At 69.7% G+C, this 227390-nt stretch carries 219 protein-coding genes, 1 tRNA gene and 4 pseudogenes (1 of these 224 running past the window's edge); 114 read left to right on the top strand and 110 right to left on the bottom strand.

From position 1 onward, the window contains the following. Nucleotides 1-1510, bottom strand: partial view of an elongation factor G gene (gene fusA, locus AB0J16_RS35485; RefSeq protein WP_358547746.1) — the 5' portion only. Its footprint begins 548 nt before the window's first position; 1510 of the gene's 2058 nt are visible here — the first part of the coding sequence; it begins with the start codon at nt 1508-1510; its stop codon lies off the left edge, out of view. A gap of 95 nt (nt 1511-1605) precedes the next feature. Then, a complete protein-coding gene (locus tag AB0J16_RS35480) occupies nt 1606-1731 on the bottom strand; it encodes a hypothetical protein (RefSeq protein WP_357949273.1) in 126 nt (41 codons plus the stop codon). 177 nt (nt 1732-1908) lie between these two features. Between AB0J16_RS35480 and AB0J16_RS35475 the strand changes: the two genes are divergently transcribed. From AB0J16_RS35475 to AB0J16_RS35450, 6 genes are all read left to right on the top strand, one after another. Beyond that, on the top strand, nt 1909-3693 hold the full coding sequence (locus AB0J16_RS35475; RefSeq protein ID WP_358547743.1) for a serine/threonine-protein kinase: 1785 nt from the start codon (nt 1909-1911) through the stop codon (nt 3691-3693). A 150-nt stretch (nt 3694-3843) separates the two neighbouring features. Then, a complete protein-coding gene (locus AB0J16_RS35470) occupies nt 3844-3984 on the top strand; it encodes a hypothetical protein (RefSeq protein WP_358547740.1) in 141 nt (46 codons plus the stop codon). A 60-nt stretch (nt 3985-4044) separates the two neighbouring features. Continuing rightward, a complete protein-coding gene (locus tag AB0J16_RS35465; protein WP_358547737.1) occupies nt 4045-5622 on the top strand; it encodes a serine/threonine-protein kinase in 1578 nt (525 codons plus the stop codon). A gap of 9 nt (nt 5623-5631) precedes the next feature. Continuing rightward, nucleotides 5632-8520 carry a BTAD domain-containing putative transcriptional regulator gene (locus AB0J16_RS35460; protein WP_358547734.1) on the top strand — a complete coding sequence of 963 codons (2889 nt, stop codon included), beginning with the start codon at nt 5632-5634 and terminating at the stop codon, nt 8518-8520. Between the two features lie 80 nt (nt 8521-8600). Further along, nucleotides 8601-9191 carry a hypothetical protein gene (locus AB0J16_RS35455; RefSeq protein WP_358547731.1) on the top strand — a complete coding sequence of 197 codons (591 nt, stop codon included), beginning with the start codon at nt 8601-8603 and terminating at the stop codon, nt 9189-9191. A gap of 16 nt (nt 9192-9207) precedes the next feature. Beyond that, the gene (locus tag AB0J16_RS35450; RefSeq protein ID WP_358547729.1) at nt 9208-9711 is read left to right on the top strand and encodes an OmpA family protein; all 504 of its coding nucleotides are present in this window, start codon (nt 9208-9210) and stop codon (nt 9709-9711) included. Nucleotides 9712-9756: 45 nt separating this feature from the next. Here AB0J16_RS35450 and AB0J16_RS35445 read toward each other — a convergent pair whose 3' ends face one another. The 3 genes from AB0J16_RS35445 to AB0J16_RS35435 form a co-directional block, all read right to left on the bottom strand. Continuing rightward, nucleotides 9757-10719: a winged helix-turn-helix domain-containing protein gene (locus AB0J16_RS35445; RefSeq protein ID WP_358547727.1), complete on the bottom strand. Its 963-nt coding sequence runs from the start codon at nt 10717-10719 to the stop codon at nt 9757-9759. 125 nt (nt 10720-10844) lie between these two features. Then, entirely contained in the window at nt 10845-11912 is a 1068-nt protein-coding gene (locus tag AB0J16_RS35440) for a trypsin-like peptidase domain-containing protein (protein WP_358547724.1), read from the bottom strand. An 18-nt stretch (nt 11913-11930) separates the two neighbouring features. After that, nucleotides 11931-13358, bottom strand: coding sequence for an AMP-binding protein (locus AB0J16_RS35435; RefSeq protein WP_358547722.1), 1428 nt, complete (start codon nt 13356-13358; stop codon nt 11931-11933). A 79-nt stretch (nt 13359-13437) separates the two neighbouring features. Here AB0J16_RS35435 and AB0J16_RS35430 point away from each other — a divergent pair, with 79 nt between their 5' ends. Together AB0J16_RS35430 and AB0J16_RS35425 are read left to right on the top strand one after the other, a co-directional pair. Further along, nucleotides 13438-14418: a hypothetical protein gene (locus AB0J16_RS35430; protein WP_358547720.1), complete on the top strand. Its 981-nt coding sequence runs from the start codon at nt 13438-13440 to the stop codon at nt 14416-14418. 62 nt (nt 14419-14480) lie between these two features. Continuing rightward, a complete protein-coding gene (locus AB0J16_RS35425; RefSeq protein WP_358547717.1) occupies nt 14481-16658 on the top strand; it encodes an acyl-CoA dehydrogenase in 2178 nt (725 codons plus the stop codon). Between the two features lie 54 nt (nt 16659-16712). Here AB0J16_RS35425 and AB0J16_RS35420 read toward each other — a convergent pair whose 3' ends face one another. Further along, nucleotides 16713-18557: a hypothetical protein gene (locus AB0J16_RS35420; protein WP_358547714.1), complete on the bottom strand. Its 1845-nt coding sequence runs from the start codon at nt 18555-18557 to the stop codon at nt 16713-16715. 98 nt (nt 18558-18655) lie between these two features. On the opposite strand from AB0J16_RS35420, the gene AB0J16_RS35415 reads away from it, so the two are divergent. From AB0J16_RS35415 to AB0J16_RS35395, 5 genes are all read left to right on the top strand, one after another. Then, complete coding sequence (locus AB0J16_RS35415) at nt 18656-20290, top strand: hypothetical protein (protein WP_358547712.1); 1635 nt, start codon at nt 18656-18658, stop codon at nt 20288-20290. A 110-nt stretch (nt 20291-20400) separates the two neighbouring features. Next, nucleotides 20401-20535: a hypothetical protein gene (locus AB0J16_RS35410; RefSeq protein ID WP_263655675.1), complete on the top strand. Its 135-nt coding sequence runs from the start codon at nt 20401-20403 to the stop codon at nt 20533-20535. A gap of 11 nt (nt 20536-20546) precedes the next feature. Beyond that, a complete protein-coding gene (locus AB0J16_RS35405; protein ID WP_357647703.1) occupies nt 20547-21350 on the top strand; it encodes a glycosyltransferase in 804 nt (267 codons plus the stop codon). Continuing rightward, nucleotides 21347-22450 (top strand): glycosyltransferase family 4 protein, encoded by a 1104-nt coding sequence (locus tag AB0J16_RS35400; protein WP_358547709.1) that lies wholly within the window; start codon nt 21347-21349, stop codon nt 22448-22450. The genes AB0J16_RS35405 and AB0J16_RS35400 overlap by 4 nt, the downstream gene beginning before the upstream one ends. Beyond that, nucleotides 22447-26502 (top strand): alpha-(1->3)-arabinofuranosyltransferase family protein, encoded by a 4056-nt coding sequence (locus tag AB0J16_RS35395; protein WP_358547707.1) that lies wholly within the window; start codon nt 22447-22449, stop codon nt 26500-26502. The genes AB0J16_RS35400 and AB0J16_RS35395 overlap by 4 nt, the downstream gene beginning before the upstream one ends. Here the strand turns inward: AB0J16_RS35395 and AB0J16_RS35390 are convergent. Together AB0J16_RS35390 and AB0J16_RS35385 are read right to left on the bottom strand one after the other, a co-directional pair. Continuing rightward, nucleotides 26420-27637 carry an acyltransferase gene (locus tag AB0J16_RS35390; RefSeq protein WP_358547704.1) on the bottom strand — a complete coding sequence of 406 codons (1218 nt, stop codon included), beginning with the start codon at nt 27635-27637 and terminating at the stop codon, nt 26420-26422. The two genes, AB0J16_RS35395 and AB0J16_RS35390, sit on opposite strands and share 83 nt — an antisense overlap. Then, nucleotides 27634-28353 (bottom strand): class I SAM-dependent methyltransferase, encoded by a 720-nt coding sequence (locus tag AB0J16_RS35385; RefSeq protein ID WP_358547701.1) that lies wholly within the window; start codon nt 28351-28353, stop codon nt 27634-27636. The genes AB0J16_RS35390 and AB0J16_RS35385 overlap by 4 nt, the downstream gene beginning before the upstream one ends. A gap of 279 nt (nt 28354-28632) precedes the next feature. Between AB0J16_RS35385 and AB0J16_RS35380 the strand changes: the two genes are divergently transcribed. Both AB0J16_RS35380 and AB0J16_RS35375 read left to right on the top strand, forming a co-directional pair. Further along, nucleotides 28633-29550 carry a DUF3068 domain-containing protein gene (locus AB0J16_RS35380; protein WP_358547699.1) on the top strand — a complete coding sequence of 306 codons (918 nt, stop codon included), beginning with the start codon at nt 28633-28635 and terminating at the stop codon, nt 29548-29550. Between the two features lie 137 nt (nt 29551-29687). Then, a complete protein-coding gene (locus tag AB0J16_RS35375) occupies nt 29688-30794 on the top strand; it encodes a nitronate monooxygenase family protein (RefSeq protein WP_358547696.1) in 1107 nt (368 codons plus the stop codon). A gap of 51 nt (nt 30795-30845) precedes the next feature. Here AB0J16_RS35375 and AB0J16_RS35370 read toward each other — a convergent pair whose 3' ends face one another. After that, the gene (locus AB0J16_RS35370; RefSeq protein WP_358547694.1) at nt 30846-31655 is read right to left on the bottom strand and encodes a crotonase/enoyl-CoA hydratase family protein; all 810 of its coding nucleotides are present in this window, start codon (nt 31653-31655) and stop codon (nt 30846-30848) included. A 193-nt stretch (nt 31656-31848) separates the two neighbouring features. Here AB0J16_RS35370 and AB0J16_RS35365 point away from each other — a divergent pair, with 193 nt between their 5' ends. Genes AB0J16_RS35365 through AB0J16_RS35345 form a run of 5 tightly spaced genes read left to right on the top strand, consistent with a single transcriptional unit; the run spans nt 31849 to nt 38044 of the window. Beyond that, nucleotides 31849-33399 carry an acyl-CoA synthetase gene (locus AB0J16_RS35365; protein WP_358547693.1) on the top strand — a complete coding sequence of 517 codons (1551 nt, stop codon included), beginning with the start codon at nt 31849-31851 and terminating at the stop codon, nt 33397-33399. Beyond that, nucleotides 33389-34285, top strand: coding sequence for an OB-fold domain-containing protein (locus AB0J16_RS35360; RefSeq protein ID WP_358547690.1), 897 nt, complete (start codon nt 33389-33391; stop codon nt 34283-34285). Before AB0J16_RS35365 ends, AB0J16_RS35360 begins: the two co-directional genes overlap by 11 nt. Then, nucleotides 34285-35304 (top strand): thiolase domain-containing protein, encoded by a 1020-nt coding sequence (locus AB0J16_RS35355; protein WP_358547687.1) that lies wholly within the window; start codon nt 34285-34287, stop codon nt 35302-35304. The genes AB0J16_RS35360 and AB0J16_RS35355 overlap by 1 nt, the downstream gene beginning before the upstream one ends. 2 nt (nt 35305-35306) lie before the next feature. After that, nucleotides 35307-36455 (top strand): thiolase domain-containing protein, encoded by a 1149-nt coding sequence (locus tag AB0J16_RS35350; RefSeq protein WP_358547794.1) that lies wholly within the window; start codon nt 35307-35309, stop codon nt 36453-36455. Beyond that, a complete protein-coding gene (locus tag AB0J16_RS35345; protein ID WP_358547685.1) occupies nt 36455-38044 on the top strand; it encodes an acyl-CoA synthetase in 1590 nt (529 codons plus the stop codon). The genes AB0J16_RS35350 and AB0J16_RS35345 overlap by 1 nt, the downstream gene beginning before the upstream one ends. Here AB0J16_RS35345 and AB0J16_RS35340 read toward each other — a convergent pair. The 3 genes from AB0J16_RS35340 to AB0J16_RS35330 all read right to left on the bottom strand — a co-directional run bounded on the left by AB0J16_RS35340 (nt 38002) and on the right by AB0J16_RS35330 (nt 41707). Then, on the bottom strand, nt 38002-39966 hold the full coding sequence (locus AB0J16_RS35340) for a hypothetical protein (protein ID WP_358547682.1): 1965 nt from the start codon (nt 39964-39966) through the stop codon (nt 38002-38004). The genes AB0J16_RS35345 and AB0J16_RS35340 overlap by 43 nt on opposite strands. Before the next feature lie 137 nt (nt 39967-40103). Continuing rightward, the gene (locus tag AB0J16_RS35335) at nt 40104-40736 is read right to left on the bottom strand and encodes a LysE family translocator (RefSeq protein ID WP_358547679.1); all 633 of its coding nucleotides are present in this window, start codon (nt 40734-40736) and stop codon (nt 40104-40106) included. A 110-nt stretch (nt 40737-40846) separates the two neighbouring features. Beyond that, nucleotides 40847-41707 (bottom strand): LysR family transcriptional regulator, encoded by an 861-nt coding sequence (locus AB0J16_RS35330; RefSeq protein WP_358547676.1) that lies wholly within the window; start codon nt 41705-41707, stop codon nt 40847-40849. A gap of 92 nt (nt 41708-41799) precedes the next feature. On the opposite strand from AB0J16_RS35330, the gene AB0J16_RS35325 reads away from it, so the two are divergent. The 5 genes from AB0J16_RS35325 to AB0J16_RS35305 all read left to right on the top strand — a co-directional run bounded on the left by AB0J16_RS35325 (nt 41800) and on the right by AB0J16_RS35305 (nt 45089). Further along, nucleotides 41800-42330, top strand: coding sequence for a cysteine dioxygenase family protein (locus AB0J16_RS35325; RefSeq protein ID WP_358547673.1), 531 nt, complete (start codon nt 41800-41802; stop codon nt 42328-42330). 75 nt (nt 42331-42405) lie between these two features. Continuing rightward, nucleotides 42406-42915 (top strand): pyridoxamine 5'-phosphate oxidase family protein, encoded by a 510-nt coding sequence (locus tag AB0J16_RS35320; RefSeq protein WP_358547670.1) that lies wholly within the window; start codon nt 42406-42408, stop codon nt 42913-42915. A gap of 103 nt (nt 42916-43018) precedes the next feature. Further along, on the top strand, nt 43019-43561 hold the full coding sequence (locus AB0J16_RS35315; RefSeq protein ID WP_358547667.1) for a helix-turn-helix domain-containing protein: 543 nt from the start codon (nt 43019-43021) through the stop codon (nt 43559-43561). A gap of 149 nt (nt 43562-43710) precedes the next feature. After that, the gene (locus AB0J16_RS35310; RefSeq protein WP_358547665.1) at nt 43711-44421 is read left to right on the top strand and encodes a sulfotransferase family protein; all 711 of its coding nucleotides are present in this window, start codon (nt 43711-43713) and stop codon (nt 44419-44421) included. Between the two features lie 74 nt (nt 44422-44495). Beyond that, entirely contained in the window at nt 44496-45089 is a 594-nt protein-coding gene (locus AB0J16_RS35305) for a TetR family transcriptional regulator (protein WP_358547662.1), read from the top strand. A gap of 2 nt (nt 45090-45091) precedes the next feature. Here AB0J16_RS35305 and AB0J16_RS35300 read toward each other — a convergent pair whose 3' ends face one another. Together AB0J16_RS35300 and AB0J16_RS35295 are read right to left on the bottom strand one after the other, a co-directional pair. Beyond that, a complete protein-coding gene (locus AB0J16_RS35300) occupies nt 45092-45685 on the bottom strand; it encodes a hypothetical protein (protein WP_358547659.1) in 594 nt (197 codons plus the stop codon). Between the two features lie 90 nt (nt 45686-45775). Beyond that, nucleotides 45776-46600 (bottom strand): NAD(P)H-binding protein, encoded by an 825-nt coding sequence (locus AB0J16_RS35295; protein ID WP_358547656.1) that lies wholly within the window; start codon nt 46598-46600, stop codon nt 45776-45778. Nucleotides 46601-46685: 85 nt separating this feature from the next. On the opposite strand from AB0J16_RS35295, the gene AB0J16_RS35290 reads away from it, so the two are divergent. Beyond that, nucleotides 46686-47636 carry an Lrp/AsnC family transcriptional regulator gene (locus AB0J16_RS35290; RefSeq protein ID WP_358547653.1) on the top strand — a complete coding sequence of 317 codons (951 nt, stop codon included), beginning with the start codon at nt 46686-46688 and terminating at the stop codon, nt 47634-47636. A 37-nt stretch (nt 47637-47673) separates the two neighbouring features. Here the strand turns inward: AB0J16_RS35290 and AB0J16_RS35285 are convergent, their stop codons facing one another. Next, nucleotides 47674-49029 (bottom strand): dipeptidase, encoded by a 1356-nt coding sequence (locus tag AB0J16_RS35285; RefSeq protein ID WP_358547650.1) that lies wholly within the window; start codon nt 49027-49029, stop codon nt 47674-47676. Nucleotides 49030-49260: 231 nt separating this feature from the next. Between AB0J16_RS35285 and AB0J16_RS35280 the strand changes: the two genes are divergently transcribed. Together AB0J16_RS35280 and ald are read left to right on the top strand one after the other, a co-directional pair. After that, nucleotides 49261-50643 carry an aspartate aminotransferase family protein gene (locus AB0J16_RS35280; protein ID WP_358547648.1) on the top strand — a complete coding sequence of 461 codons (1383 nt, stop codon included), beginning with the start codon at nt 49261-49263 and terminating at the stop codon, nt 50641-50643. A 29-nt stretch (nt 50644-50672) separates the two neighbouring features. Next, a complete protein-coding gene (gene ald / locus AB0J16_RS35275) occupies nt 50673-51788 on the top strand; it encodes an alanine dehydrogenase (protein WP_358547646.1) in 1116 nt (371 codons plus the stop codon). Between the two features lie 67 nt (nt 51789-51855). Here ald and AB0J16_RS35270 read toward each other — a convergent pair whose 3' ends face one another. The 7 genes from AB0J16_RS35270 to AB0J16_RS35240 all read right to left on the bottom strand — a co-directional run bounded on the left by AB0J16_RS35270 (nt 51856) and on the right by AB0J16_RS35240 (nt 56649). Continuing rightward, nucleotides 51856-53244, bottom strand: a complete 1389-nt coding sequence (locus AB0J16_RS35270; RefSeq protein WP_358547643.1) for a sel1 repeat family protein — start codon at nt 53242-53244, stop codon at nt 51856-51858. 52 nt (nt 53245-53296) lie between these two features. After that, the gene (locus AB0J16_RS35265; protein WP_358547640.1) at nt 53297-54298 is read right to left on the bottom strand and encodes a sulfite exporter TauE/SafE family protein; all 1002 of its coding nucleotides are present in this window, start codon (nt 54296-54298) and stop codon (nt 53297-53299) included. A 2-nt stretch (nt 54299-54300) separates the two neighbouring features. Beyond that, nucleotides 54301-54501: a hypothetical protein gene (locus tag AB0J16_RS35260; protein WP_358547638.1), complete on the bottom strand. Its 201-nt coding sequence runs from the start codon at nt 54499-54501 to the stop codon at nt 54301-54303. A gap of 125 nt (nt 54502-54626) precedes the next feature. Then, nucleotides 54627-54866 carry a hypothetical protein gene (locus tag AB0J16_RS35255; protein ID WP_358547636.1) on the bottom strand — a complete coding sequence of 80 codons (240 nt, stop codon included), beginning with the start codon at nt 54864-54866 and terminating at the stop codon, nt 54627-54629. Between the two features lie 141 nt (nt 54867-55007). Further along, the gene (locus AB0J16_RS35250; protein WP_358547634.1) at nt 55008-55757 is read right to left on the bottom strand and encodes a class I SAM-dependent methyltransferase; all 750 of its coding nucleotides are present in this window, start codon (nt 55755-55757) and stop codon (nt 55008-55010) included. Nucleotides 55758-55975: 218 nt separating this feature from the next. Next, entirely contained in the window at nt 55976-56443 is a 468-nt protein-coding gene (locus AB0J16_RS35245; protein ID WP_358547631.1) for a Clp protease N-terminal domain-containing protein, read from the bottom strand. A gap of 8 nt (nt 56444-56451) precedes the next feature. Beyond that, nucleotides 56452-56649, bottom strand: coding sequence for a helix-turn-helix domain-containing protein (locus tag AB0J16_RS35240; protein WP_214633670.1), 198 nt, complete (start codon nt 56647-56649; stop codon nt 56452-56454). A gap of 57 nt (nt 56650-56706) precedes the next feature. Between AB0J16_RS35240 and AB0J16_RS35235 the strand changes: the two genes are divergently transcribed. After that, nucleotides 56707-58194 carry an FAD-dependent monooxygenase gene (locus tag AB0J16_RS35235; RefSeq protein WP_358547628.1) on the top strand — a complete coding sequence of 496 codons (1488 nt, stop codon included), beginning with the start codon at nt 56707-56709 and terminating at the stop codon, nt 58192-58194. A 125-nt stretch (nt 58195-58319) separates the two neighbouring features. On the opposite strand, the gene AB0J16_RS35230 is transcribed toward AB0J16_RS35235, so the two are convergent. Further along, a complete protein-coding gene (locus AB0J16_RS35230) occupies nt 58320-58940 on the bottom strand; it encodes an NAD(P)-binding domain-containing protein (protein WP_358547625.1) in 621 nt (206 codons plus the stop codon). 116 nt (nt 58941-59056) lie between these two features. On the opposite strand from AB0J16_RS35230, the gene AB0J16_RS35225 reads away from it, so the two are divergent. The 4 genes from AB0J16_RS35225 (at nt 59057) to AB0J16_RS35210 (ending at nt 61815) form a co-directional block, all read left to right on the top strand. Continuing rightward, nucleotides 59057-59458, top strand: coding sequence for a helix-turn-helix domain-containing protein (locus tag AB0J16_RS35225; RefSeq protein ID WP_358547622.1), 402 nt, complete (start codon nt 59057-59059; stop codon nt 59456-59458). Nucleotides 59459-59926: 468 nt separating this feature from the next. Beyond that, complete coding sequence (locus AB0J16_RS35220) at nt 59927-60451, top strand: ATP-binding protein (RefSeq protein WP_357949400.1); 525 nt, start codon at nt 59927-59929, stop codon at nt 60449-60451. Nucleotides 60452-60626: 175 nt separating this feature from the next. Beyond that, entirely contained in the window at nt 60627-61394 is a 768-nt protein-coding gene (locus AB0J16_RS35215; protein WP_358547619.1) for a trypsin-like peptidase domain-containing protein, read from the top strand. Then, on the top strand, nt 61327-61815 hold the full coding sequence (locus tag AB0J16_RS35210; protein WP_358547615.1) for a Uma2 family endonuclease: 489 nt from the start codon (nt 61327-61329) through the stop codon (nt 61813-61815). The genes AB0J16_RS35215 and AB0J16_RS35210 overlap by 68 nt, the downstream gene beginning before the upstream one ends. A 99-nt stretch (nt 61816-61914) precedes the next feature. Here the strand turns inward: AB0J16_RS35210 and AB0J16_RS35205 are convergent, their stop codons facing one another. Next, nucleotides 61915-63270, bottom strand: a complete 1356-nt coding sequence (locus tag AB0J16_RS35205) for a helix-turn-helix transcriptional regulator (RefSeq protein ID WP_358547612.1) — start codon at nt 63268-63270, stop codon at nt 61915-61917. Nucleotides 63271-63471: 201 nt separating this feature from the next. Here AB0J16_RS35205 and AB0J16_RS35200 point away from each other — a divergent pair, with 201 nt between their 5' ends. The 3 genes from AB0J16_RS35200 to AB0J16_RS35190 all read left to right on the top strand — a co-directional run bounded on the left by AB0J16_RS35200 (nt 63472) and on the right by AB0J16_RS35190 (nt 66242). After that, nucleotides 63472-63990, top strand: a complete 519-nt coding sequence (locus tag AB0J16_RS35200) for an ATP-binding protein (protein WP_358547611.1) — start codon at nt 63472-63474, stop codon at nt 63988-63990. Between the two features lie 741 nt (nt 63991-64731). Continuing rightward, the gene (locus AB0J16_RS35195; protein ID WP_358547609.1) at nt 64732-65328 is read left to right on the top strand and encodes an RNA polymerase sigma factor; all 597 of its coding nucleotides are present in this window, start codon (nt 64732-64734) and stop codon (nt 65326-65328) included. Beyond that, nucleotides 65325-66242 carry a CU044_5270 family protein gene (locus AB0J16_RS35190; protein WP_358547607.1) on the top strand — a complete coding sequence of 306 codons (918 nt, stop codon included), beginning with the start codon at nt 65325-65327 and terminating at the stop codon, nt 66240-66242. The genes AB0J16_RS35195 and AB0J16_RS35190 overlap by 4 nt, the downstream gene beginning before the upstream one ends. Before the next feature lie 226 nt (nt 66243-66468). Here the strand turns inward: AB0J16_RS35190 and AB0J16_RS35185 are convergent, their stop codons facing one another. Beyond that, nucleotides 66469-69183, bottom strand: coding sequence for an AAA family ATPase (locus AB0J16_RS35185; protein ID WP_358547604.1), 2715 nt, complete (start codon nt 69181-69183; stop codon nt 66469-66471). A 236-nt stretch (nt 69184-69419) separates the two neighbouring features. Between AB0J16_RS35185 and AB0J16_RS35180 the strand changes: the two genes are divergently transcribed. Next, the gene (locus tag AB0J16_RS35180) at nt 69420-69983 is read left to right on the top strand and encodes a permease (protein WP_358547601.1); all 564 of its coding nucleotides are present in this window, start codon (nt 69420-69422) and stop codon (nt 69981-69983) included. Between the two features lie 35 nt (nt 69984-70018). Beyond that, nucleotides 70019-70801: an alpha/beta hydrolase gene (locus AB0J16_RS35175; RefSeq protein ID WP_358547598.1), complete on the top strand. Its 783-nt coding sequence runs from the start codon at nt 70019-70021 to the stop codon at nt 70799-70801. A 118-nt stretch (nt 70802-70919) separates the two neighbouring features. Here the strand turns inward: AB0J16_RS35175 and AB0J16_RS35170 are convergent, their stop codons facing one another. Both AB0J16_RS35170 and AB0J16_RS35165 read right to left on the bottom strand, forming a co-directional pair. Further along, complete coding sequence (locus AB0J16_RS35170; protein WP_358547595.1) at nt 70920-71576, bottom strand: response regulator transcription factor; 657 nt, start codon at nt 71574-71576, stop codon at nt 70920-70922. After that, a complete protein-coding gene (locus tag AB0J16_RS35165; protein ID WP_358547592.1) occupies nt 71573-72718 on the bottom strand; it encodes a sensor histidine kinase in 1146 nt (381 codons plus the stop codon). The genes AB0J16_RS35170 and AB0J16_RS35165 overlap by 4 nt, the downstream gene beginning before the upstream one ends. A 119-nt stretch (nt 72719-72837) precedes the next feature. Between AB0J16_RS35165 and AB0J16_RS35160 the strand changes: the two genes are divergently transcribed. Further along, a complete protein-coding gene (locus tag AB0J16_RS35160) occupies nt 72838-73935 on the top strand; it encodes a DUF418 domain-containing protein (protein ID WP_358547589.1) in 1098 nt (365 codons plus the stop codon). Between the two features lie 5 nt (nt 73936-73940). Here AB0J16_RS35160 and AB0J16_RS35155 read toward each other — a convergent pair whose 3' ends face one another. Next, nucleotides 73941-74444: a hypothetical protein gene (locus AB0J16_RS35155; protein ID WP_358547585.1), complete on the bottom strand. Its 504-nt coding sequence runs from the start codon at nt 74442-74444 to the stop codon at nt 73941-73943. Between the two features lie 85 nt (nt 74445-74529). Here AB0J16_RS35155 and AB0J16_RS35150 point away from each other — a divergent pair, with 85 nt between their 5' ends. Continuing rightward, nucleotides 74530-74931 carry a helix-turn-helix transcriptional regulator gene (locus AB0J16_RS35150; RefSeq protein WP_358547582.1) on the top strand — a complete coding sequence of 134 codons (402 nt, stop codon included), beginning with the start codon at nt 74530-74532 and terminating at the stop codon, nt 74929-74931. Beyond that, complete coding sequence (locus AB0J16_RS35145; protein ID WP_358547579.1) at nt 74928-75878, top strand: hypothetical protein; 951 nt, start codon at nt 74928-74930, stop codon at nt 75876-75878. Before AB0J16_RS35150 ends, AB0J16_RS35145 begins: the two co-directional genes overlap by 4 nt. 85 nt (nt 75879-75963) lie before the next feature. Here the strand turns inward: AB0J16_RS35145 and AB0J16_RS35140 are convergent, their stop codons facing one another. Beyond that, nucleotides 75964-76143 carry a hypothetical protein gene (locus AB0J16_RS35140; RefSeq protein WP_358547577.1) on the bottom strand — a complete coding sequence of 60 codons (180 nt, stop codon included), beginning with the start codon at nt 76141-76143 and terminating at the stop codon, nt 75964-75966. 69 nt (nt 76144-76212) lie between these two features. Between AB0J16_RS35140 and AB0J16_RS35135 the strand changes: the two genes are divergently transcribed. Continuing rightward, complete coding sequence (locus AB0J16_RS35135; RefSeq protein WP_358547574.1) at nt 76213-76770, top strand: hypothetical protein; 558 nt, start codon at nt 76213-76215, stop codon at nt 76768-76770. Here the strand turns inward: AB0J16_RS35135 and AB0J16_RS35130 are convergent. Then, complete coding sequence (locus AB0J16_RS35130; protein ID WP_358547571.1) at nt 76751-77233, bottom strand: hypothetical protein; 483 nt, start codon at nt 77231-77233, stop codon at nt 76751-76753. The two genes, AB0J16_RS35135 and AB0J16_RS35130, sit on opposite strands and share 20 nt — an antisense overlap. Nucleotides 77234-77400: 167 nt before the next feature. Between AB0J16_RS35130 and AB0J16_RS35125 the strand changes: the two genes are divergently transcribed. Together AB0J16_RS35125 and AB0J16_RS35120 are read left to right on the top strand one after the other, a co-directional pair. Next, the gene (locus AB0J16_RS35125; RefSeq protein WP_358547568.1) at nt 77401-80610 is read left to right on the top strand and encodes a BTAD domain-containing putative transcriptional regulator; all 3210 of its coding nucleotides are present in this window, start codon (nt 77401-77403) and stop codon (nt 80608-80610) included. Nucleotides 80611-80702: 92 nt separating this feature from the next. Next, nucleotides 80703-81023 carry a cupin domain-containing protein gene (locus AB0J16_RS35120; protein ID WP_358547565.1) on the top strand — a complete coding sequence of 107 codons (321 nt, stop codon included), beginning with the start codon at nt 80703-80705 and terminating at the stop codon, nt 81021-81023. A gap of 270 nt (nt 81024-81293) precedes the next feature. Here AB0J16_RS35120 and AB0J16_RS35115 read toward each other — a convergent pair whose 3' ends face one another. The 4 genes and pseudogenes from AB0J16_RS35115 to AB0J16_RS35100 all read right to left on the bottom strand — a co-directional run bounded on the left by AB0J16_RS35115 (nt 81294) and on the right by AB0J16_RS35100 (nt 84834). Continuing rightward, complete coding sequence (locus AB0J16_RS35115) at nt 81294-82355, bottom strand: hypothetical protein (protein ID WP_358547562.1); 1062 nt, start codon at nt 82353-82355, stop codon at nt 81294-81296. Nucleotides 82356-82369: 14 nt separating this feature from the next. After that, nucleotides 82370-82780, bottom strand: a pseudogene (locus tag AB0J16_RS35110) (ATP-binding protein); the annotation flags it as partial. A 294-nt stretch (nt 82781-83074) separates the two neighbouring features. Then, on the bottom strand, nt 83075-83725 hold the full coding sequence (locus AB0J16_RS35105) for a response regulator transcription factor (protein WP_357647582.1): 651 nt from the start codon (nt 83723-83725) through the stop codon (nt 83075-83077). After that, nucleotides 83722-84834 (bottom strand): sensor histidine kinase, encoded by a 1113-nt coding sequence (locus AB0J16_RS35100; RefSeq protein ID WP_358547560.1) that lies wholly within the window; start codon nt 84832-84834, stop codon nt 83722-83724. Before AB0J16_RS35100 ends, AB0J16_RS35105 begins: the two co-directional genes overlap by 4 nt. A gap of 93 nt (nt 84835-84927) precedes the next feature. Here AB0J16_RS35100 and ggt point away from each other — a divergent pair, with 93 nt between their 5' ends. Continuing rightward, entirely contained in the window at nt 84928-86658 is a 1731-nt protein-coding gene (ggt, locus tag AB0J16_RS35095) for a gamma-glutamyltransferase (RefSeq protein WP_358547556.1), read from the top strand. Here ggt and AB0J16_RS35090 read toward each other — a convergent pair. Both AB0J16_RS35090 and AB0J16_RS35085 read right to left on the bottom strand, forming a co-directional pair. Then, on the bottom strand, nt 86655-88109 hold the full coding sequence (locus AB0J16_RS35090) for an NAD(P)/FAD-dependent oxidoreductase (RefSeq protein WP_358547553.1): 1455 nt from the start codon (nt 88107-88109) through the stop codon (nt 86655-86657). The genes ggt and AB0J16_RS35090 overlap by 4 nt on opposite strands. Before the next feature lie 162 nt (nt 88110-88271). Further along, entirely contained in the window at nt 88272-88442 is a 171-nt protein-coding gene (locus AB0J16_RS35085; protein ID WP_357941520.1) for a hypothetical protein, read from the bottom strand. A 105-nt stretch (nt 88443-88547) separates the two neighbouring features. Here AB0J16_RS35085 and AB0J16_RS35080 point away from each other — a divergent pair, with 105 nt between their 5' ends. Both AB0J16_RS35080 and AB0J16_RS35075 read left to right on the top strand, forming a co-directional pair. Then, nucleotides 88548-89333 carry an SURF1 family protein gene (locus tag AB0J16_RS35080; protein WP_358547551.1) on the top strand — a complete coding sequence of 262 codons (786 nt, stop codon included), beginning with the start codon at nt 88548-88550 and terminating at the stop codon, nt 89331-89333. A gap of 2 nt (nt 89334-89335) precedes the next feature. Continuing rightward, on the top strand, nt 89336-89647 hold the full coding sequence (locus tag AB0J16_RS35075; protein WP_358547548.1) for a DUF3817 domain-containing protein: 312 nt from the start codon (nt 89336-89338) through the stop codon (nt 89645-89647). Between the two features lie 26 nt (nt 89648-89673). On the opposite strand, the gene AB0J16_RS35070 is transcribed toward AB0J16_RS35075, so the two are convergent. The 3 genes from AB0J16_RS35070 to AB0J16_RS35060 all read right to left on the bottom strand — a co-directional run bounded on the left by AB0J16_RS35070 (nt 89674) and on the right by AB0J16_RS35060 (nt 91988). Beyond that, nucleotides 89674-89868: a hypothetical protein gene (locus AB0J16_RS35070; RefSeq protein ID WP_358425485.1), complete on the bottom strand. Its 195-nt coding sequence runs from the start codon at nt 89866-89868 to the stop codon at nt 89674-89676. 117 nt (nt 89869-89985) lie between these two features. Further along, a complete protein-coding gene (locus AB0J16_RS35065; RefSeq protein WP_358547544.1) occupies nt 89986-91089 on the bottom strand; it encodes a protein kinase in 1104 nt (367 codons plus the stop codon). Between the two features lie 44 nt (nt 91090-91133). Further along, entirely contained in the window at nt 91134-91988 is an 855-nt protein-coding gene (locus AB0J16_RS35060; protein ID WP_358547541.1) for an arylamine N-acetyltransferase, read from the bottom strand. Between the two features lie 72 nt (nt 91989-92060). Here AB0J16_RS35060 and AB0J16_RS35055 point away from each other — a divergent pair, with 72 nt between their 5' ends. Next, complete coding sequence (locus AB0J16_RS35055; protein ID WP_358547539.1) at nt 92061-92744, top strand: response regulator transcription factor; 684 nt, start codon at nt 92061-92063, stop codon at nt 92742-92744. Next, a complete protein-coding gene (locus AB0J16_RS35050; protein ID WP_358547537.1) occupies nt 92741-96031 on the top strand; it encodes a DUF4153 domain-containing protein in 3291 nt (1096 codons plus the stop codon). Before AB0J16_RS35055 ends, AB0J16_RS35050 begins: the two co-directional genes overlap by 4 nt. A gap of 12 nt (nt 96032-96043) precedes the next feature. Here the strand turns inward: AB0J16_RS35050 and AB0J16_RS35045 are convergent, their stop codons facing one another. Further along, nucleotides 96044-96493, bottom strand: coding sequence for a hypothetical protein (locus AB0J16_RS35045; RefSeq protein WP_358547535.1), 450 nt, complete (start codon nt 96491-96493; stop codon nt 96044-96046). Between the two features lie 242 nt (nt 96494-96735). Here AB0J16_RS35045 and AB0J16_RS35040 point away from each other — a divergent pair, with 242 nt between their 5' ends. From AB0J16_RS35040 to AB0J16_RS35025, 4 genes are all read left to right on the top strand, one after another. After that, on the top strand, nt 96736-98307 hold the full coding sequence (locus AB0J16_RS35040) for an amidohydrolase family protein (protein WP_358547533.1): 1572 nt from the start codon (nt 96736-96738) through the stop codon (nt 98305-98307). A 298-nt stretch (nt 98308-98605) separates the two neighbouring features. Continuing rightward, a complete protein-coding gene (locus AB0J16_RS35035; RefSeq protein WP_358547530.1) occupies nt 98606-99631 on the top strand; it encodes an alanine racemase in 1026 nt (341 codons plus the stop codon). A gap of 9 nt (nt 99632-99640) precedes the next feature. Then, nucleotides 99641-100021: a Rid family detoxifying hydrolase gene (locus AB0J16_RS35030; RefSeq protein WP_357941542.1), complete on the top strand. Its 381-nt coding sequence runs from the start codon at nt 99641-99643 to the stop codon at nt 100019-100021. 9 nt (nt 100022-100030) lie between these two features. Further along, entirely contained in the window at nt 100031-101227 is a 1197-nt protein-coding gene (locus tag AB0J16_RS35025) for a hypothetical protein (protein WP_358206059.1), read from the top strand. A 126-nt stretch (nt 101228-101353) separates the two neighbouring features. Here AB0J16_RS35025 and AB0J16_RS35020 read toward each other — a convergent pair whose 3' ends face one another. After that, the gene (locus AB0J16_RS35020; protein WP_358547528.1) at nt 101354-101905 is read right to left on the bottom strand and encodes a TetR/AcrR family transcriptional regulator; all 552 of its coding nucleotides are present in this window, start codon (nt 101903-101905) and stop codon (nt 101354-101356) included. A gap of 4 nt (nt 101906-101909) precedes the next feature. Then, nucleotides 101910-102530, bottom strand: a complete 621-nt coding sequence (locus AB0J16_RS35015; RefSeq protein WP_358547525.1) for a LysE family translocator — start codon at nt 102528-102530, stop codon at nt 101910-101912. Nucleotides 102531-102633: 103 nt separating this feature from the next. Between AB0J16_RS35015 and AB0J16_RS35010 the strand changes: the two genes are divergently transcribed. Further along, a complete protein-coding gene (locus AB0J16_RS35010; RefSeq protein ID WP_358547523.1) occupies nt 102634-105378 on the top strand; it encodes an AAA family ATPase in 2745 nt (914 codons plus the stop codon). Nucleotides 105379-105478: 100 nt separating this feature from the next. On the opposite strand, the gene AB0J16_RS35005 is transcribed toward AB0J16_RS35010, so the two are convergent. Beyond that, nucleotides 105479-105865 (bottom strand): response regulator, encoded by a 387-nt coding sequence (locus tag AB0J16_RS35005; protein WP_357647542.1) that lies wholly within the window; start codon nt 105863-105865, stop codon nt 105479-105481. A gap of 116 nt (nt 105866-105981) precedes the next feature. Here AB0J16_RS35005 and AB0J16_RS35000 point away from each other — a divergent pair. Next, a tRNA-Arg gene (locus tag AB0J16_RS35000) sits at nt 105982-106053 on the top strand. Between the two features lie 139 nt (nt 106054-106192). Here AB0J16_RS35000 and AB0J16_RS34995 read toward each other — a convergent pair. Then, nucleotides 106193-106288 (bottom strand): annotated as a pseudogene (locus AB0J16_RS34995) (DUF3631 domain-containing protein); the annotation flags it as partial. A 541-nt stretch (nt 106289-106829) separates the two neighbouring features. On the opposite strand from AB0J16_RS34995, the gene AB0J16_RS34990 reads away from it, so the two are divergent. Continuing rightward, a complete protein-coding gene (locus AB0J16_RS34990) occupies nt 106830-107135 on the top strand; it encodes a hypothetical protein (protein WP_358547520.1) in 306 nt (101 codons plus the stop codon). A 310-nt stretch (nt 107136-107445) separates the two neighbouring features. Further along, nucleotides 107446-107877 carry a hypothetical protein gene (locus AB0J16_RS34985; protein WP_358547518.1) on the top strand — a complete coding sequence of 144 codons (432 nt, stop codon included), beginning with the start codon at nt 107446-107448 and terminating at the stop codon, nt 107875-107877. On the opposite strand, the gene ssb is transcribed toward AB0J16_RS34985, so the two are convergent. The 3 genes from ssb to AB0J16_RS34970 form a co-directional block, all read right to left on the bottom strand. Beyond that, on the bottom strand, nt 107871-108656 hold the full coding sequence (ssb, locus tag AB0J16_RS34980; protein WP_358547515.1) for a single-stranded DNA-binding protein: 786 nt from the start codon (nt 108654-108656) through the stop codon (nt 107871-107873). The two genes, AB0J16_RS34985 and ssb, sit on opposite strands and share 7 nt — an antisense overlap. Before the next feature lie 111 nt (nt 108657-108767). Then, nucleotides 108768-108974, bottom strand: coding sequence for a hypothetical protein (locus tag AB0J16_RS34975; RefSeq protein ID WP_358547512.1), 207 nt, complete (start codon nt 108972-108974; stop codon nt 108768-108770). Nucleotides 108975-109336: 362 nt separating this feature from the next. Then, nucleotides 109337-109897: a hypothetical protein gene (locus AB0J16_RS34970; protein ID WP_358547510.1), complete on the bottom strand. Its 561-nt coding sequence runs from the start codon at nt 109895-109897 to the stop codon at nt 109337-109339. 126 nt (nt 109898-110023) lie between these two features. Here AB0J16_RS34970 and AB0J16_RS34965 point away from each other — a divergent pair, with 126 nt between their 5' ends. The 4 genes from AB0J16_RS34965 to AB0J16_RS34950 all read left to right on the top strand — a co-directional run bounded on the left by AB0J16_RS34965 (nt 110024) and on the right by AB0J16_RS34950 (nt 114871). After that, complete coding sequence (locus AB0J16_RS34965; protein WP_358547507.1) at nt 110024-110620, top strand: hypothetical protein; 597 nt, start codon at nt 110024-110026, stop codon at nt 110618-110620. A 728-nt stretch (nt 110621-111348) separates the two neighbouring features. After that, the gene (locus AB0J16_RS34960; protein WP_358547505.1) at nt 111349-112773 is read left to right on the top strand and encodes an IS1380 family transposase; all 1425 of its coding nucleotides are present in this window, start codon (nt 111349-111351) and stop codon (nt 112771-112773) included. A gap of 1235 nt (nt 112774-114008) precedes the next feature. Beyond that, complete coding sequence (locus AB0J16_RS34955; protein WP_358547503.1) at nt 114009-114344, top strand: hypothetical protein; 336 nt, start codon at nt 114009-114011, stop codon at nt 114342-114344. 95 nt (nt 114345-114439) lie between these two features. Further along, nucleotides 114440-114871 (top strand): hypothetical protein, encoded by a 432-nt coding sequence (locus AB0J16_RS34950; protein ID WP_358547500.1) that lies wholly within the window; start codon nt 114440-114442, stop codon nt 114869-114871. 1 nt (nt 114872) lies between these two features. On the opposite strand, the gene AB0J16_RS34945 is transcribed toward AB0J16_RS34950, so the two are convergent. From AB0J16_RS34945 to AB0J16_RS34925, 5 genes are all read right to left on the bottom strand, one after another. Beyond that, on the bottom strand, nt 114873-115043 hold the full coding sequence (locus tag AB0J16_RS34945; protein WP_358547797.1) for a hypothetical protein: 171 nt from the start codon (nt 115041-115043) through the stop codon (nt 114873-114875). Nucleotides 115044-115172: 129 nt separating this feature from the next. Beyond that, on the bottom strand, nt 115173-115343 hold the full coding sequence (locus AB0J16_RS34940; RefSeq protein ID WP_358547498.1) for a hypothetical protein: 171 nt from the start codon (nt 115341-115343) through the stop codon (nt 115173-115175). After that, entirely contained in the window at nt 115340-115822 is a 483-nt protein-coding gene (locus AB0J16_RS34935) for a hypothetical protein (protein ID WP_358547495.1), read from the bottom strand. Before AB0J16_RS34935 ends, AB0J16_RS34940 begins: the two co-directional genes overlap by 4 nt. Beyond that, nucleotides 115750-117240, bottom strand: coding sequence for a phage minor capsid protein (locus AB0J16_RS34930; RefSeq protein WP_358547492.1), 1491 nt, complete (start codon nt 117238-117240; stop codon nt 115750-115752). Before AB0J16_RS34930 ends, AB0J16_RS34935 begins: the two co-directional genes overlap by 73 nt. A gap of 1 nt (nt 117241) precedes the next feature. Continuing rightward, nucleotides 117242-117436, bottom strand: a complete 195-nt coding sequence (locus tag AB0J16_RS34925) for a hypothetical protein (RefSeq protein ID WP_358547489.1) — start codon at nt 117434-117436, stop codon at nt 117242-117244. Between the two features lie 177 nt (nt 117437-117613). Between AB0J16_RS34925 and AB0J16_RS34920 the strand changes: the two genes are divergently transcribed. Next, nucleotides 117614-117904: a hypothetical protein gene (locus tag AB0J16_RS34920; protein ID WP_358547486.1), complete on the top strand. Its 291-nt coding sequence runs from the start codon at nt 117614-117616 to the stop codon at nt 117902-117904. Nucleotides 117905-118000: 96 nt separating this feature from the next. Here the strand turns inward: AB0J16_RS34920 and AB0J16_RS34915 are convergent, their stop codons facing one another. Next, a complete protein-coding gene (locus tag AB0J16_RS34915) occupies nt 118001-118321 on the bottom strand; it encodes a hypothetical protein (RefSeq protein ID WP_358547791.1) in 321 nt (106 codons plus the stop codon). Continuing rightward, nucleotides 118294-118653 (bottom strand): DNA adenine methylase, encoded by a 360-nt coding sequence (locus tag AB0J16_RS34910; RefSeq protein WP_358547483.1) that lies wholly within the window; start codon nt 118651-118653, stop codon nt 118294-118296. Before AB0J16_RS34910 ends, AB0J16_RS34915 begins: the two co-directional genes overlap by 28 nt. 353 nt (nt 118654-119006) lie before the next feature. Between AB0J16_RS34910 and AB0J16_RS34905 the strand changes: the two genes are divergently transcribed. Next, entirely contained in the window at nt 119007-119228 is a 222-nt protein-coding gene (locus AB0J16_RS34905; protein WP_358547480.1) for a hypothetical protein, read from the top strand. A 459-nt stretch (nt 119229-119687) separates the two neighbouring features. On the opposite strand, the gene AB0J16_RS34900 is transcribed toward AB0J16_RS34905, so the two are convergent. Further along, the gene (locus AB0J16_RS34900; RefSeq protein WP_358547477.1) at nt 119688-120380 is read right to left on the bottom strand and encodes a site-specific integrase; all 693 of its coding nucleotides are present in this window, start codon (nt 120378-120380) and stop codon (nt 119688-119690) included. Nucleotides 120381-120962: 582 nt separating this feature from the next. Between AB0J16_RS34900 and AB0J16_RS34895 the strand changes: the two genes are divergently transcribed. From AB0J16_RS34895 to AB0J16_RS34850, 10 genes are all read left to right on the top strand, one after another. Next, entirely contained in the window at nt 120963-121874 is a 912-nt protein-coding gene (locus AB0J16_RS34895) for an SDR family NAD(P)-dependent oxidoreductase (protein WP_358547474.1), read from the top strand. Continuing rightward, a complete protein-coding gene (locus AB0J16_RS34890; protein ID WP_358547472.1) occupies nt 121871-122749 on the top strand; it encodes an amidohydrolase family protein in 879 nt (292 codons plus the stop codon). The genes AB0J16_RS34895 and AB0J16_RS34890 overlap by 4 nt, the downstream gene beginning before the upstream one ends. Then, complete coding sequence (locus AB0J16_RS34885) at nt 122746-123204, top strand: MaoC family dehydratase (RefSeq protein WP_358547470.1); 459 nt, start codon at nt 122746-122748, stop codon at nt 123202-123204. The genes AB0J16_RS34890 and AB0J16_RS34885 overlap by 4 nt, the downstream gene beginning before the upstream one ends. 33 nt (nt 123205-123237) lie before the next feature. After that, nucleotides 123238-124557, top strand: a complete 1320-nt coding sequence (locus tag AB0J16_RS34880; RefSeq protein WP_358547468.1) for an MFS transporter — start codon at nt 123238-123240, stop codon at nt 124555-124557. Nucleotides 124558-124573: 16 nt separating this feature from the next. Beyond that, on the top strand, nt 124574-126121 hold the full coding sequence (locus AB0J16_RS34875; protein WP_358547465.1) for a long-chain fatty acid--CoA ligase: 1548 nt from the start codon (nt 124574-124576) through the stop codon (nt 126119-126121). A 38-nt stretch (nt 126122-126159) separates the two neighbouring features. Then, nucleotides 126160-127209, top strand: a complete 1050-nt coding sequence (locus AB0J16_RS34870) for an aromatic ring-hydroxylating dioxygenase subunit alpha (protein ID WP_358547463.1) — start codon at nt 126160-126162, stop codon at nt 127207-127209. 5 nt (nt 127210-127214) lie between these two features. Beyond that, nucleotides 127215-127469, top strand: coding sequence for a hypothetical protein (locus AB0J16_RS34865; RefSeq protein WP_358547460.1), 255 nt, complete (start codon nt 127215-127217; stop codon nt 127467-127469). Then, nucleotides 127466-128425 carry a PDR/VanB family oxidoreductase gene (locus AB0J16_RS34860; RefSeq protein WP_358547457.1) on the top strand — a complete coding sequence of 320 codons (960 nt, stop codon included), beginning with the start codon at nt 127466-127468 and terminating at the stop codon, nt 128423-128425. The genes AB0J16_RS34865 and AB0J16_RS34860 overlap by 4 nt, the downstream gene beginning before the upstream one ends. Nucleotides 128426-128454: 29 nt before the next feature. Continuing rightward, nucleotides 128455-129222 carry an IclR family transcriptional regulator gene (locus tag AB0J16_RS34855; protein ID WP_358547454.1) on the top strand — a complete coding sequence of 256 codons (768 nt, stop codon included), beginning with the start codon at nt 128455-128457 and terminating at the stop codon, nt 129220-129222. A 103-nt stretch (nt 129223-129325) separates the two neighbouring features. Further along, nucleotides 129326-129883, top strand: a complete 558-nt coding sequence (locus AB0J16_RS34850; protein WP_358547451.1) for a hypothetical protein — start codon at nt 129326-129328, stop codon at nt 129881-129883. Here AB0J16_RS34850 and AB0J16_RS34845 read toward each other — a convergent pair. Then, a complete protein-coding gene (locus tag AB0J16_RS34845; protein WP_358547448.1) occupies nt 129838-131793 on the bottom strand; it encodes a hypothetical protein in 1956 nt (651 codons plus the stop codon). The two genes, AB0J16_RS34850 and AB0J16_RS34845, sit on opposite strands and share 46 nt — an antisense overlap. A gap of 407 nt (nt 131794-132200) precedes the next feature. Further along, entirely contained in the window at nt 132201-132368 is a 168-nt protein-coding gene (locus tag AB0J16_RS34840) for a hypothetical protein (protein WP_358547446.1), read from the bottom strand. Nucleotides 132369-132692: 324 nt separating this feature from the next. Between AB0J16_RS34840 and fxsT the strand changes: the two genes are divergently transcribed. Further along, a complete protein-coding gene (gene fxsT / locus AB0J16_RS34835) occupies nt 132693-135197 on the top strand; it encodes an FxSxx-COOH system tetratricopeptide repeat protein (RefSeq protein WP_358547442.1) in 2505 nt (834 codons plus the stop codon). Between the two features lie 6 nt (nt 135198-135203). Here fxsT and AB0J16_RS34830 read toward each other — a convergent pair whose 3' ends face one another. The 5 genes from AB0J16_RS34830 to AB0J16_RS34810 form a co-directional block, all read right to left on the bottom strand. Further along, nucleotides 135204-136502: an HEXXH motif domain-containing protein gene (locus tag AB0J16_RS34830; protein WP_358547440.1), complete on the bottom strand. Its 1299-nt coding sequence runs from the start codon at nt 136500-136502 to the stop codon at nt 135204-135206. Then, on the bottom strand, nt 136499-137734 hold the full coding sequence (locus AB0J16_RS34825; protein ID WP_358547437.1) for an FxsB family cyclophane-forming radical SAM/SPASM peptide maturase: 1236 nt from the start codon (nt 137732-137734) through the stop codon (nt 136499-136501). The genes AB0J16_RS34830 and AB0J16_RS34825 overlap by 4 nt, the downstream gene beginning before the upstream one ends. Nucleotides 137735-137741: 7 nt before the next feature. Beyond that, nucleotides 137742-138143 carry a hypothetical protein gene (locus AB0J16_RS34820; RefSeq protein ID WP_358547788.1) on the bottom strand — a complete coding sequence of 134 codons (402 nt, stop codon included), beginning with the start codon at nt 138141-138143 and terminating at the stop codon, nt 137742-137744. Then, nucleotides 138143-138346 (bottom strand): hypothetical protein, encoded by a 204-nt coding sequence (locus tag AB0J16_RS34815; protein WP_358547435.1) that lies wholly within the window; start codon nt 138344-138346, stop codon nt 138143-138145. The genes AB0J16_RS34820 and AB0J16_RS34815 overlap by 1 nt, the downstream gene beginning before the upstream one ends. A 179-nt stretch (nt 138347-138525) precedes the next feature. After that, on the bottom strand, nt 138526-139767 hold the full coding sequence (locus AB0J16_RS34810) for an ROK family protein (RefSeq protein WP_358547432.1): 1242 nt from the start codon (nt 139765-139767) through the stop codon (nt 138526-138528). Nucleotides 139768-139883: 116 nt separating this feature from the next. On the opposite strand from AB0J16_RS34810, the gene AB0J16_RS34805 reads away from it, so the two are divergent. Together AB0J16_RS34805 and AB0J16_RS34800 are read left to right on the top strand one after the other, a co-directional pair. Then, nucleotides 139884-140186 carry a hypothetical protein gene (locus AB0J16_RS34805; protein ID WP_358547430.1) on the top strand — a complete coding sequence of 101 codons (303 nt, stop codon included), beginning with the start codon at nt 139884-139886 and terminating at the stop codon, nt 140184-140186. A gap of 455 nt (nt 140187-140641) precedes the next feature. Continuing rightward, the gene (locus AB0J16_RS34800) at nt 140642-141331 is read left to right on the top strand and encodes an alpha/beta hydrolase (protein ID WP_358547428.1); all 690 of its coding nucleotides are present in this window, start codon (nt 140642-140644) and stop codon (nt 141329-141331) included. A gap of 250 nt (nt 141332-141581) precedes the next feature. Here AB0J16_RS34800 and AB0J16_RS34795 read toward each other — a convergent pair whose 3' ends face one another. Next, nucleotides 141582-143075, bottom strand: coding sequence for a M20/M25/M40 family metallo-hydrolase (locus AB0J16_RS34795; RefSeq protein WP_358547425.1), 1494 nt, complete (start codon nt 143073-143075; stop codon nt 141582-141584). Between the two features lie 236 nt (nt 143076-143311). Here AB0J16_RS34795 and AB0J16_RS34790 point away from each other — a divergent pair, with 236 nt between their 5' ends. Further along, nucleotides 143312-143866 (top strand): RICIN domain-containing protein, encoded by a 555-nt coding sequence (locus tag AB0J16_RS34790; RefSeq protein WP_358547422.1) that lies wholly within the window; start codon nt 143312-143314, stop codon nt 143864-143866. Nucleotides 143867-143943: 77 nt separating this feature from the next. Here AB0J16_RS34790 and AB0J16_RS34785 read toward each other — a convergent pair whose 3' ends face one another. The 9 genes from AB0J16_RS34785 to AB0J16_RS34745 all read right to left on the bottom strand — a co-directional run bounded on the left by AB0J16_RS34785 (nt 143944) and on the right by AB0J16_RS34745 (nt 153938). Then, nucleotides 143944-144912 carry a sugar-binding domain-containing protein gene (locus AB0J16_RS34785; protein ID WP_225289899.1) on the bottom strand — a complete coding sequence of 323 codons (969 nt, stop codon included), beginning with the start codon at nt 144910-144912 and terminating at the stop codon, nt 143944-143946. Nucleotides 144913-145025: 113 nt separating this feature from the next. Further along, entirely contained in the window at nt 145026-146036 is a 1011-nt protein-coding gene (locus tag AB0J16_RS34780) for a D-ribose ABC transporter substrate-binding protein (RefSeq protein WP_358547420.1), read from the bottom strand. A 132-nt stretch (nt 146037-146168) separates the two neighbouring features. Further along, complete coding sequence (locus AB0J16_RS34775; protein WP_358547418.1) at nt 146169-147323, bottom strand: ABC transporter permease; 1155 nt, start codon at nt 147321-147323, stop codon at nt 146169-146171. Nucleotides 147324-147352: 29 nt separating this feature from the next. Beyond that, on the bottom strand, nt 147353-148888 hold the full coding sequence (locus AB0J16_RS34770; protein ID WP_358547415.1) for a sugar ABC transporter ATP-binding protein: 1536 nt from the start codon (nt 148886-148888) through the stop codon (nt 147353-147355). After that, nucleotides 148885-149535, bottom strand: a complete 651-nt coding sequence (locus tag AB0J16_RS34765) for a DUF2291 domain-containing protein (protein WP_358547412.1) — start codon at nt 149533-149535, stop codon at nt 148885-148887. Before AB0J16_RS34765 ends, AB0J16_RS34770 begins: the two co-directional genes overlap by 4 nt. Continuing rightward, nucleotides 149532-151052 (bottom strand): FGGY family carbohydrate kinase, encoded by a 1521-nt coding sequence (locus AB0J16_RS34760; protein WP_358547409.1) that lies wholly within the window; start codon nt 151050-151052, stop codon nt 149532-149534. Before AB0J16_RS34760 ends, AB0J16_RS34765 begins: the two co-directional genes overlap by 4 nt. Next, nucleotides 151052-152005 carry a transketolase C-terminal domain-containing protein gene (locus AB0J16_RS34755; protein WP_358547406.1) on the bottom strand — a complete coding sequence of 318 codons (954 nt, stop codon included), beginning with the start codon at nt 152003-152005 and terminating at the stop codon, nt 151052-151054. Before AB0J16_RS34755 ends, AB0J16_RS34760 begins: the two co-directional genes overlap by 1 nt. Beyond that, nucleotides 152002-152910 (bottom strand): transketolase, encoded by a 909-nt coding sequence (locus AB0J16_RS34750; protein WP_358547403.1) that lies wholly within the window; start codon nt 152908-152910, stop codon nt 152002-152004. The genes AB0J16_RS34755 and AB0J16_RS34750 overlap by 4 nt, the downstream gene beginning before the upstream one ends. After that, complete coding sequence (locus tag AB0J16_RS34745; protein ID WP_358547400.1) at nt 152907-153938, bottom strand: sugar phosphate isomerase/epimerase family protein; 1032 nt, start codon at nt 153936-153938, stop codon at nt 152907-152909. The genes AB0J16_RS34750 and AB0J16_RS34745 overlap by 4 nt, the downstream gene beginning before the upstream one ends. 325 nt (nt 153939-154263) lie before the next feature. Here AB0J16_RS34745 and AB0J16_RS34740 point away from each other — a divergent pair, with 325 nt between their 5' ends. After that, the gene (locus AB0J16_RS34740; RefSeq protein WP_358547397.1) at nt 154264-155082 is read left to right on the top strand and encodes a nucleoside hydrolase-like domain-containing protein; all 819 of its coding nucleotides are present in this window, start codon (nt 154264-154266) and stop codon (nt 155080-155082) included. A gap of 51 nt (nt 155083-155133) precedes the next feature. On the opposite strand, the gene AB0J16_RS34735 is transcribed toward AB0J16_RS34740, so the two are convergent. The 7 genes from AB0J16_RS34735 to AB0J16_RS34705 all read right to left on the bottom strand — a co-directional run bounded on the left by AB0J16_RS34735 (nt 155134) and on the right by AB0J16_RS34705 (nt 161733). Beyond that, complete coding sequence (locus AB0J16_RS34735) at nt 155134-156126, bottom strand: aldo/keto reductase (RefSeq protein WP_358547394.1); 993 nt, start codon at nt 156124-156126, stop codon at nt 155134-155136. 190 nt (nt 156127-156316) lie between these two features. Further along, complete coding sequence (locus tag AB0J16_RS34730) at nt 156317-157777, bottom strand: cation:proton antiporter (RefSeq protein WP_358547392.1); 1461 nt, start codon at nt 157775-157777, stop codon at nt 156317-156319. Between the two features lie 29 nt (nt 157778-157806). Beyond that, the gene (locus tag AB0J16_RS34725; protein ID WP_358547390.1) at nt 157807-159045 is read right to left on the bottom strand and encodes an MFS transporter; all 1239 of its coding nucleotides are present in this window, start codon (nt 159043-159045) and stop codon (nt 157807-157809) included. A gap of 14 nt (nt 159046-159059) precedes the next feature. Continuing rightward, nucleotides 159060-159524 (bottom strand): hypothetical protein, encoded by a 465-nt coding sequence (locus tag AB0J16_RS34720; protein ID WP_358547387.1) that lies wholly within the window; start codon nt 159522-159524, stop codon nt 159060-159062. Next, complete coding sequence (hisG, locus tag AB0J16_RS34715) at nt 159518-160408, bottom strand: ATP phosphoribosyltransferase (protein ID WP_358547384.1); 891 nt, start codon at nt 160406-160408, stop codon at nt 159518-159520. The genes AB0J16_RS34720 and hisG (AB0J16_RS34715) overlap by 7 nt, the downstream gene beginning before the upstream one ends. Nucleotides 160409-160424: 16 nt before the next feature. Beyond that, complete coding sequence (locus tag AB0J16_RS34710; protein ID WP_358547381.1) at nt 160425-161129, bottom strand: SDR family NAD(P)-dependent oxidoreductase; 705 nt, start codon at nt 161127-161129, stop codon at nt 160425-160427. Continuing rightward, entirely contained in the window at nt 161116-161733 is a 618-nt protein-coding gene (locus AB0J16_RS34705) for a phosphoribosylaminoimidazolesuccinocarboxamide synthase (RefSeq protein ID WP_358547379.1), read from the bottom strand. Before AB0J16_RS34705 ends, AB0J16_RS34710 begins: the two co-directional genes overlap by 14 nt. Before the next feature lie 383 nt (nt 161734-162116). Between AB0J16_RS34705 and AB0J16_RS34700 the strand changes: the two genes are divergently transcribed. The 17 genes from AB0J16_RS34700 (at nt 162117) to AB0J16_RS34620 (ending at nt 181079) form a co-directional block, all read left to right on the top strand. After that, on the top strand, nt 162117-163370 hold the full coding sequence (locus tag AB0J16_RS34700) for an aminotransferase class III-fold pyridoxal phosphate-dependent enzyme (RefSeq protein ID WP_358547376.1): 1254 nt from the start codon (nt 162117-162119) through the stop codon (nt 163368-163370). Next, the gene (locus AB0J16_RS34695) at nt 163363-164403 is read left to right on the top strand and encodes a Gfo/Idh/MocA family oxidoreductase (RefSeq protein WP_358547373.1); all 1041 of its coding nucleotides are present in this window, start codon (nt 163363-163365) and stop codon (nt 164401-164403) included. The genes AB0J16_RS34700 and AB0J16_RS34695 overlap by 8 nt, the downstream gene beginning before the upstream one ends. 28 nt (nt 164404-164431) lie before the next feature. Next, nucleotides 164432-166180: an ABC transporter ATP-binding protein gene (locus AB0J16_RS34690; RefSeq protein ID WP_358547370.1), complete on the top strand. Its 1749-nt coding sequence runs from the start codon at nt 164432-164434 to the stop codon at nt 166178-166180. After that, nucleotides 166177-167955 carry an ABC transporter ATP-binding protein gene (locus tag AB0J16_RS34685; RefSeq protein WP_358547368.1) on the top strand — a complete coding sequence of 593 codons (1779 nt, stop codon included), beginning with the start codon at nt 166177-166179 and terminating at the stop codon, nt 167953-167955. The genes AB0J16_RS34690 and AB0J16_RS34685 overlap by 4 nt, the downstream gene beginning before the upstream one ends. Further along, a complete protein-coding gene (locus tag AB0J16_RS34680; RefSeq protein ID WP_358547365.1) occupies nt 167952-168437 on the top strand; it encodes an NUDIX domain-containing protein in 486 nt (161 codons plus the stop codon). Before AB0J16_RS34685 ends, AB0J16_RS34680 begins: the two co-directional genes overlap by 4 nt. 9 nt (nt 168438-168446) lie before the next feature. Continuing rightward, nucleotides 168447-169349, top strand: a complete 903-nt coding sequence (gene hisG, locus AB0J16_RS34675) for an ATP phosphoribosyltransferase (protein ID WP_358547362.1) — start codon at nt 168447-168449, stop codon at nt 169347-169349. Next, a complete protein-coding gene (locus tag AB0J16_RS34670; RefSeq protein WP_358547359.1) occupies nt 169346-170128 on the top strand; it encodes an HAD hydrolase family protein in 783 nt (260 codons plus the stop codon). Before hisG (AB0J16_RS34675) ends, AB0J16_RS34670 begins: the two co-directional genes overlap by 4 nt. An 86-nt stretch (nt 170129-170214) precedes the next feature. Next, nucleotides 170215-171234: a BMP family ABC transporter substrate-binding protein gene (locus AB0J16_RS34665; protein WP_358547356.1), complete on the top strand. Its 1020-nt coding sequence runs from the start codon at nt 170215-170217 to the stop codon at nt 171232-171234. Between the two features lie 26 nt (nt 171235-171260). Next, nucleotides 171261-172397 (top strand): ABC transporter permease, encoded by a 1137-nt coding sequence (locus AB0J16_RS34660; protein ID WP_358177027.1) that lies wholly within the window; start codon nt 171261-171263, stop codon nt 172395-172397. Continuing rightward, nucleotides 172394-173617, top strand: coding sequence for an ABC transporter permease (locus AB0J16_RS34655; protein ID WP_358547353.1), 1224 nt, complete (start codon nt 172394-172396; stop codon nt 173615-173617). Before AB0J16_RS34660 ends, AB0J16_RS34655 begins: the two co-directional genes overlap by 4 nt. Nucleotides 173618-173621: 4 nt before the next feature. Further along, nucleotides 173622-175679 (top strand): N,N-dimethylformamidase beta subunit family domain-containing protein, encoded by a 2058-nt coding sequence (locus AB0J16_RS34650; RefSeq protein ID WP_358547350.1) that lies wholly within the window; start codon nt 173622-173624, stop codon nt 175677-175679. Nucleotides 175680-175690: 11 nt separating this feature from the next. Beyond that, nucleotides 175691-176602 carry a hypothetical protein gene (locus AB0J16_RS34645; protein ID WP_358177036.1) on the top strand — a complete coding sequence of 304 codons (912 nt, stop codon included), beginning with the start codon at nt 175691-175693 and terminating at the stop codon, nt 176600-176602. Continuing rightward, complete coding sequence (locus AB0J16_RS34640; RefSeq protein ID WP_358547348.1) at nt 176599-177633, top strand: ribokinase; 1035 nt, start codon at nt 176599-176601, stop codon at nt 177631-177633. Before AB0J16_RS34645 ends, AB0J16_RS34640 begins: the two co-directional genes overlap by 4 nt. Then, nucleotides 177630-178355 (top strand): GntR family transcriptional regulator, encoded by a 726-nt coding sequence (locus AB0J16_RS34635; protein ID WP_358547346.1) that lies wholly within the window; start codon nt 177630-177632, stop codon nt 178353-178355. Before AB0J16_RS34640 ends, AB0J16_RS34635 begins: the two co-directional genes overlap by 4 nt. Beyond that, entirely contained in the window at nt 178348-179310 is a 963-nt protein-coding gene (locus tag AB0J16_RS34630) for a nucleoside hydrolase (protein ID WP_358547344.1), read from the top strand. Before AB0J16_RS34635 ends, AB0J16_RS34630 begins: the two co-directional genes overlap by 8 nt. A 144-nt stretch (nt 179311-179454) precedes the next feature. After that, nucleotides 179455-180036: a LuxR C-terminal-related transcriptional regulator gene (locus AB0J16_RS34625; RefSeq protein ID WP_358547341.1), complete on the top strand. Its 582-nt coding sequence runs from the start codon at nt 179455-179457 to the stop codon at nt 180034-180036. A gap of 116 nt (nt 180037-180152) precedes the next feature. Next, nucleotides 180153-181079, top strand: coding sequence for a 2OG-Fe(II) oxygenase family protein (locus AB0J16_RS34620; protein WP_358547338.1), 927 nt, complete (start codon nt 180153-180155; stop codon nt 181077-181079). Nucleotides 181080-181119: 40 nt separating this feature from the next. Here the strand turns inward: AB0J16_RS34620 and AB0J16_RS34615 are convergent, their stop codons facing one another. Continuing rightward, on the bottom strand, nt 181120-181605 hold the full coding sequence (locus AB0J16_RS34615; protein WP_358547336.1) for a DUF1801 domain-containing protein: 486 nt from the start codon (nt 181603-181605) through the stop codon (nt 181120-181122). 120 nt (nt 181606-181725) lie between these two features. Then, nucleotides 181726-183996 (bottom strand): helix-turn-helix domain-containing protein, encoded by a 2271-nt coding sequence (locus AB0J16_RS34610; protein WP_358547333.1) that lies wholly within the window; start codon nt 183994-183996, stop codon nt 181726-181728. 231 nt (nt 183997-184227) lie between these two features. On the opposite strand from AB0J16_RS34610, the gene AB0J16_RS34605 reads away from it, so the two are divergent. Next, on the top strand, nt 184228-184686 hold the full coding sequence (locus AB0J16_RS34605; protein WP_357941693.1) for a carboxymuconolactone decarboxylase family protein: 459 nt from the start codon (nt 184228-184230) through the stop codon (nt 184684-184686). Between the two features lie 48 nt (nt 184687-184734). On the opposite strand, the gene AB0J16_RS34600 is transcribed toward AB0J16_RS34605, so the two are convergent. Both AB0J16_RS34600 and AB0J16_RS34595 read right to left on the bottom strand, forming a co-directional pair. Next, nucleotides 184735-185529 (bottom strand): hypothetical protein, encoded by a 795-nt coding sequence (locus tag AB0J16_RS34600; protein WP_358547330.1) that lies wholly within the window; start codon nt 185527-185529, stop codon nt 184735-184737. Between the two features lie 80 nt (nt 185530-185609). Continuing rightward, the gene (locus AB0J16_RS34595) at nt 185610-186905 is read right to left on the bottom strand and encodes a hypothetical protein (RefSeq protein ID WP_358547328.1); all 1296 of its coding nucleotides are present in this window, start codon (nt 186903-186905) and stop codon (nt 185610-185612) included. 453 nt (nt 186906-187358) lie between these two features. Between AB0J16_RS34595 and AB0J16_RS34590 the strand changes: the two genes are divergently transcribed. Both AB0J16_RS34590 and AB0J16_RS34585 read left to right on the top strand, forming a co-directional pair. Beyond that, complete coding sequence (locus tag AB0J16_RS34590) at nt 187359-187610, top strand: hypothetical protein (RefSeq protein ID WP_358547326.1); 252 nt, start codon at nt 187359-187361, stop codon at nt 187608-187610. A gap of 14 nt (nt 187611-187624) precedes the next feature. Next, nucleotides 187625-187804 carry a hypothetical protein gene (locus tag AB0J16_RS34585; protein WP_358547324.1) on the top strand — a complete coding sequence of 60 codons (180 nt, stop codon included), beginning with the start codon at nt 187625-187627 and terminating at the stop codon, nt 187802-187804. Between the two features lie 219 nt (nt 187805-188023). Here AB0J16_RS34585 and AB0J16_RS34580 read toward each other — a convergent pair whose 3' ends face one another. Next, nucleotides 188024-188650 (bottom strand): TetR/AcrR family transcriptional regulator C-terminal domain-containing protein, encoded by a 627-nt coding sequence (locus tag AB0J16_RS34580; protein ID WP_358547322.1) that lies wholly within the window; start codon nt 188648-188650, stop codon nt 188024-188026. A gap of 92 nt (nt 188651-188742) precedes the next feature. Between AB0J16_RS34580 and AB0J16_RS34575 the strand changes: the two genes are divergently transcribed. Next, nucleotides 188743-189414 carry a hypothetical protein gene (locus AB0J16_RS34575; protein ID WP_358547320.1) on the top strand — a complete coding sequence of 224 codons (672 nt, stop codon included), beginning with the start codon at nt 188743-188745 and terminating at the stop codon, nt 189412-189414. 97 nt (nt 189415-189511) lie between these two features. Here the strand turns inward: AB0J16_RS34575 and AB0J16_RS34570 are convergent, their stop codons facing one another. From AB0J16_RS34570 to AB0J16_RS34560, 3 genes are all read right to left on the bottom strand, one after another. After that, entirely contained in the window at nt 189512-190285 is a 774-nt protein-coding gene (locus tag AB0J16_RS34570; RefSeq protein ID WP_358547317.1) for an SDR family oxidoreductase, read from the bottom strand. Nucleotides 190286-190401: 116 nt separating this feature from the next. After that, nucleotides 190402-191049 carry a response regulator transcription factor gene (locus AB0J16_RS34565; protein WP_358547314.1) on the bottom strand — a complete coding sequence of 216 codons (648 nt, stop codon included), beginning with the start codon at nt 191047-191049 and terminating at the stop codon, nt 190402-190404. Next, nucleotides 191034-192284, bottom strand: coding sequence for a sensor histidine kinase (locus AB0J16_RS34560; protein ID WP_358547311.1), 1251 nt, complete (start codon nt 192282-192284; stop codon nt 191034-191036). The genes AB0J16_RS34565 and AB0J16_RS34560 overlap by 16 nt, the downstream gene beginning before the upstream one ends. 208 nt (nt 192285-192492) lie before the next feature. Here AB0J16_RS34560 and AB0J16_RS34555 point away from each other — a divergent pair, with 208 nt between their 5' ends. Together AB0J16_RS34555 and AB0J16_RS34550 are read left to right on the top strand one after the other, a co-directional pair. Further along, nucleotides 192493-192897 (top strand): hypothetical protein, encoded by a 405-nt coding sequence (locus AB0J16_RS34555; protein WP_358547308.1) that lies wholly within the window; start codon nt 192493-192495, stop codon nt 192895-192897. An 85-nt stretch (nt 192898-192982) separates the two neighbouring features. Continuing rightward, on the top strand, nt 192983-193321 hold the full coding sequence (locus AB0J16_RS34550; protein ID WP_358547305.1) for a hypothetical protein: 339 nt from the start codon (nt 192983-192985) through the stop codon (nt 193319-193321). Nucleotides 193322-193331: 10 nt separating this feature from the next. Here the strand turns inward: AB0J16_RS34550 and AB0J16_RS34545 are convergent, their stop codons facing one another. Beyond that, the gene (locus AB0J16_RS34545; protein ID WP_358547302.1) at nt 193332-194258 is read right to left on the bottom strand and encodes an NAD-dependent epimerase/dehydratase family protein; all 927 of its coding nucleotides are present in this window, start codon (nt 194256-194258) and stop codon (nt 193332-193334) included. Nucleotides 194259-194326: 68 nt separating this feature from the next. On the opposite strand from AB0J16_RS34545, the gene AB0J16_RS34540 reads away from it, so the two are divergent. Further along, on the top strand, nt 194327-194926 hold the full coding sequence (locus tag AB0J16_RS34540; RefSeq protein ID WP_358547299.1) for a TetR/AcrR family transcriptional regulator: 600 nt from the start codon (nt 194327-194329) through the stop codon (nt 194924-194926). A 48-nt stretch (nt 194927-194974) separates the two neighbouring features. Here AB0J16_RS34540 and AB0J16_RS34535 read toward each other — a convergent pair whose 3' ends face one another. Both AB0J16_RS34535 and AB0J16_RS34530 read right to left on the bottom strand, forming a co-directional pair. Continuing rightward, nucleotides 194975-196264 (bottom strand): dicarboxylate/amino acid:cation symporter, encoded by a 1290-nt coding sequence (locus AB0J16_RS34535; RefSeq protein WP_358547296.1) that lies wholly within the window; start codon nt 196262-196264, stop codon nt 194975-194977. A gap of 94 nt (nt 196265-196358) precedes the next feature. Beyond that, nucleotides 196359-196421 carry a putative leader peptide gene (locus AB0J16_RS34530; RefSeq protein WP_350655493.1) on the bottom strand — a complete coding sequence of 21 codons (63 nt, stop codon included), beginning with the start codon at nt 196419-196421 and terminating at the stop codon, nt 196359-196361. A 368-nt stretch (nt 196422-196789) separates the two neighbouring features. Here AB0J16_RS34530 and AB0J16_RS34525 point away from each other — a divergent pair, with 368 nt between their 5' ends. Continuing rightward, nucleotides 196790-197743: a zinc-binding dehydrogenase gene (locus tag AB0J16_RS34525; protein WP_358547293.1), complete on the top strand. Its 954-nt coding sequence runs from the start codon at nt 196790-196792 to the stop codon at nt 197741-197743. A gap of 74 nt (nt 197744-197817) precedes the next feature. On the opposite strand, the gene AB0J16_RS34520 is transcribed toward AB0J16_RS34525, so the two are convergent. From AB0J16_RS34520 to AB0J16_RS34505, 4 genes are all read right to left on the bottom strand, one after another. Further along, the gene (locus tag AB0J16_RS34520) at nt 197818-198915 is read right to left on the bottom strand and encodes an ABC transporter permease (RefSeq protein ID WP_358547290.1); all 1098 of its coding nucleotides are present in this window, start codon (nt 198913-198915) and stop codon (nt 197818-197820) included. Then, entirely contained in the window at nt 198908-200545 is a 1638-nt protein-coding gene (locus AB0J16_RS34515; RefSeq protein ID WP_358547287.1) for a sugar ABC transporter ATP-binding protein, read from the bottom strand. Before AB0J16_RS34515 ends, AB0J16_RS34520 begins: the two co-directional genes overlap by 8 nt. Further along, complete coding sequence (locus AB0J16_RS34510) at nt 200542-201579, bottom strand: ABC transporter substrate-binding protein (protein WP_358547284.1); 1038 nt, start codon at nt 201577-201579, stop codon at nt 200542-200544. The genes AB0J16_RS34515 and AB0J16_RS34510 overlap by 4 nt, the downstream gene beginning before the upstream one ends. Before the next feature lie 251 nt (nt 201580-201830). Further along, entirely contained in the window at nt 201831-203033 is a 1203-nt protein-coding gene (locus AB0J16_RS34505; protein WP_358547281.1) for a hypothetical protein, read from the bottom strand. A 251-nt stretch (nt 203034-203284) separates the two neighbouring features. Here AB0J16_RS34505 and AB0J16_RS34500 point away from each other — a divergent pair, with 251 nt between their 5' ends. Genes AB0J16_RS34500 through AB0J16_RS34475 form a run of 6 tightly spaced genes read left to right on the top strand, consistent with a single transcriptional unit; the run spans nt 203285 to nt 208599 of the window. After that, nucleotides 203285-203818 (top strand): tripartite tricarboxylate transporter TctB family protein, encoded by a 534-nt coding sequence (locus AB0J16_RS34500; RefSeq protein ID WP_358547278.1) that lies wholly within the window; start codon nt 203285-203287, stop codon nt 203816-203818. Next, nucleotides 203818-205317 (top strand): tripartite tricarboxylate transporter permease, encoded by a 1500-nt coding sequence (locus tag AB0J16_RS34495; protein WP_358547275.1) that lies wholly within the window; start codon nt 203818-203820, stop codon nt 205315-205317. Before AB0J16_RS34500 ends, AB0J16_RS34495 begins: the two co-directional genes overlap by 1 nt. Nucleotides 205318-205351: 34 nt before the next feature. Further along, nucleotides 205352-206344, top strand: a complete 993-nt coding sequence (locus tag AB0J16_RS34490) for a tripartite tricarboxylate transporter substrate binding protein (protein ID WP_358547272.1) — start codon at nt 205352-205354, stop codon at nt 206342-206344. A 27-nt stretch (nt 206345-206371) separates the two neighbouring features. Continuing rightward, a complete protein-coding gene (locus AB0J16_RS34485; protein ID WP_358547269.1) occupies nt 206372-206956 on the top strand; it encodes a methyltransferase in 585 nt (194 codons plus the stop codon). 33 nt (nt 206957-206989) lie between these two features. Continuing rightward, a complete protein-coding gene (locus AB0J16_RS34480; protein WP_358547266.1) occupies nt 206990-207751 on the top strand; it encodes an IclR family transcriptional regulator in 762 nt (253 codons plus the stop codon). 59 nt (nt 207752-207810) lie between these two features. Next, nucleotides 207811-208599: a DUF1932 domain-containing protein gene (locus AB0J16_RS34475; protein ID WP_358547263.1), complete on the top strand. Its 789-nt coding sequence runs from the start codon at nt 207811-207813 to the stop codon at nt 208597-208599. 3 nt (nt 208600-208602) lie between these two features. Here AB0J16_RS34475 and AB0J16_RS34470 read toward each other — a convergent pair whose 3' ends face one another. The 11 genes and pseudogenes from AB0J16_RS34470 to AB0J16_RS34420 form a co-directional block, all read right to left on the bottom strand. Then, a complete protein-coding gene (locus AB0J16_RS34470; RefSeq protein WP_358547260.1) occupies nt 208603-209739 on the bottom strand; it encodes an NAD(P)/FAD-dependent oxidoreductase in 1137 nt (378 codons plus the stop codon). A gap of 126 nt (nt 209740-209865) precedes the next feature. Next, nucleotides 209866-210786 (bottom strand): M23 family metallopeptidase, encoded by a 921-nt coding sequence (locus AB0J16_RS34465; protein WP_358547257.1) that lies wholly within the window; start codon nt 210784-210786, stop codon nt 209866-209868. 193 nt (nt 210787-210979) lie between these two features. Then, nucleotides 210980-211507: a hypothetical protein gene (locus AB0J16_RS34460; RefSeq protein ID WP_358547254.1), complete on the bottom strand. Its 528-nt coding sequence runs from the start codon at nt 211505-211507 to the stop codon at nt 210980-210982. A 197-nt stretch (nt 211508-211704) separates the two neighbouring features. Further along, nucleotides 211705-211923, bottom strand: a pseudogene (locus AB0J16_RS34455) (helix-turn-helix transcriptional regulator); the annotation flags it as partial. Then, nucleotides 211922-212305: a hypothetical protein gene (locus tag AB0J16_RS34450; protein WP_358547251.1), complete on the bottom strand. Its 384-nt coding sequence runs from the start codon at nt 212303-212305 to the stop codon at nt 211922-211924. The pseudogene AB0J16_RS34455 and the gene AB0J16_RS34450, both read right to left, overlap by 2 nt. A gap of 171 nt (nt 212306-212476) precedes the next feature. Further along, complete coding sequence (locus AB0J16_RS34445; RefSeq protein WP_358547248.1) at nt 212477-213481, bottom strand: NAD(P)-dependent alcohol dehydrogenase; 1005 nt, start codon at nt 213479-213481, stop codon at nt 212477-212479. Then, entirely contained in the window at nt 213478-213711 is a 234-nt protein-coding gene (locus AB0J16_RS34440; protein ID WP_358547245.1) for a helix-turn-helix transcriptional regulator, read from the bottom strand. The genes AB0J16_RS34445 and AB0J16_RS34440 overlap by 4 nt, the downstream gene beginning before the upstream one ends. After that, a complete protein-coding gene (locus AB0J16_RS34435; protein ID WP_358547242.1) occupies nt 213705-214130 on the bottom strand; it encodes a hypothetical protein in 426 nt (141 codons plus the stop codon). The genes AB0J16_RS34440 and AB0J16_RS34435 overlap by 7 nt, the downstream gene beginning before the upstream one ends. A 165-nt stretch (nt 214131-214295) precedes the next feature. Then, on the bottom strand, nt 214296-216548 hold the full coding sequence (locus tag AB0J16_RS34430) for a glycoside hydrolase family 95-like protein (protein WP_358547239.1): 2253 nt from the start codon (nt 216546-216548) through the stop codon (nt 214296-214298). 84 nt (nt 216549-216632) lie between these two features. Beyond that, nucleotides 216633-217994, bottom strand: a complete 1362-nt coding sequence (locus AB0J16_RS34425; protein ID WP_358547236.1) for an ATP-binding protein — start codon at nt 217992-217994, stop codon at nt 216633-216635. A gap of 74 nt (nt 217995-218068) precedes the next feature. Next, nucleotides 218069-218566 (bottom strand): hypothetical protein, encoded by a 498-nt coding sequence (locus AB0J16_RS34420; RefSeq protein ID WP_357941762.1) that lies wholly within the window; start codon nt 218564-218566, stop codon nt 218069-218071. Nucleotides 218567-218792: 226 nt separating this feature from the next. Between AB0J16_RS34420 and AB0J16_RS34415 the strand changes: the two genes are divergently transcribed. From AB0J16_RS34415 to AB0J16_RS34405, 3 genes are read left to right on the top strand one after another with little or no spacing between them, the layout of a single operon-like run. Further along, the gene (locus AB0J16_RS34415; RefSeq protein WP_358547233.1) at nt 218793-219956 is read left to right on the top strand and encodes an FAD-dependent monooxygenase; all 1164 of its coding nucleotides are present in this window, start codon (nt 218793-218795) and stop codon (nt 219954-219956) included. A gap of 50 nt (nt 219957-220006) precedes the next feature. Continuing rightward, complete coding sequence (locus AB0J16_RS34410) at nt 220007-220564, top strand: TetR/AcrR family transcriptional regulator (protein ID WP_358547231.1); 558 nt, start codon at nt 220007-220009, stop codon at nt 220562-220564. A gap of 25 nt (nt 220565-220589) precedes the next feature. Further along, entirely contained in the window at nt 220590-220985 is a 396-nt protein-coding gene (locus AB0J16_RS34405; RefSeq protein WP_358547228.1) for a tautomerase family protein, read from the top strand. Here the strand turns inward: AB0J16_RS34405 and AB0J16_RS34400 are convergent. Beyond that, the gene (locus AB0J16_RS34400; RefSeq protein WP_358547225.1) at nt 220915-222273 is read right to left on the bottom strand and encodes a glycosyltransferase family 4 protein; all 1359 of its coding nucleotides are present in this window, start codon (nt 222271-222273) and stop codon (nt 220915-220917) included. The two genes, AB0J16_RS34405 and AB0J16_RS34400, sit on opposite strands and share 71 nt — an antisense overlap. A 155-nt stretch (nt 222274-222428) precedes the next feature. Between AB0J16_RS34400 and AB0J16_RS34395 the strand changes: the two genes are divergently transcribed. Both AB0J16_RS34395 and AB0J16_RS34390 read left to right on the top strand, forming a co-directional pair. Further along, nucleotides 222429-222803: a BlaI/MecI/CopY family transcriptional regulator gene (locus AB0J16_RS34395; protein WP_358547223.1), complete on the top strand. Its 375-nt coding sequence runs from the start codon at nt 222429-222431 to the stop codon at nt 222801-222803. Nucleotide 222804: 1 nt separating this feature from the next. Beyond that, complete coding sequence (locus AB0J16_RS34390) at nt 222805-223755, top strand: M56 family metallopeptidase (RefSeq protein WP_358547221.1); 951 nt, start codon at nt 222805-222807, stop codon at nt 223753-223755. Between the two features lie 25 nt (nt 223756-223780). Here the strand turns inward: AB0J16_RS34390 and AB0J16_RS34385 are convergent, their stop codons facing one another. From AB0J16_RS34385 to AB0J16_RS34370, 4 genes and pseudogenes are all read right to left on the bottom strand, one after another. Continuing rightward, the gene (locus AB0J16_RS34385) at nt 223781-224359 is read right to left on the bottom strand and encodes a TetR/AcrR family transcriptional regulator (protein ID WP_358547219.1); all 579 of its coding nucleotides are present in this window, start codon (nt 224357-224359) and stop codon (nt 223781-223783) included. Nucleotides 224360-224464: 105 nt separating this feature from the next. Then, on the bottom strand, nt 224465-225763 hold the full coding sequence (locus AB0J16_RS34380; RefSeq protein ID WP_358547217.1) for a PHB depolymerase family esterase: 1299 nt from the start codon (nt 225761-225763) through the stop codon (nt 224465-224467). Nucleotides 225764-225915: 152 nt separating this feature from the next. Beyond that, entirely contained in the window at nt 225916-226338 is a 423-nt protein-coding gene (locus tag AB0J16_RS34375; protein ID WP_358547214.1) for a roadblock/LC7 domain-containing protein, read from the bottom strand. After that, nucleotides 226335-227390 (bottom strand): annotated as a pseudogene (locus AB0J16_RS34370) (hypothetical protein); the annotation flags it as partial. The gene AB0J16_RS34375 and the pseudogene AB0J16_RS34370, both read right to left, overlap by 4 nt.

Raw genomic sequence — 227390 nt, 5'->3', positions numbered from 1 at the left:
CGCCGTCCTGCTTGACGTGCCGGTACAGGAACCCGGAAACCCCGCGCTCGACCGTCTCCCGGTGAGCCACCTGAGGCCGGCCGATGGCGACCTCCAGCCCGTGGTCGCGCCGGATCTTCTCCGCCGCGACCTCCAGATGCAGCTCGCCCAGCCCCGACAGCACCGTCTGACCGGTCTCGGCGTCGGTGCGTACCACCAGCGAAGGATCCTCCTCCACCAGCCGGGCAAGCGCCGACGTCAGCCGGTCGGTCTCGGTGCTCCTGCGGGCCTCGACCGCCACCGAGACCACCGGATCGGCCACGGTCGGCGGTTCGAGGAGCAGCGGCGCCGCGGGCGCGCACAGCGTGGCGCCGGTGCGGGCCGTCTTCAGCCCGACCACCGCGACGATGTCCCCGGCCGCCGCCCGGTCCACCTCGGTGTGCCGGTCGGCCTGCACCCGCAGGATCCGGCCGATCCGCTCAGTGCGCCCCGCGCCGGTGTCCAGCACCGCGTCTCCTCTCCGCATCGTTCCCGAGTACACCCGCAGGTACGTCAGCCGCCCGGTGGCGGTCGACTGCACCTTGAACACCAGCGCGGCGAACGGCGCCGCCGGGTCGGCCGGGCGCTCCTGCTCGGTGCCTTTGTGCATGCCGCGTACCGCCGGTACGTCCAGCGGCGAGGGCAGGTAGGCCACGGCGGCGTCGAGGAGCGGTTCGATGCCGCGGTTGCGGTACGCCGATCCGCACAACACCACCACTCCCTCACCGGTACGGGTCAGGTCGCGCAGCGCGGCGGCGAGAGTCTGTTCGGAGATCGCCGACTCCGCGCAGAACTCCTCCAACGCGAACGGGTGCAGCTCGGCCACCGCCTCCTCCAGCAGCCGGCGGCGCCGGTGCGCCTCTTCCCGCAGGCCGTCCGGGATCGGGCCCTCCTCGACCGGGTCGCCACTGTCAGGCCAGGCCAGCATCCGCATGCGCGGCAGATCGACCACCCCGGTGAAGCCGTCCTCCCGCCCGATCGGCAGGTGGACCACCAGCGGGACCACGCGCAACCGCTCGCGGATCGACTCGACCGCCGTGTCGAGGTCGGCACCGGCGCGGTCCAGCTTGTTGACGAAGGCGATGCGCGGCACCCCGTACCGGTCGGCCTGCCGCCATACCGACTCGCTCTGCGGTTCGACGCCCGCGACGCCGTCGAACACCGCGATCGCGCCGTCGAGCACCCGCAGCGAGCGCTCGACCTCGTCGGAGAAGTCGACGTGTCCCGGTGTGTCGATCAGATTGATCCGATGGCCGTCCCAGGAGCAGCTCACGGCCGCGGCGAAGATGGTGATGCCACGGTCGCGCTCCTGGGAGTCGAAGTCGGTGATGGTCGTGCCGTCGTGTACCTCGCCGCGCTTGTAGGTGGCGCCGGTGAGGTACAGGATCCGCTCGGTGATGGTGGTCTTGCCGGCGTCGACGTGGGCGAGGATGCCCAGGTTGCGGACGGCGTTCAGCGAGTCGGTGTGATGACGGTGCAGTTCGATACGCACGGCCTCATGGCCCTTCGGGACGCTTCAGACAGGACAGCGCGATTCCCGGACGAACACCGCCCGATGTCTGTTCGATTCCGAAAGGAAAGGGCTGATCAGGTGTTCGTCAGAGACGTCCAGTGCCGGCCGCGCAGCCGACGCCGGGCGGACGAAGACACCAGGATCACCTCGTAGCGGGACGTGGGGATGACCGAGGCGGTGCTGTTGCTGGTGCTGTGCACGGTCGGCTCCCCTCACTCGTCAATGCGTGCCACGTTTCCGGGCGAGTGTACTGAAACCGTGGAAAACGGAAAACCGATTTAAAGCGGGAAATGTCGGTGTTCTCCGGCGCTGGTGTGAGGGCGGACGTTACCCTGGGCGCGGCTTTGGGGGATCATCCGATCTTAGCGGGGTGGACGGTGACGGTTCCTCGTGCGCTGGGTTTCAAGGAGCCGGAACGCATCGGTGACCATCGGATCTCGGCGGTGCTGGGGGAGGGTGGCCAGGGCACGGTCTATCTCGGGCAGTCACCGGGGCAGGCGCCGGTGGCCATCAAGGTGCTCCACTCCCGGCTGGCGGCCGATCCCGAGATCCGGCGCCGGTTCCTGCGCGAGGCGGAGGTGGCGGCGAGCGTCGCCGCCTTCTGTACGGCCCGGGTCATCGGCACGGGGATGGTGGACGAACGGCCGTACATCATCAGCGAGTACGTACCAGGGCCCTCGCTCGACGCGCTGGTCAAGAACGACGGCCCGCGTACCGGCAGCGGGCTGGAGCGGCTGGCGGTCAGTACGCTGACCGCGCTGGCCTCGATCCACCGGGCCGGGATCGTGCACCGTGACTTCAAACCGGGCAACGTGATCCTCGGGCCGGAGGGGCCGGTGGTGATCGACTTCGGCATCGCCCGCGCTCTCGACCACATGACGAGCAACACCCAGCTGACCGGCACTCCCGCCTACATGTCGCCGGAGCAGCTCAGCGACCAGCCGCTCACCCCGGCCTCCGACATGTTCTCCTGGGCCGGCACGATGGTCTTCGCCGCGACCGGGCGGCTGGCCTTTCCCGGGCAGGCCGTCCCGGCGGTGCTGCACGGCATCATGTCCGGCCGGCCCGACGTCGCGGGCGTACCCGCTCCGCTCCGGCCGCTGGTGATCGCGTGCCTGGCCAAGGATCCGTCGGCCCGCCCGGACGCCGCCCGGCTGCTGAGCGACCTCACCGGCGAGAACGCGGGCCCGCCCGCTCGCGGGCGGCATTCGGCGGCGCCGGCCAACGGGCACACGCTCGTCGAACCGGCCGCTGTCGGACCGGCCGCGCAGGCAGGTCCTATGGGCGCCGTCCAGGCGGGCCCGATGGGCGGAGCGGCGTTCCGGTCCGTCGGCGGGGGCCGGGAGCGCGGACCGGCCTCGCTGTCCAGCGGGGACCCGGAGCGCGGGGCGACCTCGCCGTCGGGCGCCGTACATCCAGGATCATCCCGGAAGCGCCCGCGAGGGGCGGTGATCGCGGTGGCCGCCGTGCTCACGGCGGCGGCCGTGACGGCCGCGGTGCTGGTCGTGCCGCACTGGCTCAGCGGCTCGGGCGGCGGACAGCCGACTGGGCCCTTCGACCTCGCGACGTTCTCGCACCTCGATGTCGCCGACCAGTTCGGCAAGGACACCTCCCAGCAGTACGCCACCTTCCAGCCGAACAACAACGAGGCCATGCCCGCGATCAGGGCCGGGGGCGGCCGGTTCACCGGGACCGGATCGGCGCCGTTCTTCGGCCTGGTCGCCGGGGAGAGAGGCCTGCCACCCGCCGGTGACGCCGTCAGCGTGCTGACGGCGGGCACGTTCGCGAACACCGGGCAGCCGGAGGACAGCCTTTTCGTGGGGTGGGTGAAAAACGGCAATAGCTATGTGACCGCCTGGTACAACAACACCCGCAAGGAATCGGGGCTCGAAGTCCAGATGGACGGCGCCTTCGTCAGTGTCCCGGGCTCGACGCCCCTGACGCTCAAGCAGGGCGACCGCTTCGCCCTGCTGCTGTCCGGCGACAGAATCACCTCCTATGCCGAGAGCGGCGGGAAATGGCGTCGGCTGGGCACCGGCTCCATCGGTGACATGCTCGCGACGCCGCAGGCGCGGCAGCAGTATCGGTACGGCTTCGGCCTGCGCGGCTCGACCGGCTCGATCGCCATCGCCCGTACGGAAGGCCGCAGCGCTCAGGACTAGGTCGGCTGTCATTCCGAATTGTTCATTCTTTTGCGCTGAATGCTTTAGAGAAAGCTGAATGCGGTAAAGAAACCCGCCATTCTTGGTTTGGGCTCCTGAGCTGCCTGACATTATTTGTCACATTCGCTGTCAGGTGTTAGTTTGTCGGCCGTGGAAAGGGATCCGGAACGCTCGGGGGAACGGCCCGACCCGCCGAAACGGCTGCTGGCCGTCGGCCTGGTGCTGGTCGGCGTGGTGTTCCTCATACTCACCGCGTTGACGACATTTCTCATGGTCGCTGGCCCGGACTGAGCCGGCCCTGGAGGTGGGCGACCTCGGGAATGTGCGCTGACCCTGGCTAGGGTGTCTGCGATGAGTGGCGAGCGGGTCATAGGCGGGTACACGCTGCGGCGGGTGCTCGGCCGGGGTGGCATGGGCGAGGTGCATCTCGCCACCACGCCCACCGGTGGCCTGGCCGCGGTCAAGGTGATCCATCCCGAGCTGGCCCGCGATCCCGCGTTCCGGCGGCGGTTCGAGCGCGAGGTGGCCGCGGCTCGCCGGGTGGCCAGATTCTGTACGGCTCCGGTGCTGGATGCCGGGATCGATGGGGATATCGCCTATCTCGTCACCGAATACGTAAAAGGGCCGGACCTGGCGAAGGCCGTACGTGAACAGGGGCCCTTGTCCGGGTCCGACCTGGAAGCGCTGGCCGTGGGCATCGCGACCGCGCTCGGTGCGATTCATGGGGCCGGGGTCGTCCACCGGGACCTCAAGCCGTCGAACGTGCTGCTCTCGCCGCTCGGGCCGCGCGTGATCGACTTCGGCATCGCGCAGCTCGCCGAGGCCGACAGCCAGACCAGCCAGGCGATCTTGGGGACACCCGCGTTCATGGCGCCCGAGCAGGTACGCGGGGAGCCGCTCGGGCCGGCGGCCGACGTGTACGCGTGGGGCGGAGTGATCGCCTTCGCGGGGACCGGGCGGCTGCCGTTCGGTGGCGGGCCGCCGGCCGAGGTGCTGTACCGGATCGTCAACGAGGGGCCGCGGCTGGACGGGCTCGACGCGGGCATGCGGGACGTGGTGGAGCGGGCGATGGCCAGGGATCCACGCCTTCGCCCCACGGCCCGGCAACTGCTGGAGTCCCTGACAGGCGGCAGGCAGCTGAGCCCGGCCACGGCCACTCAGGTCGTCGAACGTACCTGGACCGGCCCTCGCGGTTTCGCCGCAGCGGTCGAAGAGGCGTCCGTTCAGGCTGCTTCCGGTGTGAGCCTCGCCCGTGGCGCCCGTGGGGGAATGGCGCGGCGTCGGTGGCCCTGGGTGGCGGGGGCGCTCGCCGTTGTGGCCGCCGTGGTGGCGGGGGTCGTGGTGGTGCCTCGGGTGTGGTCGCCGTCGTGGCCGTACACGGCGGGGTTCGGTGACTCGTGGGCCACCGGGGCGTCCGATGGCGGGGACGCGCGGGTCGCCGGGAGCGACTATGTGCTGACCGCCAAGCCGGGCTGGCGGCTGTGGAAGTCCGCGCCCGTGCCGGAGCCGTCCGGTGGGGTGGTGGTGAGCGCGAAGGCGCTGCTTGAGCAGGGGTCCGGTGAGTACGGCGTGTGGTGCCACGGGTCGGCGAACTCGGGGGATCGCTACGAGTTCGGGGTGAACGGCTCGGGGCGGGTGACGATCGTCAAGCGCCGTAGCGGGCAGAAGGGCACGACTCTGTACGGTCCGGCGGCTCTGAGCGGTGCGGCGATGGCCAGGGGCGGCCGGATCGTCGCCGAGTGTGCCGGTCCCAGCGACTCTGCTGGGGTGAGGTTGCGGATGTGGGTTAATGAGAAGCTCGTCGCCGAGGTGTCCGATGCGAGTGATCCGCTCGGGCCGGGGGCGGCCGGGGTACAGGTGGCTCCGGACGCCGGGGAGGCGCTGCGCGTACGCTTCGAGTCGTTCGCCATCGACCGCACGAAGGACTAAGCCCCCCAAATGCCGAAATTCCCGGCGCTGCCCGGCGAAGAGGGGCGCGGTCCCCTCCGGTTCCGGCTGCTGGGACCACTGCGACTCGAAAGCGACCCGGGGCCGGGGCCGGCGAAGCATCGGGCGGTGTTGGCCGCGCTGCTGGTCTCCGCCGGACGGGTGGTGCCGATCGAGCGGCTGATGGTCGTGGTCTGGGACGACCGGCCGCCGGCTTCTGCGGAGTCGGTGCTCAGGGTGTACATCAGCGCGCTGCGCAAGCTCGTCGACGGCATCAGGACCGTGCCCGGTGGCTATCTGATCGAGGTGGAGCCGGATGCGGTCGACTGCCATCGGTTCGAGCGGCTGGTCGGTGAGGCCAGGCGGGCGAGGGAGGCGGGCAGGGCCGAAGCGGCGGCCGAGGGGTTCCGGGCGGCGCTGGCGCTGTGGCGAGGGGACGCCATGGCCGATATCGAGTCCTCATACCTGCGCAGAACGCACGCCGTACCCCTGGAAGAGCTCCGCCTGACCGCGCTCGAAGAACGTGTGGAGCTGGACCTGCGGTGGGGCAGGGGTGGTGAGGTGGTCGGCGAGTTGCGGGCGCTCGTCGGCGCGTACCCGCTGCGCGAGCGGGCCTGGGCGCGCCTGCTCGACGCGCTGCGCCAGGCCGGGCGGCGGGCGGAGGCGCTGGCGGCCTACCAGGAGGCGCGCCGGGTCCTGGTGGACGAGCTCGGCTTGGAACCGGGCACCGAGCTGGTCGAGGCACACCGGCGCGCGCTGTCGAGCGAAGAACCGCAGCAGCGTGTGCCGGTGAAGAGCGAAGCACCGCCGGATATTTCGGATTTCACGGGGCGGCGGGCGGTCCTCGACTGGATCGTCGCCCGGGTGCCTGCACCGGGAGGTGCCCCCGTGCACCTCGTCGTGCACGGGCCGCCGGGGTGCGGTAAGTCCGCCGTGGCTGTGCGCGCCGCGACCATGATCGACCTCCCGGACGGTCGCCTCTACGCGTCCATCCGCGACCGGCCGCCCGGCGCCGTGCTGGAGGACCTGCTCCGGTCTCTGGGGTGTCCCGACGGGGCCGTGCCTGCCGCGTTCGAGGAGCGTGTGCGGCTATATCGCGGCATGACGGCCACCCGCAGCCTGCTCGTGGTGCTCGACGACGCCACGGACGAGGCCCAGGTACGCCCGCTGCTCCCCACCGGTCCGGGCAGCCTGACGCTGGTGACCAGCCGTTCCCCGTTGGCGGGGCTGGAGGCGGCCAGGGCGTACGAGCTGGGGGTGTTCGAACCCGGTGAGGCCGTGGCCATGCTCGCCGAGGTGGTCGGGCGCGAACGGGTCGGCGCCGAGCCCGAGGCCGCAGACCGGATCGTGCGGCTCTGCGGTGGTCTGCCGTTGGCCCTGCGCATCGCCGGATCCCGCCTGGCCAGGAAGCCGGGCTGGACCCTCGACCACCTGGCCGGACGGTTGGGCGACGAGCGGCGCCGACTGGACGAGCTGAGCGCGGGCGACCTGGCCGTACGTGGCAGCCTGGCGCTCGGCTACCACGGGCTGGCCGACTCCGAACGGCGGCTGCTGCGCAGGATGGGCGCGCTGTCCGCGCCCGACTTCGCCTCCTGGGCGCTCGGTGCCGACCTGGAACCGCTGGCCGAGGCCGGGCTGCTCCAGTCGCTCGGCTTGGACGAATCCGGCGGTGAGCGGTACGGCTGGCACGACCTGACCCGGCTGTACGCCGCCGAACGCCTGACCGCCGAGGACGGAGGTCCCGCAGCGGTACTGGCCGGGATCGCGGGCGAGATCCTCGACCGGACCCGCCACGCGAGGACGGCCCTCCTCCCCGCCGAACCCGGCTCAGGCCGCACCCTGACCCACACCGACCACCAGGCGCAGGCGGCCGGTCTGGGTTGGACGGGAGAGCCGGGTCTCGGACTGGCGGGCGGGTGGGGGCTGACAGGTGGGTGGGCGTTGGAGACCGGGCGGTTGCGGGCCGACGCTCGGTGGCTGAGTGCCGAACGCCGGTTCCTTGTGGCGACCGTGGGCGACTTCTACCGGGCCGGTCTGCACGAGGCGGCCTGGCGGCTGGCCTTCTATCTGACTCCGCTGTTCGAGCTGGGCGCGCATCACGACGACTGGCACATCACCACTGCCACCGGCCTCGACGCGGCGCGGGCGGCCGGGCATCGGGAGGGTGAGGCGCTGCTGTTGCGTGCTCTGGCCGATCTGCATCGGGTGGAGGGCCGCCCTGAGTCGGCCGCCGCCGCGCTGAGGGCTGCTCAGCCGCTGGTCGAGGGCCTGGAGCTGGCTCGGATCATGCTGCGGCTCGGCCTGCTGGAGCGGCGGCCGGCCGAGGCGGAACGCGCGCTGGCCAGGTGCCTGCACGTCTTCGAGGAGGCCGGTGACCGGCGCGGCACGGCAGACGCGCTCCGGGCGTTGGGCGTCGCACGCGGAGACCTGGGGTTGGTCGACCGGAGCCTGGAGGCGTACGAGGAGTTGGGTGACCCGCGCGGCGCCGCCGAAGCCCTGCTCGACCTGGCCCGGCTGCACCTCGGCGCCCATCGCTACGCGCGGGCCCGCGACTGCGCCGAGCGGCGGATAAGGATCAACCGGCGCCTGGGCGACCGGCTGCCGGAGGCGGCCGGGCTGCTCGTGCTGGCCGACATCGCCAGCGCCGAGGGAGACCCGGAGGCGGCGGCCAGGCTGGCGAGCCAGGCCGAGGTGATGTTCACGGCTCACGGTGACCGGAGAAGCGCGTCAAGAGCCCTGATTGTCCTTATAAAAGCGCACCTGGACCTTGATGAGGTCGATACTGCGGTTGATGGGCTTGCGCGTGTTATGGGAGAGTCTGACAGCTTCGGTGAGCCCCCGGGGGCCGAGGTCGAGCTTCTGGCGCAAGAGCTGGACAGGCGCCGTGGCCTGGGGATTTAGCCCACTATGCGGATCCTGAAGGTCGCCCGGCTACCTTCGGGGCCACGAGTTCCACCCCTACCGGCAAAGGTGATCAGAACATGCGGAAGACGATCGCGCTGGCTGTCGCGGCCGTCGCGTTGACCGGCTGCGGGATGCTCCCTGGCCAGCAGGGCGGCGGCGGCGAGGAGCAGACGGGACAGACCGCGCCGCCTGAGCGGGCCACCACCGCGGCGAGCGCACCGGCCGAAGCGCAGCCGACCGCGCCCGCGCAGGAGGCCAAGGCGATCGCGAGCCGGGAGGTCAAGGTCGGGGCCGGCGGTCAGTACGGCAAGGCTCGCGTCGACATCACCGGGCTCAAGCGGCAGGGCAGGACGATCAGCCTCAACTGGACCGTCACCGCCACCGAGGGCAAGGTCAACCTGCACAACGGCATGAGCAGCGGCACGCTCGACTACACGGTGTCGGCCGTCTCCCTGATCGACCCGGTCAACGCCAAGCGCTACCGCGTCGCCCGCAACGGTACGGGCGAGGACGCTAAGTGCGTCTGCTCGGGCACCCAGGGGCAGTTCCTGGACAGCGGCGACGCCTCCACTCTCTACGCGGTGTTCGCCGCCCCGCCCCCGGACGTCACGAAGATCAATGTCGAGATGCCGATGATGGGCGTGTTCACCGATGTTCCGATCTCTTAGCGTCGCGCTGGCTCTGTTGCTTTCGCCAACCCCCGCTCCGCCCGCCGACGCCACCGGTCCGGTGGAGGATCTGGTGCTTCCCGTCGAGGACATCATCGGCGAGGTCGAGTCGCTCGACGGCACCGAGAGCGAGACCAAGCAGGGCGAGCAGGTCACGGTCGCGCTCACCAGCGACGTGCTGTTCGCGGTGGACAAGTGGGTGCTGACCGCTGCGGCGAAACAGCGGCTCAGGGGAGTGGCGCGCAAGATCGACGCGGAGGGCGCCGGGGGCGTCGTGAAGGTCGAGGGGCACACCGACGACCAGGGCAGCGACGCCTACAACGTCACGCTGTCGCAGCGCCGGGCGCAGGCCGTACAGCAGGCCATGCGCGCCATGCTGACCCGCGGCAACGCCGACCTCCAGGCGAAGGGGTACGGCGAGAGCCGCCCGAAGGTGCCCAACATCGTCGACGGCAAGCCCGTCGCCCAGAACCGGGCGAAGAACCGCCGCGTGGAACTCGTCTTCAATGTCAAACAGTGAGCCCATGCGGTCAGCCCGGCCGAAGTAAGTGAGCTCGCCCCAAGATCAGGTGGTGAGCTGGGCCAGACCGTCGCCCATCGAGGTGCGGCTGTACAGGACAGACCGGCCGCTGCGCGTACGCGAGACCAGGCCCGCCCGCCGCAACACGGCCAGATGACCCCCCACCCCGCCGAGCGTCATCGACAGCTGGGCGACCAGCTGGCTGGTGCTGGCCGGGCTGTCGAGCGCCGTCAGCACCGCCGCCCGGCCCCGCCCGAGCAGCGCGACCAGGCCGTCGGCGGCGGGTGAGCCCCGCTCCCAGAGCGCGGCGACGCCGTGCGCGGGGTAGGTGAGGCCGTACGCGCGCGGTGGATCGAGGTAGACGTACCTGGCGCCGAACGCGTTCGGCATCAGCACCACGCCCACCCCGCCGAGCCGGTGGGAGGCGCCGCGGACCTTGCCGAGCAGGATGCGCTCCTCCTTCAGCTCCATGTCGATGCCGAGGCGGCCGAACACCTCCATCCAGCCGTACACCGCGAGCCGCCCGGCCCGTTGCACGATGTCGCGCTCCAGCAGGGCGCGCAGCCGGGGCCAGTCGGGGGCGAGCAGCTCGGTCCAGAGCGCTTCGAGGGCGTCGGCGACCCGCGCGGCGGCGTCGGGAACGTCCAGCGCCGGATCGACCGGCCGCTCCCGATGGCTGAGCCGGAAGTCGGCGGCGACCCGGTCGGCGGGCATCCGCCGGACGGCGGCCACCTCCCGCTCGAACGTGGTGTCCACGCCGTCGGGCGGCACGCAGTAGAAGTCGGGGGCGTAGTCGGTCACCCGGTGCAGCCGGATCAGCGCGCGCAATACGGGGCTGCCCGCGAGCAGCCGCTGGTAGCGGTCGCGTACGCGGGCCGTCCAGATGGGCAGACCGGGCGGCACGTGCTGGCCGCTCAGCACGTTGAGCGCGCCGACGACCTGACTCATGGGCGACAGACCGAACCTGACCTTCGCCAGATCCTCGGGCGTGCACTCCAGATGAGCCACCGTCCCACCTCCGGACGCAAAGATTAGCGTTGGCGAAAAGAGCGGTGGCGAAAAGAGCGGTGGCGGAAGGAGCGGTGGCGGAAAGAGCATTGGCGAAAAGAGCATTGGCGAAAAAGCGAGGAGAGTCAGTCGCCCGGCAGGACGCCCAAGGTCACCGTGATCGTCGTGGTCGAGCCATTGAGCCTGACGACCCCCACCTTGGCCTGCTTCCCCGGCTGGAGCGCGCTCAGCACCTCGGCCAGCGTGGCCATCGACAGCGTCTCCCGGCCGTTGATGGAGATGATCACGTCCCCCGGCTTGATGCCCGCGTTGGCGGCCGCGCTGCCCTTGTCGACCTTGGCCACGGCGACCCCGGCGGCCTGGCCGTCGTCGCCGATGACCGTACTGCCCCTGATGCCGAGCGCGGCCCGGTGGCTGTTGGTGACCTTGCCGCTGCGGATGATCTGAGCGGCTATGTCCGTGGCGGTGTTGCTCGGGATGGCGAACCCGATGCCCGGCGCGGCTCCGCCGCCGAGATCCTGGTCGATCGCGGCGAGCGTCGGGATGCCGATGACCTGCCCGGACAGGTCGACGAGGCCGCCGCCGCTGTTGCCGGGGTTGATCGCGGCCGACGTCTGGATGGCGCCGGTGATCGTCGCGCCGGGCGATTCGGGATCCTGCGGCTCGGTCACGGTACGGCCCACCGCCGAGACGATCCCCTGGGTGACGCTGCCCGACAGCCCCAGCGGGTTGCCCATGGCGAGCACCATCTGGCCGACCCGGAGCTTCGACGAGTCGCCGAACCTGGCCGGTGTCAGCCCCTTCGGGTCGTCCACCTTGATGACGGCCAGGTCGCCGCCGCCGAAGCTCTTGACGAGCCTGGCGTCGTGCGCCTTGCTGCCCGTGGCCAGGGTCACGGTCATCTGCTTCGCCCCGCCCACGACGTGCGCGTTGGTCAGGATGTGTCCCGCCGAGTCGTACACGATGCCCGAGCCGAGCCCGTCCTCGGTGGTGATCTGCACGATCGACGGGAGCACCTGCTTGATGGTGCGTTCGAAGGACGCTTCCAACGGCACCATGGACTCCTGGGCGGCGGGCGTCTGGGACGGTGGCCAAGTCGGGGGCGTCGTAGAGCGGGCCGCAGTGGTGTTCGGCGGTCCTGAGCAGGCGACCAGCAGCATGGCGGCGGCGATCGCGGCAACGACCTTGCCCATGCAGGGCTACTGCCCCGGTCAACTGGAAAGATACGCCTCGCGGACGTTTCGTCTGCTCAGCTTGCCGGTGGGCGTACGCGGCAGCGCGTCGCGGAACTCGATGACGCGCGGATGCTTGAGTTTGGCCAGTCGCGGCGCGCAGTGCCGCATCAGTTCGGCGGTGAGATCGCCGGTGTAGGTGCCCTCGGTGGGCTGGACGAGCGCGACGACCCGCTGACCCCACTCGGGGTCGGGCACACCGATCACCGCGACGTCGGTCACGGAGGGGTGTTCGAGCAGCACCGCCTCGATCTCGGCGGGATAGATGTTGACGCCGCCCGAGATGATCAGGTCGGTCCTGCGGTCGAGCAGGAACAGGTAGCCCTCATCGTCCAGGTAGCCGATGTCGCCGGGGGTGTAGGCGGGTCCGCGCATGGCGGCGGCCGTCTTGCCGGGGTCGCCGTGGTACTCGAAGCGGTTCACGCCGCCGATGTAGACCAGGCCCGGCTCCCCGGGCGCCACCTCCTCGCCGCCGTCGCCGACGATCGTGAACGTCATGCCGTCGAGTGCCCTGCCGACCGTGCCCGGCCTGGCCAGCCACTCCCGCGACGACACCATGGTGGCCACGGCCGCCTCGGTGGAGCCGTAGTACTCCCACAGCACCGGGCCGAGCCAGTCGATCATGGCCTGCTTGGTCGCGGGCGGGCACGGCGCCGCGCCGTGGTAGAGGTGCGTCAGCGATGAGAGGTCGTACTCCTCCCGATCCGGTACGGCCAGCAGCCGGTGGAACATCGTGGGCACCATGAACGCGTTCGTCACCCGATGCCGCTCCACCAGCCGCAGGGTCTCGGCGGCGTCGAACCGCTCCGGCGCCACGATCGAGTGCCCGAGCTGCAGCGCCATCATCGCCTGACCGTACGGCGCCGAGTGGTACAGCTGCGAGCACACCAGATGCACCCCGCCGACCGGCAGCCCGAAATGCCGCCAGCTCTTGCGCATGAGGATCGGGTACAGCTCCTCGGGCGTCAGGGGCAGCAGCCGTCGGCGCACGCCTTTGGGCCGCCCCGTCGTGCCGGAGGTGTAGAGCATCATCGACCCGGCCCGCCGATGCTCCGGCGCGGTGTCCGGCTGACCGGCCATCAGCTCGCCGGCGCTGAGCGCGGCGGGGGAGACCACGACCTTCGCGCCGCAGTCGGCCACGATGTAGGCGATCTCCTCGTCGGTGAAATGCCAGTTGACCGGTACGAGGTAGGCGCCGATCTGGTACGTCGCGAGCATTATGGTCAGGGCGTCCAGCCCGTTCCTGAGCACGGTCACCACCGAGTCGCCCGGCGCCACTCCGCGCGCGGTCAGGCCGTGGGAGACCTGGTTGGCGCGGGCCAGCAACTCCCCGTACGTCGCGGCGTCCGGGCCCAGCAGGGCGGGACGCTCGGCGTCGGCGGCGGCGATCTCGTAAAAACCCCTCATGCTCGCGACCATACAGAACTAGATTCTGGCGAGCGAGTAGCGGAATTATCCCGCTCCTTCGTAACGTAACCTGAAAGCCATGGCGGACGTCGGCGACCAGATACCTACCTCGGACTCTCCCACCACCCCGTTCAGGAAGATCGTCCTGCCCGCCGATGAGACGGTCATGGTCCCCCGGCCGTTAGAGCGGCCACAGCCGCCCGACCACCCACCGGTCCAGCCCGGTCAGGGTCAGTCCGGCCAGGTTCAGTCAGGCCAAGGTCAGCCGGTCCAGCCGCTGCCACCGATCCCGCCCCCAACCCTCAAGGGTGGGCTGCTCGCCAGGGTCGGTGACATCCCGATCAAGGTCATCTACCTGTTCGGCGCCATCATCGCGACCGTGCTGGCCGTCCTGCTGGTGTTCGTGATCTTCTCCGGTGACGTGCCGAAGGACACGCAGCAGCCCCCGCGGCAGGTGGCCCCGGTCTCCCCGGTGCCGGGTGGCTCCGCCTCGCCCAAGCCGTCTGCGGCCGGGATCGTGCTCCCTGAGGTGCCGAAGAGTCTCGCGTACCCCGACCAGGCCGGTACGGCGACCGTCACCATCGGCACCATCTCCGACCTGGCCACCGGCATCAGCTACCCGCGCCTGGGCCTGCCGTGGACGGCCAAGTCGTTCGCGCCGTTCGCCATCGCCCAGCGCGTCGGCAAGGTCGCCATCCCGCACACGGTGATCGGCTCGGCGATGCTCCCCGGCGCCACCCCGAAGCCCAAGCCGGCCAAGAACGCCGACTACCGCGGCCTCGCCGTCAGGGCGGTCAACTGGACGCTGCGCACGCAGTATCCGGCGGGCGCCACGATCGCCTGGACCGGATCGCAGAAGGTGCCGGTGGGCAAGGGCTGGATGGTCGGCTACAAGGTGACCTACACGGTCTCGGGCAAGCAGAAGACCTCGCAGGCCATCATCTCGATCCACGAGGTGGGGAAGACCAAGCCGGCGATGCTGTTCGCCTCGATCCCCCAGAGCGGCAAGTCGCACTACCGTGACCTGAACACGATCGCCCTCAACATACGGACCCCATAGGCCAGAAGCATGCTCTAGAATATGGTTCTGGCATATAACGGGGCCTGGCTGGAGGATGTGCGATGGCGATCGGGTTGAGCGAGGAACACGAGGCGCTCCGCGAGTCAGTGAGCGGCTGGGCGGCGCGGAACATCCCCGCCGAGCTGCTGCGATCCGGGGCGGACGGGCGTCCCGCGTTCTGGTCGGGGCTCGCCGAGCAGGGCCTGCTCGGCCTGCACCTGCCCGAGGAGTTCGGCGGCTCCGGCTACGGGCTGCTGGAGGCCGCGGTCGCCGTCGAGGCGCTGGCCGAGCGGATGGCGCCGGGGCCGTACGTGCCGACGGTGCTGGCCAGCGCGGTGATCAACGCCTCCAAGCGGCCCGAGCACCTGGAGTCGTTCGCCGACGGCTCGCTCACCGCCGCGGTCGCACTGACCGGCACGCTGACCGGAACCCTCACCGAGGACGGCGGCCTGATCGTCTCCGGCACGGCCGAGAACGTGCTCGGCGCCTCGCTGGCCGACGCGCTGGTGCTGCCGGTCGCCACGGCCGAGGGCGAGGAATGGGTCATCATCGACGCCTCGTCCGCCACCGTCACGGAGCTCAAGTCCCTCGACCTCACCAGGCCGGTGGCCAAGGTGGAGCTGTCGGAGGTGCTGGTGCCCGACCTGGGCGTCCTGGGCGGCGTCCAGAGCTCCGACGTACGCAATCTCGCCGCGATCCTGCTCGGCGCCGAGGCCGCGGGCCTGGCCTCCTGGTGCGTGACGGCCGCGGCCGATTACGCGAAGGTCCGCGTCCAGTTCGGCCGCCCGATCGGCCAGTTCCAGGGCATCAAGCACAAGCTGTCCCGCATGCTCGTGGCACTGGAGCAGGCGCGCGCCACCGTCTGGGACGCCACCCGCGCCGACGGCAAGGAGCTGGACTACGCCGCCGCGATCGCCGCCGTGATGGCGCCCGACGCGGCCGTGCGGTGCGCCAAGGACGCCATCCAGACCTTCGGCGGCATCGGCTACACCTTCGAGCACGACGTCCACCTCTACTACCGCCGCGCGCTCACGATCCGCGCGCTGCTCGGCTCGTCGGCCGAGTGGGCGGCCACCGTCACCGCGCTCGCGCTGCAAGGTGTCACGCGCGAGATGGAGCTCGACCTGCCCGAGGACGCCGAAGAGCTGCGCGAGTCGATCCGCGCGGAGGTCGCGTCGCTGAAGGAGCTGGAGGGCACGGAGCAGAAGCGGGCGCTGGCCGCGCGCGGCCTGGTCATGCCGCACCTGCCCAAGCCGTGGGGTCGCGGCGCCAAGCCGCTGGAGCAGGTGCTGATCGCCCAGGAGCTCAAGGCCGCGCGGGTGAAACTGCCCGCGATGATCATCGGCGCGTGGGTGGTGCCGTCGATCGTCTCGTACGGCACCCCCGAGCAGCAGGAACGCTTCCTGCTCAAGACGCTCGGCGGCGAGATGATCTGGTGCCAGCTCTTCTCCGAGCCCGGCGCCGGATCCGACCTGGCCTCGCTGCAGATGAAGGCGGACAAGGTCGAGGGCGGCTGGAAGCTCAACGGTCAGAAGGTGTGGACCTCGGTCGCGCACGTCGCCGAGTGGGGCATCTGCATCGCCCGCAACTCCTCCGAGGGCTCCAAGCACGAGGGCATCACCTACTTCCTGGTCGACATGAAGGCGCCGGGGGTCACGGTCCGGCCGCTGACCGAGATGACCGGCGAGAACCTGTTCAACGAGGTCTTCCTGGACGATGTGTTCGTGCCGGACGAGCTGGTCGTGGGCGAGGTCGGGCAGGGCTGGAAGGTCGCCCGCAACACACTGTCCAACGAGCGGGTCTCGCTCTCGTCCGGGTCGGGCGGCACGGGCGCGTCCGTGCCGGACCTGCTCGGGCTGGCCGGCCGGCTCGGGCGGGAGCTGTCGCCGGTCGAGGCGTACCAGGTCGCGCAGGTGATCTGCGAGGGGCACTCGATCAACGCGCTGTCGCTGCGGGTGACGCTCAAGCAGCTGGCGGGGGCCGAGCCCGGCGCGGACGCCTCGGTACGCAAGCTGCTGTCCACCGCGCACGCCCAGCACGTCTCGGAGTCGGCGGTGGAGCTGCTGGGGTCCGCGGCCGTGGTGGCGGCCGACATGAAGCTCGGCGACGCCGGCTACTGGAACCGGGCGGTGCTCGCCACCCGGGCGATGACCATCTACGGCGGCACCACCGAGGTGCAGCTGAACATCATCGGGGAGCGCATGCTCGGCCTGCCGAGGGACCCTGAGCCGGGTAAATGACGGCGGGGGCCGGGCTCGGGGGCCCGGCCCTCCACGGGCACCTGGGGAAGGGGCTCAGGGGGTGACCGGCTGGAGCGGGCTCGGCGTCCCGTCGGCCCACGGTCTCGGGATGCCGATCTTGATCTCGCCGAGGCAGGCGTCCGGGCCGTTCGCCATACGGATGACGAGTTCGGTCCCGCCGCCCTTGACCGCGGCGAACGTCCAGCCGAACCCCTTCTCCGCGGCCACCTCGTCCCGCCCGGTGCCGAGCCGTACCGACAGCCGGGTGGCGGCCGGGTTGAGGTAGCCGACCTGGACCGTCCACTCGCCCTCGGGCAGCCGCGCCGGCAGCCGGAAGCGGACCTCGCGGGCGCCGACCGGCTTGCAGCCGGCGGGCTGGGGGATCGTCAGCCCGTCGATGCTCACCGGGCGCAGACGGCCCTGCGGGTCGAAGGTCAGCGGGTTGCGTACCGGGCCGCTGAGGCGTCTGGCCCAGGTCACCGGGTGCGGCGCGATCGGGCCGAGCACCTTCGAGGCCAGCGCGTAGTCGTAGAAGAAGATCGGGTAGACGACCTTGGCGGGTACGTGCGTGTCCAGCACGACCGCGTGCTCCGGGGCGCGCTTGAGCGCCAGCCTGCCGGTCTCGACGTAGCTCTTGACGTCCGCGCCGAACGGCAGCCGGGCGTAGGCCGCGACCGACCAGACCGAGCCGATCGCGATCGCGGCGGCCAGCGGGAGCCAGGCGAACCTGAGGCGCGGCCAGGCGCGCAGCCAGGGGCGTTCCTCACCGGCGAGCGGGATGAACGCCAGGCCGATGGCGATCGCCACGACCGTGGCCGTGGACGACACGTAGCGCAGCTCGGCCCCGCTCAGGTCCGGCCCGAGCTGCTGGATCCGGCCGATCATGACGGGCACCACGTCGGCCAGCGCGAAGTAGGCGAGCAGCACCAGCCACGCCAGCCAGGCCCGCCGCCGGAAGAACACCGAGACCGCCAGCACGACCACCGCGACGCCGAGCCCTGCCCAGACCAGCGCGGGCGGCGTCCCCGCCATCGCGTAGTCCTCGCCGATCGGGCGCCACTGCCAGGGTCCGCCCAGCGACGTCGGCACCAGTGAGCTGGACAGCAGCGTCCAGGCGAACTTCGCCGCGAGCCCCGCGTCCGGCAGGCTGGGCTGGATCGTGTCGTTGGTGAGCTGCACGGAGGTGAGAAGCTGGCGGAAGAAGACGGCCGCGTAGCCGGTGAGCAGGCCCGCGTACAGCAGCAGGGCCGGCCACTGCCGCCGCCGGCTCCAGCCGAGCCAGCCCACGCTCAGCGCGACGGCCAGCAGCAGGATGAACGGCGCCTTGACGAAGAACGCCATCGCGAACAGCGTCCAGCCCGCCGCGGCCAGCGCGTGTCTGAAGCGGCCCGTCCTGGTGTAGAGGACGTGCGAGCACAACGCCATCGGCAGCGCGATCTGGAACGGCAGCGTCTCGATCACCACCGCCCACCACGACAGCGAGGAGATCGTCATCGGCGTCAGCAGGTAGAACCCCAGCGGCACCAGGATGGCCGGGCGCGCACCGAACAGCAGGCGCAGCAGCCGCAGCAGGGCCAGGCCCGCCGCGCCCAACAGAGTGACCGTCACGACGTGCGCGAGGACGTCGTTGTACACGCCCAGGCGGCCCATCGCCCACTGGATCGCGAACGGGCCGGGGACCAGGTGGCCGTAGTCGACCCGCATGAGGTAGTCCCACGTCAGGTCGTGCTCCAGGCCGCGGGCGATGAAGGTGAAGTCGTCCTGGCGGAAGTACGTACGCCGGACGAGGCCGGACTTCCAGACGAGCTGTACGGCGATCATCGCCAGGGCGGTGGCCATCACGGCGTCCCCGCCGCGCAGCCAATGACGGGCCCCCACCGTCGTCTCGCTCGTCGCCACCCCGCCCCCTCCAGGCCCCCTCAAGCCTCCAGCGGGAAGCGTAGTCATTGGGTGATTTGCGGGGAATGGCCGTTGTTCGGTTGTGATGTCATAGCGGGATGCCGCACACGACCCGAGCCGGACCGCTGTCGGCCGTGCTCGGGCTCGTCCTCGGCTGCCTCGCCCTCGGACCCGCTCTGGGTTGGGGTTTCGTCCTGGTGCAGGACATGGTCTTCGTGCCGGACCCGGCTTTCTCACGCTTCACGTTCGGGCTGGCCGGTGGGGCACCGAGGGTGGTGCCCAGTGACGCCGTGGTCACCGCGCTGGCCACCGTCGTCCCGGCCGAGTTGGTGCAGAAGGCGATCCTGCTGGGGATCTTCGTGCTGGGCTGCTCGGGTGCCGCGTTGCTCGTGCCCTCGGGCCTGCTCGGGGCTCGGCTGGTGGCCGGGGCTTACTACGTGTGGAACCCGTACGTGGCCGAGCGACTGCTGATGGGGCAGTGGGCCTTGCTGCTGGGGTACGCGGGGCTGCCGTGGGTGGTGCGCGCGGTCCTCGCCCGGCGCGGACTGCTGCTCGCCGTGCTGCCCGCCGCCGTCGGGGGGTTCGCGGCCATGACCGTCACGGCACTCACGGCGCTGCCCGTCGCGGGCCGGCGGGTCCGGGTGGGCGCGGTGCTGCTGGCCGTCAGCCTGCCGTGGCTGCTGCTCGCGCTGCTGCGGCCGGGCGGGCTGAGCGGGGATCCGGTGGGCGTGGACGCGTTCGCGACCAGGGCGGACGGGCCGTTCGGGGCGGTGGGCAGCCTGCTGTCGCTGGGCGGGATCTGGAACGCCAATGCCGTCCCGGCCGGGTACGAGACCGCCGTGGGTTCGGTGGCCCGGTTGGCGCTGGCCGTGGCGGGGATCGTGGGGTTCGTCCTGATGAGGGACCGGCCGAGAGGGCTGGGCGCGGCGGCGGCCATCGGGCTCGGGATCGCCTGCCTGGGGGTGACCGAGCCGGGCCGCGCGGTGTTCAGGTGGCTGGTCGGGGTGTGGGGCGGGTTCGCGGTGTTCAGGGACGCCCAGCAGTTCGTGGCGCCCCTGGCCCTCCTCGCCGCGGTCGGGCTGGGCGCCCTGACAAGAGAAGCCCTGACACGGGAGGCGCCGAAACGAGAGGCGCTGCCAAAAGAAGCGCTGCCAAAAGAAGCGCTGCCAAAAGAAGCGCTGCCAAAAGAAGCGCTGGCAAAAGAAGCGGGGAAGGCCGGACGGTGGGCGGTCCTGATGGTGCTCGTGCCCGTGGCCGTGCTGCCGACCCTGGCCTGGGGCGGGGCGGGGGCGCTGCGGGCCGTGAGCTACCCGGAGGGCTGGAGCCAGGCCCGTGAGGTGATGCGGCGCGATCCGGAGCCGGGGGACGTGCTGGTGCTGCCGTTCGAGTCCTACCGGAGGTTCCCGTGGAACGGGGACCGGGCGGTGCTCGACCCGGCGCAGCGCTACTTCGCCGTGCCGGGCAGGGAGGTGGTGGCCAACGACTCGGTACGCGTCGGTAGCATGGTCGTCCAGGCCGAGGACAAGAGGGTACGCGAGCTAGAACGCGTACTAGTAGGACCCTCACCAGACCTGGCCGCAGCGGGTTTCCGGTACATCGTGGTCGACGCGGGGACACCGGAGGAGCGGCAGCGGTTCGCGGGCTGGCTCAGCGGAGCGAGCCTGCTAGTGGCCACAGATGACCTGAAACTGTACCGAACCGACCGCCGGTTTGTACGTTTTTTACAACACTAGGTCCGCTGATCAGCGTATTTATTAAGATTTCGTAGAGCTACTTCCGAGTAGCAAGAATTGGTTCTAAGTTTGGGACGCCCGCTCATTAGCCGCTCGAGGAGGAACCCCCCGTGATCAAGATCCTCTTAGCAGCGATCATCGGTGTCGCCGTCGCCGCGCTCGTCGCGACGGTCACCACCGTGTCCTTCACCGGGGCCACCGCGACGCCCGTCAACCGCCCGCTCTACAACTACGGCGACCGGTAGTCCGAGCCGTTATGCCGCCCTCCCCCCAAGGGGACGAGAGGACGAGCCGACCACCACTGCTCGAGATCGTCGTTCCCGCCTTCAACGAGGAACTTCGACTCCCGGGGGGGCTCCTGCAGCTGTGCGCGAAGCTTGCCCGCATGCCGTTCCCGACCGCCGTCATCGTCGTCGACAACAACAGCACGGACAGCACCGCTGAGATCGTCAGGACCTGGCCACGGGGACCGGTTCCGGTTCGGCTCGTCGAGTGCGCGACTCCCGGCAAGGGTGCCGCCGTCCGCGCGGGGTTGCTCGACACCAGCGCTCCGTTCGTGGGGTTCTGCGACGCCGACATGGCCACCGACCTGGCCGCCATCGATGTCGCGTTCGGCCTGCTGCTCTCCGGTGAGCGCGTGGTCGTGGGCTCGCGGGCGCATGCCTTCTCCGATGTCGAGAACCGGCACAGCCGGGTGCGCGAGCTGGGCGCCGTCGGCTTCCGCGCGCTGGCCCGCGTACTGGTGCGCGGAGTGAGCGACACGCAGTGCGGCTTCAAGTTCTTCGACGGCGCGCTCGTCCGCGAGGCCGTCGACGGGCTGCGCACCTACGGCTTCGCCTTCGACGTCGAGCTGCTGGCCCGCTGCGTCGCGTTCGGCTCGACGGTGCTGGAGATCCCCGTCAACTGGCGGGACATGCCCGGCTCCCGCTTCTCCCCGGCCAGGCACAGCGTCGGCATCCTGCTGGAGCTGGGCCGGATCTGGCTCAGACTGCGCGCCGTGCCGAGCCCCGGTGTGACTCCGAGGTGGGAGCAGCCGCTCGACCCCGTCGGATCTCCGTGAACGTCGCCGTCGTCAACTGGCGTGATCCGTGGCACCCGGCCGCCGGTGGCGCCGAGACGTACGCCTGGGAGATGGCCCGCCGCTTCGCGCGGGCCGGCGACCAGGTGTGCTTCGTCACGGCGCGGGCGCCGGGCCAGCTCAGGAAGGAGACCGTCGAGGGGGTAAGGCTGGCCCGCATGGGCGGGCCGTTCACCGTCTACCCCCTGGTCCTGGTCTGGCTGGTGCTGCGCCGGGGCGTGTTCGACGCGGTGCTCGATTGCCAGAACGGCATCCCGTTCTTCACGCCGCTGGTGCTGCCTCGCCGTACCAAGGTCATGTGCGTCGTCCATCATGTGCACGACCGGCAGTTCGACGTGCACCTGCCCCGGTGGCTGGCGGTGTTCGGGCGCTTCCTGGAGGGGCCCGCGTCGCGGTGGACGTACAAGGGGCGCGACAGCGTGGCCGTCTCGCCCTCGACCGTGAGCGCCATGCGCGAGCGGCTCGGCTGGGTCGGCCCCATTCACATCGTGCCCAACGGGGTGAACGTCTCCACGGACGGAGACTTCCCCAGAAGCCGGACACCGCGGCTGGTCTGCGTCGGCAGGCTGGTCGCGCACAAGCGCGTCGACCTGCTGCTCGACGCGGTGAGCCAGCTCAGGAAGCGGTGGCCGGACCTCGCCGTCGACGTGATCGGCAGGGGCCCGGAGGAGGCGCGGCTGCGCGCCCGGCTCCCGGAGGGCGTCACCATGCACGGCTATCTGCCCGAGGACGAGAAGGAGCGGCTGATCGCCGCCGCCTGGCTGCAGGTCAACGCCTCGCAGGGCGAGGGCTGGGGGTTGTGCGTGCTGGAGGCCGCCGCGCTCGGCGTGCCGACCGTCGCCTACGACGTGGACGGCCTCAGGGACGCGGTACGCCACGGCGAGACGGGCTGGCTGGTGCCCGAGGGCGTCGGGAGCACCGGCCTGGCCAAGGGCATCGCCGCGGCCCTGGACGAACTCAACGACACCTATCGCATGAAATGTCGGGAATGGGCGGGGAAGTTTTGCTGGGACCGGAGCGCGGAACAGCTGGCCGCGCTGGTGCATGGCCGTACGGCGGGACCCGGCTGGGAGGAGCCGTGATCGACAGGGTCCGGCACAGGCTCTGGCTGGCGCTCTGCTGCCTGGGCTTCGCGGTGCTGACGTTCACCACCAAGCCGGGCAGCATCATCTCCGACACCAAGCTCGACCTGGCGCTCAACCCGGTCGGCTGGCTGGAGCGCGCCGCCCACCTGTGGGACCCGCAGCACTTCGGCCAGCTGCAGAACCAGGTGGCCGGCTACCTGTTCCCGATGGGCCCGTTCTTCGCGCTCGGCGACCTGGTCAACCTGGCGCCCTGGGTGACCCAGCGGCTCTGGATGACGGTGCTGCTGTGCGTGGCCTTCCTCGGTGTGGAGCGGCTGGGCAGGCAGCTCGGCGTCGGCACGCCGGGCGCCCGGATCGTGGCCGCGCTGGCGTACGCGCTGGCGCCGCGCACGCTGTCGATCATCGGCGAGATCTCCATCGAGTGGCTGCCCGCCGCGATGCTGCCGTGGATCCTGATCCCGCTGCTCACCGCCTCGGAGACGGGCCAGCGGGCCAGGGCGGCGGTCAGATCGGGGCTGGCCGTGGCGCTGTGCGGCGGCGTGAACGCGGTCGCGGTGCTGGCCGTGCTCATCGCCCCCGTGCTCTACATCCTGACCCGGCCCGCCCCGGTGCCCCGCTGGCGGATGCTCGGCTGGTGGACGGGCGCGGTCGCCGTGGCCACCCTGTTCTGGTGGCTGCCGCTGCTGCTCGTGGGCCGCTACGCCTTCTCCTTCCTGCCCTACACCGAGACGGCCTCGACGACCACGCAGGTCACCTCGCTGACGAACGTGCTGCGCGGCGCCTCCGACTGGGTGCGCTACCTGACCGTCGGCGGCGTCACCGACCAGCCCGCCGGCTACGCGATCGCCACCTCCGCCGTGCTGGTCGCGATCACCGGCCTGCTGGCCGCGCTCGGCCTGGCCGGGCTGGCCCGGCGCGACCTGCCCGCGAAGGGCTTCCTGCTGGTGCTGTTCGTCGTGGGCGTGGCCGCGCTGGTCGCCGGGCACGTGAGCGCGCTGGAGCCGGTGGTCGCCGAGCCGGTGCGCTGGCTGCTGGACGGGCCGCTCGCGCCGCTGCGCAACCTGCGGAAGTTCGATCCCCTGGTACGGCTGCCGCTCGCCTTCGGCCTGGCGCACCTGCTGGCCGGGGCCCGGCTGCGGCTGCGCTCGGTGGCCCTGGTGGCCTTGGCCGGACTCGTGCTCCCCGTCTTCAACCAGGGGTTGAGCGCACCCGGCGACTTCAAGGAGGTGCCGCTCTACTGGAAGCAGGCGGCCGCCTGGGTGAACGAGAACGCCGGGGACGACGGCGTGCTGGTCGTGCCCGGCGCCAAGTTCGGCGAATACCTCTGGGGCCGGCCGATGGACGATCCCATGCAGCCGCTGTTCACCGCCCGCTGGACCACCCGGCAGGTCGCGGCGGCCGGCTCGGTGGGCCTGACCCGGCTGCTCGACGTCATCGACCAGCGGCTCACGGCCGGCTACGGCTCGGTGGGGCTGACCGACGTGCTGCGCAGGATGGGCGTGCGCTACCTGGTCGTCAGGAACGACCTCATGCGGGCGAACCTGCAAGGCGCCTGGCCGTCCAGGGTCTACGAGGCGCTGCGCGAGTCGCCGGGCATCACGAAGGTGCGCTCGTTCGGCGGGGAGGTCGGCGACACCGTCACGGACGACGTGATCGAATCGGTGGACTGGCCGTTCCCCGCCCTGGAGATCTACGAGGTGTCGGGCAGCTCCGACCTGCTCAGCGTGCAGTCGGCGGGCGACGCCGTACAGGTGCGCGGCGGCCCCGACTCCCTGCTCGCGATGGGCGATCTCGGGCTGCTCGGCGACGGCCCCGTGCTGGTGAACGACGACGCGGGCAAGCGCGAGGCACCGGTCGTGGCCAGCGACGCGCTGCGACTGCGCGAGCGGCAGTTCGGTGAGATCCGGTCGAACTGGACGCCCACGCTGACGGCCGACAGGCGCGACGACTTCTCCGGGGTCAAGACGCTCGACCTGCTTGAGAACGGCTGGTTGCGCGACACCGCCACCGCCGAGTACGACGGCATCTCCAGCATCACCGCCTCCTCCTCGGTGGCCGACGCCGAGGCGGTGCCCGGCCTCAGCGCCACGGGCCGCAGCCCGTGGGCCGCCATGGACGGCGACTACGAGACCGGCTGGGAGAGCGGCGGCTGGCACCGGCCCCAGGGCGAGTGGCTGCGCGTGGACCTGCCCAGGCCGCGGGTGATCCCGCGCTTCCAGGCGACGTTCACCAACAACGTGCTGCTCGGGCAGTCGGTCAAGCGCGTGGCCGTGGAGAGCGAGGGCGGCCGGATCGAGCAGGACGTCCAGCAGACCAACAGCCCGCAGTGGCTGCGCGTCCCGCCCGGCGCGACGAGCTGGCTGCGCGTCAAGATCCTGGCCACGTACAACAGGAACTGGAGCTTCGTGCAGCGGGTGGGCATCACCGAGCTCACGATCCCCGGCATCCTGCCGGGCCGGACGATCCGGCTGCCCGGCGAGGGCGGCGACGCCTTCGTCATGGACCGGGGGCTCGACTCCCGCCCCTGGTGCATGCGGAACCAGAGCCGCTGGATCTGCAACCCGCTGCTGGCCAGGCCGGGCGAAGAAGGCGCCGGATTCGACCGCACTTTCACCGTTGAGGCGGGGCGGAAGGCCGCGGTACGCGGCTCCGCCGTCCTGCGCGACGCCAAGCTCGTCGACCGCTTCACCCGGCTGGGCGGGGACCTGACCACGGTGACCGGTTCGTCGCAGGCGACCAAGGACGCAGTGGTCGCGCCGCGGTCGGCGTTCGACGCCGACGCGGCCACCACCTGGCTCCCGGCCGCCGACGACCCCGAGCCCACGCTCACGCTCGGCTGGCGGGCCAAGCGCGTCCTGTCGCGGATCCAGATCGCCCGGCCCGGCGGCGACAAGCAGCCGCTCGACGTGGCCGTGACCGGTGACAAGGGCGCCGTTCGCAGCGGCCGGGTGGACGCCAACGGCTACCTGACGTTCAAGCCCCTCACCACGACCCGGCTCAAGCTGCGCTTCTATCCCGCCTCCAAGCGGCTGCAGGTCACCGAGCTGGTGATCCCCGGCGTCGCGCCGGCCAGCAGGCCGGAGGGCGTGCCGTTCCGGCTGGCCTGTGGGCAGGGACCGCAGCTGCAGGTCAACGGCGCGAGCGTGGCGACCAAGGTGAGCGGCACCTTCGCCGACCTGCTCGAACAGCGGCCGGTGAAGTTCACCGGCTGCTCCAAGGCCGCGCTGGCGGCCGGCGACAACCGGGTCAGGGCCGCCGGCTGGGACCCCTTCGCGGTGGAGAACCTGGTGATCGGCGCGCTCCCCGCCGGGCCGCCCGCCGTGGAGGGCGCGGCCGTCCCGGCTACATGGTCGTCGTCGGTACGCGAGGCGCGGGTGACGGCGCCGAAGGACGCCTTCCTCGTCGTCAACGAGAACTACAACGCGGGCTGGCGCGCCGAGCTCGACGGCAAGGCGCTGCGGCCGCTCCGGATCGACGGCTGGAAGCAGGCCTGGGAGCTGCCCGCCGGCACAACGGGGACCGTACGCATGGAGTACCTGCCCGACCGGCCCTACTGGCTCGCGCTCGCCGTCGGGCTGGCCGGGATCGCCCTGCTCACGTTGCTCGCCCTCGTGCTGCGCGGGCCGCGTCCCGAACATGTCCTGGCGACCGCCGCCGCCGCCGACTCGCGGCTGTCGCGTTGGCGGGTGCCGTACGTGATCGTGCTGGGGCTGGCGTTCGGCGGCTGGGTGGCGGACTGGCCCGGCATGCTCGCGGTCCTGGCCGCCGTCGTGGCGGTGCTGCTGCTACGCGTACGGCGCGCGGTGGCCGTGCACTGGGTGGCCGGTTGGCTGTTCGGCGGGGCCACGGCGGCGCTGGCGGCGGCCATGGCGCTGCGCGACTACGGGGTGGACGTCGGGCTGCTGACGGACCAGGTGCCGCAGCTCATCGCCTGCGCGGCCATGGGCGTGCTCTTCGGGCAGCTGGTCACGGAGCCGGAACCACCGGCGGCTGAGCCGGAGCCGGCGGTGGCGGAGGAACAGGAGCTGGCCGGCGCCCGGCCAGCCTGAGCGCGCTCTCCTCGACCAGGTGGTAGCTGGTGGCGCTGAGCAGGAGCGAGGCGATGAAGGTCAGGATCGCGACCTTGACGAAGTCACCGGTGAACGGCTGATCCCCGGTGATCTTGTAGTACAGGGTGATCACCGGGGCGTGCCACAGGAAGAAGCTGTAGGAGATGCGCCCCAGGTACGCCGTGACCGGATTGCCCAGCACGCGATGCCTCAGTGAGTCGTGCCTGGAGGCGAGCGCGAACGGCGCGACCACCAGGACGGCCACCGACGTCTCCAGGATCATCCGCCACAGCGACTGCGACAGCGTGGGCAGGGTGAGCGTGCGCGGCCCGGCCAGCTCGGTGCTCAGCACCGCGTACAGCAGCAGGGCCAGCACCAGCAACTGGGGCGCGAGCGCGTCGACGACCTGGCTCTGCTTGATCCACACCGACAGGACGGCCATGGCCATGCCGGCGGCGAAGTAGATCAGGTGATGCGGCAGCCAGAGCGCCAGCTGCGGCTGGTCGAAGACGTGCGAGACGACCACGCTGGCCAGCGAGACCACCGGCAGCACGGCGATGCCCGCCAGCAGCCTGACCGGCCGGTTGCCGCCGCGCGCCCAGGCGTGCAGGGCCCAGACGTTCAGGACCCAGGCGAGCACCGGCAGCAGCAGGTAGAACGCCATCTCGATCGGCATCGTCCACATCTGGTAGAGGCCGTCGGGGGCGCGGTTCTGCTCGGTGTAGTTCTGCAGCAGGAACAGCCACTTCACCCAGCCGGTCCAGTCGAGCGAGCTCCACGCCCACAGGGCCAGCGCCGTGACCAGCCAGTAGGCGGGCATGACGCGGACCACGCGGCGCCACAGGTAGCGTCCCGGCCGGGGGCGAGGCGTGTCCTCGATGACCGCGCGGGCCCACGGGCGGTAGAGCAGCAGGCCCGACAGCAGGAAGAAGATCGGCACGGCGATGCCCAGCCGGGTGGTCATCCAGGCGAACATGCCCTCGCGGTACATGATCCCGGTGTTGCCGCCGACGTGCAGCACCCAGACGCCGAGCGCGGCCAGGGCGCGGATGCCGTCGAGCGCGGCGTCCCTGCCCGCCGGTGGGTCCGTCGCGGGCGTCTGCGGGAGGCTCACGGGTGCTTGTTGCGGATTCATGGGCGCTTCCTGAGCACGAGGACCAGATTCCACGTGGCGAACTCCCTGACGATCGGCACCTTCAGCATCGGCCGCCACCACCAAGGCAGGTAGCGGGGCAGCACGTCGACCAGGTCGGCGTCCGTACGGGTCCGCGCCCAGCGCAGACCGTCGGCCACCGAGACCGGATAGAGGCTCTGGCCGTAACGATTTTTGGGCGGCTTCCCGTTTTTTTCCTCATATTTCCGGGCGGCCCGGTCGCCCCCCAGGTAGTGCCAGGGCGAGGTCTCGTGGCCGCCCCAGGGGGAGAGCCAGTTCGTGTACGCGAGGAAGATCAGGCCGCCGGGCCGGGTGACGCGCGTCATCTCGGCCGCCATCCGCCACGGGTCTGGAACGTGTTCCAGGACGTTGGACGAGAAGCAGACGTCGAAGGAGGCGTCGGCGAGCGGCAGGTCGAGCGCGCTGCCGAGCACACCCCCGCTGGGCGCGCCCTGTCCGGCCAGCTCGCCGGCGTCGACGTCCACGCACAGGCAGCGGGCGCCGTCGCGTCTGAAGGCGTCGGCGAAGTATCCAGGACCGCCCCCCACGTCGAGCACCGTCTTGCCGCTCAACGTGACGTAATGCCGCAGCTGTGCGGCGGTGTCGGCGGCGAGCGTGGTGTAGTAGTCGCTCGGCGTGGTCTGCTCGGACCTGAACGCGCGGAAGAGGCGGACGGATCTGGCCAGATCGGCGCGCATACTCGCGGCTCCCGGGTGCTTGACGGGCTCCCACAATAGAACGAAGCTCTGGCGGAGGCGATACCGCTGCGGGACAGGCGCGATAACATCCCGCTCGGACCCGCTTCATCGTAGAACCTGTTCCGATTCGTTATGCGGATGTAGCTGCAGCGATCTGTGATCGAATGCTACTTTCCAGTAGCGATCATGTTGCGGGTTAATCACGCCCGCGATCTGATGTCCGGGGGGACAAGTAAGCCGGCCTTCGTCGTATCCCTCGACCGCCAGGAGGATCCCAGAATGCGACGCACACCTGTACTCGTTCTCGTCGCCGTCGGCGCGTTCCTGGTCGTACTGGCGGGAATGATCCGTTTCTGGGCGGCGGAAAGGATCATCGCGGCTCCGGCGGCCCAATACAGCGTCACCAAGCTGCAGGCCCCGGGAGCCCAATACTTCTCCATCGCCGACGGCAAGGTGCTGACCGCGGACCTCAGCATGCTCGTCACCACCCGTGGCGACGTCAAAGAGGCCACGGACAACCGGGTGGTCTGGGACCAGTTCACCGTGGTGGACGACGTCACCAACAGCAAGCCGCAGATCAGCCTGTCGGAGCGGCGCAGCGCCTTCGACCGGCGCACCGGGGTGGCCGTCAACTGCTGCGGGGTCAGCGTCGACAAGGAGCCGGTGAAGCTGGAGGGGCAGATCTACCTGTTCCCGTTCGGCACCGAGAAGAAGACGTACAAGGTCTTCAACCAGACGGCCAAGAAGGCGTTCGACACGACCTTCGTCGGTGAGGACACCGTCAACGGGCTGCCGGTCTACAAGTTCCAGCAGGTCGTCCCGGCCACGAAGGTCGCCACGCTGACCGCCCCCGGCTCGCTCTTCGGCGTGACCCAGTCGGGCGACATCCAGCTCGACCGCTGGTACGAGGGCACCGACACCTACTGGGTCGAGCCCAACAGCGGCGCCCCGGTCAAGCAGGAAGTGCGGCGCAACGAGACGCTCAAGACCCAGGACGGCGTCGAGCGCGCCAAGGCCCTGGTCGCCACCGCCTCGTTCACTCCGCAGACCATCACCGAGATGGTGCGCACGGCCACTGACGCCAAGAACCAGATCACGCTGCTGAAGACCACGATCCCGATCGTCCTGCTCGTGCTCGGCCTGCTCGCGCTGGCCGTCGCGGTCCTCCTCGGCCGCCGCCGCCGCGAAGGCGAGTAACTCGTACGGCCGGCACAGGGCGCCCGTGACTTGTTCCGGGCGCCCTGTCCGTTTGTGTGGTTATTTGTCCGACCGACGAAAAGTTCTAGTACTAGAACACGTTGCAGTTTCTTCGCCGCCGGTCGTATTGTCGGCCCATGCGGACCCGTGTCACGGACATGTTCGGAATCGAGCTACCGATCTTCGCCTTCAGCCACTGCCGCGACGTAGTCGCCGCGGTCAGCCGGGCCGGCGGGATGGGCGTGCTCGGAGCCCTCTACTTCACCCCAGAAGAGCTCGAAATGGAGCTCAAATGGATTGACGACCACGTCGACGGCCACCCGTACGGCGTCGACGTGGTCATGCCCGCCTCCTACGAGGGCGCCGACTTCGCGCCCGAGGAGCTGGTGGGCCGCCTGCAGACGATGGTCCCGGCGGGCCACCGGCAGTTCGTCGAGAACCTCCTGGCCGCCCACGGCGTGCCGCCCCTGTCCTCGGACGCCGACGCGGGCAAGGTGCTGCTCGGCTGGACGGACGTCACCGCCCGCCCGCAGGTGGAGACGGCGCTGCGGCACCCGATCGCGCTGCTGGCCAACGCGCTGGGCCCGCCACCCGCGGACGTGGTCGAGCTCGCCCACTCCCACGGCGTCAAGGTCGCCGCCCTCGCCTCCACCCCGCGCCACGCGCTCAAGCAGGTGGAGGTGGGCGTGGACGTGGTGGTGGCGCAGGGCACGGAGGCCGGCGGGCACACCGGCGAGATCTCCACCATGGTCCTGATCCCTCAGGTGGTGGACGCGGTGGACGTGCCGGTCCTGGCGGCGGGCGGCATCGGCAACGGCCGCCAGATGGCCGCCGGCATGGCTCTGGGCGCCGAGGGCGTCTGGACCGGCTCGCTCTGGCTCACGGTCGAGGAGGCGGACACTCCCGAGATGGCCAAGAAGCGCATTCTGGAGGCCACCTCCCGCGACACGGTCCGCTCCCGCAGCTGGACGGGCAAGCCGGCCCGCCTGCTCAAGAACGAGTGGACGGAGGCCTGGGAGTCGCAGGAGTCGCCGGGGACGCTGCCGATGCCGCTGCAGTTCATGCTGGTATCGGACGCGCTGCGCCGCATCGGCCGCTCGGACGCCGCCGAACTGGCCACCTTCCCGGCGGGCCAGATCATCGGCATCACCAACCAGGTCCGGTCGACGCGCGACGTCATGTACTCACTGATGGAGGAGTACGCGGAGGCCACGGAACGCCTGGGCCGCATCACGGGGGACTGACCCGCCGTCAGAGGTAGCGGGGGAGTCCCCGCTACCTCGGCGCCGTCGCGCTCAGTGGCCCTTGTAGCTGGCCGCCCGCTTCTCCTTGAAGGCCCGAGCGCCCTCGCGGGCGTCCTGGGAGCCGATCACCGGCCAGCCGATCTCGTCCGACACCTTGAGCGCCTCCGGCTCCGGCATGCCCAGCGTGTCCCGGTACGTGCGCAGGATCGCCTGCACCGCGAGCGGGCCCGAGGCGGCGATGTCGTCCGCGATCTCCCGCGCCACCGCCAGTGCCTGCCCGTCCGGTACGACGCGGTTGACCAGGCCCATGGACAGGGCCTCCGCCGCGGTGATCGAGCGGCCGGTGAGCAGCAGGTCCATGGCGTGGCAGTACGGGATCTGCCGGGGCAGGCGGATCGCGCTGCCGCCCATCGGGAACAGCGCCCGCTTGGCCTCGAACAGGCCGAGTGTCGCCGACTCCGCCACCACCCGCAGGTCGGTCCCGACCAGCAGTTCGGTGCCGCCGGCCACCGCGTAGCCCTCGACCGCCGAGACGATCGGCTTGGTCGGGAGGTCCTCGCGGAGCAGGCCCTTCCAGTGGAAGTTGGGGATCTGGGCGGCGCGCGCCTGGACGTCGGCGTCCGTCGAGGGCTGTCCCATGGCCTTGAGGTCGGCGCCGGCGCAGAAGGTGCCCTCCGCGCCCGTGAGGATGGCGGCCCTGACCTCTGCTTCGGCCGACACGTATGCCCAGGCCGAGGCCAGGCCGATCAGCATGTCGGAGGAGAGCGCGTTGCGCGCCTCCGGCCGGTTCATGGTGACGATGACGACGTGGCCGTCGCGTTCGACCCGGCAGTGGGGGGTGCTGATCGGCAGGAGCTCCACGGACGCCTCCAGATAACGAATCAAGCGCTTGTTAGGCAGCGATCCTACCCTGTGGCGAGCCCGCGAGACGATGATGGCGGCACGACCTCGATCAAGCGCTTGCTACGACTCCGGTGCCGGGATACGCTGCCCAGGCAAAACGAGAACAAGTTCTTGTTTATCGGGGCCTCGGACCACCTGAAGAGGAGTTTCGATGGGCACGCTCGGTTTCTGGAGACTGGCGCAGGCGGATCCGGACTGGATCGCGTGCGTGGACCCAGACGGTACGGAGCACCGCGCGGGCGACCTCCTCGCCCGGTCGAACCAGCTGGTGCACGGCCTGCGCGAGCTCGGGCTGAAGCCGGGAGACGGCGTCTGCGGCCTGGTGCCGAACGGCGTGGACGGGCTCGTCCTCTACCTGGCCGCCTTACAGGCCGGCTGGTACTACACGCCGATCAACTGGCACCTGACCGGGCCCGAGATCGCCTACATCGTGGCCGACAGCGAGGCCCAGGCGTTCTTTGTGCACCCCAGGTACGCGGCCGAAGGAGTCAAGGGCGCCGAGGCCATCGCGCCTGAGCGGCGCTTCGCCGTTGAGGATGGCGATATTTCGGAGTTCCGGCGGATCAGTGAGCTGACCGACGGGCAGCCGGACACCGCGCCTCCCGACCGTACGGCCGGGCTGACCATGCACTACACCTCGGGTACGACCGGCAAGCCCAAGGGCGTCCGGCGGCCACTGAACGGGCTCGACCCCGACGACGCCGCCGAGATGCTGTCGTTCCTGCCGGGCCTGTTCGGCATCACCCGGGGCCGGCCGAACGCGCACCTGATCACCTCGCCGAACTACCACACCGCCGTCACCCAGTTCGGTGGCACGGCGCTGCACATGGGCCACACCCTCGTCTACATGGACAAGTGGGACGCGGAGGAGATGCTCCGGCTCTGTGAGAAGTACCAGGTCACGAACTCGCACATGGTGCCCACCCACTTCAAGCGCCTCCTGGCACTGCCCGAGGAGACCCGCCACAAGTACGACCTGTCCTCGCTCAAGTGGATGATCCACGCGGCCGCCCCCTGTCCGGTGCCGGTGAAGTGGGCGATGTTCGAGTGGTGGGGCGACTGCGTCTACGAGTACTACGCGGCCACCGAGGGCGGCGGCACCCTGGCCACGCCGGAGGGCTGGAAGGCGCACCCGGGCACGGTCGGCTCGGCCTGGCCGATCAGCGAGTTGCTCATCGTGGACGACGCGGGCGAACCCCAGCCGACCGGAACCCCGGGGACGATCTACATGAAGATGCTCGGCGCCCGGTTCGAGTACAAGGGCGACCCCGCCAAGACCGCCGAGAACCAGCTCAAGGACTACTTCACGGTCGGCGACATCGGCTACCTGGACGAGGACGGTTTCCTCTACCTGTGCGACCGCAAGGCCGACATGATCATCTCGGGCGGGGCGAACATCTACCCCGCCGAGATCGAGAACGAGATCATGATCCACCCCAAGGTCGCGGACGTGGCGGTGTTCGGCATCCCGGACGAGGAGTGGGGCGAGCAGATCAAGGCCATCGTCGAGCCCGCGCCGGGCTCGGCGCCGGGTCCCGAGCTGGCGGCCGAGATCCTCGCCTCGCTGGAAGGCCGCCTGGCCCGGATGAAGTGGCCCAGATCGATCGACTTCATCGAAGAGATGCCCCGCGAGCCCAACGGCAAGCTGCTTAAACGCAAACTCCGCGCACCTTACTGGGAGGGACACGACCGTGCCATCTGAACCGCTGGTGGCGGAGCACGTACTGGAGTTCCCCGGCGGCTACGCGCGCACGACCGGGCCGGTGATCGGACGCTTCCTGACCGAGCTGCGCGGCGGCCGGATCGTCGGCGTGCGGACCGCCGAGGGCAAGGTGCTGGTGCCGCCGCTGGAGTACGACCCCGCCAGCGGCGAGGCCGTCACGGAGGAGTTCGTCGAGGTCGGGCCCGCGGGGACGGTGACCGCGTGGGCATGGGTCGCCGAGCCGCGCGACAGCCACCCGCTCGACCGGCCGTTCGCCTGGGCGACGATCAAACTCGACGGCGCCGACACCGCGCTGGTGCACGCCGTCGACGCGGGCAACGCCAAGGCGCTGCGGATCGGCAGCCGGGTCTGGCCCGTCTGGCGGAGCGAGCGTACCGGTCATATCACCGACATCTCCTACTTCGCGCCGGAGGTCACGAAGATCGTGTCCCCCGTGCGGGCCGAATACCGGCTGCAGGTGGGCGGGTCGCTGCTGACCTTCCTGGAAGGCGTCGAGCGCGGCGTGTTCCTCGGCGGCCGGTGTCCCAGCTGCGAGAAGGTGTACGTCCCGTACCGCGTCTTCTGCCCGGCCTGCGGTGGCCCGATCGCCGACCAGTTGGAGTTACCCGACACCGGCACGATCACCACGTACGCCATCAACAACCTGCCCGACCCGCGCGCCCCCGAGGTGCCCTTCGTCTCCGCCTACATCCTGCTCGACGGGGCGGACATCCCCATGATCGCCCTGGTCGGCGGCGTCCCGGCGCACGAGGTGCGGCAGGGCATGCGGGTCAGGGCCGAATGGGTGCCCGAGGGCGAGCGGACGAAGTCCATGGCCAACGTCCGATGGTTCGCCCCCACCGGCGAGCCGGATGTGGAGCTCTGATGCGTGAGGTAGCCGTCGTCGCGTTCGCCCAGACCCGCCACACCGACCATGACGGCGGCCTGAGCGAGCCCGAGCTGATCCTGCCCGTCATCAACGAGGTCAAGGAGTCGACCGGGCTGAAGCGGTTCGGCTTCACCTGCTCCGGCAGCTGCGACTACCTCGCGGGCGCGCCGTTCTCGTTCGTCTCCGCGCTCGACGCGCTCGGCGCGTGGCCGCCGATCTCCGAGAGCCACGTGGAGATGGACGCGGCCTGGGCGCTGTACGAGGCATGGGTACGCCTGCAGCACGGTGACATCGACTCGGCCCTGGTGTACGGCTTCGGCAAGTCGTCGCTCGGCGACCTGCGCGAGATCATGACGCTCCAGCTGGACCCGTACTATCTGGCGCCGCTCGGCCTCGACCAGCTCTCCTTCGCCGCCCTGCAGGCCAGCGCGGCCGGCGCCGAACGCAAGGAGCTCGACGAGATCGTCCGGCGCAGCCGGGCCGACGGCCGGAGCAACCCGTACGCGCTCGACCTGCCCGAGGACGTCGGCGACGAGTACGCGGTCGAGCCGATCAGGAAGTCGGACGTCGCCCCCATCACGGACGGCGCGGCGGCGATCGTCCTGGCGGCCGGCGACCTGGCCAGGGAGCTGTGCGCCAGACCCGCGTACATCCGAGGCATCGCGCACCGCATCGAGCCGCACTATCTGGGCACCCGCGACCTGGCCCGGTCGGTCTCCGCGGCCGACGCCGCACGGGCCGCGGGGGTCGGCAAGGGGCCGGTCGAGGTGGCGGAGCTGCACACGCAGTTCGCCCATGAGGAGCCGATCCTGCGCCGGGCGCTGGAGCTGCCCGACGGCACGGTGATCAACCCGTCCGGCGGCCCGCTCGCCGCAAATCCGGTCATGGCCACCGGCCTCATCCGCATCGGCGAGGCGGCCCGGCGCATCCACGACGGCACGGCCGCCCGCACGGTGGGCCACGCCGCCGGCGGCCCCTGCCTGCAGCACAACCTTGTGACCGTCCTGGAGGCATGAAAATGGGCAACAGGTGTGCCGTGATCGGCGTCGGTCAGACGCACTACACGACCAAGCGCAGGGACGTGTCGATCGCCGGGCTGGTCCGCGAGGCGGCCGTCCGAGCCCTGGAGGACGCCGGGCTGACGTTCAAGGACATCGACGCGGTCGTCGTCGGCAAGGCGCCCGACCTGTTCGAGGGCGTGATGATGCCCGAGGCGTACCTGGCCGACGCGCTCGGCGCGGCCGGCAAGCCGATGATGCGCGTGCACACCGCGGGCAGCGTCGGCGGCTCCACGGCACTGGTCGGCGCGAGCCTCATCCAGGGCGGCGTGCACGACCGGGTGCTGGTCGTGGCGTTCGAGAAGCAGTCGGAGTCCAACGCCACCTGGGCCCTGTCCACCCACCTGCCCTTCAGCGCGTCGCTGGTGGTCGGGGCCGGCGGCTACTTCGCGCCGCACATCAGGGAGTACATCCGCCGGACCGGCGCGCCCGAGCACATCGGCCACCTGGTGGCGGTCAAGGACCGCCTGAACGCCCTCAAGAACCCCTACGCCCACCTGAAGATCCCCGGCATCGACCTGAAGATGGTCGAGTCGACGCCCATGCTGTGGGAGCCGATCCGCTACCTGGACACCTGCCCGTCCAGCGACGGCGCCTGCGCCATGGTCCTGTCGTCGGAGTCGGCGGTCACCGGCACGCCCGCGTGGCTGCACGGCACCGCCATGCGCTCGGAGCCGATCTTCCGCGCCGACCGCGACACGGTCAGCCCGCAGGCAGGCAAGGACTGCGCGGCCGACGTCTACCGGCAGGCGGGCGTCACCGACCCGCGCCGCCAGATCGACGTGGCCGAGGTGTACGTCCCGTTCTCCTGGTACGAGCCGATGTGGCTGGAGAACCTGGGCTTCGCGGCCGACGGCGAGGGCTGGAAGATCACCGAATCAGGCGCCACCGCGCTCGACGGCGACACCCCGTGGAACGCCTCCGGCGGGGTGCTGTCGAGCAACCCGATCGGGGCGTCGGGGCTGATCAGGTTCGCCGAGGCCGCGCTCCAGGTACGCGGGACGGCGGGGGAGCACCAGGTGGACGGCGCCCGGCTGGCGCTCGGCCACGCGTACGGCGGGGGAGCCCAGTTCTTCGCGATGTGGATCGTCGGACGGGAGAAGCCCTGATGGAGTTCAACCACGCCGACCTGTTCGAAGGGATCGTGGACGCGGTCGGCGACCGGATGGCCGTCGTCTGCGACGACGAGCGCCGCACCTTCGCCGAACTGGACGCCGAGGCGAACCGCATCGCCCACTACCTCCAGGATCTCGGTATCAAGCCCGGCCAGCACGTCGGGCTGCACCTGTACAACAGCATCGAGTACGTCGCCGGGATGCTCGCCGCGCTGAAGATCCGGGCGGTGCCGATCAACGTCAACTACCGCTACGTCGAGGCCGAGCTGCTCTACCTCTACCGCGACTCCGACATCCGGGCGCTGATCTACGACGTGGAGTTCGAGCCGCGGGTGGCGGCGGTCATGGGGGAGGCGCCCCTGCTGGAGCACCTGATCGCGGTCGGCGGCCAGTCGTCCGTCGCGACCGCCGTGCCGTACACCGAGGCGCTGGAACGCGGCGCGCCCACGCGCGGCTTCGAACCGCGATCCACGCAGGACGTCTACATCATCTACACCGGCGGCACGACCGGCATGCCCAAGGGCGCGATGTGGCACGTCGAGGACCTGTTCGTGGCCTTCGGCGGCGGCAACCCGTACGGCGCGCCGCTCCCTACCCCGCAGGCGGTGATCGACCAGGCGGCCGCCGCGGACCCGCCCATGGTGATGATGGCCGCCGCGCCGCTGATGCACGGGGCCGCGCAGATGGGCACGTTCGTCAGCTGGTGGATGGGCTCGACCGTGGTCTACGTACGCAAGTTCAGCGCCGACGCGGTGTTACGGGCGCTCGCCCGCGAAAAGGTGGCCACGCTGAGCATCACCGGCGACGCCATGGCCAGGCCGCTGGCGGAGGCGTTGGAGAGCGGCGACTACGACATGTCCTCGCTCATCGCGCTCAGCTCGACCGGGGCCATCCTCACCGGATCCGTCCGCGACCGGCTGCAGCGGGCCCTGCCCAACGTCATGATCCTCGACAGCTTCGGCTCCACGGAGTCCGGCTACACCGCCTCCGGGGTGGCGGGCTCCTCACCCGAGGCGGGGCTGCGCTACCAGCCGAACGCCACGTCCGGCCTGGCCGTGCTCGACGAGAAGCTGCGGCCCGTCGAGCCGGGCTCGGGCGAGCTGGGCACGGTGGCCAAGTCGGGGCCGATCTCGTTCGGCTACTACAACGACGCGGAGAAGACCGCCCGTACGGTCGTCACCGACGCCGAGGGCACCCGATGGCTGCTGACCGGCGACCTGGCCAGCGTCGACGCCGACGGCACCGTGAACGTCTTCGGCCGCGGCTCCCAGTGCATCAACACCGGCGGGGAGAAGGTCTTCCCCGAAGAGGTGGAAGCGGTGCTCAAGGGGCATGACGCCGTCTTCGACGCGGTGGTGACCGGGATACCGGACGAGCGGTGGGGCAACCGGGTGGCGGCCGTGGTCGAGGCGCGCGAGGGGGTGGCGGTGACGGCGGACGAACTGGACGCGCACTGCAGGCAACGGTTGTCGGGGTACAAGGTGCCTCGTACGTACGTGTTCGTAGACGAGATGGTCCGGTCACCGGCGGGCAAGGCCGACTATCGGTGGGCCCGGCGGCAGGCGGAGTCCGGCGGCTCGTAAGCCCCGGGTGCGGCGGCGCGCGCCTCCTCCGCCTCCTCGTGGTGGCCCAGCTCGCTCTGGCAGAAAGCGAGCCGGGCCCGGGCCACGGCGCGGAGCAGGTCGTCCTCGATCACCCGGGTGCCTCGGTGCAGCACGACGCTGGCCTCCAGCACCCGCCCCGTCTCGATCAGGGCGTCTCCGAGCATGAGCATCCCATTGGCCAGATGACCCATGAGGACCGGATCGCCGGCCGCGAAGCGCTCCAGCGCCGCCACCGCCTCACCCAGCGGCCGCACCGCGTCGGCGTGCCTGCCCTGGCGCATGAGCGCGGTGGCTTCGGCCTGGGACCAGGCGATGGCCTCCAGCGCGTCGTGCGGCCGGTGGAGTGCGGCCAGCGTCGCGCCCAGGATCGCGTATGTCATGGCCGCGCCGACCGGCTCGTCCAGCTCGTCACAGAGGTCGGCGGCCCGTTCGACCTGCGCCAGAGCCTCCACGGCCCGTTGCCGCCCGAGTAGCGACCTCGCGTAGACGCACAGGCAGCGCACCAGTGTGCCGCGTTCCACGTCCCCATCCGGGCTGCCCAGCAGCGGCCGGAGCGCGGCCTCGACCTGGTCGCCGAGTCGCGCGGACGGTTCGGCCGCCGCCTCCTCCAGCAGCCCGTCGAGCCGGGCCGTGAGCAGTGACAGCAGCGCCGACCGTACGGCGGGCCGCTCGCTCGACCGCCGCAGGACGTCCAGCAGCCGCAGGAGGTGCCCGGCCGATCTGGCCGGATGGTCGTGTACGGCCATCACGAGCGCGTCCAGGCCCTCGGTCTCGGCCAGGAACTGCTCAGCCACGACCTCCGGCCCCAGAGGCGCCAGTCTCCCCTGTGGACCAGACCGGCCCGGGAAGAGCCGGGCCAGCCAGTCGCCCAAGGCCAGACCGCGGTCGTACGTCTGGGATCCGGGCACCGCCGACAGCAGTTCCCGCAGCTCTTGGCGAGTGGGTGTGGTGAGCGTGACCAGGGCCACCGCCTGCCGGGCCGTCACGGCGTCCACCGGCTCGTGCCCGTCGGGCCATACCGTCATCCACTGTTGCTGCTCGTACATCAGGAACCGGCTCAGCAACTCCCCGCCCTCGACGTCGTCCCCGCGCAGCCGCATCAAGGCGGCCAGGTGCACGCGCAGCGGATCGTCGTAGCCCGGATCGTCGAGAGCGGGCAGGACCGCCCGGGGCGACGCGAACGCCCGCATGGCCGCCGCCGCGTGCCCCACCCGCTCGGCGCGCGTCAGCGGACGGCCGTCGAGTTGGACGGTGACGCTGTTCAGCTCATTCAGCTCCGTCGGCAGACCACCAACACCAGGCCCGCCCGGCGCGCCTGGTAAGCCGCCGACATCGGGCAAGCCGTCCGAGTCAGGCGCGGCGGTGGCGCGGTGCTCTGTAGGGTCGGCGGCGGCCAGGACCAGGCGCCGCCACCACTCGCCGTCGGCGCGCTCGCGGGTGAGCAGCAGGATCCTGACTCGATGACGGCGCCGCCGACCGGTCAGGTGCCGGATGAGTTCGCCGATCGCCGCCGCCCACGGCTCCGGGTGGTCGACGGCGAGGAGAGTGGGGCGGAGTACGTCGAGGCGGGTGGCGCAGGGGTAAGGGGTGGTGAGGAAACCGGCGTCCCAGCCGACCTCGGCGAGCTCCGCGCACAACTCGCCCGCCAGCCGGGTCTTACCCGTGCCGCCCCGGCCCGTCAGCACCGCGATCGACAGCGGCGCCGGGTCGTCGGCCCAGGCGCGCAGCGTCGCCAGCTCCTCGTGGCGACCCAGGAAGGGTACGACGGCGTGCTCCGGCACCAGCAGCGGCCAGTCCGGGCAGTGGGGCGGCAGCGGTTCGCGGGCGCGCCGCAGGAGGCTCGGCAGAGAGTGGACCTCGACGACGCGCTCGACCCCGAGGCGGTGCGGTGGCCTGTCCATGGGGCCCGCCTAGTCGCTACGTCCCGATGTGTCGTCCCCCGACGAGGGTGCCACCACTATCCCATCCGGGCTCGCCCCCAGGCAGGAAATTGCTCCGCTTACTATGTCTCCTCAGCCGTGACCAGGGCGGTCGGGTGCTACGCCTTCTCGCCCGTGAGCAGGGCGGCCAGGCCGAGGTAGACGAGGCCGCTGCCGATGTCGAGGCGGCGCCGCGCCCGCGTGGAGCGGCGCACCCGCCCGGCCAGCGCCGAGGAGAGCAGCGCGTACGTGCCGTCGGTGGTCATCCCGAGGCCCATCCAGAGCAGCCCGAGCACCAGGATCTGCGGCGCGACCGGCCCCGCCGCCGGATCTGTGAACTGCGGCAGGAAGGCCAGGAAGAAGATGGCGGTCTTGGGGTTGAGCACGTTGACCACGAAGCCCTCCCAGAACATCCGCCGCTTGGAATGCGTCTCCACCTCGACAGCTTCCTCGGCCGAGGCGGAGGTCCGGTTCATCAGCTTGCGCACCCCGAGCCAGACGAGGTAGGCGACGCCCGCGTACTTGATCACGGTGAACGCCGTGGCGGAGGCGGCCACCAGCGCGCTGATGCCCAGGGCGGCGGCGACCACGTGCACCACCGAGCCCGTGTGGACGCCGAGCACCGAGACCAGGCCCGCCGACCTGCCTTGCGCGACGCTTCTGGTGACGATGAACAGAACCGCGGGACCCGGCACCAGGAGAAGGGCCAGGGTGGCCGTGCAGAAGAGAGCGAGCGTCGCGAAATCCGGCATGCCGCCCATGGTAGGCGTGCACCCCTCGCCGCGGTCAACGGGATTCCGCAGCCGTGGGGCGACAGATGGCAGGTACCCTCGCCGCGGCCAACAGATTTCCGCGCGACGGGTCAGACGCTCTCCACCAGGGCCGACAGCAGCGCCTCGGTGGCCGGCGGGTGGGGCGGGTCGCCGTAGACCGCCGCGTACACGTGCCTGATGGAACCCGGAATCGGGGCCACCTCCACGTCCGGATGCCGGTGCGCGCTGAGCGCCAGTCCGGGCAGCACAGTGGGCCCCATGTCCGCCGCCACCAGCGCTTGTACGGCCACGATGTCGTCGCTGGTGAAGGAGATCCGCGGCTCGAACCCCGCCTTGGCGCAGATGTCGAGCAGATGGCTACGACACCGGTCACACCCGGCGATCCAGGGATCCCCGGCGTGTGCCTCCAAATCCCCCGAGCCGCCAGAGAACACCAGGTAACTCGGGTCGTCGAGCAGGTGGATCATCTGGATCCCCGGGTCCTCCGGCGCCGTGTCGTCGTAGCGGAACATCACCGCCACATCCACCCGCCCGCTCCGCAGCAGCCGGAGCGCCTCCGGCGGCTCGGTCTCCGTGAGGTGCAGCCGCAGCCCGGGATGTGAACCCGCCAGCCGGGTCGCCGTCCGGGGGATGAAGGTGCCCAGCGCGGAGGGGAACGCGGCCAGCCGGGCCCGCCCCGAGCGCAGCCCCACGTGCGCGGCGAGCTCGTCGGCGGTGGCGTCGAGGCGGCCGATGATGTCGTCGGCCCGCGCGGTGAGCAGCTTGCCGGCCTCCGTGAGCCGGATGCCCCGCCCGACGCGCTGCACGAGCTTGGCGCCCGTCTCGGCTTCGAGACGGGCGAGGTGGTGGCTGACCGACGGCTGCGAGTAGTGCAGTTCCTTGGCGGCGGCGGTCAGCGAGCCAGTACGCGCGACGGCGACGAGGACGCGGAGCCGTACGACATCCAGCATTCATCAACCATATCTATTGATGAGCCACAAAACTTCTGTTGGACCTATCAATCTCGACGTAGCACCGTAAGAGAGGAGAGAGGGAGGCAAACATGGACACAGTGCTGATTCGGCCGGGGCTCGACGCCCTCGTGTCGGACATCGGCGACATCACCGCCCGCCGTCTCGCCCCGAGGGAGACCGCCTTCGCGGTGGCGGATCTGCTCCGCCCACGGCTGCCCAGCCTCGACCTGCTCACGCAGGAGGAACGAGCGGGCTCGCCCGAGACGTACGTGTCCCAGGCGCTGTACGCGTGTGACGACTTCTCGATCGTGACGGTCGTATGGCGGCCGGGCCAGTACACGGTGATCCACGACCACGTGTCGTGGTGCGCGTTCGGCGTGATCAGCGGGATCGAACACGAGACGCTCTACCGGGACATGGGGGACCACCTGCTGGAGATCGGGCAGGCCGCCAACCTGCCGGGCGAGGCCAGCGGGTTCGCGCCGCCCGGCGACATCCACAAGGTGATCAATGTGAGTGACGAGGTCGGGGTGTCGGTGCACGTGTACGGGGCCGACGTGAGCAGGCTCGGCAGCAGCGTACGCCGGGTCTACGACCTGCCGGTCAGAACGCCGGGCTAGTCACCGGCCCTCACCGATGAGTTTCCACCTGCGCAGCGGTCAGTACCCAGGTAGGCCCATCGAGGAGAAGCCATCATGGAACCGATCACCGAGCTGGACGCCAGATACAGCGCCGAAGGCGCCACCGCGACCGAATGGGCGCGGGCACGCGACACCCTGGAACGCGCCCAGACATTCTGGCTGGCCACCGTCCGCTCCGACGGCAGCCCGCACGTCACGACCCTGCTGGCCGTCTGGCAGGACGGCACGCTCTACTTCTGCACCGGCGCGGGCGAGCAGAAGGCCCGCAACCTGGAGTCCAACCAGCGCTGCACGCTCACGACCGGCACCAACTCCCTGGAGGAGGGCCTCGACGTGGTCGTGGAAGGCGTCGCGGAGCGGGTCACCGATACCGGCCACCTCAAGCGGCTCGCCGACGCCTACGGGGACAAGTACGGCAGCGACTGGCGCTTCGAGGTGGGCGACGACGCCTTCCTGAACTCGGGCGGCGACCGGGCGCTGGTGTTCGCGGTGGCCCCGGCAAAGGCGTTCGGCTTCCGCAAGGGCGACTTCAGCCAAACCCGCTGGCGCTTCCAGCGCGGCTAGCCTTCCGAAAGGGCGCTCCCAGCGCGGCTAGCCTTCCGCAAGGGCGCTCCCAGCGAGGCAAGGCGACCGCGCGGGCGTTTCCGGCGCGGCTAGGCTGAGCCGTATGCCGGCAGAGCGCCCCAGGCGGGCGGACGCGCGCCGCAACCACGACGCGGTCCTGGCCGCGGCCAGGAAGCTGTTCGCCGAGCGTGGCGTGGACGTGCCGCTCGACGACGTCGCCCGCTGCGCCGGGGTCGGCAACGCGACCATGTACCGGCACTTCCCGACCCGCCAGGACCTGATCATCGCCGTCTACGCCGATGAGGTGACGGAGCTGTGCGAGAGCGGCGACGCCCTCCTGGCGGCCGATTCGCCGGGTGACGCGCTGCACGAGTGGCTGGGCGCCTTCGTCGCGCACGTCGCCGGCAAGCGCGAGCTGGCGCTGGCCCTGCCGCGCGACGGCTCGGCGCTGTTCGGGGAGTGGCACGAGAAGATGCTGGCCACCGCGTCGGCCCTGCTCACCAGGGCCCAGGACGCGGGCGAGGTCCGGTCTGATCTGACCGTCCGCGAGTTGATGACCCTCGCCAACGCGATAGCGCTGACCGGCTCGGACCAGTCCGCGCGACTGCTCGACCTGCTCAGATACGGGACGGCTGGCAGGCGCTGACCCGCCCATAAGCCCGGACAAAAGCGCGCACAAAAGCGGCACCGACCCGGCCATAGTGGGAAAAAATGTACAAGCGTTGAGATCTGTGGGCTAGTCCTTTACTCTCAGCCAGAGGCGCGCGTCAGCCGCTGGAAACGGGAGGCACGGCAATGCTGAAAGTGATCGGCGCGGGGTTCCCGCGTACCGGAACCAGCTCGATGAAGGCCGCGCTGGAGCGGCTCGGGTTCGGCCCCTGCTACCACATGTTCGAGATCCTGACCAAGCCCGAGCACGCCGACCGGTGGGTGTCCGTCGTCTCCGGCGAGCCGGTGGACTGGGACAAGGTGTTCGACGGCTACCAGTCGGCCCAGGACTGGCCGGCCAGCGGGTTCTGGCGCGAGCAGGCGGCGGCCTACCCCGACGCCAAGGTCATCCTGACCGTCCGCGACCCCCACCGCTGGTACCTCAGCATGCAGAACCTCCTCAGCAACGGCCCCGGCCGGACCATGTCCATGGACCCGTCGACACTGCCACCGGCCGCGGCGAAGATCTTCGAGGGGATGCAGAAGATGCAGCCGGTGCTGAGCGCGATCGGGGAGGACACCTTCGGCCAGGGCTGGATCCCCGCGAACGGCCTGCCCGACGAGAAGGTCGCCATCGAGGCGTTCGAGCGCCACCGGGCCACCGTCGAGGCGAGCCTGCCCGCGAGCCGGCTCCTGGTGTTCGACGTGCGCCAGGGGTGGGAGCCGTTGTGCGAGTTCCTGGACGTCGAGGTTCCCGATGAGCCGTTCCCGCATCTCAACGACTCCGAGTCGCTGCAGCGCAGGATGGGCGAGCTGATGGCGGGGCAGTTCCCTTCGTCCATCGAGGAGGTCCGCTAGACCCGGCCCCCTGCCCGGCCTCTGGTGGTGCCTGAGCCGGTTACCATCGGAGGCCAGCAGGAGGTGGTGGGCCCATGTCGACCGATGAGATCGCCGGCCAGGCGTGGGAGAACGAGAGCAAGGGCCAGCGCACTCGCCGCCGGATCCTGGAGGCCGCCCGCCGCACCTTCGGCGAGGTCGGCTACGAACGCGCCACCATCCGCGCGATCGCGGCCGAGGCGGACGTCGACAAGTCCTCGGTCATCCAATACTTCGGCACCAAGCAGCAGCTGTTCCGCGAGTCCCTCGACTTCTGCCTCGACGTCGACTCCCTGACCACCGACGACCCGGGCCGCTCCGCTGAAAACTACCTGCGCGCCATGCTCGAGCGCTGGGCCGCCGTCCCCGACAGCCCGATGGCCGTACTCCTGCGCACCAGCATGACCAGCCAGGAAGCCGCCCAGATGCTCCGCGAACACGTGACCTCTGAGGCGATCGACCGGATCGCGGCCGGGGTCCACGGTCCCGACGCGCGCCTGCGGGCGGCGCTGGCGGGCGCGATGATGTTCGGCATCACCGTCCACCGCCACCTGGTGCGCATGCCCGACCTGGCCGAGGCCGATCTCGACGACGTCCTTCGCCTGGCCGTACCGCTCATCCGCACGCTGCTCGAGGACGCCGACGGCTGACCTCAGAGCCTGCTGCCGCCCCCCACGCTGACCCGGAGCTGATCGCCGGCCAGCAGATCGGGCCGGTGGTGGCGGACCCGATCGCCCATCGGACCGTGCTCCCACAATGGGTCGACCACGCCAAGGGGAATGCTCAGTTTCTGTAATCCCGTCACCGGATCGACCGGCATCCGTTCCAGATGGCACAACAACCAGCCGGGGGCGCTGGGAGAAATCTCATATTCCCCCCAGCCGACCACGCCGATGCATTTCCTTGTTCCGGTCCGGACATAAATCCGATCCGCCTCGGCGATGGTGCGCGGGCTCGGCACCCGGCTTTCCACGACGTCGACGCGCTCAATGTGCCGCCATGCCAGGCGCAGGCGTGATCCGTACGCGTCTTCCATCTCCACGCCTTGGGCGGAGAAACGTACGACCGTGTCAGCGGCCATCTGCCGATGCCTGGCCAGCCGTACGCCAATGGCGGGTATCGCCATTCCAGCGGCGGCCAGCCCCCATGCGACATGAGAGCCCGGGAGCATCAGGCATACCGGAGCCAACAGAATGAGCGGGCTGAATAACCGGGCAGCGGTTGCGAGTGAGAATTCGCGCACCATGCGAAACTCCTCCATAAATCAACACTGACGTCCGGTGACATAGGTGTCAATCCGGTGCGCCCGCCCACCGCTCACCCTGTCAGCCCCCCGTCAGCTGAAGTCGGCCGCGTGGTCCATGGCCCATTGGCGCAGAGATCGTGCCGGGATCCCGGTGACGTCGTGGACGGTGGCGGTCAGCACCGGGGGCGGCCCGGCGAGCATGGCGGCGTAGCCGTCGAGGAGCACGTCGACGAAGGAGTCGGGGAAGCTCTCGTCGGCCAGCAGCCGCTCTCGGGCCTGCTCGCGGGTGAGCTCCCGCCAGCGCAGCGGCCGGCCCAGCGCCTCGCCGATGACACGGACCTGCTCGGCCTGGGTGAGCACCTCCGGGCCGGTCAGCGTGTAAGTGGCGCCGTCGTGCCCCGGCTCGGTGAGGGCGCGGACCGCGACGGCCGCCATGTCGGCCTCATGGATCAGGGACATCGGCAGCGCGCCGTAAGCCCCCTCGACGACGTCACCGGCCCGGATCTGGTCGGCCCACCACAACGTGTTCACCGCGAAGGTGCTCGGCCTGATCATGGTGGACTCGATCCCGCGGCCGTGGACCAGCTTCTCCTGCTCCTCGAAGCTGAGATCGGGAACACCGCCCGTACCCAGGAAGACCACCCGGCGGGCCCGCCGGGTGACCAGGTCGAGCACGGCGGGCAGCTGTTCGCCGGTGTGCAGCGGCCAGAGCAGGAACACCGCGTCGATGCCGGCCAGGCAGGCCGCGATGGTGTCCGGCACGGACAGGTCGCCGCGCATCACCTCGACCTCGGCGGGAAAGCGGGCGGTGCGCGGATCGCGGGTGACCGCCCGTACGGCATGGCCGCTCTCGCGCAGCTGGGTGATGATCTGGCCGCCGACGTTTCCGGTGGCGGCGAGGACGAGGATGTTCATGCGACGAGCGTCGCGCACGACCGTCCACCCATCCCAGTCAGGCGGCTAGAATCGCCGGAAACCGTCACCGTGCAGGGATATCTGGATGGATACCGTCGACAGAGGTCTGGTTCACGCGCTGCAGATCGACGGCCGGGCCCCGTTCAGGACGATCGCCGACGTGCTCGGGGTCTCGGAGAACACCGTGGCCCGCCGCTACCGGCGGCTGCGCGGCCAGGGCGTCCTGCGGGTGGCGGGTCTGGTCAACGGCGCTCGGCTGGGGCACACCCAGTGGACCATCCGGCTGCGCTGCACCCCGGACGCGGCCGTGCCGGTCGCCAAGGCGCTGGCCGCCCGTGACGACACGTCCTTCGTGTACCTGATGTCCGGCGGCACCGAGATCTCCTGCACCGTACGCACGCGCGGCACCCGCGACCAGGACGCCCTGTTGCTGGACAAACTGCCCCGCACCAGCCGGGTCGTCTCGGTCTCCGCTCACCTGCTGCTGCGCAATTTCGTCCTGCCGGATGGCTGGCGGGGGCTGGCCTGGCTGTCACCCGAACAGGCCGACCGGCTGCGGCCGCCGCCAGTAGAGGCCGGAGACGGCCCGATCGATCTCGACGAGGGCGACAAGGCGCTGCTGCGGGCGCTCAATCTGGACGGCCGCGCGTCCTACGCCGAGCTGGCCGCCGCCACCGGCTGGTCGGAGACCACGGTGAAACGCCGCCTGAACGCGCTGCGCGGCCAGGGAATCCTGAGCTACCAGCTCGACGTACCGCCTTCGGCGCTCGGATTCGGCACCGAGGCCCGGCTGTGGATCGCCGCCCCGCCTGCCAAGGCGGTCGAGGTCGGCGCGGCGCTGGCGCGGCATCCCGAGATCGCCTTCGCCGCCCTCACCACCGGCCCCACCAATCTGGTCGCGGCCCTGAACTGCCGCGACCCCCTGGACCTGGGCCGTTACCTCACCGAACGGCTCGCCGCCCTGGAGGCGGTCACCACCATGGAGACCGCCCCCATCATCCGCACCGTCAAGCGTGGCGGATCGCTGAGGTTGTAGCGGGGGAGCAGCGGGGGATCACTGAGGTTGTAGCGGATCAGACGCCGAGCGCGGAGGGCAGGCTGAGCTCGCGAAGGAACAGCGCCTCGGCGGTGGCGGTGCGGCGCAGCTCCTCCAGGTCCACCCGCTCGTTGGGCGCGTGGATGGCCGCCTCCTCGTCCTCGGCCCCGAACAGCAGGATCTCCGCCGCGGGGAACTGCTTCAGCAGCGTGTTCACCAGCGGAATCGACCCGCCCGCCCCGACGTCGCGCGGCGGCCGACCGAAGGCGCGCTCCATCGCCCGGTTGAGCGCTGTGCGGGCCTTGCCGCCCGAGTCGGCCTGGAAGCCCGACCCCACGGTGTAGTCGCCGAACGAGACCTGCGCGCCCCACGGCGTGACCTGCCGCAGGAACTCGACCACCGCGTTCACGGTCGTCTTGGGGTCGCCGGACGGGGGGATGCGGACCGTGACGCGGGCGCGGGCCGCGGGCTGGACCGCGTTGATGGCGCCCGACACCGTGGGCGCGTCGATGCCGGTCACGGTGATGGCGTACGACGCCCACAGGCGGTCCGCCAAGGAGCCGGAGCCGACCAGCGACACGCCGTCCAGCACCCCGGCGGTCCTGCGGAACTCCTCCTCCGACGGTCCCTGGCCGAGGAAGGTCCCGCGGGGCAGTCCCGGCACCCGGATGTCGCCGTTGTCATCATGCAGCGAGGTCAGCATGCGCATGAGCGCCGAGAGCGCGTCGGGGGCGGCGCCGCCGAACTGGCCGCTGTGCACCGGCTCGCGCAGGGTGCGGACCTCGATGGTGAACGCGGCCATGCCGCGCAGCGAGGTGGTGACGGCGGGGTCGCCGACGCGCGGGTTGCCGCAGTCGGCCACCACGATGGCGTCGGCCCGCAGCAGGTCGGGGTTGCGCTCGACGAACGCCTCCAGACGCTCCCCGGCGTACTCCTCCTGGCCCTCGATGAGGACCTTCACCCCGACGGGGAACTGCCCCTGGAACGCGCGCAGGGCGGTGACGTGCGAGATGATGCCCGACTTGTCGTCCGCGGTGCCCCGGCCGTACAGCTGGCCGTCGATCAGGGTCGGCTCGAACGGTGGGGTGCGCCAGGCGGCCGGGTCACCGGCGGGCTGCACGTCATAGTGCGCGTAGAGCAGCACCGTGGGCGCGCCGGGCGGCGCGGCCACTTCGCCGTACACGGCGGGGAAGCTGCCCTCGACCGCGACTCGCTGCACGTGCGTCAGCCCCGTGCTGCGCAGGAGCTCCTCGGTCATGGCGGCGGCGGCGAGCACGGGCTCCTCGGGATGCCCGGGGAAGGCCACCGACGGGATGGCGGCGAGCCGCTTGAGGTCCTCTACGGACTGCGGCATCGCGGCCGCGACGGCGCTCTCGATCTGGTCAGGAGTCACGGACGGTCCCCCGGGTCGTTCTTCGATAGTTAACGTCTCATTGGATCACAAAGGCTTCACAACGCGTGAAACGGGCATGACCCGCGCGCTAATCTACCTGCGGATTTCGCAGCTGTTACATACCGTTCCTGCGGATCTCGGTTTTCTTGCACACTGCTGCGACGCTTTCGCTTGGCAAACCCGAGGTGAACATGCAGACTGTGGGGAGATCAGACACGAGGGAAGATAATCATGACGCAGCCGGAAAACGAGATTCTCAAGGCCGCGCAGGATCACCTGTGGTTGCATTTCACGAGGCACAGCGCCTACCAGCAGGCGGAGATCCCGACCATCGTTCGCGGTGAGGGCTCCTACATCTACGACATCCACGGCAAGCGCTACCTGGACGGCCTGGCGGGACTCTTCGTGGTCCAAGCCGGTCACGGCCGGAGCGAGCTGGCCGAGGCGGCCGCCAAGCAGGCACAGGAGCTCGCCTTCTTCCCGCTGTGGTCCTACGCGCACCCGAAGGCGGCCGAGCTGGCCCAGCGGCTCGCGAGCCTGGCCCCCGGCGATCTCAACAGGGTCTTCTTCACCACCGGCGGCGGCGAGGCGGTCGAGTCCGCCTGGAAGCTGGCCAAGCAGTACTACAAGCTCATCGGCAAGCCGCTCAAGCACAAGGTCATCAGCCGCCAGATCGCCTACCACGGCACCCCGCAGGGCGCCCTGTCGATCACCGGCATTCCGGCGTTCAAGCAGATGTTCGAGCCGCTCGTGCCCGGCTCGGTGCGGGTGCCGAACACGAACTACTACCGCGCCGACGAGATCAGCGGCATCAAGGGGATGAGCCCGGAGGAGTACGGCATCTGGGCCGCCGACCGCGTCGCCCGCGCGATCGAGATGGAGGGCCCCGACACGGTGGCCGCCGTCTTCGCCGAGCCGGTGCAGAACGCCGGCGGCTGCTTCCCGCCGCCGGTCGGCTACTGGCAGCGGCTGCGCGAGATCTGCGACGAGTACGACGTGCTGCTCGTCTCCGACGAGGTCATCTGCGCCTTCGGCCGGCTCGGCACGATGTTCGGCGGCCAGAAGTTCGACTACGTGCCCGACATCATCACCTGCGCCAAGGGCCTGACCAGCGGCTACTCGCCCATCGGGGCCATGATCGCGCACGACCGGCTGTTCGAGCCGTTCAAGAGCGGCGACCAGATGTTCGCCCACGGCTACACCTTCGGCGGGCACCCGGTCTCGGCGGCCGTGGCGCTGGCCAACCTCGACATCTTCGAGCGCGAGGACCTGCTCGGCCACGTCACCAAGAACGAGCCGCTCTTCCAGGCCACCCTCGACGGTCTCAAGGACCTGCCGATCGTCGGCGACGTCCGGGGCTCCGGCTACTTCTGGGGCATCGAGCTGGTCAAGGACAAGACCACCAAGCAGACGTTCACCGACGAGGAGTCGGAGCGGCTGCTGCGTGGGTTCCTGTCGAAGGCGCTGTTCGAGGCCGGGCTCTACTGCCGCGCCGACGACCGTGGCGACCCCGTCATCCAGCTCGCGCCGCCGCTGATCGCGGGGCCGAAGGAGTTCGACGAGATCGGGTCGATCCTCCGCAACGTGCTCACGGAAGCGTGGGCTCGCCTCTAACGACTGTTCAAGGAACGAAAGGACCAGCCATGAAGATCGGCGTGCCTGCCGAGGTCAAGAACCACGAATACCGAGTCGCCGCAACCCCGGCAGGCGTGCACGAGCTGGTCCGTCACGGCCACGACGTCACCGTTCAGCGCGGCGCGGGCCTGGGCTCGCACATCCCGGACGAGGAATACCTGGCGGCGGGCGCCAAGATCGTCGAAAGCGCCGACGCCGTGTGGGGCGAGGCGGAGATGGTGCTCAAGGTCAAGGAGCCCATCGCGCAGGAGTACCACCGGCTGCGCGAGGGCCTGGTGCTGTTCACCTACCTGCACCTGGCCGCCTCCCGGCCGTGCACCGACGCGCTGCTCGGCGCGAAGACGACGGGCATCGCGTACGAGACCGTGCAGGTCGGCAACAGCCTGCCGCTGCTCGCCCCGATGTCGGAGGTCGCGGGCCGCCTGGCTCCGCAGGTGGGGGCGTACAACCTGATGCGCTTCAACGGCGGACGCGGCGTCCTGCCGGGTGGGGTGCCCGGTGTGGCCCCGGCCAAGGTGGTCGTGATCGGCGGCGGCGTCTCCGGGCTGAACGCCGCCCAGATCGCCGTCGGTATGGGCGCCGAGGTCACCGTGCTCGACACGAACGTCGACCGCCTGCGCTTCATCGACGCCATCTACCAGGGCCGGCTCAAGACGCTGGTCTCCACCTCGTACGCGATCGAGCGGGAGGTGCTCAACGCCGACCTGGTCATCGGCGCGGTCCTGATCCCGGGCGCCAAGGCCCCGACGCTGGTCTCGAACGACCTGGTCTCGCGCATGAAGCCGGGCTCGGTGCTCGTCGACATCGCCATCGACCAGGGCGGCTGCTTCGAGGACTCCCGCCCGACCACGCACGCCGAGCCGACCTACACCGTGCACGGCTCGATCTTCTACTGCGTGGCGAACATGCCGGGCTCGGTGGCCAACACCTCCACCTACGCCCTGACCAACGCGACGCTCCCGTACGCCGTCAAGCTCGCCGACCTGGGCTGGCGCGACGCGCTCAGGGCGGACGCGGGCCTGGCGGGCGGGCTCAACACCTATGACGGGCTGCTCACCAACGGCCCGGTCGCGCAGGCGCTCGAACTCCCGGTCACGCCGGTGACCGAGGTCCTCGCCGCCTGATCTCACCCTTGGAGCACAGCGCCATCGAGTGCCCAGCCGCTTGGTTTCAGGACGCCGAGCGGCTGGGCTATCGGACGCCGAGTCGCTGTCGCAGGTCGCGGGCCGTGGCGAGGACGTGGTCGATCTCGCCGGGGCTGGGCCAGGGCGCGCTGCCCGGACGCAGCAGCGTGCCGCGCACCGACGCCAGGTGCTCGATCGCGCTGGAGTGCAGGCCGCTGCGCCGGGCCAGCCAGCCCAGCACGTCCGCGTGGTCGTGCAGCGGTCTGGTCGCCAGGTCCCAGGTGCCGAGGATCTCGGCCAGCTCGCGTACGGCCAGCGAGACGCCGCCCCTGCGGCCGGTGGCGGACGCCGCCAGCTCGGCCCGCGCGGCCAGCTCGGGCTCGGCCGGCCGGTCCCACGACGGAGGCGGCGGGTCGGCCAGCCACCGCACGGCCTCCTCCGTCTCCCCGGCCGCCGACAGCAGCCCGGCCAGCTCGATGGCCGCCTGGTGATGTCCGGCCAGCGCGGCCTGCCGGAACCAGTGCCGGCCGCCCGCCAGGTCGTTGAACTCGGCGATGAGCAACAGCCCGAAGTGGAAGGCGGACTCGGCGTCGCCGCTGGCCGCCGCCCGGCCGAACCAGTGGCCGGCCCCGGCGGTGTCGCCCAGCTCGACGCAGACGAACCCGGCCATCCGCTGGTCCGCCAGCCGGCCCGCGCTCGCGGCCCGTTCGAACCAGGCGCGGGCCGTACGCAGATCTCCGTGGGCCAGCGCACTGCCGCCGAGCTGCGAGGCGGCGCCCGGGTGGTCGCTCTTGGCGGCCAGCCGGAAGTAGGCGCCGGCGCCCTCGGGGTCACGGCTGGCCTGGAGGAGCAGGCCGAGGCAGTAGGCCGACTCGGCGTGGCCGCCGCGCGCGGCGCACTCCCACCAGTGCAGGGTCTCCTCGTCCTCGCCCGCCGCGTACGCCAGGAAGCCCAGGTCGTGCGCGGAGGCCGCGTCGCCGTCGGCGGCCGCTCGGCGGTGCCACTCGCGCGCGGCCGCGACCTCGCCCGCGTCCTCGCAGATCAGCGCCAGTCGCCGGGCGGCCGTCCGGGAGCCCTCGCGGGCCGCGATCTCGAACCAGCGCCGGGCGGCCGGGACGTCTCCGCGCTGCTCCAGCAGGAGCGTGGCCAGGTTGACCGCGGCCTCGACGTCGCCGGTGGCGGCGGCCAGTTTGTACCAGGAGACGGACTCCTCCAGGCTGCCGTGCTTCTCGTGCCAGACGCCCAGGTTGTAGGCACTGTCGATGTTGCCGCCCGCCGCCGCCCGTTCCCACCACTCCTTGGCCGCCGAGCGGTCGCCCCGCTGGGCGCAGAGCCGGCCGAGCCGGTGCGCCGCCTGCGGGTCGCCGGCCCGAGCGGCCATCAGCAGCTCAGGCTCGTCTCCCACCCGTGGCGCCGGAATCGCCGGTGCCGCCACCTCCTCTTGCCACCACGCCATGGCCACAGGGTGCCAGGTAATCGCGCGATTGCGAACAGTAATCGCCGAGGGACTAGGAGAAGTTGATGTAGCCGGTGTACATGCCCATCCCGCATACGTAACGAAGCGACCCTGGGCGCTGCGGCGGCAGATGGACCGTCGCGGGAAGGGCGACGTCCTGCCCGGCGATCGTGACCGTGCTCGTGCAACCCTGGTCGGCCAGCTTGAAGACGATCTCGACGGGGACTCCGGCGCGGGCGGTCACGATCTGGGGCCGGTAGCCGTCGCGGGTCGCCCAGACGGTGACCGTATGGGCGCCCTGCCCGGAGCCGGCTCCGCCTGACGCCGAACCTGCCGGACCCGCCGAACCAGCCAAGCCCGCCAAACCCGCCGGACCCGCCAGACCCACTGAACCCGCCAGGCCCGCCGAACCTGCCGGAGCCGCGAGCCAGCCGCCCAGACTGACGCCCGAGCCGACCGTCCACAGGCCGGCCGCGAGCGCCGCCACCCCGGCCAACCGGGCGAGCCTGGTCCGCGAGACACGCCGCAGGACCCAGCCCAGCAGCGCGAACGCGGGCGCGGTGCCGAGCACGAACCCGGTCATCACCGCCGCGCCGCCCAGCGGCGAGCCACTGGAGACCGCGACCATCTCCATGCCGAGTGTCACCCCGCAGGGGATGAGGATGGTGGCCGCGCCCAGCAGCGGCGCGCTCCGGGGGCCGGCGCGGGCCCGCCTGGGGGCCTCGCAGCCGGGTTGCCGCCGGCGGAGCAGCCTGATCGCGTACGTGATGACCGCGACGCCCGCCGCCACGAGCAGCAGCGCCCGCGCCTGCGGAGGCAGCCTGACGGCCGAACCCGCCAGGCCGAGCAGCGCCCCGGCGGCCGCGTACGAGACCAGCCGACCCACCAGGAACCACCCCACGAGCACCGGATCGCGCGACGGCCCCCGCTCGTCGCCATCGCAGCCGCCCGAGGTGAGGCCCACGAGCAGCCCGCCCTGCACCGCGGTGCAGGACGCGGTCCCCGCCACCAGCCCGGCGGCGAGCCCGCTGGCGAGCAGGGTGATGGCCTGCACGGTCAGCCGCGGAGCGCCAGGTCGTCCAGCGCTCCGCTCTTGGCCGCCTCGACGATCGAGCCGAACTGGTCGAGGCTCATCTCCACCCGCTGCCCGAAGTCGTCGGTGATCAGCACCTGACGCTCTTCCGGCGCCGAACGGTCGACGAACAGCTCAGGGCAGCCACAGTTGCATTGGCCGCAGAATCGGGCAATCGACCGCATAAGGGCCTCCACTTCTCGACAGTCCCTAGAGGCAACTTAACGTGGCGAACCGGATGCGGCCAGTAACAGTTGTTTTACCCGTGTGGTGGTTTGGCTTTCGCGGTGGCTCTTAAGCGCCGGGTGGGTCAGCTCTTGAGCACTGATATCCGCTGGAAGTACTCGTCGTCGCTCATCTCGCCGCGCGCGTACCGCTCGGCGAGGATCCGCTCCGCCGACGTGGTCGCTCCGGCCTCGGTACGGTGCCAGCGGCCTTTCTGCCAGGTCCGAGCCGCCAGGGCGACGACGGCCACCCAGAACAGGCCCCAGAGAACCGGGATGATCGGCCAGAATCCAGCGCCCCAGCCCCAATGCGTCATTGTGTTCATGCATCCAGGGTCGCCACCAGGCGGGCCCGGCGCATCGGACCGTGGGCTCGTCGTGCGCTCCACCCAGGGGAGTGTCCGGCGTCTTTTGTCGTACGCCCGCGGAGGTAGTCGGATGTCCAGCCGCAGCGGCCGGGCGACGTCTCAGGCTCTGGCCTCGATCAGGAAACGGGTGGAGTGGGCGATGAACGGCCCGTCTTCCTGGATGCGTTCGTGCAGCTCGCGCAGCTCTTTCCGGTAGCGGTCGACCGAGAAGTCCGGCACGGTCCAGATCACCTTGCGCAGGAAGTAGATCACCGCTCCGATGTCCAGGAACTCCATCCGCAACGACTCGGCCCGCAGATCGACCACGGTGAGCCCGGCCTGCACGGCCGCCGCCCTGGCCTTCTCGGGGTCGCGGCTGGAGCCGTCCTGCGGGCCCATGAAGAATTCGGTCAGCTCGGCGACACTGCGTGCGCCCACCTGCTGGGAGAAGTAGGTGCCACCCGGCCTGAGTACGCGGGCGATCTCGGCCCACCAGGTGCGCACCGGGTGACGGCTGACGACCAGGTCGAAGGCCGCCGTGCGGAACGGCAGGCGGGGCAGCGCGTCGTCGGCCACCACCGCGGCGCCGCGGGCGCGCAGCCGCTTGGCGGCCAGGGCGAGGTTGGGCGGCCACGACTCGGTGGCGACGGTGACCGGCGGGAGCTTCGGGACCCCGGCCAGGATCTCGCCGCCGCCGGTCTCGATGTCGAGCGCGGCCTCGGCGGTGGCCATCCGGCCGGCCAGCCGGCGGGAGTATCCCCAGGAGGGGCGGGCCTCCGTCGCCCGGCCGTCGAGCCAGGAGAAGTCCCAGCCGTCCACGGAGACCGACTCGGCCTCTGCGACTAGGTCGTCGAACGTGCGGTGGTCCATCGTTCGAGCGTGCCAGGGTGATGAGACGCGATCAACCCGATTTCAGGCGGTCAGCTGGTCAGCCGGTTACCGGTCAACCGGTCGGCCCATCGGCCGGTTACCGGTCAGCTGGTCGGCCCGTCGGCCCGTCGGCCGGTCGGCCCGTCGGCCCGTCGGCCCGTCGGCCGGTCTGCCGGCTGACCGGCCGGTTGTCGGTGGGCCGGTCGCCGGTCGGTTAACTAGGCGGCCAGCCGGGCGCGGACCTCGGCGCGGTCGATGCCGAGCTGGTCGATCAGCGCGGCCACCGGATCGGGCCGTCCCTGCGCGAGCAGGGCCAGCAGCAGCTGGGCCGGTCCGGCGGTGCTCCTGACCTTGTGGGTGGTCGTCTTGATCGTCTGGTTGATCGCCGCCCGCGCGCTGGACGTCAGCGCGGTGCCCGGTACGGCCGGATGCTTGCGCGGCCGGGCCGGCGGCACCTCGCCGACGTCGATCCCGAGCGCCCGCAGCGACGCCCGGTCGAGCTCTTCGAGTGCCGCCCGCGCCCGCGCCAGATCCACGCCGAGCGCTCGGGCGGGGGCCAGATCCGGCTGGCGCAGCAGCCCGAGCAGCAGGTGCTCGGTCCCCAGCCGCCGGTCGCCACGCTGCCTGGCCTCCTCCAGCGCCGCGGTCACGACCACCGCGAACGGGTTCTTCTCCCTACCGAACATGCCAACCCTCACTTTCCATACTTCGCGTGTACCGACTGCCGCGACATGCCGAGCGCATCGCCGATCTGCTCCCACGTCCACCCCTGCTCCCTGGCCAGAGCCACGGAGACGGCCTCGACCTGCTCGGCCAGCCGATGCAGGGCGCCGACCGCGCGCAGTCCCATGGCGGGGTCGTTCGACTTGATGCGCTCAGAGAGTTCTCCCATGTCCACATCGTCAGGCTAGATTGACAGGGCGAAGTTTGTCAATCTAGCCTGACAGGCATGGAAGAAGTAGTGATCATAGGAGCGGGCCCCACGGGGCTCATGCTGGCCTGCGAGCTGCGCCTGGCCGGCGTCCGTACGACCGTGCTGGAGAAGAGAGCCGAGCCTGGCGACCTCCCCAAGGCCAACGGCCTGGGCGGGCAGATCATCCAGCTGCTCGACCATCGGGGCCTGCTCGAACGGTTCAGCGCGGGCAGCCCGTTCGCCGGACGCGCGCCGGGCTTCCCGTTCGGCTCGGTGCCCCTGAAGTTCGCCGAGCTGGGCGGCGAGTCCCCGTTACAGCTGCTGATGATCCAGCAGCCCCGCCTTGAACGGCTGCTGCGCGAGCGCGCGGCCGAGCTCGGCGCCGAGATCAGATCGGGCCACCGGCTGAGGAAACTCGCCCAGGACGACGAAGGCGTGACGCTGGAGGGTGACGACTTCCGGCTACGGGCCCGCTATGTCGTCGGCTGCGACGGCGGCCACAGCCTGGTACGCGAGCAGGCGGGCATCGGCTTCCCCGGCACGACGGACGAGGAGGTGATGCTGCTCGGCCACTTCGCGGCGCCGCAGACGGGGGGCATTTTCGACACAGCGCAGGTCAATGGCCTGCAGGAGGGCTGGAACCGTACCCCGAACGGCCGTTTGCTGCTCACCTCGCTCCAGTCCGGCGTCCACATCGTCGGCGTACGCGAGAAGGGGGCGCTGCCCGCGACGGCCGTCACACTGGCGGAGTTCGAGGCCGCGGTGCGCCGGGTCATCGGCGTCGACCTGCCGCTGGGCGAGCCCATCTGGCTGTCGAGCACCGTCTCGCAGGCCCGCGTCGCCGACCGCTACCGCGAGGGCCGAGTGTTCCTGGCGGGTGACGCCGCCCATCTGTTCCCGGCAGGCGGCTCGGCCCTGAACGTCGGCCTGATGGACACCGCCAATCTCGCCTGGAAGCTGGCTGCCCACCTGCACGACCAGGCCCCGCCCGGCCTGCTCGACACGTACGAGTCGGAACGCCGCCCGGTGGCCGTCCACACCCTGCGCCACACCCGCGCCCAGGCGGCCCTGGAACGCCTCACCGGCGAGGACGGCACAGCCCTGCGCGATCTCCTCGCGGAACTGTTCACCTTCGACCAGCCCTTGCGCCGCCTCGGCGAGATGCTCCAGGGCTCCGACATCCGGTACGGCACCATGCTCCAGGGCTCCGACATCCGGTACGGCACCGCGCCCCACCCGCTGACCGGCCGCTTCGCCCCCGACCTGGCACTGACCACCACGGAGGGGCCGACCCGCGTGGCGGAGCTCATGCGCCCGGCCGGCTGGGTACTCCTCGACCTGGCCCCCGAGCCGTCGGACCTGGGCGACCTGGTGAGCGACGACCGCCTCCACGTCGTCGCCGCGCACTGCGCGGACCCACCCGCCGACGTCCTGCTGATCCGCCCCGACGGCTACGTGGCCTGGGCGGGCGCGGACGGCCTGCCGGAGGCGGTGACCACCTGGCTCACCCCTCGATCGGCGTGACGGGCGATGGCCACCCGACCCGGCCCTCGGTTGGTGTGACGGGCGATGGCCACCCGACCCGGCCCTCGATCGGTGTGACGGGCGTCAAGGGCGCCTGGCTCGGCCCTCGGTCGGCGTGACCGGCGTCAACGCACGATGGCCATGCCGAAGGGCACCGGGCCGAGCGCGCGGACGAGGTCGCCGACCATCAGCATGAACGCCTCCGGCACCCGTGCCGTCTCCACACCCCCGAGATCGATGATCCACTCAGCCGCCCACCCCAGCTCGACCAGCAGGCCACCGACGGTCTTCTTGGCGTCGGCGTCGTTCCCGGACAGAAAGGCAGTGGGCGGATTGGCCGGCACATCCGGTTGAGCCATGATCGATTCGTGCACGGTGTTGAGCGTCTTCACCACCCGTACATCCGGCAACGCCCGCTGAATCTCCTCGGCGAGGCTGCCGTCCGGATACAGCAGCGCCGTCGCGAAGCCGCGCGCGTCGGATTCGGTGGCGTTGGCGACGTCGACCAGCACCTTGCCCGCCAGTTCGGCTGCGAGGCCGCTGAGCACCTCCACCGACACGGGGCCGGGCATGGCATTGATCACCACCTCCGCCGAACCCGCCGCCTCACGCAAGCCGATGACGGGAAAGACGGCGTCCTCGCGCGGGGCACGAGAGCCCACGATGAGCTCGTGCCCCGCGTCGCGCAGCCTGCCGGTGAGGGCTCGGGCCACAGCGCCCGAGCCGAGAATGGCGATCGTCGTCATGCTCTCTTCACTCCTTGATCAGGCAGGTTGAGCCCTGCTCACGAGCGAAGTTAGGCGGTGCTACGGTCGAACGGCAGTACGCACTTCAAGGTGACCAACGCACGTGAGGGGATGCCATGACTACTCGCACCGCCGCCCAGCGGCGCGCCGAGAGCCGGCTCTCCTACCAGGCGCGCTTCACCGCCTGCCCCGCCAACCGGCTGATCGAGCGCATCGGTGACAAGTGGGTGGCCGTCCTGCTCAACGAGCTGGCCGACGGCCCGCGCCGCTACGGCGACGTGGCCCGCACGATCGCGGGCGCCAGCCAGAAAATGCTCACGGAGACACTGCGCAACCTCGAACGCGACGGCCTGATCTCGCGTACGGTCACTCCGGCGGTGCCGGTACGCGTCGACTACGCCCTCACCGACCTGGGACGGAGCCTCCTGCCCGTCATGGCGGTCATGAAGCAGTGGGCCGAGCAGAACATCGACCGGATCGACAGCGCCCGCGAAGAGTACGACGCGCGCGACCGCTGAAACCCCTCCAAGCATCGTCTTCGCCAATGGGGCGCTTCGCGCTCAAGAGCTCAGCCTGTGTCCCGTGGAGGCGCGGCCCCCACACCCCGCTCAACTGCATCGCCTTTCGCTCATGGGCGCTTCGCGCCGATCAACCTCAGACTGTGTCTATTGGGGCTTCGCCCCAAACCCCAGACGAGGGGCTGCCGCCCCTCGAACTCCCCGACCGCTGGGCCTGCCTGGAGTGGCTACTTCGATGACCTGAGCCGAGGAAAGGGAGCAGAGCATGACTGCCTCTCCTCCTTGCCCCAGCGTTGACCGGCGCACACCCAGCACCATCGGGTGCGCGGGGCGGAGGGAGCCGGGCAACAGGGGGCGGCTGGAGCTCCGGGGAAGCGGGCTCAAATATCTCGGCCTCACGTAGCAGCGCCAATACCCGCAACATCACGCTCGCCGCCACCATGGGGCTTTCTCACTATGCTCGGCTCCATGATTATTTGGCTGAACGGGACATTTGGCGCAGGCAAGACAAGTGCTGCGAATGACCTCATATCGCTCATCCCTGAAGCTCGGTACTTTGACCCTGAGCAGGTTGGCTACCTGCTGCAAACCGTCTCAGACCTCCCCAGTCTCGGTGACTTCCAGCACTGGAGGCCGTGGCGCGGTCTTGTCGTTGAGACGGCCGCACAACTGCTCGACTATGTCGGCGGTGTACTCGTCATGCCGCAGACCGTCCTCGTCGAGCGGTATTGGCAGGAGATTCACACGGGTCTCCAGAGAGCAAGCATCCCTGTCCATCACTTCGTACTCCACGCGGACGAAGGCACACTCACCCGTCGAATCGAAGCGGATACCCCAGAGATCAGAAAGTGGCGCCTGGATCACCTTCCGGAATACCGCGACGCTCTGCCTTGGCTTGGCCGTGAAGGGAAAATCATCGACACGACCGAGATTCCGCCATTCCAGGTGGCCAAGACCATCGCCGCCTGCGTTGGCGGCTCGCCGCTGGAATGAGTTATCGGACGGCGGTGAAGCCGTCGAACAGGTGCAGCGAGACGGCCCGATACGTGACATGACCGTCATCAGCCGTCGGTAGCTTGATCGAATATGTGTCCCCGGAGCGCATGTGACGTCGACCAGGACAGCGGGCCTTTCCCGGGACGCAGATTCCCACGAAGAGATGGAAGGCATGATGCGCTGGCTCTGGTTACCGATCCTCCTCGTCCTGAGCGGATGCTCGATCACGGTGCCCTTCTGGTCGCTGCCCACCGCTTCCCCGCCGCACGCCGGTGACGTCGTGATCCCGCCGGAGATCGTCAGTGAGAAGCAGAGCGTGGTACGCGTCTCGGGACCGGCGCCGTCGTGTGGCAAGAAGATCGAGGGGACCGGTTTCGTATACGCCCCGCAGCGGGTGGTCACGGCGGCTCATGTGGTGGCCGGCGTCGTCGAGTCCCTCATGGTCACCGCCGATGACGGCAGGGGATATCAAGCCCGTGTCGTTGCCTTTGATCCGGATATTGATGTCGCGGTTCTTTACGTACCAGATCTTTCCGCACCTGCGCTCCACATCGCTGAAACGCTCTCCGAGGCGCCGCTCGGCGATGCCTACATGCTCGGCTATCGGAAAGACACAGAGCATGCGGTGGTAGAGCCGATCAGGGTCGACCGTCGTGTTGAGGCAGAGAGCAAGGATATTTACCACAAACGCCAGGTCACCCGGACCGTTCTCACATTGTCCGCGGACATGCGCTCAGGCATGATCGGCGCGCCGCTGGTTCTTCCCGGGGCCACAGTCTCCGGGATGACTTTCGCCGCGGCGGTGGATCATCCGGACCGCGGCTTCGCGCTAGCCGCTAAGGAACTCCTGCCTATCACCGACGCCGCGAGTGATGCCACGAGGCGGGTTTCGACCCAGCAGTGCGATGTGGCCGGCCCAACATCCGCCTCGTCCGCGTGAACCTCGGTTCGGGGACCGGGCTCGGTCTCACCGCATGAGAACGCTTCAAGAAGATCGGCGACCCGCCGAAGGTCTCCAGCGACCAGCCTGCCAATTCCGGCGTCCGGATGTCGTGGTCTATAAATGCCTGGACGATCCTGGCCAGAAGCTGGAGGCATCGCAGACCCTTGCGGTTGTCGAGGTTTCCTCGCCGGGAACGGTCCGCGAAGACCTCACCGAACGCGTCCAGTACGCGGCCGCCGGTATCCCGCTTTACCTCCTGATCATGCTTGACGAGAAGTACGAGATCGATGAGGTGAAGGAGTTCCACCTCGACGCCGTCGCTTCGGAGTGCAGGCTCCACCAGGTGCACAGGTCCGAACTCGAGCTGGAACTCCCCACCAGGGCGACCATCCCGTTCGTCACCCTGACCGCCCCCTGACAACCGACAGTGTGCTCGTGGCGTGCACCCGCGAACACCAGCGCCTCAAATCCGACAACAGGCCGATGCGGGTGTGGTTGCATGTCGCTCTGCCACGGCTCAGAGGCTGATGAGCGCTTCGTGGAACGTCCGTGTGTCGGTGTCGTCAGGCCAGCGCTCGCGCAACTCGCCGTCCAGCGTCTGTAGCTCGCGGCGAATGCGGGCAGAGCCTGTCTGATGGGCGATGCCCAGCGCCTCGTGCCCCAGGTGGGCGGCGCGGCTCGGCTCCGCGAGGGAGGATTGGGCGACGGCTACGGCGAGTTTGGCCGTGAGGTGGCCGCGGTCGCGGGTGAGGTTGGGGGGAAGTTTGCCGATCTGGGCCTGGAGGATGGTGGCGGCGGTGTCGGCGCGGCCAGCGGCCCGGTGGCAGACGGCGCTTTGCTCCTGGAGCGTGTCGAGGTCGTAGGAATGCAGGTAAACCGGTACGTGCTGGCGGGTGACCTGCGGATGGTCGCGGAGGGTTTCGGTGGCTTGGTCGAGAAGGGTGAAGCACTCGTCGAGCTCACCGAGCATGGCCAGCCCGCGGGCCTGCTGCTGGGCGGCCAGGGCGTCCAGCTTCGGCTCCAGCGCGTCAGTGTTGCGGCGGGCGGCGCCGGCGAGTTGGACGACGGCGGCGTGATCATCGGTCAGGCAGGCGATGTTGGACTGCCGTACCAGTAGGTAGGCCGACATTTGGGAATCTCCCGCGCATTGGGACCATTCGGCGGCTCGCCTGGTCCAGTGCATGGCGCTATCGAGTTCGCCGAGGTCTTGGTGCAGCCAGCCGGCCATCTCGGCGTACTGGGCCAGCACCTGAAGGAGCGGCGCGGCGTGGCGGGTGCCGGCGCCGCGGCGAAGCTCGTCCAAGACGTCGATCTGCGCCAGCACCGGACGAAGCAGGGAGCGAGGGCCGAGCATCTTGTCAGCGGCGTAGTGCTCGGCCAGCACGCGCCGGAAGTAGTCGATGACTTCGCCGTCGATGCGCGACGGTTGCTCGATCGCGCGGGCCACACGCTGGGCTTGATCCGGGTCACCGAGGCCGGGTAGGAGGGAGGTGAGTGCTCCGCCGGCGAGCAGGTGGGTGAACTGGCGTCGCGAGAGCGTCACGCGCACGCTCCTTCCGTCCGTCGTCTGCATGTCCAGGATGACTGGTTCGCCGTCCTGGATGCCAGCCAACCCCGCAGGGGCGGGTCGAGTATCGGCGGATTCGGCGAGCTGGCGCAGGGCGGACAGCAAGCCGTTGGTGCGCAGGGCCGTGTCTATGGCCTTGACCGTCTCGATCGGGGCAAGGATCTCGCCGTTCTCCGCGCGGCAGATCCGGGTGTGGTCGTACAGGGCTCGCTTGCCCAGTTCGCGCTGTGACAGTCCGCCCTGGGTGCGCAGGTGGCGCAGGACCAGGCCGAACATCTGTGCAGTGATGTTGTGATGCTCGTCCATCGCGACCAGCTCTCTTGCCTGTTGCTGCGGTGTTGCGGCAACACCAGCCCTCTGGCGGCCGCCCGGCGGCCAGGTAACGATCCGTGTGGGCGGTTGATCGGAGCGTAACCGGACGGTCGAACTGGCGCATCTGGAACGTCGCGATCCTCACCGCCTCGCTATCCCCAAGTTCGGACGTGATGACGGCGATGGAGGCAGACGGTGTCATTGGTCCATCAGCACGGAACACCCACACCCACCAGCACTGATCTGCAGGGCGGCATGACCCTGATCTCGGCCGCGAGCCTGTGGCGCAGCAACAAGACGCCGCGAGAGGCGCGAATGGCCTTGTGCGGTTGGCTTGGGCAAGAGGACCCGCTCCTGCTGGATGCGCAACAGGTCGTGACCGAGTTGATCTCGAATGCCGTCACGCATGTCGAGGGCGGTGAGGGGCGCGACTGGGTGGTGCTGCGGGTGATTTGTGGCAGCGGCTCTCTTCGCGTCGAGGTCATCGACGCGGGCGCCCTCGATGGGGACGGACCGCACGTTGTGCGGCAACCGCCGACCTCAGATCCGTCGACGTGCGAGGGGTTGAGGGCTCTGACGGAATCAGGACGGGGCTTGCACATCGTGAAGACGCTTTCTCGCGCCTGGGGCACATACCTGAGCGGCCAACGCCGTGTGGTCTGGGCCGACTTGCCTTACCCGTCTGCCCGGCCATCTCTGGTCCGTGATCACTAACCACAAGCCCGTGACCAGCCGAGCGCCGTCTATCGGCCTTCCCCCCTGTGGCTGGTCACGCACCCCCATGGTCCTACCGCTGAGAGGCGGAGATAAGAGAGACGGGCTCCGTCCATCCATGCCTGTCTCTCGGAAATGGACGTTGGGGGGCGGCTCCGCCGCCGAGCCTGGCCCGGTGCAAGCGGCGGGGCCGCAACAAGAGTCGTCGACCCAGCCGTTGAGCCAAGGGCAGCACGGCTCTACGGCGTCTGTTCGGGTTTGGAGCCCTCCTGCGAAGTTGCCTCGGGGTCCGACGGCGGTGTGCGGGGTTGTCCGTCTCGCGTCCGCCTGTCGGGGGCGCGCAGGACGATCCGCAGCACCTGGACAGCGCGGTTCTGGCGCTTAACCGACGGGGCCCACGGGGTGGTCAGGCCTGCTGCGACAACGATGATCGCCAAGGCGAGTGGCAGTACCGAGGCACTTAAGCCCACTATCTCGAAGAAGTCGGGCACTGACGGCCTCCTGGCAGCGCGAAGCTTGCCAGAGGTCTCTCCCGCCCGGCTCAGGGACGGACCAACAGCCCCGGGGGCCCCATGGAGCGGGGCTGCCCGAAGCCCCGTCGACGTGCGGTGGGGGTGATGGGACATCCGGCACTGGGAGCGCCGTAGGGGACTGATGGGAAGAAGAAGTGGGCGTACGGCGAAGGGTGGGTGAAAGCAACGATCACCATCCGGAAGGCACACTCATGACGGAGACGGGCACGTGACCGCCGGCGTGGGCGAGCAGGTGACCGACGCCGACCTCGTCGCCGGTTACCGGCGGGACCCCGAGCTGTTCACCGCCGTACATGATCGCTATTTCCGCGACATCTACCTGTACGTGGCCGGTCGCCTGGACACGCAGGTGGCCGAGGACATCGCGGCGGAGACGTTCCTGCTGGCGTTCGATCGGCGCGATCGTTTTGACCCGGACAAGGGGGGATTACGGCCTTGGCTGTTCGGGTTCGCCACGAACCTGGTGGCCAGGCATCGCCGTAAGGAGGCCCGCCACTACAAGGCGCTGGCCCGGCTGGACCCCGCGCCGGTCGTGGAAGGGCATGAGAACCGGGTCCTCACCTCAGTGTCCGCCCAGCGCATGCAGCCGCAGCTGGCCATGGCGCTCGCCTCGCTGAACGGTGGCGAGCGTGACGTGCTGCTGCTCCTGGCGCTGGGAGAGCTGAGCTACGACGAGATCGCCCAGGCGCTCGGCATCTCCATCGGCACGGTGGGCTCTCGGCTCAGCCGGGCCCGCGCCAAGATCCACGCCCGGATCGACAGCTCCCTGATCGACAGCGCACTCAAAGGCAAGGAGACCCGATGAACGACCTGGAAGAGGTGGCCGGCCTGCTGGCCAAGCGGGAGCCGTCCGAGGAGGTGGTCGCGCGCAGCCGGAGCAGGCTCCAGCACAGGACGCGGGACCACAGGACGCTGGGCCACAGGATGCGGAGCCGGGGGCGCGTCAGGTGGTTCATGCCGGGACTGGCGCTGGTCGCCGCCGGGGCGGCCGCCGCGGTCGTGATCGCCACGGGGGCGGTCACGAACGGCGGCGCACCGGCGCACGTGGTCGCCGTGGCTCCGGTCTCGGGCAAAGAGGTCCTTCTCATGGCGGCCGTCAGCGCGGAACGTACGCCGCCAAGCTCCGGGACCTACTGGCACGTCACCGCCAAGTGGTCGGACAGCGAGATTCCCCCTATGGAGAGCTGGACTTCGCGCGACGGCAAGCGCTGGACGAGGAACGAGCCGGGTGATACTCCGGGCACCGTTGTACCCGCCTCGATCTCGCTCAGGCTCAAGGGCGCCGACGTGAGCTTCGACGACCTTGAGAAGCTGCCGACGGATCCGGAGGCGCTGAAGGCGTGGATCGTCCAGCGCAAGGGCAACCCGGACGACATGTCCACGTCCGAGATCCAGGGCGACCCCACGCTCACCCTGCTCGCGCTGATCACGGAGCTGCCCACGCCCGCGGAGGTCCGTTCCGCGGCGTTCCGGGCGCTCGCCGCGACATCGGGAGTCGAGAACACGGGCGCGGTCGAAGGCGGCCAGGCCTTGCGGATTCCCGACCCTGACGACCCGGATAGCTGGATCCAGATGGTCGTCGATCCCGAGACCGCCCGGGTCGTCCGCACCAACCTCTTCCTCACCGGTAACGGAAGCTCGGGGCACACCGACGGATACATCGCCGTGACCACCGATTGGACGGACGAGCTCCCCGCGACGCCGAAGGGCCGCCCGTGACCAGAGGCAAGGCGTTACTCGCCGCCGTCCTGATGGCGGAAGGAGCAGGCGTTGCCGCTGATGGCGGTCCGTTTCCGGCCCGAGGGCCTGGACGACGCCAACCGCACCGCCGCCGGGAGCGTGACCCGGCTGCCGCTGTGGATTGAGCGCAACCCCGGCTCGGAGCAGTCGCCAGGCATCAGCCCAGGTCTCGGTTCCGCAGCCGGATCAGGCAATGTGGGTTCGTTCAGCTCAGGTCGAGGTGGGCGAGTTCGGTGCGGGTGGTGACGCCGAGCTTGGGGAAGGCGCGGTACAGGTGGTGGCTGACGGTCTTCGGGCTGAGGAAGAGCTGGGCGGCGATCTCCCGGTTGGTGATCCCCGTGGCGGCGAGGCGTACCACCTGCTGCTCCTGGGGTGAGAGCAGGGCGGCCAGGTCGGGGCTGCCTTGGGCCACGTTCTCGCCCGCCGCGCGCAGCTCGGCGCGGGCCCGCTCAGCCCAGGGGTGGGCGCCGACGCGCTCGAAGGTCTCCAGGGCCGCGCGCAGGCGGGCCCGGGACTCGTGCCTGCGGCGGTTGCGGCGCAGCCACTCGCCGTGGAGCAGGTCGGTGCGGGCCCGCTCGTAGGGCCGGTTCGCCTCGGCGTGCGAGCGCGTGGCCTGCTCCCAGTGCCGTTCCGCCTCGTGGTCGTCGTGGGCGAGGAGGGCGCGGCAGCGGTGCAGCACGGCCTCCGCCCACGGATGGCCGGCGGCCGCGGTCCAGGCGGCGAAGCGGGCGAGCGGCTGCTCCGCGCGGGCGGGCAGGCCCAGTCGCACGGCGGCCTCGATCTGGTCGGGAGCGAAGTAGATCGGCATGATCTGGTGCCGGAGCGGCCCGCGGGCAGCGGCGTCGAAGCGTTCCAGCGCCGCCTCGAAGCGGCCCTGGCCGAGGTCCAGCAGGCCTAGCGCCCATTCGGCCCAGCCGACGATGGTCGCCACCGGATGGGCGGCGACGTGCGCGATCGTCCGCTCGGCGAGCTCGCGGCACTCCTGCTCGCGGCCCTGGACGGCGCTCGCCATGGCCATGACGCTCTCGAAGTGCGCGACGCGGTGCGTGTGGCCGATGTCGACGGCGAGCCGACGGCCCTCCGTCGCGGTCGTGACCGCGTCGCGGAAGCGCCCGAGGTACATCTGGTGGATGGCCAGCACGGCCTGGGCGAGCGGCAGCAGCCCGATCAGGCCGACGGACCGGCATTCCTCGATCGCCGACTGGGCGATAGCCTCCCCGTTGTCGAAGTCCCCCGAGATCCCGGCCAGCGAGCAGAGGCTGATTCTCAGGGCCGTCATGCCGGCGGGGATCGCCACGGCCACGGCGATGAGCTCACGGAACGGCGGTAGCGCCCGGTCCAGGTCGCCGGCCAGGAAGTCGGCCATGGCGCGGGCCGCCCGGACGAAGCCGTCCAGCCCGTCCTCCGGCGACAACGGCAGCTCGGCGAGCCGCGCCGCGGACTCGGCGACGGCCGTCGGATCGCTGAGGTACCACGCGTTGCGCACGGCGTCGAGCAGGATCAGCGCCGCGGCCTTGCGATCCAGGACGGAGATGGAGGCGGCGCCGTCGAGCAGGATCCGATGGGCGTCGTGCACGGCTCCCCGGTCGAAGGCGATCCGGCCGCGCAGCGCCGCCAGCCGCGCGACGGTCAGCGGGTCGTCGTCGAGCCGCCGCGCCTGGTCGGCCAGGCCCTGCGCGTGCTCCAGGACGCCGGCGTCCGCGGCGGCCTCGGCTGCCAGGGCCAGCCGCCGGGCCCGCTCGGCCAGGCCAGGGGTGAGCCGCGCCGCCCGCTCCAGCGCCGCGGCGGCCGCGGCGTGGCCGGCGCGCTCGCGGGCGCGGCCCGCCGCCTGCTCCAGCGCGGCGGCGATCGGCTCGTCGCGGCCCGTCGCGGCGGCGGCCAGGTGCCAGGCGCGGCGGTCGGCGTCCTGCTCGTCGTCGAGCACGCCGGCGAGGGCGCGGTGCACGGCCAGGCGTTCGTCGTAGACCGCCCGCCGCGCCGCCGCAGTGCGCATGAGCGGGTGGCCGAAGGAGATCCGCCCGTCGGCGGTGGACAGGAAACCGGCGTGTTCGGCCGGGCCAAGGGCACTGCCGTCGACCCCCAGCCGGCCGGCCGCGCGCAGCACGACGTCGAGGTCCCGGGCGTCGTCGAGGGCCGCGACCAGCAGCATCGTCTGGGTGCCCGGCGGCAGGACGGCGATGCGCGCCTCGTAGGCCTCCTGGATCCGGCGCGGCAGCGGCAGCGGTTCCTGCGCGTGCCGCAGCGCCTCGGGCGCCTGGGGCAGCTCGATCAGCGCGAGCGGGTTCCCGCCGCTCGCGGTGAGGATCCTCTCCCGCACCGACGGGCCCAGCCCGGGCGTGCGCTCGTGCAGCAGCTCGCCGGCGGCCTGCCGGTCGAGTCCTTCGAGCCGCAGCTCGGGGACCCCGGGCGCGTGGAAGCCGTCCCTGGCGGCGAACAGCAGGGCGATCCCCTCGGAGTGCAGCCGCCGGGCCGCGAACAGCAGCGCCTCGGCCGACGATCGGTCCATCCACTGGGCGTCGTCGACCAGGCAGAGCAGCGGGCCGTCCTCGGCCAGTTCGGTGAGCAGTGACAGGGCGGCCAGGCCGATGAGGAAGCGGTCCTCAGGGGCGTCCCCGCGAGCGGTGGCCAGGCCGAACGCGCCCTCCAGCGCCCGGGCCTGCGGCGCCGGCAGCCGGCCGATCCGGTCGAGGGCCGGGCGGAGCAGCAGGTGGAGCGCCGCGAAGGGCAGCTCGGCCTCGGTTTCGATGCCGGTGCCGCGCAGCGGTCGCAGGCCCTCCGGCGACTGGGCCGCGTGGTCGAGGAGCGCGGACTTGCCGATGCCGGGCTCGCCCCGGAGTATCAGGCTCGCGCTCCGGCCGTCTCTGGCCCGTGCGAGCAGCGCCTCGATCTCCGCCAGTTCACGTTCCCGCCCTCGCAGCACGATCAGAATGTACCGTCCCTCGCCAGACCGGCATCAGTCACATCACCCGACAATCGTCCGATACCGGCCGGACGCCTCCGGTCCCTAGCGTCGTACCGCAAGCGCGATCCGCGCGCAGACGTAAGGGGAAACATGTGGACTTCCTGATCTTTCTGATCTTGTTCGTCGTGCTGTGCGGGTGGCTCGACCACTGGGCCACCCGCGCCGCCGAGCCCGTCGCCAAGGAAGGACGCTAGATGTTCATCGGACACTTCGGCCTGGCCGCTGCGGTCAAGGCCCGCGAGCCGCGCGTCCCGCTGTGGTCGCTCATGCTCGCCACGCAGTTCCTCGACGTCGTCTTCGTGGCCCTGTACCTGGCGGGCGGGATCGAGTCCTTCAAGGCCGTCGCCCCCGGAACCTACGGCGAGGCGCTGATCAACGCGCAGTACACCCACTCGCTGCTGGGCGCCTTACTGCTATCGGCGCTGTACGGCGGCCTCAGCGCCCGGCGGTGGGGCCGCAGGACCGGTTGGTTGCTGGGCGCGATGGTGTTCAGCCACTGGCTGCTCGACCTGCTGGTCCACCGCGCCGACCTGCCGCTGCTGCCCGGTAACGCCGGCGGCCTGCCGCTGCTCGGCTTCGGGCTGTGGCAGGTCCCCTGGGCCACGGCCGTCATCGAGGGAATCTTCCTGGTGGTCGGCGCCGTCCTGTACTTCCGCTCGGTACAGCGGCGCGCGCCCGTCACTTGGCGCGCGATGGTCTCCGGAGGCGTGATGGCGGCGCTGCTTGTCCTGGGCCTCGCCGTCGATGTCCTCAGCTGAGACCGCCTACGTCCTCTTTCGCGAAGGGTGCTGACATGTTCGTTGACGTGCCGGGCGGGCGGCTGGCCTACGACTCCGCCGGCGAGGGACCGCTGGTGGTGTGCGTGCCCGGCCTCGGAGACACCCGGGAGGTCTACCGGTTCCTGCGTCCCGCGCTGGTGGAAGCGGGGTACCGGGTGGTGACCATGGACCTGCGCGGCCACGGGGAGTCGTCGGCGGGGTGGGACGACTACTCGCAGTCCGCCGTGGGCGGCGACATCGTGGCCCTTCTGGAGGAACTGGACGCGCCCGGCGCCGTCCTGCTCGGCAACTCCTACGCCGGAGGCGGCATCGTCCGCGCCGCCGCCGAGGCCCCCGAGCGGGTGGCCGGCATCGTCCCGATCGACGGGTTCATCAGAGCCATCCCGCTCAACATCGCCGTCCGCGCGCTCGTCCGGGTCATCGGCTCCTCCCTCTGGTTGTGGAAGGTCTACTACGGCATGGCGCACCCCACCGCCAAGCCCGCTGACTTGGACGGGCACCGCGCCCAGCTGGTGGCCATGCTGCGCGACCCGCGGCGACACGAGGCGATGCGCCGCATGCTCTTCGACCGGGCGCCGGACGCCGAGCAGGTCCTCCCGCAGGTCCGCTGCCCGGCCCTGGTCCTCATGGGCGTCAAGGATCCCGACTTCCCCGACCCGGCGGCGGAGGCGCGAACCCAGGCGTCACTGCTGCGGGGGCAGGCCGTGCTGATCGACGACGCGGGCCACTACCCCATGTCGGAGTTCCCCGAGCGCACGGCCGAAGCCCTGCTGCCGTTCCTCAAGAACGTCTTCTGACCTCATCGGGCTTCCAGTGATTCGGTGGACGGTCGATTCCGGCACCCGCTGCATCAGGTGGAGGAAACATCAGGTGGAGGAAGGCGTGGATGACGGGCGCTGATCCAGGAAGCAGCTTTTAGGCGGTGCCCACGATGCGGTGCTCCCACGCCCAGGCGGCGATCTCGACTCGGTTGCGCATCTGGAGTTTGGCCTGGATGGCAGTGACGTGACCTTTGACCGTGCTCACCGAGATGAACAGCTCGGTGGCGATCTCCTGGTTGGTACGACCCGCGGCGATGGCCCGGACGACTTCGGTCTCTCGTTGGGACAGCGGCGCGGCGGCTCCGCCAGTGGGCGGCCCTCCGGAAGCGGTGAGGTGGCGCAGGAGCCGCAGCGTGATCGACGGGGAGATCAGCGCGTCTCCGGCGTGCGCGGCCCGGACGGCCTCGACGAGCAGGGCGGGCCCGGCGTCCTTCAGGATGAAGCCGGCCGCTCCGCCGCGTAGCGCGCCGTAGACGTACTCGTCCAGGTCGAAGGTGGTGACCACGATCACCCGCAGCGGGTCGGGAACGTGGGGGCCGGCCAGCTCGCGGGTGGCCTCGATGCCGTCCAGGCGGGGCATCTGGATGTCCACCAGGCACACGTCCGGGCGCAGTCTCCGGGCCAGGGCGACCGCCTCGGCGCCGTCGGCGGCCTCGCCGACCACGCTGATGTCGGGCTGGTCTTCCAGGATGATGCGCAGGCTGGCGCGGATCATCGCCTGGTCGTCGGCCAGCAGGACCCGAATGGTCATCGGAGCCTGCTCACGGAAGCGGCTGTGGAGATGGGCAGGGTGGCGAGTACGGACCAGCCGGCTCCGCGGCGCGGACCGACGCTGAGCGTGCCGCCGAGGGCTTCGACGCGTTCGCGCATCCCGATCAGGCCGTACCCGCCCCGGTGGGGGTAGGAGGTCACGCCCGGCGGGGCGTCGTCGACGACCCGCACTCTGACGGCGTCCTGGTCTCGGGTGACGGTGACTGTGACGTGGCGGGCGTTCGGGGCGTGGCGGGAGATGTTGGTCAGCGACTCCTGTACGACCCGGTAGACGGTACGGGCCACTTCGGGCGGCCACTCTGACTCCCCGTCGGGCAAGCTCAAACGCACCGCGAGGCCGTGGCCGTCGAACCGTTTGACGAGCTCGCCAAGCTGTTCGTCGGAGTGCGTTTTGTCGTTGTCGGTGGCGTCGCGCAGCAGGCCGACCACGCGACGGGTCGCGGCCAGCGCGTCGGACCCGGCGGCCTCGATGTCGGCCAGGGAGCCTTCCGCCGTGTGCGGCCGCTTGCGGGCCAGGAGCTGGCCGGCCTGGGCCTGGAGCACGATGGAGGTGATGTGATGGGCGACGACGTCGTGCAGCTCGCGGGCCAGCTCCAGACGCTCGTTACGACGTACCCGCTCGGCCATGGCCCGGCGCCGGGCGGCCAGCAGCCGCGGCCCCAGCCCGGCCACCAGCGCGGCCAGCCACGCCGCGCCGTTCAGCACCGCCACCACCGAGCCGGTGGAGAAGACGAACGCGGCCAGCAGCCCACCGGCGACCACCGCGCCACCGCCGGCCGCGACGGCGCCCGCCCACCAGACCGGCAGCACTCTGACCGCGGAGCCGACCAGCACCGACAGGCCCAACGCCATGGCGGGCCCCGGCTCACTCGGCAGCCCGGCCAGCCGGGCGACCACGATGGCGAGCGCCGCGACGGCCAGACCCGCGATGGCCGCCCACAACCGCCCGCGTCGGCGCACCAGAGCCAGCCCGCACACCACCGCCCCCGCCACGCAGCCGAACTGCCAGTAGGCGCCACCCCAACTGTCGGCGATCCGGTACGCCTGGAAGGCGAGCGCCGCCGCGAACCCGACGCCGAGCCCGGCATCGACCGCGAACCCGACCCACCCGCGACCCCTCACATCGCTCAGGCTAGGAGATTGCCACCCCGCACCGAACCAGCCGAAAGTACCGTCAAGCACTGCGTAACCCTGCTTTCGCCCGATGCCCGGCACCGGACCGGGCCCGCAGGATGAGCCTCATGCCACATCAAGATCCCTATTTGGCGCCGAAGGACACGGACCTGACCGAGCCTGAGGGCCGCCGCGCATCCGCCGGCGGGCGCCCGGCTCCATCCGGCGGCCGGGCGATGACCTCCTCCAGCCGCCCACGCATCGGCGCGCTCGACGTAATCCGCGGATTCGCGCTGTGCGGGATCCTGCTGGCCAACGTCCAGCCGATAGCCAGCCTCGGCGGCCCGGTCGTGACCCATGGGTCGCCGACGGTGGGGGATGCGTGGATGGGGCTGCTCGTCGAGCAGCGCTTCTTCCCGATCTTCTCCCTGCTGTTCGGCGTCGGGTTCTCGCTGCTGCTGGAGTCCTCCGCGGGCCGTACCGCTCACCCGCGAGTGCTCCTGCTGCGCCGACTGCTGGTGCTGCTCGCGCTCGGTCTGGTGCACCACTTCCTGCTGTGGCAGGGCGACATCCTGACCATCTACGCCATCGTCGGCCTGGCGATACTGCTGCCCTCGACCTGGCTGCCGCGCTGGGCCGTGGCCGGCCTGGCCGCCGCGCTCCTCGCGGTCTCGCCGATCCTCGGAAGCGGCTTCTTCGGCCTGGTCCCCGGGCTGTTCCTGCTGGGCTCGGCACTGACCCGGTACGGGGTGATCGAGCGGATCGAGCACTCCACCCGGGTGCCGCTCGTTTTGGGCACGGCCCTGGCGGTGGTGGCGGCGCCTGTCCTGTGGTGGCAGGTCGGGCTGCGGTCCGACGACCCCGGCTTCGGCCTCTCGATGGGCGTGGGCGGGCTGCTGGTCGCCGGTTTCTACATATGCGCTCTGCTGGTCCTACTCCGGACGCCGCTCCGACCGGCGCTGCAGGCCATCTACGCGCCACTGGGCAGGATGGCGCTGACCAACTATCTGACCGCCACGATCCTCGTCCTAGCTGTTCAACGCGTCATCGGTGGCTCGCCGGACAATTGGTCCTTGACGATGGTGGTCGGGATCGCCGCTGCCATTCTCTGCACTCAGTGGGTGTGGTCTACTCTCTGGCTGCGCCGATACCGCTTCGGGCCCCTCGAGTGGCTCTGGCGCTGGGCCACCTGGGGCCACCGCCCACTCCTACGCCACACTCCCTGAGGGTCCTAGAAGTGGGTGGCGATACCGAATGCCTCGCGCAGCCGGGCCATGTCATGGAGATCACGGTCGCGGGGCTGGTATCCCTGATGGAAGGCGACCTGCTGGGCGGCCGAGAGGCAGCCCACCCGGACGTTCTCGATCATGCCGGTGGTGAAGGCGTCCGCGGGATAGACGAAGACGCCTCCATGGTCGTTGGCTTGCTGGACAGCGGAGCCGTCCAGGTCGAACCGCAGCGGATGAAGGTCCAGCTCGTGACCATGGCGGTCCTTCATGACGAAACGAACAGGCCGGCCCGGCTGGGCATCGGGCTGCTCGGCGAACCCGGCGGTCGCCAGCGTGTCGATCAGCAGCGGCTCCTGCTCGACACGGTGCAACAGGTCAAGGTCGTGGTGCTCACGGGTGACCTTGCCGACCAGGGCGTCGACGCCCCATCCACCGGCCACCCACACCTGGCACCCCACTTGATGTAGCAGCGCCAGCACCCGCAGCGTCACACTCGTCGCCATCATGAGGGCAATTCTGTCCTCCCGCGCCGACGTGCCCGCCGCGGATGCGGGTTGCGCCTTGATCTGATCATCGGTATATATCGTTGGCATGAGCTTCAGGGCTATGCAGGAACCGACGTTCCTCATCTTGACCGCGCTCGCGGCGGGGCCGCAGCACGGATACGGCATCATCACCGACGTTGTGCGGATTTCCGGCGAGCGGGTGCGGCTTCGGGCCGGCACCCTGTACGCCGCCCTCGACCGGCTCCAGACGGAAGGGCTGGTGGCGGCCGATCAGGAGGAGGTCGTGGACGGGCGGGCCCGACGCTACTACCGGCTGACACCGGACGGTGAGCTTCGGCTGGCAGCGGAGGCCGAGCAACTGCGGCACAACGCGGACACGGCTACGGCTCGGCTGCGCGCCAGGGGCGTGCGGCAGGGGCTCGGGGAGTTGGGGTCGGTGTTCAGCGGGCTGCCGGCGGTGTTCGGCGAGCTGGGGAGGGCACAGTGACGTTCCTGGAACAGCGCTATCGGCGACTGCTCGCCCGGTGGTATCCGGCGGAGCACCGGGCACTGCACGAGGAGGAGATGATCGCGGTGCTGGTGGCGAGCGCGGAGCCCGGCCGGCAACGGCCCGGGGTGCGGGACACGTTCGACCTGGTACGTGGCGGGCTGACCATCCGAGTACAGCGCGGTGCGGGTCCCCACTGGCGAGAGGCGGTCAACGTGGCCGCGCTCATCGCGCCCGTCGCGCTCCTTCTGACGGCCCTCGCCCGGGCCGTCCTGTACGGGGCGCTGGCGTGGCCGGGGCCGCTCGTGGCGGACGAGCTCTGGCAACTCCTGAAGCTGGTCTCGTACGCCCTGCCGTACGGGGTCGTGGTGTGGTTGGCCTGGCGTGGGAGAGGCGGTGCGGCTGCCGCTTGCGCGTGGGCATACGCACTGGTGATCGCCTGGATCGTCGTGCAGCGTGATCTGACCTGGTCGTCCACGTACGTGGTGACCGATGGGGTGATTCTGGTCGGCGGCGTTCCTGTCGATTTCGGTGGGCTGGCGATGTCGGTGCTGCCTCCGAGTTTGTGCGGGGTGATGTTGCTCCTCGCGCCGTCGCCCGGACCCGGCTCGCTGGGGAGCCGGCGGCTGCCGGCGTGGATGGGGATGGTATTCGGCGGTTCGGTGGTCGGTGCAGCGATCTCACCCCGGTGGGGTTACCCGTTCATGTGGGCGGTGGCGATGGTGGCCGCCGTGATGGCGCTGCGGTCGCCGGTCGGCCGCCGTGCTCTGGTGGTGCTGCTGCCGATGGCGGGCGTATACGTGGGAGGGCTTCCGGGAGCCGGGCAGCTGGCGAACGCGGCGGTGCTGGGGGTGTTGGCGGCGGTGGTGCTGGGGGTGACGGCCTGGGTGGCCCGGGTCGCGGGCAAGAGTACCGGCGGGGCCCCGACCAGTTCGGTCGGCGGGTGACCATGGTGGATTCGGTGGCTCGCGAAGATTCGTCGGACCGGCTGCGGTTGGTCATTGGCATGCCGGAGAGGGCCGCGCGGTTCCCTTAAGGGGCCAGGATGCGGATGGTTTCCGCCAAACGCCGCGCCTCGTTCCGGTCGACGGCAAGATCGATGGGCTTGCCCTTCTTCCAGGTCGTGACCGGCGAGGTCGGCGGCTGGTCGATGAGCGCGGTGATCGGCGGCCAGGCTTTGGCGACTGGCTGGGCGAATACCGCCGATGTCACCCGTACGAGGCAGCGGCCGAGGTCAGCATCGGGACGCTCTACAACCGCTTCCCCACGCGGGGTGCCCTGGTGGAGGCGGTCTTCGAGGATCGAAGGGCGGCCGTGGCCGAGCTGGCCGAGCAGGCGCTGGCGATGGACGACGCCTGCGACGGGTTCGTCGCGTTCCTGACCGGCGTGTGCGAGCTGCAGGCCGCCGACCTCGGCTACAACGACCTCGCCGCACGGGGAGCGGCGGTGGACGGAGATCGCGGGTACGGCCTGATGCGCGAGATCCTCGAACGCGCCCAGCGATCCGGGGGCCTGCGGAGCGACATCACACTCGCCGACCTGGCCTTCGTGCTCTGGGGCGTGGCGGCGACCGTCAAGGCCATGTACGCGGTGGCGCCCGGAGCCTGGCGGCGGCACCGCGCCCTGGCCCTGGACGGCCTGCGCGCCGTCGCCGCCCGGCCCTTGCCCGCCCCGCCGATGTCCCACCGCGCAGACCCGCGCCGCGATGCGGGCGTGCTGACGTTCTCTTGGCCCATCTTGGACGGTGACGGAGCGACCCGCTATCCGAAGGTGAAGGCCCTGCCTCGGGACCACGGCAGGGCCTTCACGTTCGGGCGGGTTACAGCCCGGTCACTCTGAACCTGAGGTTGTATTCGTAGTAGCTGTCATGGGTGCCGGAGATGATGCCCCCGACGATGACGGACTGGCCGGTGGAGAGCCCGGCGCAGGTGGAGCCGTACACGATGTACGTGCCGAGGTTGAAACCGGACTTGACGATCGGCGGCTGGACCTCGCGCAGGTTGAAGGCCAACGACGAGCTGCTGCTGAGGTTGACGCTCGCGTAGTCGAAGTCCACCGGGTCGGCGTCGCTGCCGGCGTTCATGTTGACCCAGCTGCTGGGGAACAGTCTCGATCCGACCTCGAGCCTGAGCTCGTCCTTGCCGTCGACCTCGTCCACGGCGGACGCGTCGAGGTCGTAGAACGCGACCGAGCAGTTCGCGGCCGAGGTGGTCGCGCCGGCGGTCGGGGCCGCGGCCACCACTGCCGGGACGGTCAGTCCCACGGCCAGGGCGAGCGCGGGGATCAGCTTCTGAGAGCGCATACTGCTTCTCCTTTGGAGAGGATCGCGTCTCGTGGTGAAACGCGGCATCAGAGTGCGGCAGGCAGCGTGAGCACATCGTTAGAGCGCTGGTCAGTGGCGTAGAGCACGTTCCGTGCACGCCTTTTTCCGTAGTCGCGCGGCGGAGACGCGCCTACCGTGCTGCAGCTATGGGAGACTCGCTGACCCTGCTGTTGCTGGGCCCGCCTGAGCTGGCCGTCGGAGCGCGGCCGGTGGGCATCCGCTCCGCCAAGACCCGCGCCCTGCTCTGCTACCTCGCCACCACACCGGGCCCGCGCCCGCGCGCCGAGCTGGCCGGGCTGCTGTGGGGCGAGCGGCCGGACGCCAACGCCCGCGGCAGTCTGCGCCTGGCGCTGTCGGAGCTGCGCAAGGAGGTGGGCGGGTGGCTGGACATCACCCGCGACCACGTACGGTTCCGCCCCGGCGGCTGCTACGTGGACCACGGACGCCTGGCCGAGACGGCGACCGTGGCAGAGGCATTGCGGTTGTGGCGGGGCGACTTCATGGACGGGGTGTGGTTCTGCGACGCCCCGGCCTTCGGCGGGTGGCTGGAGTCGGAGCGCGGGCGGGCCCGGCTGCGGCTGCGCGAGCTGCTGCTGCGCTCCGGCTCCGCGCCTCCGGCCGATCTCGTACGGCTGGCACGCCTGGTGGCCGGGCTGGACCCGTACGACGAGGAGGCGCACCGCCTGTTGATGGCGGCCCTGGCCGCGGCGGGCAACCGGGCGGCGGCCCTGGCCTGCTACGACGACCTGCGGCTGCGGCTGGCCGACGAACTGGGTGTCGAGCCCGCGCCGGAGACCGCCGCGGCCAGGCGGCGCCTGCTCACCCAGCGGACGGCCGTCCGGCGCGCGCCCCTGCCGGTGCCCAGCACGGAGCTGTACGGCCGGGAGGTGGAGCTGGGGCGGCTGCGTACACTGCTGGCCGCCGAACGCCTGGTCACCCTGCTGGGCCCGGGCGGCGTCGGCAAGACCCGCCTGGCCATCGCCGCCGCTTCGGACTCGGCCCGTTTCGTCTCCTTCGCCGGGGTACGCCCGGAGGCGGCCGTCACCACGCTCGCCCGCCGCCTCGGCGTGGACCTCACGCCGCAGCGCCCCGCCCTGGACCTGCTCCTGGCGGCGCTGGCCCGGCAGGAGGTCCTCCTGGTGCTGGACAACCTCGAGCATCTGCCCGCCTTCGACGCGGTCATCGGGAGCGTCCTGCGTACGGCCCCCGGCGTGCGGGTCCTGGCGACGAGCAGGCGGCGGCTCGACCTGCCCGGTCAGGTGACGTACGAGGTGGCGGGCCTGCCGGGACCGGTGGCCGAGGCCCTGTTCGCGGCCAGGGCGACGCGGGCGCAACCGGCGTTCGACGCCGACCGGGACGCCGCCGCCGTAGCCGCGATCTGCGCCGCCACCGGCGGTCTGCCGCTGGCCATCGAGCTGGCGGCCGGGCTGCTGCGGGCCGTGCCGCCCGCCGAGCTGGGCCGCCACCTCGGCGTGGACCCCGGCCTGCTGTCGGCCGCGGGACCGGCGGCCCGGTCGCGGCACGCCTGCATGCGTACGGTGTTCGAGACCTCCTGGCGGCTCCTCGACCCGGCCGGGCAGAAGGCGCTGGCGGCGCTGGCGGTGTTCGGCGGCGGCTGCACCCTGCCCGCGGCGCTGGAGGTGGCCAGGACCGGGCCGCACGTGCTGGTCCGGCTGGTCGACCAGAGCATGATCGAGCTCACCCCCGCCGGACGGTACGTCATCCACCCGCTCATCCAGCAGCTCGCTGCCGCGCACTTGTCGCCGGGCGAGCGGCGGGCGGCGCGGGAGCGGCACGCCGCGTACTTCTCGCGCCTGCTCGACCGGCACGCCGCCGCCCTGCAGGATGCCTCGGACGCGGAGGTGACCCGCGTGCTGGGGGCGGAGATGGACAACATCCGGCTGGCCTGGGCGGTGTCCGGGGAGCCTGGGTTCCTGGACAACTATTGGGTGTTGTGCCTGCGGCTGCGGCTGTACGAGGAGTCGGGGGCCGTCGTACGGCTGCATCTGGCCCGTACGCCCGAGGCTCCCCGCCTGCGGGCGCGATGGTTGCGGATGGCGTGCGTGAGCGAGCATCAGCTTGCCCGGGAGCGGGAGGCGTACCGGCTGGTCAGGGCGGCGCTCGACACGGTGGGTAGGCCGCTGCCGGCCTCCCGGCCCGGCCTGGTCGCCGCCACCCTGACGGCCGCCGCGCGCCAGGTCCTCCATCGGGTCCTGCCGGTGCCCCGGTCGGAGCGGGACGCCGAGGTGGCGCAGGCATTGACGTTCCTGGCCCGGCTGGCCTACCACCAGCAGGACGTGCCTACGATGCTGGCGGTCTCGTTGCGCCAGCTCAACGCCGCCGACCGTACCTCCGCCCCGGACCTGCGCGCGGAGGCGTACGCGAACTTCGCCACCATCGCCCGCGTCGCCGGTCGCCACCACCTGGCCCATCGCTACGGCGCGCTCGCCGACAGGGCGCTGACCGGCATCGCGCATCCCACGGAGCCCGCGAGCCGCGCCCGCCTGGCCCGGGGCCTGGACCAGCTCTCGGCGGGAGAGTTCGAAGCGGCCCGGGGGTCGTTCGCCGAGTGCCGGGCCAGGACATTGGACCCCCGGGTGGCCGAGAACTGCGCGGGCATGCTCGCGGAGACGGCCCTCTGGCGGGGCGACTTCGAGCAGGCCGTGAACCTGTACGCCGCCACAGCGGAACAGGCGGCGAGCCGGGTCGGCGGCGACATCGGCCGCCACTGGTGCCTGACGGGCCAGGCCGAGGCTCTGCTGCGGATCGAGGGGACCAGGCTCGATCGGGTCGCCGAGGTGCTGGCGGCGGCTCGCGCCTCGACCGAACGCCGCCGCGCCCACGAGCAGCGCCTCGGCCTGCGGGACGGCGCGGTCATGCCGGTGATCCAGGAGTTGCGCCTGCTCACAGCCTCGGCTCGCCTGATCGCGGCTTGTTTGATGGCAGATGGTCGGCGAGAGGTTCTCGCGGTCCGTCTGATGGCGGACGACCCGCGGGAGGCGCTGGCCCGGGCGCTGGATCTGGCCGCCCGCCTGCCGAAGGCCCAGCGCGGCATGCTGGAGTGCTGGTCGGGGCTGGCCGAGCTGCTCTGCCACATGTCCCCGGACCCGGACCCCGCGACGGCCCGGAGGCTCCACCGGCACCTCGCCGAGTACCAGGCTCGCCATCCGGGAGCCGCCGCCCGCATCGGCTGGGCCCGCGCGCTCGTCCTGGCCGCCGCGGGCGAGCGGCGGGCGGCGGCGAAGGCGGCCGGGCAGGCGGTACGGGCGGCCGAACGCCTGTCTGCACCGTACGACCTGCGCCGGGCCCAGGAGGTGGCCGCCCGGCTCGGGGGCGCGGCCGCGGGGCCGCGCTGAAGCGGTCCGCCATCGAGACCCTCGACGCGCTCGCGATCGCCCTGCGCGTCCCGCTGACCGACCTCCTGGCCCGCGACACCGACCCGGGACCGGTGTACGTACCGGGCACCGACCTGGCCGCCGGCGAAGTGGGACGCGAGCTGCTGCGCCGTATCAGCAGCGGCAACAGCCTGGAGATCTGGCGGCTGCGCATGCCCCCCGGCACGCAGCTGGACGGCGTGCCGCACGCGACCGGCACCATCGAGCACCTGCTCGTCTCCTCCGGCCACCTCGCCGCCGGACCCGCAGACGCCCCCACCGAGCTGCGCTCCGGTGACCTGCTCGCCTTCGCGGGAGACGCCCCGCACATCTACCGCACCGGCCCTGAGGCGGCCGACGTCACCGTCGTCATCGCCTCGCCCATCATCAGCTGAAAGACACCCTGAACACGAGCGCCACCGTCGGCGTCGCACCTCCACCGAGCACGACGTCGACAAGGTTCAGAGTCTGCTATGACGGAACGTCTGGCACCATCTATTCGGTGGGTGCCCAGCGTTATATGAGCGCCGAGGTGGAATACACGGGTAACAATTTCGGCATGCTGCGGGCGCGTTCGACGGACACCGGGGATTGGGAGCTGTTCTACTGATCGCCTGGTCATGGCCTGGGCGATGACCAGGCGGCCTGAGAAACGGCTGCACCCATCAAACCCGCAGAAGGGTGACCTGGCGGCCGGACGGTGTGGTCGCCTGCTCGAATCCGCCTCGTTCTTTCCAGGGTGGGGCTTCGGGGCGCCGGTCGAAGATCACTAGTACGCCGGTGGTGAGGGTGAGCCGGTCCAGGTATCGGTCGAGCTGTGCGAGGCCGTCGGGCTTAGGGTCGTTTTCGCTGGCTCGCCAGACTTTCAGCTCCATGGCTTCCCGTTGCACCTGCCGCTCGCCTTCGGGGCCGGTGTAGGGCCAGCGGACCAGTACGTCCAGGCGCTTGGTGCCGGCGGCGTACTCCCGGTCGAGTTGGCCTCCGCCGTTGACGAGGCGGTGCAGGAAGGCCATGAGGATGATCTGGCAGGCGGCCTCGTGGTAGCCCTCCTGCTGGATGAGGACTTCGCCGTGTTCGCGCCAGAACACGACGAACTCCTCCAGCAGCCGTGGCAGGTCGAAACGGCCGTCCGGCATGACGAAACTGTGCGGGTCGGCGCGCACCAGCCGCTCCGTGCGATTGCCCAGAACCCGGAGCAGAACTTCTCGATAGATGGGGTTGGCGATCTCCAAATTCGTGGTGTCACGGATGAGGCCCAGATCGTAGACGTAGGAGGCGTCGTCGTCGAAGGTGTCGTCGTAGGCGTCGTCCATCCCCGGCGACATGCCCGCCACGATCGGTTCGATCACCCGCTTGACCCGAGGCTCGTGCAGCCGGGCGACCAGGGCGTCCAGGTGAGTGGCACGCGCCCGGATCAAGCGCTCCTTGGCCTCGTCCACTTGGGCGGTGGTGATGGTGCCGTTCACCTCCATCTCAATGGTGATCTCATGGGCGAGGGCGTTGACCAGCCAGGGTTGTCCCTGTGTCAGCTCGAAGGCCCGGTCCACCGCGTCTTTGGTGAATTCCTGGCCGGTCGCCTGCGTGTGCTGGCCGTACAGCTCGTCGATCTGGTCGGCGGTGAAATCGTCCAGGCGCAGTGACTTGGTGATGATGTTGAACGGGCTGGCCGGGTTGGACTGGCCGGGATCGCCGCCCGAGGCGACCTTGTAGTCACGCAGATCGCGCAACCCGCACAGCACCACGGAGACGGGGAACGGATAGCCTTCTGGCCGTCGCGCAGTTGGCTGAGGATGCTGACCAGGCTGTTGCCCTGCAGGGCGTCGATTTCATCCATGAACAGCACCACCCGGTGCGGGCAGTGGCGGCACCACTCGCTCAGCGCCTCAACGAACCGGCTTCCCGGTGTGACTCGCGGCCATGGGTCCGGCGGCAAGAGCGCGTCGGGCCAGCCCGACCGCTTGGCAGCCGCGCGGAGGGAGTCCAGCAGAAGTGATTCCGCGCGGGCGAAGTCGTCACCGGCCGCCTTGGCACGCTCGCAGGAGAACATCAGAGCGGCGATATCGCCCTCTGCGGTCAGCTCGGAGGCCAGCGTGCGCAGCGTGGTCGTCTTCCCGGTCTGCCGGGGCGCGTGCAGCACGAAATAGCGATCCATCTCGATGAGTACCCGTGCCCCGGGAAGCCGTGGCGTGGGGGATAGCATGTAATGGCGTCGCGGGTCGCAGGGGCCGGCGGTGTTGAAAGATCTCGCTCGGGGTGGCCGCATGGTCACATTCTGCCATCGCATTGCCGCTCGGGTCCGGCCAGTCGGAACCATGTCAGTGGGCCGGTGACGGTGATGTGCTCCAGATGGCGGATGAGCATGTCGATCGGGGATCACGGCACCCCCCACTGAACACAGTCTGAGCCCCATTGTGCGAAGCGCCGACCAGGCGAAGGCCGTGCTTGTCTATAGCCAGCCGGGTTTCACCAGGCCGGATTCGTAGGCGATGACGACGAGTTGGGCGCGGTCGCGGGCGTGGAGTTTCATCATGGCTCGGCTGACGTGCGTCTTCGCCGTGGCGGGGGACATGAAGAGGTCCGCGGCTATCTCGTCGTTCGTCTTGCCGGTGCCTACCAGTGACAGGACTTCGCGTTCGCGGTCCGTCAGTTGGTCCAGGTGGTGGTTGGTGGCCGAGGGTTCCTTGGCGCGGGTGGCGTACTCGGCGATCAGGCGGCGGGTGACGCTGGGGGACAGGAGGGCTTCGCCGGCCGCGACCACACGGACCGCCTGGATGAGCTCCGCCGGTTCCGTGTCCTTGACGAGGAAGCCGCTGGCGCCGCCGCGCAGGGCCTCGAAGACGTACTCGTCCAGCTCGAACGTTGTCAGGATGATGACGCGCGGGCCCGGTGGCATCTGGCGGGTGGCGGCCAGGCCGTCGGTGCCGGGCATGCGGATGTCCATGAGCACCACGTCCGGCTCGTGCTCGCGTGACAGGCGTACCGCCTCGGCGCCGTCGGCGGCCTCCGCGACCACCGTCATGTCAGGCTGGGCATCCAGCAGGGCCTTGAAGCCCGCCCGGACGAGAGCCTGGTCGTCGGCCAGTACGAGCTTGATCATGAGGTCTCCTCGGGGAGGGGCAGTGTGGCCTCGACCTGGAAGCCGTTGCCTGCCGGGCCGGCGGTCAGGGTGCCGCCGAGGGCTGAGGCGCGTTCGCGCATGCCGGGGATGCCGTTGCCGCTGCCTGCCTCCGTCAGTACGGCCGGTTTCGTCGCGCCGGTGTCCGTGACCAGGATGCCCAGCGCGCCTGTGCCGTACTCGAGCCGGACCGTCACCCGCGCCCCGGGCGCGTGGCGGGCGGCGTTCGTGAGGGCTTCCTGGATGATCCGGTACGCGGCGCGTTCGAGCTGCGGCGGCAGCGGCCGGGAGCCGACGCGTTTGAGCGTCACGTCCAGGCCGGAGCGTGCCACGAGTTCGTCGAGGCGGTCGAGCCCGGCCGTGGGGGAGCGGGGCGCGCCTTCGCGCAGCACGTTGAGGACTGAGCGCATCTCGCCGAGAACCTCCTTGGAGGCGGACTTGATGGTGGTCAGGGCGGTACGGGCCTGCTCGGGCTGATCGTCCATGAGATGCAGGGCGGTGGACGCCTGGACGTGGATCAGCGAGATGTTGTGCGCCAGTACGTCGTGCAGCTCCTGCGCCATCGTCAGCCGCTCCTCGCTGGCCTGTCGCCTCGACTCCTCCTCGACGACCCGCTGGTGCTCGGCACGCCGCTCACTGCGGATCCTGACCAGCTCGGCGATCACCATGAACAGCAGGATGAACGCGGTGATCGCCAGCGTGTGGAAGATCCAAAGCCCCTGGTTGCCCCCCAAAGAGGCATAAATCAGGAAAACGGCGAGCGTGACCCCCGAGAGGATCCACGCGACCAGCCGCCGACCCCTGAGGACGAGCGACCCGAGCATGTATATCGGCGCCAGAAAAACCGGCCCATACGGATAGCCAACCACCACATACGCATATGTCGCCAAAAGCGTGACGGCGGTCGAAAGAACGGGAAATTTACGGCAGGCCACGATCGCTGCCGGCCCCACCAGCAGCAACACGTACGCCAGCGAATCCAGCGGCGCCCTGAAATCCCGCTGCCCCCAGGCCGCCCCCTGCGACAGCACCACCTGGATCACCGCGACGACCAAAGCGACGTAGACGTCGTTTCCCGGCTTCTTTCGCACCCCCCAACGCTAGGCCACCCGCTTGACCTGCGCATCATCCTCGCGCCGCAGGGGGCCCTACCACGATGGGCGTACCTGGGCCATCGTGGACACATGCGCCGAGTGATCGTTCCTGCAGCAGCAGCAATCCTCATCTCGCTGGCCTCCACCCCAGCACTGGCCACTCCCACACCGCAGCAGAAGGCCCCCGTCGCCGAGGGGTACGGCGGTGCGGTCGCCACGGTGGACTTCGACGCCAGCAAGGCCGCCATCGCCGTACTCAAACAGGGCGGCAACGCCATGGACGCGGCCGTCGCCGCCGGCGCCGTGCTCGGCGTGACCGAGCCCTACTCCTCGGGCCTGACCGGGGGCGGCTTCATGGTCTACTACGACGCCCGCAGCCGCAGGGTGGTCACGCTGGACGGCCGCGAGACCGCCCCGAAGGCCATGACCGCCACCACGCTGGAGGGCATCCCGTTCGACGAGGGCGTCACCAGCGGCCTGTCGGCCGGCATCCCCGGCACGCTCGCGCAGTGGGACGTTGCCCTGCGGAAGTACGGCACGCTCTCGCTGAAGCAGGCGCTCCAGCCCGCCATCGAGGTGGCGTCCAAGGGCTTCGTCGTCGACCAGACCTTCTACGACCAGACCGCCGCGAACCTCGCCCGCTTCAAGGACATCACCTCCACCGCCAAGCTCTACCTCCCGAACGGCGCCCCGCCGCCCGTCGGCTCCGTCTTCAAGAACCCCGAACTCGCCGCCACCTACCGCGAGCTGGGCAAACGCGGAATCAGCTGGCTGTACGACGGACAGCTCGGCAAGGAGATCGTCGCCACGGTCAAGCAGCCGCCCGTCACCCCCGGCGCCACCCGCAACGTACGGCCGGGCCTGATGGAGCTGTCCGACCTGCGCGCCTACCGGGTGCTCCAGCGCGACCCCACGCGCGTGGACTACAACGGCATGCAGGTGTACGGCATGGCGCCGCCCTCCTCCGGTGGCTCGACCGTGGGCGAAGCGCTCAACATCCTGGAGGCCCTGCCGAGCGTCGGCCTGCACGAATACCTGGAGGCCTCCCGCCTGGCCTTCGCCGACCGCAACAAGTACGTCGGCGACATCCCGAACGTGCCGCTCAAGGAGCTGCTGTCCGACGGCTTCGCCAAGGAACGCGCCTGCCTGATCGGCGACAAGGCGATGGCCAACCCCGCTCCCCCCGGCAACCCCGACGGCAGCTATGAGGCGTGCGCCACCCCGGCGGGCACGGCCACGGCGACCACCGACGAAGGCCCCGAGACGACCCACATGACCATCACCGACCGGTGGGGCAACGTGGTCGCCTACAACCTGACGATCGAGTCCACCGGCGGCAACGGCATCGTGGTCCCGGGGCGCGGGGTGCTGCTCAACAACGAGCTCACGGACTTCACCTTCGGCCCCGCCCCCGGTGACCCGAACCTGCCGGCCCCCGGCAAGCGCCCGCGCTCGTCGATGGCGCCGACGCTGATCTTCGCCCATGGCCGGCCAGTGCTGGCGGCCGGTTCGCCGGGCGGCTCGACGATCATCACGACCGTGCTGCAGATCCTGGTCAACCGCTTCGAGCTGGGCATGAGCCTGCCCGACGCGGTCGCCGCGCCGCGGGCCACGCAGCGCAACACCGAGCAGACGCTGGCCGAGCAGGCCTTCCTCGACAAGTACCGGGCCGAGTTGGAGGCGCGCGGGCACAAGCTCGCACTGACCACGGAGATCGGCGCGGCCACCGCGCTGGAGTTCCTGGGCCGGGGCAAGGTGCAGGCGGTCGCCGAACCGGTCCGGCGGGGCGGCGGCAGTGCCCTGGTGGTGAAACCCGGCTAGTAGATCAGTTCGTACGCGCCGGGCTTCATCTTCCGGGTACGCGCCCAGTACTCGAAGGTGAAGCCCGGCCACAGCGTCCGGTTCACCCCGTGCTCGTCCAGATACCAGGACCGGCAGCCGCCCGCGTTCCACACCAGCGGGTCGAGCCGTTCGCGCAGCCGCCGGTTGAACGCCCGCTGCCGTCCCGGCTTGACGTCGATGGCCCTGGCCTGGGTCTTGGAGAGCAGCCGCAGGCAGTCCATCACGTAGCGGACCTGCGACTCGATCATGAAGACGACCGAGTTGTGGCCGAGGCCGGTGTTCGGGCCGAGCAGGAAGAACAGGTTCGGGAACCCGGCAGTGGAGATGCCGTAATAGGTCTCGATGCCGTCCTGCCAGGCGTCCTGGATCTTCAGCCCGTCGCGGCCCACGATGCGCTGCCGCTGGAGCGCCTCGGTCACCTTGAACCCGGTGCCGTAGACGATCACGTCCACCTCGTGCTCGACCCCGGCGACGTCGACGATCGAGTGCTCCCTGATCTCGGCGATCCCGTCGGTGACCAGCGAGACGTTCGGCCGGGTCAGCGCCGGATAGTAGTCGCTGGACAGCAGGATGCGCTTGCAGCCGATCGTGTAGTCGGGCGTCAGCCGCTCACGCAACTCCGGGTCGGGAATCTGCCTCTCCAGGTGCTTGAGTGCCGCTTGCTCGGACGCCTTCATCAGCTTCGGGTCGAGGGTGAAGCCCAGCGCCCTGGTCTCCAGCAGCCAATAGATGGCGTTGCGGACCGTCCTGGCGGCGCCCGGCAACCGCATGAGCCGCTGTGCCCAGGGCGAGAAGCCGAAGTCCGGTTTGGGGTGGATCCAGGGTGGTGTGCGCTGGAACACGGTGAGCCGCGCCGCGCGTTCCGCGATCCGCGGCACGAACTGGATGGCCGAGGCCCCGGTGCCGATGACCGCGACGCGCTTGCCGGCCAGATCGACCGAGTGATCCCACTCGGCGGAGTGGAAGGCCGCCCCCGCAAAAACCTCACGTCCCGAAATTTCGGGGAATGATGGGATGTGTAGGGCGCCGATGCCCGACACCACGGCATTCGTCCGCAGGGTCTCGCCGTCGTCCGTGGTCACCGCCCACCGGCGGTCAAGGTCGTCGTACTTCAGCGCGACGACGCGCTTGCCGTACCGGAAATGCGGGGTGATGCCATGCTTCTCGCCGCACGCCCGCAGGTAGTCCCAGATCTCCTCCTGCGGGGAGAACATCCGCGACCAGCCGGGATTGAGGTCGAACGAGTAGGAGTACATGGGCGACGGCACGTCGCACGCGCAGCCGGGATAGGTGTTGTCGCGCCAGGTGCCACCCAGGTCGGCGGCCTTCTCCAGGATGACGAAGTCGTGGTAGCCGGCGGCCTTGAGCTTGATCGCCATGCCGATCCCGGCGAAGCCCGAACCGATGATCACTATTCCTGGCTCGTCCACTGCTCCTCCGCGTTATTAGACGACTCGTCCAATGTAATGAGAGGCGTCCAGGTCCGTCCAGGGTGACCCATATCACACCGACTGGTCGGTATGTTACCTGCCCTCAGGGCACACGAAAAGCGCCGAGAGCGGGTGGCCGTCGGCGCTCTGAAGTGCGCGGGGTTAGCGCAGGAGCAGGAAGGCCGCGACGCCGATGATCACGACGACGGCGATCACCGCGACGATCGGCAGAATGGGGGACTTCTTGCTCGGCGCCGCCTCCTGCTCGGACCGCTGCGCGAACGCGCGGAACTGCTGAGTGTTGCCGGCAGGGTCGATATGCTGGTCAGACATGTCCAGCAGCTTAGCGTGATCGTCTGGTGCGCTTGCCGCTTTTGGTGTGATCTGTGGACATGGGCTGATTAGGGGACCGGCCTGGTGGCCGGATAGCTTTGAAGCATGCTCCGGACCCTGTTCTCCCCACGCGTGGTGGGGTTGCACCTGCTGACGATCGGGGTCCTGATCGCGTTCATCCTGCTCGGGCGCTGGCAGCTCGGCGTGTTCCAGGATTCCGGCAAGCCGCACGCGGTCACCGATCCCGCCGCCGTCGGTGTCGCCACGCTGTCCCAGGTGGGTGCGCAGCTGACCGGGCCCGCCGTGGGCCGCAAGGTCTCGGCGGAGGGCGTCTACGACGCGCCGCGCCAGTTGCTGGTGGCCGATCGGCCGGCCGATGTCGACGCGCCCGGCGGCAACGTCTCGCGCGACGAGGGCTACTGGGTCCTCACGCCGCTCCGGCTCGATGACGGCACGCTGGTGCCGGTCATCCGCGGCTGGGTGGCCAAGGCCGGCGATCCGGCGGCGGCCGTGCCCGGTGGCAAGGTCGCAGTGACCGGGCGGCTGCGCCCGTCGCAAGGCACTGACAGCGTGCAGCGCCGCACCGAGGGGCTTCCCGCAGGGCAGGTGCAGACGGTGTCCACCGGTGAGCTGATCAACCTGTGGAGCGGGCAGAAGGTGCGCAACGGTTATGTCGTCGCCCAGCCCGCCTCGGGGCCGCTGACGCAGGTAAAGGTCCGGCCGCCGGTCGTCGGCGGGGAATTGACTTGGCGTAATCTCGCTTATGCCGCCAACTGGTGGATCTTCGCGGGGTTCGCCGTGTTCATGTGGTTCCACTTCGTACGCGATGCCGTGCGAGCGGATCGTGATCGGGACAGTGGCAAGTCCCCTGAGATGGTTCTGGAAGGTTAACGGTGGAATCGGCTCTGAAGCCCTTCCGGGTGCTCGCCTACATCGTCGGCGTGATGCTGCTCGTGCTCTGCGTGGCCATGGTGCTCCGATACGGCTTCGGCGTCGTGGGCCTGTCGAAGATCGTGGCGCCCATCCACGGCTTCCTCTACATGATCTACCTGATCACGGTGATGAACCTGGGGATGAAGGCGCGCTGGAGCTGGCCGTACATGCTGGGCATCATGCTCGGCGGCACGGTGCCGTTCCTGTCGTTCTACATCGAACGCCGGGTGACGAGCCGGGTGCACACGGCCCTGGCCGCGGCGGCGGCCTGAGGCCCCGCCGCGCGCCTTTTCTCGCCTTAGCTGCCGATGCCGCGTCTGCGGGCTCGCTTGAGCCGCTCGCGCTGCGACGGGTCGAGCATCAGGTAGCCGACCACCGGGGCGGCGACCACGCCGAGGACGACCAGCATGGTGATGAAGCCGGGCCCGAAGAAGATCAGCGAGAGCAGAACCGCGGCGCCTGCGCCGATGGCGTACTTCTGGACTGGTGACATCCTCAACTTCCTCCGTACGCGGAGCGCGCGCCCCGCCTCTCCCATTGTGCGTCTTGAGTCCAACGAGTGGACCACTCCAGTGGTTCCATTCGCGATATATCTTAAAAAATTCGTATCTCAAAACAGGTCCGCGACGGCCTTGAGGTCCTTACGGAGCGCGTCCGGCCCCGGCCGGTGCGCCGGGAACCCCGACAGCAGGCGGAACAGGACCGGCGCCAACGCGCCCGCCTTGGCCAGCGGGGCGCCGGGGGCGGGCGGATGCCCCTCGACGGCCGCGAACAACGTGGCGCCCAGCGACCACAGGTCCGCCGCGGGTCCTGGCACGCGTTCTGGCGCCGTGTAGGCCGGGATCGTCGCCGGCATCACGGGCGCATGCGACACCGGCGCGGGCACGGGCGTGGTGGCCAGCGTGGCCCGGCCGGCCGTGTCGATCAGGACGTTGCCCGGCTGTACGCCGCCGTGATGCGATCCCCGGGCGTGCAGGTCGGCCAGCTGGTCGAGTACGGCCAGCCCGATCTCGGCCACCCGGGCGGGCGGCAGCGGCCCGGCGGTGGCGAGTATGTGCCCGAGCGTCTGCTCCACGGCGAGCCGGTCGAGCATCCCGGCCACCACGTCGACCGGGGGCGGTCCGGTGGGCTCCAGCATGGCCCTGACCAGCCATCGGAAGGCGTCGGTGCTTTCCGCGGGAGCCCGCCCCGGCGGCCGGCCCTCGACGGCGAAGTGCAGCGTCGCGGCCATCGACCACATGTCGGCGGCCGGCCGCATGCCCAGCCCCGGCAGCCCGAACCCGGTGAGCACCGCCCGGCCCGTCGAGGTGAGCAGCACGTTGCCCGGATTGACCCGCCCGTGCACGATCCCCGTGTCATGAGCGGTCCGCAGCGCCGACAGCAGGCACACGCCCACCCGGGCGGCCTGCTGCACGGGCAAGGGGTGCCGCGAGTCCACGGTCTGCTCCAGCGAGGTGCCGGAGACGAACTCCATCACCAGCCACGGCTCGCCGTCCTCCACCACCACGTCGAGAACCGGTACGACGGAGGCATGCCGAAGCCCGGCGGCCCGCCGCGCGTCCTGCACCGCGGATCCGCGTAACTCGGCGGGCACACGTAGCTCCCTGACCGCGACGTCACGATGTTCTACCTCGTCGAACGCCAGTCGTACGGAACCCGCGCCCAAAGGGTTCAGCAGCCGGTAGCGACCGGCGAGCTTCTTGGTCTCTCCCATCCCGAGGTGCACGATATCGCCACGTTCTATGGCAAAGCCATGGGCTAGGCGTGGGTTCCTGACAGCCACTTCTCGTGCGCGTCGTGAACCTTCCCGAACAGGGCTTCTTTCTCTTCTTGCCGCACGTCGTCCAGGTGCAATCCGAACACGTCGGACAACGCGGAGTAGTAGTCACGAGCCGTGTGGAGAGTGATGGAATGGGCGCCGTTGCCCACGCGCGACAGGACGAGCCCGCGGAGGAGATCCACGCCGGAAGCGTCCCGCCGGGCGATCGTCGCGACCCGCACGAAACCCGATTCCGGCGACGTCGACAGGTGATGATGCATCGCAGTAAAAGCTGACATGTCGGTCGGGGTGGGGTCGAAGTCCATGCCCGGGAACGAGCCACTCGGGTCGTGGTCGAACCGCCAGCCTCCCGGCGCGACCTCGGAACGCCGCAGGCCGTACGAGAAAGGGCCCTGCCGGTAGACGCCCGCGACCAGCGGGAGCGGCTCGTGCAGCGCGTCGCCCAGCCCCAGGTCGGCCAGCCACTCGCCGCCCGGATTGTCGTCGGACGGCAGCCCGCGCACGGTGAGCACCAGGTGGTTGGCGGTGATGCCGGGCGCGCCGTTGGGGGCCTGCACGCCGCCCACGTGCCTGGTCACGTCGTAGCCGAGCTCCATGAGCAGCAGGGAGAACGCGCCGTTCAGGTGGTAGCAGTAGCCGCCGCGGCCGCCGATGATCCGCCCGGCCGATTCGGCGGGATCGACCGTGGTGGGACGGCCGAGCCAGATCTGCAGCGCCTCGTACGGCACCCGCTCGATGTGCGCGACGTGCAGCCGGCGCAGGTTCTCGGCCGTGGGCGGGGCGGTCAGCAGGTCGGGAAGCCCGAGGCGGCGCAGGTATCCGTCCGTGTTCACCGACCAAGTCTGCACCGGATATGCACAGATTGGGGAGTGCCGTCTGCACAGCCCCCTTCTAGGCTTTCGTCCGTGGCAGAGCAGCGACGCATCCTCCTGGTCGAGGACGACGAGACCATCGCCCTGGCCGTACGGAACCGGCTGGCGGCCGAGGGGTTCGACGTCAGGGTGGCGGGGGACGGGGAGACGGCCCTGGCCGAGTACGGCAGGGCGGAGCCCGATCTGGTGATCCTGGACCGGCTGCTGCCGGGACTCGACGGGCTGGAGGTGTGCCGCCGGATGCAGGCGGCCCGGCCGGTGCCGGTGCTCATGCTGACCGCGCTCGGTGAGGAGACCGACGTGCTGGTCGGGCTCGGGGTGGGCGCGGACGACTACTTGGCCAAGCCGTTCAGCATGCGCGAACTGGTGGCCCGGATCCACGCGCTGCTGCGCCGGGTCGAGCGGGCCGTCCAGCTCGCCTCCGAGGACACGGTGATCAGGGTGGGCGAGGTGGAGATCGACACCGCGGCCCGCCGGGTGTTCGTGCGCGGCGCCGAGGCGCAGCTCACCAGGACGGAGTTCGACCTGCTGCGCCGCCTGGCCGAGCGGCCCGGCCAGGTCTTCGAGCGCGACCGGCTGCTGTCGGACGTGTGGGGTTTCTCCGAGGCCGCCGCGACCAGGACCGTGGACAGCCACGTACGCGCGTTACGCCGCAAGCTCGGCTCCGGCGTCGTCCGCACGGTGCACGGCGTCGGCTACGCGCTGGTCCGCCGATGAGGCAGCCGCTCGACTTCCTCGGCCGCATCAAGGTCAAGCTCGGCCTGGTGATCGTGCTGGCCGTGGGCACCGCCTTCCTGGTCAACGAGGTCGGCATCAACTCCGGCCTCTCCCGGCCCATCCGGATCGTGGTCGCGCTGATCCTCGCCCTGATCATGGTGCAGGTGCTCGCCATGGGCATGACCAAGCCGCTGCGCCAGATGGCCAGGGCCGCCCAGACCATCGCCAAGGGCCGCTACACGCTGCGCGTCCGCGCCACCTCGCGCGACGAGGTCGGGGAGCTGGCCAGGGCGTTCAACGCGATGGCGGCCGACCTCGGCGAGGTCGACCGGCAACGGCGCGAGCTCGTCGCGAACGTCAGCCACGAGCTGCGCACCCCCATCACCGGCCTGCGCGCCGTCCTGGAGAACGTCGTGGACGGCGTCTCCGCGGCCGACCCGGTCACCATGAAGACCGCGCTCGCCCAGACCGAACGGCTCGGCCGGCTCGTGGCGCAACTGCTCGACCTGTCACGGCTCGACTCGGGCGTGCGCCTCATGGAACCGGAACCGGTCGAGCTCGCACCGCTGCTGGAGCAGGCCGTACGCGAGGCCGCGCTGGCGCGGGAGGACGTCCGGCTCACCCCGGTGGTCCCCGCCGACCTCGTCGTACGCGCCGACCCCGACCTGCTCGCCCAGGTCCTGGCGAACCTGCTCGACAACGCGGTACGCCACAGCCCGCCCGGCGGCTCGGTCACCGTGACGGGCGCGCCCGACGGGGACGGGGTGCGCATCACCATCGCCGACCAGGGGCCGGGGATCCCCGCCTCGGCTCACGGGCGGGTGTTCGAGCGCTTCTCCCGGCTGGACGCGGGGCGGACGGCGGACGGCGGGGGTGCCGGGCTGGGGCTGGCGATCGTCAAGGAGATCGTCGAACTGCACGGCGGTTCGATCCGCATCGACGACTGCGCGGGGTGCCGCATGATCGTCGATCTACCAGGGAGGACCATCATGGCGGATACGCCATTAGAACCTGTTTCGGGGGCCGGCGAAGGGGTGCCGCCTGCTGCGGCGGGTGATGCTTTAGTCGAGTCGGAGGTTCTCGCCGCGGCGGTCGGTGGGGTTGAGCCGGGTCTGTCTGAGGTGCGGGCCACGGGGGATGTGGAGGCCACGCCGGAGACCGAGACGGCGGGGCAGGCGGTGCTCGCGGCTTCGTCGGCTCAGGAGCCGGGGTCGTCGGCCCCACCGGTCCCGTCGGCCCAGCCGGTCCCATCGGCTTTGTCGGACTCGTTGGCGCAGCTGGTCGCGCTGGCTCAGCCGGTGGTCTCGGGTCAGCCGGCCGCGCCGGGTCAGCCGATCGCTCTGGCTCCGTCGGGCGGTTCGTCGGGAGTTTCGCCGTCGTCGGCGCAGGCGGCCGTGTCGGTGGTGCCGGTGTCTGCCGGGCGGCTTGCGCGGATGGTCGGGGGAGGAGTCATCGGGCTGCTTCTCGGGTTCCTGGTCGGGCTGTTCGCGGCCGTGTTCGTCAGTGTGGCCTTGGGCAGCGACACGGCCGCGCTCATCACGCTCGTGCTGGTCACCGCGCTCATCGGGGCCGTCGGGGTGTCTCTGGGGGCGGGTACCGGGCGACGGGCTGTCGCTGCCCCGCCCTACCAGCCCGCTCAGGGTCGGTCGCCGGGCCAGCCGTACCAGGGGCAGGGGCAGCCTGGTCCGCAGGTTCACGGTTCGCAGGTCCACGGTTCGCAGGTTCACGGTTCGCAGGTGTACGGGCCGCAAGTCCCTGGTCCGCAGGTCCCCGGACCGCAGGGGCACGGGCCGCAGTCACCGCCTCCGCCGTACGTCCCGCCACCGCTCTTCCCGCGCCCCGACCTGCCCGAGACGCCGCGCTGGCTGCTGCCGGCGGCGGCGGGGGCCGGCGTGTTCACGGCCGTGGCGTTGCCGGACGCGCAGGTGGGGCTGGGGATCGTCCTGGTCACGATGGTGCTGGGCGCCGCGGCGCTGCCCGCGGTGCTGCGGCGAATCACGCCCTGGACGGTGCTGTTCGGCCTGACCGCCTACTGGCTGATCGCGATGGCCGCCGTGCGGGACGCCGACTGGCTGGTCGGGATCCTGTTCATGGCCGGGTGCGGGCTGCTGGCGCTGGCCGTCTCAGGGGCGGGGTTCGGCTGGCTGGGCGTGATCAGGGGCGGCGTGTCGGTGCTGCTCGCGCTGGGGCCGGTGCCGTGGTTCCTGGCCAAGCCGCTGAAGCGGCTGACCGCCAAGCGGCGCATCCTGCCCATGGTCGCGGCCCTGGGCATCACGGCGGTGTTGCTGGTGGTGTTCGGGCTGCTGTTCGCCTCGGCCGACCCCGTGTTCGCCACCTACCTGGAGCGCCTGACCGCGACCCCGGACTGGGCCGAGTCGGTGCCGCTGCGGATCTTCCTGTTCCTGGTGGGGGCCGTGCTGCTGGCCGCCGTGGTGCTGGTCGCGCTGCGGCCCGTGGTGGATCCGGTCGGGCCCGAGGTCAAGTTCGGCGTGTCCAGGAGCGTCTGGGTGGTGCCGCTGACCGCGGTGAACCTGCTGTTCGCGGCGTTCGTGGCCGTACAGATCACCGTGCTGTTCGGCGGCGACTCCTGGGTGCTCAAGACCGCCGGTCTCACCTACGCCGAGTACGCCCGGCAGGGCTTCTTCCAGCTTGTCGTCGTCAGCGTGTTCGTGATGTGCATCGTCGCCGTCGTGGCCGGCCTGCTCCGGACCGAGCGGCGCGAACGCTGGCTGCTGGCCGGCCAGCTCGGCGTGCTCTGCGCCCTCACCATGGTCGTGCTGGCCTCCGCGCTGCACCGCATGGACCTCTACACCGAGGCGTACGGCCTGTCCCGGCTACGCCTGTCGGTGCAGGCCACGGTGTGGTGGCTGGGCGCGCTGTTCGCCCTGGTCATACTGGCGGGCGCGGCCCGGCTGGCCGGTCGCGGCTCCGGCTGGCTGCCCCGCACGATCGTGCTGGTCACCGGGCTCGGACTGGGCGCGTTCGCGATCGTCAACCCGGACTTCCAGGTGGCCCAGACGCAGGTGGTGGTACGCGGGCCGGCCAAGCTGGACGCGGACTACCTGGGCGACCTCGGCGCGGAAGCCGTACCGGCCCTGGACCGGCTCCCTGAGCCGCAACGCAGCTGCGTACTGACCGACGTGATCAAGGCCAACGGCCTGAACCAGCCGGACGCCTGGAACGGCTGGAACCTGGCCAGGTCGCAGGCCCGCGAACTCCTCGCCAAGCGCCCGGTCGCCACCACGGCCACGGGCTGCGACCGCCCGGAGCCCCGGATCTCCGACTGACGGCCGGTGGTCCTAGCAGTGGGGGTTGGCGGCCTTATAACCGTGCTTGAACGTCTTCGACCGGCCCTTGAAGTGCCCCTTCACACACCGGTGGAACCTGGCCGCGTCCGCGGCGCCCCGTCTCTTGCCCTGTTGCCTGGACTGGGCGCGCCCGGACGTACCGCCCCCGCCACACCCGGCGTGCTTCCGGCCCACCGCCCAGCCGACCTTGTAGCCGAGTCTGTAGTCCGGCTGGCCGGAAGCCGGGTGTTTGGCCGGGCGGGAGGGCTGGCACCGTACGCCGTTGGCGTAGCCGTCGGAGTAGCCCTTCGCGCAGCCCTGGCCCTTGTCGTCGCACGGGTTCAGCCGTGTCGACAGGGCCGCCGTACGGGTGGCCGGGACCGCCACGGTGAAGCCCTGAGGCAGGGCGAGGGCGGCGACAAGAGCCGATCCTAGGACGACGAGCGCGCCTCTTTCGATCATGACCTTCTCCGTCTCCGGCGAAGAGCACGGCCATGTGTCCCGCCTCGAGCAACGAGCGTCTTGAGGTAATTCCCGCTCATATAGTGGACAAATAGCCATGTAGCGCATTAACCATCTCAAGCTTGATCAAAAGTGATCATGTTCTGTTTTGTCGGCCGTTCGAGTCGGCGACGGCCGCCGGACGGGTTTCCCGGGTTGGACCGCAGCCGCGCGGTACCTGCTGGATCATGTTTAATCCTTGAGTGGCTTTCGATGTGATCATCAGCGGCGGACTCGTGCTCGACGGGACGGGGGCGCCGCCATACCGAGCCGATGTGGCGATCACCGGCGACCGGGTCGCCGCCGTGGGCCGCCTCGACGGCACGGAGGCCGCTTCCGTCATCGACGCGAGCGGACGGTTCGTCGCACCGGGGTTCATCGACTGCCACGCCCACGGCGACGCGGCCGTCTTCGACCCCGCCGTACAGTTGGCGACGCTTCGCCAGGGGGTGACCACGTTCGTACTGGGACAGGATGGCCTGTCCTTCGCCCCCGGCTCCGCCGACACCGTCGCCTACGCGGAACGCTACTTCGCAGCAGTGAACGGCCCTCTTGCGGACAGCCCCCGTACGGACGGGCGCCCTTCGGATGACGTGCGTACCGGCGGCGGGCTGTCGGTCGCCGAGCTGCTCCAGGGATACGACCGCGCGGTCGCGCTCAACACCGCCTACCTGATCCCGCACGGCACGATCCGCTACGACGTCATGGGCCCCTCCTCAGGCACCCCCACACGCGACGAGCTGACCCGCCTGCTCACCCACGTCGAACGCGGCCTGGCGGACGGCGCGGTCGGCCTGTCGAGTGGCCTGGAGTACCTGCCCGGCCGCTACGCCTCAGCAGCGGAACTGGCCGCCCTGTGCGCACCCCTCGCGGGCCTGCCGTACGTTACCCACATGCGCGCCTACGGCGAGCGAGCCGACGTAGGCATGTCGGAGGTCGTCGAGATAGCCCAGCGATCCGGTACGGCCGTGCACATCTCCCACCTGCACGGACCCGCGGACGTCCTGCTCCCCCTGGTGGAGCAGGCGCTGTCCGAGGGCGTGGACCTGACCTTCGACTCCTACCCCTACCTGCGCGGCAACACCATCCTGGCGATGGTCGTCCTGCCGCCCGAGGTCCCGGGCGCCGAGCCGGACCGGGCCCTGGAGATGCTGTCGTCCGGGGAGCTCGACGCCTGGTGGCCGGAGCTGGCGCGGACCTGGCCGCGCCTGACCATCTCCCACGCCCCCGGCCTGGAGTGGGCGGAGGGCCTGGGCATGGTCGAGGCGGCCGAGCGGGCGGGCTTGGCGCCGCACGAGTTCTGCCGTCGCCTGCTCATAGAGACGCGCCTGGAGGCGGGCTGCGTGACGGCCCGTCCCGACGAGGGCCCGGAGGGGGAGGAGTCGGTACGCCGCGTACTGCGCCACCCTTCGCAAACGGGCGGCTCGGACGGCATCTACGTGGGCGGCCACCCGCACCCGCGCGGCTTCGGCGCGTTCGCCCGGTTCCTGGGACGGCACGTGCGCGAGCTGGGCGACTGGACGTGGGGGCAGGCCGCCGTCCATCTGTCGTCGCACCCGGCGCGACGCTTCGGCCTGACGGACCGCGGCCTGCTCCGGCGCGGCTTCGCGGCCGACGTGGTGGTGATCGATCCGGCGACGGTGACGGACCTGGCCACGTACGAGACTCCGCGCACACCGGCGAGGGGAGTGGACGACGTGCTCGTGTCGGGGGTGCCGGTGCTGGCGAACGGTGCCTTGACGGGCAAGACTCCGGGACGAGCGCTGCGCCCGTAACCGGCCGGCGCCCCCTGGAACCACGGACGGGGCCCACAATGCGCACGTCACGGCGCTCAGCCACCTCCACCGGAGGAGCGTGCCCCTGGACAGGGGCCGGCCCCGTGCGGCGGGTGGGGCTCACCGGGCTTGCCGTACAAGATCATAAAAACTTCGGCGCCCAGCCACCTCCACTCGGCCTGCCATACAAGATCATAAAATAAACATGAGATAGGGTCAGGCGCGGACAAATGGGGGTGTTGTGCAGGGAATCCACGAACACAATCGGTCCGTCTTCGACGGGGCCACCCTCCCTCTGATGGTCGTGCATCAGGAGGCGCTCGAGCACAACATCGCGACCATGGCCGCCTTCGCCCGCGATCACGGCATGGAGCTGGCGCCGCACGCCAAGACGCACATGTCCCGAGAGATCGCCACCATGCAGCTCGAAGCGGGCGCATGGGCGCTCACCGTGGCGACGGCGCGGCAGGCGATGGCGGTGCGGGAGTTCGGCGCGGCCAGGGTCATGGTGGCCAACCAGATGGTGGACCCCGCCGGGCTGGAGTGGGCGGCGACGGAGCTGGCCGCCGACCCGGGCTTCGACTTCCTGTCCTTCGTGGACTCCGTGGCCGGGGTGGACATCCTGGCCCGCCATGCCTCGTCGCGGCCGTTCAGTGTGCTGGTCGAGCTCGGGCATGAGGGCGGGCGGGCCGGGTGCCGGACGCTGGAGCAGCTGCTGGAGGTGGCCGCGCATGTGCAGCGGACCGACGGGGTGGAGCTGGCGGGTATCGCCGGGTACGAAGGGGCGCTGAAGACGGCGCCCGAGGTCCGGAAATATCTGTATCTGTTGCAGGATGCCGCCGAGCACATCCGCGTCAAGAATCCCATCCTGACCGTCGGCGGCAGCCAGTGGTTCGACGTGATCGGGCGCGAGCTCGTCACCACCCAGGCCAGGATCGTCCTGCGCGCCGGAGCGTACGTCACCCACGACGACGGCTACTACCGCGAGCGCACGCCCTTCAACCGCGTCCCCGGCGAGTTGCGGCCCGCGTTGGAGGTGTGGGCGCACGTGCTGTCCACGCCCGAGCCGGGGCTGGCGATCGTCGGCCTGGGCAAGCGCGACGCGCCGTACGACGAGGGCCTGCCCGTTCCCAGGCGCGGCGGCGTCACCATCGTGAAGATGCAGGACCAGCACACGGTCGTCCGCGCCGACGGGCTCAAGCCGGGCGACCTGCTCGCCTTCGGCATCTCGCACCCGTGCACCGCGTTCGACAAGTGGCGCACGCTCCCGGTGGTCGACCGCGACTACCGCCGCGTCGGCACAATAAGCACCCAATTTGGTTAGGGAGATGCTGTGAAGAAGGAATTGAGAACCACCGAGGGCGCGGCCCCGGTCGGCGCGTACTCTCAGGGCCTGGTCGTCGGCGACTTCGTCTACACCTCGGGCGCGGGGCCGCTCGACCCGCAGACCGGTGAGGTCGTCGGCGACGACGTGGCCGCCCAGACCCACCAGACCATGCGCAACCTCGGCGCCATCCTCGCCGCCCACGGCCTCGGCTTCGACGACGTGGTCAAGGCCACGGTCCACCTGCAGCATCTCAAGCGCGACTTCGCCGCCTACAACGAGGTGTACAAGTCGTACTTCAGCCAGCCGTACCCGGTCCGCACGACCGTCGGCTCGGACCTGATGGACATCCTGGTGGAGATCGACTTCGTCGCGCACAAGAGCGCGTAAGGTCGGTCCGTGGACAGTTCGGTGTACGTCTTCGTCGAAGATCTACGCGGCGAGGGCGTCGAGCGGGTGCTCGACAGGATCAGCGGGTACGGCGTGGCGGGCGTGACCGTCGGCGCTGTACACCACGCCTCCCGCGACGTCACCCCGCACGGACTGTCCAGGCTCACGCTCCGCCACGACGGCGCCCACTTCGTCCCGCCGGCCGACCTGTTCTCCGGTCTGCGGCTCAGGCCGACGGCCGGATACCAGAACGCGCTCGACGGCCTGCGCGAAGCCTGTTCGGAGCGGGGGCTGAAGCTCCATGGCTGGACGGTTTTCCTGCGCAATGCCACGATCGGCACCCAGCACCCAGATGTGACCGTGCGCGACTGTTTCGGTGATCGCGGCTCACTCACCGACCTGTGCCCGGCGCATCCCGATGTGCGGCAGTATGCCGTCGCGTTGGCCAGGGCGGTCGCCCGGCTCGGTGTCGACAGCGTCGTGGCCGAGTCGCTGCACTTCAGGCCGCTCAAACCGCAGCGCTCGTTCGTGCCGCTCGGGCCGATGGACGCCTACCTGTTCGGCCTGTGCTTCTGCGACTACTGCATGCGCCGGGCCACCGACCTGGGCGTCAACGCCGAGGTGGCCCGCGAGGAGTGCGCCAGGATCGTGGGCGGGGTGTTCGACGGCGACCCGCCCGCGCAGGGCGAGGTGACCCGGGCGGCACTGACGGCGTACGCGGGGCCCGAGGTGGTCGCCTACGCCCGCGCCCGGTCGGAGACCGTCACCACGCTGGTCTCTGAGGTGGCCTCCGCCGTGGCGGACGAGGGCTCCAAACTGGTGTTCATCGACTCCACCGGCGCCGTCAAGGGCTACACCGACGGGCTGCCCTCGCCCGGCCTGGCCGCGCACGACGCCTGGCAGCTGGGCGTGGATCTGGTGGCGCTCGGCGACCTCGTGCCCGCGTTCGGCGTGCTCGCCTACGCGCGCGACGCCGCCCGCGTGGCCGACGACGTGGGCGCGTACCTGCGGTCGGTGGGCAAGGATCGGGAGGTACGCGCGGTGCTGCGGCCCGGTTATCCCGACAGCGATTCGGCCGACCGGCTGGTCGCGAAGGCGCGGGGGGCCAAGGCGGCGGGGGCGTTGGCGGTGGACTTTTACGCCTATGGGCTGATGTCGTACCCGGTGCTGGACCGCATCCCAGCCGCACTGGCCGAGGCCCTCTGACCGGCGGCGAGGGCGGGGGCGGGGGCGAGGGCGCTGCGGTGGGCGGCGCGGCGCCGGATTTATCCCGCTAAGACATGACGCCACCACCGAGGACCTCGGCCACTACCTGGCCCGCGAAGTCGTCCCTCAAGACATGACGCCACCACCATCAAGCACCACGGACACCGCCTGACTCGCGAATTCGTCCGTGAGCGGCAACCCCCGGAAAACCGCCCTGATCCACACCGCCCCGGCCAGTAGATCGACCACGAGCATCGGGTCGACCGACCGCTTCAGCTCACCCCGCCGTACCGCCCGCTCGAAAACCTGCCGCTCCCGCGCGAACCGATCCGCGAAGAACCTCCGCGCGTCCAACTCGGGATGGCGTACGGCGGCGCCGAGCGCGGCCACCGCGATGTCCCTGGCCGGCGGCTGGGTGAGCAGCCGCCTGATCCCCTCCACGAGGGCGACGAGATCGCCACGCAGGCTCCCCGTGTCCGGCGCCTCGAACTCCAGCGCCTCCGCCTCCACCAACGCCGCCCCCAGCAGCGCGGCCTTGGACGGCCACCACCGGTAGATCGTCGTCTTGTTGACGCCCGACCGCTCGGCCACGCCCTCGACGGTCAGACCGTCATAGCCCTTCTCCGCGACCAGCAGCAGCGTCGCGTCGAAGATCTCCTGCTGCTTCCTCGGCGCCATGCGCTCATTTTCTCCCGGCGAACGCCGTGATCACGCCCAGCCCCAGGTACACCACACCGCTGAAGAGCCGCAGCCCCCTGGCCCTCCTGACGAGGCGGGCGCCGAGCGCCCCGGCGGTGAACGCGTACACCAGATCGGAGAGCACCCCCAGCACCAGAAGCGTGGCACCGAACACCACGATCTGCAGCGCCGGCGACCCCGCCGACGGTTTCACGAACTGCGGCAGCAACGCCAGAAAGAACAGCGTGACCTTGGGATTGAGCAGATTCACCACGACACCTTCGAGGAACACCTTGCCGAGCGGCTGCGCCGGCTGCGACACCCCGGACTCGGCCTGCTCCTTGCCGGTGAGCGCGCGTACCCCCAGATAGACGAGATAGGCGACTCCTGCCCACTTGACGATCCCGAACAGCGTCGCGGACCTCGTGATCAGGTACGAGAGCCCGGCCGCGGCCGCCACGATGTGCACCAGCGTGCCGGTCTCCACGCCGAACGCGCTGGCCAGCCCCGCCGCGCGGCCCTGGGAAAGCCCCCTGGCGGTGATGTAGAGGTGGTTCGGGCCGGGGATGAGCACCAGCGCGAGCGAGGCGCCCACGAAGAGCACGTACGTGGACCAAGGGATCATGAAATATAAGCGTAAAGCGGCTTTGGCCCGCTGTTGAGAGCCAATCGGGTACCCCGTTCCTGGACCAATCGGAATGTCGGCCAGGCGTGGCATAGTTGCTGCCGTGAAGGGTCTCCTGGTCGGGCGCGCTGCTGAGCTGGCGAGACTCGCGCGCGTGCTCGAATCCGCCGCCCTCGGCACCGCCGAGGTGGCGCTTGTCGGCGGCGACGCCGGCATCGGCAAGACCCGGCTGGTGTCCGAGCTGGTCGCCGAGGCCGGTTCCCGTGGCTTCAACGTGCTGGTCGGGCAGTGCGCCGAGCTCGGCGACACACTGCCCTACCTCCCGCTCGCCGACGCCCTGCGCGGCGCCGAGCCCGCCGTCCGCGAGGCGGCCGCCGCCCACCCCCTGCTCGGCCAGCTGTTGCCGGGCGTGGAGAGCGCGCCTCCGGCCGGGCTCACGCAGCAGCGGCTGTTCGGCTCGCTGCTGGGGTTGCTGGCCGAGGTCCAGCCGGTGCTGTTCGTGATCGAGGATCTGCATTGGGCCGATCGCTCGACCCGTGACCTGCTGGTGTTCCTGAGCCGCATGGTGCAGAGCGAGCGCGTGTGCGTCGTCGGCACCTACCGCACCGACGACCTGCACCGCCGCCACCCCCTGCGGCCGGTGCTGGCCGAGCTGAAGCGCCTGCCCAGCGTCACCCACCTGGAGCTGGGCCCGCTCGACTCCGGCGAAATGTCCGACTACGTCGCGACCTTGGGTGATGTGGACGCACAGGAGCTCGGCGTGATCGTCACCCGGGCGGGCGGCAACCCGTTCTATGCCGAGGAGCTGTTCGCCGCCGTGGCCGAGGGCGACACACTGCCCGACGGGCTGGCGAGCCTGCTGATGTCCCGGGTCGAGGTGCTGTCCGAGCCCGGCCAGCGCGTGCTGCGCGCCGCCGCGGTCGCCGGCCGCCGCGTCGAGGACGAGCTGCTGCGCGAGGTCTCCGGGCTCCCGCTGGCCGACTTCGAGGAGGCCGTACGCGAGATCGTCTCGCGCGGCCTGCTCCGCGTCGACGGCTACGGTTACGCCTTCCGGCACGCCCTGCTGCAGGAAGCCGCCTACACCGACCTGCTGCCCGGAGAACGCAGCAGACTGCACGCCGACTTCGCGCGACTGCTCACCTCGCCCGCCGAGCTCGCCCACCACCACCTGGCAGGCCACGACCTGGCGGGGGCTCTGGCCGCCTCCGCGAAGGCGGGCAGGCTGGCCGAGCGCCTGGGCGCGCCCGCCGAAGCCCACAGCCACTACGACCGGGCGCTGAGCCTGTGGGACCGAGTTCCCGACGCCGCCGAACTCGCCGGTGAGGAGCGGGCCACGCTGGCCTTCCGCAGCGCGGTGATGGCGGCCGACAGCGGCGACAACCACCGCGCCGTCCAGCAGCTGCGCGCCCTGCCCCCGACCTCCGAGGTCAACGAGCGGCTGGCCTATTACCTGGTCGAGCTCGACGACCAGGAAGGCGCCATCGCCGCGGCCCAACGCGCCGTCGAAGCCGCCGCCGACCAGCCCACCCTCGCCCGAGCCCTGGCCACCCATGCCCGCACGATCACCTGGTCCGCCTGGCACGCCGAAGCCGAGGACATCGCCCGCCGCGCCATCGAGACGGCCAGAGCCGCCGGCGCCCGCGACGCGGAAGCGGGCGCCCTGCTCACCCTGGCCCTGCACGCGGAGAACGAAGGCGACATGACCCGGGCCCGCTCGCTCGCCCAGACCGCCGCCGCCGCGAACACCGGCCACCTGGCCATGGACCTGCGCGCCCGCTTCCACTACGCCCGCATCCTCTACGAGCAGGGCCTGCTCGTAGAGGCGGCCGAGATCGCCGACGCGGGCATCCAACTGGCGGTCGAAACCGGCCTCAACTGGAGCACCTACGGCACCGACCTGCGCTTCCTCCGCTTCCTGATCCACTACGTGGCCGGCGAATGGGACGAAGCCGAGGCCACCGCCGCCGGCTTCGGCGCCCGCGTCGGCACACTGCCGGAGGCGGTCCTGTCGTCGTTCGCCCTGTTCGTAGAGGTCGCCCGCGGCCTGCCCGTCGTCGAAGCACGCCTCAACTGGCTGCGCCCGTTCTGGTCCGACGTACTCGTCGCCTACATGTCCCGAGGCATGGCCGCCGAACACGCCCTCTGGTGTGGGGAGCCCGCCCTCGCCCTGGCCCACGTAGAGGCCGCCATGGCCACCCTCGAACCCGGTGAGACGGGCACCTTGCGCGTCGCCGCCATCGGCCTGTGGGCCCTAGCCGACCTAGGCCAGGTGGAGGGCGCCGACGACCTCCTCAACCGCGTCCGCTTCGCCGTCGAATCCGGCCTGGTGGGCGAACGCGGCCCCATGGGCCCAGAAGGCCAAGCCTGGGCCCTGCGAGCGGAGGCCGAATGGCACCGCGTCCACGGCCGCCTCGACGTGGAGCTGTGGCGGCGCGTGGTGGCGGCCTTCGACTTCGGCTTCGTCTACGAGGCGGCCCGCGCCCGCTGGCGCCTCGCGGAGGCCTTGCTGGCAGCAGGCGCCCGCACGGAAGCCCAGGCGGAGTGGGACCTGGCCCGAGAGGCAGCCGGCAAACTCCGCGCCACGCCATTGGAGACCGCCCTGAGCGACTTCGCCCGCCGAGCCCGCTTCACCACCGGCGGCGGCGGCCATGGCGACGGGGGCTTGACGGCACGGGAGACCGAGGTGCTGCGACTGGTGGCGGAGGGGTTGACGAACCGGGAGATCGCGGAGCGGCTGTTCATCGCGCAGAAGACGGTGAGCGTGCACGTGTCCAACATCTTGGGCAAGCTGGAGGTCTCTACGCGTACGCAGGCCGCTGCGGAGGCCCGGACTCGCGCGCTCCTATAGCCCAAACAGCCTTCGCGCGCTGCTCTTGCTCTATGCCCCCGCGCCCCTGCACTGGGAAGTGGCCCCGCGCTGGTCGCGGGGCCACTGACACCTCAGGGGCTCAGACCCGGCTTCCCGCCGCAAGATCGCGGACCACCTCAATGAGCTCCGCCGGGTCGAACGGCTTGGTGAGATAGGCGTCGACGCCAATCCCTCGCCCCCGCCGCTTGTCATCGTCCTGCGCCCGCGCCGTGATCAACACGACCTTGATGTGGCTGGTCGCCTCATCGGTACGCAGCCTCTGCGCCGTCACCCAGCCGTCAAGAAACGGCATCATCACGTCAAGCGTGATGACATCGGGCATGACATCGAGCACCCGCTCGAGACAGTCCTGCCCATCGGTGGCGGTGGCGACTTCGAACCCTTCCAGGCTCAAGTTCACCGCGATCAACTGACGGATGACCTCGTCATCGTCCACGACCAGTACCCTGCCAAGAACCTCGCCCACGGCCGCAAAGCTACCCGTAGTGGCGCGGTCACGTGGGGTTTTCCTTGGATGTGTGGCTGGACCTTTATCGTGGTGCGGAGTGGTGGCCCGATACTGGTAGCCTTATCACTCGTTGAGCCCCCTTAGCTCAGGGGATAGAGCACCGGCCTCCGGAGCCGGGTGCGTAGGTTCGAATCCTACAGGGGGCACACGATCTTGACCGGCGGCTTTGGCCGCTGACCAGGGCAAACATCGTACGAACGGGCGGGCCTCCAGTCTCACGGGGTCCCGCCCGTTCTCGTTGTAGCTCGCGGGTTGTGGACCAGTTACGGACAGATCAGCACGGAGCCACAGATTCAGCTCGGTGGCCAGGTCGCGGAGAGCGGGCCGGTCACGGCGGTGCCGGTAGGGAGCAGCGTTCTCGCCGGGGGCGCGGCGGCGCATGCGGATGACAACCGCGCGGTCCTCGATGGTGTCGGGCATCGCCCCGATGCCGGCGAGTGCGGCCATGGCGAAGGTCGGGATGCTTTCGACGCGGTTGGTGGCCGCGTCGTATCGCTTGGCTGGGCGGTTGCGCTGGTGTCCGGCGTTGAGCAAGCCGCGGAGGTCTTCGTTGCCGTCGGCCTTGGGGCCGAAGATGGTGTCGGCCTCGTCCACGAGCATGGTCGGCGAGTCTTCGGTGATGGAGCGGTAGACGGCGGCGCTGGAGGAGTTGACGGTGATGAACGGCTCGTGGCAGGTGGCCTCCACCACGTCCAGGAGCCGGGACTTGCCGCAGCGCTTCTCCGGACCGCGGATGACCAGGCGGGGCGCGTGCGCCCATGCTGGCTGGGCGTGGGTGGCGGCGATCCAGAGGGTTACGGCGTCGGCGGCCTCGGGGCTCGGCAGGATGACGTAGCGAGTGAGCGCGGCGCGCAGTCGGTCGAGCAGAGCGGCGCCGTCAGGTGTGCGGTCGTTCATGGCTGGTGCTCCTTGCGTGGTGTTCATGCGGCCCTGGCTGCCGTCATCGCAGACCAAACGCGCCGAGCTTGCGCGTGCCTACGGCGCGGACGATTATGCGCTGGTGGAACCGGTATATGCGCCGTTCTCCGATCCGCCTGCGGTGTGTCGGAGGAATCTGCGCGATCACGACCGCCTGCACCTCGAGGTGATCGGCGATGGTGTTGGCGCCCGCGTTGCCCGGACGCAGCTTGATGGCCAGGCACTCGCCGGTGTTGTCGCACCGGGCGGTCAGCGGGAACAAGCCGAAGCTGCCCTTGAACGTCCCGGCCGCGCTTCTTTGTCACTGTGACAGATCTGGATCGTGGCATCCAGCCGGATCACGACCCATTCGCCCAGGTCGCCGTAGCAGGTCCGCGAGGCCGGAATGCCGCCCTGCCGGGCTTCGATCAGATCCCACACCCGCCGCCGGGCCCTGGCCCGCGCAGCCGCGACCTTGTCGCGTTGCCGGGAGGTCACCTCCTCCAGCGTCCGCCACGCGGTCGATGATGAGGAGACCGGCCCGAACCTGTCCCGCTGGCCCACGTACGGAGGGCATACCGCCGATATACCGGGTTCTCTTAGCGTTGCTCCCCGTCCAACACCTATAGAGGGGACCTGAAATGCGCAAGATCTGGACCTTCACTGGGATAGTTGCCACCGCGGCGATCGTCGCCTCCACCGGGGCGGCCCCGGCTACCGCGGCCCCGGCCGCAGCCGCAGCGCTGGCCACCTCGTCGGATGCGCCGACGAAGGCCACCGGCGTCAAGACCAGGGTGTACAGCCATAGGCCCGATTTCGGCACGCTGCAGATGCGCTATGGCAAGTACAAGAACAAGACGTGGATCTGGGCCCGTATCGAGAAGCCGACGAAGTTGGCCAACGACAAGTATGAAATCACAGTCGCGGGCCAGGGCACGTACCTCCACAAGAACATCAGCGGCACCAGCTACACCACGGCGTTGGAGGCCAAGGACGGCGTGAAGTACAAGGTGTGCATAGCCAAGATCGACGCGCAGCTGTGCACGGGCCCCGAGCTCGCGTGGGTCTACTGACTCGTTAAAGACCGAGGGCCGGGGCGAGGCCAGGACGGCTCGACGGCCACCATGCCTCCGGCGAGCCGATCCGCCCGCCCCACGGCGGCGATGCGGTCGAGAGCGTCGGCCCAGCCCCGCGGCGCCTCACCCAGGCGCAGGCCCACGCTGAGCAGCACCCCGCGTGCGCCCCGCTCGGTGACGGCACGCCTCCACTCGGGGGCGAGCCTCACTGTGCCGTCGAACAGCGTGCCGCCCGGGCCGTCGACCCGCAGCGCGCTCCCGCTGGGCAGCTCCACCCGCCAGCCCGCCGCGCTGTCGAGGGCGTTGTCGAGCGCGGCGACCAGGTGGAGCCCGTGCTGAAGCCCCCAGGACATCACGGCGTCGACCCGCTCGCCGCCCGCCGGGATGGACACGTTCAGAACGGAGGCGTCGCTGAGGCGCCCGGGGCCCGCGCCCGTGGGAGCAGAGCTGACCGCCAACGGGGAGGTCGCTCCCGCGCTGGGTTCCTGGTCACGCTGCGTCTTGACGACCTTGGCGGACGCCCACTTCAGCGACGGGCCGACGTCTTCGACCTCGACCTCGAACACCGTCCGCTTGCCGCCCTCGCGATCTTCATAGGTGCGCTGCTTCAGCCGCCCCGTGACCACGGCCCGGCAGCCCCTGGTCAGCGACTCTGCGTAGTTCTCGACAAGCTTCCGGAACGCCGAGCAGCGCAGGAACAACGTGTCGCCATCGCTCCACTCGCCGGTGGCCTGGTCCCGAACTCGCCGCGACGACGCGATGGTGAACGACGCCACCGCCACACCCTGCTGCGAGAAGTTCAGCGAGGGATCGTCGGTGAGATTGCCACCAGTGTGATCGTGGTGTCTCCGATAGGCATGACAGAACTCCTTCGGGGTTGAGAAGGGCTACCGGCGCTCACAGCGAGCCATCGAAGCGACGACCCTTGAGTTCCGGAACCCAAGGAAATGGATAGGCTCGACCAGGGCATACACTCGCCGGTTCAACCGGACGCGGGCTTCAGAATTCGCGAACTCGCGGGAGACTTGGGTGAAGCGCAGTTCGGGGTCGCTGGTCAGGTTGCCGATGATGGTGATGGTGGTCTCGCCGGACATAGCGGGCTTCCTTCCTTGAGGCCGGGGTTAGTGGGTGCCGTTGCGGTACAGGCGGCGGAGGTAGGCGTAGAGCTGCCAGCCGAGGCGTGGCCGCATGCCGGTGCCGTCGCGGGCGCGGCAGGTGCGGTTCTTGCCGCCGGGGCGGCATCGGTTGCATCGGCCCCAGGGGCCACGCCAGGCAGACGATGATGTAACTGAGAGTGATTGCCAGTAGGCAGGCCGCTAGAAGGGCGAGGACAGTGGCTATGTGAGCCCCCAGGGCCGTTTCCGGAGTTTCCGCAGGTCGGGGTCTAGGTGCTAGATCGCAGGTCGGGTGCCGTTTAGGGCTCTAGGCGGGCCTCTGGACCTAGAGGGGTCTGCCTCTAGGTCCAGAGGCGATCGGCTGGGTTACGACGCCTTGCCTCTGTCACGCTGGGTGAGTGCGGTGGCGATGTCGTCTCGGGTGATACCGATGCGGTTGCACCCTTGCCGCCGCCCTCGGGCGTGCCCCAGACCTGCATGGTCTTGATGCCGTACGGCTTGCGCGCCGTGGTGAGCTGAGCCGTCTTCGCGCCGCCCTCCAGGCGCGCCCACAGGCCGTAGATGTTGGGCCGCAGTTCGGCGAGGCGATCCACGATCGTCTCGTTCCAGACCTTGGTCTCGGACAGCGGGACCACGGCCAGGATGTCGGCGAGCAGGTCGAAGGTGGGTGCGTGCTGCTCGGGCGTCTCGCCGAGGGCGTGTCCGCTCAGTGCTCCCGTGCTGGCCCGTAGCGCGTGGGCGCGGTCGGCGATGCGTTGCGTGGCGGGCGTGTCCAGGTAGGCGTTGCGCACCAGCTTGGGCATCGGGGTTGCGCCGAGCAGGCAGCCGATACCGGCGTCCACCTTCGGTTGGAAGACGGTGGCGCGGATGCCGTTCTTGTAGGCGGACGTGCCGAGGATCATGTCGTTTTCGAGCTGGCCGGCGACGCGCAGACAGAACCGGATGGAGGGCGGGGGTAGCGTTTGTCTCCTGCCTTCCACCGCAGCTGCACACACTGACCTCAGCCAGAGCAACCGAGAGGTGTTTGCGTGGCGTACGAACCTCTGGCTCGCTATGAGCGCATCCTCGATGAACACCAGTGGATGGACGAGAGCATGAACTGGCTGGTTGTCCAAACTCTCGGACCAGCACCCGGAAGCGTCGACTCCATCGGCGCACGCTTGTCGAAGTTAGGCGTCTGTGATGTCGACATGGAGATGGATCCCCGGGAGGGCTGGGCAGAGTATGACGGCCGACTGGCCGTGTCGGTCGACCTTCAGCAAAAGGGCTACTTCCTCTTCTCGGACACAGACCTCTACGACGAGAGCCCTATCCGTGAACTGAGCTTGGACGGATGCCGAGTCTGGGCTTTAAGAGCCGTCTTGGGGCAACACGAGATGATCTACGCCTTCGACGGCGAGATCCTCATGACGTGGAACACCTTCCGTATCACCGACCGGCCACTCGCACATGACCCGATCGACGAGGACATCCAATTCCTGCAAGAGGTCTGTGCGGAGGAGGGCAAGCGGTTCGATATCGCCGCGATGATGGCAGTGTTCGAGCGAGGCAGTGGAGTCGCCATGGACGTCAACTGGGCTAGCGCGCCGCGGCCAGCCGTGATCATCAGTGACCCTATCTGGTAAGCCCTCCAAGGGTGATGTGCCTGCCGCGTCCTCCGCTCCGTCTTCAGGGGATCGGGATGCCGGATCACGAGCGAAGCGCGAACCGTGGTCTTGAGCCCAGCCGTCTCCGACATACAGCACGTTGTCCTCCCCATGCTCTGGTGGCGCGAACCAGGTAGTCGTCTGGGATTCCGCCACCTAATGACTAAGTGCTCACGTCGACCAGACAGGCACGACATCCGTCGACCACGGATAACGCGCGGGCCGTCGCCAAGGATCCTGAGGCGTACACCGATAACGAGGCGCCGCCGAGCGATGTCGCTTGAACCTGGCCGGTGGCGCTGGACACCACGTCAGCAGGAGGCTCGCTGCATAATCGTGGGCCATGTGTGGGCCATCCATGGCCCTGATCGAGTGACATTCGTGAATTGTCCCTGGTCAAGGGCATGCCCACCAGCAAACCTGTAATGCTCTCCAGAGCCGGGTGCGTAGGTTCGAATCCTACAGGGGGCACGCGATCTTGATCAGCGGTTCCGGCTGCTGACCAGGGCGAACATCGTACGAACGGGCGGGCCTCCAGTCTCACGGAGTCTCGCCCGTTCTCGTTGACGCTCACTAGCCTCGGCGATTCACGGCGGCTGATGAGAGTTCAGACCGGATGATCGGTTAGACAGCAAAGAGCGCCCCTGATCTGGAAGATTACGGATTGTCGAGATCAACAACCTTCCAGAGCGAGGAGCACTCTTCGCGTGCAGACTATCCCGAAGTGGATGCAAGGGCTGGCGGTCACGGTCGGCGGTCACGGCGTGGTCTCTCACGTCGGTACGGCAGGGCTGCGCATGCTGGCGTTCAAGTCCGGCCTGACCAGCGAACTGATGGCCGCGTTGCGGGTGCGGGGCCGTCAGATGAGGCACGATCGGGGCCAGGTGTTCACGGATCTCGGTGTGATGATCGCCGATGGCGGGACGGCGATCCGGCACATCCGCACCCTGCGGGACCAGGGCGAGTTATTCGGGCCGGTGGCCTTGGCATCGACGGCGTGGCGGGCGCTGGCGGAGGTGACCGCCCGGCAGCGAGACAAGATCGCCACCGCGCGGGCCAAAGCCCGGCGGCGGGTGTGGAAGTTGCTCGCCGCACGGCACGGAAGCGCGCCGGCCTCGCGAACCTGCTACGGCGACCTCGGCGACTGGATCGTGATCCGGCTGGATGCCACCATCCAGCTCTGTCACAGCGACAAAGAAGCCGCAGCCGGGACGTTCAAGGGCAGCTTCGGGTTGTTCCCGCTGACCGTCTGGTGCGACAACACCGGCGAGTGCCTGGCCATCAAACTGCGTCCGGGCAACGCCGGCGCCAACACCATCGCCGACCACCTCGAGGTGCTGGCCGCCGCGATCGCGCAGATCCCGCCGAAGTACCGCAGAAGGATCCTCATCACTTGCGACGGGGCCGGCGCCACGATCGAGCTCCTGCAGTTCATCACCACGTTGAACACGCGCAGCTGCCGGGCCCACTACTCGGTCGGCTTCGACCTCGATCAGCGCGCCCGCACCGCGATAGCCGCACTGCCGGCGCAGGCGTGGTCGTGCGTGCTGGATGAGGCAGGCCAGGCCCGGCCCCTGGAGGAAGCGGGCGCCGCGGAGCTCACCGGCCTGCTGCGGTATTCGGCCGGTGGCGACAAGCTGGCCACCTGGCCGGCCGGTATACGCATCCTGGTCCGCCGGGAGAAACCCGCCTCCGGCGCCAAGCTGACCGATTTCGAGAGGGCGCGCGGCTGGCGCTATCAGCTGATCGCGACCAACACGCCGGCTCCCATGCTGCCGCTGCAGCAGGGTGAGGCGCGCCACCGCGTCCATGCCCGGGTGGAGGACTTCATCCGCTGCGGGAAGAACACCGGTTTGGCCGGCCTGCCCTCCTGGTCGCTGGCCATCAACCAGGCCTGGTGCATCGCCGCCGCGATCGGCTGTGACCTGCTCACCTGGTTTCGCCTGCTGTGCTGCGAGACCGAACTGGCGATCGCCGAACCGTTCACTCTGCGCTACACACTGCTGCACACCAGCGCCCGCCTGGTTCGTGGCCAGCGACGACGCACCATCAAGACCCCCTGCACCTGGCCCTGGGCCGATCAGGCGCAACGCGCCATCTCATCCGTTCTGGCGCTGCCCGCTCCCACCTGATCACCAGCCCGCCCCTGACATTACGACCGGCAAGACCCCAACCGGCCCGTGGAACCCGGCACCACCGGCGTGACCGCCGGCCCAGCCCCCTGCCAAGAAGCCGAATCGAAGATCAACAAATCCGGCAGCTGGCACGCAGGGCGAAGCCACCCAAACCCGTGAATCATCGAGGCAAGTGATCGAACATCGTTGGCCCTCCCCGAGCCGGACATGAGGAAGGCCCGCGCCAGGCGGCCTCAACAACAGATCAGGCAGGCTTGCCTCGGCGTGCTGAACGGCGAGGTATTGCCCGCCTCGGACTAGCTAGTCAGTTCAGAGATGACCGCTCGCGCTCTCGAACGCGTGAACATACCGCCGATATACCGCCTGTCTCTAAGGTCTTTTGACGACAGCAAGGCACACACCCCATGAGAGGGCACCATGCGACTGGGAAACATAGCCGTGGCTGTTGCGGGCATTACTCTGCTGGGCGCAACCCCCGCATCGGCGGCGAGCTACTGGAACTCAGCCGCGCCGACGGCGGCCACGGGCGTGGGCAACCTGAAGACGAAGACGGTCCGCATCGGCAATGGGGAGAGTTCACGATTCAGCTTCGCGTAGGAGATGGTCGTCGTACTCCTACATCTGGGCTCGCGCACCCAAGGACTCCGATGCGGACAGCCATCACATCTGGCTGAAGGTCTACAACCCCAAGACGGGAAAGTGGGACAGCAGGTTCGAGTCGATCAAGAACACGACCTACACCAATGCGCACCGGGCCATCGCTGGCCGCCACTACAAGGCTGCGCGGATGAGTCCATTCTCGACGGAGGCCCGCTCAAGTGCACCGAATCCTGGGTGGTGTGACGCGCCTCCTACATCAGGACAAAGCCAAAATCTTTGTCGACCGCGTTGGCAAGTGGGTTGGCTGATGCGCCCTCGGCAGTCGCTCTCGATCTTGTACTCGTTTACACGGACATGATCGGGAGCGGTTGTTTCCGTGCGCTCACCTCCTATTGCAAGATCGTCTCAGCCGTTCACCGCAGCTCACAAGTCGATTGACGACTGCCTCACTAGTCCGTGATCGACCAACCCAAATCACGGTGTCTGGCTTTCACCTGACGTGGCTCTCGTCCCGCCATCCGTATGCCCGCTTCGGGCGCACAGGCGCAAACAGCGCTGGAGCCAACTTGTAGGCCACGCCCCCACTGCCCCCGGGTTGTGACGGGCGAGGCCCAAACCCTGGAGAGACGGCGATGTGGACAACGCTCATTATCTTCATCGAGCTTGGGTGCTTGCTCCTTGTGGTGGTGCCCAAGGCTCCTTATTGGATGCAGTCCGCTCAATACAAGAATCGTGAGCCCCACGAGCCCGCTGGCTGGGCGGTGACATTCAACCGCGTGGCGGGGATTATCGGTTTGGTGGTGTTCGCGTTTTTCTTTCCCGCAGCCTTCGAACACGACCAAAAGCCCGGCACAGGGCAGTCCGCCCGGCAAGAAACCGAGGAGAAAAGCGAACCAAGCCCCTTCTTCACCGAGCAGAAGAAGTGCGACTCAACCTTCCCCTACGACGAACTACCGTGCAAAAGGTGAGTACGGACCAAAAAGCAACCGCGATCGTCGCCGCCATCCTTCTAGGCGTGGCAGGCTGTACTGCTGTTGACACTAACAATGAGCCGCAATCCGTCGTGACGGTCCGCGAAACGGCCACGATCCAGGTGACGGTCACCGCGTCTCCCGAGCTCCTTCCCGCCCACCGTGGCCCCCTCACCCTGGACTGGTTGGAGGACACCGACGTCGACTCCAAGTCCCTCACCGGCGACGACGCGGAGATCGACATCCATGTGGCCTACATCGTCGACGAGGATGACCGGAACAACGCCCAGGTCGACTTCGTGCCTATGAACGACGCCAAGCTCAATGTCGCGTCGGGACAGGTGAGCTCCCGCGCCGAGTGCGAGGCGATGCCCGCGCACGACGGGAACGGCTGGCAGATGATCGGGGCACGCAAGGATGACATCGTTTGCGTGAGAACCGCGAGCGGGACCGTCGCCCGGCTCCAAGTGATCAAATTCGGCGAGGACACCGTCACCTTGGACGCCACCGTCTGGAGACGCTGACTCAGGCGTGCCGCTCCGGGAAGGTGTAGATGTCCGCCACGTCCACCCCCGGGAAGAATCCCGGCGGCAGCTCGGCCAGCACGTGCGAGTTCGCCCGCGCCGAAGGCCAGGCATGCCCGTCCCACCCAGACGGCGGGACACAGGGGACGCCACTGGTCAGCGGCCTTGGCACATCCCGCGCAAGGACCACTCCCAGAGAGACTCGACGACTCAGCCACCACGTAGGGGAAGAGTGGGCTTTGGGTGCGTGAGGATCATGGATGGACTGACCCAGCTCGATGCGTAGTGTACCGCCAGGGCGTCAGGCCGGCGGCCGGTACCTAAGGTAGGTGCGCACCCACAGCACGGCGAGCGCCGAGTTGAGGGCGTCGCCTGTAGGGTCGTACGGGCATTCGGCGATCGGGCGGGCGTGGATGGCCGCCCACCGCGCCGTGGTGATCGCGGCCCGCCGGTCGAGGTCGGACAGGCTCACCGGCGCTGCTCCCTTGCTCTGCGGGCGGCCTTCACATCGGAGGCACGGCCGAGCATCTGCGCCCGGAACTCCACCAGCGTTATCCGGGGATGCTGCTCCCACCAGGCGCGCAGCTCGTCGGAGGCGTAGCGGTCGGCGCGGGACTGCGGCCCGGACAGCAGGGCGCGGCCATCAACCCCGGCCGCCCGCCCCGCCCGGTTGGTAAGGACGCCGCGCGTGTACCGTTCGGCGGCGATGAACTGCGTCTCCAGCCACTCGTCATACAGGCGGCGCACCACCTGGTCGAGCGGCTCACCCGGCAGCCGCTGCAACTCGACGTGCGACCGGGAGCTCTCACGCCGCACCATGTCCGGGTCCAGCCCATACACCTGCCCGTACGCGTCGAACTCGTGCACGCCGTCCGCGATCAGGTCGGAGACCTGGCGATCCTCCTCGGTCTCGTCGTCCCGCCACGACCAGTTCGGGTCTGTGGCCGACACCCGCTCACGCCCAGCTCGTCCAACAGCCGCTCCAGCGCGGGCCCGTCGCCAGCGTCGGAGAAGTGGCGCACGAGGTCAAGGATCTGGTCGTCGCTCGCCTGCGCGAAGTCGTCGGGCAGATCCGCCACCGCGGCCGCCACCTTCTGCTCGCGCTGGACCATGCGCTCGTCGTCGCGCTGCTCGAGAACCCGAGTGATCCGGTTGACGGCTGCCTCGTCGTCGGCGTGCTGCCCGAGCAGCGCTGCCAGCTCCTCGTCCGGTCGCTTCTCCAGATTGCGCGGCAGCATCTTGGCGCGCTGCCGATCGCGGCGAATCGGCAGGCCCGACTCCTTGGCATGCTCCTTGATCTGCTCGTTCAGCGACTCCGCGCGCCGCTCGGCTCGATTACGGTCTTCCTTGTCCAGCGCAACCGACGCCTGCCGCTTCGCGGCCCGCAGATCCCGCTCCATGCGGCGCATCTTCTGCGAGTCGCCGTAGTCGGCCGGATGCTTGCGCACCGGCGGCCTCTTCGTCGCGCCCGGTAGGTACGCGCCGAGGTTGTGCCCGCACCCGGGATGCAGCAAGCCAGCCGTGCGGGCCTGCTCGACGGTGCCCTCCACGAGTACATCGACCATCTCGTCTGACACGTACGACAGTTCCTGACGCCAGCCGATCCGGCCTGACTGGGTGAGGACCTTCCCCTCCCAGAAGTCGCACTTCGGGCAGGTGAACGGCAGTCTGGACACGATCACGAGATCGACGCCGTTCTCCTTCAGCGTGGCCAGGTGACCGTCCACGGCCGCGCGTGCCATCGCCGTGCGGACGGCCATCTCGGTGTACGTTCCCATCGACCACGACCGGCCCTGCGAATCCGTGAAACCGGTGATGCCCTTGCGTGCGAACATGTCCAGCGCCCGCCGTGTCGCCTGCTCTCTGCTCTCCGCGCCGGTCAGCGCTCGGGCCGACACCTGTGCAACCACCTGAGAGAACACGTCCTGCGTCGTACGCAACGCCCCCATAGGGACGCTCTGCACGCGCTGCACCGTCTGCCTGGCCAGCTCAATAACACCCTGGCCCTGGCCGATCCGCTTCGCGTTCCCGAGATGCGTCAGGTCCGTCATCGCGCGCTGCACGCCGCGGCGCCAGGCCCCGTCGACGCCGGCCGTCACGAGCTTTTCCGACAGCCGCTCCAGGCGGCGCACCACACGGTCGGCCTGGCGGCGCAGCTCCCGCAGCTCCCGCAGCTCCCGCAGCTCCGCGAAGCGAACCCCTTCCCACTCGGGCTCACCGAGCCGGGCGACCAGCGCTTCCGACACGACGCGCAGCAGCTCCCGCTCCGCGTCGTAGTAGATGGCTGTTACGGCGCGGGCGTGGTCGAGAGCGGCCTCGATCTGCTCCAGGTCCTGCTGCGCCAGAGCCTCGGCCGCCGCAGTGCTCACGTCAGTCCTCGCCGTCCGCATCCGGGACAAGAACGTCGTCGAGCCTGTCCGGATCCGGGACGGTCAGCCCGAGCTCGTCGCGCAACCTCTTGACCTCGCCCGTGATCTGGTAGTCATCCCACTCCGGGTGGATCAGGCGCACCTTCGACTCCAGGCTGATGGCCTGGGCCCCGAGCCGATGGATGATGGTGGTCATGAGCGATGTCGAGGGCGTGTGGGCTCGCATCCGGGCCTACGTCGGACAGGAGTTCCGCACGATGACCGGCCTGCCCTTCACCTATGAGATGCCGGGCAACTACCTTCATGTCAGCCGGACGAACCGGAACCTCTCGGTCGTTGGCCCGAGGACGCGTATATCGGTGGATGCCGCATCGTGCAGGTCCTCTCCAGGAGGCAACCTGGATCACCGTGGCAGACCTACGCGGATCGTCCAACCGTCGAGGATGCCGACGCCGTCATTTTCGTTGATCTCACCGGTGAGACGCCGGACTTTTATGTGGCACCGGCGTCGTGGGTGCGGGACGACGTCCGCACCCACCACCAGGCATGGCTGGCCAGCATCGGCGGCACCCGGCCGCGGAACCCGGGTAGTGATCACGCCGCGATAAGTGTGGAACGACTCCGGCGATGGCATCAACGCTGGGACGTGCTGCAAGCCAACTGAGGCTGCGGTAACTCTTTTCGCTTGGCCATATGCCAGCTCACTGAGGAGACCAACGCCGAACTATGCTCGGAGGACGGGAGCGTACTTGAGCCGGCGCTACCTGTTGACCCAAACTGACTCGACCGCGTGCCGCCGCTCGTCGGAGCTGGACGCGCGGACGCGGTAGTCGATGCGGCGCCAGTCGGCGAGTAGCTCGTCGTACAGGGGCGAGCGGTAGCCGGACAGCACGATCGCGGACTTACATGCGGCGAGCACCTCCAGGAGGCGGCGGTGCTCGGGCTCGCGGTCCATCTCCTGCACGTAGTGGCCGGACCCGAAGATGTTCCGCGTGGAGCGGAGGTAGGGCGGGTCCACGTACATCGCGGTCGTCGGCGAGTCCATGCGGCCGATCAGCTCGAAGGCGTCGCAGTTCTCGATGAACGCCTCCCGCAGCCGGGCTGCATGCCAGCGCAGCGCCGTGGCGGCGTGTCGCCGAGTTCGGCGGCCTGGTGCTCGGCGCGGGCGTACGGCGTGAACTCGATCGCCCTGATCAGGGTGCGGGGCCGGTCTCGGAGCGTCTTCATAAAGCACACGAGGTCGCCGTTGATGTCGTTGATCGTTTCGATCGGGATGGGGTCCTTAGCGAAGAACACCGCGGCACTGCCCGCGAACGGTTCGCAGTACACCTCGTGCGGCCCCAGCAGCCCAGCCAGGAAAGGGGCCAGCCTGCCCTTGGCGCCGTAGTACTGAAATGGAGGGCGCAACGCCACGGCGATCCTCCCTTAGGGCGGCCCGTATAGTCCTGAACAAGTGTTCTAAAAAATATTTTAATGATCTTGGAGCCTGGCATTTGCGCCATGAGGTCATTACCCAGCGACAATTGCCACATCGCAGGGCTTGTGTCACCGAGCGTCCATAGAGCGCACAGTGCCGAAGTGTGCTTCAGGCCGCGACATACCTACGACATACCGGTTCTTGTTAGCGTCGTTCGCGTCAACAGCTCAAGTGCAGAGGAGGCTCAATGCGCAAGATGGCCGCGCCACTCGCTCTGGTTGCCAGTGCGTTAGTCCTCGCCAGCCCGAGTCCAGCTTCCGCAGAACCTCCATCGCCCAAGGAGGGTGACGTGACGGTCCTGGACGCAGTCGCCGACTGCGTCGAGCGGAAGACTTGGAGTGACGGACTCTGGAGGATGGCGAGAGCCAGCAATACCTGCTCAACCACCAAGTACGTCAAGTTCGTCTTTGCCAATGGCAAAGACAGCGGGTGTTACACGCTCAAGTCTGGATATTACAAGGATTTCGGGAGGCTTGCCCCCGCCCGTTTTGACGGTTTGGTCAGGTGCTGAACTCCTGCGTCCGGATCTATCGTCTGATGTCATCGGCGCGGCAACCTGGTTGGCGCCGCGTGGAAGATCGCGGCTGAGACCTGGCGAGACGCTCGCCTCTCACGTCGACCCAGTTCGTCGCAAACTACCCGCATGCACGCGCACGACGAACTGGCTACCAATGCGCAAAGCTAGCGGCCGACGCCAACCCGCAGGGTCACCCTGACAGGGACGACTATATGGCCGCCCTCATCCGGCTCAACGCTGCCCTCGCTAACGAAGACGTCGATCAGGTGCAGTAGCGCGTCGCTGTCATGACGCGTTCGACGTCACCAGCGGCACTGAACCGGGTGAGGCCACCGGATCTGCACTCCTCGATGCCGTGATCGCCCTGGGCGCACGCTGGTGCGGGTGACAGCGCGATGAGTTGCGGCGGAGGCGAAAGCTGGTGATTCCTTCACGATGGGTCACCAGCTTTCGTCATTCCAGAGCCGACGCGACCAACTGGGAAGGGTCTCTTTCCAGTTGGCGTCCGGAGCGCACATACCCCATGGTTGTGTCCATTGACTCGTGATCAAGTGCTTCCTTGATCTCAAACGGGTCCGCGCCCAGCTCCGCAGCCAGCGACGCCCACGTGTGCCGCAGCACGTGCGGAGTGACCTTCGCGAGGATCCCGGCCTGACGGCCGATGCGCGTCACCAGGGCCGACGTCGACGACCGGTAGAAGCGGCCTCCGGTGTCTGTCACGAAGATCAGCCCGGTGAGCTGCGACACCTCGACGCCAGCTAGGCGCGCCCGATCCTCGAGGTACCGGTCGATCGCGTAGCCGGTCTCCGCTGGGAGGCGGCGCTTCTTCGGCTTGGTGCCCTTGCCGGTGATCCGCAGTATCCGTAGGCCCCGCTCGTACCCGAGCGCCGACAACTCCGCCGAGACCGCTTCCTCGATCCGGACCCCGGTGTGCAACGCGACCCGGACGAATAGGGAAACATCATCGGGCGCCGACCCTCCTTCCAGAGGGTCGGCGATTTTGCTGGTCAGGGCTTTGATTGCGGGCAAGTTGTCCTCCTTGACGGTGATGCGGATGAGCCCTTCGCGGGTGTCCGCGTGGTAGCGGAGTTCGAGGTTGAAGGCGTCGAAGAGTTTGCGCTGGAGGTCCTCGGTCGTGTCCAGCATGCGGTCGTCGTGAGCCGATCCGCGCGGGTGTCGCCGTGCGTGGGCTTCTGAGGGAGCTCGCGGCATAGAGCCTCGATGCGAGCAGCGCTGAAGACGCGGGCAGCGAAGAACTCATGCACCAGGTCGAGCAGATCATCTTCGCGGACGCACAGGCTCTTGGGGTGGCTGGCATACCAGGCGCTGCGATCCTTGTAGCCGACATACGCCACTTGATCCGCGCGCCCAGTATGCGTTACGGGCGCAGGGGAAGCTCGTCGAGCACGGACGTGGCGAGCGTCGCGGCGCCGGGTTCGTAGCAGCACGGCGACGTTGTCGCCCAGGCCCAGCGCGGCCGGCATCGACTCCGCGTCCTTGGCTCCGGGAGCGATCCACAACCTGCCCTGCAGCGGCTGGTCCTGCTCGTCGTCGTGCTGCACAGGCATGGTCGTCGTGCTTCACAGGCATGGGCGTCGTGCTTCACAGGCATGGGCGTAGACCGGGCCAATGTCGGGCAAACTCTTGACTTAGGTTGAAATTGTGCCCAACGTGGTGCCCGGCGACGTTGCCGCGTCGGTTGACTTCTAGCTTGTTTGGGTGGAATAGATGGATTTGTCGGGCAAGGTGGCGGTGGTCACCGGGGCCGGTCGCGGTCTCGGCCGGGCCTACGCGGAGGCGCTCGGCGCCGCCGGAGCGGCGGTCGTCGTCAACGACGTGGACGCCGCGGCGGCCGCTGAGGTGGCCGAGGCAGTCGTCGCCGCGGGCGGCAAGGCCGTGGCCGAGGCAGGCGCGGTCGGCTCGGCGCAGGTCGCGCAGCGGCTGGTGGAAGCGGCGGTCAAGGAGTTCGGCCGACTCGACGTCATGGTGACCAACGCCGGCATCCTGCGGGACCGGGTCCTGTGGAAGATGTCCGACGAGGACTTCGACGCGGTTGTCGAGGTGCACCTGCGGGGCACGTTCACCTGTGCCCGCGCGGCCGCGGCCCGCATGCGCGAACAGGGCGAGGGCGGTCGGCTCATCCTGATCTCCTCGCCGGCCGGTCAGCGCGGCAACTTCGGCCAGACCAACTACGCCGCCGCCAAGGCCGGCATCGTCGCCATGGCCCGCACCTGGGCCATGGAGCTGGCCAGGGCGAACATCACGGTCAACGCCGTCGTCCCGGTCGCGGCCACTGAGATGACCAAGACGATCCCGGCCTTCGCCCCGATTCTGGAGGAGGCCGAGCGCACCGGCGGCCCGCTGCCGGACCGGCTGCGCAAGGACGAGGGCCTCGGCACGGTCGAGGACGTGGCCGGGCTCATCGTCTACCTGGCCTCCGACGCCTCCGCGGGCGTGACCGGGCAGGCCGTCGGCATCGGCGGCGACAAGCTGGCCCTCTGGTCGCACCCGAAGGAGAAGGCCGTCGCGTACGCCGACGGAGGCTGGTCCGCCGACGCCATCGCCGCTTCCTGGGATACCGGCGTCGGCGCCGAGCCAGAGACGTACGGCATCCCCGCGCCGAAGACCCTCACGTCATGAACATCGACGAGCTGGTCGCGATCGACGTCCACACCCACGCGGAGGTCTCCAAGGACGGGCACGGCTCGCTCAGCCCGGAGCTGTTCGGCGCGTCGGCGGACTACTTCGGCGCGCACGAGCGGCCGACCATCGCGCAGCTGGCCGCCTACTACCGGGAGCGGCAGATGGCCGCGGTGGTCTTCACCGTGGACGCCGAGCACGCCACCGGCCACCCCCGCATCTCCAACGAGGAGATCGCCGAGAGCTGTGCCGAGCACCCCGATGTGCTCATTCCGTTCGCCGGCGTTGACCCGTGGAAGGGCCGGGCGGGCGCACGCGAGGCCCGCCTGCTGGTCACCGAGTACGGGGTGCGAGGCTTCAAGTTCCACCCCAGCATCCAGGGCTTCGCGCCGAACGACCCGATGGCCTATCCCCTCTACGAGGTGATCGAGGAGCTCGGCGCGGTGGCTCTGTTCCACACCGGCCAGACCGGCATCGGCGCGGGTGTGCCGGGTGGGGCGGGCGTCCGGCTGAAGTACTCCAACCCGATGCTGGTCGACGACGTGGCCGTGGACTTCCCGCACCTGAAGATCATTCTGGCGCACCCGTCGTTTCCCTGGCAGGACGAGGCCCTGGCCGTCGCCACCCACAAGCCGTCGGTGTACATCGACCTGTCCGGCTGGTCCCCGAAGTACTTCCCGCCGCAGCTCGTCCGGTACGCCAACACGCTGTTGAAGGACAAGGTGCTCTTCGGCTCCGACTACCCGGTGATCACCCCGGATCGGTGGCTGGCGGACTTCGCCAAGCTCGACATCAAGCCCGACGTCCGCCCCAAGATCCTCAAAGGCAACGCCGCGCGCCTGCTCGGCCTCACCCCCAAGGAGACACAGTCATGACCACCGTCGCGAACGGTCTCACCGAGCTCAAGGTGCTGGCCGGGCAGGACCTCGGCTACACCGGCTGGCAGGAGATCGCACAGGACCGGGTGAACCTCTTCGCCGAGGCCACCGACGACCACCAGTGGATCCACGTCGACCCGGAGAAGGCCAAGGACGGCCCGTTCGGCGGCACGATCGCGCACGGTTACCTGACCCTCGCCCTGCTCATCCCGCTCTTCAACGAGCTGCTCGAGATCCAGGGCATGAGGATGAGCATCAACTACGGCCTGGACAAGGTGCGCTTCCCCAGACCGGTCAAGGTCGGCGGCAAGATCCGCCTGGCCGCCAAGGTCGCCGAGGTCGAGGACGTCCCCGGCGACGGCGTCCAGATGTCGCTCGACTTCACCGTGGAGATTGACGGCGCGGCCAAGCCCGCGTGCGTCGCCCGTGCCGTCTACCGGCACTACGCCTGAACCTCCCTTCCGAGATGTGAGGAGCCCCCACTCATGTCCAATCCCGTCCAGCTGCGCCGCGCGGTCGCCTCGAGCTTCCTCGGCAGCGTCATCGAGTACTACGACTTCCTCCTGTACGCCACGGCGTCGGCCCTCGTGTTCAACAAGGTCTTCTTCTCCAACCTCGACCCGCTGGTCGCCACGGTGGCCAGCCTGGGCACGTTCGCCACCGGCTACCTGTCCAGGCCGATCGGCGGCGTCGTGTTCGGCCACTTCGGCGACCGGCTGGGGCGCAAGCGCATGCTGGTGCTGACCATGGTGCTGATGGGCGCGGCCAGCTTCATCATCGGGCTGCTGCCCACGTACGCGCAGGCCGGGGTGCTCGCCCCGATCGCGCTCGTCCTGCTGCGGGTCCTGCAGGGGGTCGCGGTCGGCGGCGAGTGGGGCGGCGCGGTGTTGATGTCCGCGGAACACGCCACCGCCCGCCGCGGCCTGTGGGCCGGCTTCACCAACGCTGGGGCGCCGTTCGGGATGGTGTTGTCCACGGGCGCGCTGAGCGGCACCGTCGCTCTCGTCGGCAACGAGGCCTTCCTGGCATGGGGCTGGCGGATACCGTTCCTGATCAGCATCGTGCTGCTCGCCATCGGCCTGTTCGTCAGGACGCGGGTGCAGGAGACCCCGGTGTTCAGCGCCGCCGTCAAGGAGCGCGCCTCCAGGGCGCCCCTGCTGGACGTGCTGCGCGACCAGCCCAGGACGCTGCTGCTCGGGGTCGGCGTGGGGCTGGCGGCGTTCGTGGCGCAGGGCACACTCACCACGTTCCTCATCGCGTACGGTGTGGGGGCCGGTTTCGAGCGGCAGACCGTGCTGAACGGGCTGACGCTGTCATCGGCGCTGGCCGTGCTCGGCATCCTCGGCTGGTCGGCACTGTCCGACCGGATCGGGCGGCGGCCGGTCGTCCTGACCGGCGCGCTGATCATGGCGGTCTTCGCGTTCGCCCTGTTCCCGCTGGTGAACACGGGTAACGCCGGGCTGCTCACCGCCGCGCTCGTCCTCGGCCAGGCCGTCGTGCACCCGATGATGTACGGTCCGCTGGCCGCGCTCTACACCGAACTGTTCAGCACCCGCACCCGCTACACCGGAGCGTCGCTCGGATACCAGCTGGCCGGGCTCGGCGCCGGGCTGGCTCCCGTGGTGTTCGCCCAGATCCAGGCCTCCAACGGCGGCGGCGGGACCCTGGTCATCTCGGCCGTCATCGCCGCCGCGTGCCTGCTGTCCGTGGTCTGCACCCTGGCGCTCAAGGAGACCAGCCACGGTGATCTCGCGGAGCCGGTCGTCTCCAAGACCGGCAAGACCGCCAAGACCGCCACGTCCTGACGCGAGAGGTACGCTCATGCAGAACTCCGGGATCGGTGGCTGGCCGGCGCGGCGGGCCATGATGTCGCCGGACCGCACGGCCTTCGTCTTCGAGGACCGTTCCCTGACCTACGCCGAGGTCCACGAGCGGGTGACGCGGGTGGCGGCGCGGCTGCGGGACAGTGGCGTGCGGGCGGGGGACCGGGTCGCCTACCTCGGGCCGAACCACACCGCGTTCGCCGAGACCATGTTCGCCACGCACGTGCTCGGCGCGATCTTCGTCCCGCTGAACTTCCGGCTCGCGGCGCCCGAGATCGACTACATGCTGGGGCACTGCGGCGCGAAGGTCCTGATCCACGCGCCGCAGTGCGCGGACGTGGTGGCGGCGCTGACCGGCACGCCGCGTCCGGATGAGATCATCCCGCTCGACGCCTACGAGAGCTGGCTGGCGGCGGGGGATCCCGCCCCGATCGACGTGCCGGTGGCGCAGGACGACATCGCGCTCATCCTCTACACCTCCGGCACCACCGGCCGGCCCAAGGGCGCCACGCTGAGCCACGCCAACCTGATCTGGAACACCTACAACATGCTCATCGGGGTGGACGTGACCGGCGACGAGACGACGCTGGTCAGCGCCCCGCTGTTCCACGTGGCGGCGTTGAACCAGACGTTGCTGCCGACCTTCGCCAAAGGCGGCCGATCGGTGATCATGCCGTCGTGGGACGTGGACGCCTGTTACGACCTGATCGAGAAGTACGGCGTCACGTGGATGTTCGGGGTCACCACGATGTTCGCCGCGTTCGCCGCATCGCGGCGCTGGGCCGGGGCGGACCTGTCCTCGCTGCGAACGCTGATGTCCGGAGGAGCGGCGATCCCGCCCGCGCTGATCCACGCGTACCAGGAGCGGGGGCTGGTGTTCTGCCAGGGATACGGGATGACCGAGACCTCACCAGGCGCGACGTTCCTGGAGGCCGGTCAGAGCACGCGCAAGGTCGGCTCGGCGGGCGTGCCCGTCTTCTTCGCCGACGTGCGTGTGGTCCGGGCCGACCTCGCCGACGCCTTCCCGGGCGAGCCCGGCGAGGTCCTCATCCAGGGTCCGAACGTCACCCCCGGCTACTGGAACGACGCCGCGGCCACCGCCGCGGCCTTCGCCGAGGGCGGCTGGTTCCGCTCCGGCGACGTCGCCTACCGCGACAAGGAGGGGCACCTGTACATCGTGGACCGGCTCAAGGACATGTACATCTCCGGCGGCGAGAACGTCTATCCGGCGGAGGTGGAGGCGGTCCTCTTCGAGCATCCCGCGGTTGCCGAGGCGGCGGTGGTCGGCGTCGCGGACGAGACCTGGGGGGAGACCGGTCACGCGTTCGTGGTGACCCGTCCCGGGCACGCCGTCACGGGGAAGGAACTGCGCGAGTTCCTGCTCACCCGGCTGGCCAAGTACAAGATCCCCCGGTACGTCACCTTCGTCGACGACCTGCCGAAGACCGGCTCCGGCAAGATCCAGAAGCTCAGGCTCCGGGACCCTGCGGTTCCAGGGACATTCGTTTTCCGGCATCCGGAAACCGCCGTTCCGCGGCGCCGGTGACCCGGGTCACCATCGCTCCATTGTTGAAGGAGCCGCCCATGTCACTCATCCCCCGCGATCAGTGGTACGTCGCCGCGTACGGCCGCGAGATCGGCCATCGGTTGTTCAGCCGCACCATTTGCGATGAGCCCATCCTGTTCTGGCGGACCCGCGCTGGGACCGTCACCGCCATGTCGGACCGATGCGTGCACCGCCGGTTCCCGCTGTCCGAGCCGCCCAGCCGGCTGGTCGACGACCAGGTGGTGTGCGGCTACCACGGCTTCACCTACGGCGCCGACGGCGGCTGCGTGGCGGTCCCCGGCCAGACCCGGGTGCCGCGGACCGCCCGGCTGAAGAGCTACCCGGTCGTCGAGCAGGACTCGTTCGTCTGGGTCTGGATCGGCGACCCGGTCAGCGCCGACGCCACCCGCATCCCGCGGGCGCCCTGGCTGGGCTCGCCCGACTACACCACCGTGTCCGGGATGGAGCCGCTCAAGGCCAGGTTCGGGCTGCTGGTGGACAACCTGCTCGACCTGTCGCACGAGACGTACCTGCACGGCGGGTACATCGGCACCCCCGAGGTGGCCGCCACCCCGATCACCACCGAGGTGGACGAGGAGGCCGGGATCGTGTACGTCAGCCGGCACATGGACGACGCCGAGTGCCCGCCGTTCTACGCCAAGTCCACCGGGCTGACGGGGCGGATCATGCGGTGGCAGGACATCGAATATACGCCGCCGTGCCTGTACACGCTGCACTCGCGGATCGCGCCGCCCGGAGTGCTGCCGAACGCCGACGGCACCGACCCGGACGCCTTCCACGTAGAGGTCGTGTACGCGATCACGCCCGAGACCGAGCACACCACGCACGACTTCTGGGCCGTGGCGCGGGACTTCGCCCTGGCCGACCAGGGTGTGTCGGACTTCCTCGCTGAGAACAACCGGACCGTGGTGCTGCAGGATGTGGCCGCGCTGGACGTGCTGGAGCAAGTGATCGCGTCCGAGCCGGAGGGACGTCAGGAGCTGTCGATCAACATCGACACCGGCGGGCTGGCGGCGCGGCGCATGCTGGCCAGGCTCGCTCGGCAAGGCCTCGGCAGCCGGGTGTGACGGGCATGGAACCGACCCGCGTACTCACCGGGCGTGAGGTGCTCCGAGTGGTGTGGCTGCCGGGTGACGATGTGTTGCGGGGCATGTGCCACTGCGGCGCCACCCACATCGCCGAGGGGCCGATCGAGGTGTGGGAATGGCTCCTCTCCCATCCGGTCGGCCACTTCCCCGAACCGGCCCTCGGCCCGCCTGCGGTCGCTTCAGCCCTAGAGCAGGCACACGGCCCAGCGGCGCCTTCCGGTGCGGGGGTGACCCGATGACCGCAGTGGGGGGCGTATGTGGCGCGGCCGAGCGCAAGGTCGTCGTGCGGGCGCGTGAGCAGGTGGCCGAGGGGGTCGTCGCGATCGAACTGCGTGATCCGGCCGGTGAAGAGCTGCCCGTCTGGACGCCCGGTGCGCACATCGACCTGGTGCTCGGCGGCGGCGACCTCGTCCGCCAGTACTCGCTGTGCGGCGAACCGGCCGACCGGACGACGTGGCGGATCGCCGTGCTGCGCGAGCCCGACGGCCGGGGCGGCTCGGCCTACGTGCACGACGAGCTCCACCCGGGCGCCACGATCCTGACCCGTGGCCCCCGCAACAACTTCCCGCTACACCCCGCTACTCGCTACCTGTTCATCGCCGGCGGGATCGGGATCACTCCCATCCTTCCCATGATCACCGCCGTCGAAGGCGCCCAATGGCGCCTGGCCTACGGCGGCCGCACAGTGGCGTCGATGGCGTTCGCCGGCGACCTGCGTGCCACCCACGGCGACCGCGTGCTCCTATGGCCGCAGGACGAGTACGGCCTGCTCGACCTCGACACTCTCCTGGCGGAGGAGCCCATGGACACCCTCGTCTACTGCTGCGGCCCCGCCCCGCTCCTGGAGGCCGTCGAGGCGCGTTGCGCGAACCGGCCGCTGCACGTGGAACGCTTCGCCTCGAAAGACACGAACGCACCGGACATGACCGGTGCGTTCGAGGTCGAGCTGACTGCCTCCGGTCTTACCTTGATGGTGCCGCCGAACCGGTCGATCCTGGAGGTTGTGGAGAAGGCGGGCGTACACGTCCTGACCTCGTGCCGGGAGGGCACCTGCGGTACCTGCGAGACTCCTGTCCTCGCCGGTGTCGTGGACCACCGCGACTCGCTCCTCACCCCCGAAGAAAAGGCGGCGAATGACGTGATGTTCGTCTGCGTCTCCCGCGCCGCCTGCCCCAAGCTGGTCCTCGAGCTCTGACTTGTGGAGCTCTGATCGTGGAGCCGCCGATGCCGTCAGCCGCCGTGAAGACCGGGCCGGTCGTGGCGCGCGCCCTGCAGATCCTTGGCGCGTTCACTCCCGATCGGCGGTCGCTGACGCTCAGCGACCTGTCCCGGCACTCCGGGCTGCCCGTCTCCACTGTGCACCGGCTGGTGGCAGACCTCGTGGCCTGGGGCGCGCTGGAACGGGGCCCGGCCGGCTGCTACCACATCGGCCTGCGTCTGTGGGAGATCGGCTCGCTCGCCCCGCGCGGGCTGGGCCTGCGTGAGGCCGCGCTGCCGTATCTGGAGGACCTGTCGCAGGTGACCCGCGAGAACGTGCAGCTGGCCGTGCGGGAGGGCACCGAGGTCGTGTTCGTCGAACGAATCGCGGGCAGCGGCGCGGTGCCGGTGCTCACCAGGGTCGGCGGCCGCTTCGCGCTCACGGCCACCGGCGTCGGCCTGGTCCTGCTCGCGTACGCCCCCGCCGACGTGCAGGAACAAGTCCTGGCCCGCCCCGTCGAGCGGTACACCCAGCGCACGCTCACCACCGCCCACCAGATCCGCGCGGCCCTCGCCGGCACCCGCGCCCGCGGCTACGCCGTCAGCGACCGCCAAGTCACCATGGACGCCCTGTCCGTCGCCGCCCCGATCCACGACCTCGACGGCGGGGTCGTCGCCGCCGTATCCCTGGTCGTCCACCACGGCACCGCCTCGACCCAGGCACTCGCCCACCTCGTACGCACCAGCGCCCGCGCCATCTCCCGCGCCCTCCCGCCGTTCGCGGCCGGGCGCTGACGAGTTCGCGTCGAGCGACGAACCGCAGGCTCTGAGCAGAGCGCCGCCCCCTAGCGGCGAACGGTGATGCTCGTATGCGCCGTCGCGATGACAGACTCGCAGTATGAATGCCTCCGTTGTGACGGCCATCATCTCGGCGGTGGGTGGGATCATCGGCGCGCTGAGCGCTCTGGGCGGGGTCGCGCTCACCAACAGGGCCAACGCCAGAAAGGAGGAGCGCGAAGCGCGGCGCCGCCGTGAGGAGCAACGGCAGCAGGCGCGCGAGCAGGCCTTCGGCGACCTGCTGGGCGGGGTGCTGAAGCTCCGGTTACAGATCGAGGTCGCGGCTCAGCATGGCTGGGAGGACATGAACACCAGGCTCTCCGCGATCGAGGAGCAGGCCGCGTCCGTGGGGGATCTCGCCTCCCGCGTGGCCGTGTTGTCGCCGGGCCAGGCGGCGCGGACGGCGCGGACGTTGGCGACGGCCGCCTACGGGCTGGCCAGCCAGGCCACCCAGCACACGAGGATGAACTACGACGGTGACGGCCAGTTCGTGAGCGGGCAGATGCTGGAGCGTCCGTCGTTCGATCGGCTGGATCGGTGCGTCGACGACTTCAGTCAGGCGGTCGTCAGCGCTCAGGGCGAGGGCGACGAGCTCGTGGGGCCGATCTCCGAGAGCTGAAGGGCCGCCGCGCGCTGGTGGGGCGCGAGCGCGGGAGCGGTGGCGGCCAGGGACCTGCGGGCCAGGTCGGCGGCGCCACTCTGGTTGCTGCCCAGGGCCCGTACGCGGGCGGCGTACAGCAGGGCGGGCCCGTTCTGGGCGCCGACCTGGAGCGCGGCCTCCATGTCCTCTTCCGCGTCGCGGGAGTTGCCGGTTCCGACGAGGGCGAGCGCGCGGGCGGCGCGGCCTTCCGGCCGCAGGTATCGGCGCACCTGGTTGAGATCGTGGAGCGCCTTTTCCGACTGGCCGAGGTCGGCCAGCATCTCGCCGCGCGTCCGCAGGGCCTCCGAGGTGCGGGAGTCGGTGTTCAGTACGTCGGTCAGCACGGTCACTCCCGCCCGGCCCTGGCCGGCCTGCCACAGCGTACGGCCGAGCTCCGTCTGCAGGGCGAGGTCGGTGGGCAGGCGGCCGACGGCGGAGCGCATGGTCTCGACGGCCTCGACGTCGAGCCCCTGAGCCAGGAGCGCGTGGCCGATGGCGGCCAGCGTATTGGCCACGGCCGTGTTGTACTGCAGGGCCTCGAAGAGTGACGCGGCGGCGCGGTAGTGGGCCAAGGCATGCTTGTAGTCGCCGCGCAGGTGAGCGACGTCGCCGAGCCTCGACTCGGCCTCCGCGAGGAGCGGGAGGTCGTCCTCACCGGCGGCGGCCAGAGCGGTGCCCGCGTTCTGATCGGCGGCGTCGAGGTCGCCCCGGAACAGCGCCGACTCCGCCGCCGACAGGTGACGGGCAGGAGTGGTGTCGCCGGCGCGCAGCTCTGTGACGTCGAGTCTCGTGAGGGGGCCTGCAAGGAGCTCATGGTGCAGCTGGTAGGAGCCGTGGCTCGCCGCCAGCAGGTAACGGTCCTGGAGCGATTGCAGCACGCTGCGCGGGAAGCCGTCGCGGGCGGCATCGTCGTCGCCGGCGGCGATGCTCGTGCCGGTGGCGGCGGCACGCTGCAGCCAGGACGCCAGACGCAACGTCGAGGCGTGGTGGTCGATGGCCACGTCGGCGATCACCTGGCCGCAGAACTCGCGGAGCGAGCGGTCGATGCCGGGATGAGCGCGTACATCCTGGGCGGTGATGACGGTCGCCTCGGCGGGCAGCGCCGCCCACAACCGCGAGCAGACAGCCTGGAGGAGCACGGGATCCACGGACTGCCGCCGGCCCGCGAGCGTGGTGACGAGCTGCTCGGCCACGCCCTCGTCGTACCATCTGCCGCTTCCCTCGACGGGACGTTTGACGGCCTGCACGGCCTCGTCCATGGTCAGCGGGCTCAGGTGGTACGGCGACTCGAAGCGCCCGAGCGCGGCCTCCAGGGCGGCTGTCCCCTCCTCACGGACGGAGAGGAGCAGGTGGACGTCGGGCAGCTCGGTGACGATCTCGCGGAGCTGGTCGAGGAAGCCCGCGCGGTAGGGGTCGAGCCGGGGATGGCGCTCGAAGACGCCCTCCACCTGGTCGATCGCGACGAGGAGCGGGCCACTTCGGCCGCGCCTGCGGTTGGTCCAGCCGTCGGAGCGCAGGAACTCGTACAGAGACAGTCCGGCGAGGTGGTTCTGCGGGGTCGAGGGCGACCAGGACGACAGGAGCGCCAGCGTGTACGGGTTGTGGCCGGGAAGCGCGGCGAGCGCGGGTGGCGGCGGGCCGACGGGCCGACCCACGGGCAGGACGTCAGCGGCGCTGGCCGCGTCGACGAGCTTGGCGTACAGGAGCGAGGTCTTGCCCGATCCAGGCGGTCCCGTGAGTACGCTCACCCGATGGCGCTGCCAGCGCTCGGCGAGTGCGCTCACCGCCTCGGAGCGTCCGAAGAATTGGCCGGCCTCCGCCGCCAGAAAAGGGCGGGCGCCGACGTATGGTTGCTGATCGACATAATGGGCCATCACGCTGACGGTCATCGCAGCCATCCCATTCGAAATGGGGGCCCTGCAAGCAGGATCGGCTTACGGCAGGAGGTTTCGGCGGGGCTCGAATTCTCGTCGTCGCGGAGCTGCGCGAATGGCTTTCGGCCGCATTGCGGAGCGGTAACGGTGAGGAGAGGCTCGGGCCGGGTGCGCGATTGCCGTGGAGAAGATGGCGGCTGCTCAGAAATGCTGCCGACTCCTCTCAAGGGACGTGCGGTCGCCCGGCGGAGCCCGGTCCGACGTATGGCGAAAGTTTATGCCGATGACCGATGCGGTCATGCCACGACTCACCGTGCGGGGGGCGTGCTCGCGCTCCCGTGCCTGATGGGGTCGCATACCGGTCGCCTCCCGTTACACAGCCGCTGGGCGATGGCTGCAGTCCGTGTCGAGGGTGGAGGATCTCATATGCTCTGCTGGAACCCGAGGAGCGCCCCACTCTGGGTCAGCGCCCTCTTCACCGCCTGGCCGAACACGGACGGGTCTTCCGCCGCGAGGGCCGCGATGTCGCGGAGCGAAGCCCCGGAAAGGTCGAGCAGGCTACTGTCGCCTTCGTCGACACGCTCGTGCAAACCATCCTCCTGTCCCTCCACTGAAACTCCACATTTCGGGCATGTTGCTCGCGTCGGCGAGACCGGGCGAGCCCTCCTCGTGAAGGCATACCTGCCACAGCATCACCCATACGACGGACCTTGCCTAGGGGGCGACCTCGGCCATGGCAAAGTTACTGACCTGGCGGAACTATCGAACACTAGATCATGTAACCGCAGATTTGCTCCTCTATGTCCGCTTAGATGACAGCATGAGCGCGTTAAGCGAAATCGACTAGTATGCGGAATGCTTACCTATACGGTGTCGTGCTAGGAGGCATGCTCTGGTGTTGCTAGGATCGGCCTGTGACGCAGCGCGGATTGCCAGAGGTGTGGAGCGAGAAGATACCCCCGCGCAATAAGAATTTCACCGGCCGAGATGACCTTCTCGAGCAACTACATGCCGGAATCGCATCGGATGTGACCGCGGTCGTGCCGCATGCCCTTCATGGCATGGGCGGGGTTGGTAAGACTCAAGTTGCCGTTGAGTACGCATGGCGCTATTCGTCCGAGTATGACGTGGTTTGGTGGATTTCTGCGGACCAGGAACTTCTGGTGCCCGGGGCCCTGGCCGCGCTCGCGCCACGACTCGGCCTCCCTCCGGCGAAGGCCGTCGGCATCGACGACACGGCGGCGGCCGTGCTGCACACGCTGCGCCGGGGCGAGCCGTACGACCGCTGGTTGCTGATCTTCGACAACGCCGACCGGCCCGAGGACATCAACCAGCTCATCCCGCGCGGCCCGGGACACGTGCTCATCACCTCGCGCAACCAGCAGTGGCGCAGCGTCGTCGAGACCGTCCCCGTTGACGTGTTCACACAGGGCGAGAGCGTGCAGTTCCTGCACAAGCGCGTGTCCAACGCGCTGCGCGACGTCGACGCCAGACGGCTCGCGGACGAGCTGGGGCACCTGCCGCTCGCTCTGGAGCAGGCGGGAGCTCTGCAGGCCGAGGCGGGCATGTCGGTGGAGGAATACCTCCAGCAGCTGCAGAAGCACATGTCCGACACGTTGCACATGCCCAAGCCGCTGGACTATCCGCTGTCGATGACAGCGGCATGGCGGCTCTCGGTGAGCCAGCTGGAGCAGCAACTTTCCGAGGCCGTCGAATTGCTGCGTTACTGCGCGTTCTTCGGCCCCGAGCCCATTCCAGTCGATGTCTTCCGCTGGGGGCCGAAAGAGGGGGTGGACCCCGGTCTGCGGCAGATCCTCGACAGGCCGCTGCTGCGCAGCAACGCCATCCGCGTCATCGGTCGTTTCGCGCTCGCCAAGGTCGATCCCGACACCCGCACGCTCCAGGTGCACCGGCTCATCCAGGCGCTGCTCCGCGCCGACCTCAGCGATGACGAGCAGGACAACTACCGCAGAGGGGTTCACCTGCTGCTGGCGAGCGCCGCGCCCGGATCCCCCGGCGACGAGGCAACCTGGACGCGTTTCAGCGAGCTGGTCCCGCACGTCGCACCTGCGGACCTGGCGAGCACCCGCGATCCGAAGGTCAGGGACTCCGCGCTCAACATGGTGCGCTACCTCTACATGTCGGGCCAGCACCAGACCGGTCGCGCTTTCGTCGAGAGCTTCCTCAAGCAGTGGACGCAGGACTCCGGCCCGGATGATCCCCACTCGATCGACGCCCAGGCTCAGCTCGGCACGGTGCTGCGCGAGCTCGGCGACTACCCCAAGGCCCACGAGACCGACCGGTCGGCCCTGGAGCGGGCGAGCGAGGTCTTCGGGCCCGAGCATCCGAGCACGCTGTTCATCGCGCAGGGCTTCGGCGGTGACCTGCGAGCGCTGGGCGACTTCAACGAGGCCAGGCGGCACGACGAGGAGGTCCTCAGGGGCCACGAGGCCACCTATCCGCCCGACCACGACGAGTTGCTTGCCGCCAAGAACAACCTGGCGCTCGACTACGCCCTGATCAGCAACTACCAGCTGGCGCGGGCGATGCACGAGGAGGTCTACACCGCCTCCGACAGGATGAGCGACATCAGTAAGGTCGTCTACCTGCTGCGCTATGGGAACCTGGCCCGCGTCGTACGCCTGTGCGGCGACTACGAGAATGCCTGTGACCTGGGTGAGGACGCCCATGCCTTCGGTGTGCAGGAGCTGGACGTCGAGCACTGGGTCACGCTGCGCACGGCCAAGGACCGCTCGATCGCCCTGCGTCGTGCCGGCCGCGTCGACGACGCCACCCAGCTCGCGGAAGAGGTCTACGAGCGCTACAAGCGTCTTTTCGGCCCTGGCCACCCCGACACGCTGGCCGCCGCCATGAACCATGCCAACACCCTGCGCACCACCGGCCAGATCAACACCGCGTTCGTGCTGGCCTTGGACACGATGAACCGCTATCCGCAGGTGTACGGCCAGGAGCACCCCTATAACCACGGCTGCGCGGGCAACCTCGCTCTGCTGCACAGGGTGCGGGGGGACGCGGAGAGCGCGCGCAAGCTGAACGAGCAGTGCCTGCACGGCCTGGACATTCGTTTGACCCGTGACCACCACTACTCGCTCGTGGTCGCGATCAACCTGGCCAGCGACCTGACGATGCTCGGGGAGCTGAGCGGGGCGCAGAGCCTCAGCGAGGACACCTACGAGCGGTCGCGGCGGCTGATGGGCGAGACGCACCCGCTGACGCTCGGGTGCGCGGCCAACCTCTCCGTGGTGATGCGGCGGCTGGGCGCCGAGGAGAAGGCCGAGGAGCTGCTGTCGCGAACTCTGGAGCAGTACCGGCGCGTGCTCGGCCCCGAGCACCCCGACACCGTGGTGGCGGGAGAGGCGCGCCAGCTCGACTTCGACTTCGACCCGCCGCCGATCTGAACCCATCTAGCCTTTCGGCCCATTGGCCTGTTGCCAGCGGGTCAGGTGGCGCTGTGCCTCCTGCTGGGCCCTGGTCAGGGCGGCTGGTGGTACGGGCTCGTTCTTCCAGCCGGCCAGGACACGGTGCATGTGGCCTGCGAAGGCCTTCCCGGCCGGCGTGAGGAGGCCGGAGGTCATGAGGGTGTCCACGGCTCCCAGGGCCCCTGCGCGCCATCGGGCGAACTCGCTGTGGGCATGGATGCCCGGCTCGTGCGCGCGCTGGCGGCGCCAGAAGGCGCTGACACCCAGATAAGCGTAGGCGCCCTGCAGCAGCCCCGAGGCGGGCCTTGGGTCCTCCCTCCACGGGGCGTAGAACCTGAGACCCTCGTCATCGGGTTCGACCAGGGCGACGACGTCCAACAGGGCTCCGAGCTTGGCGTGCTGGACCTCGTGGGCCAGCGTGGCGGCGAGCGTCAGGCCGTCCGCGGGCGCCGACAGGCCCACGGCGCCGAAGGCGTCCGAGGCGGTACCGCTCACCACGCCGTGGGCGGGCGAGCGGAGCGGGCTCAGGACGCGGTGGGCGGCCTGGATCTCCGCGGCCGTCGCTAGGTGGTGGGTGGTCAGGATCTCCCAGGCCCGCTCCAGGGCGGAACGCCAGCCGGGGAGGTCGGCGGCGGGCAGCCGGTCGGCCAGGTCGGCCTGCATGCGGTAGGGGTCGAGGTCGTCGACTATGAGGTCGAGGGCGCGGCCGTTGGCGGTGGCGGCCAGGCGGCGCAGGCCGCGCCACCGCAGCAGGTCGATGGAGTGGTCCTCGGGGATGGTCACGTCGCCGCCGGGGCTGATGACCTCGGCCCCGCCGGGCGTGCTGCGTACGGTGGCCGGGCCGTCGGACACGAGGGCCTCCCCCACGGACGGCAGCAGGAGAGATCCGCCGCCGGCGCGGGCCTCGATCGTCAGCGGGGCGCGCGCCCTGACCGCGGCGGCCGCGGCGACGGCGGCCAGGCGGCCGGGGTCGGCTTGCGCGGGATCGCGGTCGAGCAGGAGCAGGGTCGAGCGGAGCCAGGCGCCGACGGCCGGGTAGAGCAGCACGCTCTCGACTGGGCCAGGAGCGTCATCCTGGAGCGCGGCGAGCCGGTCGTAGGCGCCGGCCGTCATGGCGGCGTCCGGGTGGCCGGTGGTCGCGGCCCGCTCCACCACGCCGCGCAGCAACAGCAGGTGTTTGCTGCGTTCGACGGCGGCGAGCTGCAGCACCGCCTCGGCGCCGCCGGCGCCTTCCGCCAGATCGGCGAACACGTCCTCGGATATCCGGTGCCTGCGGAGGTTCATCGAAGCCTTTCCAACAGGGCACCGAGATCGGCGGCCACGGCACGTCTCACATGACGGATCAGTTTCAACAGGTCGGGACAGTAGACCGAGGGATGGACGAAACCGTGTCCGGCCCGGTATCGGTGGGTGAACTGCCCGCCCCCGCACACGTCGCGTAAATCGCAGGAAAGGCATTCCGCCGCCAGGGCCGACACGCCTGATTGGCGGGCCACCGCCTCGGGCCGGAACAATGCCTCGTCGAATGAGTTGGCCGCCACGTTGAGCCCGGTGGCGAGTGTGTCGGGAATGCTGGATTTCACGGTATCGGAGAGCTCTATGGCCCCGTCGGTGTCGATGACCAGAACGGAAATGGGGGAAAGCCCGACCGTTTCGCTGTTCGACCGGCCGCCGAACAGCAGATGGATGATCTCGCTGAAGAGGCGGACCTCCGTCTCCTTGCGCGGAGCGGAGTACCAGCGGTCGAAGGCGGCGATGAGCCAGTCGGCATAAGGCGTGTCCGAACTGCCCGGAACGCGGCCCGGCGGGGGAAAGGACCAGTTGCCGAGCGGGAGCAGGAAGTCGATTCTGGGCGGCCCGTGTTCGAGCAGCGCCTCGTAGGTGCGCACCGGGTCGTTACGAAGGTCTATCGTGCACAACAGCCCGCTGAACAACTGCGGGAACGACTCTCGCAGCAGCCGCAGAGAACGGGCGACAGCATCGTGGCTGCCCTTCCCATTCGCGAATATCCGGTGCCGGTCGTGCGCGCGCCGGTCGCCGTCGAGGCTTACCGCGACAGCGATATCGAGGGCGTCGAACAAGCGCAGGAATTCGGCATCGAGCCGGACGCCGTTGGTCTGTATGCGGGTGTTCACGCGCGCCGATCGGCCGACGGCCTCGCGGGTGGCCGTGACGATGCGGGAAAGGAGCTCGGAGCCGGCGAGCAGGGGTTCGCCGCCATGGAGTATCAGCTCGACGGCGGGCAGCCGGTGCGCCCGCACGTGCTCGGCGACGCGTTCCGCGGTGTGCGCGACGGTGCGGGCCGACATGCGAATGGGCTGGTCGCGCCAGCTCTGGTCGGCCATTTCATAGACGTAGCAGTAGGTGCACGACAGGTCGCACCTGCTGTTGACCTTCAATACGAATTCACGAAACGGGGCGGGACGCCACCCTCGGGACCTGAGCTCGGCCACGTCCAGCGTTTTCGGCCACTCCGTACGGTCCGCGCACTCCATCGATCCGAGGTCCGCCGCCACGCCTTGATCATCTCCCCGAGGTGAGCATTCGGCGCGTCATTGCGCAATCGCTGGATAGTGCACAACCACTATGAGCGTGTAAAGGGACGCCGTCAAACCCCGCCGGCGCTCTCCGCGTGGTCATGAGAATCGCCGAAAGAGTCGCCGAAATGCGCCGTCTAACGCGGATGGCCATCCCCGGGATGGGGTGGCCATCCTGTCGGCCGGTGGACCGGGATCCCTCCGTGGCCACCGCTCGTTCCGCGTCCAGTTCTGTCCCCATCGCGTCCAGCGCCGCTGCTGCTGCTGTCGCGTAAACAGGTAGTCGTTGTGTCAGCCCGGTGACCTCAAATAGTCGTGCGGGCTGGCGTGACGGCTCCGCGAAGGTCGCGGTGCGCCCCGCGCCGCGCCGGCGGTTGTCGCGCTGGATCAGCGCTCCCAGGCCGGCCGAGTCGATGAAACCGCGTCGGCCGGATCGACCAGGGCGATCGAGGCCGGGCCGCCGCTCAGATAAGCGTCGAGCCAGTTCGTGATCTGACTGGCGCTCGTGATGTCGAGATCTCCGAAGGGGTGCAGGACGAAGATTTCTCTCTTTAGATTCGCCAGTGGACGGAAGGTATCCACCTTCGCCACTCTGCTTTCCCGGCTCGGTCGGATAGCGTCCAGGAAGGAATTCGGCGCCGATTCCGGCATTTCCTTGAAATGGCGTTTCCGCCAGTACTTAGGTCTTCGGTGAGCAGGAGCCGCCGACTTTCGAGGGGTTCGACGTGGAGCCGCTGGGCGGATGATGGCCGGCGGGGGCTAGGTCACCTTCAAGGTACGGGGCCAACGTCAACCTGGCGACGATATCCCCTGCTGACAACCTCGACCGGATTGTCCAGCAGTTCGGCGAAACCCAGCTCAGCACCGCCGACAAGGGTCGTGTCATCTCCCAGCGCCGCGATCCGCAGTTTCACTCGTTCGCGCGAAACTGGCAGTACATTGGCGGCGATGCGATCCCGCACCTGTGCTGAGGCCCCTCGGTAAACATCGCGCAGTATTCCGCCGAAGACCACGACGCCCGGGTTGAACAGGTTGATCAGATTGGCGACCCCGACACCCAGCCAATCCCCGACGTGGGTCAGCGCTGCTTTGGCGGATTCGTCGCCTCGCTCGGCAGCGTGTACCACGGACGCCACCGCGTCACGCCCGATCAACCCAGGAGGCCAGTTGGCCGCACTGAGCAGCGCGTCCTCCCCGACCTCCGCTTCCAGGCACCCGCGCGAACCGCACCCGCACGGCCGCCCGTCATGTGCGTTCACGATCATATGACCGGCCTCGGCGGCGTAGCCGTCATTGCCGTCCAGGCGTTTGCCGTCGACGATGATGCCGCCGCCCACGCCGACATCGCCGTGCAGATAGATGAGATTCCGGAATCCGATCCCAGCGCCCCTCTGGTTCTCCGCGACCGCACCCAGGTGAGCTTCGTTGCCAACTCGCACCGGCAGGCCCAGGGCCAAACGGCGCTCAAGTTCCGGGCCGAATGCCTGATCTACCCAGCCGGTGTTGGGGCCGAATCGCACGGTGCCGTCCGCCGGCCGGATCATGCCGCAGAACGACGCGCCAATGCCTGCACATACGGCGTCGCTGGGGACGTCGCGGAGTAGTTGGCGGGCGAACTCGGCGAGAGTTCCAACGACATCGTCCAGGTCGGGGTACTTGCGTTGGCGCACGGCCTCACGGCGATCGAGTATCACGCCGCCCAAGCCCACTCGTGCGGCCAGCAGTCGGTCCACTGCTACGTCAAAGGCGAGCACGAAGACGCGATCAGTGTTCGGGCTGACCACCAGGGACGGTCTGCCCGCTCTGTGGGTGTCCTGGGGAAGCTTTTCCTCGACCATGCCCAGTGCGGCAAGTTCGGCGGTCAGGCCCATGATCGTGGTGCGGTTCAGCCCCAGCTTCTCCCCGAGCACAGCACGTGAAGTCGGACCGTTCAGGTGGACATGGCGTAGTAACGCCCCGAGGTTTCTCCGGCGGGTCTCCTCATTAGGCGCCCCGGGTTTTGCGATCTTCATGAACCGAGTCTCCCGGCTGCTTCAATCCATTTCCACTGCATCGGGGTCCACGAGAGATCCCGTCCCTCCGGGGACCCCTGTCCGCGGCGCTGGCCGCGTGGCCGGCGATCGCGTTGGTGATCTCCTACGAGCTGATCATGTGGGTGGTTCGCTCGGGTCGCGAACTTGCCGATCGCGTGTACGACGCGGGGGAGCCCGAGCGTGTGTACGACGCCGGGCAGCCCGAGCGCGCGTACGACGCCGGGCAGCCCGAGCGAGTGCTCGCCGAGCCCGCACCCCTGAGCGTCCCGAGCGGTCACTCAGACCAGGCGCCGCAGGTGCCACAGCCCGGGGCAGTGGTCACGTCACGCCGCAGATCGACCCGGGCGAGCCGGCGCAGGAAGCAGGCGAGCGCGGGGGAGCGCGGTCCGCGAGGATGACGACCGGCCAGCGCGGGTGGCGGCCTTGCTTGCGCAGGATCCCAACATGACCGGCGCCGCGCTCGCCCGTACGCTCGGGGTGCACGAGACCACCGGCCGCAAATACCGCCGCGAAGCACTCAACGGCAGCGGTCGTTCCGCCTGACGCGCGCCAAACCGGGGCTCGGCGTCGGCAGGGGCCTTGGGCGACCATGGCCACGGGGTGCCCGTGTCGGGGGCAACCATGGTCGGGGGCCCATGGAGGACCGGAAGCAGGCTCTCCCGCTCCTCCAGCCGGGTCAGTGCGGCGGGTGCTGGGTCCACTTGCCGTTCACTAACTAGGAAGTACGCACTCCTACGCTTCGGACGTGAGTGACGAGGCGATGCAACCGACCGGGGCTTGAGGTCAGAGCGCACGGGTGGCTGTTGACGTCCAGTCACGTCTGCATCCCACCACTACGCGAGGAGAAAGCGTCATGAGCTCCACTGCGGTCAACGTCGTGCTCGTGCACGGCGCGTTCGTCGACGGGTCGGGCTGGCAGGGTGTCTACAACCTGCTCAAGCAGGACGGCTACCGGGTCAGTGTCGTTCAGAACCCCACGGTGACGCTGGAGGGGGACGCCGAGGTCACGCGGCGGGTGCTGGATCTCCAGGATGGTCCCACCGTGCTCGTCGGACACTCCTACGGTGGCGTGGTCATCACCGAGGCCGGTACTCATCCGCGGGTGTCGGCGCTCGTCTACGTCGCCGCGTTCGCGCCCGACAAGGGCGAGAGCGTGCAGTCGCTGCTCGCCGACTCGCCGCCGGGTGCGCCGGCGCCGCCGATCGTGCCCCTGGAGGGTGGGTTCCTCGCTATTGAGCGGGACAAGTTCCATGGTGCCTTCGCGGGCGATCTGCCGGCGGAGTTGGCGGCGTTCATGGCCGACTCGCAGGTGCCGTGGGGCGTGGGCGCGGCCGGCGCCGCGGTCACCGAACCCGCCTGGCGCACCAAGCCGGCCTGGTACCTGGTCGCCTCCAGTGATCAGACGATCCCGCCGGCCGCGCAGCGGGCGATGTCCGCGCGTGCGGGTGCCACCGTGGTCGAAGCCGAGGGCAGCCACGCCATCTACATCTCCCAGCCGGAGGCCGTCGTCGCGCTGATCAAGCAGGCGGCCGCTGCCGGCTGAGTGAACGATCCGTAGATCCGGTGGACGCCTCCGCGCGTCGACGGCGGCGTAGAAGAGAAGAAGCGGTCCGCACAGCGTACTCGCCGCATGTGAGCTCTTCGTGGAATGGCCATGGAACGCCTTTGGGGAGGAGAACCATCACTGCGAAAAGGAGAACACATGCGCCATCGCGGCGGTGTCATCCGGCCAGAGGCACTACGGGGGAACGGCCATGGGCAGCCCGGGATGAGCTCCCGGGCTGCCCCAGGCGTCAGCTGGCGGGGGTGTGGCCCGCGCCGGTCTTGTCGGCCGTCTGGTTGGTAGGTGTCGGTACGTTGTCGCGCTTCACCATCGGCACGCTGTTGGCGAACGTCTCAGTCGCGTACGCCGCGCCGTCCGCGAGCTCGTTCAGGAGGGTCGTGTTGACGTTGTTGTAGGTGTCGCAGGCCTGGTGGTAGCAGGGGTCATAGGCCACCCCGGCCGTGCCGCCGAAGACGGCGGCCTCCTCAGCCGTCTTGACGGTGTCGGTGCCGGACCGTACGCCGCCCGCCGGGATGCCCGCGTCCATGAACGACTGGTAGTCGGAGCTACCGGTGAACGCGTCCTGCTTGAGCGGGAGCTTGCGCCCGGCGTAGTAGTCGGTGAAGGCCTTCTCGATCGCGTCCGAGCCGGCCGGCGGCTTGGAGCTGTTGGTGCCGAGTGAGTCGTCACCGTCCAGGACACCGCGGACCCCGTTCGGGGAGCCGATCATGTCGAGGTTCAGGTAGAGCGCGATCTTTGCCTTCTCTTCGGCGCTGAGGTTCGCCACGTAGTACTTGGAGCCGAGGTCGCCGCCCTCCTCGGCGCCCCAGAAGGTGAAGCGGACCCGGTTGTTGACCCGGCCGCGAATCTCGCCGATCTTCTGGGCGATGGTGAGGACCGTCCCCGCGCCGCTGCCGTTGTCGTTGATGCCGGGGCCCGCGGCCACGCTGTCGAGGTGGGCGCCGACCGTCACCACGCGGTCAGGATTGCCGTATGCGGTCTCGGCCACGATGTTGGAGGTCGTGCGCTGTTCGCTGATGGTGTCGGTCTTGATGTGGAGTTTCAGGTCGCCCGCCTTGGCCGCCTGAACCAGCTCGACGCCCAGCTTGTTGGTGAAGCCGATCAGCGGGATGGTGAACGGGCGCAGCGCCGTACCCTCCACTGGCGCATCGGGGACATCGGGCCGCTGATAGTAGGCGACCGCGCTCGCGCCGGCCTTCTGGGCGTTGTCCGTCTTGACCTCGAAGGTACAGCCGCCCCGGCGAATGAGCGCGATGCTGCCGGCGGTGAAACCGGCGAAGTCGTCGGCCTCGCAGCCGCTGCCCAATCCGGCCGCGTCGGGATCCACGGCCACCGCGGCGGCCGTCACGTCGCCGGCGCCCGAGTAGTCGAGAGTGCGGTAGTCGGTGCCATGGATGTAAGAGGTCGGGGACGGAGCGGTCTGCGCGAAGACCGAGGGTGTGACCTCTTTATAGAAGGGAAAAGCGAAGCGCTGGATCGTGGGTTTGTAACCGGCCAGTGTGAGTTTGGCCACAACATAATTCGCTGACTTCTCGAATCCGACCTCGCCCGAAGCGCGGTTGCCGCCGTTGTTGTTGGCGATCGTCTGGAATGCCAACTGGTGCGGCCGGATGTCCTTGAGTTGGACCAGGTCAGCGAGGCTCGGGGTGCCGGCGTTGGCGGACGGTGCCGCGCCGAGGGTTGCCGCTAAGCCGATCAAGGTGCCAATAGCGATTTTGCGCATGTGTGCCCTCTCAAGTTCATGACTGACTTCGCGAATCTGAGTCAAGAGATCCGCGCAGATCCAAGATCATAGCCATGGTTTCTGTGGGATAGAGGGCTTACGTGATAAATGCGATGATATTCCAGACTTGCTGCTCTTTGTGGCCCATGCCCGATCACCCTTGGCGCACCATCCCGGTGGAACGGCCATGGAACGCCCCTAGAGACGAGAACCGTCACCGTTCGAAAGGAGACCACATGCGCCACCAGACTGGCTTCCAGCGCCGCGTGTTGACCGTCCTGGTCATGTTCGCCATGGCCCTCGGGCTCCCGGCCGCCGCCCAGGCGAGCGCTCTTTCCTCGACTGCCTTGCGCAGCAACGCCGCCAGTACCGCCAAGTGCATCGGCCTGGCGAACAACGGCAGCACCGCCAACGGCACCCCGCTCGTGATCTGGGACTGTCACTTCCACCCCGACCAGATCTGGCAGGGCAACAACGACCGCTCCATCCGTACGCTCGCCGGCAGCGGCAAGTGTGTGGGTCTGGCGAACAACGGGAGTACGGCTAATGGCACTCCGCTGGTGATCTGGGACTGTCATCTTCACCCGGATCAGCAATGGAGGTTCGCGGCCCTGGGCGCCAACATCTACTCCATCCGCAGCTTCGCCGCCAGCACCGCCAAGTGTGTCGGTCTGGCCAACAACGGCAGCACGGCCAATGGCACTCCGCTGGTGATCTGGGACTGCCACCTCCACCCCGACCAGCAATGGGGGCTGCCTGACTCTCCCGCGGCCTTCGGATTCGCTTCCTGATCGAGGTCTTCGCAGCCGGACGCGCTCAGGACCACCCTAGGAGGAGGTCCTGGGCGCTACCGGCTGACAGGAGACACCTACGCGCGGCCCAGCAGGGCTCGGGCCACCTCGACGTCCGTGATGAGGATGTTGATCCAGCGCCCGCGTACCGCTCCCCGGATCGCGGCGAGCTTGGCCGCGCCGCCCGCGACCCCGATGCGGCGCTCCACCGCGCGCAGCTGGTCGGGGGCGATGCCGATGATGCGGTCGTCGAAGTCGGCTTCCACGGCTCGGCCGTCGGCGTCGAAGTATCGAGTGCAGACGTCGCCCACGGCGCCGAGTTCCTGGAGCTGGCGCTGGTCCTCGGGGGCGATGGCGTTGCCGGAGCGGCGGAGCAGCGGGGAGGGTTCCAGGGTGCCGATGCCGAGGAGGGCCAGCGTGAGCCGCGACCATGACTTCATGACCTCGGCGACGGCGGGCTCCTTCGACAGCATGTCGCGGAGTTCGCGGCTGTGGACGAGCGCGGCCGACGGTGCGAAGACGGGCCGCGCTCCGGTCAGCTCGGCGAGACGGCTGGTCAGGCGGGTCGCGTGCAGTTGTACTTCGGGGCTGCCCGATCCGCCGACTATCTGGACGACCTCTTCGGCGACGGGCGTCGTCTTGGCCCGCATGACGTTGATCGCCTCCAGGAGCGTCGCGCTCCAGGAGGAGATGCCGATGACGTCGCCGCCTTTGAGCGTCGCGTCGAGGTAGGTGGCCGTCGCGGCGGCGAGCGCGGGGATGACGTCAGGCCCCACGCCCTCGGTCTCGACGACGACGGCGTCGCGCAGCCCGTACTGCTCGACGAGGGCTTCCTCGAGCTCGGCGTGCACGCCGTCGGGGGAGACGACCACGGTGCGTACGACAGCGCGGTCGGCGGCCTCTTTGAGGAGGCGCGAGACGCGCGGCTGCGACATGTTGAGATGGGCGGCGATCTCTGGCTGGCGGAGCCCGCGCTCGTGGTACATGCGGGCCACCTTGACCAGCAGCCGCATGTGGTCGGGGCTGGGAGTCGAAGCGATCACCACGTGAGTTCCCCGTCCTTCCTCGCTCCGGTGAGCGCGTCGCCCGGAGCGTCCGGTCTGCATGCTAGACGTTGGAGCGGCTAGAGGCGATGTCGTCGCCCCTAGCCTCCGGCGCCTCAGAGTTTCGCGAAGACGCCGTACTGGTCGGCGTTGTCCTTCGTAATGATCTCGCAGTCGATCGACTGCTTCTCCGGCTGCCCGGTCGCGCCGGTCTTGACGAACTTGTCGGCCTGCTCGACCGCGGTCGTGGCGCCGAGCGCGGCCGGCTGCAGGGAGGTGGCGAGCATGGTTCCGGCCTTGATCTGCGCGATGGCGTCCGGGCTGCCGTCGAAGCCGACGACGATGACGCCGCTCTTCTTGGCGGCCTTCAACGCCGCCACGGCGCCGAGTGCCATAGTGTCATTGCCGGCGATCACGCCTTGGATGTCCGGGTTGCGCTGGAGGATGGTCTCCATCTTGCTGAAAGCCTCCTGCTGGTCCCAGTTCGCGGTCTGCTGGGCGACCCGCTTCAGGTCCGGGTACTGCGAGATGACGTCGCCGAAGCCCTTGGAGCGCACGCCGGCGTTGGTGTCGGATTCCTTGCCGGTGAGCTCGACGTAGTTGCCCTTCTCCTTCATACCCTTCACGAACTCCTGGGCGGCCAGCTGGGCTCCCTGGGAGTTGTTGGAGACGATCTGGGCCTTGGCGATGCCGGTCTGGTTGATCTCCCGGTCGATCAGGAAGACCGGGATCCCGGCGGTCGTGGCCTTCTGCACGGGGCCGATGGAGGCGTCGGCGCCGGCGTTGTCGAGGATGATCGCCGCGGCCTTGCGCGAGATGGCCGAGTCGATCAGCTCGCTCTGCTTGTTCGGGTCGTCGTCGTGGGAGTCCACCGAGGTCTGGTAGCCGAGCGACTCGGCCTTCTTCTTGGCCGCGTCCGCCTCGGCCTTGAAGAACGGGTTGTCCGGCGAGGGGGTGATGATCGCGATCAGGTTGCTCTTGGGTGCGGAGGCGCTCGACGACGAGGAGGCGCTCGACGCCGTCGAGGCCGCGGGTTCGCCGGATGATCCGCATGCGGTCAGCGTCAGCAGCCCTGTGGTCAGGGCCGCCGCGGCCTGGACGACCAGGCGACGGCTGGGATGGGACATGGTTTACCTCCTGGAAGACGCGCCGGCGTGGACGCGGGATGGGGGGTGGGAACGGTTCTGGAACCGTTCCGGTGCGGAAGTCTGGAAATGGAAATGGGGTGGGACGAGGGTCGGCGTTTGGAAAAAGGAAGGTCAGCGGGCCGGGGCGCTGGGTCTGACCGGTTCGTCGTCGGTGGTCGCCGGTTCGTCGGCCACCGCCACCGCGACCGCCGAGGCGGCGGCGCCGCGGCGCTGGAAGCGCTGCTGGGTCTGGTCGAGGATGACCGCGACGATGATCACGGTGCCCTTGATGAAGATCTGCCAGAACGTCGAGACGCCGACGATGACCAGGCCGTCGGCGAGGAAGCCGATGACCAGGGCGCCGACGAGAGTGCCGCGTACGTTCCCGCGTCCGCCGGACAGGGCGGCGCCGCCGATGACGACGGCCGCGATGGCGTTCAGTTCGAAGCTGTCACCGGCCTGCGGCGCGGCCGAGGTGAGCTCGGAGGCGATGATGAGGCCGGACATCGCGGCGCAGGCGCCGGAGATCATGTAGACGATCACCTTGACGCGCTGGACGGGGACGCCGGTGAGCTCGGTGGCCCGCTCGTTGCCGCCCGTGGCGTAGAGCCAGCGGCCGAAGGGCGTCGAGCGCAGGAGTACGGCGACGACGGCGGCGAGGATGATCATGATCCAGATCGCCACCGGAAGGCCGAGCGGCCGGCCGCCGCCGATCCAGTCGAAGCCGGTGTTGTGAGTGCTGGGGTCGCCGCCGAGCTTGGGATAGGTGGTGCCGCCGGAGATCAGGAGCGCGGCGCCGCGCGCGACGTACAGCATGCCCAGCGTCGCGATGAAGGGCGCGACGTTCAGTCTGGTGATGAGCAGGCCGTTGATGCTGCCCATCACGGTGCCGGCCGCGATGCACAGGATGACCACCGCCCACACCGGCGGGTAGGCGATGACGCCGAACAGGCTCAGATGTACGCCCTGGAGCAGTTCGCCGGCGATCACGCCCGACAACCCGACGATGGAGCCGACCGACAGGTCGATGCCGCCCTTGAGGATCACCAGCAGCATGCCGAGCGCCAGGACGGCGTTGATGGCCACGTGCTTGATCATCGTGATCAGGTTGTCGACAGTGAGGAAGGAGTCGGACAGCAGGGCGAAGACGATGATCAGGACACCGAGCGCGATGAACGCACGTAGCTCGAAGATCGAATTGAGCGTCTTCAGGCGGCGCGCCTCTGCCGCCGCCCGGCGGCGTTGGCGCAGCACGGCTGCGTGGTCGTTGGTCAGGGTGTCAGCCATGGCTAACCTCTTCAGTGGTGTTGGCGCTGTCAGTCATGGCTGACCTCTTCGGTGGTGTCGGCGCTGTCGGCCAGGCTCATCAGCTGGTCGCGGGTGATCTCGCCGGCCCGGAGGTCGGCGATCAGCCTGCCGCGGACCAGGACGAGCAGGCGATCGGGTATGTGCAGCGCCTCTTCGGTCTCAGATGTGGTGAACAGCACCGCCAGGCCGCGTTCGGCCTGCCGCGCCATCAGTTCGAAGACGTCGGCCTTGGCGGCGACGTCCACGCCGCGGGACGGTTCGTCGAGCAGCAGTACGCGGGGGCCGGTCATCAGGGCCTTGCCGATGACGACCTTCTGCTGGTTGCCGCCGCTCAGCGAGCCGATCGGGGCGTCGGGGCCGCTGGTCTTGACGGTGACATCGGTGATCATCGTCTCGACGGCGGCGCGTTCCTTCGTGCGGTTCACGAACAGGCGGCGGACGAAACCGGTCAGCGCGGCCAGGGACAGGTTCTGGCCCACGCTCATCGTCTGGACCAGCCCGTCGCGCTGGCGGTCCTCGGGGACCAGGGCCAGCCCGGCCTGGATGCGGCTGCGTACGGTGCCGACGACCGGCTCCCCGTACAGGCGGATCTCTCCCGATTCGGCGTGCAGGCGGCCGGCCAGGCATTCCAGAAGTTCGGTACGGCCGCTGCCCATGAGCCCGTAGATGCCGACCGTCTCACCGGCGCGGACGGTGAGCGAGACGCCGTCGACGGCCAGGCGGTCGGGGTTGGCGGGGTCGGCGACCGACAGCTCGACCATCTCCAGCGCCACCGGCCCGAGTTTGGGCTCGCGGGCCGGGAAGAGGTCGTCCTGGTCGCGGCCGACCATCTTGCGGACGACCCAGGCGAGGTCGACGTCGGCGGCGGCGGCCGTGGCGACCATGGAGCCGTCGCGGAGCACGGCCACGTCGTCGGCGATGTCGAGCGCCTCCTCCAGGTGGTGGGAGATGTAGACGATCGCCACGCCTTCGGCCGTGAGCTCGCGGATGACCTGGAAGAGGACCTCCACCTCGGGGGCGCTCAGTGCCGACGTCGGCTCGTCCATGATCAGGATCCGGGCGTCCTGCAGCAGCGCGCGGGCGATCTCGACGAGTTGCTGCTGGCCCAGCCGCAGGTCGCCGACCATCAGATCGGGGTTCAGCGCCCCGTCCAGACGGCGGAGCACGCCGGCCGCCATCGACCGCATGGTCGCGCGGTCGACGAGGACGCCGCCGCGGGTCCGCTCCCGGCCGAGGAACAGGTTGTCCTGGATGCTCAGGTTCGAGCACAGGCTCAGTTCCTGATGGATGATCGAGATGCCGCGATCGGCCGCGTCGCGGGCGCTGCCGAACTCGACGACCTTCCCGTCGAGCTCCACCTGGCCGGTGGTGGGCGACTCGACCGCGCTGAGGATCTTCATCAGCGTCGACTTGCCGGCGCCGTTCTCGCCGAACAGCACCACCACGCGCCCCGGGACGATGTCGAGCGAGACGCCCTTGAGCGCCTGCGTCCCGCCGTACACCTTGGTGACGTCGACCGCCCGCAGCACCGGAGTCGCCGTCACGACGCCGCCTCGACGGAGATCGGGGTGATGGTCAGTACGTCGGCGGTCAGCGGTGTCATCGCGCCGACCACGGTGACCTTCTTGCCGTCGAGTGACGGGACGTCGAGCGACGACAGCACCTTCGCCTTGACCTCGTTGTTCAGGGCGGTGCCCGCGTCGGCGTAGTCGACCTGGTTGACGAACTGGCCGAACGCGATGAAACCGACCGCGTCGCGCAGCGCCGTGCCGTTGATGGCCGGGCCGATCTGCACCTGGACCCTGGCCTTGCCGATGCCGGGCACCTCGACCGGCAGCAGGCCGCTCTTCGCCGAACCGGCGGTGCCGGTCAGCGTGACGGCGTAGCTGTAGGGCCCGGTGCCGGCGCGGTGGCCGTACTTCTGGCCGGCCGCGTCCGTGTCGTCGGCGATCGCCTTGCTCAGCGTGACGATGTCGACGGCCTTGCCCTTGATCGCCGGTACGACCTTCGGCCCGTAGGTCGCGGCGCCGTAGCGGGCCGGGTCGAACTTCGCCTGCTCGCCGGCGCGCGGCGCGGTGTCCGAGCGGTACGTCGTACTGGCGATGATCGCGATGATCACGAGCACGAGCGCGATCAGGCTGCCGCGGCCCAGCGTGAGCCGGCCGGGCCGGGTAGATTGCACTGCTGTCATGACGTACTCCCGTTCGCGCGTGCGCCGAGGTCGCGGGCGACCGTGAGGCGCTGGTGCCATCTCGCCGCGGCTGCCCTGCGGTGCTCCGCGCTCCAGTCAGGGGTGAAGATCTCCACGTCGCCGTCGGCCCGGCGTTCGAGGTCGCCGGTGGTCCACAGGCCCAGTCCGAGCCCGGCCAGGTCCGCCGCGCCGCCCGCCGACAGCTCGTGATGCCGGGTGCGGGCCACCTCGACATCGCTCAGGCCGGCCTGCAGCCGCATGAGCGCGGCGCTGCGGGTCAGGCCGCCGTCGGCGACGATCCGGCGCAGGCCCGGCATAGCGGTCAGGACGTCGTCGACCTGGTGCGCCACCGACTCCAGGGCCGCCCGCGCGAGCTGCTCCCGCCCGGTGCCGAGATCGAACCCGGCCAGCACCGGCACCGCCCGGGGGTCCCACCACGGCGCGCCCAGGCCGCCGAAGGCCGGTACGAGGGTGACGTCGCCCGCGTCGGAGCCAGCCGCCAGGTCGACGACCTGGTCCGCGGAGATGCCGAGCAACTCCGCCAGCCAGGTCAGGGTCCGGCCGGTGGAGCGGATGTTCGCCTCCCTGGCGAACGTCGGCCGCTGCCCGGTCGACCAGGCGATCGTGTCGCAGACCGGACTTCCCGACCCACCCGACCCACCCGACCCACCCAGCCCACCCGGACCGCCCGGACCGCCCGGCGACTCCGCGACCGTCATCACCGACGATCCCGTGCCGTAGGTCACCTTGACCACGCCCGGCCGCCAGCCCGCGTGCGCGAACAGCGCGGCGTGCGAATCGCCCAGCACCGCGAGCACGGGCACCCCGGCGGGCAGCGGATCCAGGTCGCGGACCGTGCCGAAAGGGCCGGTGGAGGCGACGACGTGGCCCAGCGCCGCGCGGGGGACGCCGAAGATGTCCAGCAGTTCGTCGTCCCAGTCACCGGTCGCCAGGTTCAGCAGCTGAGTACGGGAGGCGTTGCCCACCTCGGTGACGAACTCGCCGGTGAGCGCGTCGAGCAGCCACGCGTCCACGGTGCCCAGGCGCAACTCGCCGCGCCCGCTGCGCTCGCGCGCCGGATCGTGCCGGTCGAGCAGGGCGCCCATCTTCAGCGCCGAGAACATGGGATCCAGCGGGAGCCCGGTACGACCCCGGACCAGGTCGCCGTACCCTTCCTCCAGCAGCTGGGCCGCCCGGTCCGCGCCGCGCTGGTCCTGCCAGCCGACCAGCGGCGCGACCGGCCGGGTGGTAGCCGCGTCCCACAGGACCACCGACTCGCGCTGGGTGCTCAGCCCGATCCCGCGTACGGCCCGCGGATCGTCCTGCCGCAGGCAGGCGGCGGCGGCGTCGCGGACGCTGCCGAGCAGTTCCTCGGCGTCCTGCTCCGCCAGCCCCGGAGCCGGGTGGCTCTGGGACAGCGGCGCACTGGCACGGGCCACGACCTGACCGGCGGCGTCGACCAGCAGGGCCTTGGTGGAGCCGGTGCCCTGATCGATGGCGAGGACGAGCGGTTCCATCAGACCCGTCCCAAAGCCTCACGGGCGGCCTTGACGATGCCCTCGGCGTTCAGGCCGAAGTGGTCGAGCAGGAAGGACGTGCTTCCCGTCGGTGCGAACGTCGGGACACCCAGCATGCGTACGGGGACCGGATGGCGCTCCGCGACGACCTTGGCGACGGCGGCGCCCAGGCCGCCGGACAGCAGGCCCTCCTCCGCGGTGATGATCGCGCCGGTCTGCTCCGCGGCGGCGACGACCTCGGCCACGTCCAGCGGCTCGACGAAGGTCATGTTGACCACCCGCGCGGTGAGGCCCTCCGCGCGCAGGAGCGCGGCGGCGTCGAGGGCCCGCGAGACCATCGTGCCGATCGCGATCACGGTCACGTCGTCGCCTTCGGCCAGGCGCGTCGCCCGGCCGGCCACGAAGGGCGCGCCCGCCGGTGTCACGGCGGGGACCTTGAAGCGGGGGATCCGGATATAGGAGGGGAGACCGGACGCCGCGGCCCAGCGTATGGCGTCGCGGGTCTGCGACGGGTCGGCCGGGACGACGATGCGCAGCCCGGGGACAGCGCGCATCCAGGACAGGTCCTCGATGGAGTGGTGGGTGGGTCCCAGCTCGCCGTACGCCATGCCCGGACTCTGCCCGCACAGCACCACGTGCCGGTCGCTGTAGGCCACGTCCGCCTTGATCTGCTCCAGGGCGCGCCCGGTGAGGAACGGCGCCGCGGCGGAGACGAAGGGGATGAAACCGGCGTTGGCCAGGCCGGCTGACACGCCGACGAGGTCCTGTTCGGCGATGCCGACGTTGATCAGGCGGTCGGGGAACTCCTCGCGGAATTTGACCAGGTTGCTGGATCCGACCGAGTCATTGCAGACCGCCACGATCCGCTCGTCGGCGCGGGCCAGGGCGGCCAGCTCCTCGCCGAAGTCGACGCGGCAGTCGAACGTGGGCGCCTGCTCGGCGAGGGCGGTCATCGGCTCAGCTCCTCGAGCGCGAGCTGGACCTGCTCGTCGGTGGGCACCTTGTGGTGCCACTCGACCCGGTCTTCCATGAATGAGACACCCTTGCCCTTGACGGTGTTGGCGATGACGGCGACGGGCTTGCCCGTCGACGACGGCGCGTACGCCTGCTTGATCGCGGCGTGGTCGTGGCCGTCGATGACGCGCACCTCCCAGCCGAAGCTCGCCCACTTCTGGTCGAGCGGCTCCAGCGACTTGGTGTCCTCGGTACGCGCGCCCTGCTGCAGCCGGTTGCGGTCGACCACGGCCGTCAGGTTCGCCAGCCCGTAGTGGGCGGCCGTCATGGCCGCCTCCCAGTTGCTGCCCTCCTGCATCTCGCCGTCACCGAGGACGACGATGGTGCGCCAGGTCTCGCCGCGCAGCTTGGCGCCGAGGGCGCAGCCGGTGGCGACCGGGAAGCCGTGCCCGAGCGGGCCCGTGTTGGTCTCCACGCCGGGCACCTTGACCCGGTTGGGGTGGCCGTTCAGCGGCGACAGCGGCGCCATGTACTCGGCGAGCCGCTCCTGGGGGAAGAAGCCGCAGGAGGCCAGCGTCGAGTACAGCGCGGCGGCGCAGTGGCCCTTGCTCAGCACGAACCGGTCGCGCAGCGGGTTGGCCGGGTCGTGCGGGTCGAGCCGCAGCGTCCCCCACATGGCGGTCACCAGCAGGTCCGTCACCGACAGGTCGCCGCCGACGTGCCCCATCCGGGCCGCCTGGATGGTCGTGAGGATGTCGCGCCGGATACGCGTGGCGATTCCGGCCAGCTCGGGGGCCGCCTCGGCGGGCGAGGCCGCGCGCAGGAGCGCGCTGCGCTCGACGTAGGCGTTGGCGACGGGCGCGTCCAGTTCGAGGGGCCTGGACGCGGTCTTCACGGCGGTCATTCGGACTCGCTCTCGGCGAGTGCCCGGTAGAGCGCCCGCTTCGCGATGCGCTGGGCGCCGAGGGCGTCCTGCGCCGACTGAGCGGCGGCGAGCGCGTCGCGGTCGAGGTAGCCCAGTGCGTGGTGGAAGGCGCGCATGGTACGGATGCCCGCCCGCGCCGCCTCGACGGAGTCCTCGCGGAACGGGAACTGGTCGAGCTGCCAGACGCCCTCCCAGCCGGCGTCGCGCAGGGCGAAGAAGAACTCGAACGTCTCCAGCAGGTGCACCGAGCCGACGACCATGTCGTCGTCCCAGCCGCGGAAGTTGTCGTTGACGTCGATCGCGAAGAGTTTTCCGCGGCTCATCGCCATCTTGGCGGCCTCGGCCGGCGTCTCGCCGCCGTACAGGGAGTGGCCGAAGTCGAGCAGGATGCCGACGTTGTCCACGCCCATGTCCTCGATCGCGAGCAGGGTGCGCGCGACGGAGGAGAAGACCATCCGGTTGCGCGGCTCGCGCGGCTTGTACTCGATCGCGAACTTCAAGTCGGGGAAGGCCTGCGCGAGCTCGCGGACCGCGCCGACCGACTTGTCCCACAGGTCGGTGTAGTCGGCCTGGAAGGGATAGTCGTAACCGTCCTGCCCGGGCCACAACTTGATGTAGTCGACACCCAGCTCACGCCCGACTTCGGCCGCGGCCGCCACCAGGTCGATGGCGTCCTGGCGTACGGCGGGGTCGGGGTTGGTGAAACCGCCCTTGGCGAACTTGCCCGTGTAGAACTCGGGCGTGACCGCGATCGCGCGCAGGTTCTGCTCGTCGAGCGCCGCCCGCACCTCGGCGGTGCTGATGCCGCCGGGCGGAAACGGCCAGTTCAGGTCGACGACGGAGAGGTCGCCCACTGCCCCGGCAAGCTTGATGCAGTCCAAGACCGTCTTCGGCTCGCCGTAGCCGTCGGTCGCATACCGGTCGACATAGGTGGCGAAGTGCCAGATGCCGGCCCCGTAGACCGGCTCATCGTAGGGCTGAATGTTTATGCGATCACGATCAGACATGCAAGCAAGTTACGGGAGGATGAAAAGAGGTGTCAATGGGGCGCCCTTGGTCATGTGTCGGCAACCTTGACGACATCCAGGAGCAGCATGAATACTGCGCATGCCATTCGCCACTCAGCGGTGAATAGGCATTCACAGAAGAGTTGCTGTGCCTCCCTCCAGGCTCCCGCCCCCCGGAGTAGGCGACGTATCCGGGCATGGCCTGCGTGATCGCGGCTCTCGACGGGGCCGCTCAGTACGCTCCCGCGCGTGAGCGCCCTCTGGGCGCGAGCATGCCGTGATCGGAGCTTCTTGCGACGCTCCAATCACGTACGGTAAGGTTTCCGTGATCGAATTGGCAGGAACCTGGGGCTACAACTGCGAGCGCGGGCAGGGCAACGTCCGAGGTCTACCGGCAGACCGCGTCTACTTCAGCGGCGCGTGGATCAAGAAGAACATCCAGATCGGGCCGCTGGGCTCGCTCTACCGGTCATGGCTGGACGGCCAGTCGATGCCGGGCGACCAACTCGACATCTTCGGCGACCCCGAGCGTGCCGCGGGCGGCTGGTGCAAGCCGCTGGCGCCGTACGACTTCCTTTCCGAGGGCGACAACGTCGCCTTCAACCCCTTGCTCGACACCGGCATCCAGGATCCGGAGAACCCGCTGCTCGGCGGCTGGGGTGGCCGGGCGACCCAGACGACCACCTCCCCGAACCTGTGGACCATGGTGGGCGCGGAGAAGGACGAAACCGGCGCCGACGTCAAGAACTACACGACGCTGCGATGGGCCGGAGCCGCGCAGAACGACTTCGCGGCCCGGATGCGGTGGACCCTGACCCCCAAGTACCGCGACGGTAACCATGCGCCGACGGTCGACATCGACGGCAACGACACCGTCCGGGCCCGGCCCGGCTCCGTCGTCACGCTGACCGGCCGCACCACCGATCCTGACCGGGATTCTGTGGCACTCCGCTGGTCGCAGTACCGAGAGGAAGGCAGCTACCCCGGCACCGCCACCATCACCGACCGCGGTCGCGGCCGGGCCGCCGTCACCGTCCCGGCGGACGCGACACCGGGCCAGACCATCTCGATCATCCTCCAGGGCACCGACGACGGCACGTTCCCCCTCACCCGCTACGACCGCGTGTTCATCCGGGTCGTCTGACGATGCGCAGCACCACCCGGCGAGCCGTTCTGCCCGCCGGGTGATGTCGGGTCAGTAGGCGGCGTCGAGTTTCGCCCGCTGTTCCGCCGTCAACTCCAGGTCCGCCGCGGCCAGACTCTCCTCCAGCTGCTCGACCGAGGAAGCGCCGATCAGCGGGATCATCGGGATCTCGCCGCCGATGAGCCAGGCGAGCACCACCTGGTTGACGGTCGCTCCTGTCTCGTGGGCCACTTCCCGCAACGCCGCGAGACGCTGAGGTGTGCCCGCGTGATCGAAGGCGACGCCAAGCGGCTTGTCGTCACGTACGTAACCGCCGCTCAGCAAGGGTGAGTAGGCGACCAGCGTGAGTTCGGGCTCGGCTCGCAGGTAGCTGAGCAGATCACCGCCGACCACGCCGAGCTTGCCGTCCTGAGAGCGCAGCGTCGGAAGATCGGTGCGCTGCCGGAGGTACGTGTGGTGATATTGCACGACCTCATAGCCGGGCAGCCCCGCCGCGGCCGCCAGGTTCCGGGCCCGCTCGAGTCGCCACGTCCAGTGATTACTCGCCCCGAGCAGACCAACAGCGCCTTCCTCGACCAGACCCGCGAAACCTTCGACCGTCTCCTCCAGCGGCACCTTGGAACCTTCGAGGTAGGCGTGTGCGTACAGGAGATCCAGCTTGTCCACGCCAAGCCGCTCCCGGCTTCGCTCCGAGGATTCCCGGATCACCCGGGCCGACAAGCCCTCAAGGTCATGGCTGAGGGCAGACGATGGAACGTTCGGCCGCCCGCCGAGCTTGGTGGCGATGACGATCTCATCCGTGATGTCGCGGCTGCGTCTCCAGCGGCCGAGCAGTGCCTCGCTTTCACCCCCCTGAGTGCCGTTGACCCAATAGGCATAGTTGTTGGCGGTGTCGAGGAAGGTGCCGCCGGCCTCGACGAAGCGGTCGAGGATGGCGTACGACGTCGCCTCGTCGATGGCGGTGCCGAACAGCATGGCGCCAAGACTCAGCACACTGACCTGACGACGAGTCTTCGGATCGCTGCCGATCATGCGATACCTCATGGGAATCCCCTCCACATTGAGCGTTGGGCGGGATTGTGCACCCTAGAGTCGACTAGAGGTCAATGCGGCAGGCGCGCTCGAAGGGGAGCACTTCCGTCAGGTGCTGGATCAAGGACTCCCCGCCCAGCGCCGAACGCGCCAGCCCACGCAGCAGACCACCCTCCACCTTTCGTAGACGCCGCATAGACGCTCAGGGAAGGCGCTCCTTTTCGGCTGGTCGCGGCATCGGGGCGGGGAGCGTCCGCTCCGGATGGAACAGCCCCAGCAGGCGCAGCGCGGGTACCGTCATCACGGTGGTGATCAGCGCCATCATCACTAGCACGGTGAACGTGCCCGGCCCGATCACGCCGATGCTGAGCCCCGTGCTGAGCACGACGATCTCGGTGACGCCGCGCGCGTTCATGAGGACGCCGAGGCCGAGCGCGAGCCGTCCCGGCATGCCGCCGGCCCAGGCGGTCACGGCGGCGGTGCCGAGTTTGCCGAGGACCGCGGCCACCAGCAGGACCGCCCCGCCCAACAGCACCGTCGGGTCGTCGAAGGCCATGCGTACGTCGGCCTGCAGCCCGATCGAGGCGAAGAACACCGGCAGCAGCAGCGCGCGGTTGAGTGAGGCGAGACGGTCGGGGACCGTGCCCAGGACGCGGGCGTTACGGGGGATCACGACGCCGGCCAGGAGGGCGCCGAAGATCGCGTGCGCGCCGATGACGTCCGTCGCCGCCGCCAGGGAGAAGATCAGGCCCAGGACGAGCACGAGGCTGGCGGGCGCGGGCAACCTGGTCGCCGCGTACCTGTCGGCCAGGGTCCTGAGCGCGGGGCGGAGCACGAGGAGCGCGAGGAGGACCAGGACGGCGGAGAGCAGCATCGTGGTCAGCGCGCCGGCGGGTGAGCGGGCGTGCGCGAGCGCGATCACCGCGGCGAGCGCACACCACGCGAGTACGTCGGCGATCCCGGCGCACAGGATGGCCAGCGAGCCCAGCCGGGTGCCGGTCAGGCCGACTTCCTGGAGGATCCTGGCCAGCACGGGTAACGCGGTGACGCTCAGCGCGGTCCCGATGAACAGGACGAACTCCGTCTTGCCCGCCGCCGGGCCGGCGAGCGCGGAGGCGAACGGGATCGCCGCGACCGTGCCCAGGGCGAAGGGTACGGCCACCATCGCCAGGGCGGCGACGCCCACGACGGTGCGTTGCCCGCCCAGGGCGGTGTGGTCGAACTCCGTTCCCACGGTGAAGATGAAGATCGCCAGCCCGGCCTGGGCGAGCAGGTTCAAGTGCTGCATGGCGGCGGCTGGCATGATCAGCTCGGTCGCCGCCGGCGCCAGCGCGCCCAGCGCGGACGGCCCCAGCAGCAGCCCGGCCACGATCTGTCCCACCACTGAGGGCTGGCCGATACGACGGGCCACGACGCCGCCGAGCGAGGCCAGTCCGCCGATGACCGCCACGGCGAGGAACAACCTCAGGATCGACTGGATGGGCGTCGCCTCCGCGACCGGCGGCACCACCACCGCGCGCTCCACCGGGTGGACACCCCAGCCGAAGACCATCAGGAGCGACACGGCGGCTACGGCGGTCAGCGTGAGCGCGATCACCAGACCCCAGGCCGGGGCGGGCAGGAGGCGTTGTTCGGTGTCTTCGAGCGGGCTCTGTCCACGCATGCTGACGCCCCCTCCGGCGTTCGCGATGGCTACCTGGGTTGCGCTTTGACGGGCTCAGTCGATGACCGGGCCGCCCGGCCGCCGACCAGCAGCAGTGCGCCGACGGCGGCGATCATCCCGACGGCGATGACCGGTACGAGGGCCTGGAAGCCCGGCCCGGCGACCACCAGGCCGAACATCGGCGGGCCCAGCAACGACCCGAGGCTGCCCGCCTGAGCGACGACGCCGTTGCCGACATCGGCGTGGTCGAGACGGTCCAGCACCATCGGGAGCGCGGCGAAGACGAGGGCTCCCAGGAAGCCGTTCTCCATCGAGATGATCGCCGCGCCGACCTGCGCCGCCGTCAGCGAAGCCGCGCCACCGTACATGAGCCAGGCCGCCGGGACGGTGAGGAGGCCGACCAGCGCGAGCACGCGGACCGGCGTGCCACGGCGGAGCAGCACTCCCACGGCCAATCCGCCGAGCGCGCTGAGCAGGGAGATCACCGAGGTCACCGCGCCGGCGGCGGTGGCCGTGCGGCCGTACTCCTCGATGAGGAGCGTGGGCAGCAGGACGATCACCGGAATGGTCACCAGCGCGCCCAGGCAGAAGGCGAGGGCGAGTGCCGCCGGCCACTTCAGGGCCCCGATCTTGGGAACGGGTCCCGCCGCCACCAGCCGGCCGGACCCGCGCGGCAGCCGTACCCAGACCACCAGGGCCATCGCCAGCGTCAGTGCGGCGATAAGCCCGATCCAGCCACGCCAGCCCAGAGCGGAGCCCAGTACGCCGCCCCCGAGGGTGCTCAGTCCGATGCCGACGGCGACGAACGTGGCCCAGATCGACAGGGCGGTGCCGCGGTCCCGTTCACTGGCCAGGCGGAGGATCAGCGCCGGGCAGGCGATGGTGACCAGGACGTATCCGGCGCCCTCGACACCTCTGGCGGTCAGCAACCAGCCGAAGCCGCCCGCCCACACGCTCGCCGCGCTCGCCGCACCCATCAAGACCAGCCCGGTGATCAGCGACCGCTCCGTGCCGAAGCGGCGGACCAGGTATCCGGCGGGCAGGCCGACGACGGCGCCCACGCCGACGACCGCCGAGATCACCCAGCCCAGCTCCGACAGCGACAGCCCGAGCTCACCGGCCACCGCCGGCCCGACGGAGGCGAACTTGCCGAGGCTCATCGCCGCGGCGACCCCGCCGAGATAGACGATGGCGATCAGCACCCACGGGGAGCGCTGCGGCGACTTCTCCCTCGGTTCCGTGGTGTCCGGCGTTGGCTGGCGGTCCATGAGTCTCCTTCGCTCTAATCTGGTTCATTCGCCGCTTCGGTCAGGCGCGCCTGGATGGCCACCAGCCCGGCTCCGGCGAAGGAGAAGCGCACGTCGGCGGACCGGCGCTGCCGGGACACGCGGTGACCGTCCTGGACGTGGATCCACAACCAGGCCGCGTCCAGGTCCAAGGCGACGGGACCGCTGCCGGTGGACGGGCGGGGAGGGACGGCGTACCGGCTCAGTGGCGCCAGCAGTTCGGCGGGCAGCCCGATGAGGTCGACGTCGAGCACGTGGGAACGGCAGTCCAGGTCAACGGCGAGCAGAACGCGGGCGACCGCGGCGCCCCCCGGGATCGTGTCGGCGGGGACGGCGGGCGCGGGGATGGCGGGGTCGGCGGAGACGGGGGCGGCCAGACGCAGTTCGAGCAGGCCGGAGGACGCGCGCCAGCCGGCTCCGTCCACGGGGACGAGCCGGTCGTTCGTGGTACGGATCAGCATCGCGACACGTTCGAGGCGAGGAGGCCGATTCCCGATTCGGTGACGTCGACCGCTCCGGCCGACAGCAGGACGTCGATCGTCTCAGGGACGTCCCCGCGCGGCAGCACTCCCTGGAGCACGACCAGGTTCTCGTCCGCCAGGTCCGACCCGGCGCGCCACGATCGGCCGGGCATCGCGGTGACCACCTGGGGCAGGGTTTCGGCCAGCGTCCGGACCGTCAGCAGCACGTGGGACGGGCCGACCCAGGCGCCGCGCAGCAGCAGCGCGATGTTCTGGATCACGCCGCGTTTGCCCTTCTCGGCGTACGCGGCCGGGTTGGCGATCAGCTGCGCGCCGCAGGTCCGGATGGTCTCGATGATCCGCAGGTTGTTCTGGCGGAGCGAATGGCCCGTCTCCACGACGTCCATCATGACATCGGCCAGCTCCGGGATCTTGGCTTCCGTCGCGCCGTAGGACACGACCACCTCGGCCCGCCGTCCGGCGGCCTGGAAGAAGCGGCGGCCGATGTTCGGGTATTCGGTGGCCACGCGGACGCCGTCGGGCAGGTCGCTCACGCTGGTGGCGGGGTGGTCGGCCGGGGCCGCGAGCACCAGCCGCCATGGCCGCTCGGTGTTCCTGGAGTAGTCGAAGGACTCCGCCACCTCGACCTTGGCCCCGGTCTCCTCGATCCAGTCGGCGCCGGTCAGCCCGAGGTCGAACGTCCCGCTCTCGACCGCCAAGGGGATCTCGCGCGGCTTGTAGAACGCGACGTGCGTCACGCCGGTGTAGTCGATCACGCCACGGTAGGACCGTTCGGAGGGCCGCCGGATGGGCAGTCCCGCGGCCGCGAACAGCTGTAGGGCCCGCCGCTCCAGCGACCCCTTCGGCAGTACGAGGGAGAGCATGATTCCTCCTCGGAAACTACACATGCAGAAGACGGTCGATGCCGGTGATGGGCGGTTCGGCAAGGTCGGCCGGGCGTACCTCTATTTCTCCCACCACGAGGTCCGTCGGCCAGGAGTCGACGATGGTGCCCACGCAACGGGCGACCGACCGCGTGCTCATCTTGTGCGCCGAGTCATCGCCGTCCAGGTTGGCGATGGCTCCCGGAGAGACGAGGCAGGCCCGGACCCCGTTGCGGCGTTCCTCCAGCAGCAGTGTCTCGACCAGCGCCTTCAGCCCGGCCTTGGTGGCGCTGTAGGCGGCGCCGCCCTCGAAGTAGCGGGTGCCGGCGTGGCTGCCCATCGCGACGAAGACGCCACGGCCGGCCCGCAACGCGGGCAGGACGGCCTTGACCAGGTGGAAGCTGGCGCTGAGGTTGATCGAGACCAGCCGTTCCCAGTCCGCCCCGCTCAACTCGGCTATCGGGTCGAGAACCCGCTCGACCGCGTTGGACACGCAGACGTCGATCCGGCCCGCCTCGTCGAGCACCTGGCCGACCCCGCTCCTGATCTGCGCGGGGTCGGCCAGATCGCACCGGAGCTCCCCGAGCCAGTCCTCCCTCGCCAAGGACCGGTTCAGGGAGAAGAGGCGATAGCCGCGGTCGCGTAGTTCCTCGGCGATGGCCTTTCCGCTGCCGCGATTGGTGCCGGTGACCAGCGCGACCCGGGCGTCACTTGATGACATCGAGGACGCGACTCCACTGGTTGACGATCTCGTCTGCTTCGACACCGTCCCGGAACAGGTCCTTGTCCAGGGGGGATCCGTCCTCGTGCCGCAGCCGGATGCAGTCCTGGGAGATCTCGGAGATGACGGTCAGCTCGCCGTTGCCCGCCTGCCCGAAGATGAGGCAGAAGTCCCACACGTCCAGCGGGCGCAGCCACGATCGCAGCACCTCGTTGACGGCGAGCGCGCGTTCGCGCATCTCCTCGACCGGCAGCCCGAGGACCCTCAGGTAGTCCTCGCCGATCGGCTGGTCCTCGGGGTCGATCCGGTAGTCGAACTTCACGACCGGGCGGGGCAGTGGCGCGCCGTCCTCGAACAGGCCGGGGTACTTCCGGGTGGTCGATCCGGTGGCCCTGTTCTTCACGATCACTTCGAAGGGGGGCGCGGGGCAGTAGTCGGCGAGGTAGGAGTCCTCGGCGACCCGTTCCCTGAACGCGCACCGCACCCCCGCGGCCTCGATCCTGGCCGCGGCCCTTTCGTAGAAAGCCAGCCGCAGCGGGCCGGTACGCTCGACGATTTCATCACGCTGGTAGGTGAAACTGCGCAGGCTGGGGATTATCTGCACGAGGCACCGCCCGCCGGGCAGTAACCACAGACGCTTACTGCGCCCGATGATATCCGGGCTTCCCCGGGTCGCTTCGTGGTCCACGTCGCCTCCACATCACGCCGACAATGGCCCACACAACTTGATATGCGGCGACCGTTTTGTCAACCCTGGAATAAGGAGCACTTGACGGCGCTCTCGAAGCCTTGCTATGTCGCCGCCGAGTCGCCTGGCCCGCGCGTGATCGGCTCCAGCGTGATCCCTTTTCTTTTCATCGCGCGGAGAACCCGGAATATCGGGTGACCCTGGAAAAAGGAGTACTTGACGGAGTCCGGCCGGGCGAAGGTATTGTCGCTGGAATTGCATTTCGATCTTATTAAGCATGGCCCGGAAGGAGAGGATCATTGTTGCAATATGAGCGGATCGCTCACTCGAAGATCACCAAAAAGTTCAGGGCAGAGGGACAACAGCTCCTGTTCTCGCGAGGTAAGAGAGGCGAGGTATCGGACGCGAACGGCGTGCCGTACATCGACTTCGTCATGGGTTATGGACCAGTGATAATTGGCCACTCGGACGACCTCTTCAACGAAATTCTCGGCGGCTATCTGACCAACGGCATCATGATGCCGGGGTTCACCACCTTCCACCAGGAATATCTGGAACGGCTGCTGGGCGAGCGTCCCGGAGACAGGGGCGCGTTCTTCAAGACCGCCTCGGAGGCCGTCACCGCGGCTTTCCGGCTGGCCGCTATGCGGACCGGCCGGCTCGGTATCGTCCGCAGCGGCTATGTCGGCTGGCACGACTCCCAGATCGCCAACTCCCTGAAGTGGCACGAGCCGCTGCACTCGCCATTGCGCGAAAAGCTCCGGTACACCGACGGGATGCGCGGGATCGGCGAGTCCGAGCCGGTACTCAACTGGGTCGATCTGCGCCTGGAGTCCCTGTCGGAGCTGCTGGAGCGGCACCGGGGCCGGTTGGGCTGCTTCGTCTTCGACGCCTACCTGGCCTCGTTCACCACACCCGACGTGCTGCGGCAGGCCGTCGCGATGTGCCGCGAGGCCGGCCTGCTCACCGTCTTCGACGAGACCAAGACCGGCGGCCGGATCTCGGCGCTGGGCTATGACCACGACAACGGCATCGGCTCGGACCTGATCGTGATCGGCAAGGCGCTGGCCAACGGGGCGCCGCTGAGCATCCTGGTGGGCGGCGCCGACCTGCTCGCCCACGCGGAGCGGGCCCGGCTCAGCGGCACGTTCTCCAAGGAGATGATCGCTGTTTACGCCGCACTGGCGACCAGGGACATTCTGGAGAAGCCCACCCAGGACGCGCCGGACGGGTGGGCGGAGGTCGGCCGGATCGGCACCGAGGTGGCGGCAGTTCTCTCCGCGGCGGCCAAAGAGGCGGGGGTGGCGGACCTGCTCGGCGCCCGCCCGGTGCTCGGCGGCGGGATGTTCGAGCTGGTCTACCACGACGAAGCGCTCCTTGGTGACAAGGAGCGGCGTGAGGCGCTGCTCGGCGCTCTCACCGGCGCCGGCATCCTCCTGCTCGAAGGGCACCCGTCCTTCGTGAGTCTGGCCCATCGTGACCTCGACTGGAGCGACTTCCACGACCGGGCGCGCCGCGCCTTCCAAGACTGGAACGGAGCCGACCGTGGCTGATCTCCTGCGCCTCGCGCTCGTCGGCTGCGGCCGCCAGATGCAGCAGAACCTCTTCCCCTTCCTGCAGCGGATCCGTGGCTACCAGGTCGTGGCCTGTGTCGACCCTGACCTGTCGCTGGCCGCCGAGGTGCAAGCCCTGGCCCCCGGCGCGGTCCGTGCCGACTCCATCGAGGCGATCGACCTCAAGACCGTGGACGCGGCGATCCTCGCCGTGCCCCCGGAGCCTTCCTACCGGCTCACCCGGCAGCTGGCCGAACGCGGCGTCGACTGTTTCGTCGAGAAGCCGGCCGGGCCGTCCACTGACGCGCTCCAGGATCTGGAGCGCGTGGTGTGCCGCAGCGGTCGGCACGTTCAGGTGGGCTTCAACTTCCGCTACGCCGAAACCCTCCAGCGGCTGCACGAGTTGAGCACGGACATCCGGTCCAGCCCGTGCTCGGTGACCATCGACTTCTACAGCCGCCACCCGTCCGCTCCGCAGTGGGGGGTGGACACGACCCTGGAGGCGTGGATCCGGCACAACGGGGTGCACGCCCTCGACCTGGCCCGCTGGTTCGTGCCCTCTCCTGTCGTCCAGGTGGACGCGCACGCCATCCCCGGCGCGCCCGACCGCTTCCAGGTGAACCTCTTCCTGCGCCACGACGACGGCTCACTCTCGACGCTGCGCATGGGCAACCATGTCAAGCGCTTCCTGATGGGCGTCGAGGTGCAGGGCATGGACGGCAGCCGCTACAGCGCCCCTTCCCTGGAGCGGGTGACGCTCGAACTGTCCGACGGCCTGCCGTACGGCCAGGAACTGCACAGCACGCGCAACCTGGACCACGGCTGGGCGCGCAGCGGGTTCGGGCCCGAGCTCCAGGCCTTCGTCGACGCCTGCCGCGGGAGGCGGGACGGGCACCAGACGAACGGCCACGCCAAGGACGCGCCGTCGATCACCGATGCCCTGGCGGCGTCCGTGCTCTGCGACCGGGCGATGGAGGAGCTGACCGCGGCGGGGGAGAGTCTGCTGAAGCATCCGGTCCAGGCGTGGGCGTAGGCGGAAGTCGCGGTGAGCGGAGTGAGACATGGCTGAGGAGACGCGACCGGCCGGTGATGCCCCACCGGTCGCGTCCCGGAGCATAGGGGGATGGGTCGCCGGTCATCTCCGGCGGCACAGGATGCTCCTGCTGCTGTTCGCCATCACGGCGGTGGCGGCCAACCTCTGTTCGACGCTCATCCCCGTCCAGGTCGGCGCGGCGTTCGCCCAAGCCACCGGCGCCCGCCACGACCTCGCCGCGGTCGGGGCGGCGGCGATCACGGCCGGCCTGCTGGCGGCCGGCCGGTTCGCCGCCGACCTGATGTCCAACGGCTCGATGGAGATCATCGCCCAGCGGGTCAAACGGGATGTACGCGACGAGCTGTACCGCAGCCTGCTGGCCAAACGCATGTCCTTCCACGACCAGCAGCGCATCGGCGACATCCTGGCGCGGGCCATCAACGACGCCAGGCTCGTCGACTACATGCTCAGCCCCGGGGTCGCCACCGCCGCCAACGGCGTCCTGGCGCTGCTGGTCCCGATCCTGTTCATCGCCACCTTGAACGCCCAGCTGCTCCTGGCTCCCGGCGTGCTGGTCCTGGTGTTCGCGTACGCGCTGTACTACCACCTGCGGCGGCTGAACCCGCTGGTCATCCGCACCCGCGAGACCTTCGCCGACCTCAACGAACGCTTCTCCGCCACCCTCGCCGGCATCGCCACCGTCAAGGCGTCCACGCAGGAGGACCTCGAACGGCAGGCGTTCAGGGACACCGCCGCCGCCTACCGGGACGCCTTCGTCAGGCGGGGCAGAGCGCAGGCCGTCTACCTGCCGGCGCTGAGCTTCGCGCTCGCGATGGCGATCGGCGCCCTCCACTCCCTCTACCTCTACTCCCAGGGCGAGCTGGGCCTGGCCCAGGTGGTGACCTATCTCGGCTGGCTGGTGCTGTTCGCGCAGCCGGTCACCATGTCCGAGCAGGCCGTTCCGGTCATCCAGGAGGGCTTCGTCGCCGCCGGCCGGATGCGGCAGATCATCGAGGGCGACCCCGCCGAGCGTGAGGACGCCCGGGGCACGGTGACGGAGATCCACGGCGCGATCACCTTCGACCGCGTGTCCTTCCGCCACGAAGGCAAGGACATCCTGCGTGACGTCTCCTTCCACCTGCCCGCCGGCCGTACCCTGGCCGTCGTCGGACCCACCGGCAGCGGCAAGAGCATGCTCGTCAAGCTGGTCAACCGGATGTACGACGCCACCGAGGGACGGGTGCTGATCGACGGCCGGGACGTGCGCGAGTGGGAACCGGGCGCGCTGCGCCGCCAGATCGGCCACGTCGACCAGGAGATCTTCCTGTTCGCCAAGAGCGTGCTGGACAACATCGCCTTCGGCTCGCCGGACGAGGCCGAGTACGAGAACGTGCTGCGCGTCGCCAAGCAGGCGTGCGCGGATGAGTTCGTACAGGCGATGGAGCACGGCTACGCCACCATCCTCAACGAGGGCGGGACGACGCTGTCCGGCGGGCAGCGTCAGCGGCTGGCCATCGCCAGGGCGCTGCTGACCGAGCCGCGCGTCCTCACTCTGGACGACGCGACCAGCGCGGTCGACGCCCGGACCGAGACGGCCATCACCGAGGCGATCGAGCGCGCGGCGGCCGGCCGTACCACCGTGCTGATCTCGCACCGCCCCGGCCAGATCCGGCGCGCCGACCTCATCCTGCTGCTGGACGGCGGGCGGGTCGTCGACCAGGGGTCGCACGACGAACTGATCGCGCGCTGTGCGCTGTACCGGGAGATCTACACGTGAGCGACCTCTTCGCGGGCCTGCACGCCGACGAGTACGACCGCGTCTACGGCAACCGCCGGCTGCTGGCCCGAATCCTGCGCTACCTGCGGGCCCAGCACGGCGCCATGCTCGGCTCGGCCGTGCTTGTCGTGGGGTCGGTCCTGCTGACCGCCTCGGTGCCGATCGTCATCTCGCGCATGATCGACCAGATCGGCGGGGGAGCCGGGCTGGGCCTTCAGCTGTGCGTGTTCGTGGTCGCCGCGGCGGCGCTGGCCTGGGCGATGAACTGGGCCCGCCAGGCCATCACCGCCCGGCTGGTGGGCCGGATGGTCTACCACCTGCAGTGCGAGGCCGCCGACGCCGCGCTGGCCAAGGACGTCGCGTTCTACGACGAGAACTCGGTCGGCAAGGTGCTCAGCCGCGTCACCGGCGACACCGAGGGCTTCGGCTCGGTGATGACCCTCGCCCTGAACCTGCTCAGCCAGCTGCTCCTGGTGCTGCTGCTCGGCGGCGCGGTGTTCTGGATCGACGTCGACCTCGGCCTGACCATCCTGGCGGCGCTGCCGATCCTGCTCGCCGCGGCCCTGGCCTTCCGCAGGGTGGCCAGGACGGCGGCGGCGGCCACGCGCCGGGTGATGGCCAGGGTCAACGCCAACGTGCACGAGACGATGATGGGCATCTCGGTCGCCAAGAGCTTCGGCCGGGAACAGACGGTGTATCGCGACTTCGACGCGGTCAACCGGCTGTCGTACCAGGTCTACGTCAGGCAGGGCCTCATCTACGCGGTCATCCTGCCGGTCCTGACGCTGCTGGCCGGTCTGGCCACGGCCGTGGTGCTCTACCAGGGCGGCCGGTTCGCGGTGCTCGGTGGGCTTTCGCCGGGTGAGTGGTACTTCGCCTTGCAAGCCCTCGGCATGTTGTGGCAGCCGGTCACGCAGGCGGCGGCCTTCTGGAGCCTCTTCCAGCAGGGGCTCGCGGCCGCCGAGCGGGTCTTCGCGCTGATCGACAGCGAGCACGCCGTCGTCCAGCGCGGGAACGAGCCGGTGACCGGCCTGACCGGTGAGATCGAGGCACGCGGCCTGCGCTTCGGTTACGGGCCCGGCAGCACGGTGTTCGAGGATTTCGAGGTACGGCTCGCCGCACGGGAGACGGTCGCCGTGGTCGGGCACACCGGCGGCGGCAAGTCCACGCTGGCCAAGCTGATCGCCAGGGCTTATGAGTTCCAAGGCGGCGAGCTGCTGGTCGACGGCCGCGACATCCGCACGCTCGACCTGCGCGCGTACCGGCGACGGGTGGGTGTCGTCCCGCAGCACCCGTTCGTCTTCGCGGGCACGCTCGCGGAGAACATCGCGTACGGCCGGCCGGGCGCGAGCCGCGCGGACACCGAACGCGCCATCGAGCGGATGGGGCACCACGTGTGGTCGCGGAGCATGCCGATGTCCCTGGACGACCACGTGAGCGCCGGCGGCCGGGGGGTGTCGGTCGGGCAGCGGCAGCTCATCGCCCTGGCCCGGATGTTCCTCCGCGAACCGGACATCCTCCTCCTGGACGAGCCGACGGCCAGCGTCGACCCGCTGACCGAGCGGGGCATCCAGGACGCGTTGTCCCGGCTGTTCACCGGCCGGACGGTGCTGGTGATCGCCCACCGGCTCTCGACCATCCGGCGGGCCGATCGCGTCCTGGTCCTCGACCAGGGCCAGGTCGCCGAGGAAGGCCGCTTCGACGAGCTGCTGCGGCGTGACGGCCCGTTCGCCGCCCTGTACGCGACCTACTACGCGCACCAGGAGGCGGTATGAGCGGCTGTGCTCCGCATCCGGCGGAGTTCGAGCGAGTCCAGCGGGAGGCGGCCGCGGACGGCGTGCGGTGCGTGGTGGGCGCCGTTCTCGTCAACCCGGTCGGCGCGGTGTTCATGCAGCGGCGCGCGCCCCACGTACGGCTCTTTCCCGGCTGCTGGGACATCGTCGGAGGGCATGTCGAAGAGGGGGAGACGCTGTGCGCGGCACTCGCGAGGGAGATCGAGGAGGAGACGAGGTGGCACTTGGTCGAGGTGGACAGCGTGGTGGACGTCTTCGACTGGAGCGATGGCGACGGCGCGCGCAGACGCGAGATCGACGTGCTCGCCACCGTCGCGGGCGACCTGACCCGGCCCCGGATCGAGCAGGACAAGTTCGTCGAGGCCCGCTGGATGGACCGGGCCACGCTGCGGCGCATGGCGTCGGAGGCCACCGACACCGGCATGATCGACCTCGCCCTGCGAGCTCTCATGAAACAGGCTTAGGAGGACTGCATGGTCTCGCTCGCGCTGCCCAAGGGGTCGTATCTTGAGCGGCCGATTCTGCGCCTTTTCGCCGCCGCCGGTCTCGACGTACGCAGAACCTCGGACCGCAGTTATCGGGCGAGTATCGAGTACGGCGATCGCCTGAAAGTGGCCTTCTACAAACCGCGCGAAATACCGCTGGTCGTCGAGAGTGGCGCCTTCGATCTCGGCCTGACCGGCACCGACTGGATCGAGGAGACCGGCGCGAAGGTCGAGTTCGTGGAGGCGTTCACGCACGTCGTGGGGGCGGATCCGCCCTGGCGGATGGTGCTCGCCGTGCCGGGCGATCATCCGGCGGAGAGCGCCGACGACCTGCCGCCCGGAATCCGGGTCGTCACCGAGTATCCGAAAATCGCCCGGCAATTCTTCGAGAGCCGGTCATCGCCGGCCGAGGTGATTCATTCGTTCGGCGCCGGAGAGGGCAAGATTCCCGAACTCGCCGATGCCGTCATTGATGTCGACGGACCTGATTCCGCGATGGCGCACCACCATATGCGGATTATTTGCACATTGCGGTCGTGTGTCCCCCACCTCATCGCCAGCCCGGCCGCCTGGCGTGACGCGGACAGGCGGACCAGGATCCAGAAGATCGCCCGGCTCCTGGGCTCGGTCGGCGCGGGCGCGGCATGTGCGCTGCTGACGGTGCGCACCTCCGCGCGCGACCTGCCGCGTGTGGCCAGATCCATGCCGGAGTCGTCCTGGCGGGCCGGCACCGGCCTCGCGGACGGCGACCTGGTGGTCCTCCAGGGGCTGGCACCGCGGCGGAACCTGGCCGAGACCATCGACGGCGTCCTGACGGCGGGCGCCCTCGACGTCATCGAATCGCAGGTCGCGAAATGGGTGACGCCGCACCTGACCGAGCAGCCGCTGTGAAGCGCCGGATGATCGTGTGCGACCTCGACGGGACCCTCCTGGACTCCCGTGGCCTGGTGTCGGAACGTACGCGGGCGGCCGTGCGCCGCGTACAGGACGCGGGACACGTGTTCGTCATCGCGACGGCCCGGCCGGTCCGTGACACGCGGCACGTGGCGGCGGCGGTCGGCGGCGCGCCCATCGCGGTCTGCGGCAACGGCTCCATCACCTTCGACTTCGCCCGGGAGGAGGTGGTCGACTACTGCCCGCTGGCCGAGACACGTCTGGTGACGGCGCTGTCGGTGTTGCGCGACCGGTTTCCCGGTGTGCGGCTGGGCGCGGAGTGCCGGATGGAGCTGCTGCTGGAGGACGCCTTCGAGCTGCCCGCCCCCCTGTCACGGAGCGCGCGGCGGGTGCCACGCCTGGAGGAGGCGCTTGTCCGGCACGAGGTCGGCAAGCTCATGGTGCAGTTGGAGGGGACCGCCCGCGATTACTACGAGGGCGTGCGCGCGCTGCTTTCCGGGTGTGAGGTCACCATTTCGGCGGACGTGTTCTGCGAGGTGATGCGCGCCGGTGTCACCAAGGCGGCCGCCCTGGAGTCGATGGCGGGGCGGCTCGGATTCGGCAGTGCGGACGTCATCGCGTTCGGCGACATGCCGAACGATCTGCCCATGCTGACCTGGGCGGGAACGGCGGTGGCCGTGGCCAACGCCCATGCGGCGGTGCTCGCGACGGCCGACGAGGTGACCGCGTCCAACGACGACGACGGGGTCGCCAAGCGGCTGGAGCAACTCATCTGAGAACCCTTGACACTTGTCTGATGAGTATTCACGATGGGCGCTGAGCCGAGATTCACCCGGCCATGATCCGGTCAGCGGAGGTGCGCGTGTCCCGATTAATCACCCTCTGCCTTGTGCTGTGTTCGCTGGCGGCCTGTACCGGCGTGAACCCGGCCCCCGGCAGGAACGGCGCGGCCGCAGACTCCGCCATCGCGGTCGGCGTGGCCTACAGCCGCGGTGGACGCGGTGACAAGTCCTTCAACGACTCGGTCGGGTCCGCCGTGGACCAGGCCAAGGCGCAGCTGGGCGTGTCGGTGAAGGAACTCAGCCCCAACTCCGCCGGGTCGAACCTGGAGGAGGTCCTGCGGCTGCTGGCCGAGACGGGCCACAACCCCGTACTGGCCGTCGGCTTCTTCTACGCCCAGCCACTGACGAAGATCGCGCCCGCCTTTCCCCACACGCAGTTCGTCATCATCGACGACGCGAGCGTGAAGCTGCCGAACGTCACCAACGTGGTCTTCCGCGAAGAGCAGGCCAGCTACCTGGTCGGCGTGGCCGCGGCGCTCAAGTCGCGCACCGGGCGGATCGGCTTCATCGGGGGCGTGCAGACGCCGCCCCAGCAGAAGTTCCTGGCCGGGTACGCGGCCGGCGCCCGAGCGACCAACCCCAAGATCCAGCTCTCCAGCGTGTTCATGAGCCAGCCGCCCGACTTCAGCGGATTCTCCGCGCCGGACAAGGCCCAGGAAGCGGCTCGCGGTATGTACGACGGCGGCGCCGACGTCGTCTACCACGCCGCCGGCGCCTCAGGGATCGGGGTGTTCCAGGCGGCCAAGGCGGCGGGCAAGTGGGCGATCGGGGTCGACGTCGATCAGCGCAAGACGGTCGACCAGGGGCTCTCCCAGGTGATCCTCACCAGCGCCACCAAGAAGCTCGACGTCGCGGTCCTGCGCGTCATCCAGGAGGCGGTGCGGGGCAAGACGACCTCCGGTCTGCGCGAGTTCGGGCTCAAGGAGGACGGGGTGGGCTACGCCACGAGCGGTGGCGCCCTCACCGACGTCGAACCGCGGCTTGAGGAGATCCGCAAAAAGATCATCTCTGGCGGGATCACCGTCCCGGTCGTCCCCTGACCGACCGACCCAGGAGAGGAGGCCCGATGTCCCCCCGCGCAGCTTCGCTCACCAGGCGGATGTTGAGCGCGCTCACTGCTCCTGCGTTCGCGCTGCTGATCGCGCTCACGGTCACCACGGCACTCCTCGCCGCGGTGGGCGCCTCGCCGGGACGGGCGTACCTGACGATGCTGGAGTTCGGGCTCCGGCCGGACTCGCTCGTCTCCGCGGTCAACAGGTCGGCCATCTACTTCTTCGCCGGCCTGGCCGTGGCCGTGGCCTTCCGCATGAAGCTGTTCAACATCGGGGTCGAAGGCCAGTACCGCGTCGCCGCGCTGTTCGCCGCGGTCGTCGGCGCGTCTGTGAACCTGCCAGGTCCGCTGCACCTGGCCCTCGTCGGCCTGGTCGCGGTGCTCGCCGGCGCCCTCTGGGCCGGGATCGCCGCGGTGCTCAAGGTGTGGCGCGGGGTCTCAGAGGTGCTGTCCACGCTCCTGCTGAACTACGTCGCCACCGCCGTCATCGCCTACCTGCTGGCCGACTTCTTCGCGGCCGGCAGCGCCTCCGGATCGACGCCGGAGCTCCCGCCGTCGGCCCGGCTGCCCGAACTCGACGGGCTGGTGTCGCTGTTCGGGCTCTCACTCCCCGCGGGCACCCACCTCGGAGGGGCCGCGCTGGGCGCGGTCGTGCTGGGGGTGGCGGTGCATCTGCTGCTCACGCGCACGCGGTACGGCTACGAGTTGAAGGCCAGCGGGCTGAACCCGGCGGCGGCCCACGTCCACGGCATCGAGCCACGCCGCATGATCCTCCTCACGATGCTCGTCTCGGGCGGGCTGGCCGGCCTGGCCGGGCTGCCGGACCTGCTGGGCAACACCTACAGCTACGGCGTGGACTTCCCCTCCGGGGCGGGATTCACCGGGATCGCCGTGGCCATGCTCGGCCGCAACACCCCGGTCGGCATCGCGCTGTCCGCGCTGCTGTTCGGCTTCCTGGAGCGCTCGGCGCTGATCCTCGACATCCAGGGCCTGCCCAAGGAGATCGTCACGATCATGCAGGGCGTCATCGTGATCAGCGTCGTGGGCGCCCATGAAGTGGTGCGCCGCATGGACCTCAGGCGCGCCGCCCGGCTCATGCGCGAGGAGAGCGTCCCGGTCGTCACGCCCGAGCCGGTGAGGCCCGCGACATGACCATGAAGAATCCGCGCGGCTGGGTGCTCGCCGTACTCATCCTCCTGCTCGCGATGTCGGCCGTCAGGACCTTCACCGGAGCCGAGGCCCTCACCGGCTCCGGTGCGATGGGCGCCGCGCTTCGGCTGGCGGTCCCCATCGGGCTGGCCGCCCTCAGCGGCCTGTGGAGCGAACGCGCGGGCGTCGTCAACCTCGGCATCGAAGGCATGATGATCATCGGGACCGTGTGCGGGGCCTGGGCCGGCCACTTCTACGGCGTCTGGGCCGGGGTGCTCGCCGGTGCGCTCGGCGGCGTCATCGCCGGCCTGCTCCATGCGGTCGTCACCGTGACGTTCGGCGTGGATCAGGTGGTCTGCGGCATCGCCGTCAACATCCTGGCGGTGGGTGTCGCCCGTTTCCTGTCCGTCATCGCCTTCAGCGGCCTGCCGGGGGCGGGGGCCACCCAGTCGCCTCCCGTCACGGGTGCCATCGGCACCGTGAGCATGCCGTTCCTGGCGGGCGGCTGGGGCACGCCGGACCTGCTCGGACAGCTGGAGCGGAGCCGGTGGTTCCTCCTGGCCGACGTCAGCGGCATCCTGCGGGGATTCCTGCACGAGGTCTCCTGGTTCACCGTGCTCGCCGTCGCGCTGATCCCGGTCAGCTTCGTGGTGCTCTGGAAGACCGCCTTCGGGCTGCGCCTGCGCTCCGTCGGCGAACATCCCGCCGCGGCGGACTCGCTCGGCGTCCCGGTCCAGCGGATGAGGTACTACGGGGTGCTGGTGTCCGGCGCGCTCGCCGGGCTCGGCGGGGCCTACCTGGTCACCGTCTCCTCCACCATCTACCGGGAGGGTCAGACCGGCGGCCGGGGCTTCATCGGGCTCGCCGCCATGATCTTCGGCAACTGGCGCCCGGCCGGCACGGCGGGTGGCGCCCTGCTGTTCGGGTACGCCGACGCCCTGCAACTGCGTGAGCCGAGCGCGGTACACGTGCTGCTGCTCCTGGCCGCCGTGCTGCTGTGGACGGCGGCGATCGTCTTCGTACGCCGGCGGCCCCGCCTGCCCTTGACCCTGGCGCTGCTCGGCGCGGCCGCCTTCGTGGTCTTCCAGAGCACCGATTCGGTGCCCACGCAGCTCATCTACGCCACGCCGTACCTCGTCACCCTGCTGGTGCTGGTCACGGTCGCCCAGCGGCTGCGCATGCCGGCCTGTGTCGGCATCCCGTACCGCCGAGGAGGTGCGTGAGCGGATGGAACCGCGCCTGATGGGGTATGCCGACCGCTGGTCCGCCGTCCCCGGACAGCGGCTGGCCTTGTACGCCGCAGGCCCGCAGGGAGCCGGGACCGTGGACCTCGTCGACCTGATAGACGAAACCACCCGCACCCCGGCCGCACCCGTCTCCCTCGCGCCACAACCCCTGAAAACCGGCTCCTGCCTGGAAGCCTCCGTCCCGGTGCCCGCCAGGGGGAGTGTCGCGCTGTGGATTCGCCCGCACCGGCTCGGCACCCGCCAGGTCGTGGCGGAGCTGGGCACACCCGGCTGGCGACTGCTGCTCGCGCTGGACGAGGAGAACCGGGCCGAGGCGAGTGTGGAGACGGCATCGGGACTCCTGAGCTGCCATGGGCACACCGCCGTTCAGCGGGGATCCTGGTCGCTGCTGGTGGCGGCCTGGGAGGCGACGCCGTCGACGACCACCGTGCGGCTGGCCGACGGCGGCGTGCGCGCGCATGCCGCGGGCTTGGCGCTGCCGCACGGGACCGGAGAGCTGCGGCTAGGAGCCGGCTCCTTCGTGGGGCGGATCGCCCTGCCGATGCTGACGAGCGGCCTGATCACCACGTGCGCTCCGCTGCTCGACCTGACCACCGGTGCCGAGCTGGCCAAGCACCTCGGTGAGGACGTCCTGGCCCTCTGGGACGCCTCCATCGATCCGGGCGCCTGCCTCGTCACCGACATCAGCGGGAACGGCCATCACGCCCGCGCGGTCAACCGGCCACTCGCCGGGCTGATCGGGCCGGGAAGAGGCACGGATCGCACCGCCGTACAGCTGAGTCCTGAAGACCTCGACGACGCCCGATGGAAAGAGACGTGCGCGCTGACCATCCCGGAGGAGACGACCTCCACCGTGCTCGGCATCCGCCTGCGGACCCGGAGCCAGTCCTGCGTCATCCCGGTGGTCGTCCGTCCCGCCGGTCCGGATCGCGCGCCGGTCGCGGTCGTCCTGCCCACCTTCACCTACCTGGCCTATGCCAACCATCGCCAGCTCAGCGAGGCCGAGTACTTCGGGGACTACTCGCGGGTCACCGACCACGGGATCACGCTCTCGCCGACGGACGTCTACCTCAACGACCACCGGGAGCTCGGCCTGTCGCTGTACGACCAGCGGCAGGAGGGCGGCCCCGTCTACTACTCCTCCGGGCGCCGCCCCGTGCTGAACTTCGCCCCCGGCTACCGCTGGTGGATGACCGGAGCGCCACGGCACTTCTCCGCCGACCTTCTGCTCCTGCGCTGGCTGCGGTCCGAGGGGTTCGCCTTCGATGTCCTCACGGACGAGGACGTACACGCGGGCGGAGCCGATCTGCTCGCCGGCTACCGCGTCGTCATGACCGGCAGCCACCCCGAGTACATCAGCGCGCCGGAGCGCACGGCCGTGAGCGCGTACGTATCCGGCGGCGGACGGCTGATGTACCTCGGCGGCAACGGCTTCTACTGGGTGACCGGCGTCGACCCCCGCCACCCCCACGCCATCGAGGTGCGCCGCGGCCGCGCCGGCGACTGGTGGGACAACGAGCCGGGCGAGGACGTCCTCACCTCCACCGGCGAGCCCGGCGGGCTCTGGCGCCACCGGGGCCTGGCACCACAGGAGCTCCTCGGTGTCGGCTTCGCCGCCCAAGGCTGGGGGCCGGCACCCGGCTACACCCGCCTGCCCGACAGTTACCGCGACGACGCGTCCTGGATCTTCGCCGGTGTCGAGACGGACTCCGTGGGCCGCTGCGGGCTCGCGCTCGGCGGAGCGGCCGGAGACGAGATCGACCGCGCGGCGCCAGAGCTCGGCACCCCGCCCGGCACCCTGCTGCTGGCCACATCCGCGGGCGGGCACAGCCACCATTACCAGCCGGCCACCGAGGAGGCCGCGCTGGGCGCACATACCGTCCGCGCCGACATGACCCTGCGACGCCTCGGCAACGGCGGCGCGGTGTTCGCGGCCGGATCCATCAACTGGGTTGCCAGCCTCGCCTGCTGCGACGGCGACATCAGACGCGTCACCCGGAACGTCCTGTCCAGATTCCTGCTCTCCCCGCCCCTGTGAGGAGGAGTGACATGACCAACGTCAGCGAGCGGCACATTGGTTACCCCTATCCCGACAAGTCGAGTGACCTCACCGATGAGCAGTTGTCCATGCCCGCCGAAGACCTCGCGGCGATCGCCCGCCACCCCCTGACCGTGTACGCCGACACCACCGAGCTCTATCACCGGCTGGCCCGCCAGATGGCCGACGAGCTGCGCGCGAACAACATGCGCGGCGAGCCCACCCGCTGGATCCTCCCCGTCGGCCCCAAGGCGCAATATCCCATCCTCGCCCGCATCTGCAATCAGGAGCGCATCAGCTGGACCGAGGTGTTCGCCTTCCACATGGATGAGTTCCTCGACTGGCAGGGCCGGCCCGTGGATCCGTCACACCCCTTCAGCTTCCGCGGCTACTGCGACCGCAACCTCTACCAGCTGCTCGACCCCGATCTGCGGCCCCACCCCGACAACATCATCTACCCGGACGTTTTCGACCCCGACGCGTACGGTGCGCGCCTGCGCCAGGTGGGCGGCGCCGACACCTGCTTCGCCGGATTCGGCTACCGGGGACATCTGGCCTTCAACGAGCCGCCGACCACGCGCTGGCACCACTATGGCCTGGAGGAGTTCGCCGCCTCGACCACGCGCATCGTCCCGCTGCTCGACGACACGATCATGGCCCACTCCCACCGGGTGACCGGCGGCTACACCCAGGCCATTCCCCGCATGGCCATCACCCTGGGCATGTCGGAGATCCTGTCGGCCCGGCGGCTGCACCTCATCACCGACGGAGGCGCCTGGAAGCGCTACATCGTGCGGGTTCTCCTGCTCACCACCGAACCCGAGGTGCAGCTCCCGGTAACCCTCGCGCACCGCCACCCCAACGTGCACGTGAGCCTGGACGCCGACAGCATCGCCCCCTGCGCGTTGGGACTCGGCTCATGACCGTCCTCGCCATCGGCGCCTACACCGTGGACCTCTACATGTTCGGCGACCACCTGCCGGCCGAGGGGGAGAGCGTCGACGCCGTCGACTACGCCACCGCGCACGGCGGCAAGGCGGCGAACGTGGCGGTCGCGTCGGCTCGGTTGGGCGCGCCCACCCGCTTCGTCGGCTGCCTGGGAGACGACACAGACCGGCTGACGGCGCTGGCCGCGCTGCGCGCCGACGGCGTCGAGGTCGACGGCTGCGCCACGGCCGACGGCATCGCGACCGGGCGCAGCTTCGTCTACGTCGACGCCCATGGTCAGCAGATCGTCATGACCTGGCCGGGGGCGGCGAATCTGCTTCCCCCTTCCCGGGCGGCCGCCACAGTGTCCGAACTGCCGGGCACTTCCGTACTCGTCCTGCAGGGTGAGATCCCCGTGGCGACCTCGTCGGCGGCGGCCGCCGCTGCCTCGCCGGACGTGCGGGTCCTGCTCAATCCCAGCCCGGCCGGACCGTTCCTCAGCGAAACCGGAGAGGACCTGCTCAGCCGGGCCGACGTGCTGGTGCTCAACGAGAGCGAGCTGTCCGCGCTGGCTCTGTCCGGGCTGGCTCCTTCCGCGATGGCTCCTTCCGCGATGGCTCCTTCCGCGATGGCTCCTTCCGCGATGGCTCCTTCCGCGATGGCTCAGTGCGCGCCGGCTGAGGACACCGACGACGCGGTGGAGTGCTTGCGCCGCAGAACCAGAGGGCGCACGGTGATCGTCACCCGTGGCGAGCACGGTGCCGAGATCATCGACGACCACGGCACTATGCTGATCGGCGTACCCAGCGTGAACGCTGTGGATACGACCGGCGCGGGTGACGCCTTCACCGGGGCCCTGGCGGCCGCCCTCTGCACCGGCGCGAGCCTGGCGCAAGGAGTCCGGCTCGCCTGCCGGGTGGCAGCCGTTTCCGTCACGCGCCGGTTCTGTGCTCCCAGTTATCCATCAGCCGCAGAGCTCGGTGTCGCTCCCCTGCAAGGTGCGCCCGGGCAGGAGAGAACCACGTGACACGACGACACCCCACCCTCGCGATTCAGGTACGCGATCGGCTCCACGCGCTGATCGTCGAACAGGGGCTGCGCCCCGGGGACAGACTGCCCTCGGAGAACGAGCTCATCACCCTCTTCGACGTCGGCCGTACCAGCATCAGAGAAGCGTTCAAGCTCCTTGAGCAGGAAGGACTCATCCAGTCCCGCCACGGCGACGGCCGGTATCTCACCGCTCAGCCCAGCCTGGACCGCCCGCTGACCCGCCTCGAAGGCGTGACGGAGATGCTGGCCAGCCGCGGCTACACCGGCGTCAACACGGTGCTGGACATCGCGGCGACGGAACCGGACCGCAACCAGCGCGAACTGCTTCAGCTACCTGGCAGCGAGGCCATCGTCCGCCTGGAGCGCCTGCGCCGCTATCAGGACGACGCGCTGCTCTACTCGATCGACCTGTTCCCCCGTTCGCTCATCGGCCGGCCGCTGGACGAGGTGGACTGGACCGGGTCGCTGTTCCAACTGCTCACCGAGTACGGCCACAACATCGCGTACGCGATCACCCAGGTCCGTGCCGTCACCCTCAGCCAGACACAGGCGGAGCGCATCGGCAGCCTCGAAGCCGATGGCGCGTGGCTGCTGCTGATCCAGACCCATCACGACAGCGCGGGCCGGCCGCTGCTGTACTCCCAGGACTACCACCGGGGCACCGACTTCTCCTTCCACCTGGTGAGGCACCGTGACTGACACCTTGAGGCGCCGCCGTCAGGTTCTGTTCGACCAGGACGGCGCACCGGACGACCTGCTGTCGCTTCTCCTGCTGACCCAGTACGACAACGTCGACCTGCGCGGAGTCGCGGTGACCCCCGCCGACTGCCTTCCCCGGCCGGCCCTGTCGGCCACCCACAAGATCCTCGACCTGGTGGGCAGGGACGTGCCGACGGCCATGGGCGTGCTGCCCGGACGCAACCCGTTCCCGCTCGCCTGGCGGATCGACGCCCTGCGGGCGGACGCGTTACCCGTGCTCAATCAGAAGGATGAGCGCCCCGGCGACGCGGACGCGCTTCCCGCGCACGAACAGCTCGCCACCTGGCTCATGCGGGCGCCGGCTCCCGTCACCGTGCTCGCCACCGGCCCGCTGACCAACCTCGCCTGGTGTCTCGATCATCACCCGCAGGTCGAGTCACGCATCGAGGAGGTGGTCTTCATGGGCGGCGCGCTCGACGTCGCCGGCAACGTCAGACAGCCGGATCACGACGGCAGCGCGGAATGGAACGTCTTCTGGGACCCCGACGCGCTCAAGCGGGTCTTCGACTCCTCCGTCCCCATCACGATGTTCCCCCTGGACGTGACCAACCTCGTGCCGGTGACCCACGACTTCGTCCGGGCCTTCGGCCGCCACTACGGGTGGCACGTCAGCGACCTCGCCGGATCGCTGCTCGCGCTGACATTCGGCACTTTGGAGACCACCGGCCTGCCGTACTGCTGCTGGGACAGCCTCACCACTTCCTACCTGGCCGAACCCGACATCTGCACGTTCGAGACAGTGCGCTGCGACGTGATCACCCAAGGAGAGAGCCAGGGACGGATCGTCCGGCTCCCTGACGGGCGGCCTGTCAGATGTGCGCGCGCGGTCGACGCCGACCGGTTCTACCAGCACTTCCTCAACACAATGACCTCAGGTAAGCCACCGAACATCTGACCGAATCCGGGATCCGCGGTTCATGGATCAAGAAGAGAGGATCATGCGATGAGTACGAGAACATTGGAGGTCACCAGGCCGTTCCCAGCCTCCCTTTCCGGCCACCGGGCAGGGTGCTCCAAGCTGTCGGTTTTCTGCCTTGCCATGAACGAGGTCTCCTATTACGGGCTGCCGCTGCTGCTCATGAAGGTGCCGAACGTCGCCAAGGCCGCGGTCGGGCGGAGCGCGGCGGAGGCCAGATCGCGGCTCGCCGGCGAGGATTTCGACGTGGCGGTGATACCGCTCACCATGTTGCCGGAGGTGCTGGACGGCGGTCCCCGGCGAAACCGCCCGAGGATATTGGCCCTCGTGCGGGAGCAAGGAGAGATCGTCTCGCGCCTCGCCTGGCGCCACGGCGTGGCCGACTGCCTCCTGTGGGACGAGATCAATGTCGCGAGCCTGGCCCGCACCTTCGACCGGCTGCTCCGCGGCGACGTGCCCGCTACGTCGCACGGCCCGGACACGCACCTGAACGGGAAGTTGACCCAGCGGGAGCACTTCGTGCTGACTCTGCTGCTGCGGGGGATGAGCAACCACCAGATCGGCCGGGCCATGGGGATATCCATCCACGGCGTCAAACGGCATGTCTCGAACCTGCTGGTGAAGTTCAACTGCTCCAACCGGACGGAGGTGGCCCTGGTCGCCCAGCGGCTGGGGCTGGATTCCGCGCCGCCGAAGGCCATGTAAGCATCACCGGAATTGATCCGCTTTATTTACGCCGCAAAAATATGTCTTTCTTGGCCGCCCCCCAATGAAAGGTACGAACCGCAAACAGGAAAAGATCATCGAGAAATGGAGTGACAATGGAAATCCCTCCCCTGGAACTCAGTGGTCGCGTTCCCACGGTACGGTCGGCGGAAATCGAGGCGGACATGACGTCCGCCACGGAAGCCATCAGGTCGCAGCTGACCGGATGGGGATTCATGGCCGCCGAGGTTCCCGGTATCGGCGCCCGCGTCGAGACCATGATGAACGAATTCGCCGCGGCCTGCGCGTCGACCGAGCCGAGTCTTTCCGATTACACGCACACAGCCGTGCCGCAATTAGGCGTCGGCGGCACCCACGGATTCTTCCCGTACAATTCGGAGATCCCCCGGCTGGCCAACGGCGTACCGGATCCCAAGGAATTCATTCACGTCAGCGGAGCCATGATCTCCGACCAGCCGCCCGGCGCCGGAGACCTCATTCGCGCCTTCCCGGCCTTCGGCACCGCCGCCACCGAGGTGTTCGACATCGCGTTCCGGCTGATCTCCCGCTTCGGCGAGGTCGTACGCGGCATGCTGCCGGACGGCACCCCGGAGCTGGAGCTGTCGCGTGACGCGACGAACCTGCGGGTGATCAACTACCGGGACGTCGGCGACCGCCGGGTGCTGGCGCACGAGCACTCGGGGATCCAGATGCTCGGCCTCCAGCTTCCCCCCTCCGACCAGGGCCTCCAGTACGTCCTGCACGACGGCACCTGGGTCGAGCCGGTGATCGCCAAGACCGACGTGGTCCTGTGCAACATCGGCCGCATGCTGACCAGCGCCTCCGACGGACGCTTCCGGCCGTCGACGCATCGGGTGCACACGCGGCCCATGCCCGCGGGCTACCGGCGCCTGTCGTCCGTGCTCTTCGCCTACCCGCCGCACAAGGCCCGGCAGTGGAAGATGGTGGACGGCGAGCTGATGACGCTGAACGCGACATGGGGCGACTTCATCGAGAACAGATTCCAGGGCCTGGGAAAGTAGTCACCCGAGACCTGAGCGTCCGGGCGGTGGGCTGGGCCCTTCAGCCCGCCGCCCGCTTCACGAGCTCGCCGATGCGCGCCTCGTCCTCGGCGGTCAACGTCGTCAGGGCGAAGGCGGTCGGCCACACGGTGCCATCGTCGAGGTACGCCTGGTCGTTGAAGCCGAGCGTGGCGTACCGCGTCTTGAACTTCTGCGCGGGCTGGAAGAAGCAGACGATCTTGCCGTCCCTGGCGTAGGCCGGCATTCCGTACCACAGCTTCGGCGACAGCTCCGGCGCGTTGGCCTTGATGATGGCGTGCAGCCGCTCGCCGGTGGCGCGGTCCGGCTCCGACATCTCGGCGAGCTTGGCGAGCACCTCGCTCTCCCCGTCGGCCTTGGCCGAGCGCGAGCCGCGCCGGGCGGTGGCCTTCAGCTCCTTGGAGCGCTCCTTCATCGCGCTCCGCTCCTCGTCGGTGAACCCGTCGTACTTCTTGTCGGCCTCGGTGGCGGTCTTGGCGGTCTTGGCGGGCTGCTTGGCGGCGCTCATGGTGGGCGTCCTTCCGTCTGGGTGGCAGTTCGTCGGTGCGTTCCGACAGGAGTTATCTGACCACCGACGGGTCAAGGCCCGCATTGTCCGTGGGACACCGTGGGACATCGGGAACGCGGCCTAGCTGCGGAAACGAGGCTCCGTTCCATGCTCGCGGGCTGGGACGCCGCCCGCGGTGGCTTGGTACGCCGCACGCGCGAGCTTCTCGTTGTGCGGCCGCCCGAGCTTGCGCGCCAGCTCGATCGTGCGCTCGTGCAGCGCCAGCGCCTCGTCGTGGCGGCCCGCCGCACGGCACGTCTCGGCGTACGCGGGCAGGAAGTCGATCTCCAGCTGGGCCTCGGCCAGCGGTTCCAGCAGCTCGAAGGCCTGTCGATGGTGTTCGAGCGCCTCGTCGAGCGAACCCATGACGCGCAGCGCGACACCGAGATAGTTGTGGCACCACGCCTTGTTGTGCTGAGCCTCGGCGAGCTCCAACGCCTCATGCAGCGCTCGCAGCGACTCCGCCGGGTCGTCCGGTGCCAGGGCGACACCGAGTGTGACCAGCCCGGTCATCCGGGCGGGCCCATCGGCCAGAGCCAGTGACGCGCGGGCGAGTTCGGCGGCTTCGCCGTGCCGTCCGAGGTGGAGGGTCACCCATCCGTCGAAGGCCAGCGCCTGGGACAGTCCGGAGCGATGCCCGGTCTTCTCGAACAGCAGGCGCGCCAGCCGGAACTTCGCCTGTGCCGCTTCGAAGTCGCCCAGATCCCGGCGGACGAAGCCGGTACGCAGTGCCAGCGCGCCGGCCAGCTCGTCATCGGCCACACCGGACTGTTCGGCCAGTTCGTACGCGGCGAGCGCCTCGGTGAGACGTCCGGCGGCGGCGCGGGCGAACCCGAGATCAATGAGCAGTGAGGCACGCTGCTGGTCGCGCCCGAGACGTTCGGCGGCGGCCGCGGCCGCGTCGAGCAGACGTATCTGGTCGTCGGTTCCGCGATGCCGGAAGAACCAGACGCGCATGGCCGGCGGCAGCTCCGCCACCACCTCGTCCGCGCCGAGCCGGACAGCGGCGTCGAAACAGGCGATCAGGTTGGCGTACTCGGTGTCGAACCAGGCCATGGCCTTCGCCGGATCGCCCTCGTTGCGATGCGGCAGGGGCAGCGTCCGATCGTAGGTGGTGGCTTGCACCAGATAGTGGCTCAGGACACGGTGTACGGCGGCATTCGCCTGTGGCTCCTCATCGGCGGCGATGTCCGCCGCGTACCGCCGGATCAGGTCGTGCAGCCGATACCGTCCGGGCGAGGGCTCCTGGACCAGATGCGCGTCCACCAGCTCTTCCAGCACCGCGTTGACGCGGTCCGGCGTCATGTCGGCGAGCGCGCCCGCCACCGCCGCGTCGAAATCGGCGCCGGGCAGCACCCCCAGCAACCGGAACACCCGGCGCTGTCCCGCGTCGAGCTGCTGCAGCGACATGCCGAACACCGAGTCGAAGCGACTGGCGCTGTCCCGCAGCCGCTCGGCCAGCACCGCCACCGTCCAACCCGGCCGATGCCGTAGCCTCGCGCCCGCCATCCGCAGCGCCAGCGGCAGGCCGCCGCACTGCCGCAGCACCTGGGCGACCGCCTCCTCCTCGGTCAGGTCCACCCCGGCCGCCCGGCCGAACAGCGACGCCGCGTCCGCCGGGGGGAGCGCCTCCAAGGACACCGGGGGCACCCCGTCCAGGCTCACCAGCCGGTTGCGGCTGGTGACCAGCACCGCGGACTTGCCCGCGCCAGGAAGGAGTGGGCGTACGTGCTCCGCGTCGACCGCGTTGTCGAGCAGGACGAGCGCCCGACGCCGGGACAGTTCGGACCGCCAGAGCGCCGCGCGTTCGACCGTGTCGGCCGGGGGATGCGCGACACCCAGGGCGCCCAGCAGCCGGCCGAGCGCGGCCGACGGCTCCAACGGCTCCTGGCCAGGAGTGAAGCCGCGCAGGTCGAGATAGAGCCCACCGTCAGGAAAGGACGGCGCGAGCCGGTGCGCCACGTGCACGGAGAGGCTGGTCTTCCCGACGCCCGCCATGCCGTCGATCGCGACCGCGCCCGCGGTACGCAGCAGCTCCTCGACCAGCGCCGCCTCCCTCTCGCGTCCGGTGAAGTCGGCGAGGTCGGCCGGAAGGTCGTTCCGGCGCGGGCTGGGCGCCGCGCCGGCTTTGGACGCCTCGACCCACACGGTGCGCAGCGGACGGGGATCGCGGGCCACGACCCGGCACAGCGCCACGACGGCTTCCCACGGCGGCACCAGCCGGCCGGTCATGTACCGGGACAGGGAGGAACTGCTGAGGCCCGCCTGGCGGGCGAGGGCCCGCACGCTGAGCCCGCTCAACTCCTTGATCTGGGTGAGCTGGGCGGTCAGGTGCTCAGGTGCGCTCGACACCCGCACACGGTACCCGTCCCAGCCCGCTGTTACGGAACAGAGGGTCGTTTCCGCAGCTGGGCCGCATTCCGGGTGTCCCACGCTGTCCCACGGACGGGGCGGTTCCGGACGCGCCGGTGGTCAGATGACTCCCGTCGGAACGCGACGGACACCCGTCACCACATGGGCCGACACCCGTCAGAACACTCGCTCAGAACACTCGCTCAGAACATGACCACGAAGGAGAAAGCGATGCCCACCGAACGCATGCCGAACCCGGCGACCCTGATCCCCGAGGCGATGCAGGCGCTGATGGCCGTCAACAAGGCCATCGTGGGCGCCGGAGTGGACGGGAAGCTGCTGGCGCTGTGCCACCTGCGAGCCAGCCAGATCAACGGCTGCAGCCCCTGCGTGGCCGGTGGCGCCCAGCAGCTCCGCCACCACGGCGCCACCGACGAACAGGCCCACGCCGTCGTCGCCTGGCGTGAGACCCCCTGGTTCAGCGAGGAGGAACGCGCCGCGCTGGCCCTGACCGAGGCCATCACCCGGCTCGCCGACCGGCCCGATCCGGTGCCCAACGAGGTGTGGGACATGGCAGCCAAGCACTTCGACCAGAAGGAACTCGCCGCACTCGTACTCAACATCGCCATCACCAACGCCTTCAACCGCCTCAACGCGCCGACCCGCCAGCAGGCGGGCGGCAAGTGGTAGGCGCGTCGCATGAGGGGGGAGCCCTTGGGCGGGCTCCCACCGGTCATTTCAGGAGCTAGGGAGGCGGACGACCGCGGCTCCGTGCTGATATTCGCCGAAGCTCCAGCCGGCGATGAGGGTGGCGCCCAGGTCTTCGACGGCGCCGCTGCCGGGGGGCCATTCCGTGGTGGCGAGGTACTGGGCGCCCGCGGAGACGGCGTCCGCGTCGCCCACGCAGTGGAAGCGGAGGTGGTCGCGGAGGGCCTGGTTCTGGATGGGGCGGAGGGCCTTTTCCCATTGGGGTTCGGCCTCTTCCACGTACCCGTCGTCGCCGCCCATGGGGATGAGGTGGGCAGGGCCTCGGTGGGTGAAGGTGGCGGCGCGCAGGGCGTCCAGGAGGGTGCCGTCGGTGGCCAGGCGCAGGGTCGCGGTGATCGAGTAGTGGAAGTCGCCGAGGTCCTCGGCGGTCAGGTCGATGCCGTGGCGAGTCAGGAGGGGAGACAGGTCCGCGCCACGGATCAGCAGGTCGACGCCGTCCAGGGCGGCGGCGGCGCGGACGTCGTCCCCGAAAGCGCCGGAGAACGGACCGTCGAGCACCTCCTCGTCGAAGTGGACGAACGAGTTGCTCAGGTCGAAGTGCCAGGCGTACTCCTGGTGGTCCTCGTCGAGGTAGACGGGGTCGGGCAGCGGCCTCGGCGTCGGGTCGGCGAGCGCGACGGGGCTCAGCCAGTCAGCGGGCGGCGCCATCTCGTTGAGGACGTCGCCACCGTAGTAGACCGCGTACGTCGCCGCCGGGTCGTAGTCGGCGAGCCTCCTGCCCAGCAGGAGCCCGAACGCCTCGCTCAGTTCCTCGTCCCAGCCCATGTCCGCCTCATCGCCAAAGGGGTGAATCGCGCTCGATCTCTCCACCCCATGATGGAGGTCGGGCAGAATGCCTTTTGCCGTCATGGGCGGCTCCAGCCAGAGGGCGTCTCCAACCAGTGCGGGGGCAGCGCGTCGTCAGCGCTCCAGGGCGTCTGCGTAAGTCGTTCGGAGGCATCGTCGAGCTCGGTGCCCGCCCGGATGTGTCCGCACAGGTCGGCGAGGCGGAACCAGCTCGCGGCCGCGCAGTCCTCTCCCCTTCTCTGATGGATCAGGGCGAGCTGGTAGGCGGCCTCGGCGTGGCCGCCGTCGCCTGCCAGCCGGTAGAAGAACATCGCGATGTTGGGCTGTTTGGTGCTCTGGTATTCATGACCGTAGCCGTAGGCGAGCTCGGCGGCGGCTCGGCGCCGATGAGGGTGATTGAACAGCTCGGAAGCCTCATGCTGACCGGCGTCGCGGGCTTGGCGCAGCCAGTGGTGGGCCTCGTCAGGCCATCCTTTCAACAGCGCTATGACCGCCAAGCGCATGCAGTCCTGTCCGCTGCCGGCATCGGTTCGGCGCAGCAGGCGAGTGCCGATCCGGCCGTAGATCTGGAGTAGCCGCTGTGTGGCCGCGGGCAGTGGCTCCGGCGTGGTCTTGGCGAGCGGCTCAGGCGCGGTCCTGGTCAGTGGCTCCGGCATGGTGTTGGCGAGCGACTCTGGCATGGCCTTGGTCAGTGGCTCTGACATGGTCTTGGCGGGCGGCTCTGGCGCGGTTTTGGTCGGCGGCTGCTGTTCCGGTTTCCGGATGACGGCGGGCGAGGTGAGCCGTCCAACCGTCGGCCGGCCAGCCGCCGACCATGGGGCAGGCTCCATCGGCGCCTGCCGCGCATCCGGCTGCCGCACATCCGCCTGCCACGCATGCGGCTGCCACGCATGCGGCTGCCACGCATGCGGCTGCCGCGCATCCACCTGTTGAGCAGGTGGGGGAGTGGCGACTGGCGAGAGTTCGGCGGCATGTGGCGTACCCGCTATGCCCGCCGTACCCGCTATGCCCGCCGTACCCGCCGAATCCGGCCGTATGCCGCGGGCGGCTCGCCATCGCTGATGCCAAGCCTGAGTGTCGCCCATGACCTGCACATCCAGCCCGGTCTGCTCAGCGGCCATGGTGCAAACGGTCACAAACGAGGACACCCATTCCCAGTCCGGCACGCGTTTCCGTTTGCCGGTCAGAATGTCGTGCGTGGTGCTTTCAGCCAGTTCTCTGCATAAACCGGCGACGCCGGTGGATTTCGATAGTTTGCGTAGTTTGTCCAGCGTTGGAGAGCCAGCCAGTTCGACCAACTCGTTCAACTGGTCGACGAAGGCGCGCAGCGCCGCAACGCGATGTTCTTCAGCCATCGCCCCTAGCCGGAAAATGAGTGATCTTCGATTTACAGGTAGTAGCGGGAGTCATATTGGCATTAACCGGGGGCTGGGCTGAGGGAGATCGCATATCCCGCCCCGTCCGGGATCGGGGGCAATTGGCCAGTGGTTGCGGCTGGGATGATCCCGGACGAGATCGGAGCGACCCGAACAGCTCCGGATAAAACCGGACGCGACCGGATGAAGTCGGAGTACGTGGGAGCCGACCGGAACCCGCGGTGACCGGGACACGAAGGGGGGTTCCGCTTCCGCTGGCAAGGCCACGGGCACGGCCAGGGCAAGGCCACGGGCACGGACCGCTACGTGCCTCCGTTAAGCGCCGCCATCTAATCCGACGTTGTCCGGAGACGTTTGGAGTGATGGCGGCGGGCCGGCGGGTGCCGCATCGTTGAGCGCATCCCGACCGGTCGACGATGGAGACGAGAGTTCATGGCATGCGCCGCTACTGCCCCGCATTCGTTCTTACGCGTCACCGGCGGTCAGCGGCCCGGCCAGCCCCCGGCGCCCTGGGTCCACGACGATGACCAACTGCTGATCCTGCTGGTGACCACGTGGGCGTTGACCACGGGACGTACACCTCCCAACCGCCCCGCCGATCAGCTCACCGCTGAGGAACTGATCGCGTTCTGGACGGACGAGCAGACAGCCACCGGCAACCCGGTGGCGCCACCGTTGGAGTGAATCCCATGTTTTCCTTGCCCGGACTTGTCGTGCTCACCGTCACCGCGCTGGTCGCGGCGATCGCGTGCGCTCTCACGCTGGCCACCGGTGTTTCGTGGCCGACTGCCCTCCTCAGCGGCGGAGCCGCAGGTGGGATCACCTTGGGCATCCTTCCCAAGCTGCTCACCGAGCCCCGCGACGGCGATGACGAATAGGCCGCCGGACCGCGGCACGCAGGCGATTGGGCAGCCGGGGCGCGGGACGCAGGCGATTAGGTCGCCGGAGCGCGGGACGTAGGCGATTAGGCCGACAGGCCGCGGGCCGCAGACGACTAGGTCGCCGGAGCGCGGGCCGCGGACGATTGGGCCGCCGAGCCGTGGGACGCGGACGCTTAGGCCGCCGGGGTGCGAGTCGCGTCGGTGGCTTTCGCCGTGTCACTTCTCGATGAGGGACTCGAAGGCCGTGCACAGAAGGCGGACGCTCCGCAGGAACTTCTCGTCCTGGCTCATCCCGGGCGCCTCCTGGAAGACGCGCGGGAAGCGTTCGAGCAGGGCGGCGTAGGCGTCCGGGGTGAGGTCCCGTACCGGAGGAGTGCCCTGCTCCTGCAGGACGAACCCCGTGACGTGGCTGAGGAGGGTGTCGGCGGCGACGATGCGGGGCCCGGCGGGTACGCCCGCCCCCTCCAGGGTGGAAAGGAGGCGTTCCATGAGGGACAGGGCGCCGGGGCTGAGCATCTTGGGGCTGTCGGCCAGCAGGATCGCGCCGCTGGGGTGGCGCAGGATGACGTGGCGCAGCGCGCCGGCCTGGGCCTGGATCTCGTCCTGCCAGGTGGCGCCGGGCGGGAGCGCGGTCAGGGCGGCGGTGCCCGCGTCGTAGGCCTGCCCGCAGACGCGGTCGGCCACCAACGCCAGCAGGTCCTTCTTGTTGCGCACGTGGTAGTACAGGCTGCCCGCGTGCGCGCCGAGCCGTTCGGCCACCTGGCGCATGGACAGGCCGTGGTAGCCGACCTCGGCGAACGCGTCGATCGCGGCCTCGACGATCCGCTCCTTCGTGAGCTTCATGGGCCTACCGTATCCCGTTTTCAAACGGTGTTTGAATCGTGTGCTAGCGTGAGCCGTACGGTTTCAAACACTGTTAGAAAAGGTGGGTCACCTTGGACGGGCTGCTGTTCTTCGCCACCACGGCCGCGTTGATGGTGATGATGATCAACTGCGGGCTCGGCGCGCTCGGGGGCGGGCCGGTGCGTGACATGGTGCGCGGGCGTCCCGTCCCGTGGGTCGCCGTGGTGCTGACGACGCTGGCCGTGGCGGGAGTCGTGCTGCAGTTGTCCTGGCCGGGAGCCATGGCCGCGCTGGATCACGACCCCGCCAAGAGCGGCTGGTGGCGGGTGTTCACGTCGGTCTTCCTGCAGAACGGCGGCGTCGGCGGCGCCGTCTGGAACATCGCCACCCTCGCCATCGTGGCGGCGCTCGCCCAGTGGCTCTGGGGCACGTGGACGAGCGCCATCCTCTTCCTGGCCGGCGTCCTCCTCCCGGAACGCATCGACGCCCTGCTCGGCATGGGCGGTCCCAGCACCGATCCCCGTAACTTCGCCGGCAGCTCGGGCGCCACCTACTTCCTCGGGGCGTCCCTGGCCCTGGCCTTGCTGACCCTCACCAGGGCTGTGAAGCAGCGGGTCTTGGCGGTCGGCGTCCCGGTGCTCGGGCTGTTCATGTGGTTTCTGCAGGACAACGGCCACGGTCTGGTCGCCGTGTACGGCTTCGCGCTCGCGGTCCTCATCTGGGCGGCCCGCCGTCTGATGCGACGTCTCGCTCAGGTGGGTTAGGACTTGGGCTCCACCGCTTGGCCGCAACTCCACGGGCGGTGGTTCGGGCGCGCCCTTCGGCTCCGCAGGGGGTGGGTCGGGCGCGAAATACGGCGGTTCAGGCGCGCATGTTGGCGCCGCCGTCGACGGCCCACACCTGGCCGTTGATCCACTCGGCGTCGTCCGACAGCAGGAAGGCCACGGTGGCGGCCAGGTCGCTCGGGCGGCCCAGGCGGGTCGTGGGGACCATCTCCAGGAACATCTTCTGCAGCTGGACGTCGTTCTGTTCCTTCTGCGTCTCGCCCATGACGAGGCCGGGCATCACCCCGTTGCAGCGCACGCCCGCGGAGCCCCAGTTCCCGGCGATGTGACGCGTGAGCGCGTTGATGGCCGACTTCGAGGCCGCGTAGGCGGGGCGCTTGCGGTCGCCGCCGCTCACGGCAGTGCCCGAGGACGTGTTGACGATGCTGCCCCCGCCGTTCGCGAGCAGGTGGGGCAGGACGGCGCGGACGGTCCGTACGTAGCCGACCACGTTGACGTCCATGGTGCGCTCCCCCACGTCGAGATCGGTGTCGAGCAGCGACTTGTCACGCCCGAGATTGCCCGGCGAGAGATCCGCGCCGACATTGAACAGGCCGTGCACCGCGCCGAACGCTTCCATCGTCCTGGCCACCATCGCGTTGATGGACGGCTCGTCGGCGAGGTCGAAGTGCACCGCGATCGCCGAGCCGCCCGCCTCGGTGATCTTGGCGGCGGTGGACTCCGCCCCGGGCAGGTTGATGTCGCCGACGACGACGTTGGCGCCCTCCTCGGCGAGCCTGACCGCGGTACCAGCGCCGATGCCGGTCGCCCCGCCGGCCACGATGAACGTCTTCTCTCGCAAACCGCGCATTGGCGTATCAGGCGGGTGCGGGGCATGCTGCACCGCGCCCTCTTCACCGTGCGAGCCATCGCGTGAGCCACCGTGCGAGTCACTGTGCGAGTCACTGTGCGAGGCGAGGCCGAAAGTCAGGGCTCGTTGAGGTAAGTGAGGACGGCGAGGACGCGGCGATTGCTGCCGTCGTCATCGGCGATGCCGAGCTTGCCGAACATGGAGGTCGTGTACTTGCTGATGGCGCTTTCACTGAGGAAGAGCCGCTGGCCGATCGCCTGATTGGACAGCCCTTCGGCCATGAGGCCGAGCACGGAGTGTTCGCGTTCGGTGAGTCCGCCGAGCCGCCGGGTCGAGGACCCGCTGGACAGCAGCTTGGAGATCACGGCCGGGTCCATGGCGGTCCCGCCATCGGCGACTCGGTGCAGAGCGTCGATGAACTGGTCGGCGTCGAACACGCTGTCTTTCAGGAGATAGCCGATGCCTCCGGCGCCGTCGGCCAGGAGTTCGCGAGCGTACAGCTGTTCGACGTGCTGAGAGAGGATCAGGATCGGCAGTCCGGGCAGTTCGCGACGGGCGGCGAGCGCCGCCCGCAGGCCCTCGTCCGACTGCGTCGGCGGCATGCGGACGTCGACGACGGACACATCAGGCCGCCACTTCAGCAGCGCGTCGAGCGTCTCGGGCCCGGTGGTCGCCGTCGCCACGACCTGGTGTCCGTACGCCTCGATGAGGCGGACCATCCCATCGCGCAGGAGGTAGAGGTCTTCGGCTACAACGATTCGCATGGCACCACCATCCTCACACAGGTCGGACCGCCCACCGGGCTGGTGATCCGCAGAGTGCCGTCGAAGGCCGCGAGGCGGCGGCGGAGCCCCGCGAGTCCACCGTCGGCTGACATGCCGGCCCCGCCTCGGCCGTTGTCTTCGACGTCAACGACGATGCCGGTGCCATCCCTGGCGATCGAGATGCGCGCCCGGGTCGCATGGGCGTGTTTGACGGCGTTGGTCAGCAGTTCGGCGACTCCGAAGTACACGGCGGACTCGATCGGCGGGTCCAGGCGTAGCTGAAGGTCGGTGCTGACCGTCGCTTCGAGGGGGCTGTCCAGGGCGAGAGCGCGTACGGCGTCGACGAGTCCGCGCTCGTTCAGCACCGGCGGGTTGATTCCCTTGACCAGGTCGCGGAGCTCGGTCAGTGACGTGGCGGCGCCGACCCGTGCTTCCCGCATCAGGGCCTTGGCCTGGTCGGGGTTGGTTTCCATCAGCTTCTCCGCGGTCGCCAGGGAGAGCCCGAGCGCGACCAGGCGGGCCTGCGCTCCGTCGTGCAGGTCCCGCTCGATCCGGCGGATCTCGGCGGCCTGCGCGATCGTGATGTCCGCGCGCTGGGCCGTCAGCTCGTCCACCCGGTCCGCCAGGTCCGTCGCGGGTGAGGCGCGCAGGAAGCGGACGGCTACCGGCTCGACGGACCGCCAGGCGTACGGGGCGCCGCCGATCGCCACGGCCAGGCCGAGCACCCCGACCAGGCGCGCGGAGAGCGTCGGCTGGGACAACCCGAGGACCGCCGCCGCGAAGCCAGCCGGCGGAATCGCGCAGATCAATCCCGCGGTGATCGGTACGATCGCCGTGAACCGCAGGTCACGCCAGACCGCGGGATCGCGCCACCGGGTTCGCCACTGCAGATCCATGCGGGCGTCCCGGCTGGTGCGCTCGTAGGAGTAGCCGTTCCACCAGTGCCCGGTCGCCATCTGCGTCACCGGTCCGGTCTGCCGATATCCGGCGGGAATGACAGTGCCCGTCCACTTCGCGACCAGGGAGCGGACCATTCGGCACACCGGGCGGGACAGGGCGAGCGTGCCGATACACGCCCATATGAACGGCGCTATCCCCGACCACGGGTTTCCGCCCCACCACCAGAACCACAGCGCGACGGCAGCGCCCCACACGGCCGGCACCAGCATGGCGACGACCACCACGACGCACGCTCGCCCGAACCCCACACCGGCGCTCGCCATCCACTGTCGCATGATTCTTCCTTCTCACTTCATGACCCTGCGCCGATCCGGCCAGTACGGCTTGGTGCCTCCACTGTGCACCGCACCCGCCCCTGGTCCCCACCAGATCGGCTGTGGAGTGGGTCTAGCCCCACTCACCTGTACGTCCAGGCCGATACCGCGCCACTCATGCGCTCCCTAACGTCGACACCACTCCAGACGACACGAGGGAAGAAGAGACATGGAAACCACCAACCATCAAGCCACCCAGCGAGCCTTCGGCAAGGCGAAGATCTTCATCGCGGCCTATGGAGCGCTCAGCGCCGCGGTCCTCATCACGGTCGCCATCCTCGCGATCACCGGACACACGGTGACCTCGTTCATGTGGGGCCGATCAGCCGGAGTACTCGCGAGCGCGGCGGTGACCTACTGGCTGACCGGCCTCGCCGCACGGGGAGCGCGAGGGGCCTTTCTCCGCGTACGCATCATCTCGATCATCATGCCGCTCGCGATCATCGGCGTCGACCTGATCCCCGGTGTCACCACGGTGTGGTTCGCCATGCTGCAGGCCACCTGCGCGCTCGCCCTCGCCGCGGTCGCCTTCATCGTCAACGGGTCCCGACTGCGCGCCGCCTTCTCCGGATGATCGTCTGGCCGGGCATTGCTGATGTCCGGTCAATGCCCTGGATCGGCGGCCAACCGCGATTGACACTTGGCCCATGAAATCGACAGTGAAGGCATTTCTCGCCGCGTCGGCATTGGCCTGCGTGGCAGTGGTGGGCACCGCGGGTGCGGCGAACGCGGCCACCGGGCGGCTGACCTTGATCAGCGGCACAGCCGCCGTCACCATCTCGTACCCCACCTGCCAGAGTCCGCGGCAGTATCCAGTGCAGCAGTACGAGATCGACGCATTCGTCAACGAGCCGCTGCCCGGCTGTCAGGCCGTCCTGGTCAACCTATCGGGCACCCAGAAAGTGCTGTGTGTCGGCCGCGGGAGCGTGCCTGCCGAATTTCGCCGGTCGGCAGGCGTCATCATCCAGCCGGGCATCGCGCCGGCCTGTACGTATTGAGTAGCGATCATCAGCCGGCGTTGTGGCGAAACCAGTCGAGCGTCGCGGCGATGCCCTCGGCGTGCGGGGTGACCTCGACCGGTCCGAACGCTTTACGGAAGGCCGAGTCGTCGGCGATGAACGGGCGGTCGCGCTGATACCAGGTTTCGCCGAGTTCGCGCACGGTGGGGTTGAACAGGCCGATGAGGCGCTGCATACCCCGGCCCAGCCCGGCGGTCTTCAGCTCGCCTCCCACCGCGGCACGCACGAGGTCGAGGAACTGGCGGCCGGTGATCGCCTCGGCGGCGGGCAGGTGCCAGGAGCGGCCGTCAGCGTCGGCGCGCTCGCCGAGGGTGACCAGCCCGGCGGCGATGTCCGGCAGGTACGCGACAGTGTGCGGCTGGTCGAGGTCGCCGACCCAGCGGGCGGTCTTGCCGGCCAGGGCGGCGGCGAAGATGGTCGGGCCGTAGGTGGTGTTGACGCCTCCGGGGCCGTAGTAGTCGGAGGCGCGCCCCATGGTCGCGCGGACCCGCCCGGACCGGTGGGCGTCGAGGATCAACTCGTCGACCTCGGCGCGGGCCCGGCCCTTGCGGGTGATGGCGGCGTGCGGGAGGTCTTCGGTCATGTGGCCGTCGACGGGTCCGTAGACGTACAAGTTGTCGGCCATGACCAGCTTCGCCCCGGCGGCCTCCACTCCGGTCAGGATCGTACGGATGAGGCCGGGGAACTCCTCGGCCCAGCGCTCGTACTTCGGCTGCGCGCACTGGTAGACGACCGCGGCGCCCTGGCAGGCGGCGAGGGCGCCCTCGGTGGTGGTGACGTCGGCCCGGAGGCCGTCTCGGCCGGAGGCGGCGCCCCGGCTGACGGCGCGGACCCGGTGGCCGCGGGCGGTGAGTTCGGCGACGACGGCCGAGCCGACCCCGCCGGTGGCACCAAGGACAACGTGCAGGTCAGACATAGTAAGAGTCCCCCGGAAGCTGGTTTCAAACCGTTGTTATGTAACAACGTTATGCTAATCTCGCTCCCATGGCAAGACCGAGAAATCGTGACTACGGCGAGCTTCGGCACGAACTCGTCGACGCCGGCGGCCGGCTCCTGGCCGCAGAGGGCCCGGCCGCGCTGACCACCCGCCGGGTCGCACAGGAGACAGGCGTGTCCACCACGGCCGTCTACCAGCTCTTCGGTGACAAGGCCGGCCTCGTCCGTGAGATGTTCCTGGCCGGCTTCGAGCGCCTCGCCGAGGCCTTCGCCGCCGTCCCTCGTACCAGCGACCCGGTCGCCGACCTGCTCGCACTCGGCCACGCCTACCGGACCAACGCCCTGGCCAACCCGCACCTGTACGAGCTCATGTTCGGCCGGCCGATCCCCGCCTTCCAGCCCGACGCCGCCACGGCCGCGCTGATCCAGCCGACCTTCGACACTCTCGTCGCCGCCGTGGCCCGCTGCGTACAGGAAGGCGAATTCGCGCCCGGTGAGCCTTATGCCCTCGCCGTGCGGATCAACGCGCTCGCGCACGGGCTGTGCAGCCTCGACCTGCGCGGCGCCCTTGGTGGCACCGACGAGGCACGCCGCCACTGGGACGACGCCTTCGACACCATGATGCGCGGACTGCGCGCCGCCGAATAGCAAAACCGGGCGGCCCCTGTGCGGGGGCCGCCCGGTCTTTTCATGAGGTCAGGCGATCGCCGGTTCGCCCGAGGAGCGCGGCGCGCTCACCGGAGCCTCGTCGAGCGACTGCGGGGGAGCGTTGAGCACCGCCTCGTCGAGACGACCCTCGCCGCGAGCGACGAGGACCGGCACCACCATCTGTCCCGCTACGTTGGTCGCGGTGCGGATCATGTCGAGGATCGGGTCGATGGCCAGCAGCAGGCCGACGCCCTCAAGCGGCAGGCCAAGGGTGCTCAGCGTCAGCGTGAGCATGACGATCGCGCCGGTCAGACCGGCCGTCGCGGCCGAGCCGACCACGGAGACGAACGCGATCAACAGGTACTCGCCGATCCCCAGCGGGACGTTGAACACCTGCGCCACGAAGATCGCCGCCAGCGCCGGGTAGATCGAGGCGCAGCCGTCCATCTTGGTGGTCGCGCCGAACGGCACGGCGAAGGAGGCGTAGTCGCGGTCGACGCCCAGGCGCTCGATGGTGACCTTCTGCGTCAGCGGCAGCGTGCCGACCGAGGAGCGGGAGACGAAGGCCAGCTCGATCGCGGGCCACGCCTTGCGGAAGAACGTGATGGGGTTGACCTTGCCGACCACCGCGAGCAGCGTCGGGTAGACGGCCAGCAGGACGATGAAGCAGCCGACGTAGACGCCGAGACTGAACTTGGCCAGCGGCGCGATCAGGTCCCAGCCGTACGTGGCGACCGACTTGCCGATCAGACCGGCGGTCCCGATGGGGGCCAGGCGGATGACCCACCACAGCGCCTTCTGGACCAGTTCGAGGATGGAACGGCTGAAGGTGAGGAACGGCTCGGCCTTCTCGCCGATCGCGATGGCCGCCGCGCCGAGGACGATCCCCAGGAAGACGATCTGGAGGACGTTGAGCTCGGTGAACGCCGTCACGATATTCGTCGGGATGATGCCGGTGAGGAAGTCGACCCAGGTGCCGACGTTCTCGGGCGCCTTCGCGCCCGCCGTGTTCAGGGTGATGCCCTGGCCCGGGTTGATGATCAGACCGAGGCCGATGCCGATGATGACGGCGATCAGCGCGGTGGCCAGGAACCAGAACAGCGTCTTGCCCGCCAGCCGGGCCGCGCCGTTGACGTTGCGGAGGTTGGCGACGCTGACCACCACGGCGGTGAACACCAGCGGCGGCACTGCCAGCTTCAGCAGCTGAACAAAGAGTTTTCCGACTTCGGTGAGCGTGGTGGCCAGCCAGGCGAGGTCCCAGATACGGGCGGCGAAGCCGAGGGCCACGCCCACGACCAGGCCCAGCAGCAACTGCAGGGAAAAAGAGAATCTCTTCACGATGAGGAAGGCTCCGAAAGACGGCATGCCTAAGAAGGCACGCGAAAGGGGGGCGGGTGAGGGGTCGGGGGATCCAGCGCTCGTCAGAGCGCGGTCAGCGACAGAGGGAGCCGGTCAGACGACAGAGATCGATGTGCAGCCGCTCAACAAGCCACACAGACAGGACGATGAACCTCACAGCACCACTTAACCGTAGTTAACGGGACACTATTCCGACTCTACGAGCGATCTATCTCACAAATCAAGCCTTTCCCGACCAGATGTCAGGGGATGCGTCACGCGTGGAACGGAACACGAACGTGGCCGCGCTGGGGGAGGGAACCTTCGGGGCAGCCCGCGCCGTCCCCGCCAGTTCGGCGACGACGCGGGCCTGCTCGGCGCGATCCCCCTCGCCGCGCAACGCCTCGCCGACCTCCACGCGTAGCGGCCCTGATCGGTCAGCGGTGAATGGCCGCGCTTGACCTCTACCGAAGTTGAGGTTCCAGACTGGGCCTCGTAGTCGTCAAGCGAGGAAAGTGAGCAGCTGTGCGAGTTGTACGAGTGGCGGAGTTCGGCGGCCCGGAGGTCCTTCAGATCACGACCGTGCCGGACCCGGTCCCCGGGCCAGGCCAGGTCGTCGTCGACGTCGAGGCCGCCGGAGTCCTGTCGATCGACACGGTGATCCGCGGCGGGCAGGCCGGTGACATCTTCCCGGTGCAACTGCCCTACGTGCCAGGCGTCGGCTCGGCGGGGCGGGTCAGCGCGGTCGGCGAGGGCGTCGATCGGGAGTGGATCGGCCGGCGGGTCCTCGCCGACGTCGAGAACGGCGGGTACGCCGAGCAGATCACCACAGCGCCGGAGAGCCTCATCCCGATCCCAGATGGCTTGGGGACGCGGGAAGCGTTGGCGTTGCTCCACGACGGCTCCACGGCGATGGCCCTCTTCGACCGGGTCGACCTGCGGCCCGGCGCGACCGTGTTCGTCCAACCCGCCGCCGGCGGCCTGGGCAGCGGGCTGGTGCAGCTCGCCCACGCCGCCGGCGCCCGTGTCATCGGCGCCGCCCGTGGCTCCCGCAAGCTCAAGGCCGTCAAGGAGCTCGGCGCCGACGTGGTGGTCGACTACAGTACGCCCGGTTGGCTCGACCAGGTCGGCAGGGTGGACGTGGTCTTCGACGGCGTCGGCGGGGAGCTCGGCCGGGCCGTCTTCGACCTGGTGGAGCCGGGCGGCACGTACTCCAACTACGGATTCTCCGGTGGCGGCGGGTTCACCGAGATCGACCGTGACGAGGCGGCGCGACGCGGGGTGACCGCGATCGGCATGGAGCAGCTTGTCGAGGGCCAGCCACATCGAAGGACGTGGGTGGGACGGGTGCTGAAGGAGGCGGTAGCCGGCCGGATCCGTCCGCTCATCGGCCAGACGTTCCCGCTGGAACACGCCGCCGAAGCGCACGCCGCCCTCGAGAACCGCGACACCCTGGGCAAGACCCTCCTGCTGACCTGACAGGTTTCTCGGTTGTGGTGAGCGTCCCGGACATAGAACAGAAGGGTTGGTGACAGCCGGCCCTCTGGGCGGGGTCAACCGCCGGCGGCCGATCGCCTGGTGTTCAGCTGGTCGAACCCCACCGCGACGAGGATGAGCACGCCGATGGCGATCTGCAGGTAGAAGGCGTTGATCGCCAGGAGGTTGCCGCCGTTGTTGAGTACGCCCATGATCAGTGCGCCGGTGGCGGCGCCGATCGCGCTGCCCTTCGCGCCGAAGAGGCTGGCGCCGCCGATGACGCAGGCGGCGATCGCGTTGAGCTCGAAACCGGTGCCGGCGGTGGGGATGCCCGCTCCCAGACGGGAGGCGAGCAGCACCCCGCCGAGGCCGGCGAGCAGGCCCGAGATCATGTAGACGGAGATCGTCACCAGGCGGACGGGGACGCCCGCGAGGCGGGCCGATTCGGGGTTGGAGCCGACGGCGTAGATGTAGCGGCCGAAGACCGTCCGGGCGAGGACGAACCACATCACGGCGGTGACCACGGCGGCGATGATGAGCAGGTTGGGGATCCCCAGGATCGTGCCGTTGGCGATGGTCTGGAACGCGTCCGGCACACCCTGAATGGTCTGGGCGTCCGTGGTGACCAGGACCAGGCCGCGGGCGATGCCGAGCATGCCCAGCGTCGCGATGAACGGCGGCAGCAGGGCCTTGGTCACCAGCAGGCCGTTGACGATCCCGAGCACCGTGCCGATGCCCACGCCGAGCAGGATCGACGGCAGGATCGGCACACCGGCGACCAGGAACTGCGCCGTGGAGGCGCCGGACAGGCCGAGGATGGAGCCGACCGACAGGTCGATCCCGGCGGTCAGGATGACCAGGAGCTGGCCGATCGCGATGATCCCGAAGATGGCGACCTGACGGGCGAGGTTGGCCAGGTTGTTGCCGGTGAGGAACTCGTCGCTGGCGAGCGTGAGGGCGCCGATCGCCACGAGCAGGACGACGAGCCCGCCGCTCTCCCGTCCGGCGATGTCGCCCAGCGTGACGACCCGCCGCTTCGGCTCGGCCGTCGGCTCGGGCGCCTGCCTGGGTTGCGGCACCGTCTCCAGCGCCGCCGCGTCGTCCGTCGCGCCGCCGGGCGGCCTGTTGGTGATCGTCGTGGTCTCGATCGGCTCGCGCCAGACCAGCTTAGGCATCTCGGCTCACCCCTCCTGGGTCATCTCCGCCGCTCTGGAGCTCGCTCTTCGGAAGCTCACCGCTCTGGAGCTCACCGCTCTGGAGCTCACCGTCCGGGAGCTCACCGTCCGGGAGCTCGGCGTCCGGGAGGTCGGTGCCCCCGGCGCCGCTGGCCAGACGGAGGACGTCCTCCTCAGTGGCGGTTCCGGGAAGTTCGCCCGCGACCGCGCCGTCCCGCAGCACGAGGATGCGATCGGCGAGCCCCAGCAGCTCCGGCAGGTACGACGAGACCACGATGATCCCCAGCCCGTCGCCCGCCAAGTCACCGATGACGTTGTAGAGCTCGCCCTTGGCCCCGACGTCGATGCCCTTCGTGGGCTCGTCGAACATCAGTACCTTCGGCTTGGTGAGCAGCCACCGGGCGAGCAGGACCTTCTGCTGGTTGCCGCCGGACAGCGTCGACACCGGCTGGTCGTACGAACCGGCGCGCAGCCGCAGGCTGTCGAGCAGCCGGTCCGCCTCCTCGGTCTGTTCGCGGCCGGGCAGGAGCCCTCGGCGAGAGCCGCTGCGCAGGCTCGCGATGGTGACGTTCTCCCGGATCGACAGCTCCGGCAGCAGCCCCAGCACCTTGCGGTCCTCGGTGAGGAGCCCTACCCCGGCGTTCATCATCGTGCGCGGCCCGGACGGTTTCACCGACTTGCCCCTGACCTCCACCTCACCGGCCACGATGGGAGCGGCGCCGAAGATGGACAGCAGCAGCCCGCTCCGTCCCGCCCCCAGCAGCCCGCCGATGCCGAGGATCTCGCCCTCCCCGACGTGCAGGTCGATGCTCGGCGAGCGGTCGAACCGGCGCAGGCCCCGGACCCGCAGCGCGGGCGTCCCCGCGTGCCGGTGGGTCTCCGGATAGAGCGAGCTGATCTCCCGGCCGACCATCGCGGTGATCAGCCGGTCCTCGTCGTACCCGCTGATCGGCCCGGCCTCGGACAGGCCCCCGTCCCGCAGGACGGTCACCCAGTCGCCGATCTCGAACATCTCCTCCAGCCGGTGCGTCACGTACAGCATCGCTATGCCGCGCTCGCGCAGCCGCAGGATGTGCTGGAGAAGGCGCTCCGACTCCGCCTCGGTGAGCGCCGTGGTCGGCTCGTCGAAGACGATCACCTTGACGGAGTCCGCGGTCAGCACCTTGGCGATCTCCACGAGCTGGCGGGTGGCCGCCGGAAGGCGCTCCACGATCGCGTGCGGGCTGAGCTCCGTCAGGCCGACCTCGTCGAGGGCCTTCCTGGCGCGGGTCTCCAGCTGGTTCCTGGCGATGATCCCGGTCCGTGCCGGAAGGCGGCCCATGAACAGGTTCTCCGCGACCGACAGGTGGGGGAGCAGGCTGAGCTCCTGGTAGACGGCCTGGACGCCGGCCGCGCGTACCGATGCCGGGGTCGGCGCGGTGACCGGGCGGCCGTCGATCTCGTAGCTGCCGCTGTCGCGGCGCAGCGCACCCGTCAGCACCCGGATCAGGGTCGACTTCCCCGCGCCGTTCTCCCCGGCCAGGCAGTTCACCTGGCCGGGGACCAAGCGGAGCGAGACGTCGCTGAGAGCCTGGACGGGGCCGAACGCCTTGGAGACGCCGTGCAGCTCGACGACCGGCGCGGTCATCATTCCGCCTTCATCGTCGGCGGGTGGAGCAGTTGCTTCACATCCGGCGCCGTCATGTTGCCCTTGTCGGCCACGACCGCTCCGGGGTCGATGTCACGCGGCGGGATGCGGTTGACCGTGGCCATCCCGGCCGCCAGGACACCCTGGTAGCCGAAGAAGTACGGGTTCTGCACCACCAGCGCGTCGATCGTGCCGGCGGCGAGCGCGGCGTTCTCCTGCGGGTCGGAGTCGAAGGCCACGACGGGGACGGTCGCGGCGGCGTGGTTGTCCTGGATCGCCCGAGCCGCGCCGACACCTGAGGTGTTGTTGTCGGCGAAGACCCCCGCCAGGTTCGGGTTGGCGGTCAGCGCGTCGTTGACCTGCGACGCCGCGGTGTTGATGTCGTTGTTGTTGAAGCGCTGCAGCCCCACCTTGACCTGCGGGCAGTTGTTCGTGATGCCCTGCTTGAATCCGGCGTCCCGATCGACGAGTGACTGGATGCCGGCCACCGAGGACTCGATCATGACGGTGCCGCTCGTCTTGTTCTGCGCCTTGAGCAGTTCGCACATGCGCTTGCCCGCCTGGGTCCCGGCCTTGACGTTGTCGGTGCCGATGAACCCTTCCGAGGGGGTGGTCACGCGGCTGTCCACGGTGATGACCTTGAGCCCCGCCTTGCGCGCCCGGTCGATCGCCGAGTTCAGGGCGCTGGAGGAATTAGGCGCGATGACCAGCCCGTCAACGCCCCGGGAGATGGAGTTCTCGACCAGTTGTACCTGTTGGTCGATGTTCGTCTCGGAGGTCGGGCCGAACGTGCTCACATTGAGCCCGAAATCCCCGCCCGACTGCTTGGCCCCGGCGATCATCGTCTGCCAGAACGAGGAATCGCTCGCCTTGATGATCACATCGATCTTCTTGCCGCTCGCCAGCCCGCCCGCGCCGCCGCCCGCGGCGTGTCCGGCCGTGCTCGTCGCCCGGCCTCCCACCACTCCGAGTACCAGCGCCACCAGCGCGATCGCCGCGACCAGTGAGAGCGAGAAAACGATTCGAGAACTAGCCATGACGGCCCCCTGAAAGGTGTCTCAGGCGGCAGTCGCTCTCGGTCGTCGCGCCCCCGAGAACACCCTTCCAGCAAAGCCTGGGAATTCACTGGTTCGAAACTAGTAAAGAGAAAAGAACTCATTACTCGCATCCGCCAACCACCGCCCCGCTGAGCGACCAATGGCGGCGGTCATGAAGCGACTACGGCGGCGGTTGAGCGACCACGGCGATGGCGGCTGAGCGGCCACAGCGACTAGAGCGACTAGAGCGACTAGAGCAGGATGCGTCGGTGCCCCGCGTACTGGCGAGGGCGCTGGACCCTGGCGAGTTCGCGCAGGGCGCGCGACGCGCCGCTCCGCCTGGCCAGGGCGAGTGCCTGACGGGCCGCCTCGGCCGAGCGCTCCCTGTCATGGGCGTCGGCGTAGGCGTGGGCCATGCGGGCCAGGGCGTAGGCGACGGCGTACGTCGGCTGCGCCTTCGGCGGTCCCAGCTCCAGGATCTCGATCGCGCCACCGGCCTGACCGAGGTCGATGAGGCACCCGGCGCACAGCGCGTTGTGCGCCTCGGCCGAGCAGTCGAACCGGTAGGGCGGGTCCTCGCCCGGTTCCTCCAGCGACTGCGCCGACTCCTCCAGGCGGCGATGGCACATGTCCACGTCGCCGGCCAGGGCGTGGCCCTGCGCTTCGTGATGTCGGCACAAGGCGTCCATCCGCGGCGGAAGTTCGGCGCGTTCGCGGGCCGCGATGGCCAGGTCCACAAGCCGGCCGGGATCGCCGGTGGTGTCGGAAAGGCCGCCCCGCTGGGCCAGCGTGTACGCCTCCAGCAGCGCGTCCGCCGTTTCACGGGCGTCGCGGATGGCCTCGTCCGACCAGGTCAGCGCCCCGTCGGGGTCGCCGGCCTCGTGGTGCATGCGGCTGATCAGCTCGGCGTTCTCCGCGGCGAGCGCCAGGAAGGCCCGCCTGATCGGCGTACTGGCGTCGCGGTGGAACTCCTCGATCCCGGCGAAGACCGGCCGCAGCGCGTTGATCAGGTCGGCGGGGCGGAGGTCGGTCCGGGAGTAGGCGTCGAGGAGGGTCCTGAAGTAACGGACCGTCCCGTCATCGGCGCGCTGGGGCGCCTCGATCGCCCGGCCGGTACGCTCCTCCTCCTCGGCACTGAACATCCCCGACTGGAGCGGGATGTTCGTGACGTAGTGCCACCGTGTGGTGCCGGCCGCGTCCCCGACGAACAGGTCCGCCTCGTCCACGCCGAACGCCCGGCAGAGCAGCTCCGCGTGCGACTCGTCGAGCCGCCGCTCTCCGGTCTCCCACAGCCGGATCATCGAGCTGAGCGCCTCCGGTGCGGGCAGCTGATCACGCGTCGTCTCGTCCGCCGTGTCGGCCAGCCGTCTCCCGAGCTCGTCGCGGCTCCACAGCCGTCCACGGCGCAGGACCCTCAGGCGGGCGGCCCAGATCGGAACATCGATGTCAGCCATTGGCGTTCCTTCAGCGTCCGAGTGATTTGTCTCTATTGTCCGTTTCCCTGGGCTGTCTCGTTAATCCTGAATCGGTAGATCAGCCGGTTGACCTGGGCGGATGGCCGCCCTTGCGGGTGATGTCACATGGTGGTCCAAAGCCGGAAACCTCCGCGCAACCCTTGACATGCCATCCCGCCACCCAGCACGCTTGTCGGGAAATGAAAAGCCTTTTCACACAGTGAAAAGCATTGGAAGGCGGCCACACCCCCATGAGCCACGAACCCGCGCTCGCCCAGCACCCTCCCGACCATCCGGAACCAGCGGCGCCGTCCGCTGACGCCCGGCTGAGAACGGGGGCGCAGGCCGCCCTCGTGGCCCTCTCGGTCTATGTCGCGATCGAGTCGCTGAGCCTGGGTCTGTGGTCCTCGTTCGGCCCCGGGGCGGGGTTCTTCCCGTTCGTGCTGGGTGTGGCGCTCGGGGCGCTGAGTGTCGCGTGGTTCTTCCAGTCGATCCGCGCGGGGCGCGCCGACGCCGCGCCGGGTGACCGGACCGACGTCCCGCACGCCGTCGCCGTGCTGGTCAGCCTCGTGGTCCTGGCGGCGGTCATGGACCTGCTCGGCTACCAGATCAGCATGTTCCTGTTCCTTATGTTCCACCTCAAATGGCGGGCGGGACGAAGCTGGGCGCTGTCGCTGGTGCTCGCCCTGGTGGGCAGCGCGGGCGTCTTCTACGGCTTCGAGCACGGCCTGATGGTGCAGTTGCCGCCGTCGGCGATCCCGTTCCTCGCCGGATGGGGTCTGTGATGGACGTCCTGTCCGACCTGCTCGGCGGTCTGTCGACGGCTCTGTCGCCGCAGAACCTCCTGTACGCCTTCATCGGCTGCACACTCGGCACCCTGATCGGGGTCCTGCCCGGCATCGGCCCCGTCGCCGGGGTGGCGCTGCTCATCCCGCTCACCCTCAACCTGGACCCGACCAGCGCCATCATCATGCTGGCCGCCATCTTCTACGGCACCCAGTACGGCGGCACGATCACCAGCGTCCTGCTCAACACACCGGGCGAGGCCGCCTCCGCGATCACCACGATCGACGGCTACGCCATGACCAGGCAGGGCCGCGCGGGAGTCGCGCTCACCATCGCCGCGCTCGGCTCGTTCGTGGGCGGCACCGTCGCCACGGCGGGGCTCGTCGTCGCGGCCAAGCCGCTCGGCGACCTGGGCCTGCGGATCGGGCCGCCGGAGTTCTTCGCGCTCATGGTGCTCGGCATCTCGCTGCTTGTCGCGCTCGCGGGCCGCTCCATGACCAAGGCGCTCATCTCCGGCGTGCTCGGCCTGCTCATCTCCATGGTCGGCATCGACCCCGTGGGCGGGGCGCCCAGGTTCACCTTCGGCAGCGATCGGCTGCTCGACGGCATCAACTTCGTCGCCGTCATCATCGGCCTCTTCGGGCTGTCGGAGATCCTCGGCGCGGCCAAGGGCGGCACCGCCAAGGCGGTGGCGCCAGGGCTGCGGGCGCTCCTGCCCGGCCGTACGGACCTGCGGCGCAGCGTGCCGGCGATCGCCAGAGGCACCGGCATCGGGTTCGCGCTCGGGCTGATCCCGGGGATGACCGGCTCGGTCTCCTCGCTGCTCGCCTACGGCGCGGAGCGGAAGTTCGGCAGGCACCGCGCCGAGCTGGGATCGGGCGCGGTGGAGGGCGTCGCCGGCCCGGAGACGGCGAACAACGCGCACGCGAACGGCGCGCTCGTGCCGCTGTTCACGCTCGGCATCCCGGCCTCGCCGACGATCGCCGTGCTCATGGGCGCCTTCCTGCAGCAAGGGCTGACGCCGGGTCCCACGTTGTTCGCCGAGCACGCGGACGTCGCCTGGGGGATCATCGCCAGCCTGTTCGTCGGCAACGTCATCCTGCTGGTGCTGAACGTGCCGCTGGTCGGGGTGTGGACGTCCATCCTGCGCATCCCGTATCCGGTGCTGACCGCGATGATCCTCACCTTCATGGTGGTGGGCGCGTACACGATCAACTTCACCGTCTTCGACGTCTTCGTGATGGTCGCCTTCGGGCTGCTCGGCCTCGCGCTGCGCCGCCTGGACATCCCCCTCGCGCCCCTGGTGCTGACCCTCGTGCTCGGGCCGCTCATGGAACGTTCCCTGCGCGAATCGCTGGAGCTGTCCCAGGGCGATTTCACCGTCTTCCTCACCCGTCCGATCAGCGTCGTGTTGCTGGTGGTCGCGCTGGTCATCGCGGCGAGCCCGCTGCTGCGACTGCGCAAGCCCGCCGCGCTGACCGAAGATCCCGAAGCCTGACCAGAACGTCACCCCCCGAGAAAGAGGAGCCATCGTGAGACTCAAGATCGCAGTCATGGCCGTAGCCGTGACGACAGCGCTCGCCGCGTGCGGTGCCCAGCAGGCCGGCGGGGCCGCGGGCGCCTGGCCGCGCAAGGGGAAGCCGATCACCCTGATCGTCTCCTTCGCGCCCGGCGCGGCCGTCGACGCGGCGGCCCGCGTGGTCGCGCCCATGCTGGAGAAGGAACTGGGTACGAACGTCGAGGTGCTCAACCGGCCGGGTGCCGGCGGCCAGATCGGCTACACCGCGCTCAGCAAGGCCAAGGCGGACGGCTACACCATCGGCGCCACCGGCTCGCCGTCCATCGTCGTCTCGCCCCTCGACCCGAGCCGGGGCGCCACCTACACGCGGCAGAGCTTCCAGCCGCTCGGCATGCAGGTCCTCGACCCGATGCTCGTCGGGGTCGACCCCGGCAGCCCGTACAAGACCCTGAAGGACCTGATCGAAGCGGTCAAGGCCAAGCCGAAGAGCATCACCGTCACCACCACGGGCGTGCAGACCGGCGAGCACTTCGCGCTGGCCGACATCCAGCAGAAGACAGGGGCGCAGTTCGCGCCCGTGCACTTCTCGGAGGGCGCCGCGTCGGCCATCGCCGCCTTCCTGGGCAAGCACGTCGGCGCGTACGTCGGCAACGTCAGCGACGTCAAGCCCCTCGTCGCCCAGGGCAAGATCAAGGTGCTCGGCGTCATGTCGGGGCAGCGCAGTCCGTTCCTGCCGGATGTGCCCACTTTCGCCGAGCAGGGGTACCAGGTCGAGCAGGCGACCGCCCGCGGCTACGCGGCTCCGGCGGGGGTGCCCGCCGAGGTGCGTACCAAGATCGAGGCGGCGTTGAAGAAGGCCATCGAGGATCCGGCGGTCGTCGCCAAGATGAAGGATCTCGGCCTTGGCACCGTCTACAAGTCCGGTCAGGAGTACGCCACGTACTGGACCGAGCAGGAAACCACCATCAAGCAGACCCTTCCCCTGGTCCGTAATGACAAAGGCTGATTCGAAAAAGGCTGAGAGGCAACGAACATGAGTGAACCCTCCGTGCTGAGCAGGCTCGCCGCCCTGCCCACCGCCAACATCGGCGATGCGATGGAGCGCCTCGGCATCCTCGACTCCCGGATCCGCCCGGTCTGGCCCGGCGCCCGCGTGGCCGGGTACGCCTTCACCGTATGGACCCGGTCGGGTGACAACGCGCTCATCCACCAGGCGCTCGAGGTCGTCGGGGCGGGCGACGTCATCGTGGTCAACGGCGGTGGCGACGAGTCCAGGGCGCTGATCGGCGAGCTGATCGGCCAGCGGGCCAAGAACAGCGGCGTGGCCGGATTCGTCATCGACGGAGCCGTCAGGGACGCCGAAGGGCTCGGCGAGATGGGCATGCCGGTCTTCGCCCGAGCGGTGACGCCCGCGGGGCCGTACAAGAACGGACCTGGTCATCTCGGCCGTACGATCGCGGTCGGCGGCGTCGCCGTCGCACCCGGAGACCTGATCCTCGGGGACGCCGACGGCGTGGTGGTGGTTCCGCTCGCCGAGGCCGAGCGGGTCGCGCAGGCGGCGGAGGCGGTCTTCAGCCTTGAGGAGGGCAAACGGGCTGCCATCCTTGAATCCACGTGACAACCGTTCTCCTAGGACGAGGGAGTCCCACCGATGGCCGCCGGGCAGCCACAGCCGTCCATGCGCTCGGTCGAGCGCGCGTTCGACGTGATCGAGGTGCTGGAGCAGAGCGACAAGCCGATGCGGCTCTCGGACATCGCGCGGCGGGCCGGTCTGTCCCCGGCCACCACGCTGCGCCTGCTCGGGGTGCTTCAGCGGCGCGGGTTCGTGGTCGCCGAGCAGCAGGCTTACCACCTCGGCCCGGCCACGCTCGCCGCTGCCCACAGCTTCCTCGTCACCGACAGCCTGAGCCGCGCCGCCACCCCGGTGCTGCAGGAACTGGCCGCCACCACCGGCCTGACCGCGACCCTGCACATCAGATCGGGCCTGGAGCGCATCGTCATCGCCCGGGTCGACGGCGCCGATCCGCTGCGCTACCAGCTACCCATCGGCCAGCGGCTCCCGCTGCATCTCGGCGCGGGCAAGGTGCTCGCGGCGGCCATGCCCGAGGAAGAGCTCGAGGCCCTGATGTCAGCGGTACGCGACCTGAGCACCGCGGGCGGCAAGCCCGTGAGCGAGGCGGACCTGCGTGCCGAGCTGGCGCTGATCAGGGAGCGCGGCTACCACGTCTCCGCCGACGAGCGCGTGGTGGGCTCGTCGGGCGTGAGCGCACCCGTGCCGCGCCCGGACGGCCAGGTCATGGCCACGGTGGGCATCTCCGGCCCCGCCGAACGCCACCCCGAGAGCGAAATGCTGAGCATCGTGCCCGAACTGCTCCGCGCCGCCGCCGCGCTCGGCCGCGCGCGTGACCTCTGACGATCTCCTTTCGTTAACCCCTCCAGTCGTTAACCTCTCCACTTCTTGAGCAAGGATTGATGAAAATGCGTTGTGCCGTCATCGGCCTGGGAGAGGCGGGCGGCGTCTTCGCCGCCGCACTCGCCGCGTCCGGGCACCAGGTGCTCGGGTACGACCCCGCCAACACCCCCACCCCCGAAGGTGTCACCAGGACCGCGACGCTGCGGGAGTGCGTCGAGGGAGCCGCGTACGTCATGGTTCTGACCGCTGCCTCCGCCGCCCCCGCAGTCGCGGCGGAATGTGGGCCCCTTCTTGCCGAAGGCGCCTGCTACGCCGACTTCACCTCCGCACCGCCCGCGGTCATGGAGCGGCTCGGCAAGACCATCGACGGCTTCGCGGACGTCGCCATTCTCGGCCCCGTGCCGCTGCACGGGCATAAGGTGCCGCTCCTCGTCAGCGGGCCGGGCGCGGCGGCGGTCTCCCGGCTCGTGAGCCCGCTCGGCACCCCTGTGGAGGTGCTCGACGCGCCGCCCGGCGCGGCCATGGCCCGCAAGCTCCTGCGCAGTGTGTTCATGAAAGGGCTGGCCTTGGTGGTCTGCGAAGCCGTCACGGCGGGGGAGGCCGCGGGTGACAAGGACTGGATCCGGGCCGAGGTCGCCAGGCAGCTCGCCGGTGACGGGCAGGCGATCATCGACCGGTTCCTGACCGGCACCCGTACGCATGCTGTACGACGGGCGCAGGAAATGCACGACACCGGGGCGTACCTGGACGATCTCGGGGTGCCGACCGAGATGACCCGCGCCGCCGAGCGGGGTCTGCGCCGCATAGCTACCCAGGCAGACCCTGTCCTGGCCGAGGCCCGCCCCTGACAGTCATATCCGGGCGCTGAGGGTGCGCAGCAGAGCGCCAAATCCGCGAGTGGCGAGGCGTGGCGGGGTGGCGCCGTTCATGCGCAAGAGGTACTCGCCTTGCAGCAACGTCCTCGGGCCGGACACCGCGAGGCTGTGCGTGGCGATCGTGGAGGCCAGGGCCGCCTGCCGCCTCCGCCTGGCCGAGTACACGTCTACGATCGAGGCCGGATCGGGCACGGCGCCCAGGCAGTCCACCAGCGTCGCCACGTCCTCTAACGCCTGGTTCGTGCCTTGCGCCATGACGGGTGGCATCCCATGCGCCGCGTCCCCGAGCAGCACGCACCGCCCGCCACCCCAACGGCGCGGCACCTTGTGCCGGGTGTGCGGGAACACCTCGGCGTCGCCCTCACCCAGCGACGCCAGCACCCGCTCGACCGGCGAGCCCCACCCCCCGAACCGCCGGCGCAACATCTCCACCGGCTTGTCCTCCGGCGGCGCGCCCGGCGACCACGGCACATCGAAGAACCACTGCATGAGCCCGTCACCCGCCCCCATGTACCCGAAGTCACCCCGCCGGCCGACCATCATCGTCGTGGTCGACCCGGGATCGAACGGGGCCGGCGTCAGGCCCTGCCAGGTCGCCACACCGGTCCGGGCCGCCGGGCCGTCGCCCAGGACGAGGGTACGCACCCGCGAGCGCACACCGTCGGCTCCGACCAGGACGTCACCGCCGTACTCCTGACCTGCCTGCGTCCGCACCTGTACGCCGTCGCCGTCGGCCCGCACCTCCGCGACCCGTGCGCCGAACCGTACGGTCCCCTGCGGCAGGCCGCTGTCCAGGAGGGTGATCAGCGACCCGCGCGGGATCACTCGCGCCGCCGACCCGAACCGTTCGGCCAGCGCCGCCAGATCGAACTCCAGCACCCGGCGCCCGCGTGCGGTCCGCAGGCATAACGTCGTCAGCGGCTGCCCGGTCCCGTCCAGGTCGACGCCCAAATCCCCGAGGATGGCCGTGCCGTTGTGCCACAGCGTGATGGCCCCGCCCTGGACGCGCGGCTCGGGCGCCTGCTCCAGCACGACCACTTCGTGGCCCGCGCCGATCAATCCCCGTGCCGCCGCGAGCCCGCTGATCCCCGCCCCTGCCACAAGCACTCGCACCGGTGGCCTCCACTTCAACTCTACGAGAAGTAGTACTACCCCTTATAGAGCATCTGGCCACCGTCCACAAGGTCGCATGGAACAGGGCCTCCACCGCGCCGTGGAGGCCCTGTCAACGCTTGATGATCAGCTGCAGTGTTCGAAGATGCTGTCGTAGGTGGCGGAGCCCGCCTTGCCGCCCCACCTCACGCACTTGTCCGCCGCCGCGGCGCGTACGGGCCCCGCGTAGTACGCGAAGTTGCCTGAGTCGGTGACCCTGCTACTTCCCTGCACTTCCAGGTAGGCGCTCGTCGCCGTGGCGGTGCCGAGGGAGGTTCGCTTCAGGGTGGCGACGCAGTTGTTGCCGTTGCCGCTGTTGTAGAGCAGGTAGACCGTGCCGGAGGTGCCGAGCGCCGCCGAGTCGATCACGTCGTAGCCGGCGCCGCAGACCTCCTGCGGGGTGTACGGGTTGGTGGTGTTGCCGCAGTTCTTGGAGGTCACCGTCTGGTTGGGGTAGCCGAAGGTCGTGCCGTTGAAGACGGCCTTCTGGATGTTGGAGGGGTAGTCGGTGCCCAGTCGTACCTCGTAGTGGAGGTGGGGGGAGATGTTGTTACCTGGCTTGCTGGTGTTGCCGACCGTGCCGATCTTCTGTCCCTGCGAGACGGTGGCTCCCTCGCTGACCGAGCGAGTGTTCAGGTGCGCGTAGTAGGTCGCCCAGCCGCCGCCATGGTCGATCTTGACGAGGTTGCCGTACCCGTTCGTCGAGCCCTGGTGAGCGGAGATGACCACCGTGCCGGCGGCCGCGGCCACCACGGGGTCGCCCAGGTCGGCGTCGGCGGTGCTGCCCCTGTTGAAGTCGATCTCCCACGACAGGTGGGCGCTGCTCCCGTTGGAGTTGCCGGTCCACGCCTGCCCACAGGGGAAGGGCAGCTGGAAGTTGGTGGCCATGATGCTCGCGTCCGCCGTCACCTGGTTGGGCGGGTCGCCGCCGCTCTCCTCGCCCGGGTCGGCGGCGGCGACACTCAGGAACAGGGCTAAGCCCGCGATCGCGATTGCTCGGAGTTTCAACTGGACCCCTTCCACACCGTGTATGTCTTGCTAGGGCCCAGGGTGGGAAAAATCCGTACAGAAAACATACAGAAACTGCATGGTTTCGCTCCGTGTCCGTACGTGGCCCTCCGTACGCCTGACAAGCACGTGCGAACCGGCCCGCGACCGTCTCTCCGTACGCCCGACAAGGACCTGCGAACCGGCCCGCGAGCTAAGCCGTCCGAGCCGCAACCGTCCGCCACCCGAAGGTGACGGAGCCGGCCAGAAGCACCAGGCCGGACAGCACACCACTGATGAGCGGCACCCATGTCACGGCCGCCGTGGACGCCAAAACCAGACCGGCGACGCCCAGCAGAGTGAGCACCACACCGGGCACGGCGATGCTCCAGTCTTTCCAAACGGGCGCCAACGCGATGAAATGCACACCGACCACGAACGCCACCCAGGCCACATTGGTCTCAACAGGACGCTCCCAGGCGGCCAGCACCCGGAGGCCACCGAAGAGCAGGATCACCTCGGCGGCGACGATGATCAGGTAGCCGCGGCTGAACATGTTCCGCTGCGGACCCGGAGCGGACCGCTCCTTGCGTGCGGTGACGAACCACAGGGCCATGACACTCGCGGCCGCCAGGCACGCGGCCACCCGCAAGAGGTTCACGGTCACGGTGTTGAGCGGGCTCTGCGCGTTGACGACGACGAAGACCGCGCCGAAGACCGCGCCAACCAGCAATCCAGTCATTCGCTGCATGATCCTATTGAACTCCATATCGGGTGGGGACCGCAGTGGGGCTGGGCCGAGGACGAGGTAGCTCTGGCACTACCGCGCCGCGCGGTGCCAGAGAGGGAGGCTGGGCACTACGTTGCCGGGGCCGCGGCGACGCAGAGGCGGGTCTGGCGCTACGTTGCCGCGCGGCGGCAGAGAGGCGGGACTGGACGCTACCTGACTGCGCCGCGCAGATAGGCCAGCACCGCCAGCACCCGCCGGTTGTCGTCATCGGAAGCAGATAGCGCCAGCTTGGCGAACACACCGGCCACGTGCTTGCCTACGGCCGCCTCCGTGATCGACAGGGCGCGCGCGACGGCCCTGTTGGAGCGCCCTTCGGCGATCAGCGCCAGCACCTCGCGCTCACGCGGCGTCAGCTGGTGGGCAGGCTCAGTGATCTCCCGGGCCTTGGACCTGCTGGATCGGCTCGTCGACGACCCGATGCAGGTCACCGGCCGCGTGCAGCTCCCTGAGCCGGGCCGCTTTGCGCGGGTCGTCCAGTACGCTCGCGTGGATGATCGTGCGCATCGTCATGCCGTCCCGCAGGGCGTCGAGCACGTCGACCCGGCTCTTCTGCTCCTCGCGGCCCTTCTTTGACGAGCCCACCGGATGCATGGCGCGCAGCTCCCGGGCCGAGGCGGCGGCCTGCGCGATCTGCTGCCGTACGAGCGCGCGGTCCTCCAGCCGCTCGACGTCGACGGGGATGCCGCGCAGCTCGTCCACTACCTCTTCCAGCCGATGGGCCAGCTGAGCCAACGACACGCTCTCGTCCACACGCCTCCTTCACCTACCGCGCCGTCCGGACGCCGGGCCTCCTGGCAGCTGGACACCATTCTGGCAGCGCCAGGACGGCGTTCTCCTCTTGCCATCTCGGCGGCCACGCTCTGGTGAGCGCTGGGCGGGAGTTGCGGCCAGGCCCTGGTGGGCGGTGGGCGGGAGCGGAGGTCACGGAGCGTCCGTCGACGGGCCCGATCCCACGGTGATGACGATCTTCCCGGCGGGATGACCCTCGGCGAGGTAACGGATGGCGTCGGGTGCGTCGCCGAGGGGGTAGGTGCGGTCGATGACCGGGGTGACCGCGCCCGATTCGATCAGCTCTGCCAGCTCCTCCAGCTCTTGGGCGCGTTCCTTGGAGGTCACGCCACGGAGCCGCTGGCTGGTGAACATCGAGACGAAGGGCGCGCGCAACTGGCGGGTGTAGCCACCGAGCAGCCCGCCGGCGTCGTGCCCGCCGCCGGCCAGCACCAGGGTCCCGCGCGGGGTCAAGGCGCGCCGCAGCAGCGACAGCGGGCGGCAGCCCGCGAGGTCGATGATCACGTCGTAGCTCGGCCCGTCGCGGTCGACCTCCTCCTGGGTGTAGTCGATCACCTCGTCGGCGCCGAGCGACCGCACCAGGTCGACCTTGCCGGTGCCGCACACCCCGGTCACCTTCGCGCCGGACGCCTTGGCGATCTGCACCGCGAACGAGCCGATGCCGCCGGCCGCGCCGATGACCATCACTCTCTGCCCGGCGTGTACCTGCCCGCCGTCGCGGACGCACTCCAGCGCGGTGACCGCGGAGATGGGCACCGCGGCGGCCTGCTCGAACGACAGCCTGGGCGGCTTGGGCGCGAGCCGCTTGGCGGGGGCGGCCGCGTATTCGGCGAACGTGCCGCTGCGCGGGCTGGTGCCGTACACCTCGTCACCGGGCTTGAACCGCTGAACGCCGGCGCCGACCGCCACGACCACCCCGGCCAGGGCCCGGCCGCGTACGGACACCTTGGGCCTGGTCAGGCCGAACGCGACCCGCACCCCGTACGGCCGGCCGGTCATGCAGACCCACACGCCCGGGTCCACCCCGGCGGCGTGTACCTGGACCAGCACCTCGTCGTCGCCGATCGACGGCCGGTCCACCTCGCGTAACCGGAGGACATCGGCCGAGCCGTACACGTCCTGAGCGATCGCTTTCATTTGGTCTCCTCCTGGGAGTCGGGGTATTGGAACACCTCGTCGAGCGGGACCTTGAACACATGGGCTATCTGGAAGGCCATCTCCAGGGACGGTGAGTAGCGGCCCTGCTCGATGGCGATGACGGTCTGGCGGGTCACGGAGATGCGGTCGGCCAGCTCGGCCTGCGTCATCTCGTCGTGCGCGAAGCGCAGGGCACGGATGCGGTTGGTCACACGGGTCGGTTTCACCATTGAGGCAGGCTCCTGCGGTAGACGATGACCTTGGCGACATTGCCGAGGACCGACGACAGGGCGAAGCACACGTAGATCACGTTGGCGATCCAGAAGCGGTCCCAGTCGGCGATCGCCATGAGCATCGCCGCGACCGCGCCGATCACCACGAACGCCTGGCCGACGTGGTCGCCCAGCCGCCCGATCTCCCGGTCCCTCTCGTCCTTGACCAGGGACGCCGGCCTGGCCGCGGCGACCACGATCTCGAGCGCGATCGCGGCGAGGATGGCCGCTCCCACGCTCCACAGCAGCGCCGCGCCATAGGGCACTTCGGCCAGCGGGCGCTCGCCGGCCCGGCCTAAGACGACGAACGCGTACCCGCCGTAGGCGGCGACGGAGACGATCAGCCGGATCCACGCCCGTCTCTCTTCGAGTGTCATGACAGCTCCTTGATGTACAGAATCTTTGACATTCGAAAAGTAGCAAATCTTTGACTTCATGTCTAGAAAGTTTTACATCGCCCGCCGGTCCAAGCCAGGCCGAACACACGCAAGACCGCCGACGGGCTCACCGGAGTCCGTCGGCGGTCTTCAATCCGACAGCCGCTAGGGCAGGCCCCACGCCGGCGCGCTGTCATCGCCCGGGACGTCGCGCGGCTGAGCAGGGTGCTGACCTGGTCGGCTGATGACGGCCGTCCTGCCTCTGCGCAGTGGGATCTCAAGGGTGTCCGTACCCCGGTGGGGGAGCGGTCTGCCGTGCTCGTCGCGGACCTCGACCGGACCCTCGATGCCGTGCTTGAGCCGCAGCGGCTCGCCCGCCTCGCTGTGGACCCTGATCCAGTCCGTACGCCCCTGACTCCGCGAGGCGTCCACCAGGAACGCGCCCTGCGTACGCAGCCGCTCGACCGACACATCGGCCCAGGTGGCGGAGACCGCGGGGAACACCTTGACCACCCCGCCGTGGCTCTGGATCAGCATGTCGAGCACCGACTGCGCGGCGGCCAGCGGGCTCTCGACGGCGAAGTTGGCGCCCTCCCTGTACATGGTGTTGGGAGTGATCGCGCAGTTGTCCACGACGTTGCCGTCGATGAAGAAGCGCAGCTGGGCCAGCGCCTCCTCCGGGTTGCCGAACAGCGTCTCCATCGAGGAGGCCGCCGCGAAGCTGTAGCCGTGCCACCGCTCGCGCATGCTGGTCCAATGCTCGAAGCTGCGCCGGTCGAGCGACTCCTGCAGCGGATACATCCACAGCAGGTGCGAGTAGTGCCGGTGAGACTCCGCCAGCGGCACGTCCGCCCCGATCATCACCCCGTCCTCGTTCTGGTGGTAGGGCACCAGCCGCGCGAGGATCTCCTGCCAGCGGGACTTGCGCGGGTCGTCGAGGCGTAACCGCTCGGCGCTGTCGAGGAGGGTGCGGCAGCCCCAGCGGATGAGCGAGAGGTCGTAGGTGGCGTCGGAGGCGTTGGCGTACTCGGGCGAGCGGGTCTCGGGCAGGTGCAGCCGGCCGTCGGCGCCCTCGACCAGGAAGCGCTCGTAGTAGGTGATCGCGCCGGTGAGGATCGGGTGGAGCACGTCGCGCAGCACGCCGTCGTCCATGGAGTGGCGGTAGGTGAGCCAGACGTTGTGCATGCCCCAGGTGAGGTTGCCGGTGTGGTCGTTGGGACTCACGCCGGGCACGCCGACGTATCGCGGGCCGGGCCTGAGCATGCGGTCGCCCGGATGGCACAGCGCGTAGGACTTCCCATCGCGATAACCCGGATTCACATTAAGCTCCAGATTTTCGCGATATTTCCGGAACGTTGTGGTTACCGCGTCCAGCTCCGGGTGGTTCGAGCCGTTGATCATCGGATAGCTGACCTGGACGTTCAGGTTCCACCAGATGTTGGTCCAGCTGTTGCCCGCCTCGGGGAACCACGGCCCCCACTCGGTCACCACGGGCGCGCCGTCCCTGGTGGCCGAGGCCATCTTGTAGAGCTGGATCCAGTAGAACCGCTGCAGCCGCTTGTCCGGGATCGACAGCAGACTGCGCCGGTAGAACCGCTGCCACCAGAGCCGGTGGGCCAGGACCTGCGCCTCCGGGTTCCCGTCGAGCACCCGGCGCACGGTCCGTACGGCCTCCTCGACCCCGGTCGAGTCCGGGTATCCGTAGGCGATCGTGGCGGCGAACACCCGGCCGGTGCCGTGCCGGACCTCGCGCCAAGCCGTCGTGTAGCCACCTCCGGCGTGCATGGGCTGCTCGACGTGCCCCTCGGCGGCCACCGGCTCGGGATTGCCGGTGTATTCGGGCGGGAGCCGGATCGTCCTGGTCGTATGGGAGGGCAGGGGCGTGAAGCCCCACGCCGCCGCCTCCTCGCCCGGGGTCGGCGTCATGGACACCAGCAGCACACCGCGCTGGTTGAGCACGAGCGCGCTGAACCGGACGCCGCCCTGGGCGGTCGTCACGGTCCCGGTGAGCTCGGCGCGTTCGAGGTCCAGCCGCCAGTCCACCGCGGTGACGGTCCCGGCGAAGGTCAGCGTCAGATAGCCGATGGGCAGCCGCGAGTAGCCGATCGCCGCCTCCCACTGGCCTCGCTGGTCCTGTACGAGGGAGTGGCTGAGCATGAACCGCAGGACGTTCCCCTCGCCGCCCTTGTTGTAGACGTGCACGCCGAGAAACCCGTTGCCCAGGAACGGCCCGTTCTGCCAGCCACTGGGGAGCCGCTTCCAGATCATGGCGGCGTCCCGCAGGACGTCCCCGTACGCGTCCGTCTTCTCCGTTACGGCCTGCGCCCACGCGGTGGGAGAGGTGGCGACCACGGCAGCGGCTCCGCCTAAGGCGATACCTCCGAGGAATGTTCGTCGTGAGGCCGAATTTTCCGACATAGTGCCTCCGCTGGGGGGACTGATGAGGCAATTCATCTGATGAATGAGAAGATCCATCGCGATGACTGCCTCTGTCAAGCCCTCTCAACGTGCTGGGTCGGCAGGAGCGACGGGGATTTTCAGCACGAATCGCGCGCCCTTCTCCGAATCCTCGATGGTCAGCGACCCGCCGTGACGCTCGGCGATCTCCCTGGCGATCGCCAGGCCGAGTCCCGTACCTCCCATGTCCTTGCTTCGGGCGGCATCCAGCCGGGTGAAGCGCTGGAAGACGAATTCCCGCTGGTCAGGGGAGATGCCGGGGCCGTCGTCATTCACTTCGAGCACCGCGTCGGCACCGTTGCGGCGGACCGAGATCGCCACGGTGGAGTCGGCGTGCCGCGCGGCGTTGTCCAGGAGGTTGGTGAGCAGGCGGCCGAGCTGGAGCCGGTCGCCCTCGACGACCGCCTCGGGCCCGAGGTCGGTCACGACGCGTGCTTTGGGGGCCCGGCGTTCGAGCTCGGACATGACCAGCTCGCGCAGGTCCACGCGGTCGCCGTCGCACTGGGCGCCGGCGTCGAGCCGGGCCAGCACCAGCAGGTCGACGACGATCGCCTCCAGCCGGTCGAGGCTGGCCAGCAGGGCTTGCGCCATCTCGGACCAGTCCGCCTCGTCCGGGTGCAGCATGGCCGCTTCCACCTGGGTGCGGATGGCGGTGATGGGACTGCGCAGGTCGTGCGAGGCGTCGGAGGCGAAGCGCCGCTGCTGCTCGACCGCCGCCTCCAGCCGCTCCAGGGTCAGGTTCGCGGTCTCGGCCAGTTTCCGGATCTCGTCGTGGTGGTCGGGCACGGGCACCCGGCGGCCGAGGTCGGTCGAGGTGATCTCGGCCAGTTCGGCGACGATGTCGTCGACGGGGTCGAGGGTCTTGCTGACGGTACGGTAGGCGCCGATCGCCGTGGCGCTGATCAGCAGCGCGGACCCGGCGAGCAGGGTGATGACAACCGAGCGATCGATGTACCAGGGGACGACGAGATCGGCGCCGTAGACGATCCAGTCGCCGCCGGCCCCGGCGACCCGTATGGCTACGACGATCATGCACGTGTCCGCGAAGCCCGGCACGGTGCAGACGATCCGGTCCTTGATCAGGCTGTCATCCGGTGGGGTGAAGGAGGCCATGCGCGGTTCGCCGATCATCCGCATGTTCGAGGCCACGAGCCTGCCGCCGGCGTCCACCACCTGAAGGGCGGCGATTCCATGGTCGGGAAGCACCGCGGGGAGCTGGTTGCGCGAGATGTGCCGGGCCACGTGCAACTCGGACTGGAGGATCGCGTCGGTCTGGTCGTCCATGGCGCGGTCATGGGCACCCACCAGGATGAACACGCAGAAGACCAAGCACAACGCCGCCATGACGGCACCGGCCAGCAGTGTCATCCGCGTCCGTACGGACAACTCGTGCCGCAAGGTCCCCATGTCTCTCCGTCCGCCTGACGATCACGCGCCAGGAGCGGGTGCGGAGACAGCCGCTCCTGGTTCGCCTGACTCGATCAGGTGTGCCGCGCGTGCAGCATCGGTTTCAGCGCCACCAGTGCGCCAACGGCGAATATCGCGGTGGCCAGGTAGATGAGCCCGAGGTGGCCGAGAGTGGCGAAATGGTACGGATAGTGCGCGGGCAGGGCGACGACCAGGCCCAGCACTGGGACCACGATCGACGTCACGTACGCCCACCAGAGCCCGTGCCTGACCCCGAACCAGGCGAGAGCCGCGGTGGCCAGCCCGGTCGAGGCGAGGAATCCCGACAACGCGATGTGCAGGTGCGCGATGTACCTGAACAGGTCGGGACTGAACGACTGGACCTGAGCCCGGCTGACATCGACCTCGTGCGGACCGATGCCGAGCTCCAGGAACCCGCCGGTGAAGTTGCGGATGAAGAAGATCACCGCGTAACCCATGAATGTCAGGCCGGCCAGTGCCATGAGCGCCGCGCCGAGCCGCAGGGCGCCGGGTGCCGCTTCTGTCGCCGGGTGATGAGCGATGGTCGCCATGGCCGCCCCCTTCCTGAAATTGTCGCCAAGGGGGGAGCACGGAATGAACACCCCCATTGTCCCACCTGCACGGGAACGCACTTGGCCACCCTGAGGACGTGGGAAGTGTGCCGATTATTGGGCATTTTGTGACTGGTGGTTCAGCAGGAGGAGACCGCAGGAATACGCACCTCATTGCTACGCTATGAGATGACTTGATGACGTTGCGTAGTTATGGGGAGTTAGCGTGAAGGTCGCCTGCGTCGGCGGAGGGCCCGCCAGCCTGTACTTCTCGATCCTGATGAAGCGGGTGGACCCGTCCCACGACATCACCGTCTATGAGCGAAACCCGGCCGGGTCCACCTATGGCTGGGGCGTGACATATATCTACGAACTGCTCAACAGTCTCCACGGCGTCGACCCCGAGTCCGCGCGCGCCATCAGCGAGAGCTCGGTCCGCTGGGACGGCTGGGTCATGCACGTCCACGACCGCGCGACGGTGACGGTGGACCACGGGGACGAGGGCTTCGGCATCGGCCGGCACCGGTTGCTCGACATCTTCACCGAGCGGGCCCGCTCCCTCGGTGTGCGCATCGAGTACGAGCGCGAGATCGCCGGGGAGGAGGAGCTGGCCGACGCCGACCTCATCGTCGCCGGCGACGGGATCAACAGCGTGCTGCGCGAGCGCCACTCCGACCACTTCGGCACCCAGGTCGCGGTCGGGCGGAACGTCTACATCTGGCTTGGCACCACCAAGATCTTCGAATCGTTCACCTTCGCCTTCGTGGAGACCGAGCACGGCTGGATCTGGTACTACGGCTACGGATTCGGCAAGGACCACAGCACCTGCGTCATCGAATGCGCCCCCGAGACCTGGCGGGGTCTCGGGCTCGACCAGGCGAACGAGTCCGACGGCCTGGCCCTCCTGGAGAAGCTCTTCGCCGACATCCTGGACGGGCACCCCCTGATCGGCCGGGCGCACCCCGACGGCCGGGCGCACTGGCTGAACTTCCGCACCCTGACCAACCGGAAGTGGTACCACGGCAACCTCGTCCTGCTCGGGGACGCCGCGCACACCACGCACTACTCCATCGGCGCGGGCACCGCCCTCGCATTGGGGGACGCCGCCTTCCTGGTCAACGCGCTGCACGAGGAGACGGCGCTCAAGCCCGCCCTCGCCCGCTATGAGCGGGAACGCCGGGCCGTGATCCGGGCCACCCAGCGGGCGGCCCGCTACAGCGCGCGGTGGTACGAGAGTCTGCCGCGCTACATCAACCTGCCGCCTTGGCAGCTGTTCGCGCTGCTCGGCCAGCGGCAGTCGGTGCTGCTCCCGCACATCCCGCCGCGGCTGTACTACCGGCTGGACCAGGTGGCCGGGAAGCTCGGGCTGGCGCGCGATCCCAAGCACTGACCGCACTCTGGGCTTGCATTCTGTACCTACTAGTATGTACGGTCAGTGTCGTGGACACGAGGGAACGACTGATCGAGAGCACCCGGGAGCTGCTGTGGGAGTGCGGCTACGTGGGCACCTCGCCGAAGGCGATCCAGCGGCGATCCGGGGCCGGCCAGGGCAGCATGTACCACCACTTCCGCGGGAAGTCCGACCTGGCGCTGGCCGCGATCACCCGTAGTGCCGAGGAGTTGCGTGATCGCGCGGAGGCGGAGCTCGGCGGCTCGGGCACACCGGTCCAGCGGATCGCCACCTACCTGCGCCGGGAGCGCGAGGCTCTCCGGGGCTGCCCGGTGGGCCGGCTCACCCAGGACTCGGACGTCATGGCCGATCCCACGTTGCGCCGGCCGATCGAGGAGACCTTCACTTGGCTGCGCGACCGGCTCACCGGGGTCCTCACCGAAGCGCGGGCGGCCGGTGAGCTGGCCACCGCGCTCGACCCGGCGGCCACCGCCACCGCGCTCGTCGCGGTGCTGCAGGGCGCGTATGTGCTGGCCCGCGCGGCCGGTGACGCGGACGTCTACGCGCAGGCCGTGGACGGCGCGCTCGGCCTGCTCGCCGTCCACTGAACCGGATCGTGGAAAGGAAGAAGTAATGCCATTTGTTCGCATTGATGCGGTTCGCGCAGACGAGAAGCGGCTGGCGGCCCTGGGCCGGGCCGTGCACGATGCCCTGGTCGACGCCATCGGCATCCCGCCGGACGACAGGTTCCAGGTGATCACCGGTCACGACGGAACGCGGCGGATGGTCAGCTACGACGACGGCTACCTCGGCATCCACCGGGACGACGACCTCGTGTTCGTGGCCATCACGATGCGCTCCGGGCGCACCGCGGACCAGAAGCAGGCTCTCTACCGCAGGATCGCCGAGCTCGCCCAGGACTACGCGGGCACCGAGCCGCGGAACGTGTTCGTCACCGTCACCGAGAACGAGCCGCTCGACTGGTCGTTCGGCGACGGCGTGGCCCAGTATGCGCGGGCCGCTCCGTGATCTCCACGGCCGTCCTGGGCAGGGGCGGCCGCCGAGGCCCCGTGATCTCGGCCAGCAGGCTGTCCCAGCGGGCGCCGATCTCCCGCAGGTCATAGGCCCTGGCGGTGCGCTTCGCGGCTGCGCCGAACTTGCGGCGCAGGTCCTCGTTCTCGATGAGCTCGCAGATCGTCTCGGCGAAGGCGCCGACGTCGCCCGGCTCGACCAGGCGGCCGTCGAGGCCATCGGTGATGACCTCCGCCGGACCGGTAGGGCAGTCGAAGGCGACGGCGGGCAGGCCCTTGCTCATCGCCTCGATCAACGCCATCGGCATCCCCTCGGAGCGAGAGCTGAGCAGGAACATCCCCGCATTCGCCAGCTCCTCTCCGACCTGGTCGGTACGCCCCATGAGGAAGGCGCGTCCCTCCAGCCCCGACTCCTCGATCTGGGTCTTCAGCCGCTCCCGCCACGGCCCCGACCCGTAGACGCGCAGCGTCCACTCCGGGTGCCGCTCGCCGACCAGCCGCCAGGCCGCCAGGAGCAGGTCGAAGCCCTTGACCCGATCCAGCCGCCCCACCGCGACGGCGGTCGTGCCGTCCAGCGAGGCGTCGCCGCCGCCGAGGGGCGGCAGGGCGTTGGGGATGCAGGTCAGATGGAGCTGGGGCACCGCCCTGGTGTAGCGCTCCAGGTCGTCACGGGTCAGGGTGACCAGCGCGTCCAGCTTGCCGTACCGGCGCTTGATGACCTTGCGCAGCTCGGGCTTGTGCGCGGCCAGGTTGCGGTGTTCCTGGCCGATGGTGATGACGCCGGGCGGCGCGAAACCGGCGGCGAACAGGTTGAGGCTCGGCCTCGTGGTGATCAGCACCCCGCCGCGCAGCGAGCGCAGGTGGCGCAGCAGCACCAGATCGGTCAGCAGCGAGCAGCGCCGGTAGGAGGGCTCGGTCGGGGGCACCAGCACGCTGGGCAGCCGCGACAGCCATCGGCGCAGCCTGCCTTTGTCGCGCGTACGGTCGTCGAGAACCGAGATCCGCACACCGGAGGGGAGCGGGAAGAACGGCTGGTTCCGCTCACGGATCAGGCTGACGATCTCGACGTCGTGCTCGCGCGCCAGGTATCCGGCGAGGTTGAGCACCGTGCGGATGGTGCCGCCCATGCCGTACGCGTGGAACAACAGGATGCGCACCGTGCCGGCATCGGGCGCGGGTGCCGTGCGGGCCCGCCGCAGGTCCGCCAGCCGGAGCAGCCACAGGGCCGTCCATCGCACCCAGCGTGCCCCCGACCCCAGCAGCCAATTTCGCGATCGCTCGTACACCTCAGCCGGCCCCCTACCTGGATGATCGTCACGAGAAGGACATGTCAGTACCCCCATACCTTTCTACTACATAGTTAGTAGTAGTTGAAGGGGGTGAATCGCCCAGGCACTACAGCTACTCTGCTACACAAGCTGTAAGTAGAGAGTGAGCGCTTATGACCTCACCATCGCGCCAACGCCGGGACCGGGGCGGCCTGGAGAGTGAGGTGCTGGCCATCCTGGCCGGCACCCCTGGCTCGCTGACCCCCGGTGAGGTGGCCCAGCGGCTGGCATCCCCGCTGGCCTACACCACGGTCATGACGGTGCTCAGCCGCCTGCACGACAAGGGCGCCGTCAGCCGGGTCCGCACCGGCCGCGCCTACGCCTACTCCTTCCAGCGCGACGAGGCCGCCCGGCGGGCGGCGCAGATGCGCGACCTGCTTGGTGAGGGCCAGGATCGGGCTCGGGTGCTGGCCCAGTTCGTCGGTGAGCTGTCCGAGCAGGACGAGGCGTTGCTGCAGCGGCTCCTGCGCGAGAGCGGCGGCACCTGACATGCGCGTCGACGTATACCTGCCGCTGCTCATCTCACTGCTGCTCGGCCTGGTCGCCGCGCCGCTGGCGCGCTGGCTGCCACCGTCCACCGCCGGCCGTGCCCTGGTGGCCGCCGCGCTGGTGTCGGCGATCAGCACCGCGTACGCGCTCGCGCTGCTCACCTGGACCCTGCTGGCCCAGATCCGGCTGGTGGCGTGGCTCGGCGGTTGGTCCCTGCAGTCCTGGGACGACGCCGATCCCGTGCCCACCCCGGTCGCCCTGGGTGCGGCGCTCGCACTCGGTGTCGCCGCGATCCGGCTGACCCGTACCATCTTCCGGCATCGCCGGGCCATGGCCGAGGTCCGCCGCGTCGCCGACGAGCTGGACGGCGGACCGGGCGACCTGGTCGTGATCGACGAGGTCCGCCCCGAGGCGTTCGCCCTGCCCGCCCGGCGTGGCGGGCGGGTGGTGGTCTCCACCGGCATGCTGAACGCCCTGAGCCCGGACGAGCGACACGTCCTGCTGGCCCACGAGAACGCCCACCTGGCCCACCGCCACCACCTGTGCCGGGCGCTCGCCGACGCGGCCGCCGCGGTCAATCCCCTCCTGTATCGCCTTCCCCGGGCAGTCGGCTACGCCACCGAACGCTGGGCCGACGAAGAAGCCGCGAGCGCCGTCGGTGATCGCGCGCTCGCCGCCCGGGCGCTGGCCCGCGCCGCCCTCGCCACACTGGCCGCGTCGTCTTCCCCCGCGGCCCCGGCGATGGGCTACCACTCGTCGGACGTACCCGAGCGAGTGCGCTCCCTGCTCAGCCCTCGGCCACGACGCCGGCCCGTGCTCGTGGCCGTGCTCGCCGCCCTGGCCGTCCTGACCTTGTGGGCGCCGCTGAACGCCAACCAGGACGCCGAGTCGCTGCTGGTGCACAGTGGGGCCCCCATCTTCCTGCTGTGCGCGCCCCACTGCCCGGCCTGAAGCACTTGCCCTGCCGGAAGCCGGGTCAGGGGCGGTGGGAGAAGCGGTCGACCAGGATGGCCAGCCGCCGGTCGTGGAACTCGCGGGGGAGCCTGCCGCCGCGCATGAGCGTCACCAGCCCGTGCAGGCCGCTCCAGAAGGTTTCGGTGAGCAGGCCGAGGTCGTCGTCGCCGACCTGTGATTCCAGCGCCTGGCTCAGCTCGCCGAAGGCCGCCTGCAGGGGAGCCGGTGCCTCGGGGGTGGCGAAGGGCAGGTCGACGGCCAGGCTGAAGATCACGTCGTACAGTGCGGGCCGCCGTTCGGCGAAGTCCGCGTAGGCGGCGCCGACGGCCGCGAGGGCCTGCCGGGGGTCGTCCGTCGAGGTACGGGCGGCGCGCAGGTCGACGGCCAGGTCGGCGCAGCCCTCCACCGCGACGGCCGCCATGATGGCGTCCTTGCCCTTGAAGTGGCTGTAGAGCACCGGCTGGCTGTATTCGACCTTTTCGGCCAGGCGGCGCGTCGTCACCGCCTCCCAGCCCTCGGCCTCGGCCAGCGTCCGGGCCGCTGTGATGATCAACCGTTCCCGCTCCGCCCGCTCGCGCTCCCTGCGCTCCTGAATTGACATACCGACAACTCTAGCATCGCTAGCACTTCTGTCGATGCTCTGAATCCGGGCGGCGGACGGGCCGCCGCCCGGAGCCACGACCTCTCGGGCGCTGGGCGCGGGTGGTCAGGCGATGGTGCAGGTCGTGCCGCCCAGGGTGAAGGAGGTGGGTTTGCCGGTGTTACCGGTATGGGTGGCCTGGAAGCCGAAGTTGGTGGAGGCTCCGGGTGCGATGGTGGCGTTGTAGTTGACGTTCCTGGCCGTGACCTGACCGCTGGAGGGGGAGACGGTGGCGTTCCAGGCGGAGGTGACCGTCTGCCCGCCGGGGAGGGTGAAGGTCAGGGCCCAGGTGTTGATCGGGGACGCGCTGGTGTTGGTGATGGTGACAGACGCGGTGAATCCGGTGTTCCAGCTGTTCATGGTGTAGGTGACGCCGCAGGGTCCGCCGGGCGTCGGTGTCGGCGTGGGAGTCGGGGTGGGTGTCGGCGAAGGGCCGGTGGGCCCGCCGTCCAGGCCGAAGAACTGGATGACCCCGGCGGCCATGCCGCCCTGCGGAAGGCTGTGCCCGATCCCTTGGATGCTGACGCCCTCGACGGCGACCATGGTGCCGGTGCCGCCGTAACGGGTCCGGGTCCAGGACGTCTGCGGGTGGTCGGTGAACGTGGGCGTCTGGCTGAGGCCGTGGACGTCGGTCCACTGCTTGATCTCTTCCTGGAAGTTCGGGTAGCGGAGCGTGGCGTCCTCGGTGCCGTGCCACAGTTGCATGCGCGGACGCGCCCCGGTGTAGCCGGGGAAGGCGCCGCGTACGAGGTCGCCCCACTGCTGCGGGGTCTTGATGATGGTGCCGTTGGCGCAGGCGCTGTTCCAGCTGGAGCCGTCGGTGGTGGCGAAGCAGCCGAACGGCACGCCCATGAACGCCGCCCCGGCCTTGAAGACGTCGGGATAGTCGCCCAGCAGCACGTTCGTCATCATGCCGCCTGAGGACGCGCCGGTCACGTAGACCCGGGAGGCGTCGCCGTTGTTGTGCTGCTCGACGTACTTGACCATGGACACGATCCCTACCGGGTCGCTGCCGCCGTCATGCTTGAGCGCCTGTGGCGAGGAGACGTCGAAGCAGGCCCCGCTCCTGGTGGCGGAGGGGTAAATGACGATGAATCCGTACCGGTCCGCCAGCGAGGCGAACTCGGTGCCGGAGTAGAAGGCCGGGCCGGAGCCGGTGCAGTAGTGCACGGCCACCAGGATCGGCGGCCGGGCCGCGACGTTGTTCGGTACGTACAGGTGCATCCGCAGCCCGCTGGGGTTGGTGCCGAAGTTGGTCACCTCGGTGAGTGAGGCCGGCGAGGCCGGTGGCGCCATGGTCAGCCACGCGATGACGAACATCGCGGCGGCGATCAAGGCGCCGAGCACTCTGGTGGTCATCCTCATCCGCTGCCCCTCTCTCAGTGCGACCCCGAAACATTCGGAGTATTCTCAAAAACTTTTCGAGAGACAAGGAGCCACGTGGACTGCCATATGGGCATCCGGATGACCTGGGAAATCTGCTTGGCCCAGGAGCGGATTCTTGAAACTTTCGGAGTTCACCTGGCCAGGCTGGTACGGAGGTGTGCGCGTACGGCGGGGGTCAGCACCTGGCCGGCCCGTTCCACCATGAGCGTCATGTGGTAGGCCACGAGCGCCATGTCGCAGTCAGGCGCGACGAGTGCGGCCAGGCATGAGCCGTCGCTGATCGACATCGTCAGCAGCAGCCCCTGCTGCATCTCCACCACGGCCTGGGTGACGGTGCCGGCCTCGAAGATCCTGGCCGCTCCCAGCGTCAGGCTCACCAGTCCCGCGGCGATCGTGGCCAGCTGCTCGGCCCGGTCGGCGGGAAAGGCCGCCGAGACCGCGAGGGGCAGTCCATCAGATGAGACGACGATCGCGTGGGCGACGCCTGGGACGGTGCTGACGAATTCAGTGACCAGCCAGTCGAGCCCATGCCCCACGTAAGTCAGGTCGTTCATGCACTCTGTTCCCTGTTCATAGGGCGTTCCATATTCACGGGGCCGGTAGAAGGGGCCCTGCCCTGACTGATGTCCTCGCGCGCGGCCCGGAGGCCCTTCTGGAAACTCGCCAGGCGGTTGCGCGCCCGGTCAGGTGAGATCGGGGGCGCCGGCGGAACGTCCTTCGGCGCGGTGGACGCGCCGGCCGAACCCGGCACCAGGTTTGCCTTGGGCACCCGTCTGGGCAACCCCGCGGCCGTCGCGCCGTCACGTACCGGCTCGACCGCGGCCGCCGCGGCGTGCCAGCCGGCATCCGCCTTGGCGGAACTCCAGTTCGCGCCGCTTTCCCCACGCTCGAACCAGGCCGATTCGATCGACTCGTAGATCGGCAGGTACTCGTCACCCCCGGAGGCCGGCCTCACGGCCGGGATCGGGCCGGTGGCGGCCGACTCGGTCTCGGGGAAGTCGTATCCGGCCCGCGCCGGGCCGTCCACGCGGTCGTCGAGGCTCCTGTTCGGCGGCTGGTCGCCAGTGGGCCATTTCGGCAGGCCGCTGTCGCCGGACCAGCCGACCGGCGTTCTCGTCGGCGTCCAGATGTCGCCGGTGTCGTAGGAGCCGAAGCTCGCGCGCGGCTCGGCCGCCCGACCGGTCTCGGCGGGCCGCGGGGGCGACGAGGGCCAGGCGCCTGCCGCGCCCGGAGGATTGGACGAGGGCCAGGCGCCTGCCGCGCCCGGCGGGGTGGACGGATACGACGGGTGTCCCGGGCCCAGCTGGTAGGTGGCCGCCGGCAACGGCGGCGGCGTGGAATAGGTCTCCTCGCCGCCCCCGCCGGGCATGCCGGCGTAGGCGGGCGAAGGTATGCCCAGCAGCGCCTCCGGAATCAGCACCATGGCGGTCAGACCGCCGGAGCCGTGCGGGCGCAGCTGTACGCGGACGCCGTGGCGGTGCGCCAGCCTGGCGACCACGAACAGGCCCATACGGCGCGACACCGAGACGTCCACGATGGGCGCGTCGGTGAGGCGGTCGTTGGCCGCGGCCAGTTCGTCCTGGGTCATGCCGATGCCGGAGTCGGT

Source organism: Nonomuraea sp. NPDC049750 (assembly GCF_040659625.1).
In the GTDB taxonomy this organism is placed as follows: Bacteria; Actinomycetota; Actinomycetes; order Streptosporangiales; family Streptosporangiaceae; genus Nonomuraea.
The sequence above is the reverse complement of the archived record's forward strand: the minus strand, read 5'-3'. Positions and strand labels throughout refer to the sequence as shown.

Coding starts and splice junctions, on each gene's coding strand:
- AB0J16_RS35465 (WP_358547737.1), top strand. CDS start 4,045: ATGAGTGGCGAGCGGGTCATAGGCGGGTACACGCTGCGGCGGGTGCTC.
- AB0J16_RS35460 (WP_358547734.1), top strand. CDS start 5,632: ATGCCGAAATTCCCGGCGCTGCCCGGCGAAGAGGGGCGCGGTCCCCTC.
- AB0J16_RS35455 (WP_358547731.1), top strand. CDS start 8,601: ATGCGGAAGACGATCGCGCTGGCTGTCGCGGCCGTCGCGTTGACCGGC.
- AB0J16_RS35440 (WP_358547724.1), bottom strand. CDS start 11,912: ATGGGCAAGGTCGTTGCCGCGATCGCCGCCGCCATGCTGCTGGTCGCC.
- AB0J16_RS35435 (WP_358547722.1), bottom strand. CDS start 13,358: ATGAGGGGTTTTTACGAGATCGCCGCCGCCGACGCCGAGCGTCCCGCC.
- AB0J16_RS35430 (WP_358547720.1), top strand. CDS start 13,438: ATGGCGGACGTCGGCGACCAGATACCTACCTCGGACTCTCCCACCACC.
- AB0J16_RS35425 (WP_358547717.1), top strand. CDS start 14,481: ATGGCGATCGGGTTGAGCGAGGAACACGAGGCGCTCCGCGAGTCAGTG.
- AB0J16_RS35415 (WP_358547712.1), top strand. CDS start 18,656: ATGCCGCACACGACCCGAGCCGGACCGCTGTCGGCCGTGCTCGGGCTC.
- AB0J16_RS35405 (WP_357647703.1), top strand. CDS start 20,547: ATGCCGCCCTCCCCCCAAGGGGACGAGAGGACGAGCCGACCACCACTG.
- AB0J16_RS35390 (WP_358547704.1), bottom strand. CDS start 27,637: ATGAATCCGCAACAAGCACCCGTGAGCCTCCCGCAGACGCCCGCGACG.
- AB0J16_RS35385 (WP_358547701.1), bottom strand. CDS start 28,353: ATGCGCGCCGATCTGGCCAGATCCGTCCGCCTCTTCCGCGCGTTCAGG.
- AB0J16_RS35380 (WP_358547699.1), top strand. CDS start 28,633: ATGCGACGCACACCTGTACTCGTTCTCGTCGCCGTCGGCGCGTTCCTG.
- AB0J16_RS35375 (WP_358547696.1), top strand. CDS start 29,688: ATGCGGACCCGTGTCACGGACATGTTCGGAATCGAGCTACCGATCTTC.
- AB0J16_RS35365 (WP_358547693.1), top strand. CDS start 31,849: ATGGGCACGCTCGGTTTCTGGAGACTGGCGCAGGCGGATCCGGACTGG.
- AB0J16_RS35355 (WP_358547687.1), top strand. CDS start 34,285: ATGCGTGAGGTAGCCGTCGTCGCGTTCGCCCAGACCCGCCACACCGAC.
- AB0J16_RS35350 (WP_358547794.1), top strand. CDS start 35,307: ATGGGCAACAGGTGTGCCGTGATCGGCGTCGGTCAGACGCACTACACG.
- AB0J16_RS35345 (WP_358547685.1), top strand. CDS start 36,455: ATGGAGTTCAACCACGCCGACCTGTTCGAAGGGATCGTGGACGCGGTC.
- AB0J16_RS35340 (WP_358547682.1), bottom strand. CDS start 39,966: ATGGACAGGCCACCGCACCGCCTCGGGGTCGAGCGCGTCGTCGAGGTC.
- AB0J16_RS35335 (WP_358547679.1), bottom strand. CDS start 40,736: ATGCCGGATTTCGCGACGCTCGCTCTCTTCTGCACGGCCACCCTGGCC.
- AB0J16_RS35330 (WP_358547676.1), bottom strand. CDS start 41,707: ATGCTGGATGTCGTACGGCTCCGCGTCCTCGTCGCCGTCGCGCGTACT.
- AB0J16_RS35325 (WP_358547673.1), top strand. CDS start 41,800: ATGGACACAGTGCTGATTCGGCCGGGGCTCGACGCCCTCGTGTCGGAC.
- AB0J16_RS35320 (WP_358547670.1), top strand. CDS start 42,406: ATGGAACCGATCACCGAGCTGGACGCCAGATACAGCGCCGAAGGCGCC.
- AB0J16_RS35315 (WP_358547667.1), top strand. CDS start 43,019: ATGCCGGCAGAGCGCCCCAGGCGGGCGGACGCGCGCCGCAACCACGAC.
- AB0J16_RS35310 (WP_358547665.1), top strand. CDS start 43,711: ATGCTGAAAGTGATCGGCGCGGGGTTCCCGCGTACCGGAACCAGCTCG.
- AB0J16_RS35305 (WP_358547662.1), top strand. CDS start 44,496: ATGTCGACCGATGAGATCGCCGGCCAGGCGTGGGAGAACGAGAGCAAG.
- AB0J16_RS35300 (WP_358547659.1), bottom strand. CDS start 45,685: ATGGTGCGCGAATTCTCACTCGCAACCGCTGCCCGGTTATTCAGCCCG.
- AB0J16_RS35295 (WP_358547656.1), bottom strand. CDS start 46,600: ATGAACATCCTCGTCCTCGCCGCCACCGGAAACGTCGGCGGCCAGATC.
- AB0J16_RS35290 (WP_358547653.1), top strand. CDS start 46,686: ATGGATACCGTCGACAGAGGTCTGGTTCACGCGCTGCAGATCGACGGC.
- AB0J16_RS35280 (WP_358547648.1), top strand. CDS start 49,261: ATGACGCAGCCGGAAAACGAGATTCTCAAGGCCGCGCAGGATCACCTG.
- ald (WP_358547646.1), top strand. CDS start 50,673: ATGAAGATCGGCGTGCCTGCCGAGGTCAAGAACCACGAATACCGAGTC.
- AB0J16_RS35270 (WP_358547643.1), bottom strand. CDS start 53,244: ATGGCGTGGTGGCAAGAGGAGGTGGCGGCACCGGCGATTCCGGCGCCA.
- AB0J16_RS35260 (WP_358547638.1), bottom strand. CDS start 54,501: ATGCGGTCGATTGCCCGATTCTGCGGCCAATGCAACTGTGGCTGCCCT.
- AB0J16_RS35255 (WP_358547636.1), bottom strand. CDS start 54,866: ATGAACACAATGACGCATTGGGGCTGGGGCGCTGGATTCTGGCCGATC.
- AB0J16_RS35250 (WP_358547634.1), bottom strand. CDS start 55,757: ATGGACCACCGCACGTTCGACGACCTAGTCGCAGAGGCCGAGTCGGTC.
- AB0J16_RS35245 (WP_358547631.1), bottom strand. CDS start 56,443: ATGTTCGGTAGGGAGAAGAACCCGTTCGCGGTGGTCGTGACCGCGGCG.
- AB0J16_RS35240 (WP_214633670.1), bottom strand. CDS start 56,649: ATGGGAGAACTCTCTGAGCGCATCAAGTCGAACGACCCCGCCATGGGA.
- AB0J16_RS35235 (WP_358547628.1), top strand. CDS start 56,707: ATGGAAGAAGTAGTGATCATAGGAGCGGGCCCCACGGGGCTCATGCTG.
- AB0J16_RS35230 (WP_358547625.1), bottom strand. CDS start 58,940: ATGACGACGATCGCCATTCTCGGCTCGGGCGCTGTGGCCCGAGCCCTC.
- AB0J16_RS35225 (WP_358547622.1), top strand. CDS start 59,057: ATGACTACTCGCACCGCCGCCCAGCGGCGCGCCGAGAGCCGGCTCTCC.
- AB0J16_RS35220 (WP_357949400.1), top strand. CDS start 59,927: ATGATTATTTGGCTGAACGGGACATTTGGCGCAGGCAAGACAAGTGCT.
- AB0J16_RS35215 (WP_358547619.1), top strand. CDS start 60,627: ATGATGCGCTGGCTCTGGTTACCGATCCTCCTCGTCCTGAGCGGATGC.
- AB0J16_RS35210 (WP_358547615.1), top strand. CDS start 61,327: ATGCCACGAGGCGGGTTTCGACCCAGCAGTGCGATGTGGCCGGCCCAA.
- AB0J16_RS35205 (WP_358547612.1), bottom strand. CDS start 63,270: ATGGACGAGCATCACAACATCACTGCACAGATGTTCGGCCTGGTCCTG.
- AB0J16_RS35190 (WP_358547607.1), top strand. CDS start 65,325: ATGAACGACCTGGAAGAGGTGGCCGGCCTGCTGGCCAAGCGGGAGCCG.
- AB0J16_RS35180 (WP_358547601.1), top strand. CDS start 69,420: ATGTTCATCGGACACTTCGGCCTGGCCGCTGCGGTCAAGGCCCGCGAG.
- AB0J16_RS35175 (WP_358547598.1), top strand. CDS start 70,019: ATGTTCGTTGACGTGCCGGGCGGGCGGCTGGCCTACGACTCCGCCGGC.
- AB0J16_RS35170 (WP_358547595.1), bottom strand. CDS start 71,576: ATGACCATTCGGGTCCTGCTGGCCGACGACCAGGCGATGATCCGCGCC.
- AB0J16_RS35160 (WP_358547589.1), top strand. CDS start 72,838: ATGCCACATCAAGATCCCTATTTGGCGCCGAAGGACACGGACCTGACC.
- AB0J16_RS35155 (WP_358547585.1), bottom strand. CDS start 74,444: ATGATGGCGACGAGTGTGACGCTGCGGGTGCTGGCGCTGCTACATCAA.
- AB0J16_RS35150 (WP_358547582.1), top strand. CDS start 74,530: ATGAGCTTCAGGGCTATGCAGGAACCGACGTTCCTCATCTTGACCGCG.
- AB0J16_RS35130 (WP_358547571.1), bottom strand. CDS start 77,233: ATGCGCTCTCAGAAGCTGATCCCCGCGCTCGCCCTGGCCGTGGGACTG.
- AB0J16_RS35125 (WP_358547568.1), top strand. CDS start 77,401: ATGGGAGACTCGCTGACCCTGCTGTTGCTGGGCCCGCCTGAGCTGGCC.
- AB0J16_RS35105 (WP_357647582.1), bottom strand. CDS start 83,725: ATGATCAAGCTCGTACTGGCCGACGACCAGGCTCTCGTCCGGGCGGGC.
- ggt (WP_358547556.1), top strand. CDS start 84,928: ATGCGCCGAGTGATCGTTCCTGCAGCAGCAGCAATCCTCATCTCGCTG.
- AB0J16_RS35085 (WP_357941520.1), bottom strand. CDS start 88,442: ATGTCTGACCAGCATATCGACCCTGCCGGCAACACTCAGCAGTTCCGC.
- AB0J16_RS35080 (WP_358547551.1), top strand. CDS start 88,548: ATGCTCCGGACCCTGTTCTCCCCACGCGTGGTGGGGTTGCACCTGCTG.
- AB0J16_RS35070 (WP_358425485.1), bottom strand. CDS start 89,868: ATGTCACCAGTCCAGAAGTACGCCATCGGCGCAGGCGCCGCGGTTCTG.
- AB0J16_RS35065 (WP_358547544.1), bottom strand. CDS start 91,089: ATGGGAGAGACCAAGAAGCTCGCCGGTCGCTACCGGCTGCTGAACCCT.
- AB0J16_RS35050 (WP_358547537.1), top strand. CDS start 92,741: ATGAGGCAGCCGCTCGACTTCCTCGGCCGCATCAAGGTCAAGCTCGGC.
- AB0J16_RS35045 (WP_358547535.1), bottom strand. CDS start 96,493: ATGATCGAAAGAGGCGCGCTCGTCGTCCTAGGATCGGCTCTTGTCGCC.
- AB0J16_RS35035 (WP_358547530.1), top strand. CDS start 98,606: ATGGTCGTGCATCAGGAGGCGCTCGAGCACAACATCGCGACCATGGCC.
- AB0J16_RS35020 (WP_358547528.1), bottom strand. CDS start 101,905: ATGGCGCCGAGGAAGCAGCAGGAGATCTTCGACGCGACGCTGCTGCTG.
- AB0J16_RS35015 (WP_358547525.1), bottom strand. CDS start 102,530: ATGATCCCTTGGTCCACGTACGTGCTCTTCGTGGGCGCCTCGCTCGCG.
- AB0J16_RS34990 (WP_358547520.1), top strand. CDS start 106,830: ATGCGGCCCTGGCTGCCGTCATCGCAGACCAAACGCGCCGAGCTTGCG.
- AB0J16_RS34985 (WP_358547518.1), top strand. CDS start 107,446: ATGCGCAAGATCTGGACCTTCACTGGGATAGTTGCCACCGCGGCGATC.
- AB0J16_RS34975 (WP_358547512.1), bottom strand. CDS start 108,974: ATGTCCGGCGAGACCACCATCACCATCATCGGCAACCTGACCAGCGAC.
- AB0J16_RS34970 (WP_358547510.1), bottom strand. CDS start 109,897: ATGATCCTCGGCACGTCCGCCTACAAGAACGGCATCCGCGCCACCGTC.
- AB0J16_RS34955 (WP_358547503.1), top strand. CDS start 114,009: ATGTGGACAACGCTCATTATCTTCATCGAGCTTGGGTGCTTGCTCCTT.
- AB0J16_RS34925 (WP_358547489.1), bottom strand. CDS start 117,436: ATGACCACCATCATCCATCGGCTCGGGGCCCAGGCCATCAGCCTGGAG.
- AB0J16_RS34900 (WP_358547477.1), bottom strand. CDS start 120,380: ATGCTGGACACGACCGAGGACCTCCAGCGCAAACTCTTCGACGCCTTC.
- AB0J16_RS34895 (WP_358547474.1), top strand. CDS start 120,963: ATGGATTTGTCGGGCAAGGTGGCGGTGGTCACCGGGGCCGGTCGCGGT.
- AB0J16_RS34890 (WP_358547472.1), top strand. CDS start 121,871: ATGAACATCGACGAGCTGGTCGCGATCGACGTCCACACCCACGCGGAG.
- AB0J16_RS34885 (WP_358547470.1), top strand. CDS start 122,746: ATGACCACCGTCGCGAACGGTCTCACCGAGCTCAAGGTGCTGGCCGGG.
- AB0J16_RS34880 (WP_358547468.1), top strand. CDS start 123,238: ATGTCCAATCCCGTCCAGCTGCGCCGCGCGGTCGCCTCGAGCTTCCTC.
- AB0J16_RS34875 (WP_358547465.1), top strand. CDS start 124,574: ATGCAGAACTCCGGGATCGGTGGCTGGCCGGCGCGGCGGGCCATGATG.
- AB0J16_RS34870 (WP_358547463.1), top strand. CDS start 126,160: ATGTCACTCATCCCCCGCGATCAGTGGTACGTCGCCGCGTACGGCCGC.
- AB0J16_RS34865 (WP_358547460.1), top strand. CDS start 127,215: ATGGAACCGACCCGCGTACTCACCGGGCGTGAGGTGCTCCGAGTGGTG.
- AB0J16_RS34860 (WP_358547457.1), top strand. CDS start 127,466: ATGACCGCAGTGGGGGGCGTATGTGGCGCGGCCGAGCGCAAGGTCGTC.
- AB0J16_RS34855 (WP_358547454.1), top strand. CDS start 128,455: ATGCCGTCAGCCGCCGTGAAGACCGGGCCGGTCGTGGCGCGCGCCCTG.
- AB0J16_RS34850 (WP_358547451.1), top strand. CDS start 129,326: ATGAATGCCTCCGTTGTGACGGCCATCATCTCGGCGGTGGGTGGGATC.
- AB0J16_RS34845 (WP_358547448.1), bottom strand. CDS start 131,793: ATGACCGTCAGCGTGATGGCCCATTATGTCGATCAGCAACCATACGTC.
- AB0J16_RS34830 (WP_358547440.1), bottom strand. CDS start 136,502: ATGAACCTCCGCAGGCACCGGATATCCGAGGACGTGTTCGCCGATCTG.
- AB0J16_RS34810 (WP_358547432.1), bottom strand. CDS start 139,767: ATGAAGATCGCAAAACCCGGGGCGCCTAATGAGGAGACCCGCCGGAGA.
- AB0J16_RS34800 (WP_358547428.1), top strand. CDS start 140,642: ATGAGCTCCACTGCGGTCAACGTCGTGCTCGTGCACGGCGCGTTCGTC.
- AB0J16_RS34795 (WP_358547425.1), bottom strand. CDS start 143,075: ATGCGCAAAATCGCTATTGGCACCTTGATCGGCTTAGCGGCAACCCTC.
- AB0J16_RS34790 (WP_358547422.1), top strand. CDS start 143,312: ATGCGCCACCAGACTGGCTTCCAGCGCCGCGTGTTGACCGTCCTGGTC.
- AB0J16_RS34780 (WP_358547420.1), bottom strand. CDS start 146,036: ATGTCCCATCCCAGCCGTCGCCTGGTCGTCCAGGCCGCGGCGGCCCTG.
- AB0J16_RS34775 (WP_358547418.1), bottom strand. CDS start 147,323: ATGGCTGACACCCTGACCAACGACCACGCAGCCGTGCTGCGCCAACGC.
- AB0J16_RS34765 (WP_358547412.1), bottom strand. CDS start 149,535: ATGACAGCAGTGCAATCTACCCGGCCCGGCCGGCTCACGCTGGGCCGC.
- AB0J16_RS34760 (WP_358547409.1), bottom strand. CDS start 151,052: ATGGAACCGCTCGTCCTCGCCATCGATCAGGGCACCGGCTCCACCAAG.
- AB0J16_RS34755 (WP_358547406.1), bottom strand. CDS start 152,005: ATGACCGCCCTCGCCGAGCAGGCGCCCACGTTCGACTGCCGCGTCGAC.
- AB0J16_RS34750 (WP_358547403.1), bottom strand. CDS start 152,910: ATGACCGCCGTGAAGACCGCGTCCAGGCCCCTCGAACTGGACGCGCCC.
- AB0J16_RS34745 (WP_358547400.1), bottom strand. CDS start 153,938: ATGTCTGATCGTGATCGCATAAACATTCAGCCCTACGATGAGCCGGTC.
- AB0J16_RS34735 (WP_358547394.1), bottom strand. CDS start 156,126: ATGAGGTATCGCATGATCGGCAGCGATCCGAAGACTCGTCGTCAGGTC.
- AB0J16_RS34730 (WP_358547392.1), bottom strand. CDS start 157,777: ATGCGTGGACAGAGCCCGCTCGAAGACACCGAACAACGCCTCCTGCCC.
- AB0J16_RS34725 (WP_358547390.1), bottom strand. CDS start 159,045: ATGGACCGCCAGCCAACGCCGGACACCACGGAACCGAGGGAGAAGTCG.
- AB0J16_RS34720 (WP_358547387.1), bottom strand. CDS start 159,524: ATGCTGATCCGTACCACGAACGACCGGCTCGTCCCCGTGGACGGAGCC.
- hisG (WP_358547384.1), bottom strand. CDS start 160,408: ATGCTCTCCCTCGTACTGCCGAAGGGGTCGCTGGAGCGGCGGGCCCTA.
- AB0J16_RS34710 (WP_358547381.1), bottom strand. CDS start 161,129: ATGTCATCAAGTGACGCCCGGGTCGCGCTGGTCACCGGCACCAATCGC.
- AB0J16_RS34690 (WP_358547370.1), top strand. CDS start 164,432: ATGGCTGAGGAGACGCGACCGGCCGGTGATGCCCCACCGGTCGCGTCC.
- AB0J16_RS34680 (WP_358547365.1), top strand. CDS start 167,952: ATGAGCGGCTGTGCTCCGCATCCGGCGGAGTTCGAGCGAGTCCAGCGG.
- hisG (WP_358547362.1), top strand. CDS start 168,447: ATGGTCTCGCTCGCGCTGCCCAAGGGGTCGTATCTTGAGCGGCCGATT.
- AB0J16_RS34660 (WP_358177027.1), top strand. CDS start 171,261: ATGTCCCCCCGCGCAGCTTCGCTCACCAGGCGGATGTTGAGCGCGCTC.
- AB0J16_RS34655 (WP_358547353.1), top strand. CDS start 172,394: ATGACCATGAAGAATCCGCGCGGCTGGGTGCTCGCCGTACTCATCCTC.
- AB0J16_RS34650 (WP_358547350.1), top strand. CDS start 173,622: ATGGAACCGCGCCTGATGGGGTATGCCGACCGCTGGTCCGCCGTCCCC.
- AB0J16_RS34645 (WP_358177036.1), top strand. CDS start 175,691: ATGACCAACGTCAGCGAGCGGCACATTGGTTACCCCTATCCCGACAAG.
- AB0J16_RS34640 (WP_358547348.1), top strand. CDS start 176,599: ATGACCGTCCTCGCCATCGGCGCCTACACCGTGGACCTCTACATGTTC.
- AB0J16_RS34625 (WP_358547341.1), top strand. CDS start 179,455: ATGAACGAGGTCTCCTATTACGGGCTGCCGCTGCTGCTCATGAAGGTG.
- AB0J16_RS34620 (WP_358547338.1), top strand. CDS start 180,153: ATGGAAATCCCTCCCCTGGAACTCAGTGGTCGCGTTCCCACGGTACGG.
- AB0J16_RS34615 (WP_358547336.1), bottom strand. CDS start 181,605: ATGAGCGCCGCCAAGCAGCCCGCCAAGACCGCCAAGACCGCCACCGAG.
- AB0J16_RS34605 (WP_357941693.1), top strand. CDS start 184,228: ATGCCCACCGAACGCATGCCGAACCCGGCGACCCTGATCCCCGAGGCG.
- AB0J16_RS34600 (WP_358547330.1), bottom strand. CDS start 185,529: ATGGGCTGGGACGAGGAACTGAGCGAGGCGTTCGGGCTCCTGCTGGGC.
- AB0J16_RS34595 (WP_358547328.1), bottom strand. CDS start 186,905: ATGGCTGAAGAACATCGCGTTGCGGCGCTGCGCGCCTTCGTCGACCAG.
- AB0J16_RS34590 (WP_358547326.1), top strand. CDS start 187,359: ATGGCATGCGCCGCTACTGCCCCGCATTCGTTCTTACGCGTCACCGGC.
- AB0J16_RS34580 (WP_358547322.1), bottom strand. CDS start 188,650: ATGAAGCTCACGAAGGAGCGGATCGTCGAGGCCGCGATCGACGCGTTC.
- AB0J16_RS34570 (WP_358547317.1), bottom strand. CDS start 190,285: ATGCGCGGTTTGCGAGAGAAGACGTTCATCGTGGCCGGCGGGGCGACC.
- AB0J16_RS34565 (WP_358547314.1), bottom strand. CDS start 191,049: ATGCGAATCGTTGTAGCCGAAGACCTCTACCTCCTGCGCGATGGGATG.
- AB0J16_RS34560 (WP_358547311.1), bottom strand. CDS start 192,284: ATGCGACAGTGGATGGCGAGCGCCGGTGTGGGGTTCGGGCGAGCGTGC.
- AB0J16_RS34555 (WP_358547308.1), top strand. CDS start 192,493: ATGGAAACCACCAACCATCAAGCCACCCAGCGAGCCTTCGGCAAGGCG.
- AB0J16_RS34545 (WP_358547302.1), bottom strand. CDS start 194,258: ATGTCTGACCTGCACGTTGTCCTTGGTGCCACCGGCGGGGTCGGCTCG.
- AB0J16_RS34540 (WP_358547299.1), top strand. CDS start 194,327: ATGGCAAGACCGAGAAATCGTGACTACGGCGAGCTTCGGCACGAACTC.
- AB0J16_RS34520 (WP_358547290.1), bottom strand. CDS start 198,915: ATGCCTAAGCTGGTCTGGCGCGAGCCGATCGAGACCACGACGATCACC.
- AB0J16_RS34515 (WP_358547287.1), bottom strand. CDS start 200,545: ATGATGACCGCGCCGGTCGTCGAGCTGCACGGCGTCTCCAAGGCGTTC.
- AB0J16_RS34510 (WP_358547284.1), bottom strand. CDS start 201,579: ATGGCTAGTTCTCGAATCGTTTTCTCGCTCTCACTGGTCGCGGCGATC.
- AB0J16_RS34505 (WP_358547281.1), bottom strand. CDS start 203,033: ATGGCTGACATCGATGTTCCGATCTGGGCCGCCCGCCTGAGGGTCCTG.
- AB0J16_RS34500 (WP_358547278.1), top strand. CDS start 203,285: ATGAGCCACGAACCCGCGCTCGCCCAGCACCCTCCCGACCATCCGGAA.
- AB0J16_RS34495 (WP_358547275.1), top strand. CDS start 203,818: ATGGACGTCCTGTCCGACCTGCTCGGCGGTCTGTCGACGGCTCTGTCG.
- AB0J16_RS34485 (WP_358547269.1), top strand. CDS start 206,372: ATGAGTGAACCCTCCGTGCTGAGCAGGCTCGCCGCCCTGCCCACCGCC.
- AB0J16_RS34480 (WP_358547266.1), top strand. CDS start 206,990: ATGGCCGCCGGGCAGCCACAGCCGTCCATGCGCTCGGTCGAGCGCGCG.
- AB0J16_RS34475 (WP_358547263.1), top strand. CDS start 207,811: ATGAAAATGCGTTGTGCCGTCATCGGCCTGGGAGAGGCGGGCGGCGTC.
- AB0J16_RS34460 (WP_358547254.1), bottom strand. CDS start 211,507: ATGACTGGATTGCTGGTTGGCGCGGTCTTCGGCGCGGTCTTCGTCGTC.
- AB0J16_RS34445 (WP_358547248.1), bottom strand. CDS start 213,481: ATGAAAGCGATCGCTCAGGACGTGTACGGCTCGGCCGATGTCCTCCGG.
- AB0J16_RS34440 (WP_358547245.1), bottom strand. CDS start 213,711: ATGGTGAAACCGACCCGTGTGACCAACCGCATCCGTGCCCTGCGCTTC.
- AB0J16_RS34435 (WP_358547242.1), bottom strand. CDS start 214,130: ATGACACTCGAAGAGAGACGGGCGTGGATCCGGCTGATCGTCTCCGTC.
- AB0J16_RS34430 (WP_358547239.1), bottom strand. CDS start 216,548: ATGTCGGAAAATTCGGCCTCACGACGAACATTCCTCGGAGGTATCGCC.
- AB0J16_RS34425 (WP_358547236.1), bottom strand. CDS start 217,994: ATGGGGACCTTGCGGCACGAGTTGTCCGTACGGACGCGGATGACACTG.
- AB0J16_RS34420 (WP_357941762.1), bottom strand. CDS start 218,566: ATGGCGACCATCGCTCATCACCCGGCGACAGAAGCGGCACCCGGCGCC.
- AB0J16_RS34405 (WP_358547228.1), top strand. CDS start 220,590: ATGCCATTTGTTCGCATTGATGCGGTTCGCGCAGACGAGAAGCGGCTG.
- AB0J16_RS34395 (WP_358547223.1), top strand. CDS start 222,429: ATGACCTCACCATCGCGCCAACGCCGGGACCGGGGCGGCCTGGAGAGT.
- AB0J16_RS34390 (WP_358547221.1), top strand. CDS start 222,805: ATGCGCGTCGACGTATACCTGCCGCTGCTCATCTCACTGCTGCTCGGC.
- AB0J16_RS34385 (WP_358547219.1), bottom strand. CDS start 224,359: ATGTCAATTCAGGAGCGCAGGGAGCGCGAGCGGGCGGAGCGGGAACGG.
- AB0J16_RS34380 (WP_358547217.1), bottom strand. CDS start 225,763: ATGAGGATGACCACCAGAGTGCTCGGCGCCTTGATCGCCGCCGCGATG.
- AB0J16_RS34375 (WP_358547214.1), bottom strand. CDS start 226,338: ATGAACGACCTGACTTACGTGGGGCATGGGCTCGACTGGCTGGTCACT.